General features: G+C 72.0%; 207 protein-coding genes, 7 tRNA genes, 4 pseudogenes and 1 riboswitch (2 of these 219 running past the window's edge). Of the genes and pseudogenes, 155 read left to right on the top strand and 63 right to left on the bottom strand.

Annotated features, from left to right (window positions below; genetic code table 11):
* Together OCT49_RS05565 and OCT49_RS05560 are read left to right on the top strand one after the other, a co-directional pair.
* Positions 1-4 carry the 3' portion of a tRNA (adenine-N1)-methyltransferase gene (locus OCT49_RS05565; RefSeq protein WP_283850773.1) on the top strand. Its footprint begins 905 nt before the window's first position, so only the last 4 of its 909 coding nucleotides appear in the window; the start codon falls outside the window, past its left edge; the stop codon is at positions 2-4.
* A 274-nt stretch (positions 5-278) separates the two neighbouring features.
* Positions 279-857 carry a hypothetical protein gene (locus tag OCT49_RS05560; protein ID WP_283850772.1) on the top strand — a complete coding sequence of 193 codons (579 nt, stop codon included), beginning with the start codon at positions 279-281 and terminating at the stop codon, positions 855-857.
* Between the two features lie 39 nt (positions 858-896).
* Here the strand turns inward: OCT49_RS05560 and OCT49_RS05555 are convergent, their stop codons facing one another.
* Entirely contained in the window at positions 897-1208 is a 312-nt protein-coding gene (locus tag OCT49_RS05555) for a ferredoxin (protein WP_283850771.1), read from the bottom strand.
* Between the two features lie 241 nt (positions 1209-1449).
* Between OCT49_RS05555 and arc the strand changes: the two genes are divergently transcribed.
* The 6 genes and pseudogenes from arc (at position 1450) to prcA (ending at position 7268) form a co-directional block, all read left to right on the top strand.
* Positions 1450-3216 carry a proteasome ATPase gene (gene arc, locus OCT49_RS05550; RefSeq protein ID WP_283850770.1) on the top strand — a complete coding sequence of 589 codons (1767 nt, stop codon included), beginning with the start codon at positions 1450-1452 and terminating at the stop codon, positions 3214-3216.
* A gap of 237 nt (positions 3217-3453) precedes the next feature.
* Entirely contained in the window at positions 3454-4965 is a 1512-nt protein-coding gene (gene dop, locus OCT49_RS05545) for a depupylase/deamidase Dop (RefSeq protein WP_349632779.1), read from the top strand.
* A gap of 121 nt (positions 4966-5086) precedes the next feature.
* Positions 5087-5305 (top strand): ubiquitin-like protein Pup, encoded by a 219-nt coding sequence (locus tag OCT49_RS05540; RefSeq protein ID WP_016325855.1) that lies wholly within the window; start codon positions 5087-5089, stop codon positions 5303-5305.
* A gap of 101 nt (positions 5306-5406) precedes the next feature.
* Positions 5407-5597, top strand: a pseudogene (locus OCT49_RS05535) (endonuclease domain-containing protein); the annotation flags it as partial.
* Positions 5549-6394: a proteasome subunit beta gene (prcB, locus tag OCT49_RS05530; RefSeq protein WP_283850769.1), complete on the top strand. Its 846-nt coding sequence runs from the start codon at positions 5549-5551 to the stop codon at positions 6392-6394. The pseudogene OCT49_RS05535 and the gene prcB, both read left to right, overlap by 49 nt.
* Positions 6395-6452: 58 nt before the next feature.
* Entirely contained in the window at positions 6453-7268 is an 816-nt protein-coding gene (prcA, locus tag OCT49_RS05525) for a proteasome subunit alpha (RefSeq protein ID WP_148833640.1), read from the top strand.
* Between the two features lie 52 nt (positions 7269-7320).
* Here prcA and OCT49_RS05520 read toward each other — a convergent pair whose 3' ends face one another.
* Entirely contained in the window at positions 7321-8346 is a 1026-nt protein-coding gene (locus OCT49_RS05520) for a LacI family DNA-binding transcriptional regulator (RefSeq protein ID WP_283850768.1), read from the bottom strand.
* A gap of 135 nt (positions 8347-8481) precedes the next feature.
* Between OCT49_RS05520 and OCT49_RS05515 the strand changes: the two genes are divergently transcribed.
* The 12 genes from OCT49_RS05515 (at position 8482) to OCT49_RS05460 (ending at position 20658) form a co-directional block, all read left to right on the top strand.
* On the top strand, positions 8482-9741 hold the full coding sequence (locus tag OCT49_RS05515) for an MFS transporter (protein ID WP_283850767.1): 1260 nt from the start codon (positions 8482-8484) through the stop codon (positions 9739-9741).
* 9 nt (positions 9742-9750) lie between these two features.
* Complete coding sequence (pafA, locus tag OCT49_RS05510) at positions 9751-11112, top strand: Pup--protein ligase (protein WP_072484408.1); 1362 nt, start codon at positions 9751-9753, stop codon at positions 11110-11112.
* A gap of 127 nt (positions 11113-11239) precedes the next feature.
* Positions 11240-12196, top strand: coding sequence for an FKBP-type peptidyl-prolyl cis-trans isomerase (locus tag OCT49_RS05505; RefSeq protein ID WP_283850766.1), 957 nt, complete (start codon positions 11240-11242; stop codon positions 12194-12196).
* A 43-nt stretch (positions 12197-12239) separates the two neighbouring features.
* Positions 12240-12614, top strand: a complete 375-nt coding sequence (locus OCT49_RS05500) for an FKBP-type peptidyl-prolyl cis-trans isomerase (RefSeq protein WP_283850765.1) — start codon at positions 12240-12242, stop codon at positions 12612-12614.
* 113 nt (positions 12615-12727) lie between these two features.
* Positions 12728-13681, top strand: a complete 954-nt coding sequence (locus OCT49_RS05495) for a helix-turn-helix transcriptional regulator (protein ID WP_283850764.1) — start codon at positions 12728-12730, stop codon at positions 13679-13681.
* Positions 13682-13698: 17 nt separating this feature from the next.
* Positions 13699-14655 (top strand): helix-turn-helix transcriptional regulator, encoded by a 957-nt coding sequence (locus tag OCT49_RS05490; protein ID WP_283850763.1) that lies wholly within the window; start codon positions 13699-13701, stop codon positions 14653-14655.
* A gap of 17 nt (positions 14656-14672) precedes the next feature.
* Complete coding sequence (locus OCT49_RS05485) at positions 14673-14948, top strand: hypothetical protein (RefSeq protein WP_391726950.1); 276 nt, start codon at positions 14673-14675, stop codon at positions 14946-14948.
* Positions 14949-15073: 125 nt separating this feature from the next.
* Complete coding sequence (locus OCT49_RS05480; RefSeq protein WP_148833624.1) at positions 15074-15271, top strand: hypothetical protein; 198 nt, start codon at positions 15074-15076, stop codon at positions 15269-15271.
* Positions 15272-15543: 272 nt separating this feature from the next.
* Entirely contained in the window at positions 15544-15837 is a 294-nt protein-coding gene (gene tatA / locus OCT49_RS05475; protein WP_283850762.1) for a Sec-independent protein translocase subunit TatA, read from the top strand.
* A 64-nt stretch (positions 15838-15901) separates the two neighbouring features.
* Positions 15902-16852 carry a twin-arginine translocase subunit TatC gene (gene tatC / locus OCT49_RS05470; protein WP_283850761.1) on the top strand — a complete coding sequence of 317 codons (951 nt, stop codon included), beginning with the start codon at positions 15902-15904 and terminating at the stop codon, positions 16850-16852.
* 17 nt (positions 16853-16869) lie between these two features.
* Positions 16870-17778, top strand: coding sequence for a diacylglycerol kinase (locus OCT49_RS05465; protein ID WP_283850760.1), 909 nt, complete (start codon positions 16870-16872; stop codon positions 17776-17778).
* 45 nt (positions 17779-17823) lie between these two features.
* The gene (locus tag OCT49_RS05460) at positions 17824-20658 is read left to right on the top strand and encodes a DEAD/DEAH box helicase (RefSeq protein ID WP_283850759.1); all 2835 of its coding nucleotides are present in this window, start codon (positions 17824-17826) and stop codon (positions 20656-20658) included.
* Between the two features lie 283 nt (positions 20659-20941).
* On the opposite strand, the gene OCT49_RS05455 is transcribed toward OCT49_RS05460, so the two are convergent.
* The 4 genes from OCT49_RS05455 to OCT49_RS05440 form a co-directional block, all read right to left on the bottom strand.
* Positions 20942-21385 carry an SPW repeat protein gene (locus OCT49_RS05455; RefSeq protein WP_283850758.1) on the bottom strand — a complete coding sequence of 148 codons (444 nt, stop codon included), beginning with the start codon at positions 21383-21385 and terminating at the stop codon, positions 20942-20944.
* 77 nt (positions 21386-21462) lie between these two features.
* Positions 21463-22464: an ADP-ribosylglycohydrolase family protein gene (locus tag OCT49_RS05450; protein WP_283850757.1), complete on the bottom strand. Its 1002-nt coding sequence runs from the start codon at positions 22462-22464 to the stop codon at positions 21463-21465.
* 13 nt (positions 22465-22477) lie between these two features.
* Positions 22478-22951 carry an ABA4-like family protein gene (locus OCT49_RS05445; protein ID WP_283850756.1) on the bottom strand — a complete coding sequence of 158 codons (474 nt, stop codon included), beginning with the start codon at positions 22949-22951 and terminating at the stop codon, positions 22478-22480.
* Positions 22948-23946 carry a hypothetical protein gene (locus OCT49_RS05440; RefSeq protein ID WP_283855675.1) on the bottom strand — a complete coding sequence of 333 codons (999 nt, stop codon included), beginning with the start codon at positions 23944-23946 and terminating at the stop codon, positions 22948-22950. The genes OCT49_RS05445 and OCT49_RS05440 overlap by 4 nt, the downstream gene beginning before the upstream one ends.
* A 186-nt stretch (positions 23947-24132) precedes the next feature.
* On the opposite strand from OCT49_RS05440, the gene OCT49_RS05435 reads away from it, so the two are divergent.
* Positions 24133-24882: a MerR family transcriptional regulator gene (locus OCT49_RS05435; RefSeq protein WP_283850755.1), complete on the top strand. Its 750-nt coding sequence runs from the start codon at positions 24133-24135 to the stop codon at positions 24880-24882.
* Positions 24883-24987: 105 nt separating this feature from the next.
* Here the strand turns inward: OCT49_RS05435 and OCT49_RS05430 are convergent, their stop codons facing one another.
* Together OCT49_RS05430 and OCT49_RS05425 are read right to left on the bottom strand one after the other, a co-directional pair.
* Positions 24988-25830: a siderophore-interacting protein gene (locus tag OCT49_RS05430; protein WP_283850754.1), complete on the bottom strand. Its 843-nt coding sequence runs from the start codon at positions 25828-25830 to the stop codon at positions 24988-24990.
* Positions 25831-25876: 46 nt separating this feature from the next.
* Positions 25877-26785 carry a 5'-3' exonuclease gene (locus tag OCT49_RS05425; RefSeq protein ID WP_283855674.1) on the bottom strand — a complete coding sequence of 303 codons (909 nt, stop codon included), beginning with the start codon at positions 26783-26785 and terminating at the stop codon, positions 25877-25879.
* 303 nt (positions 26786-27088) lie between these two features.
* Between OCT49_RS05425 and OCT49_RS05420 the strand changes: the two genes are divergently transcribed.
* The 4 genes from OCT49_RS05420 (at position 27089) to OCT49_RS05405 (ending at position 32248) form a co-directional block, all read left to right on the top strand.
* Positions 27089-28189, top strand: coding sequence for a quaternary amine ABC transporter ATP-binding protein (locus tag OCT49_RS05420; protein ID WP_502963448.1), 1101 nt, complete (start codon positions 27089-27091; stop codon positions 28187-28189).
* Entirely contained in the window at positions 28182-30815 is a 2634-nt protein-coding gene (locus tag OCT49_RS05415; protein WP_283850752.1) for an ABC transporter permease/substrate binding protein, read from the top strand. The genes OCT49_RS05420 and OCT49_RS05415 overlap by 8 nt, the downstream gene beginning before the upstream one ends.
* Positions 30816-30964: 149 nt before the next feature.
* The gene (locus tag OCT49_RS05410; RefSeq protein WP_283850751.1) at positions 30965-31510 is read left to right on the top strand and encodes a helix-turn-helix domain-containing protein; all 546 of its coding nucleotides are present in this window, start codon (positions 30965-30967) and stop codon (positions 31508-31510) included.
* A gap of 12 nt (positions 31511-31522) precedes the next feature.
* Positions 31523-32248 (top strand): helical backbone metal receptor, encoded by a 726-nt coding sequence (locus OCT49_RS05405; protein WP_283850750.1) that lies wholly within the window; start codon positions 31523-31525, stop codon positions 32246-32248.
* Here OCT49_RS05405 and OCT49_RS05400 read toward each other — a convergent pair.
* Positions 32166-33317: a TDT family transporter gene (locus OCT49_RS05400; RefSeq protein ID WP_283850749.1), complete on the bottom strand. Its 1152-nt coding sequence runs from the start codon at positions 33315-33317 to the stop codon at positions 32166-32168. The genes OCT49_RS05405 and OCT49_RS05400 overlap by 83 nt on opposite strands.
* A gap of 71 nt (positions 33318-33388) precedes the next feature.
* On the opposite strand from OCT49_RS05400, the gene OCT49_RS05395 reads away from it, so the two are divergent.
* Entirely contained in the window at positions 33389-34318 is a 930-nt protein-coding gene (locus OCT49_RS05395) for a LysR family transcriptional regulator (protein ID WP_283850748.1), read from the top strand.
* A 107-nt stretch (positions 34319-34425) separates the two neighbouring features.
* Here OCT49_RS05395 and OCT49_RS05390 read toward each other — a convergent pair whose 3' ends face one another.
* The gene (locus OCT49_RS05390; protein WP_283855673.1) at positions 34426-35145 is read right to left on the bottom strand and encodes a gamma-glutamyl-gamma-aminobutyrate hydrolase family protein; all 720 of its coding nucleotides are present in this window, start codon (positions 35143-35145) and stop codon (positions 34426-34428) included.
* A 152-nt stretch (positions 35146-35297) separates the two neighbouring features.
* Positions 35298-36026, bottom strand: coding sequence for a FadR/GntR family transcriptional regulator (locus OCT49_RS05385; RefSeq protein WP_283850747.1), 729 nt, complete (start codon positions 36024-36026; stop codon positions 35298-35300).
* A 120-nt stretch (positions 36027-36146) separates the two neighbouring features.
* Here OCT49_RS05385 and OCT49_RS05380 point away from each other — a divergent pair, with 120 nt between their 5' ends.
* The gene (locus OCT49_RS05380) at positions 36147-37115 is read left to right on the top strand and encodes a DUF2510 domain-containing protein (RefSeq protein WP_283850746.1); all 969 of its coding nucleotides are present in this window, start codon (positions 36147-36149) and stop codon (positions 37113-37115) included.
* Between the two features lie 38 nt (positions 37116-37153).
* Here the strand turns inward: OCT49_RS05380 and OCT49_RS05375 are convergent, their stop codons facing one another.
* On the bottom strand, positions 37154-38356 hold the full coding sequence (locus OCT49_RS05375; RefSeq protein ID WP_283850745.1) for an amino acid deaminase/aldolase: 1203 nt from the start codon (positions 38354-38356) through the stop codon (positions 37154-37156).
* 838 nt (positions 38357-39194) lie between these two features.
* Between OCT49_RS05375 and OCT49_RS05370 the strand changes: the two genes are divergently transcribed.
* From OCT49_RS05370 to OCT49_RS05360, 3 genes are all read left to right on the top strand, one after another.
* On the top strand, positions 39195-40088 hold the full coding sequence (locus tag OCT49_RS05370) for a hypothetical protein (protein ID WP_283855672.1): 894 nt from the start codon (positions 39195-39197) through the stop codon (positions 40086-40088).
* Positions 40085-41272, top strand: coding sequence for a type VII secretion-associated serine protease mycosin (gene mycP / locus OCT49_RS05365; RefSeq protein WP_283850744.1), 1188 nt, complete (start codon positions 40085-40087; stop codon positions 41270-41272). Before OCT49_RS05370 ends, mycP begins: the two co-directional genes overlap by 4 nt.
* Positions 41273-41396: 124 nt before the next feature.
* Positions 41397-42173, top strand: a complete 777-nt coding sequence (locus OCT49_RS05360; protein ID WP_283850743.1) for an SseB family protein — start codon at positions 41397-41399, stop codon at positions 42171-42173.
* A 132-nt stretch (positions 42174-42305) separates the two neighbouring features.
* Here OCT49_RS05360 and OCT49_RS05355 read toward each other — a convergent pair whose 3' ends face one another.
* Positions 42306-42668 carry a DUF1844 domain-containing protein gene (locus tag OCT49_RS05355; RefSeq protein WP_283850742.1) on the bottom strand — a complete coding sequence of 121 codons (363 nt, stop codon included), beginning with the start codon at positions 42666-42668 and terminating at the stop codon, positions 42306-42308.
* A gap of 343 nt (positions 42669-43011) precedes the next feature.
* Between OCT49_RS05355 and infC the strand changes: the two genes are divergently transcribed.
* The 8 genes from infC (at position 43012) to OCT49_RS05315 (ending at position 52621) form a co-directional block, all read left to right on the top strand.
* A complete protein-coding gene (infC, locus tag OCT49_RS05350; protein WP_283850741.1) occupies positions 43012-43695 on the top strand; it encodes a translation initiation factor IF-3 in 684 nt (227 codons plus the stop codon).
* A gap of 120 nt (positions 43696-43815) precedes the next feature.
* Positions 43816-44010, top strand: coding sequence for a 50S ribosomal protein L35 (rpmI, locus tag OCT49_RS05345; RefSeq protein WP_114243588.1), 195 nt, complete (start codon positions 43816-43818; stop codon positions 44008-44010).
* A 110-nt stretch (positions 44011-44120) separates the two neighbouring features.
* Positions 44121-44504, top strand: coding sequence for a 50S ribosomal protein L20 (gene rplT, locus OCT49_RS05340; protein ID WP_018103794.1), 384 nt, complete (start codon positions 44121-44123; stop codon positions 44502-44504).
* A 175-nt stretch (positions 44505-44679) separates the two neighbouring features.
* A complete protein-coding gene (locus OCT49_RS05335; protein ID WP_283850740.1) occupies positions 44680-45513 on the top strand; it encodes a TrmH family RNA methyltransferase in 834 nt (277 codons plus the stop codon).
* Between the two features lie 311 nt (positions 45514-45824).
* The gene (locus OCT49_RS05330) at positions 45825-46988 is read left to right on the top strand and encodes a sensor histidine kinase (protein ID WP_283850739.1); all 1164 of its coding nucleotides are present in this window, start codon (positions 45825-45827) and stop codon (positions 46986-46988) included.
* A 148-nt stretch (positions 46989-47136) separates the two neighbouring features.
* On the top strand, positions 47137-48264 hold the full coding sequence (gene pheS / locus OCT49_RS05325) for a phenylalanine--tRNA ligase subunit alpha (RefSeq protein WP_283850738.1): 1128 nt from the start codon (positions 47137-47139) through the stop codon (positions 48262-48264).
* A complete protein-coding gene (gene pheT, locus OCT49_RS05320) occupies positions 48264-50813 on the top strand; it encodes a phenylalanine--tRNA ligase subunit beta (protein WP_283850737.1) in 2550 nt (849 codons plus the stop codon). Before pheS ends, pheT begins: the two co-directional genes overlap by 1 nt.
* Positions 50814-51271: 458 nt before the next feature.
* The gene (locus OCT49_RS05315; RefSeq protein ID WP_283850736.1) at positions 51272-52621 is read left to right on the top strand and encodes an NsdA family TPR-like regulatory protein; all 1350 of its coding nucleotides are present in this window, start codon (positions 51272-51274) and stop codon (positions 52619-52621) included.
* Positions 52622-52731: 110 nt separating this feature from the next.
* Here OCT49_RS05315 and OCT49_RS05310 read toward each other — a convergent pair whose 3' ends face one another.
* Positions 52732-53592: a 3-hydroxybutyryl-CoA dehydrogenase gene (locus OCT49_RS05310; RefSeq protein ID WP_283850735.1), complete on the bottom strand. Its 861-nt coding sequence runs from the start codon at positions 53590-53592 to the stop codon at positions 52732-52734.
* 197 nt (positions 53593-53789) lie between these two features.
* On the opposite strand from OCT49_RS05310, the gene OCT49_RS05305 reads away from it, so the two are divergent.
* The gene (locus tag OCT49_RS05305; RefSeq protein WP_283850734.1) at positions 53790-55100 is read left to right on the top strand and encodes a glycoside hydrolase family 10-like protein; all 1311 of its coding nucleotides are present in this window, start codon (positions 53790-53792) and stop codon (positions 55098-55100) included.
* Positions 55101-55254: 154 nt separating this feature from the next.
* Here OCT49_RS05305 and OCT49_RS05300 read toward each other — a convergent pair whose 3' ends face one another.
* Positions 55255-55467: a DUF1918 domain-containing protein gene (locus tag OCT49_RS05300; RefSeq protein WP_283850733.1), complete on the bottom strand. Its 213-nt coding sequence runs from the start codon at positions 55465-55467 to the stop codon at positions 55255-55257.
* A 303-nt stretch (positions 55468-55770) separates the two neighbouring features.
* On the opposite strand from OCT49_RS05300, the gene OCT49_RS05295 reads away from it, so the two are divergent.
* Together OCT49_RS05295 and OCT49_RS05290 are read left to right on the top strand one after the other, a co-directional pair.
* Positions 55771-56346 carry a histidine phosphatase family protein gene (locus OCT49_RS05295; RefSeq protein ID WP_283850732.1) on the top strand — a complete coding sequence of 192 codons (576 nt, stop codon included), beginning with the start codon at positions 55771-55773 and terminating at the stop codon, positions 56344-56346.
* A gap of 136 nt (positions 56347-56482) precedes the next feature.
* Positions 56483-56797 (top strand): annotated as a pseudogene (locus tag OCT49_RS05290) (serine hydrolase); the annotation flags it as partial.
* A 128-nt stretch (positions 56798-56925) separates the two neighbouring features.
* On the opposite strand, the gene OCT49_RS05285 reads toward OCT49_RS05290, so the two are convergent.
* Both OCT49_RS05285 and OCT49_RS05280 read right to left on the bottom strand, forming a co-directional pair.
* Positions 56926-57666 (bottom strand): Clp protease N-terminal domain-containing protein, encoded by a 741-nt coding sequence (locus tag OCT49_RS05285; protein ID WP_283850731.1) that lies wholly within the window; start codon positions 57664-57666, stop codon positions 56926-56928.
* A gap of 149 nt (positions 57667-57815) precedes the next feature.
* Positions 57816-58313, bottom strand: coding sequence for a peptidylprolyl isomerase (locus tag OCT49_RS05280; protein WP_283850730.1), 498 nt, complete (start codon positions 58311-58313; stop codon positions 57816-57818).
* 253 nt (positions 58314-58566) lie between these two features.
* On the opposite strand from OCT49_RS05280, the gene OCT49_RS05275 reads away from it, so the two are divergent.
* A complete protein-coding gene (locus OCT49_RS05275; protein WP_283855671.1) occupies positions 58567-60438 on the top strand; it encodes a glycoside hydrolase family 15 protein in 1872 nt (623 codons plus the stop codon).
* A gap of 61 nt (positions 60439-60499) precedes the next feature.
* Positions 60500-61585, top strand: a complete 1086-nt coding sequence (locus OCT49_RS05270) for a barstar family protein (RefSeq protein ID WP_283850729.1) — start codon at positions 60500-60502, stop codon at positions 61583-61585.
* A 64-nt stretch (positions 61586-61649) separates the two neighbouring features.
* Here OCT49_RS05270 and OCT49_RS05265 read toward each other — a convergent pair whose 3' ends face one another.
* The 4 genes from OCT49_RS05265 to OCT49_RS05250 all read right to left on the bottom strand — a co-directional run bounded on the left by OCT49_RS05265 (position 61650) and on the right by OCT49_RS05250 (position 63475).
* Positions 61650-62057, bottom strand: a complete 408-nt coding sequence (locus OCT49_RS05265; protein ID WP_283850728.1) for a hypothetical protein — start codon at positions 62055-62057, stop codon at positions 61650-61652.
* 22 nt (positions 62058-62079) lie between these two features.
* On the bottom strand, positions 62080-62601 hold the full coding sequence (locus tag OCT49_RS05260; protein ID WP_283850727.1) for an AAA family ATPase: 522 nt from the start codon (positions 62599-62601) through the stop codon (positions 62080-62082).
* 95 nt (positions 62602-62696) lie between these two features.
* Positions 62697-63230 carry a hypothetical protein gene (locus OCT49_RS05255; protein WP_283850726.1) on the bottom strand — a complete coding sequence of 178 codons (534 nt, stop codon included), beginning with the start codon at positions 63228-63230 and terminating at the stop codon, positions 62697-62699.
* Positions 63227-63475: a helix-turn-helix transcriptional regulator gene (locus tag OCT49_RS05250; RefSeq protein ID WP_283850725.1), complete on the bottom strand. Its 249-nt coding sequence runs from the start codon at positions 63473-63475 to the stop codon at positions 63227-63229. The genes OCT49_RS05255 and OCT49_RS05250 overlap by 4 nt, the downstream gene beginning before the upstream one ends.
* A 188-nt stretch (positions 63476-63663) precedes the next feature.
* On the opposite strand from OCT49_RS05250, the gene argC reads away from it, so the two are divergent.
* From argC to OCT49_RS05225, 5 genes are read left to right on the top strand one after another with little or no spacing between them, the layout of a single operon-like run.
* Positions 63664-64692, top strand: a complete 1029-nt coding sequence (gene argC / locus OCT49_RS05245; protein WP_283850724.1) for an N-acetyl-gamma-glutamyl-phosphate reductase — start codon at positions 63664-63666, stop codon at positions 64690-64692.
* Positions 64689-65843, top strand: coding sequence for a bifunctional glutamate N-acetyltransferase/amino-acid acetyltransferase ArgJ (gene argJ, locus OCT49_RS05240; RefSeq protein ID WP_283850723.1), 1155 nt, complete (start codon positions 64689-64691; stop codon positions 65841-65843). Before argC ends, argJ begins: the two co-directional genes overlap by 4 nt.
* Positions 65840-66751 carry an acetylglutamate kinase gene (gene argB, locus OCT49_RS05235; RefSeq protein ID WP_283850722.1) on the top strand — a complete coding sequence of 304 codons (912 nt, stop codon included), beginning with the start codon at positions 65840-65842 and terminating at the stop codon, positions 66749-66751. Before argJ ends, argB begins: the two co-directional genes overlap by 4 nt.
* Positions 66748-67944, top strand: a complete 1197-nt coding sequence (locus OCT49_RS05230; RefSeq protein WP_283850721.1) for an acetylornithine transaminase — start codon at positions 66748-66750, stop codon at positions 67942-67944. Before argB ends, OCT49_RS05230 begins: the two co-directional genes overlap by 4 nt.
* 10 nt (positions 67945-67954) lie before the next feature.
* Entirely contained in the window at positions 67955-68491 is a 537-nt protein-coding gene (locus OCT49_RS05225) for an arginine repressor (RefSeq protein ID WP_148833497.1), read from the top strand.
* 70 nt (positions 68492-68561) lie between these two features.
* Here the strand turns inward: OCT49_RS05225 and OCT49_RS05220 are convergent, their stop codons facing one another.
* Positions 68562-69266 (bottom strand): L,D-transpeptidase family protein, encoded by a 705-nt coding sequence (locus OCT49_RS05220; RefSeq protein ID WP_283850720.1) that lies wholly within the window; start codon positions 69264-69266, stop codon positions 68562-68564.
* Positions 69267-69322: 56 nt separating this feature from the next.
* Positions 69323-69922 carry a pyridoxamine 5'-phosphate oxidase family protein gene (locus OCT49_RS05215; protein ID WP_283850719.1) on the bottom strand — a complete coding sequence of 200 codons (600 nt, stop codon included), beginning with the start codon at positions 69920-69922 and terminating at the stop codon, positions 69323-69325.
* Positions 69923-70085: 163 nt separating this feature from the next.
* Here OCT49_RS05215 and OCT49_RS05210 point away from each other — a divergent pair, with 163 nt between their 5' ends.
* The 4 genes from OCT49_RS05210 (at position 70086) to OCT49_RS05195 (ending at position 74932) form a co-directional block, all read left to right on the top strand.
* On the top strand, positions 70086-71279 hold the full coding sequence (locus tag OCT49_RS05210) for an argininosuccinate synthase (RefSeq protein ID WP_283850718.1): 1194 nt from the start codon (positions 70086-70088) through the stop codon (positions 71277-71279).
* 88 nt (positions 71280-71367) lie between these two features.
* Positions 71368-72801, top strand: a complete 1434-nt coding sequence (gene argH / locus OCT49_RS05205; protein WP_283850717.1) for an argininosuccinate lyase — start codon at positions 71368-71370, stop codon at positions 72799-72801.
* A 115-nt stretch (positions 72802-72916) separates the two neighbouring features.
* Positions 72917-73888, top strand: coding sequence for an aldo/keto reductase (locus tag OCT49_RS05200; protein WP_283850716.1), 972 nt, complete (start codon positions 72917-72919; stop codon positions 73886-73888).
* Between the two features lie 171 nt (positions 73889-74059).
* Complete coding sequence (locus OCT49_RS05195) at positions 74060-74932, top strand: sigma-70 family RNA polymerase sigma factor (protein WP_283850715.1); 873 nt, start codon at positions 74060-74062, stop codon at positions 74930-74932.
* A 66-nt stretch (positions 74933-74998) separates the two neighbouring features.
* On the opposite strand, the gene OCT49_RS05190 is transcribed toward OCT49_RS05195, so the two are convergent.
* Positions 74999-75538: an HAD domain-containing protein gene (locus tag OCT49_RS05190; RefSeq protein WP_283850714.1), complete on the bottom strand. Its 540-nt coding sequence runs from the start codon at positions 75536-75538 to the stop codon at positions 74999-75001.
* Positions 75539-75623: 85 nt separating this feature from the next.
* On the opposite strand from OCT49_RS05190, the gene OCT49_RS05185 reads away from it, so the two are divergent.
* Positions 75624-76175 (top strand): TetR/AcrR family transcriptional regulator, encoded by a 552-nt coding sequence (locus OCT49_RS05185; protein ID WP_283850713.1) that lies wholly within the window; start codon positions 75624-75626, stop codon positions 76173-76175.
* Positions 76172-77716 carry an MFS transporter gene (locus OCT49_RS05180; RefSeq protein ID WP_283850712.1) on the top strand — a complete coding sequence of 515 codons (1545 nt, stop codon included), beginning with the start codon at positions 76172-76174 and terminating at the stop codon, positions 77714-77716. The genes OCT49_RS05185 and OCT49_RS05180 overlap by 4 nt, the downstream gene beginning before the upstream one ends.
* Positions 77717-77815: 99 nt before the next feature.
* Here the strand turns inward: OCT49_RS05180 and OCT49_RS05175 are convergent, their stop codons facing one another.
* A complete protein-coding gene (locus tag OCT49_RS05175; protein ID WP_283850711.1) occupies positions 77816-78487 on the bottom strand; it encodes a lysophospholipid acyltransferase family protein in 672 nt (223 codons plus the stop codon).
* A 234-nt stretch (positions 78488-78721) separates the two neighbouring features.
* Here OCT49_RS05175 and OCT49_RS05170 point away from each other — a divergent pair, with 234 nt between their 5' ends.
* From OCT49_RS05170 to OCT49_RS05160, 3 genes are all read left to right on the top strand, one after another.
* Positions 78722-79900: a glycerophosphodiester phosphodiesterase gene (locus OCT49_RS05170; RefSeq protein ID WP_283850710.1), complete on the top strand. Its 1179-nt coding sequence runs from the start codon at positions 78722-78724 to the stop codon at positions 79898-79900.
* Positions 79901-80015: 115 nt separating this feature from the next.
* Positions 80016-80582, top strand: a complete 567-nt coding sequence (locus tag OCT49_RS05165) for a sigma-70 family RNA polymerase sigma factor (protein ID WP_283850709.1) — start codon at positions 80016-80018, stop codon at positions 80580-80582.
* A 36-nt stretch (positions 80583-80618) separates the two neighbouring features.
* Positions 80619-81122 carry a GNAT family N-acetyltransferase gene (locus tag OCT49_RS05160; protein WP_283850708.1) on the top strand — a complete coding sequence of 168 codons (504 nt, stop codon included), beginning with the start codon at positions 80619-80621 and terminating at the stop codon, positions 81120-81122.
* A gap of 258 nt (positions 81123-81380) precedes the next feature.
* Here the strand turns inward: OCT49_RS05160 and OCT49_RS05155 are convergent, their stop codons facing one another.
* Positions 81381-81818, bottom strand: coding sequence for a hypothetical protein (locus tag OCT49_RS05155; protein WP_283850707.1), 438 nt, complete (start codon positions 81816-81818; stop codon positions 81381-81383).
* Positions 81819-81820: 2 nt separating this feature from the next.
* On the bottom strand, positions 81821-82180 hold the full coding sequence (locus tag OCT49_RS05150) for a hypothetical protein (protein WP_283850706.1): 360 nt from the start codon (positions 82178-82180) through the stop codon (positions 81821-81823).
* A 630-nt stretch (positions 82181-82810) separates the two neighbouring features.
* Here OCT49_RS05150 and OCT49_RS05145 point away from each other — a divergent pair.
* The 8 genes from OCT49_RS05145 (at position 82811) to OCT49_RS05110 (ending at position 94133) form a co-directional block, all read left to right on the top strand.
* Entirely contained in the window at positions 82811-83872 is a 1062-nt protein-coding gene (locus tag OCT49_RS05145; RefSeq protein WP_283850705.1) for a methionine ABC transporter ATP-binding protein, read from the top strand.
* A complete protein-coding gene (locus OCT49_RS05140) occupies positions 83869-84540 on the top strand; it encodes a methionine ABC transporter permease (RefSeq protein WP_283850704.1) in 672 nt (223 codons plus the stop codon). The genes OCT49_RS05145 and OCT49_RS05140 overlap by 4 nt, the downstream gene beginning before the upstream one ends.
* A gap of 73 nt (positions 84541-84613) precedes the next feature.
* Positions 84614-85480, top strand: a complete 867-nt coding sequence (locus tag OCT49_RS05135) for a MetQ/NlpA family ABC transporter substrate-binding protein (RefSeq protein WP_283850703.1) — start codon at positions 84614-84616, stop codon at positions 85478-85480.
* 104 nt (positions 85481-85584) lie between these two features.
* Entirely contained in the window at positions 85585-86271 is a 687-nt protein-coding gene (locus tag OCT49_RS05130; protein WP_283850702.1) for a GNAT family N-acetyltransferase, read from the top strand.
* 105 nt (positions 86272-86376) lie between these two features.
* Complete coding sequence (cbiE, locus tag OCT49_RS05125) at positions 86377-87615, top strand: precorrin-6y C5,15-methyltransferase (decarboxylating) subunit CbiE (RefSeq protein WP_283850701.1); 1239 nt, start codon at positions 86377-86379, stop codon at positions 87613-87615.
* Between the two features lie 332 nt (positions 87616-87947).
* The gene (gene cobT, locus OCT49_RS05120; RefSeq protein WP_283850700.1) at positions 87948-91700 is read left to right on the top strand and encodes a nicotinate-nucleotide--dimethylbenzimidazole phosphoribosyltransferase; all 3753 of its coding nucleotides are present in this window, start codon (positions 87948-87950) and stop codon (positions 91698-91700) included.
* Between the two features lie 171 nt (positions 91701-91871).
* Positions 91872-93134: a uroporphyrinogen-III C-methyltransferase gene (gene cobA, locus OCT49_RS05115; protein ID WP_283850699.1), complete on the top strand. Its 1263-nt coding sequence runs from the start codon at positions 91872-91874 to the stop codon at positions 93132-93134.
* 99 nt (positions 93135-93233) lie between these two features.
* Complete coding sequence (locus tag OCT49_RS05110) at positions 93234-94133, top strand: TrmH family RNA methyltransferase (RefSeq protein WP_283850698.1); 900 nt, start codon at positions 93234-93236, stop codon at positions 94131-94133.
* 426 nt (positions 94134-94559) lie between these two features.
* On the opposite strand, the gene OCT49_RS05105 is transcribed toward OCT49_RS05110, so the two are convergent.
* The gene (locus OCT49_RS05105; protein ID WP_283850697.1) at positions 94560-95957 is read right to left on the bottom strand and encodes a serine/threonine protein kinase; all 1398 of its coding nucleotides are present in this window, start codon (positions 95955-95957) and stop codon (positions 94560-94562) included.
* Positions 95958-96756: 799 nt separating this feature from the next.
* Between OCT49_RS05105 and OCT49_RS05100 the strand changes: the two genes are divergently transcribed.
* The 3 genes from OCT49_RS05100 (at position 96757) to OCT49_RS05090 (ending at position 98634) form a co-directional block, all read left to right on the top strand.
* Positions 96757-96966 (top strand): hypothetical protein, encoded by a 210-nt coding sequence (locus OCT49_RS05100; RefSeq protein WP_283850696.1) that lies wholly within the window; start codon positions 96757-96759, stop codon positions 96964-96966.
* A gap of 339 nt (positions 96967-97305) precedes the next feature.
* A complete protein-coding gene (locus tag OCT49_RS05095) occupies positions 97306-98292 on the top strand; it encodes a phosphotransferase family protein (RefSeq protein WP_283850695.1) in 987 nt (328 codons plus the stop codon).
* Positions 98293-98361: 69 nt separating this feature from the next.
* Positions 98362-98634: a TFIIB-type zinc ribbon-containing protein gene (locus OCT49_RS05090; protein WP_283850694.1), complete on the top strand. Its 273-nt coding sequence runs from the start codon at positions 98362-98364 to the stop codon at positions 98632-98634.
* Between the two features lie 126 nt (positions 98635-98760).
* Here OCT49_RS05090 and OCT49_RS05085 read toward each other — a convergent pair.
* The 5 genes from OCT49_RS05085 to OCT49_RS05065 form a co-directional block, all read right to left on the bottom strand.
* Positions 98761-98835 (bottom strand) — tRNA-Val (locus OCT49_RS05085).
* Between the two features lie 23 nt (positions 98836-98858).
* Positions 98859-98930: transfer RNA gene (locus tag OCT49_RS05080), tRNA-Val, on the bottom strand.
* Between the two features lie 19 nt (positions 98931-98949).
* Positions 98950-99021 (bottom strand) — tRNA-Val (locus OCT49_RS05075).
* A 1-nt stretch (position 99022) separates the two neighbouring features.
* A tRNA-Cys gene (locus OCT49_RS05070) sits at positions 99023-99096 on the bottom strand.
* Positions 99097-99134: 38 nt separating this feature from the next.
* Positions 99135-99207 (bottom strand) — tRNA-Gly (locus OCT49_RS05065).
* 322 nt (positions 99208-99529) lie between these two features.
* Between OCT49_RS05065 and OCT49_RS05060 the strand changes: the two genes are divergently transcribed.
* The 3 genes from OCT49_RS05060 to OCT49_RS05050 all read left to right on the top strand — a co-directional run bounded on the left by OCT49_RS05060 (position 99530) and on the right by OCT49_RS05050 (position 102283).
* Positions 99530-100561, top strand: a complete 1032-nt coding sequence (locus OCT49_RS05060) for a chorismate-binding protein (RefSeq protein ID WP_283855670.1) — start codon at positions 99530-99532, stop codon at positions 100559-100561.
* Positions 100561-101382 carry an aminotransferase class IV gene (locus tag OCT49_RS05055; RefSeq protein WP_283855669.1) on the top strand — a complete coding sequence of 274 codons (822 nt, stop codon included), beginning with the start codon at positions 100561-100563 and terminating at the stop codon, positions 101380-101382. Before OCT49_RS05060 ends, OCT49_RS05055 begins: the two co-directional genes overlap by 1 nt.
* Before the next feature lie 64 nt (positions 101383-101446).
* On the top strand, positions 101447-102283 hold the full coding sequence (locus tag OCT49_RS05050) for a GNAT family N-acetyltransferase (protein WP_283850693.1): 837 nt from the start codon (positions 101447-101449) through the stop codon (positions 102281-102283).
* Between the two features lie 54 nt (positions 102284-102337).
* Here OCT49_RS05050 and OCT49_RS05045 read toward each other — a convergent pair whose 3' ends face one another.
* Positions 102338-102853, bottom strand: coding sequence for a DsbA family protein (locus tag OCT49_RS05045; protein ID WP_283850692.1), 516 nt, complete (start codon positions 102851-102853; stop codon positions 102338-102340).
* A gap of 198 nt (positions 102854-103051) precedes the next feature.
* Here OCT49_RS05045 and OCT49_RS05040 point away from each other — a divergent pair, with 198 nt between their 5' ends.
* From OCT49_RS05040 to OCT49_RS05030, 3 genes and pseudogenes are all read left to right on the top strand, one after another.
* Positions 103052-103498, top strand: a complete 447-nt coding sequence (locus tag OCT49_RS05040; RefSeq protein WP_283850691.1) for a hypothetical protein — start codon at positions 103052-103054, stop codon at positions 103496-103498.
* Positions 103499-103598: 100 nt separating this feature from the next.
* Positions 103599-104615 (top strand): annotated as a pseudogene (locus OCT49_RS05035) (LacI family DNA-binding transcriptional regulator); the annotation flags it as partial.
* 205 nt (positions 104616-104820) lie between these two features.
* Entirely contained in the window at positions 104821-104976 is a 156-nt protein-coding gene (locus OCT49_RS05030) for a hypothetical protein (RefSeq protein ID WP_283850690.1), read from the top strand.
* 4 nt (positions 104977-104980) lie between these two features.
* Here the strand turns inward: OCT49_RS05030 and OCT49_RS05025 are convergent, their stop codons facing one another.
* Together OCT49_RS05025 and OCT49_RS05020 are read right to left on the bottom strand one after the other, a co-directional pair.
* Positions 104981-105571, bottom strand: a complete 591-nt coding sequence (locus OCT49_RS05025; RefSeq protein WP_283850689.1) for a CGNR zinc finger domain-containing protein — start codon at positions 105569-105571, stop codon at positions 104981-104983.
* A gap of 344 nt (positions 105572-105915) precedes the next feature.
* The gene (locus OCT49_RS05020; RefSeq protein ID WP_003959770.1) at positions 105916-106329 is read right to left on the bottom strand and encodes an SsgA family sporulation/cell division regulator; all 414 of its coding nucleotides are present in this window, start codon (positions 106327-106329) and stop codon (positions 105916-105918) included.
* 190 nt (positions 106330-106519) lie between these two features.
* Between OCT49_RS05020 and OCT49_RS05015 the strand changes: the two genes are divergently transcribed.
* Entirely contained in the window at positions 106520-107011 is a 492-nt protein-coding gene (locus OCT49_RS05015; protein ID WP_283850688.1) for a TIGR02611 family protein, read from the top strand.
* 77 nt (positions 107012-107088) lie between these two features.
* A tRNA-Val gene (locus OCT49_RS05010) sits at positions 107089-107160 on the top strand.
* A gap of 450 nt (positions 107161-107610) precedes the next feature.
* Here the strand turns inward: OCT49_RS05010 and OCT49_RS05005 are convergent.
* Positions 107611-110139, bottom strand: a complete 2529-nt coding sequence (locus tag OCT49_RS05005; protein WP_283850687.1) for an SCO7613 C-terminal domain-containing membrane protein — start codon at positions 110137-110139, stop codon at positions 107611-107613.
* Positions 110140-110222: 83 nt separating this feature from the next.
* Here OCT49_RS05005 and OCT49_RS05000 point away from each other — a divergent pair, with 83 nt between their 5' ends.
* Together OCT49_RS05000 and OCT49_RS04995 are read left to right on the top strand one after the other, a co-directional pair.
* Positions 110223-110669, top strand: coding sequence for an SRPBCC family protein (locus tag OCT49_RS05000; RefSeq protein WP_283850686.1), 447 nt, complete (start codon positions 110223-110225; stop codon positions 110667-110669).
* Positions 110670-110708: 39 nt separating this feature from the next.
* Positions 110709-110780 (top strand) — tRNA-Val (locus OCT49_RS04995).
* A gap of 104 nt (positions 110781-110884) precedes the next feature.
* Here the strand turns inward: OCT49_RS04995 and OCT49_RS04990 are convergent.
* Entirely contained in the window at positions 110885-111610 is a 726-nt protein-coding gene (locus tag OCT49_RS04990; protein WP_283850685.1) for a 3'-5' exonuclease, read from the bottom strand.
* A 193-nt stretch (positions 111611-111803) separates the two neighbouring features.
* Between OCT49_RS04990 and OCT49_RS04985 the strand changes: the two genes are divergently transcribed.
* The 3 genes from OCT49_RS04985 to thrS all read left to right on the top strand — a co-directional run bounded on the left by OCT49_RS04985 (position 111804) and on the right by thrS (position 115760).
* Positions 111804-112370 (top strand): DUF4365 domain-containing protein, encoded by a 567-nt coding sequence (locus tag OCT49_RS04985; RefSeq protein ID WP_283850684.1) that lies wholly within the window; start codon positions 111804-111806, stop codon positions 112368-112370.
* Positions 112370-113644, top strand: a complete 1275-nt coding sequence (locus OCT49_RS04980; protein WP_283850683.1) for a hypothetical protein — start codon at positions 112370-112372, stop codon at positions 113642-113644. Before OCT49_RS04985 ends, OCT49_RS04980 begins: the two co-directional genes overlap by 1 nt.
* A 139-nt stretch (positions 113645-113783) precedes the next feature.
* Positions 113784-115760, top strand: coding sequence for a threonine--tRNA ligase (thrS, locus tag OCT49_RS04975; RefSeq protein ID WP_283850682.1), 1977 nt, complete (start codon positions 113784-113786; stop codon positions 115758-115760).
* 29 nt (positions 115761-115789) lie between these two features.
* Here thrS and OCT49_RS04970 read toward each other — a convergent pair whose 3' ends face one another.
* Complete coding sequence (locus tag OCT49_RS04970) at positions 115790-116467, bottom strand: potassium channel family protein (protein WP_283850681.1); 678 nt, start codon at positions 116465-116467, stop codon at positions 115790-115792.
* 67 nt (positions 116468-116534) lie between these two features.
* Between OCT49_RS04970 and OCT49_RS04965 the strand changes: the two genes are divergently transcribed.
* Positions 116535-117095: an HIT family protein gene (locus OCT49_RS04965; protein ID WP_283850680.1), complete on the top strand. Its 561-nt coding sequence runs from the start codon at positions 116535-116537 to the stop codon at positions 117093-117095.
* A gap of 122 nt (positions 117096-117217) precedes the next feature.
* Here the strand turns inward: OCT49_RS04965 and OCT49_RS04960 are convergent, their stop codons facing one another.
* Together OCT49_RS04960 and OCT49_RS04955 are read right to left on the bottom strand one after the other, a co-directional pair.
* Entirely contained in the window at positions 117218-118888 is a 1671-nt protein-coding gene (locus OCT49_RS04960; RefSeq protein ID WP_283850679.1) for an AbeC-like domain-containing protein, read from the bottom strand.
* 146 nt (positions 118889-119034) lie between these two features.
* A complete protein-coding gene (locus OCT49_RS04955) occupies positions 119035-121260 on the bottom strand; it encodes an elongation factor G-like protein EF-G2 (RefSeq protein WP_283850678.1) in 2226 nt (741 codons plus the stop codon).
* Positions 121261-121521: 261 nt separating this feature from the next.
* On the opposite strand from OCT49_RS04955, the gene pgsA reads away from it, so the two are divergent.
* The 15 genes and pseudogenes from pgsA to OCT49_RS04880 all read left to right on the top strand — a co-directional run bounded on the left by pgsA (position 121522) and on the right by OCT49_RS04880 (position 136981).
* On the top strand, positions 121522-122193 hold the full coding sequence (gene pgsA, locus OCT49_RS04950) for a phosphatidylinositol phosphate synthase (RefSeq protein ID WP_283850677.1): 672 nt from the start codon (positions 121522-121524) through the stop codon (positions 122191-122193).
* On the top strand, positions 122190-123125 hold the full coding sequence (locus tag OCT49_RS04945) for a phosphatidylinositol mannoside acyltransferase (RefSeq protein WP_283850676.1): 936 nt from the start codon (positions 122190-122192) through the stop codon (positions 123123-123125). Before pgsA ends, OCT49_RS04945 begins: the two co-directional genes overlap by 4 nt.
* A complete protein-coding gene (locus OCT49_RS04940; protein ID WP_283850675.1) occupies positions 123122-124282 on the top strand; it encodes a glycosyltransferase family 4 protein in 1161 nt (386 codons plus the stop codon). Before OCT49_RS04945 ends, OCT49_RS04940 begins: the two co-directional genes overlap by 4 nt.
* Before the next feature lie 297 nt (positions 124283-124579).
* A complete protein-coding gene (locus tag OCT49_RS04935; protein WP_283855668.1) occupies positions 124580-125077 on the top strand; it encodes a hypothetical protein in 498 nt (165 codons plus the stop codon).
* A gap of 170 nt (positions 125078-125247) precedes the next feature.
* Entirely contained in the window at positions 125248-126168 is a 921-nt protein-coding gene (pdxS, locus tag OCT49_RS04930) for a pyridoxal 5'-phosphate synthase lyase subunit PdxS (protein ID WP_283850674.1), read from the top strand.
* Positions 126169-126174: 6 nt separating this feature from the next.
* On the top strand, positions 126175-126768 hold the full coding sequence (gene pdxT, locus OCT49_RS04925) for a pyridoxal 5'-phosphate synthase glutaminase subunit PdxT (RefSeq protein WP_283850673.1): 594 nt from the start codon (positions 126175-126177) through the stop codon (positions 126766-126768).
* Positions 126769-126828: 60 nt separating this feature from the next.
* The gene (locus tag OCT49_RS04920) at positions 126829-127581 is read left to right on the top strand and encodes a YebC/PmpR family DNA-binding transcriptional regulator (RefSeq protein WP_283850672.1); all 753 of its coding nucleotides are present in this window, start codon (positions 126829-126831) and stop codon (positions 127579-127581) included.
* A 131-nt stretch (positions 127582-127712) separates the two neighbouring features.
* Complete coding sequence (ruvC, locus tag OCT49_RS04915; RefSeq protein ID WP_283850671.1) at positions 127713-128273, top strand: crossover junction endodeoxyribonuclease RuvC; 561 nt, start codon at positions 127713-127715, stop codon at positions 128271-128273.
* Positions 128270-128896 (top strand): Holliday junction branch migration protein RuvA, encoded by a 627-nt coding sequence (gene ruvA / locus OCT49_RS04910; protein ID WP_283850670.1) that lies wholly within the window; start codon positions 128270-128272, stop codon positions 128894-128896. Before ruvC ends, ruvA begins: the two co-directional genes overlap by 4 nt.
* Positions 128897-128979: 83 nt before the next feature.
* Positions 128980-130053 (top strand): Holliday junction branch migration DNA helicase RuvB, encoded by a 1074-nt coding sequence (ruvB, locus tag OCT49_RS04905; RefSeq protein WP_283850669.1) that lies wholly within the window; start codon positions 128980-128982, stop codon positions 130051-130053.
* 166 nt (positions 130054-130219) lie between these two features.
* Positions 130220-130678 (top strand): preprotein translocase subunit YajC, encoded by a 459-nt coding sequence (gene yajC, locus OCT49_RS04900; protein ID WP_283850668.1) that lies wholly within the window; start codon positions 130220-130222, stop codon positions 130676-130678.
* Positions 130679-130823: 145 nt separating this feature from the next.
* Complete coding sequence (secD, locus tag OCT49_RS04895; RefSeq protein WP_283850667.1) at positions 130824-132590, top strand: protein translocase subunit SecD; 1767 nt, start codon at positions 130824-130826, stop codon at positions 132588-132590.
* Position 132591: 1 nt separating this feature from the next.
* Positions 132592-133690, top strand: a pseudogene (gene secF, locus OCT49_RS04890) (protein translocase subunit SecF).
* A 1-nt stretch (position 133691) separates the two neighbouring features.
* Positions 133692-134243 carry an adenine phosphoribosyltransferase gene (locus OCT49_RS04885; protein ID WP_283850666.1) on the top strand — a complete coding sequence of 184 codons (552 nt, stop codon included), beginning with the start codon at positions 133692-133694 and terminating at the stop codon, positions 134241-134243.
* A 170-nt stretch (positions 134244-134413) separates the two neighbouring features.
* Positions 134414-136981 (top strand): RelA/SpoT family protein, encoded by a 2568-nt coding sequence (locus tag OCT49_RS04880; RefSeq protein WP_283850665.1) that lies wholly within the window; start codon positions 134414-134416, stop codon positions 136979-136981.
* A gap of 16 nt (positions 136982-136997) precedes the next feature.
* Here OCT49_RS04880 and OCT49_RS04875 read toward each other — a convergent pair whose 3' ends face one another.
* The 3 genes from OCT49_RS04875 to OCT49_RS04865 all read right to left on the bottom strand — a co-directional run bounded on the left by OCT49_RS04875 (position 136998) and on the right by OCT49_RS04865 (position 140034).
* Entirely contained in the window at positions 136998-137603 is a 606-nt protein-coding gene (locus OCT49_RS04875; protein WP_283850664.1) for an ALF repeat-containing protein, read from the bottom strand.
* 213 nt (positions 137604-137816) lie between these two features.
* The gene (locus OCT49_RS04870) at positions 137817-139046 is read right to left on the bottom strand and encodes a DUF349 domain-containing protein (protein WP_283850663.1); all 1230 of its coding nucleotides are present in this window, start codon (positions 139044-139046) and stop codon (positions 137817-137819) included.
* A gap of 199 nt (positions 139047-139245) precedes the next feature.
* Positions 139246-140034, bottom strand: a complete 789-nt coding sequence (locus OCT49_RS04865) for a peptidylprolyl isomerase (protein WP_283850662.1) — start codon at positions 140032-140034, stop codon at positions 139246-139248.
* Positions 140035-140184: 150 nt separating this feature from the next.
* Here OCT49_RS04865 and OCT49_RS04860 point away from each other — a divergent pair, with 150 nt between their 5' ends.
* The 4 genes from OCT49_RS04860 to OCT49_RS04845 all read left to right on the top strand — a co-directional run bounded on the left by OCT49_RS04860 (position 140185) and on the right by OCT49_RS04845 (position 144682).
* Entirely contained in the window at positions 140185-140871 is a 687-nt protein-coding gene (locus OCT49_RS04860) for an MBL fold metallo-hydrolase (RefSeq protein WP_283850661.1), read from the top strand.
* A 13-nt stretch (positions 140872-140884) separates the two neighbouring features.
* Entirely contained in the window at positions 140885-142150 is a 1266-nt protein-coding gene (hisS, locus tag OCT49_RS04855; RefSeq protein ID WP_283850660.1) for a histidine--tRNA ligase, read from the top strand.
* 444 nt (positions 142151-142594) lie between these two features.
* Positions 142595-143230, top strand: coding sequence for a vitamin K epoxide reductase family protein (locus OCT49_RS04850; protein ID WP_283850659.1), 636 nt, complete (start codon positions 142595-142597; stop codon positions 143228-143230).
* 69 nt (positions 143231-143299) lie between these two features.
* On the top strand, positions 143300-144682 hold the full coding sequence (locus tag OCT49_RS04845; RefSeq protein ID WP_283850658.1) for a replication-associated recombination protein A: 1383 nt from the start codon (positions 143300-143302) through the stop codon (positions 144680-144682).
* A 28-nt stretch (positions 144683-144710) separates the two neighbouring features.
* On the opposite strand, the gene OCT49_RS04840 is transcribed toward OCT49_RS04845, so the two are convergent.
* A complete protein-coding gene (locus OCT49_RS04840) occupies positions 144711-145412 on the bottom strand; it encodes a DUF2470 domain-containing protein (protein ID WP_283850657.1) in 702 nt (233 codons plus the stop codon).
* Positions 145413-145600: 188 nt separating this feature from the next.
* Here OCT49_RS04840 and rpsD point away from each other — a divergent pair, with 188 nt between their 5' ends.
* Positions 145601-146215 carry a 30S ribosomal protein S4 gene (gene rpsD / locus OCT49_RS04835; RefSeq protein ID WP_283850656.1) on the top strand — a complete coding sequence of 205 codons (615 nt, stop codon included), beginning with the start codon at positions 145601-145603 and terminating at the stop codon, positions 146213-146215.
* A 15-nt stretch (positions 146216-146230) separates the two neighbouring features.
* Here rpsD and OCT49_RS04830 read toward each other — a convergent pair whose 3' ends face one another.
* Positions 146231-148420 (bottom strand): ATP-binding protein, encoded by a 2190-nt coding sequence (locus tag OCT49_RS04830; protein ID WP_283850655.1) that lies wholly within the window; start codon positions 148418-148420, stop codon positions 146231-146233.
* Positions 148421-148642: 222 nt separating this feature from the next.
* On the opposite strand from OCT49_RS04830, the gene OCT49_RS04825 reads away from it, so the two are divergent.
* The 13 genes from OCT49_RS04825 to nusB all read left to right on the top strand — a co-directional run bounded on the left by OCT49_RS04825 (position 148643) and on the right by nusB (position 161903).
* Positions 148643-149080 carry a DUF948 domain-containing protein gene (locus OCT49_RS04825; RefSeq protein WP_283855667.1) on the top strand — a complete coding sequence of 146 codons (438 nt, stop codon included), beginning with the start codon at positions 148643-148645 and terminating at the stop codon, positions 149078-149080.
* A 7-nt stretch (positions 149081-149087) separates the two neighbouring features.
* The gene (locus tag OCT49_RS04820) at positions 149088-149450 is read left to right on the top strand and encodes a DUF6167 family protein (RefSeq protein WP_283850654.1); all 363 of its coding nucleotides are present in this window, start codon (positions 149088-149090) and stop codon (positions 149448-149450) included.
* Positions 149450-152119: an alanine--tRNA ligase gene (gene alaS, locus OCT49_RS04815; RefSeq protein ID WP_283850653.1), complete on the top strand. Its 2670-nt coding sequence runs from the start codon at positions 149450-149452 to the stop codon at positions 152117-152119. The genes OCT49_RS04820 and alaS overlap by 1 nt, the downstream gene beginning before the upstream one ends.
* A gap of 17 nt (positions 152120-152136) precedes the next feature.
* Positions 152137-152601 carry a Holliday junction resolvase RuvX gene (gene ruvX / locus OCT49_RS04810; RefSeq protein WP_187438458.1) on the top strand — a complete coding sequence of 155 codons (465 nt, stop codon included), beginning with the start codon at positions 152137-152139 and terminating at the stop codon, positions 152599-152601.
* A 95-nt stretch (positions 152602-152696) separates the two neighbouring features.
* The gene (gene mltG / locus OCT49_RS04805; protein WP_283850652.1) at positions 152697-154475 is read left to right on the top strand and encodes an endolytic transglycosylase MltG; all 1779 of its coding nucleotides are present in this window, start codon (positions 152697-152699) and stop codon (positions 154473-154475) included.
* Entirely contained in the window at positions 154462-155298 is an 837-nt protein-coding gene (locus OCT49_RS04800) for a shikimate dehydrogenase (RefSeq protein WP_283850651.1), read from the top strand. The genes mltG and OCT49_RS04800 overlap by 14 nt, the downstream gene beginning before the upstream one ends.
* A gap of 146 nt (positions 155299-155444) precedes the next feature.
* Positions 155445-156629 (top strand): chorismate synthase, encoded by a 1185-nt coding sequence (gene aroC, locus OCT49_RS04795; protein ID WP_283850650.1) that lies wholly within the window; start codon positions 155445-155447, stop codon positions 156627-156629.
* Positions 156626-158272, top strand: coding sequence for a 3-dehydroquinate synthase (aroB, locus tag OCT49_RS04790; protein ID WP_283850649.1), 1647 nt, complete (start codon positions 156626-156628; stop codon positions 158270-158272). Before aroC ends, aroB begins: the two co-directional genes overlap by 4 nt.
* Positions 158269-158709 carry a type II 3-dehydroquinate dehydratase gene (gene aroQ / locus OCT49_RS04785; RefSeq protein WP_283850648.1) on the top strand — a complete coding sequence of 147 codons (441 nt, stop codon included), beginning with the start codon at positions 158269-158271 and terminating at the stop codon, positions 158707-158709. Before aroB ends, aroQ begins: the two co-directional genes overlap by 4 nt.
* A 137-nt stretch (positions 158710-158846) precedes the next feature.
* On the top strand, positions 158847-159671 hold the full coding sequence (locus OCT49_RS04780) for a Pro-rich N-terminal domain-containing protein (protein ID WP_283850647.1): 825 nt from the start codon (positions 158847-158849) through the stop codon (positions 159669-159671).
* 74 nt (positions 159672-159745) lie between these two features.
* Complete coding sequence (locus OCT49_RS04775) at positions 159746-160852, top strand: M24 family metallopeptidase (protein WP_283850646.1); 1107 nt, start codon at positions 159746-159748, stop codon at positions 160850-160852.
* A 50-nt stretch (positions 160853-160902) separates the two neighbouring features.
* The gene (gene efp / locus OCT49_RS04770; protein ID WP_283850645.1) at positions 160903-161469 is read left to right on the top strand and encodes an elongation factor P; all 567 of its coding nucleotides are present in this window, start codon (positions 160903-160905) and stop codon (positions 161467-161469) included.
* Between the two features lie 2 nt (positions 161470-161471).
* Positions 161472-161903: a transcription antitermination factor NusB gene (gene nusB / locus OCT49_RS04765; protein WP_148833333.1), complete on the top strand. Its 432-nt coding sequence runs from the start codon at positions 161472-161474 to the stop codon at positions 161901-161903.
* A gap of 184 nt (positions 161904-162087) precedes the next feature.
* Here nusB and bldD read toward each other — a convergent pair whose 3' ends face one another.
* Positions 162088-162588 carry a transcriptional regulator BldD gene (gene bldD / locus OCT49_RS04760; protein WP_014044812.1) on the bottom strand — a complete coding sequence of 167 codons (501 nt, stop codon included), beginning with the start codon at positions 162586-162588 and terminating at the stop codon, positions 162088-162090.
* Positions 162589-162810: 222 nt separating this feature from the next.
* Between bldD and pyrR the strand changes: the two genes are divergently transcribed.
* The 14 genes from pyrR (at position 162811) to OCT49_RS04690 (ending at position 179606) form a co-directional block, all read left to right on the top strand.
* The gene (gene pyrR / locus OCT49_RS04755) at positions 162811-163395 is read left to right on the top strand and encodes a bifunctional pyr operon transcriptional regulator/uracil phosphoribosyltransferase PyrR (protein ID WP_283850644.1); all 585 of its coding nucleotides are present in this window, start codon (positions 162811-162813) and stop codon (positions 163393-163395) included.
* Positions 163396-163487: 92 nt separating this feature from the next.
* Positions 163488-164474 carry an aspartate carbamoyltransferase catalytic subunit gene (locus OCT49_RS04750; RefSeq protein WP_283850643.1) on the top strand — a complete coding sequence of 329 codons (987 nt, stop codon included), beginning with the start codon at positions 163488-163490 and terminating at the stop codon, positions 164472-164474.
* A gap of 2 nt (positions 164475-164476) precedes the next feature.
* The gene (locus OCT49_RS04745) at positions 164477-165763 is read left to right on the top strand and encodes a dihydroorotase (protein ID WP_283850642.1); all 1287 of its coding nucleotides are present in this window, start codon (positions 164477-164479) and stop codon (positions 165761-165763) included.
* On the top strand, positions 165760-166341 hold the full coding sequence (locus OCT49_RS04740; RefSeq protein ID WP_283850641.1) for a PH-like domain-containing protein: 582 nt from the start codon (positions 165760-165762) through the stop codon (positions 166339-166341). The genes OCT49_RS04745 and OCT49_RS04740 overlap by 4 nt, the downstream gene beginning before the upstream one ends.
* A complete protein-coding gene (gene carA, locus OCT49_RS04735; RefSeq protein WP_283850640.1) occupies positions 166338-167480 on the top strand; it encodes a glutamine-hydrolyzing carbamoyl-phosphate synthase small subunit in 1143 nt (380 codons plus the stop codon). The genes OCT49_RS04740 and carA overlap by 4 nt, the downstream gene beginning before the upstream one ends.
* Positions 167473-170781: a carbamoyl-phosphate synthase large subunit gene (gene carB, locus OCT49_RS04730; RefSeq protein WP_283850639.1), complete on the top strand. Its 3309-nt coding sequence runs from the start codon at positions 167473-167475 to the stop codon at positions 170779-170781. Before carA ends, carB begins: the two co-directional genes overlap by 8 nt.
* A gap of 148 nt (positions 170782-170929) precedes the next feature.
* On the top strand, positions 170930-172039 hold the full coding sequence (locus OCT49_RS04725; RefSeq protein WP_283850638.1) for a quinone-dependent dihydroorotate dehydrogenase: 1110 nt from the start codon (positions 170930-170932) through the stop codon (positions 172037-172039).
* A complete protein-coding gene (gene pyrF / locus OCT49_RS04720; protein ID WP_283850637.1) occupies positions 172036-172875 on the top strand; it encodes an orotidine-5'-phosphate decarboxylase in 840 nt (279 codons plus the stop codon). Before OCT49_RS04725 ends, pyrF begins: the two co-directional genes overlap by 4 nt.
* 244 nt (positions 172876-173119) lie before the next feature.
* Positions 173120-173443 carry an integration host factor gene (locus OCT49_RS04715; RefSeq protein WP_014157387.1) on the top strand — a complete coding sequence of 108 codons (324 nt, stop codon included), beginning with the start codon at positions 173120-173122 and terminating at the stop codon, positions 173441-173443.
* A 38-nt stretch (positions 173444-173481) separates the two neighbouring features.
* On the top strand, positions 173482-174099 hold the full coding sequence (gmk, locus tag OCT49_RS04710) for a guanylate kinase (RefSeq protein ID WP_283850636.1): 618 nt from the start codon (positions 173482-173484) through the stop codon (positions 174097-174099).
* A gap of 194 nt (positions 174100-174293) precedes the next feature.
* On the top strand, positions 174294-174566 hold the full coding sequence (rpoZ, locus tag OCT49_RS04705; protein ID WP_003970369.1) for a DNA-directed RNA polymerase subunit omega: 273 nt from the start codon (positions 174294-174296) through the stop codon (positions 174564-174566).
* A 132-nt stretch (positions 174567-174698) separates the two neighbouring features.
* On the top strand, positions 174699-175901 hold the full coding sequence (coaBC, locus tag OCT49_RS04700; protein WP_283850635.1) for a bifunctional phosphopantothenoylcysteine decarboxylase/phosphopantothenate--cysteine ligase CoaBC: 1203 nt from the start codon (positions 174699-174701) through the stop codon (positions 175899-175901).
* Positions 175902-176142: 241 nt separating this feature from the next.
* Positions 176143-177351 carry a methionine adenosyltransferase gene (gene metK / locus OCT49_RS04695; RefSeq protein ID WP_283850634.1) on the top strand — a complete coding sequence of 403 codons (1209 nt, stop codon included), beginning with the start codon at positions 176143-176145 and terminating at the stop codon, positions 177349-177351.
* Between the two features lie 110 nt (positions 177352-177461).
* Positions 177462-179606 carry a primosomal protein N' gene (locus OCT49_RS04690; RefSeq protein WP_283850633.1) on the top strand — a complete coding sequence of 715 codons (2145 nt, stop codon included), beginning with the start codon at positions 177462-177464 and terminating at the stop codon, positions 179604-179606.
* Positions 179607-179748: 142 nt separating this feature from the next.
* Here OCT49_RS04690 and OCT49_RS04685 read toward each other — a convergent pair whose 3' ends face one another.
* The gene (locus OCT49_RS04685) at positions 179749-180285 is read right to left on the bottom strand and encodes a hypothetical protein (RefSeq protein ID WP_283850632.1); all 537 of its coding nucleotides are present in this window, start codon (positions 180283-180285) and stop codon (positions 179749-179751) included.
* Between the two features lie 281 nt (positions 180286-180566).
* Between OCT49_RS04685 and fmt the strand changes: the two genes are divergently transcribed.
* The 4 genes from fmt (at position 180567) to OCT49_RS04665 (ending at position 185087) form a co-directional block, all read left to right on the top strand.
* The gene (fmt, locus tag OCT49_RS04680; protein ID WP_283850631.1) at positions 180567-181499 is read left to right on the top strand and encodes a methionyl-tRNA formyltransferase; all 933 of its coding nucleotides are present in this window, start codon (positions 180567-180569) and stop codon (positions 181497-181499) included.
* A 118-nt stretch (positions 181500-181617) separates the two neighbouring features.
* A complete protein-coding gene (locus tag OCT49_RS04675; protein ID WP_283850630.1) occupies positions 181618-183051 on the top strand; it encodes an RsmB/NOP family class I SAM-dependent RNA methyltransferase in 1434 nt (477 codons plus the stop codon).
* Positions 183052-183235: 184 nt separating this feature from the next.
* A complete protein-coding gene (gene rpe / locus OCT49_RS04670) occupies positions 183236-183919 on the top strand; it encodes a ribulose-phosphate 3-epimerase (RefSeq protein WP_283850629.1) in 684 nt (227 codons plus the stop codon).
* Positions 183920-184070: 151 nt separating this feature from the next.
* The gene (locus OCT49_RS04665) at positions 184071-185087 is read left to right on the top strand and encodes a sugar-binding transcriptional regulator (protein ID WP_283855666.1); all 1017 of its coding nucleotides are present in this window, start codon (positions 184071-184073) and stop codon (positions 185085-185087) included.
* Between the two features lie 79 nt (positions 185088-185166).
* On the opposite strand, the gene OCT49_RS04660 is transcribed toward OCT49_RS04665, so the two are convergent.
* The gene (locus OCT49_RS04660) at positions 185167-186189 is read right to left on the bottom strand and encodes a terpene synthase family protein (protein ID WP_283850628.1); all 1023 of its coding nucleotides are present in this window, start codon (positions 186187-186189) and stop codon (positions 185167-185169) included.
* 304 nt (positions 186190-186493) lie between these two features.
* Here OCT49_RS04660 and OCT49_RS04655 point away from each other — a divergent pair, with 304 nt between their 5' ends.
* The 5 genes from OCT49_RS04655 to OCT49_RS04635 all read left to right on the top strand — a co-directional run bounded on the left by OCT49_RS04655 (position 186494) and on the right by OCT49_RS04635 (position 193060).
* Positions 186494-187960: a GuaB1 family IMP dehydrogenase-related protein gene (locus tag OCT49_RS04655; protein WP_283850627.1), complete on the top strand. Its 1467-nt coding sequence runs from the start codon at positions 186494-186496 to the stop codon at positions 187958-187960.
* Between the two features lie 208 nt (positions 187961-188168).
* The gene (locus OCT49_RS04650; RefSeq protein ID WP_283850626.1) at positions 188169-189626 is read left to right on the top strand and encodes an aldehyde dehydrogenase family protein; all 1458 of its coding nucleotides are present in this window, start codon (positions 188169-188171) and stop codon (positions 189624-189626) included.
* Between the two features lie 177 nt (positions 189627-189803).
* On the top strand, positions 189804-190259 hold the full coding sequence (locus OCT49_RS04645; protein WP_283850625.1) for an Lrp/AsnC family transcriptional regulator: 456 nt from the start codon (positions 189804-189806) through the stop codon (positions 190257-190259).
* 232 nt (positions 190260-190491) lie between these two features.
* Positions 190492-191307: a carbon-nitrogen hydrolase family protein gene (locus OCT49_RS04640; RefSeq protein WP_283850624.1), complete on the top strand. Its 816-nt coding sequence runs from the start codon at positions 190492-190494 to the stop codon at positions 191305-191307.
* Positions 191308-191365: 58 nt separating this feature from the next.
* Positions 191366-193060 (top strand): flavin monoamine oxidase family protein, encoded by a 1695-nt coding sequence (locus tag OCT49_RS04635; protein ID WP_283850623.1) that lies wholly within the window; start codon positions 191366-191368, stop codon positions 193058-193060.
* Between the two features lie 122 nt (positions 193061-193182).
* On the opposite strand, the gene OCT49_RS04630 is transcribed toward OCT49_RS04635, so the two are convergent.
* The 10 genes from OCT49_RS04630 to OCT49_RS04585 form a co-directional block, all read right to left on the bottom strand.
* Positions 193183-194031 carry a fumarylacetoacetate hydrolase family protein gene (locus OCT49_RS04630; RefSeq protein ID WP_283850622.1) on the bottom strand — a complete coding sequence of 283 codons (849 nt, stop codon included), beginning with the start codon at positions 194029-194031 and terminating at the stop codon, positions 193183-193185.
* Between the two features lie 39 nt (positions 194032-194070).
* Complete coding sequence (locus tag OCT49_RS04625; RefSeq protein ID WP_283850621.1) at positions 194071-195099, bottom strand: hydroxyacid dehydrogenase; 1029 nt, start codon at positions 195097-195099, stop codon at positions 194071-194073.
* Positions 195083-196150 carry a dihydrodipicolinate synthase family protein gene (locus OCT49_RS04620; RefSeq protein ID WP_283855629.1) on the bottom strand — a complete coding sequence of 356 codons (1068 nt, stop codon included), beginning with the start codon at positions 196148-196150 and terminating at the stop codon, positions 195083-195085. The genes OCT49_RS04625 and OCT49_RS04620 overlap by 17 nt, the downstream gene beginning before the upstream one ends.
* Before the next feature lie 23 nt (positions 196151-196173).
* Positions 196174-197202 (bottom strand): NAD-dependent epimerase/dehydratase family protein, encoded by a 1029-nt coding sequence (locus tag OCT49_RS04615; RefSeq protein ID WP_283849942.1) that lies wholly within the window; start codon positions 197200-197202, stop codon positions 196174-196176.
* Positions 197203-197208: 6 nt separating this feature from the next.
* Positions 197209-198189 (bottom strand): carbohydrate ABC transporter permease, encoded by a 981-nt coding sequence (locus tag OCT49_RS04610; RefSeq protein ID WP_283849943.1) that lies wholly within the window; start codon positions 198187-198189, stop codon positions 197209-197211.
* Between the two features lie 2 nt (positions 198190-198191).
* Positions 198192-199097: a carbohydrate ABC transporter permease gene (locus tag OCT49_RS04605; protein ID WP_283850620.1), complete on the bottom strand. Its 906-nt coding sequence runs from the start codon at positions 199095-199097 to the stop codon at positions 198192-198194.
* A 152-nt stretch (positions 199098-199249) separates the two neighbouring features.
* Positions 199250-200506, bottom strand: coding sequence for an extracellular solute-binding protein (locus tag OCT49_RS04600; RefSeq protein ID WP_283850619.1), 1257 nt, complete (start codon positions 200504-200506; stop codon positions 199250-199252).
* A 47-nt stretch (positions 200507-200553) separates the two neighbouring features.
* Complete coding sequence (locus OCT49_RS04595; RefSeq protein ID WP_283850618.1) at positions 200554-201810, bottom strand: Gfo/Idh/MocA family protein; 1257 nt, start codon at positions 201808-201810, stop codon at positions 200554-200556.
* Positions 201811-201837: 27 nt separating this feature from the next.
* The gene (locus OCT49_RS04590; protein ID WP_283850617.1) at positions 201838-203985 is read right to left on the bottom strand and encodes a putative phage tail protein; all 2148 of its coding nucleotides are present in this window, start codon (positions 203983-203985) and stop codon (positions 201838-201840) included.
* A 207-nt stretch (positions 203986-204192) separates the two neighbouring features.
* Positions 204193-205050, bottom strand: coding sequence for an IclR family transcriptional regulator (locus OCT49_RS04585; protein WP_283850616.1), 858 nt, complete (start codon positions 205048-205050; stop codon positions 204193-204195).
* 291 nt (positions 205051-205341) lie between these two features.
* On the opposite strand from OCT49_RS04585, the gene OCT49_RS04580 reads away from it, so the two are divergent.
* The 6 genes from OCT49_RS04580 (at position 205342) to OCT49_RS04555 (ending at position 213002) form a co-directional block, all read left to right on the top strand.
* On the top strand, positions 205342-206712 hold the full coding sequence (locus OCT49_RS04580) for an aspartate aminotransferase family protein (protein WP_283850615.1): 1371 nt from the start codon (positions 205342-205344) through the stop codon (positions 206710-206712).
* Complete coding sequence (locus OCT49_RS04575; protein ID WP_283850614.1) at positions 206712-207899, top strand: mandelate racemase/muconate lactonizing enzyme family protein; 1188 nt, start codon at positions 206712-206714, stop codon at positions 207897-207899. Before OCT49_RS04580 ends, OCT49_RS04575 begins: the two co-directional genes overlap by 1 nt.
* Complete coding sequence (locus OCT49_RS04570; protein WP_148837571.1) at positions 207896-208741, top strand: amidohydrolase family protein; 846 nt, start codon at positions 207896-207898, stop codon at positions 208739-208741. Before OCT49_RS04575 ends, OCT49_RS04570 begins: the two co-directional genes overlap by 4 nt.
* A 206-nt stretch (positions 208742-208947) precedes the next feature.
* Entirely contained in the window at positions 208948-209787 is an 840-nt protein-coding gene (locus OCT49_RS04565; RefSeq protein WP_283850613.1) for an SDR family NAD(P)-dependent oxidoreductase, read from the top strand.
* A gap of 162 nt (positions 209788-209949) precedes the next feature.
* Positions 209950-212055, top strand: coding sequence for a putative phage tail protein (locus tag OCT49_RS04560; RefSeq protein ID WP_283850612.1), 2106 nt, complete (start codon positions 209950-209952; stop codon positions 212053-212055).
* On the top strand, positions 212052-213002 hold the full coding sequence (locus tag OCT49_RS04555) for a GNAT family N-acetyltransferase (protein WP_283850611.1): 951 nt from the start codon (positions 212052-212054) through the stop codon (positions 213000-213002). The genes OCT49_RS04560 and OCT49_RS04555 overlap by 4 nt, the downstream gene beginning before the upstream one ends.
* A gap of 115 nt (positions 213003-213117) precedes the next feature.
* Here OCT49_RS04555 and OCT49_RS04550 read toward each other — a convergent pair whose 3' ends face one another.
* Both OCT49_RS04550 and OCT49_RS04545 read right to left on the bottom strand, forming a co-directional pair.
* A complete protein-coding gene (locus OCT49_RS04550) occupies positions 213118-214509 on the bottom strand; it encodes a uracil-xanthine permease family protein (RefSeq protein ID WP_283850610.1) in 1392 nt (463 codons plus the stop codon).
* Between the two features lie 243 nt (positions 214510-214752).
* Positions 214753-215985 carry an MFS transporter gene (locus tag OCT49_RS04545; RefSeq protein ID WP_283850609.1) on the bottom strand — a complete coding sequence of 411 codons (1233 nt, stop codon included), beginning with the start codon at positions 215983-215985 and terminating at the stop codon, positions 214753-214755.
* A gap of 146 nt (positions 215986-216131) precedes the next feature.
* Between OCT49_RS04545 and OCT49_RS04540 the strand changes: the two genes are divergently transcribed.
* Entirely contained in the window at positions 216132-217322 is a 1191-nt protein-coding gene (locus tag OCT49_RS04540) for an ROK family transcriptional regulator (RefSeq protein ID WP_283850608.1), read from the top strand.
* A 301-nt stretch (positions 217323-217623) separates the two neighbouring features.
* Here OCT49_RS04540 and OCT49_RS04535 read toward each other — a convergent pair whose 3' ends face one another.
* Positions 217624-219945 carry a chitinase C-terminal domain-containing protein gene (locus OCT49_RS04535; RefSeq protein ID WP_283850607.1) on the bottom strand — a complete coding sequence of 774 codons (2322 nt, stop codon included), beginning with the start codon at positions 219943-219945 and terminating at the stop codon, positions 217624-217626.
* Positions 219946-220212: 267 nt separating this feature from the next.
* Positions 220213-220343: riboswitch (FMN riboswitch) on the top strand.
* A gap of 153 nt (positions 220344-220496) precedes the next feature.
* Here OCT49_RS04535 and ribD point away from each other — a divergent pair.
* The 10 genes from ribD (at position 220497) to OCT49_RS04485 (ending at position 229066) form a co-directional block, all read left to right on the top strand.
* Positions 220497-221597, top strand: coding sequence for a bifunctional diaminohydroxyphosphoribosylaminopyrimidine deaminase/5-amino-6-(5-phosphoribosylamino)uracil reductase RibD (ribD, locus tag OCT49_RS04530; RefSeq protein ID WP_283850606.1), 1101 nt, complete (start codon positions 220497-220499; stop codon positions 221595-221597).
* Between the two features lies 1 nt (position 221598).
* Positions 221599-222216, top strand: coding sequence for a riboflavin synthase (locus OCT49_RS04525; RefSeq protein WP_283850605.1), 618 nt, complete (start codon positions 221599-221601; stop codon positions 222214-222216).
* On the top strand, positions 222213-222857 hold the full coding sequence (locus OCT49_RS04520) for a nicotinamide mononucleotide transporter family protein (RefSeq protein ID WP_283850604.1): 645 nt from the start codon (positions 222213-222215) through the stop codon (positions 222855-222857). Before OCT49_RS04525 ends, OCT49_RS04520 begins: the two co-directional genes overlap by 4 nt.
* Positions 222854-224152, top strand: coding sequence for a bifunctional 3,4-dihydroxy-2-butanone-4-phosphate synthase/GTP cyclohydrolase II (locus tag OCT49_RS04515; RefSeq protein ID WP_283850603.1), 1299 nt, complete (start codon positions 222854-222856; stop codon positions 224150-224152). Before OCT49_RS04520 ends, OCT49_RS04515 begins: the two co-directional genes overlap by 4 nt.
* Positions 224153-224180: 28 nt before the next feature.
* Positions 224181-224666, top strand: coding sequence for a 6,7-dimethyl-8-ribityllumazine synthase (gene ribH / locus OCT49_RS04510; protein ID WP_283850602.1), 486 nt, complete (start codon positions 224181-224183; stop codon positions 224664-224666).
* A gap of 35 nt (positions 224667-224701) precedes the next feature.
* On the top strand, positions 224702-224974 hold the full coding sequence (locus OCT49_RS04505) for a phosphoribosyl-ATP diphosphatase (RefSeq protein WP_148833253.1): 273 nt from the start codon (positions 224702-224704) through the stop codon (positions 224972-224974).
* A gap of 65 nt (positions 224975-225039) precedes the next feature.
* Complete coding sequence (gene hisG, locus OCT49_RS04500; protein ID WP_283850601.1) at positions 225040-225888, top strand: ATP phosphoribosyltransferase; 849 nt, start codon at positions 225040-225042, stop codon at positions 225886-225888.
* A gap of 55 nt (positions 225889-225943) precedes the next feature.
* Complete coding sequence (locus tag OCT49_RS04495; protein WP_283850600.1) at positions 225944-226408, top strand: PH domain-containing protein; 465 nt, start codon at positions 225944-225946, stop codon at positions 226406-226408.
* A 187-nt stretch (positions 226409-226595) separates the two neighbouring features.
* On the top strand, positions 226596-227972 hold the full coding sequence (locus tag OCT49_RS04490) for a hemolysin family protein (protein WP_283850599.1): 1377 nt from the start codon (positions 226596-226598) through the stop codon (positions 227970-227972).
* Positions 227969-229066 (top strand): hemolysin family protein, encoded by a 1098-nt coding sequence (locus OCT49_RS04485; RefSeq protein WP_283850598.1) that lies wholly within the window; start codon positions 227969-227971, stop codon positions 229064-229066. The genes OCT49_RS04490 and OCT49_RS04485 overlap by 4 nt, the downstream gene beginning before the upstream one ends.
* 36 nt (positions 229067-229102) lie before the next feature.
* Here the strand turns inward: OCT49_RS04485 and OCT49_RS04480 are convergent, their stop codons facing one another.
* A protein-coding gene (locus tag OCT49_RS04480; RefSeq protein ID WP_283850597.1) for an AAA family ATPase crosses the window boundary here: on the bottom strand, positions 229103-230068 show its 3' portion. It continues 960 nt past the right edge of the window; the window shows 966 of its 1926 coding nt (coding positions 961-1926); its start codon lies beyond the right edge, outside the window; the stop codon is at positions 229103-229105.

Genomic DNA, 230068 nt, shown 5'->3' with positions numbered 1-230068 from the left:
CTGACCCCTACGCGGCCGACCCGCTGCAACGCACCGGCGCCGCCGCCGAGTTCCCGGAGCGACCCGGGAACCGGACGGCGGCGCCTCTTCGTTGTCCGTGGGGGAAACCACCCGTGGGGGAAACCGCCCCGCAGGCCCGGATCCGTGCCGACCCCACCGTTCCTCCGCCCTGTGAGGTGTGGCACGATGCTGGCCCACCCACGCCACCGCAGAAGACCCACCGGCGCACCGCCCGTCCAGGCATCCTCGAGCCACAGGAACCACAGGAGACATCCCGCGTGCAGACCTCCGAGCTCCCGGACCTCGCGCACACCGACACCAAGCCGCTGCACTGGCTCGTCACCGCGACGGCCATGGCCGCCGTCATCGCGGCCGCCGGCGCGCTCCAGCCGGACCCCGTGGCCTCGGCATCGGCCTCGACGCCCCACCGCACCGCGACCCAGCACGGCGCACCGGCCGCCCCCGACCCGGCACGGGCGACCTTCCCCCTGGACTGCGCGGGACTGGACAGCACCGTGGCCAAGCAGGCCACCGGCGATCTCGACGGCGACGCACGCCCCGAGACCGTCGCCGTGGTCCATTGCGCGGCCGGGTCCGGCACCCCGCCCAGCGGCGTCTATGTCCTCACCAACGGGACCGGGAGCACACCCCGGCTCGTGGCGACCCTGGTGGACCCCGCCCAGAAGATGAGCATCGGTGATTTCGGGGTGCGTGACGGAATCATTTCCGCCACCCTGCTCGGCTATTCCTCGACGGAGGTGCCGCGCTGCTGCCCCGACCAGCGGGAAGAGGTCACGTGGCAGTGGCGGGGCGGTGCGTTCGTCCGCGCCACCGTCCCGGCCCCGGCCGGTGTCTGAGCAGTCACCGTCCGTGGCCCCCGGGCCCCGGCCGCCGGATCAGGCGGCCTCGGGGCCGTACACCTCGACCCTGTCCGAAACGCGACGCACGTGGATGCAGTCGCCCGGACACTCCTTGGCCGAGTCGACGACGTCCTGGAGGAGCGGCAGCGGTACCGGCGTCGTCGCGCCCCTGTACTGCAGCAGCTCGTCATCGGCGCTCTTCACGTACGCCAGGCCGTCGATGTCCAGCTCGAACACCTCGGGGGCGTACTGGACGCAGATGCCGTCTCCCGTGCAGAGGTCCTGGTCGATCCAGACCTCCAGATCCTGCGCGTCGCCACCGTTGGAAGCGTCCTGCTGCACGGTCATTTCTCCTGCCGTTCCCTGCGTATCCGAACCAAAAGAAGCCAGCCCCGACGGGTGTTGGACGGTTCGACGATACAACTGGCCGCTTTCCGATGTTGAAGGGTGGGTATTCCCCTGAAACGAGGGGGAACGCAAGGGTGAAGATCGGACACGCCCCGCAGTCTTTGTGATCTAGGGGTTTCAATCATCACCCACGCAGGTAGGGTCAGGAAGCGTCCAGCTCCCCTTGGAGGAGGTGAGGACCGTGGCAGCCCACGACGACGACATCAACCGCGGCATCCGGCCCGGACGGGGGTCCGAAGACCCAGCCGGCCAGGTCGCCTATCTCGAGCAGGAAATCGCCGTCCTGCGACGTAAGCTCGCCGACTCTCCGCGCCATACGAGGATTCTCGAAGAGCGGATCGTCGAGTTGCAGACCAACCTGGCGGGCGTGTCCGCTCAGAACGAGCGGCTCGCCAACACACTCCGTGAGGCCCGCGACCAGATCGTGGCCCTCAAGGAAGAAGTCGACCGGCTCGCGCAGCCGCCGGCCGGTTTCGGTGTGTTTCTGCAGGGCAATGAGGACGGCACCTGCGACATCTTCACCGGAGGCCGGAAACTCCGGGTGAACGTCAGCCCCAGTGTTGAGCTCGAGGACCTCCGGCGCGGCCAGGAAGTCATGCTCAACGAAGCGCTCAACGTGGTCGACGCCATGGAATTCGAGCGGGCCGGGGACATCGTCACCCTCAAGGAAGTCCTCGAGGACGGCGAGCGGGCCCTGGTCATCGGGCACACCGACGAGGAGCGGGTGGTGCGGCTCGCCGAGCCGCTGCTGGACATCACCATCCGCCCCGGCGACGCCCTGCTGCTCGAACCCAGGTCCGGCTACGTCTACGAAGTGGTCCCCAAGAGCGAGGTCGAGGAACTCGTCCTCGAAGAAGTGCCGGACATCGACTACGACAAGATCGGTGGCCTGGGCGACCAGATCGAGCTGATCCGGGACGCGGTCGAACTCCCCTATCTCCACCCCGACCTCTTCAAGGAACACGAACTGCGGCCGCCGAAGGGCATTCTGCTCTATGGTCCGCCCGGTTGCGGCAAGACGCTCATCGCCAAGGCCGTCGCCAATTCCCTTGCCAAGAAGGTCGCCGAAGTCACCGGCCAGCCGGCCGGCAAGAGCTACTTCCTCAACATCAAGGGTCCCGAGCTCCTCAACAAGTACGTCGGCGAGACCGAGCGGCACATCCGGCTGGTCTTCCAGCGCGCTCGTGAGAAGGCGAGCGAGGGCACTCCCGTCATCGTCTTCTTCGACGAGATGGAATCCCTCTTCCGCACCCGCGGATCCGGGGTCAGCTCGGACGTGGAGAACACCATCGTTCCCCAGCTGCTCGCCGAGATCGACGGTGTCGAGGGCCTGGAGAACGTCATCGTCATCGGCGCCTCCAACCGCGAGGACATGATCGACCCCGCGATCCTGCGCCCCGGCCGCCTCGACGTGAAGATCAAGATTGAGCGTCCGGACGCGGAGGCCGCGAAGGACATCTTCGCGAAGTACCTCACGCCTTCGCTGCCCCTGCACGCGGACGACCTCGCGGAGCACACCGGCTCCAGGGAGGCCGCAGCCCAGGCCATGATCCAGTCCGTCGTCGAGCGGATGTACACCGAGTCCGAGGAGAACCGCTTCCTCGAGGTCACGTACGCCAACGGTGACAAGGAAGTCCTGTACTTCAAGGATTTCAACTCCGGCGCGATGATCCAGAACATCGTCGACCGGGCCAAGAAGATGGCCATCAAGGCCTTCCTCGAACAGGGCCAGAAGGGCCTTCGCGTCTCCCACCTCCTCCAGGCGTGCGTGGACGAGTTCAAGGAGAACGAGGACCTGCCGAACACCACCAACCCGGACGACTGGGCCCGCATCTCCGGCAAGAAGGGCGAGCGGATCGTCTTCATCCGTACGCTCGTCACCGGAAAGCAGGGCGCGGACACCGGCCGTTCCATCGACACGGTGGCGAATACCGGCCAGTACCTGTAGAGCGCGGTCCGGCTGCGAATGCCCGGCCCGGGCATTCGCAGCCGGTTGCTTTTCCGGACAGCTCGCGCGACACCGCGGCAATGACGTGATTGATCTCCCCGTCGGCACAGAGGCGCTCTAGGCTCTTGCGTACCGCCCGGTCGCGCAGTGCGTGGGCGGGCCGTGCACGCGCACCGACAAGCAGCGGTATTTGAGCGCCGCCCCCCGAGGGGAGCGCCGCCGGGCAAGGAGGGCCGCATGACCGTACGTCGAGTAATGGGCATCGAGACGGAGTACGGGATCTCCGTCCCCGGCCACCCCAACGCCAATGCCATGCTCACCTCGTCCCAGATCGTCAACGCCTACGCGGCGGCGATGCACCGGGCGCGCCGCGCCCGGTGGGACTTCGAGGAGGAGAACCCGCTGCGGGACGCGCGGGGTTTCGACCTCGCGCGGGAGTCCGCCGACTCCAGCCAGCTCACCGACGAGGACATCGGCCTCGCCAACGTCATCCTCACCAACGGCGCCCGCCTCTACGTGGACCACGCGCACCCGGAGTACAGCTCCCCGGAGGTCACCAATCCGCGGGACGCCGTCCTCTGGGACAAGGCCGGCGAACGGATCATGGCCGAGGCGGCCGAACGGGCGGCCCAGCTGCCCGGCGCCCAGCCGATCCACCTCTACAAGAACAACACCGACAACAAGGGCGCCTCCTACGGCACGCACGAGAACTACCTGATGAAGCGGGAGACGCCGTTCTCCGACATCGTGCGCCACCTGACCCCGTTCTTCGTCTCCCGCCAGGTGGTCACGGGGGCGGGGCGCGTGGGAATCGGCCAGGACGGCCACGAGCACGGCTTCCAGATCAGCCAGCGCGCCGACTACTTCGAGGTCGAGGTCGGCCTGGAGACCACCCTCAAGCGCCCCATCATCAACACCCGTGACGAGCCCCACTCCGACGCGGAGAAGTACCGCCGGCTCCATGTGATCATCGGCGACGCGAACCTCTCGGAGATCTCCACCTATCTCAAGCTCGGCACCACCGCCCTGGTCCTGTCCATGATCGAGGACGGCTTCATCAACGTGGACCTCGCGGTGGACCAGCCGGTGCGCACCCTGCACCAGGTCTCCCACGACCCGACCCTGAACCACCTCGTCACGCTGCGCAGCGGCCGCACCCTCACGGCGGTCCAGTTGCAGGTGGAGTACTTCGAGCTGGGCCGCAAGTACGTCGAGGAGCGGTACGGGGCGGACGCCGACGAGCAGACCAAGGACGTCCTGGCCCGCTGGGAGGACACCCTCAACCGGCTGGAGAACGACCCGATGAGCCTGTCCGGCGAGCTCGACTGGGTTGCCAAGCGGGAGCTCATGGAGGGCTACCGCCGCCGTGACGACCTGGACTGGGACGCGGCACGCCTGCACCTGGTGGACCTCCAGTACGCCGACGTGAGGGCCGAGAAGGGGCTCTACAACCGTCTGGCGGCCCGCGGGAAGATGCAGCGCCTGCTGGACGAGGGAGAGGTCGAGAAGGCCCGTACGAAGCCTCCGGAGGACACCAGGGCCTATTTCCGGGGCCGCTGCCTGGAGCAGTACGCCGACGACGTGGCCGCGGCCTCCTGGGACTCGGTCATCTTCGATCTGCAGGGTCACGACTCGTTGCAGCGGGTGCCCACCCTGGAGCCGCTGCGCGGGACTCGTGAACACGTCAAGGAGCTCCTGGACCGCTGCCGCACGGCGGAGGAGCTGGTCCAGGTGCTGTCCGGCGGCTGAAAGGGCCGGGATCGGGGAATCATCGGGATGACCCCCGGACGTTGAGGGAAAGTACCGGGCCGATGTCGGAGCCCGTGGGTAGGGTCTGATCAAGTGCTTCGAACCGAGCGGGGTGAGCTATATGGCGACCAAGGACACCGGCGGCGGACAGCAGAAGGCGACGCGTTCCACCGAGGAGGTCGAGGAGCAGGCGCAGGACGCGCAGGCCTCCGAGGACCTCAAGGAGCGCCAGGAGAAGCTGAGCGACGACGTCGACTCGGTCCTGGACGAGATCGATGACGTGCTCGAGGAGAACGCCGAGGACTTCGTGCGTTCGTTCGTCCAAAAGGGCGGACAGTAATTCACAAATGTGAACGCGGGGGAGTGGAAGGCGGTACGCGCGGTACGGGCCCGGTCGGCCCGTACCGCGCGGCCACAAGCGGCACCGCGAGCCGGACAGCTGCCCCCACGGTTCATGTGGATCACCGCCACGGGACGGGTAGGGTCCGTGGCGTAACCGCATCAACTGCAATTCGGCCGTCGGCGAGTTGGGAGACGATCCCGACATCCGGTTCGGGGCCGTCGCTTACCTGGAGGGAAACGCGTGGAAGCCAACACTCGTAGCACCGGGCGTCTACCAGCTGCCTTCCTGACGCCGGGATCCTCTTCGTTCATGGATTTCCTGTCCGACCAGTCCCCGGAGCTGCTCCCGGGCAACCGCAGCCTGCCGCCCCTCCAGGGGGCCGTCGAGGCGCCGCACGGGACGACCATCGTCGCGGTGACGTTCCCCGGCGGGGTGGTCCTGGCCGGTGACCGGCGGGCGACCATGGGCAATGTGATCGCACAGCGCGACATCGAGAAGGTCTTCCCGGCCGACGAGTACTCCTCGGTGGGCATCGCCGGCACGGCCGGACTGGCCGTGGAGATGGTCAAGCTGTTCCAGCTGGAGCTGGAGCACTTCGAGAAGGTCGAGGGCGCCCAGCTCTCCCTGGAGGGCAAGGCGAACCGGCTCTCCACGATGATCCGCAGCAATCTGGGGATGGCCATGCAGGGCCTCGCCGTCGTGCCGCTCTTCGCGGGCTTCGACCTCGACCGCGAGAAGGGCCGGATCTTCTCGTACGACGTGACCGGCGGCCGTTCGGAGGAGCACGGGTACGCGGCCACCGGCTCGGGATCGGTCTTCGCCCGCAGCTCCATGAAGAAGCTCTACCGCGACGACCTGACGGAGCAGGAGGCACTCACCCTGGTCGTGCAGGCGCTGTACGACGCGGCCGACGACGACTCGGCGACCGGCGGCCCGGACGTGGGCCGGCGGATCTATCCGATCGTCACCGTCATCACCGACGAGGGCTACCGGAGGCTGGACGACGCGGAATCCTCCGACATCGCCCGCTCGGTCCTCGAACGCCGGATGGAGCAGCCCGACGGCCCGCGCGCCGCGCTGCTCTGACCGCCGTTCCGCTGCTTCTTCGATGCTCTCGTCACTGACAGAAAGGGACGGATAACCGGTGTCGACGCCGTTCTATGTCTCACCCCAGCAGGCCATGGCCGACCGGGCGGAATACGCCCGGAAGGGCATCGCCCGTGGTCGCAGCCTGGTTGTGCTGCAGTATGCCGACGGCATTGTGTTCGTCGGCGAGAACCCGTCCCGCGCGCTGCACAAGTTCAGCGAGATCTACGACCGGATCGGCTTCGCCGCCGCCGGCAAGTACAACGAGTACGAGAACCTCCGCATCGGCGGTGTGCGCTACGCCGATCTGCGCGGATACACCTACGACCGCGACGACGTGACGGCCCGTGGGCTGGCCAACGTCTACGCGCAGACGCTGGGCACCATCTTCTCCAGCGCGGCCGAGAAGCCGTACGAGGTGGAGCTGGTGGTCGCCGAGGTGGGCACCGAGCCCGAGGGCGACCAGATCTACCGGCTGCCGCACGACGGTTCGATCGTCGACGAGCACGGCTCGGTCGCGGTCGGCGGCAACGCCGAGCAGATCAGCACCTTCCTGGACCAGCGCCACCGGGACGGGATGACGCTCGCCGAGGCGCTCAAGCTGGCGGTGCAGGCGCTGTCGCGCGACCCCAACGGCAGCGAGCGGGAGATCCCCGCCGAGCGGCTGGAGGTCGCGGTCCTGGACCGTACGCGGCCGCAGCAGCGGAAGTTCAAGCGGATCGTCGGGCGGCAGCTGGCCCGGCTGCTGGAGGCGGACGGCGGCTCCGCGCCGACGGACGCCCCCTCCGACACCGAGGACGGGGCCGCCGCGGCCCCGACGGACACCACCGGGTCCGCCGACTCCGGCGGGGACGTGGAGTCCTCCGAGAAGTAGCCCATCGCGGTGATGCCCGCCCCGGTCCGCCTCCCGGCGGGCCGGGGCGCGGTCATGGGCGGACGGGCGCCGAGGAACCGCGGGCGACCAGGCGCACCGGCAGGCTGCCGGGCTCGACCGGCCGGTCGTCCAGGACCGCCAGCAGGGCCGCCATGCCGCGCTCGCCGACCCGCTCGGCGGGCAGCCGCACGGTGGTGAGCTCCGGCTCGACGGCCGTGGCCAGGGTCAGGTCGTCGAAGCCGGTGACCGACAGGTCGCCGGGCACCCGCAGGCCCAGCCTGCGGGCGGCCTTGCAGGCACCCGCGGCGAGGATGTCGTCGTCGCAGACGAGGGCGGTGGGCCGGGGGCCGGGGGCGGCGAGGACCTGCTCGGCCGCCGTACGGCCCGCGTGCACGTCGAGCGCCGCGGTGACGGTCCGCACGGAGGTGCCGGGAGCCGCCCGCAGGGTCTCGTGCAGCGCCCGGCCGCGCACCACGAAGGTCCAGGAGTCGACCGCCGAGGCGAGGTGGACGAAACGGCGGTGGCCGAGGGCGAGCAGGTGCTCCGCCACCTGCCGCATGCCGTCGGCGACGTCGAGATTGACCCGGGCCGCGACCCCGCCGTCCGCCGGGTCGCTGTCGAGCATGACCAGCGGCAGGGCCGCACCGCGCAGCGCGTCCAGGGCACCGGCGGCCATGGAGGAGGCGATCACGCCGTCCAGGGAGGCGCTCGCCGAGGCGAAGGGGTCCCGGGCCGGGCCGGTGCCCTCGGGGGACGGGTAGAGGACGACCCCGAAATCGTGTTCGGCGGCTACCGCGGCGGCCCCCGTGTAGACGCGCGCGAAGAATTCGTTGGTGAGCGCGGGGACGACCAGCAGCGCGGTCCTGGTACGGCCGAGGCGGAGATTGCGGGCGGCGAGATTGGGCCGGTAGCCGAGCCCATGGGCGGTGTGCCGAACGCGCTCCGCGGTGGCCGCGGAGACCCGGCCCCGCCACTTGTCGCCGAGCACGAGGGAGACGGTGGCCTGCGAGACGCCCGCGGCCCGGGCGACGTCGCGGCTGGTGGGCCGGGTCGGTACGGGCTGGGGTGCGCTGGTCACTCGGGCCTCCGGGCCGATCGGGGCAGGCGCTGTGCGGTGGACCTGCGGACTGGGCACATGGTACGTATGAGCCTCGAAGTTATACGTAAAACCTCTGGGTGGCCGAAGAGCGCCCGAGGGAGAGGGGCGACGGACATGGCCGCGGGATATCTGGACATCCTCCGGGCGAAACACGCCGCGCGGCTGCTGGCGGGAACCCTGCTGGGGCGACTGCCGAGCGGGACCGGCCACATCGCGATCGTGCTCTTCACCCGGGCCGAGGGCGGCAGCTACACCCTCGCCGGCGCGCTCGCGGCCGTGTACGGACTGTCCACCGCCGTCGGCCAGCCGCTGCTGGGCCGCGCCGTGGACCTGTACGGCCAGCCGCGCGTCCAGCTCCCGGCCTCGGTGGTCTCGGCGCTGGGCATGGTCCTGCTGGCCGTGGTGGGCCTCGGTTCGCTGCCCCTGGCCTACGGGGCGGTCGTGGTGGCCGGGCTCTTCACACCTCCGCTGGAGGGCGGCCTGCGGGCCCTGTGGCCGAGCGTCCTGGGCGGTGAGGACAGGGTGCACCGGGCGTACGCCATGGACGCCGTCGCCCAGGAGGTCATGTTCACCCTGGGCCCGCTCCTGGTCACGGTGCTGGTCTCGCTCTGGTCGCCCGCCGCCGCCCTGCTCGTCATCAACGTGCTGGGGGTGCTGGGGGCGCTCTCCGTCGTCCTCTCCGAACCGTCCCGCACCTGGCGCTCCGCGCCCCGCGAGGCGCACTGGCTGGGCGCGCTGCGCTCGCCGGGGCTGCTGGTGCTGCTCGGCTCGTTCTTCTTCGTCGGACTGGCGCTGGGCTCGATCACGGTGGCCGGTGTGGCCTACGCCGACGACCACGGCCGCGAGTCGGTGTACGGCTGGCTGATGGCCGCGCTCGGGCTGGGTGCGCTGATCGGCGGCGCGGTGTACGGGGCGCGGCAGTGGGCCGGGGCCCCGGAGCGCCGGCTGCGGGTCATCGTCGCCCTGCTGGCGCTGGGCTACCTGCCGCTGATGCTGACACCGGGCGTGGTCGCCATGACCGCGCTGGCGGCCCTGGCCGGGGTCTTCCTGGCCCCCGCGATCGCCTGCTCGTTCATCGTGGTCGACCGGCACGCCCCGCGGGGCACCGTGACCGAGGCGTTCTCCTGGCTGGTGACGACGTTCGGGGTGGGTGCCGCGGTGGGAACGGCCGTGGCGGGCCCGGCCGTCGAGCTGGGCGGCACGGCGTGGAGTTTCGCCGTCGCTGCGGCCGGTGGAGTGGCGGCACTCCTCGTTCTGCTGACCACCGGACGGGTACTGGCAGTTCCCGGCCGCACCGCAGTTGCGGTACGGGGATCGGAAAATGATCGAAACGGTGCTGTCGAACCCGGTTTCAGCTCAGGCCATCAGGCGTAATGTTCAGTCATGGACCGCCGCATTTTCGGGCTGGAGAACGAGTACGGCGTCACGTGCACGTTCAGGGGACAGCGCCGACTGTCCCCTGACGAAGTGGCGCGCTACCTCTTCCGCCGTGTTGTGTCATGGGGCCGCAGCAGCAATGTCTTTCTGCGGAACGGCGCCCGCCTCTACCTCGACGTGGGATCGCATCCGGAATATGCAACCCCCGAATGCGACAACCTGACCGAACTGGTCACCCACGACAAGGCCGGTGAGCGCATTCTCGAAGGTCTGCTCGTCGACGCCGAACGCCGCCTGCACGAGGAGGGAATCGCGGGCGACGTCTATCTCTTCAAGAACAACACCGACTCCGCGGGGAATTCCTACGGCTGCCACGAGAACTACCTGGTGGCACGACACGGTGAATTCTCCCGGCTCGCGGACATCCTCATTCCCTTCCTCGTCACGAGGCAACTGATCTGCGGCGCGGGCAAGGTGCTGCAGACCCCCCGGGGCGCCGTCTACTGCGTCAGCCAGCGTGCCGAGCACATCTGGGAGGGCGTCAGTTCCGCGACGACGCGTTCCCGTCCGATCATCAACACACGTGACGAACCGCACGCGGACGCGGAGCGGTACCGCCGCCTCCACGTCATCGTCGGTGACTCCAACATGTCCGAGACGACCATGCTGCTCAAGGTCGGCGCGACCGACCTGGTGCTCCGCATGATCGAAGCGGGCACGGTGATGCGGGACCTGACGCTGGAGAACCCGATCCGGGCGATCCGCGAGGTCAGCCACGACACCACCGGGCAGCGCAAGGTGCGCCTGGCCAGCGGCCGCGAGGCGTCGGCCATCGAGGTGCAGCGCGAGTACTACGAGAAGGCCGTCGACTTCGTCGACCGCCGCGGCATCCGCACCGGGACGGTCGCCCGGGTGCTGGAGCTCTGGGGCCGTACGCTCGACGCGGTCGAGGCCGAGGACCTCGACCGGATCGAGACCGAGATCGACTGGGTGATGAAGTACAAGCTCATCGAGCGGTACCGGGCCAAGCACAACATGACCATGTCGCACCCACGGGTCGCCCAGATAGACCTCGCGTACCATGACATCCACCGTCGTCGCGGCCTGTACTACCTGCTGGAACGCAAGGGGCAGGCCGCCCGCGTCTGCAACGACCTGAAGATCTTCGAGGGCAAGTCCGTGCCCCCGCAGACGACCAGGGCGCGGCTGCGCGGCGACTTCATCCGCAGGGCGCAGGAACAGCGGCGGGACTTCACCGTCGACTGGGTGCACCTCAAGCTCAACGACCAGGCGCAGCGCACCGTGTTGTGCAAGGACCCGTTCCGTTCGGTGGACGACCGTGTCGAGAAGCTGATCGCGGGTATGTGACCCGGCGCGGGAGAAGCCCGGCCGACGACGCGACGCAGGGCCCCGTGCGTTCCTCGTACGGGGCCCCGCGTACGCCCTAGAGTGGCGGGGACCCAACCCATCGTGCCGTCTGAGATCTGAGGAACCAGTGCGCCGACTTGCCGGCCTTCTCGTCGTACCCCTGTTGCTGCTGGCAGCGGGCTGCGGCGACGAGAAGGGCTCCGCTTCCGATTCCGTTTCCGCCTCCGCCCCGTCGAAGGACGGCTTCCCCGCGATCACCGCAGGTGCGAAGTTCGGGGAGAAGCCCACCCTGGCCAAGGGCACGGGCAACCCGCCCAAGGAGCTGAAGACCAGAGTCGTCAGCGAGGGCGACGGCGCCACGCTCAAGAACGGCGACGCGATCCAGGTCAATTACCTCGGCCAGTCCTGGGACTCCGACAAGCCGTTCGACAACAGTTTCGACCGCAAGCAGCCGTTCGACCTGACCCTCGGCGCCGGCATGGTCATCCAGGGCTGGGACAAGGGCCTCGTCGGCCAGAAGGTCGGCAGCCGGGTCCAGCTGGTCATCCCGCCGGACCTCGGTTACGGCGCCCAGGGGCAGGGCAGCGACATCAAGCCCAACGCCACGCTCGTCTTCGTCGTCGACGTCCTGAAGGCGACGCAGATCCCGGCCTCCGCCAAGGGCACCGAGGTCGCCCAGGACGACATCGACCTCCCGAAGGTCGGCACCAACACGGACGGCAAGGCGCCCAAGGTCACCATCCCGACCAAGAGCGACCCGCCGAAGAAGCTGGTCTCCACCTATGTCCTGGAGTCCGAGGGCGAGGTCGTGAAGGACACCGACAGCGTCGTCGTGAACTACGTCGGACTGACGTGGAAGGACGGCAAGACCTTCGACAGCACCTACGCGGCGGGCAAGACGCAGACCTTCCCGCTCGCCCAGGTCACCCTGAAGGGCCTGAAGGACGGGCTGGTCGGCAAGAAGATCGGCAGCCGGGTGCTGCTCGTCATCCCGCCGGACCAGGGCTTCGGCGACAAGGCCCAGCAGACCATCCCCGCCAAGTCCACGCTGGTCTTCGCGGTGGACCTGCTGGCGAAGATGTAAGACTGTCCCGGTTGCCCAGTTCATCATCAAGAGGAGCAAGTCAGTGAGCATCGAGAAGCCCGAGATCGACTTCCCGGGTGGCGAGCCGCCGGCCGAGCTGGAGATCAAGGACATCTGGGAGGGCGACGGCGCGGTCGCCAAGGCGGGCGACTCCGTCTCCGTGCACTACGTCGGTGTGGCCTTCTCCACCGGTGAGGAGTTCGACGCCTCCTGGAACCGCGGCGCCCCGCTGCAGTTCCAGCTCGGTGCCGGTCAGGTCATCGCCGGCTGGGACCAGGGCGTGCAGGGCATGAAGGTCGGCGGCCGTCGCCAGCTGACCATCCCCGCGCACCTCGCGTACGGCGACCGCGGCGCCGGCGGCGGCCGCATCGCGCCCGGCGAGACGCTGATCTTCGTCTGCGACCTGGTCGCCGTCTGATCCGCATCCGTGCGATGCGAGGGCCCGTGCCATCAGGCACGGGCCCTCGCTTTTGCCCGGACAGCGCGGAGCGGTACGGTCGACCGTCGTAGAGCGAAACAGAAAGGGCGCCGATGGCGATTGCCAAGGCCGAGCGGCTGATGAACCTGGCGCTGTGCCTGCTGGGGACCCGCCGCCCGCTCAGCAAGCGCGAGCTGCGCGGGTCCATCGAGGCCTACCTGGAAGCGGGCTCCGACGACGCCTTCAACCGGATGTTCGAGCGCGACAAGGACGATCTGCGCGAGCTCGGTCTGGTCATCGAGACCGTGGAGAACCTGGACGGCGACATCGGCTACCTCGCCCGCCGCGACAGCAACCGGCTGCCCCCGATCACGTTGGACGCCGAGGAGGCCGCCGCGCTCGGACTGGCCGCCAAGGTCTGGCAGCAGGCCCGGCTGGCCGGCGCCGCCAGCGGTGCGCTGCAGAAGCTGCGGGCCGCCGGCATGCCGGAGACCGAGGAGACGTACGAGGTGCACAGCGCCCTCGAACCGCGCATCCCCGTCCACGAGGCCGCCTTCGAACCGCTGATGCTGGCCTGCCGGGACCGCCGCCCGGTGGTCTTCGACTACCGCAAGGGCAACGCGGCCCGCTCCGAACAGCGCCACGTCGAACCGTGGACGCTGGAGTGCTGGCGCGGCCACTGGTACCTGGCCGGCTGGGACCGCGACCGCGGGGCCGAGCGGGTGTTCCGGCTTTCCCGGATCACCGGCCGGGTCCGCTCCCGGGCCGGGGCGTTCACCAGGGAGGTGCCCGACGTGGTGACCGTCCGCGAGACCGTCGAGAGCTGGGCGGGGGAGACGGCCACCAGGACCGCGCTGATCAGGCTGCGCACCGGAGCCGGCTACCCGCTGCGCTCGCGCGCCGTGTCGGTCCGGGAACTCGGGAACGGGTGGGACGAGTTGGAGATTCCGTACGGACACGGCCTGGACGCCTGGCTCGTCGAGTTCGGCCCGGACGTGGTCGTGGAGGAACCCGCCGATCTGCGGGCCGACGTGGTGGAGCGGCTGCGCGCCGTGGCCGAGGACTGAGAGGGAGGAGCGTACTCATGGCGACGAACGCGATCGACCAGACCCGCCGGATGCTCTCCCTGGTGACGTACCTGCGCGAGCGTCCCGGCGCCCACGTCCAGGACGTGGCCCGCGCCTTCGGGATCACCGAGGACGAGCTGATCTCGGACCTCGACGTGCTGCCCATGTGCGGGACGAGCTTCCGCGGCGGGGACCTGCTGGACATCGACACCGACGGCGAGCGCATCTGGTGGCACAACCCGGACGACGTCGCCGCGCCGCTGCGGCTCGCCGCCGACGAGGCGACGGCGCTCCTGGTGGCCGCCCGCGCCGTGGCCACCCTGCCCGGACTGCGCGAGAGCGACCGGCAGGCGCTGCTGCGGGCCACCGCGAAGCTGGAGACCGCGGCCGGTGAGACGGGCGCGGCGAGCTCCCGGCTCTCGGTCACCTTCGAGTCGGAGGGCGGTGTCTTCGCCGACGTCGACCGGGCGATCTCCGAGCGCCGCCGGCTCTGGCTGCGCTACTACTCGCCCGCCCGCGACGAACTCACCGAGCGCGAGGTGGACCCGATCCGGCTGTTCGCCGTGGGCCACACGTACATGGAGGCCTGGTGCCGGTCCTCCGAGGACCGGCGCACCTTCCGGCTCGACCGGGTGGCCGAGATCCGACTCCTCGACGAACCGGCCGCGCCGCCCGAGCTCGAACTGCGGGACCTGTCCGAAGGGCTCGTCCACCCGGCGGCCGAGGACCCCGAGGTCGTGGTCGAGGTGGGCCCCGGCGGACGGTGGGTCGCCGAGTACTACCCGCACGACAGCGCGCAGGAACTGCCCGACGGCGGGCTGTGCATCACCCTGCGCACCCCCGATCCGGCCTCGCTGCGCAGGCTCGCGCTGCGGCTGGGCGGGGAGGGCCGCATCGTCTCCCCGCCGGAGCTGGCGCGGAGCGCGCGGGAGGCGGCCCGGGCGGCGCTCGCCGCGTACGACGGCCCGGTCTGAGCGGATACCGAGGAAACATGAGTCAAATGTCCGTGGTGTCGGACGTGCCGACCGTGGTGGTGCCCGAGTCCGTCCGGTTCAGGGCCGCCTGCCCGGACTGCCGCGAACGGTTCGAGCTGGCGGCGGGCGCCCTGCGCCTGGCCGTCGGCGCCAGCCGCCGCACGACGTTCTACTCCTTCACCTGCCCCCGGTGCGGCACGGCCGTGCGCAAGCCCGCGGGGGAGCGGATAGTCGAACTCCTCACCGGCGGCGGGGTCCGGACGCTGCGCCTCCACACCGGCCTCCGGCCCTAGGACGTGTTTCGAACGACCCCGGCGCGCTCTCCCGCATCCGTCACCGGAACCGCATCCGTCACCGGAACGCCTCCCGCCGCACCGGCCCCGAGGCTCCACCCCCTAGACACATCGAGGCTCCGCGCATGTTCTGGCCCATGCTCGCCATCGCCCTGGGATTTCTCGGCATCGCCGTCCTCGGCGTGCTGGCCGTCAAGGTCTTCGTCGAGGCCCAGCGCCTCGGCCGCCAGGTGACGCTGACCACCCAGCGCATCAACCGGGCCGCGGAGGACCTCGAAAGGGCGGCGACCGACCTGGCTGCCACCGGCGAGGCACTGCGCTGACGGACCCCCCGCCCAGTGCGCCTCGGGGCCCCGATCGGCTCGTGAGCAGGGGGAATGGATCGGGGCAGGCGTGGCCTCCAGTTTCCCGGGCCGGAGGGGTACGCTGCTGAAGCGGCCCGGAGAGCGAGGCATGGGCCGTAACCGCAAGGATGCGCGGGTATTGCCCTGCGTTTACTCCTGCGGGATACGATCGCTGACAGTACGAAGGTCGGACGTCCGGTCCGAGGTTCGATCCGCCCGCCCCTGCTGCCTCGGTGAGAAGGTACACGCATATGTTCGGAAAGCTTGGCGCTCCCGAGTTCATCCTGATTCTCGTCGTCATCATTCTGCTGTTCGGCGCGAAGAAGCTTCCTGACATGGCTCGCTCGCTCGGCAAGTCGGCCCGCATCCTCAAGAGCGAGGCCAAGGCGATGAAGTCCGAGGGCGCACCGTCGGCGACCCCGGCCGAGCCGGCCGCCAACGACGCGGCCCAGGACCAGGCCGCCCAGCGCACGATCAAGGCCGCCCCCGGTGACGTGACCAGCTCGCGTCCGGTCGGGGAGCCGACCGACTCGACCAAGCGCTGACAAGAAACGGGCCGACGCAGGCGCCCTGATCGTGAGGGCCTGCTGCACGAGATGAGGACGTGGGTTGCTCAAGTCTGCCCGCAAGCAGGAGACGGACCCAGAGGGCCGCATGCCCCTGGTGGAGCACCTGCGTGAGCTGCGTAACCGGCTGGCCAAGGGGCTGCTCGGGATCGTCGTCGTCACGATCGTTGCCGCGTTCTTCTACAAGGAGATCGTCGAGGTCTTCACCGACCCCGTGCTGAAGGCGGTCGGTTGTGAATCCAGCTTCGCCGAACTCTCGCAGAAGGAGGACGGTACCTGTGCGCGTATCGTCCTGAACGGTCTGATCACCCCCTTCACCCTCGCCCTCAAGGTCTCCTTGATGGCGGGTCTCGCCCTGTCCTCGCCGCTCTGGCTCTACCAGCTGTGGGCGTTCGTCGCGCCGGGGCTGCACAAGCACGAGAAGAAGTACTCCCTCGCCTTCGTCGGCGCGGGCTTCCCGCTCTTTCTCGCGGGTGGTTTCTTCGCGTACACCACCCTGCCCACGATGTCCCGGGTGCTGCTGGAGTTCTCTCCGGCCGACCTCGACAACCAGCTGCCGCTGGACGAACTGCTGGACCTGATCACACGCATGGTCGTGGTCTTCGGTCTCTCCTTCGAACTTCCCCTGCTGCTCGTCATGCTGAACCTGGGCGGGGTCATCACCGGCAAGCGGATGCTGGGTTGGTGGCGGGGCATGATCATGGGCATCACGCTCTTCTCCGCGCTGGCCACCCCCAGCACGGACCCGGTGAGCATGCTGATGCTCGCCGTACCGATCTGGGCGCTCTACTTCGTGGCCACGGCGATCGCCCTCCTCAACGACCGCCGCAAGGCGCGGATCGCGGCGGCGGGCCCGGCTGACGACGAGGCCTCGGCCCTGGACCTCACTCCCGAGGACATCGGCGAGATCGAACCGGTCTCGTCCCCCCGGTCGCTGCCCTCGCAGGCGAACTCGGACCGGGACCGGCTGAACGGTTACGACGACATCACCTGACCTTGTAAGGTCCCCGGGTGACCAGCGAGATCACCCTTTTCGTCAATCCCACCGCGGGAAGCGGCCGGGGCGCGCATGCCGCGCAGCCGGCCGCTTCCGCGTTGCGGGACGCCGGATTCTCCGTGCGCACGGTTCTCGGCGAGGACGCCGACGACGCCCTGCGAAGGGCCCGCGGGGCCGTCGCGGCCGGGACCGGCGCACTGGTCGCGGTGGGCGGGGACGGCATGATGTCCCTCGCCCTGCAGGCCGTCGCCGGAACGCGGACCCCGCTCGGGATCGTCGCCGTCGGCACCGGGAACGACTTCGCGCGCGCGCTCGGGACGCCGATACGCGACCCGTCCGCCGCCGGGCGGCTGGCGGCCGACCTGCTCAAGGGCGGTGCCGCGCGCGAGATCGACCTCGGCCGGGTCGGCGGGCGGTGGTTCGGTTCCGTACTCGCCTCCGGCTTCGACTCCCGGGTCAACGACCGCGGCAACCGGATGCGCTGGGTCGGCGGCCGGTTCAAGTACGACCTCGCGATCCTCGCCGAACTCGCCGCATTCAGGCCCATCCCGTACGAGATCGCGCTGGACGGCGGCCCCGTGCGGGAGATCGAGGCCACCCTCGTCGCCGTGGGCAACGGCTCGACGTACGGCGGGGGCATGCGGATCTGCGCGGACGCCGTCCTGGACGACGGGCTGTTCGACGTGACCGTCGTCGGGAACTGCAGCCGCACCACCCTGCTCAAGGTCTTCCCCCGCGTCTACAAGGGAACGCACCTCGACCACCCCGCGGTCACCGTGCACCGGGTCTCCTCCATCGAGCTGGCCGCGGCGGGTGTCACTGCGTACGCGGACGGTGAACAGCTCGGGGCGCTGCCGCTCACCGCGCACTGCGTGCCGGGCGCGGTACGGGTGCTCGCGCCGGGTCCCTCCGGAGGGATTTAAAGATCGCGCCTGCTGTCAGAGGTGGCGGGTAGGCTCGAAAGCACGATGACAGAGGACCTCTCACCAGCTGAGCTATACCAGGCTTCTCGGATCCGTGCCGCCGAGCAGGCCACCGCACTCGCGCCCTTCCGTGAGCTGTACGAATTCGATCTGGACCCCTACCAGATCGAGGCCTGTGAGGCCCTGGAGGCCGGCAAGGGCGTACTCGTCGCCGCCCCGACGGGGTCGGGCAAGACGATCGTCGGTGAATTCGCCGTGCACCTCGCCCTCGCGCAGGGCCGGAAGTGCTTCTACACCACGCCCATCAAGGCCCTGTCCAACCAGAAGTTCACCGATCTGGTCAAGCGGTACGGACCGGACAAGGTCGGTCTGCTGACGGGGGACAACAGCGTCAACGCCGATGCCCCGGTGGTCGTCATGACCACCGAGGTGCTGCGGAACATGCTGTACGCGGGCTCGCAGGCGCTGCGCGGCCTGGGCCACGTGGTGATGGACGAGGTGCACTACCTCTCCGACCGCTTCCGGGGCGCCGTCTGGGAGGAAGTGATCATTCACCTCCCGGACTCCGTGACCCTGGTGTCGCTGTCGGCGACGGTGTCCAACGCCGAGGAGTTCGGCGACTGGCTGGACACCGTCCGTGGTGACACCCAGGTGATCGTCTCCGAGCACCGGCCCGTGCCGCTCTGGCAGCACGTGCTGGCGGGCCGCCGGATGTACGACCTCTTCGAGGAGGAGACCGACCACGGCGGCCGGGGCACCGGACGCCGCGAGGTCAATCCCGATCTCGTCCGGCTGGCCCGGATGGAGAACCAGCGGGGGTACAACCCGCGCGAGCGCCGCCGCGGCAAGATGGTGCGCGAGGCGGACCGGGAGCGCGAGCGGCGCCAGCGCAGCCGGATCTGGACCCCGGCCAGGCCCGAGGTCATCGACCGGCTGGACGCCGAAGGGCTGCTCCCCGCCATCACGTTCATCTTCAGCCGGGCCGGCTGCGAGGCCGCCGTGCAGCAGTGCCTGCACGCCGGACTGCGGCTCAACGACGAGGAGAAGCGGCGGCTGGTCCGCGAGATCGTCGAGGAGCGGACGGCGTCCATCCCCGGCGAGGACCTCCATGTCCTGGGCTACTACGAGTGGCTCGAAGGGCTGGAACGGGGCATCGCCGCCCACCACGCGGGCATGCTGCCGACGTTCAAGGAAGTCGTCGAGGAACTCTTCGTGCGCGGGCTGGTCAAGGCCGTCTTCGCCACGGAGACCCTCGCCCTCGGCATCAACATGCCCGCGCGTTCGGTGGTGCTGGAGAAGCTCGTCAAGTGGAACGGTGAGCAGCACGCCGACATCACCCCCGGCGAGTACACCCAGCTGACCGGGCGGGCCGGGCGCCGCGGCATCGACGTCGAGGGGCACGCCGTGGTGCTCTGGCAGCGCGGCATGGACCCGGGGGCGCTGGCCGGACTGGCGGGCACCCGCACGTACCCGTTGCGCTCCAGCTTCCGGCCCTCGTACAACATGGCCGTCAACCTGGTGCAGCAGTTCGGGCGGCACCGCTCGCGCGAGCTGCTGGAGACCTCCTTCGCGCAGTTCCAGGCGGACCGGTCGGTGGTCGGCATCTCCCGCCAGGTCCAGAAGAACGAGGAGGGGCTGGCGGGCTACCGGGAGGGCATGACCTGCCACCTCGGTGACTTCGAGGAGTACGCGCGGCTGCGCCGCGACCTCAAGGACCGGGAGACGGAACTGGCCAAGCAGGGCGCGGTGCAGCGGCGGGCGGCCGCGGCGGCGTCGCTGGAGAAGCTCAAGCCCGGTGACATCATCCACGTGCCCACCGGCAAGTTCGCCGGGCTGGCCCTGGTCCTCGACCCGGGACTGCCCGCCGGGCGCACCAACGGGCACGGCCATCGCGGGCTCGAATACCACGACGGGCCGAGGCCGTTGGTGCTGACGGCCGAGCGGCAGGTCAAGCGGCTCGCCTCGATCGACTTCCCGGTGCCGGTGGAGGCGCTGGAGCGGATGCGGGTGCCGAAGTCGTTCAACCCGCGTTCGCCGCAGTCGCGTCGGGACCTGGCCTCCGCGCTGCGGGCCAAGGCCGGACACATCGTGCCGGAGCGGCACCGCAAGGGGCGGTCCGTGGCGGCCGACGACCGGGAGATCGCCCGCTACCGGGCGGAGCTGCGGGCGCACCCCTGCCACGGCTGCGCCGAGCGCGAGGACCACGCGCGGTGGGCCGAGCGCTACCACCGACTGCAGCGCGACACGAGGCAGTTGGAGCGGCGGATCGAGGGGCGGACGAACACCATCGCCCGCACCTTCGACCGGATCGTCGCGCTGCTCACCGAGCTCGACTACCTCCGGGGCAACGAGGTCACCGAGCACGGGCGCCGCCTCGCGCGGCTCTACGGCGAGCTGGACCTGCTGGCGAGCGAATGCCTGCGGGCCGGGGTGTGGGAGGGCCTGAACCCCGCCGAACTCGCGGCGTGCGTGTCGGCGTTGGTGTTCGAGGCACGGCAGGCCGACGACGCGGTGGCACCCAAGCTGCCGTCGGGACCGGCGAAGACCGCGCTGGGCGAGATGGTCCGGATCTGGGGCCGGCTCGACGCCCTGGAGGAGGAATTCAAGATCAACCAGGCGGAGGGGGTCGGACAGCGCGAGCCCGACCTGGGGTTCGCCTGGGCGGTCTACATGTGGGCCTCGGGGCGGACGCTGGACGAAGTGCTCGGCGAGGCGGACATGCCGGCGGGGGACTTCGTGCGGTGGTGCAAGCAGGTGATCGACGTGCTGGGGCAGATCGCGGCTGCGGCGCCGAGGGAGGGGAGTTCCGTGGCGCGCAGCGCGCACAAGGCGGTGGACGCGGTGCTGCGGGGGGTCGTGGCGTACAGCTCCGTGGGGTGAGGTCTCCCCGCGGGGCGGGGCCCGTTTCCGGGGGTTCGTTTCCGCGGGGTTCGTTTTGCGGGGTTTGCTTCGTGGGGTTCGTTTCATGGGGCTCGCTTCGTGAGGCCCGTTCCGCGGGTGCCGGGTGGGGAGTGCCGGACGGGCCGGGGTGTTCTGTGGGCCCCGGGGCCGCACGGCCGTCGACCGGTCCGCTTCGCGCGGGCCGGTCGACGGTCCCTGCTCCGGCCGGTTGCCGCTCCGGCCGGTTCCCATTTCGGCTTTCGGCTTTTGGGCGGATCCCGTTTCAGGCGGTGCGTTTGCCTGTCTTCATGGACACGCCCGCACAGGCCAGTCCCAGCAGCACGGTCAGGCCGCCGATGATGACGTTGTTGAGGATGATGCCGAGGTCGGGACTGCTGCCGACGATCCACGTCGAGATGATCATCCAGGCCCCCATGGCGCAGATGGCCCAGCTCAGGCCGTACATGCGCTCGGGCATGACGGTGAACCCGAGCCCCAGGGCGGCGATCGCGAGACCCATGATCAGGTTGTGCGTCGCGAGCGTGGACTGACTTGCCGTGAAGTGGAGCACCGACGGCGATATGGCGCAGTAGAGGCCGACGAGGAACACCGGCGCGTCCACCAGGGCCACGTCGCGGCCACCGAGCACGCGGGCATAGCGATCGCGCATTTCGGAGACATCGGGGTGACTGGCCATGTCACGGCCGGTGTGCGAGATGTTTGACATGGGGTTCGTCTCCTTCCCTCGTGCAGCACCGCCCCCACATGCCGTGTGGATGAGCGGCCTACTCTGTCATTCTGCCCTTATATGTCCCTTATGTGTAGGTTCGGGGCCGGTGAATGTCTGCGGGAACCGCGCGGGGCGGCCCCATCCAGTCGTCGGGCCAGGGCCACCAGGTCGGCGGTCCCCAGCACCCGGCCCCCGTACCCCGGCAGCGGTACGTGCAGGGGCTCCGTCCAGCGGGACGGGATCGCCCCGAAGCCGTGCACGGCGCCCGCCAGACCGCCGGTCACCGCCGCGACCGTGTCGGTGTCGCCGCCCGCATCGACGGCGACGGCCAGGGCCTCCTCGTACGTGCGGGTGGTGCGCAGCGCCCAGAGCGCGGTGCCCAGGCAGGGCCACACCGCGCCGTTGAACTCCGTCGCCGCGTCCGGGTGCCAGTCCGGCGCCAGGACGACGGCCCAGCGCTCGCGGTGGTCCTCGTGCACCAGGTCCAGGGCGGCGGGGACGGCCCCGAGCGGATCGCCCCCGTCGAGCGCCACCCGGATCAGCTCGTGGAGCACGGCGGTGCCCTCCCAGGCGGCCCGGTCGCCATGGGTCAGCGCGGCGATCCGGCGTGCCGCGTCCATGGTCGCCGCTCGTCCCCGGGCCGCGAAGTACACGGCGGAGCCGGCTGCCCGCATCAGTGAACCGTTGCCCGCCGCTCGCCCGTTGACCTGGAAGTGCAGTGCGGCGGCGAGGTCCCAGGGGGCACCGTCCGTCAGGACCTGCTCGGTCTGCAGTCCGATGTCCTTGGGCCCGGCCGCCGCCCACCGGCGGAACCGGTCGAACATGTCGGGGAGGTCGAGCCCGCCGCGCTCCAGCAGGGACTCCGCGACCAGAACAGCCATCTGGGTGTCGTCCGTGGCCTCGCCCGGCTCCCAGCCGCCGCCCCCGCACATCGTGCCCACGCCGTCCGGGAAGCGGGCCGTGTACACACCGGCGGGGCCGAACTCGAACGGTGCTCCGAGCGCGTCGCCCACCGCCGATCCGACGACGGTGCCCGCCACCCGGTCGTGCCGGTCCGTCCTGCTCACAGGATTCATCCGGCCAGGGTATTCATCCGGCCGGGGTGCGGACGGCGGCCCGGTCAGGGGCTCCGTTCCCGGTACGGGCGCTCGGCCCCCGTACCGCCCGCAGGACCAGGAAGATCAGCAGGCCGAACGGCGACAGCAGGATCGTCAGCACCAGCAGCGGGCCCATCACCCACGGGGAGATCCCCAGCCGGCGCCCTTCCAGGAACATCCACTGGCCCAGCAGCAGATCCCAGGCGATCACCTGGGCCCAGATCGCCCCGGCCCCGTTCGCCAGGGCCGTCAGGTCGCGGAAGGTGTCGATGTCGGGGCTGCGCACCGCGTCCCAGAGTTCGGGGAGGACGGGCACCGCCATGATCAGGTAGACCGCCAGCACCGGCAGCACGGTGAGCGGGGAGGCGGCGACGCGGGCCGTGAGGCGCAGGCCGGGCGCCAGGATCATGAGCAGCCAGAAGGGGGCCGCCAGGAGGAACGAGATCTCGAAGAGCGCACCGGTCATGCCACGAGCTCCTTCGTTTCCGCGGGATCGGACTTCGGGTGGGGGTCGGACTTCGGGTCGGGATCGGGGTTCGAGCCGGGGCCGTGCTCCGGGGCGTGGCCGGACCGCGGCCCCGGCCGTCGGTCCGCGCGGGGCGTCCGCAGGGCGAGCAGGCCGCCGGTGGCGGTTGCCGCCACGAGCAGGGCGGCGGCGCCGAGCGTCGCGCCGTCCGGGTGGATCAGCGGCCGGCCGCGCAGCGCCTGCCAGGTGACGAGCGCGACGAGTGCCGCGTACGACCCCGAGGCGACCAGCACCAGCCGCAGCCGGACCCGCGGATCGCGCAGCCGCGCGAAACGCGGGGCGAGGGACATCAGGACGAGCAGGAGGAGCGGCAGCAGCTGGAGCGCGTGCATCCCGACGAAGTGCGGTATGCGCAGGTCGCCGCCGGTGGTGGACCAGCCGGTGAGCGGCATCGACGGGCCGCCGTCCGGTACGCCGACGGCGTGGGCGCCGATCACGTCGGCGGTGTCCAGGTTTCCGGCCGCCCGCTGCTCGGGGGTGGGCTGTGTCATCAGGAAACCGAACGCGGCGCCCACCAGGGCGAGGAGCACGCCCGAACGTATCGCCCAGGCGGCGGCGCGGTCGGCCATGCGGGTGCGCAGCAGCAGGACCGCGATGACCAGCGTGCCGGTCCACAGGACGACGACCGTGACGGCCATCGCGTTGAACAACGCCTCGTCGAACGGGGTGGCGTGGTTGAAGTGGCTGCGCTTCCCGCGGATCACCTGGCCGGTGATGATCGCCATCTCGGCCAGACAGGCCGCCGCGACCACCGTGCCCGCCCACCAGCCGACCCGTCGGCCGCGGGTGACCAGCGTCAGCATCCAGGCGAGCGCGAGCGCGTACACGACGAACGAGGTCGCGAACTTGAACGGCTTGGACCATATCGCCGTGCCCGCGAGGACCCGGTCGTCGGCCACCAGCCCCACGGCCGAGACGACCGTCATGACGGTCATCGCCGCGGCGAAGAGCATCAACGGCCGGTGCCAGGAACGCCAGGAGGGCAGGAGCGGGGCGGATGAGAACCGGGAAGGCATGGGACCCCCAAAGGATTATGGATAGTGGCACTCGCCGCTATCCGGTAGTGGAACTATCTATGATGGCTCCGGGGGTTGGCAAGCGCGGAAGGGTGTGAACACGCGGTGCGCATCGGAGAGTTGAGCCACAGGTCCGGGGTCCCGGTACCGACGATCAAGTTCTACGTACGGGAAGGGCTGCTGCCGGCCGGGCGGTTGACCAGCCCGAACCAGGCCAGTTACGACGAGGGGCACGAGCGCAGGCTGCGGCTGATCCGTGCCCTGCTGGACGTCGGCGGGCTCTCGCTGGCGGCCATCGGCGAGGTGCTGCGGGTGGTCGACGACCCCGAGCGGCCGGTGCACAAGGTGCTGGGCTGCACGGTGAAGCGCCTCGGCCAGCCGGCGGGCGACGATCCCGGGCCCGAGCTGGACGAGGCCCGCGACGAGGTGGCGGAACTGGTGGAACGGCGCGGTTGGCGGGCGGACGCGGAGGGGCCGGCCGGTGAGTCCCTGGCCGAGGTGATCGTCGCGCTGCGACGGGCCGGGCACGGCGGATTCGTCGAACTGCTCGACGTCTATGCGGCGGCGGCCGAACCGGTCGCGCGGGCCGACCTCGACTACGTGGGGCGCCGGGCGGCGCGCGAGGACCTGGTGGAGAGCGTGGTCGTGGGCACGGTGCTGGGGGAGGCGATGTTCGGCGCGCTGCGGCGGCTCGCGCACGTGGACGCCTCGGCGCGCGCGTACGAGAACGGGGGTGGCGCGGACGGTGAAGGCGTCGGTGCAGGCGATGCGGAGGGGGCGAGTGACGCGGGTGATGCAGGCGGTGCGAGGGACGGTGCAGGTGGCGCGGGAACGGGAGCGGCTGCCGAGGGCTGACTGCTTGTCCCGGCGGCGGCCCCATGCACGTGCGCCCCGGCCGGGGCCGGGGCGCACGAGGGTGACGGGGCCGGGACCTGCCCGGTCCCGGCCCGGGGGAGGGGCCTAAGCGGCGCCCTCCTGCTCGCGCTCCACCTGCTCGTTCCACTCGCGCTTGACCGAGCGCCAGGCGTCGTCGTTCTGGCCGAGCCGCCAGTAGCCCGATATCGACAGCCGGGAGAGCGGGATCTTGCGGTCCAGGCGCAGGTGGCGCCGGATCTCCTTCACGAAACCGGCCTCGCCGTGGACGAACGCCTGGACGTCGCCCGCCGGGAACTCCAGCTCCTGCACGGCCGCGACCAGCGCCTCGCCGACCGGCCGCTCCCCGCGGTGCAGCCAGGTCACCCCGACGCCCTCGGGCGTCACGATCTTCTGCTCCTCCGTGGCGTCCGCCACCTCGACGAAGGCGTGCACCACCGCACCCGCGGGCATCTGCTCCAGCGCCGCCGCGACGGCCGGCAGGGCGCTCTCGTCGCCCACCAGGAGGTGCCAGTCGGCCGAGGCGTCCGGGGCGTAGCCCCCGCCCGGGCCCAGGAAGGTCACCTGCTCGCCCGGAGTGGCCCGCACCGCCCAGGGGCCGGCGAGCCCCTCGTCGCCGTGGACCACGAAGTCGATCGCCAGCTCGCGGGCGGCCGGGTCCCAGGACCGCACCGTGTACGTGCGGGTCGTGGGCCACAGCTCCCGCGGCTGCTCCTCGCGGATGCGGGCCATGTCGAAGGGGTGCGGGTAGTCGGCGCCCTCGGGGGCGAAGCAGATCTTGACGTAATGGTCGGTGCATCCGGCGAGCTCGAAGTCGGCGAGACCCTCGCCGCCGAACACCACGCGCACCATGTGCGGTGTGATCTGCTCGGTGCGCAGCACCTGGGCCCCCTGCGCCTTGGGTGCCTGCCGCGCCGGTCGCTCTGCCACGAGGTTCTCCCTGCTCCGATTACTTAGGTTTACCTAACCTAACACCTCATCCGTGCAGAGTGGAGAGCAGGCGCTGCAGCGAACCCCCCAGCCCCCACCGCTTCGCGAGGTCCTCCAGCGCGGCGGGGTCGCGCGGCGCGGCGGGCAGTGCGGGGTCGAACTCCGGCAGGGGCACGTCGCCCGCGACCCGGACCACCTTCGGCGCGACGGCCACGTACTCCCGCGCCTCGTCGAGCCGCCTGCGTTGCGACGGGGTCAGCGCCGAGCCCGGGTCGTCGACGGCGGCCATGACCCCGGCCAGATCGCCGAAGGCGTCCAGCAGCTTCGCCGCGGTCTTCTCGCCGATACCCGGGACGCCCGGCAGCCCGTCGCTCGGGTCGCCGCGCAGCAGGGCCAGGTCCGCGTACCCGGAGCCGTCCACCCCGTACTTCTCCCGCAGCCACGCCCCGTCCGTCGGCTGGAGCGAGCCGACCCCCTTCAGCGGGTAGAGCACCCGCACCCCGCGGGCGTCGTCGACCAGCTGGTAGAGGTCGCGGTCGCCGGTGACGATGTCCACGGGCCCGGTGGCCCGGCCGGTGAGCGTGCCGATCACGTCGTCCGCCTCGTAGCCCGCGACGCCGACCCGGGCGATGCCCAGGGCGTCGAGCACGTCCTCGATCACCGGCACCTGCGGGGCCAGGGTGTCGGGGGTCTCCTCCTCGTCGGGCAGGCCCCCGGCGGTCTCCGTCGCGACCCGGTGCGCCTTGTACGAGGGGATCAGCTCGACCCGCCAGTGCGGCCGCCAGTCGGCGTCCATGCAGGCGACCAGGTCGTCCGGCCGGTGGTCCTGCACCAGGCGGGCGATGAAGTCGAGCAGACCGCGCACGGCGTTGACCGGCGTGCCGTCCGGGGCGCGCACCGAGTCGGGGACCCCGAAGTAGGCGCGGTAGTAGAGGGAGGCGGTGTCGAGGAGCATCAGGCGTCGCGTCACACCCCGATGATGCCGCACCCCACCGACACCGCCCGCCGCGGACGCCGGGGGAGGACGGGCCGGGGCACCGGACACGGAAACGTGACCTGGATCACTCTTGCGTTTGGGTCGGGTGAGCGGGGGCAGGCGCGCAGCCGGAGCGGATCACGTAGCGATTTCAACCAATGCGCGTGCCGTGCGGACCGGATCCGCGTCGCTCCACGGTCTGCCGGAGGGGGTGGCAGACCGTTTTTCGGTTCAACCCGCGAGGTGTATGTGTCAAGGCTGCAGGCCGAGCACTTGTACAAGGTGTTCGGCAGACGACCCGATCAAGCAGTGCGAAGGCTCGAGGACGGCGCCGACCGTGACGAGCTGCGCTCCGACGGAACGACCGCAGCGGTGATCGACGCCTCGTTCGCCGTCGAGCCGGGGCAGATCTTCGTCGTGATGGGTCTGTCCGGGTCCGGCAAGTCCACGTTGCTGCGCATGCTCAACGGACTTCTGGAGCCCACGGCCGGGCGCGTGCTGTTCGACGGGCAGGACCTGACCGCCCTGAGCCCCGCCGAGCTGCGGCACGTCCGCTCCTCGAAGATCAGCATGGTGTTCCAGCACTTCGCGCTCTTCCCCCACCGCAGTGTGCTGGAGAACGCCGCGTACGGCCTCGAAGTGCAGGGCGTGCCGCGTGCCGAGCGCGAGAAGCGCGCCGCCGAGGCGCTGGAGCTGACCGGCCTCGCCGGCTGGGAGAAGTCCTGGCCCGACGAGCTCTCCGGCGGCATGCAGCAGCGCGTCGGCCTGGCCCGCGCCCTGGCCACCGACGCCGACCTGCTGCTGATGGACGAGTCCTTCAGCGCGCTCGACCCGCTGATCCGCCGCGACATGCAGGACCAGCTGCTCGAACTGCAGAAGCGGCTGAAGAAGACCATCGTCTTCATCACCCACGACCTCAACGAGGCCATGCGCCTGGGCGACCGCATCGCCGTGATGCGCGACGGGCGGATCGTCCAGCTCGGCACCGCCGAGGACATCCTCGTCACCCCGGCCAACGACTACGTCGCCTCCTTCACCCAGGACGTCGACCGGACCCGGGTGCTGACCGCCGGCGCCATCATGGCCGAGCCGCACACCGTCATGGGCACCAGCACGGACGACGGCAAGGAACTGCGCAACGCCGCCGACGTGATCGCGGCCGCCCCGGCCACCGTCACCGAGTCCACCCCGATCGCCGAGCTCTTCACGCCCTGCTCGCAGAGCGGGGTCGCGGTCGCCGTGACCGACGCCAAGGGCAAGCTCGTCGGCGTCGTCCCGCGCGCCCGGCTGCTCGCCGTCCTCGGCGAACCGATGATCCCCGCCGAGGCCCCGAAGGACATCCCGGCAGGCGCGACCGGCACGAAGAAGGTGGCCAGTGTTTAGGCTCCCTCTCGGTGACTGGGTCGACTCGGCCGTCGACTGGCTGCAGACCCACCTGGCCTGGCTGTTCGACGCGATCAGCTCCGTCGTCAGCGGCATGTTCGACGGCATAGCCGCCGTGCTCTCCGCCCCCGCCCCGCTGCTCTTCGCGGGCATCGTCGCCGTCATCGCCTGGTGGCTGCGCGGTCTGCTCGCGGGCGTACTCGCCTTCGTCGGATTCGCCCTCATCGACTCCGTCGAGCTGTGGGACGAGGCGATGGACACCGTCACCCTGGTGCTCGTCGCGACCATCATCGCCCTGGTGCTGTCCGTACCGCTGGGCATCTGGGCGTCCCGCTCCAAGGCCGTCAGCGCGGTCACCCGCCCGGTCCTGGACTTCATGCAGACCATGCCCGCCATGGTCTACCTGATCCCCGGCGTCATCTTCTTCGGCGTCGGCGTGGTCCCCGGCATCATCGCCACCATCATCTTCTCGCTGCCCCCGGGCGTCCGGATGACCGAACTCGGCATCCGCCAGGTCGACGGCGAGCTCGTCGAGGCGGCCGAGGCGTTCGGCACCACCCGGCGCAACACCCTGCTGCGGGTCCAGCTCCCGCTCGCCCTGCCCACGATCATGGCGGGCATCAACCAGGTCATCATGCTGGGCCTGTCCATGGTGGTCATCGCCGGCATGGTCGGCGGCGGCGGCCTCGGCGGCGCCGTCTACCGCGCCATCGGCAACGTGGACGTCGGCCTCGGCTTCGAGGCGGGCATCTCCATCGTCATCGTGGCGATGTACCTGGACCGGATGACCGGCGCGCTCGGCCGTGAGGTCTCCCCGCTCGCCCGTCGCGCGCTCGCCAAGGCGCAGTCGATGGCCGGCGGCCCCAAGCCCTGGAACCACCGCCCGCAGCCCGTGGTCGCGGTCGTCGGCATCGTCGTCCTCGCGCTCGTTGCGGGCGGCATGGGGATCTTCGGCTCGTCCGGTTCGGACAAGGACACCGCCGCCGACGGTTCGGACGTCGGCGCCGGCAAGAAGATCAGCATGGGGTACATCCCGTGGGACGAGGGCATCGCCTCCACCTTCCTCTGGAAGGAGATGCTGGAGCAGCGCGGCTTCCAGGTCGACGTCAAGCAATACGAGGCCGGCGCGCTCTACACCGGCATGGCCAACGGCCAGATCGACTTCGAGACCGACTCCTGGCTCCCGGTCACGCACGCCAGCTACTGGAAGAAGTACCAGGACAAGCTGGAGGACATGGGCTCCTGGTACGGCCCCACCTCGCTGGAACTGGCCGTCCCGGCGTACCTGGAGGACGTCAAGTCCCTGGAGGACCTCAAGGGCAAGGGCTCGCAGTTCAAGAACCGGATCGTCGGCATCGAGCCGAGCGCCGGTGAGACGGGCCTGCTCAAGGACAAGATCCTGCCGGGCTACGGCCTGGACGAGGAGTACAAGGTCATCGACGGCTCCACGCCCTCGATGCTGGCCGAGCTGAAGCGCGCCTACGCCAAGAAGGAACCCATCGTCGTCCCGCTCTGGTCGCCGCACTGGGCGTACAACCAGTTCGAGCTCACCAAGCTCAAGGACCCCAAGAACCTCTGGGGCAAGGGCGACGGCATCCACACCCTGGCCCGCAAGGGCTTCTCCGCCGACCACCCCGAGGTCGGCCGCTGGCTCAAGAACTTCAAGATGAGCGAGGACCAGCTCACCAGCCTGGAGGCGGAGATCCAGAAGGCCGGCTCCGGCAAGGAGCAGGAGGCCGTCCGCACCTGGCTGAAGGCCAACCCGGGCGTCGCCGACGAGTGGACCCCGGTCACCGGGGCGAAGGCCGCAGGGAAGAAGAACGGCAAGGACGAGCGCGACCGCCCCGTCGAGATGGCCTGGTTCCCCTGGGAGGAGGACATCGCCGCCACGTACCTGTGGAAGGCGGTCCTGGAGGAGCGCGGCTACAAGATCAACCTCAAGCAGTTCGAGGTCGGCCCGATGTACACCGCGATGTCCCGCGGCCAGATCGACGTGCAGTTCGACGGCTGGCTGCCGTACACCCAGAAGAACTACTGGGACAAGTACGGTTCCCGGCTCACCGACCTCGGCTCGTGGTACGGCCCGACGTCGATCGAAGTCGCGGTGCCCTCGTACGTGAAGGACGTCGAGTCCCTCGCCGACCTCAAGGGCAAGGGCTCGCGGTTCAAGAACCGGATCGTCGGCATCGAGCCGGGCACCGCCACGATGGAGAACCTCAAGAAGAACGTGCTGCCGGCGTACGGCCTCGACGAGGAGTACGAGGTCCTCGACTCCTCGACGCCCGGCATGCTCGCCGAGCTGAAGCGCGCGTACGCCAAGAAGGAGCCCGTCGCGGTGCTGCTCTGGACGCCGCACTGGGCGTACAGCGAGTACGACATGACCAAGCTGAAGGACCCCGAGAAGGCCTTCGGTGACGGCGACCGGCTGCACACCATCGCGTCCAAGGACTTCCCGGAGCAGTACCCGCGGCTGACGAAGTGGTTCAAGGCATTCGAGCTGAGCGAGGACCAGCTCGCCGGCCTGGAGAACCAGATCCAGAAGCTCGGCACGGGCCACGAGGAGGAGGCCGTGAAGGCCTGGATGGCGAAGAACCCGGGCATCGCGGACAAGATGGCCCCGCAGTAGGGCCCGGAAGCACCCGGAGGGGTGGATACCGCCGATGGCGGTATCCACCCCTTCCCGCTGCCTCGGTGTTCATCGACGGGCCGACTTGTGCAACGGTGTGCGTAACGCGTCGGCAACCGGAAGGATGGCGAGTCGGGAGGGAGCCGGACATGGACGAGAAGGAAGCACTCCGCGTGGGTGCCGCGGTCCGCCGCAGACGCAGGTCCCTGGGGCTCACGCTGGCCGTGGTCGCCGGGCGCAGCGGCCTGTCCGTGCCGTTCCTCAGCCAGATCGAGAACGAGCGGGCCCGGCCCAGCGCCCGGTCCCTGGACCTGGTCGCCGAAGCCCTGGAGACCACCACGGCACGGCTGCGCGCCGCCGCGGACTCGGCGCGCGCCGTCGACGTGGTGCGCGCGGGCGGGGACGACGGGGTGCGCCGGGTGGTGCGCGGACGCCACCAGCTCAGCGCCCTGGAGTTCACCGGGGAGATCGACCTCGGACGCGAGTTCCAGCACCGCAACGACGAGGTGATGTACGTGACCCGGGGCGGCGTCGAGGTGGAGGCCGAGGGCCAGGCGTACCGGCTGGAAGAGGGCGACACGCTGTTCCTGTCCGGCGGGGTGCGGCACCGCTGGCGGGCCACGGAGCCCGGCACCCGGCTGCTGGTCGTCTCGGTCGCCGAGCACATCGACGCCACCTTCGACCCGCGGCGCTGACCGGAGGCCCCTGTGCGCGTCGTCTCCCTGGTGCCCTCGCTCACCGAGGCCGTCGCCACCACCGACCCCGGCCGGGTGGTCGGCGTCACCGACTGGTGCACCCACCCGGCAGGCCTGACCGCCGCCCGGATCGGCGGGACCAAGAACCCCGACGTGGCGACGGTCCTCGCCCTCCGCCCCGACCTCGTCCTCGCCAACGAGGAGGAGAACCGGGCCGCCGACATCGCCGCGCTCCGGGCCGCCGGGACCGAGGTGCTCGTCACGGAGATCCGCACCCTCGACGGGGCCTTCACGGAACTCGCCCGCGTCCTGGCCGCCTGCGGCCGGTCCCGGCCGCGCTGGCTGGACGAGGCGGAGGCGGCCTGGGCCGCGCTCCCGACCCCCTCGGCACCCCGCCGCGCGGTGGTTCCCATCTGGCGCAGGCCGTGGATGGTGCTGGGCCGCGACACCTTCGCCGGGGACCTGCTGGCCCGGCTCGGCGTGGCGAACGTCCACGCGGACCACGCCGAGCGCTACCCCCGCATCCCCCTCGACCGGCTCAACGCGGCGGGCGCCGACCTGGTGGTGCTGCCCGACGAGCCGTACCGCTTCACCGCGACCGACGGACCCGAGGCCTTCCCCGCGCTGCCCGCCGCGCTCGTCGACGGGCGGTACCTCACGTGGTACGGGCCGTCACTGGTGCGGGCCCCTGCGGTGCTGCGAGCAGCACTCCGCCGAACAGTCCGCGCAGCGTCCTGACCCCGGCCACCGCCCACGCGGTCACCAGCAGCAGGTACAGGGCGACGGCCAGCCAGGTGAACGCCGTGAGGCCGGTGTGCCGGGCCAGGCCCGCGGCGCCCGTGACACAGGTGCCGACGGGGAAGGTGAAGCCCCACCACGTCATGGCGAAGGTCATGCCGTTGCGCAGGGCCCGCACCACCAGCGCCGCGGACAGGGCCAGCCACAGCAGTGCGAACCCCATCACCGGCACCCCGTACAGCACGGCGAACATCTCGAACCCGGCGACGTACGGCTCCGGGACCGCCCCCGGCGCCGCGTCGGCGATCTGACCGACCGCGGTCGTCGACTGCCCCAGCGGACCGAGGACCAGGAACAGCGTGGGCGTCAGCGCGAGCGGCAGCGGCCCCCGGTGGACGAGCCGGGCGAAGACCAGCGGCAGCATCACCAGCGTGGCCAGCAGGCTCAGGCCGAACATCGCGTAACAGGCCAGCAGCATCGCCTCCCGCCACTGCCCGGCGGGCAGATGGGGCACCAGCTGCGGACCCAGCGCCGCGGAGACCATCGGCGCCACCACCGGGAGCAGCCACACCGGAGAGGCGTTCCCCGGCTCGATCCGGTGGCGCACGACCATCAGGTACGGGATCGCGGCCGCTGCGACGAGACCGATCACCGTGCCCGCCGTGTACAGCACCACGTCCAGCGCCAGGGCCGCCGACTCCCCGACGAGATCCCGGCCCACCGCGAGCGAGGAGCCGCCGACCGCCAGCAGCGCCATCGAGAGGCAGCCGTAGAACGGGGCCACGGCGGGGTCGAGCAGGTGGCTGCGGGCCTGGTCGCGATGGGCGATCCAGTGCCCGGCGCGGGCCGTGAGCAGTACGGCGAGGGCGATCGCCGAGAGCACCCACACGAACGTGCAGAAGGTCCGCAGCCCCGGTACGTGCACGGGCAGCGCGACCCCCGCGCTCGCGACGATCGAGGTGCCCATGACGGCGGCGTACCAGTTGGGGCCGAGATACCGCAGGGAGGGCAGGCGGGGAGTGGTCGGGTACGGGGCGGGGGACTGCTGCGTCCGCGGAATGGTGGCCATGCCAACGATTTTTTCCGCAGGGGCACGACCCCACCAGGGACTCCGTTTCTATGAGGTCATAAGCTGGCTTTATGTCCGGTGAAGCGCGTGTTCCGCCCCCGCTGTCCCACCGGGTCCCCGACCTCGGGGCGCTGGAGCTCCTGCTCGCCGTCGCCCGGCACGGCAGCCTGGGGCGCGCGGCGCGGGACGTCGGCGTCACCCAGCCCGCCGCCAGCAGCCGCATCCGGGCCATGGAGCGGCAGCTCGGCGTGGCCCTGCTGGACCGCTCCCCGCGCGGCTCCCGGCTCACCGACGCGGGCGCCCTGGTCACCGACTGGGCGCGCAGGATCGTCGAGGCGGCCGAGGCGTTCGACGCGGGCGCCCAGGCGCTGCGCGACCGGCGGGACTCGCGGCTGCGGGTCGCCGCCTCCATGACCATCGCCGAGTACCTGCTGCCGGGCTGGCTGATAGCGCTGCGCGCCGAACGGCCGGACACCGCCGTCTCGCTGCTCGCCGGGAACTCGGCGGCCGTCGCGGGGCGGCTGCTCGTCGGCGAGGCGGACCTCGGATTCGTGGAGGGCCTGTCCGTGCCGGAGGGGCTCGACGGCACGGTCGTCGCCCACGACCGCCTCGTCGTCGTGGTCGCCCCCTCCCACCCCTGGGCCCGCCGCCGCGCCCCCCTGGCGCCGGGGGAACTCGCCGCGACCCCGCTGATCCTGCGCGAACACGGCTCCGGCACCCGCCAGGTGCTGGGCGCGGCCCTCGCCGTGCACGGCGGCCTCGCCCCGCCGCTGCTCGAACTCTCCTCCACCACGGCGGTGAAGGGCGCGGCGGAGAGCGGTGCCGGGCCGTGCGTCCTGAGCGAACTCGCCCTGGGCGAGGAGCTGTCCTCGCGGCGCCTGGTCAAGATCCCGGTCGCCGGCGTGCGTCTGCGGCGCCAGCTGCGCGCGGTGTGGCCCTCGGGCCACCGCCCGACGGGCCCCGCCCGCGACCTGCTGTCCCTGACGGCACGGGACGACTGAGGGGGCGGGACGGGGACGGCTGACGAGGCGATCGGCGGGGCGGGGCGGCCGGTGGGCCGCCGCCGGTCACGGCACCGGATTCCCGGCACCGCCCGGGCCGCCGCCGGTCACGGCACCCGCTCCCCGACCGCCGTCCGGGCCGTCGCGGCGGCCACCAGTGCCTCCAGCAGCCGTGGGTCGTCGCCCATCTCGGGATGCCACTGAACCCCCAACACCCAAGGAGATCCCGGGAGTTCGACCGCCTCGACCGTGCCGTCCGCCGCATGGGCGCCGATCACCAGGCCCGGCGCCGGCCGCTCCACGCACTGGTGATGGTAGGTGGGTACGTCGCACGGCTCGGGCGCCACCGACGCGTAGCGCGTCCCCGGCACCGGCGTCACCCGGTGCGTGCCGAGGACACCGGTCGTGCCCGGTGGGCCGGCGTGGCCGTCGAGGTGCTGGACCAGGGTGCCGCCGAGCGCCACGTTGAGCAGCTGCATGCCGCGGCAGATGCCGAGCAGCGGGGTGCCGGACTCCAGGGCCGCCCGGATCAGGGCCAGCTCCCAGTCGTCCCGCTCCCGCACGGGCGGACCGGACCTGGGGTCGCGCTCCGCGCCGTACCTGGCGGGGTCCACGTCGGCCCCGCCCGCGATCACGAGCCCGTCCAGCCTGGCCACCGTCGTCCCGGCCCGGCCGGGGTCGTCCGGCGGGAGCATCACGGCCAGGCCGCCGGCCCGCTGGACGATGCGCGGGTACCCGGCCGGCAGGAGAGCGGCGGGCAGCTCCCAGACGCCCCAACGGGCGACGGGCTCCAGATAGGTGGTGATGCCGATGAGGGGTTCGGGCACGGGATGGGCGAGAGGATCGGGCACGGCGGTCCCTCCGGTCGGCCGCCCGCGGGGGCGGAGGCGGTCCCAAGGATTCAAAGGTCGACGTGGATACCTTTACTTCCCCCGGGGCTCCGCACAAGGGCCCGGGGCGAACCGGCCGCCGGTCCGGTTCAGGTCAGGAACCCGCGCAGGAGTGCGGCCGTGCCCGCGCAGTGTTCGCGCATCACCGCGCGCGCGGCCTCCGCGTCCCCGTCCAGGATCGCCTCGACGAGGCTCGTGTGCTGGTGCTGCGAATGCTCCAGGTTCCGCACCAGCAGCGGTATGCAGTCCAACAGGTCGTTCAGGGCGGCCCGGACGGCCGCGTACTGCGTGGTCAGCGACGCGGAACCGGAGAGCTCGGCCAGGGTCAGGTGCAGCAGGGTGTCGCGCCTGCGGTAGTCGGCCAGGGGTGCCTCGTGAGTCGCCGTCAGGGCCGCGCGCAGCCGGTCCGCGCCCTCTCCGTCGAGCCCCCGCGCGGCGCACAGTTCGGCCGCCCCGGCCTCCAGCACCTCGCGGAAGCGCAGTACGTCCTCGATGTCGACGGCGGCCCCCCTCCGGCGCAGTTCGTCCTCGCCGGCGCTGCCGGTGCGCGCCAGCACGAACGTGCCGCCGTACCGGCCGCGCCTGCTCTCCACCAGGCCCTGGTCCTGGAGGACCTTCAGCACCTCGCGCAGGGTGACCCGGCTGATCCCCAGCAGCTCGGCGAGGTCGCGCTCGGGCGGCAGCCGCCCGCCGCCGGGCACCAGCTCCAGCCTGACCACCTGGAGGATCTGCTCCAGTGCCTCCTCGAAGCCGTTCCCGGCGCGGACGGGTCGCAGCACCGGCAACAGACGGTCGATGAACTCGCTCTCCCCGGCCACGCCTCGTCTTCCTTTCGATCAATGGTCTGCCACCACACCTTAAGTCCCGTGGTTGCACGGAGAAATGGCGGACCGGCGATCGGCGGACTTCCGCCGATGGCCGAACCCTAGAGTGGGGGGATGAGCAACGCGACACCGCCCGGTTGGTATCCGGAGGCCGCGATACCGGGCACCGAACGCTGGTGGGACGGCGCGGCATGGACCGCGCAGACCCGCCCGGCCGCTTCCGCTCCGCAACAATTCGGGCCGCCCGCCCAGCAGTTCGGGCCACCGGTGCCGCCCGGTGGTGAGACGCTCGTGCGAACCGGTGGGGCCTCCGGAGGCGGCTCCGGCACCACCCGGATCGTCGCCCTCGCCGTCGCCGGACTGGTGGTCGTCGGTGCGACCGTCACCGGGGCGCTCCTGTTGCGCGGGGGAGACGACACCCCGAAGGCCGGCCCGAGCAGCTCCGCGCCGCAGCCCACCGCGACCGCGACCGCGACGGACACCCCGTCCCCCGACCACCCACCGGCCGAGGACGACCCGAAGGTCCTCGTCGACCAGCTCAACGGCATCACCCTGCCCATCCCCGACGGCTGGGAGAGGCCCGAGCGGACCGTCGACAAGGTCCTCACGATGCGCACCGTCGACTCCTACCGGTGCCCCGGCGACTCCAGCCGCTTCTGCTACCACGGCACGGTGACCAGCCGCACCGCGAGCGCCACGGACATCACCTCCGCCGAGGAACTCGCCAAGCAGGACATCACCGCCGCGGCCGACAGCGCCTACGAGAAGGACTTCATCGGCAACCGGATCCACGGTGGCATCACCTCCCACGAGGAGCTCGTCTCCGAGTCCGTGAGCGTCGCCGGACGCACCGGCTACCGGGTGCGCTGGCGGGTCGAAACGGGCAAGGGGCCCGGCGGTTACGTGCAGTCGCTCGTCTTCCCGTCCACGGTCGGCAGCGAGACGCTGGTCATCGTGCGCTGCGCCTTCGACGCGGGTGCCGACGGGCCGGCGCTCCCGCTCATGGACACCATCACCAAGGGCATCCGGCCGATCGGCGACAGCGCGACGAGCGGCGGCGTGGGCAGCTCGGTCGGCCCCTGACCCGCCACCGGACCGCTCGGCCGACCGAGCCGGGGGAATCAGAGGAACGTCCGGCCCTCGCCCCGGTACGTCGGCACGGTCGCGGTCACCCGGTCGCCCTCGATCAGCTGCAACTCGTCGAAGCGCTCGCACAGTTCACCGGCCTTCGCGTGCCGGAACCACACCTTGTCGCCGATCAGCAGATCGTCGGCCGGGGCGCCGAGCAGCGGGGTCTGCACCTCGCCCGCCCCCTCCTGCGGGTCGTAGCGCAGCCCCTCCGGCAGATACGGGACGGGCAGCCGGTCCGGCCCCGCGGGGCCGGACGCCGGATAACCGCCGCCGAGGACCGTCACCACCCCCACCCCGGGCCTGCGCACCACGGGTTGGGCGAACAGCGCGGCCGGACGGGCCGTGAACGACGTGTAGTTGTCGAACAGCCGGGGCACGTAGAGCCCCGACCCGGCCGCGACCTCGGTCACCGCGCGCTCGGCCGCCGTGTGCTGCACACTGCCGGTGCCGCCGCCGTTCACGAACTCCAGGTCCGGGGCCACCGCCCGTACCGCACGCACCACCTCGGCCCGCCGCGCGGCGAGTTCCCTGCGAGCCGCGGCCTGCATCAGCCGGATCGCCCGGGACCGCAGCGGCCGGCCCGCGAGCGAGTCCCCGACCCCGGCGATGTGCCCCTCGTACGCCATCAGGCCGACCAGCCGGAAACCCGGCCTGCGTGCCACGGAGCGCGCCAGGTCGGCCAGTTGGGCGGGGGAGCGGAGCGGGGAACGCAGGGCGCCGGCCCTGAACCGGCCGCCGAGCAGCCGGAGCGAGGTGTCCAGTTCCAGACAGACCCGGATCTCCTCGCGCCCGCCCGCCCGCGCCGCGTCGATCAGCTCCAGCTGCGCGACGTCGTCCACCATCACCGTCACCGCGGCGGCCGGCTTCGGGTCGCCGGCCAGTTCCGCGAGGGCGGCCCGGTCGGCCGTCGGATAGGCCAGCAGCACGTCGTCGAAACCGGCCCGCGCCAGCCACAGCGACTCGGCGAGCGTGAACGACATGATCCCGGCGAAACCGGGCCGCGCGAGCACCCGTTCCAGTAGCGCCCGGCAGCGCACCGACTTGCTGGCCACCCGGATCGGCTTTCCGGCGGCCCGCCGGACGAGGTCATCGGCATTGGCGTCGAACGCCTCGAGATCGACGACGGCGATCGGGGCGTCCAGGTGGGCGGTGGCCCGGTTGTACCGGGTCCGGTCAGCGGCACGGGCAGTCATGGCCGCAGCTTGCCAGACGGCCGTACCCATGGGTAAGGGCTGTTCCGCATCCCGGTCGGACCGGTGCCACCGGACGGCCCGGCCCGCGCGCGGCTCGGTCCCCGGGGACGATCTGCGCAGATCATCCGGGGTCGGGCGGCCTGCTCCCGCCAGGGGTGCCCCACCCCGTAGAGTGACGGACACGCGGCAATTCAGCGGCAATCGAACGGGCCTGCCTGTGATGCCGATCCGCGCACGGTACGGAACGGGATCAGGGGGGCGGATGAGTACCGAGGCGCAGCGGGCCCCTGTCCCTCCCCGCCCCACGCCCCCGGCCCAGGACACGAACCCGGTGCCTCCGACCCCCGCCGCCCGCGAACCGGAGGCGGCACCCCCGGCAGGGGCGGCGGACCCGGCATCCCCGGCCCGGGAGTCGGGCCCCGCCACTCCGGTACGGGAGACAGGTCCCGCGGCGCCCGCGCCCGCTCCCGCCTCCGCGCCCGCTCCCGGGGCGGGGACGGCAGCCCCGGTGCAGGACACGAACCCCGTGCACCCGGCCCCCGCGCCCGTTCCGCCGCGCCCGGCGACCCCGCCGCCGCCCGCCCCGGCCGGCCCACCTGCCACGGCCGTCCCGCCCGCCCCGGCCGTCCCATCCGCGACGGCCGTTCCGCCAGTGGAGACCACGGCCCGGCTCCGGCCCGTGCCCCCGGCCCCCGCTCCGAGCCCGCCCCTGGTCCCCGGCCAGGGCGTACCCATGCCTCCCGCGCCCGCTCCGGGCGCCCCCGTGCCCCCGGCGGCCGTCGCCCCGCCCCACCCCGGGCAGCCGCCCGCCGCGACCCGGCGTCGGCCCGTCGGTGCCGTGGACCTCACCCCGCGCCCGGGGTCGGGTCCGCCGCCCGTGCCGCCCCCGTACCCGTACCGCCAGCCCCAGCCGTACTACGGCCCGCGCCCCGAGACGCCCGCCGAGACCACCACCCGGCTGCGCCCGATCCGCACCCGCCACCCCGCCCGGACCGCGGCCGCGGCGGTCTGCGTCGTGCTCGGCCTCGGGCTGATCGGCGGTGCGGCCACCGGCACCTGGCTCACCAGCGACTCCTCGGCCGACCCTGCCGCCCGCAGCACCTACGCCGTGGGCCGTTCCGCCTGGCACAACGTTCCCGTGGACACCCTCTTCCCGCGCACCCTGGCCGGCGACGGGGCGGGCCCCGGCGGCGCCGACCGGGTCTGGACCCGGCTCGCCGTCGCCCCGGACGGCGGCTGCACGAAGGCGCTGGACCCGTTGCTGGCCAGGACGCTCGGCCCGGTCGGCTGCGAGCGGATGCTCCGGGCCACCTACACCGACGCCACGAGCAGCAGCGTCACCACCGTCGGGGTGATCTTCACCGAGGGCGACGCGGCGGCCATGCGGGCGCTCGGCACCCGCTTCACCGACCAGCGCCTCGACCGGCGCACCGACCTGATGCCCCGCACGTACCCCGTCCGGGGCACCGTCGCCGCCGGGTTCGGCGACCGGCAGCGCGCCAGCTGGACCGTCCACGTACTGACCGAGGTGCCCGTCGTCGTGTTCGCCGTCTCGGGCTTCGCCGACGGACGCGCCGTCACCGATCCGCAGCCCGCGGCGAAGGCCATGGACCCGAAGGCGACCACCGCGGCGGCGCAGGCCGGACTCGGCCACGAGGCCAAGGGCATCGCCGACCGGATCGAGCGGGGCCTGCGCCGGGCCGTCACCGACCTCACGGAGAAGCCGGAATGAGCCGCCGCACCCGTCGACACCGTGCTCTGGGCGCGATCTGCGCCGCCACCGCGCTGGCGCTCCTGCCCGCCGCACCGGCCCGGGCCGACGCCATCCGGGACCAGCAGTGGGGGCTGCAGGCGCTCCACACCGAACAGGCGTGGCGGACCACCAAGGGCAAGGGGATCACCGTCGCCGTGGTCGACACCGGGGTCGACGGCAGCCTCCCCGACCTGGCCGGACAGGTGCTGCCCGGCAAGGACATGATCGGTTTCGGCGCCGGCCGCGGCGACCGTTCCTGGGCCCGGCACGGCACGGCGATGGCGGGCATCATCGCGGGGCGCGGCCACGGGGCGGGCGGCGACGAGGGGGTGCTCGGCATCGCGCCGGAGGCGAAGATCCTCCCGGTCCGGGTGATCCTCGAAGCCTCCGACCCGGCCCGCTCCAAGGCCCGCAAGTCGCGCGGCACGGCCCTCGCCGACGGCATCCGCTGGGCCGCCGACCAGGGCGCCGACGTCATCAACCTCTCGCTCGGCGACGACAGCAAGTCCGCGCACCCCGAGCCGGGCGAGGACGCGGCCATCCAGTACGCGCTGAAGAAGGGGGCCGTCGTCGTCGCCTCCGCGGGCAACGGCGGCGAGAAGGGCGACCACATCTCGTACCCCGCCGCCTACCCCGGGGTGATAGCGGTCACCGCCGTCGACCGGTACGGCACCCACGCCGCGTTCTCCACCCGTCGCTGGTACGCCACGGTCAGCGCCCCCGGCGTCGACATCGTCGTCGCCGCGCCCGACCGCCAGTACTACGTGGAGTGGGGCACCTCCGCCGCCGCCGCGTTCGTCTCGGGCGCGGTCGCGCTGGTCCGCGCCGCGCACCCGGACCTGACGCCCGCCCAGGTCAAGAAGCTGCTCACGGACACCGCCCGCAGCTCCCCGGCGTCCGGCCGCGACGACGCCCGGGGGTACGGCATCGTCGACCCCGTCGCGGCGATCGAGGCCGGCGCGAAGCTCCGCCCCGCCGACCTGCGGGCCGGGGCCGGGTACCGCAAGCAGTACTTCGGCCCCGGCCCCAGCCCGGCGCGGCACGAGAACATCCCCGCGGGCTGGCTCGCCGCCGGTGCGGGCGCCCTCGGCGCGCTCCTGCTGGCCCTGGCCGTGGTGCTCTGGCGCGGCAGGGGCCGCGGCCCGGCCACCGCCCGGTACTGACCACCCGCCGACCGCCCCACCGGATTCCCTCTCGCCCGCTCCCGGAGGGCTCGGCAGCGGCTGCCCGGAACGGCCGGTCCGACCCGTCGCCGGGACGGGAAGGGCCAGGGACTACGCTCGCCCTGTGGCGCTGAAGAACATTCCGGACCCCGGTTACTCCGACGACGACGGCACGGCCGACCCGGCCCTGACCGCGGCACTCGCCGCGTGGGCCGCGGACCGAAAGGCGGTCGGCCCGGTGCTCGAAGCACTCAGGGGCACCCGGCTGCTGGTCCCGGTCGTCGCCGTGCTCGGCGAGGTGGAGGAGGACGATGAGGCGAGCCGCGGAGCGTCCGGCAAGGGCGGTGGTGGGAGACGGGGGGGCGGGCTGCGCCGCGAGAAGACGAGCGACATGGCCGTCCCCACCCTCCAGGCGGGCGGCCGCCGGGCCCTGCCCGCCTTCACCTCGACCGAGTCCCTGGCCCGCTGGGACCCGCAGGCCCGCCCCGTCGCCGTCCCCCTCCACCAGGCGCTCCAGGCCGCCGCGCACGAGAAGGCGGACACGGTCGTCCTCGACCTCGCGGGCCCGGTCGCGTTCGAACTGACCGGCTCCGCGCTGCTCGCCCTCGCCGAGGGCCGCACCAGCGCCGACCCGCTGGACGACCCCGCCGTCACCTCGGCGGTGCGGGCCGCGGTCGCCGCCGAGCCCGCGGTGCTCCGCGCCCACCTCGGCCCCGGCTCCGCCGACGGCACCCTCGCCCTCGTCCTCGCGCCCGGTACGGACCCCGCCGACGTCGCCCGCCGGGTCGCGGGGACGCTGGCCGCCGACGAGGTGCTGCGCGCCCGGCTGGTGCACGGCCTGGACCTGGCGCTGCTTCCGGCCGACGCGGCCGCACCGAACGAGCCCCTGTTCACCCGCTGACCACGGACGGGAGGCGGAACCGGACAACCCCGCCCCGTGCCGCCCCCGGCCCCGCCCGGTCCTGCCGCACGAAACATGTGAGCCCCGCCCTCGGGCGGGGCTCACATGTGTGAAAGGAGCAGGGGCGCGGGCTCAGCCGAAGACGGGGCCGGTGTACTTCTCGCCGGGGCCCTGGCCGGGCTCGTCCGGGACGAGGGACGCCTCGCGGAACGCGAGCTGCAGCGACTTCAGCCCGTCGCGCAGCGGGGCCGCGTGGAAGGAGCTGATCTCGGTGGCGCTCGCGTCCAGCAGACCGGCCAGCGCGTGCACCAGCTTGCGGGCCTCGTCGAGGTCCTTGTGGTCGGCGCCGTCCTCGGTCAGTCCGAGCTTCACGGCGGCGGCGCTCATCAGATTGACCGCGACCGTCACGATCACCTCGACCGCGGGCACCTCCGCGATGTCGCGGGCCATGTCGTCGAAGCCGGGGGAATCACTGGTGGGGGTCGCGTCACTCATGCGCCATACGATAGGCCCCCACCGGACCCGTCCCGTCCGCGGGAGCGGGGCGACGGCCGGTTGGTGCGCGCACCGGGGAGCTGCTAGCCTGGTGTGACGACCGGCTGGACAGCTATGTGTCCGGCCCGCAAGTGGAGGCTCCGATCTCCCACCTGGCCGTCCTCGCGGACGGCGGGTCATCCGGTCAGGCGGTGACCATCGTTCCGTACGGACGATGGGACCGCCCAATGCGCCCCGCGGTTGACCGCGGCGGTGTTCCGGTTGTTCCAGGAGCCCCGCCTGTGTCCCGTCCGGGGCATTTTTCTTGCCCGTGTGCGGTTGGTCCCAATGAAACAGACGTTACGTGGCTGTCCGCCAGGCCGCCGCGTGGTGCTACCGAGGAGGATCCATCAGCGCCGAGCCCCGCATCAACGACCGGATTCGCGTTCCCGAGGTGCGACTTGTCGGTCCCAGCGGCGAGCAGGTCGGGATTGTTCCGCTTGCCAAGGCCCTGGAACTCGCGCAGGAGTACGACCTCGACCTGGTCGAGGTGGCGGCGACCGCCCGTCCGCCCGTGTGCAAGCTCATGGACTACGGGAAGTTCAAGTACGAGTCGGCCATGAAGGCCCGTGAGGCGCGCAAGAACCAGGCGCACACGGTCATCAAGGAGATGAAGCTCCGGCCGAAGATCGACCCGCACGACTACGACACCAAGAAGGGTCACGTCGTCCGGTTCCTCAAGCAGGGCGACAAGGTCAAGATCACGATCATGTTCCGTGGTCGTGAGCAGTCCCGCCCCGAGCTGGGCTTCCGTCTGCTCCAGCGTCTGGCTTCGGACGTGGAGGAACTCGGTTTCATCGAGTCCAACCCGAAGCAGGACGGCCGGAACATGATCATGGTTCTGGGCCCGCACAAGAAGAAGACCGAGGCGATGGCCGAGGCCCGTGAGGCCCAGGCCGCCCGCAAGGCGGGGCGTCAGGGTTCCACCCCCGACGCCGCAGCGGACCAGGCTGCCGACACGCAGCCCGAGACACCTTCCGAGGCGTGACCCCGGGGGTCGCCATCCAGGCGGCCCCGGGTCCCCCCGGGATTCCCATCAAGATCTGACGCCCCTGCTGTCCGGTGCCCGCACCGAGAGGGGCGCCACTGACGAGGAGAGAACGGCGCGATGCCGAAGAACAAGACGCACAGCGGTGCCAGCAAGCGCTTCAAGATCACCGGCTCCGGCAAGGTGCTCCGTGAGCGCGCCGGCAAGCGCCACCTTCTTGAGCACAAGTCGTCCAAGAAGACCCGCTCGCTGACCGGCACGGTCGAGCTGGCCCCGGCCGACGCCAAGAAGGTCAAGAAGCTTCTCGGCAAGTGAGTCCGCGGTCCCCGGCGCGCCCGGGGGCGGCGACCTCGACTTCAGACCGGGACCAATTCGTTTCCGGGCCGTGTGAGTCCAACCACGGCCCCGCTACAAGGAGTTAACAAGTGGCACGCGTCAAGCGGGCAGTAAACGCTCACAAGAAGCGTCGGGCGATCCTCGAGCAGGCCAGCGGCTACCGGGGCCAGCGCTCCCGTCTGTACCGCAAGGCGAAGGAGCAGGTCACCCACTCCCTCGTCTACAACTACAACGACCGCAAGAAGCGCAAGGGCGACTTCCGTCAGCTGTGGATCCAGCGCATCAACGCCGCTGCCCGCCAGAACGGCATGACGTACAACCGCCTCATCCAGGGTCTGAAGGCCGCCAACATCGAGGTGGACCGCAAGATCCTGGCCGAGCTCGCGGTCAACGACGCCAACGCGTTCGCCGCCCTCGTCGAGGTCGCCCAGAAGGCCCTCCCGAGCGACGTCAACGCCCCGAAGGCCGCCTGACCCAGGTAGCACTTCCTGCTTTTCCGAGCCGGACCCGCAGGCGCCCGTCGTCTGCGGGTCCGGTGCGTTGCACGGCACGTCCCGCACGTCCGTCCATCGCTCCCGCACCTCCCGCACGTCCGTCCGCCGTTCCCGTACCCGCCAGCCCCGTACGCAGAGAGGCCCGCCGCCGACCATGGGCACCCCCGAACTGATCTCCCCGCGATCGCCGCGCGTCGCCGCCGCCCGACGGCTGGCCAAGCGCAACTTCCGCGGCAAGGAGCGCAGGTTCATCGCCGAGGGGCCGCAGGCCGTGCGGGAGGCCGCCGAGCACCGCGGCAGCGACGGCGGGCCGACCCTGATCGAACTGTTCGCCACCGTCGAGGCGGCCGAGCGGTACGCCGACATCGTCGCCGCCGCCCGCGCGGCCGGCGCCCGGGTGCACCTCGCCGACGGGAACGTGCTCGCCGACGTGTCCCAGACCGTCACCCCGCAGGGCCTGATCGGGGTCTGCCACTTCCTCGACTCGCCGTTCGACGAGATCCTCGCCGCGAAGCCCAGGCTGGTCGCCGTCCTGGCCCACGTGCGCGACCCGGGCAACGCGGGCACGGTGCTGCGCTGCGCCGACGCCGCGGGCGCCGACGCCGTCGTGCTCACCGACGCCTCGGTGGACCTCTACAACCCCAAGTCGGTCCGGGCCTCGGTCGGCTCGCTCTTCCACCTGCCGGTCGCCGTCGGCGTCCCGGTCGAGCAGGCCGTGCGGGGGCTGCGGGAGGCGGGCGTGCGGATCCTCGCCGCCGACGGCGCGGGCGCCGACGACCTCGACGACGAGCTCGACGCGGGGACCATGGGCGGCCCGACCGCCTGGATCTTCGGCAACGAGGCGTGGGGCCTGCCGGAGGAGACCAGGGCGCTGGCCGACGCCGTCGTACGGGTGCCCATCCACGGCAAGGCGGAGAGCCTCAACCTGGCGACCGCCGCGGCCGTCTGCCTGTACGCCTCCGCAAGGGCCCAGCGCCCGCGCCGCTGACGGACCACCGCACGGCCCTCCGGGGCCCGCCGGGCCCCACCAGGGCCGGGCGGGCCCCGTTGCCGCTTCCTGCACCGCCCCGCAAAGGCAAAGCGGGAGAGGCGCTTCCGGAACGCCCGAGGGGGCGTGCGCGGGCGGGCGCCCGGGATCACGGGCGCACCGGGGGCGCTGTCCGGCGGCGCTCGTGCCGCACCCGCCGGACTGCGGACCGCAGCAGTGCGCCCCCGCAGGGTGTCGCTCCGTCACCGACGACTAGTAGGGTGGCGAACTCGGGGGCCCACTGCACCGGTTCGAGAGGTGGGGTACGGGATATGGCTGTCGGCATGAGCAGGCCGCGCGAGACGCACACCGCAGTCGTGCGCGGATGCGAACGCCCCGGTGGGGCGGACGAGCCGGCCGGGGAGTCGGACCTCGTCACCACCGGCATCGGCGTGGACCCCGACGACCTGCCCGACGGCCTCGTCGTCGCCGACGAGAACGGCCGGGTCGTCTGCTTCAACTCCGCCGCGGTCCGGATCACGGCCGTGCCCCGCGACGCCGCCCTCGGCCGCCCCCTGGAACAGGCCCTGCCGCTGGAGGACCTCAAGGGCCGCCGCTGGTGGGCGCTGACCGATCCGTACGGCGGCCTCGCCACCCGGGTCGGCCAGCCCGAGCGCAATCTGCTGCTGCCCGGCGGCCGGGAGGTCCTGGTCTCCGCCCGGTACGTGCGCGAGCACCCCACCGGCCCCGTGCGCCGGCTGGTCGTCTCGCTGCGCGGCACCGAGGCCCGCCGCCGCACCGAACGCAGCCACGCCGAGCTGATCGCGACCGTCGCCCACGAGCTGCGCTCCCCGCTGACCTCGGTCAAGGGCTTCACCGCGACCCTCCTCGCCAAGTGGGAGCGGTTCACCGACGACCAGAAGCGCCTGATGCTGGAGACCGTCGACGCCGACGCCAACCGCGTCACCCGGCTCATCACCGAGCTGCTCGACATCTCCCGGATCGACTCGGGACGGCTGGAGCTGCGACGGCAGCCCGTGGACCTCTCCGCCGCCGTCGAACGCCACGTCCAGGCCCTCACCGCGAACGGCCAGACCCCCGACCGCTTCCTCGTGCGCACCTGCCAGCCGCTGCCCGTGGTCTGGGCCGACCCGGACAAGGTCGACCAGGTGCTCGGCAACCTGCTGGAAAACGCGGTGCGCCACGGCGAGGGAACCGTCACCATCGAAGTCGCACCCGCACCCGCGAAGAGCGACGAGAAGGGAACGTCCGTCACCGTGAGCGACGAAGGCCCCGGCATCCCCGAGGAGTCGATGGGCCGTGTCTTCACCCGCTTCTGGCGGGGGAGCAAGCGCGGCGGCACCGGACTGGGCCTCTACATCGTCAAGGGCATCGTCGAGGCGCACGGCGGCACGATCACGGTCGGCCGCGGCCCCGACGGCGGGGCGGAGTTCCGATTTATCCTGCCCGTGAGCACGCCGGCCTACCTGGTCTGAGCAGCCCACGGGCCTCTCACACGTTCCACGGCCCTTAGACTCGACTTTTGGCACCTTTGTGTCCGCCTGCCGTCGAGCAGCGGGGCCGCGGGGTCCGGGGCGTACCCGGTTCAGAGCATCAGCCAGCCAATCGGAAGCACGGGAAGAGATGTCGGCACCGAACAAGTCGTACGACCCAGTCGAGGTCGAGGCACTGAAACCGGAAGAGATCGAGCGCATGCGGGACGAGGCGTTCGCCGCCTTCGCCGCCGCCGGTGACCTCGACGCGCTCGCCCAGGCGAAGACCGCGCACACCGGTGGCACCTCGCCCCTCGCGCTCGCCAACCGCGAGATCGGCGCACTGCCGCCGCAGGCCAAGGCCGAGGCGGGCAAGCGCGTGGGCCAGGCCCGCGGGGCCGTGAACAAGGCCCTCGCCGCCCGCCAGGCGGAGCTGGAGGCCGAGCGGGACGCCCGCGTGCTGGTCGAGGAGGCGGTGGACGTCACGCTGCCCTACGACCGCACCCCGGCCGGTGCCCGCCACCCGCTGACGACCTTCATGGAGCGCGTCGCGGACGTCTTCGTGGCCATGGGCTACGAGGTCGCCGAGGGCCCCGAGGCCGAGGCGGAGTGGTTCAACTTCGACGCCCTGAACTTCGTGCCCGACCACCCGGCCCGGCAGATGCAGGACACCTTCTTCGTCCAGGGCGCCGACGGTGCGAAGACCGACGAGTCCGGTGTGGTGCTGCGCACGCACACCTCGCCCGTCCAGGCCCGCTCCCTGCTCGACCGGGAACCCCCCGTCTACGTCGTCTGCCCCGGTCGCGTCTACCGCACCGACGAGCTGGACGCGACGCACACCCCGGTCTTCCACCAGATCGAGCTGCTGGCCGTCGACGAGGGCCTCACCATGGCCGACCTCAAGGGCACCCTCGACCACATGGTCCAGGCGCTCTTCGGCCCGGACATGAAGACCAGGCTGCGGCCGAACTTCTTCCCGTTCACCGAGCCGTCCGCCGAGATGGACATGGTCTGCTACGTCTGCCGCGGCGCGTCCGTCGGCAACCCCGACCGCCCCTGCCGCACCTGCGGCAGCGAGGGCTGGATCGAGCTCGGCGGCTGCGGCATGGTCAACCCCAAGGTGCTCGTCGCCTGCGGTGTCGACCCCCAGAAGTACAGCGGATTCGCCTTCGGGTTCGGCATCGAACGGATGCTGATGTTCCGCCACAACGTAGAAGACATGCGAGACATGGTCGAGGGTGACGTCCGGTTCACCCGGCCGTTCGGGATGGAGATCTGATGCGGGTCCCGCTTTCCTGGCTGCGGGAGTACGTCGACCTGCCGGCGACGGAGACCGGCCGGGACGTACAGGCCAAACTCATCGGCGTGGGGCTGGAGGTCGAGACCGTCGAGCAGATCGGCGCCGGCCTCAAGGGCCCGCTGGTCGTCGGGCAGGTGCTGACCATCGAGGAGCTGGAGGGCTTCAAGAAGCCCATCCGCTTCTGCACGGTCGACGTCGGCAACGCCAACGGCACCGGCGAGCCGCAGGAGATCGTCTGCGGCGCCCGCAACTTCGCCGTCGGCGACAAGGTCGTCGTGGTCCTGCCCGGCGCCGTCCTGCCCGGGGACTTCGCGATCTCCGCGCGCAAGACCTACGGCCGCACCTCGCACGGCATGATCTGCTCCACCGGCGAGCTCGGCATGGGCGACGACGGCACGCACGGCATCATCGTGCTGCCGCCGGAGCACGAGGCCGGCACCGACGCGATCGAGCTGCTCCAGCTCGTCGACGAGGTCCTCGACATCGCCGTCACGCCCGACCGCGGCTACTGCCTCTCCATGCGCGGAGTCGCCCGCGAGACCGCCATCGCGTACGGGCTGCCGCTGCGCGACCCGGCGCTCCTCGACGTGCCCGCGCCGAACGCCTTCGGCTACCCGGTCAAGGTCGCCGACCCGCTGGGCTGCGACAAGTTCACCGCGCGCACCGTCGTCGGCCTGCAGCCCGAGGCCCGTTCCCCGATCTGGCTGCAGCGCAGGCTGCAGAAGGCCGGGATGCGCCCGATCTCGCTCGCCGTCGACATCACCAACTACGTGATGCTGGAGCTCGGCCAGCCGCTGCACGCCTACGACCGCACCCGCATCGAGGGACCGATCGGGGTGCGCCGCGCCCAGCAGGGCGAGAAGCTCACCACCCTCGACGGCACGGTCCGCGTCCTGGACGCCGAGGACCTGGTCATCACCGACGACCGCGGCCCGATCGGCCTCGCGGGCGTCATGGGCGGCGCCAACACCGAGATCACCGACCTCCAGGAGGGCGCCGGGACCACCGAGGTCGTCATCGAGGCCGCGCACTTCGACGCGATCTCGATCGCCCGCACCGCGCGCCGCCACAAGCTGTCCTCCGAGGCGTCCAAGCGCTTCGAGCGCGGCGCCGACCCGCAGGCCGCTGCCGCCGCCGCGCAGCGCACCGTCGACCTGCTGGTGCTGCTGGCCGGCGGCACCGCCGAGAACGGCGTCACCGAGGTCAGCGCGCCCTCCGCGCCCCGCACCATCGCGATGCCGGCGAACCACCCCGACCGGGTCGCCGGTGTCGAGTACGGCCGCGAGACCGTCGTACGCCGCCTCCAGGAGGTCGGCTGCGACGTCTACGGGCAGGACGAGCTGATCGTCACCGTGCCGTCCTGGCGCCCCGACCTCGGCGAGCCGAACGACCTCGCCGAGGAGGTCATCCGGCTGGAGGGCTACGAGAACCTCCCGTCCACCCTCCCGACCCCGCCCTCCGGCCGCGGGCTCACCGACCGCCAGCGGCTGCACCGCAGGATCGGCCGGGCGCTCGCCGGGGCCGGTTACGTCGAGGCGCTGAACTACCCGTTCATCGGCGACGCCGTCCTCGACCGGCTCGGGTTCGAGGCCGACGACGACCGCCGCCGCACCGTCAAGATCGTCAACCCGCTCTCCGACGAGGAACCGGCGCTGCGCACCACGCTGCTGCCGGGCCTGCTCGGCGCGCTGCGGCGCAACGACGGCCGCGGCAGCCACGACCTCGCGCTCTTCGAGACCGGCCTGGTCTTCCTTCCCCAAGCTCTCAGCTCCGTTCGAGCAGGGGAGACCCCATCCACCGGCACCGAGACGAAGGCCGTGCGTCTGCCCGTCGACCGCCGTCCCACCGACGAGGAGATCGCCGGGCTCGACGCCTCGCTGCCGCGTCAGCCGCGCCGCGCCGCGGTCGTCCTCGCGGGCGCTCGCGAGCAGGCCGGCTGGTGGGGCAAGGGCCGCCCGGCCGACTGGGCGGACGCCATCGAGGCCGCCCGCACGATCGCCCGCGAGGCCGGTGTCGAGGTGACCGTCCGCAGTGACCGGCACACGCCGTGGCACCCCGGCCGGTGCGCCGCGCTGTACGTCACGGTCGACGGCGAGGAGACCCTCTTCGGGCATGCCGGCGAGCTGCACCCGCGGGTCGTCAAGGAGCTCCACCTGCCCGAGCGCACCTGCGCCATGGAGGTCGAGCTGGACGTCCTGGAGCAGGCCGTCGACGGCGTGCTCCGGGCCCCCCGGATCTCCACCTTCCCGGTGGCCACCCAGGACGTCGCGCTGGTCGTCGCGGAGGACGTCCCGGCCGCCGACGTGGAGCGGGCGCTGCGCGACGGCGCGGGCGAACTCCTCGAATCGGTACGGCTGTTCGACGTCTTCACCGGCGAGCAGATCGGTGCGGGGAACAAGTCCCTGGCGTACGCGCTGCGGTTCCGTGCCGCGGACCGCACGCTGACCGTCGACGAGGCCACGGCCGCGCGCGACGCCGCGGTGGCGCTGGCCGCCGAGCGCACCGGCGCGGTGCTGCGGGGCGCGTGACGGGAAACGGCCCTGCGGTCCCCGCCGCCGGGTGATCCGGCGGCGGGGACCGCACCGTGCGAGGAGGGGTGCGTCCGGCCGGACGCACCCTCCTGCGTGCTCGCGGGCGGCGGGATCGCACCCGGGCCCCGGCGCGGCCCGGGGAGGACCCGGCCCCGTGCCGACCCCGTAGCCACCCTCCGATCCGTGGGCAGTGGGTCGTGCGATCCGGCGCCGTCCGTACGGCCACGGAATGCCGGGCAGGTCGGCAGTACGGACGGCGCGGTTGCGGGTCGTCGTGCTGTACGAGGGGGAGCAGACGACCCGTCCGCCTCTTGCGAGGCGACCGATTCAACCGACCCGCGCCCCGGCGCGACAGGGCGCGCGGCGGGACGGTTCGGGCATTTTGTTCACACCCCGTGTGAATCGTGCTCCACTGGTGCGACACGTCTCGGCGTGCCGAACCACCGGAGGGGCACATGGCGGCGACGGAGCCCAACATTCTGCTGGCGGCCCTGATCGAGGAAGCGGGCGTCTCCCGGGCGGGTCTCGCCGCACACGTCAACCGGGCCGGCGACTCCCGCGGGCTCCCGCTGCGGTACGAACACACCGCGGTGGCCCGCTGGTTGAAGGGGCAGCGGCCGCGCGGCCGGGTGCCGGACCTGATCTGCGAGGTGCTCGGGAGCCGGCTGGGCCGGCCCCTCTCGCTGGACGACATCGGCATGGCGGAGCCGGGCACCGGCTCGCCCGCGCCCGGCTGCACGTTCACCGGATTCGTCGAACGGACCACCGCGCTGTGGCGCTCGGACGAACAGGGGCGCCCGCACCCGCCCGCCCCGTCCGCCGTCGCGGGAACGGCGGCGGTGATGCCCGTCTGGGAGTGGGAGAACCCGCCCGAGGACGCCGACGTCTCCCGCGTCGGCCCGGTCCGCGTCGGCCCGGCCGACCTGGTGACCCTGCGCGCGGCCCGCACCCACTACGAACTGATGTACCGCAGGACCGGCGGGATAGTGGCCAGGCCCCGGGTCGCCGGCTTCCTGAGCTCCGTGGCCGCCCCCCTGCTGCGCGGCGGGTACGACGACGCCACCGGCCGTCGGCTGCACCGGGCGGTGGGCGGGCTGGCCGCGGTGGCGGGGATCTGCGCGTACGACTGCGACCTGCACGGTCCGGCCCAGCGCCACTTCCACCAGGCGCTGCGACTGGCCAAGGCGAGCGGGGACCGGGGGTTCGGCGGCTATGTGATCGCCCTGCTGGTCAACCAGTCGCTGTTCCTCGCCGAGTACCGGCAGTCCGTCGCCTTCGCGCAGACGGCGCTGCGGGCCGCCGGGGAACGGCTCGGCCCCGCGCTCACCGCCGACCTCTACGCGATGCAGGCCAAGGCGTACGCCCGCCTCGGCGACGCGGGCGGCGCCGGGGAGTGCATCCGGCGCGCGGAGGCGCAGGCCGCGCGCATACGGCCGGGGCGGGAGCCGGACGAGGCGGGATACGTCCAGCCGGGCCTGGTCGACGTGCAGGTCGCCGAGGCGCTGCTCGTCCTCGGCGACCTGGCGGGAGCCGGGAAGCACGCGGCGGCGGCCGTACGGCACCCGGCGCACGACCGGGGCCGGGTGCACCGGCTGGCGGTGCTGGCCCAGGTCGAGCTGCGCCGGGGCGAGGCGGACCGGGCGGCGGCCACCGCGGTGGAGATGGCCGGGCTGGTCGGGGGCATGGAGTCGCGGCGGCTGCGCGACCGGCTGCGCACCGTGCGCGAGGGCCTGGCCGCGAGCGGCAGCGCCGAGGCGGGCCGGGCGGCCGAATTGATCGACGGGGCCCTGTGCGTACCGCTGTGAGCCCTGCCGCAGCCCCTGCCCGCCCGACGGCCGCGGGACGGGACCGGGGAAGCGGACGGGGCTGGCCGGGGGATCGCCCCGGCCGGCCCCGTCGGGCACAGCGGTGAGGATCAGGAGTACGGGTAGAAGCCCGAACCCGTCTTGCGGCCGAGCCGGCCCGCGTCGACCATCCGCTGGAGCAGCGGCGGAGCGGCGTACAGCGGCTCCTTGAACTCCGCGTACATCGAGTCGGCGACCGAGGCCACCGTGTCGAGACCGATCAGGTCGGAGAGCTTGAGCGGGCCCATCGGGTGGGCGCAGCCGAGCTCCATGCCGTTGTCGATGTCCTCACGGCTGGCGATCCCCGACTCGAACATCCGGATCGCGGAGAGCAGGTACGGGATCAGCAGCGCGTTGACCACGAAGCCGGAGCGGTCCTGGGCGCGGATCGGGTGCTTGCCGAGGACCTCCTGCACCAGCGCCTCGGAGCGCTTGACCGTCTCGTCGGACGTGGTCAGCGCGGGGATCAGCTCGATGAGCCTCTGCACCGGCGCCGGGTTGAAGAAGTGGATGCCGATGACCTGGTCCGGGCGGGAGGTCGCCACGGCCAGCTTCACCAGCGGGATGGAGGAGGTGTTCGAGGCGAGGATCGCGTCCTGCCGGGTCACCACCTGGTCGAGTACCTGGAAGATCTCGGTCTTGACCTGCTCGTTCTCCACGACGGCCTCGATGACGAGATCGCGGTCGGCGAACTCCCCGAGGTCGGTGGTGAAGCTCAGACGGGCGAGTGTCCCGTCGCGCTCCTCCGGAGTGATCTTGCCGCGTTCGGCGGCCTTCGAGAGGGAGTTGTGCAACCGGGTGCGGCCGATCTCCAGCGCCTCACCGGTGGTCTCGGCCACCAGGACCTCGAGCCCGCTGCGGGCGCACACTTCCGCGATGCCCGCGCCCATCTGGCCACAGCCCACCACTCCGACGCGTGCAATGTCGGCCATAGAGTCCGTCACCTCGTGCCTTTCGCTGTTCTCCGTGTCGCAGGTTCCCGTCTGATTCCGGTGCCCGCCCCGACCCCCCGACGTTACTCCGCGTCCTGGGGGTCATCGCGGGCCGGGGCGGGCATGCTCTGCGTTACGCCCGAATACGGGGGCGACGGACGATGACGACGATGCCAAAGAGACGGCAGGTGCAACAAATGCGGCAGATGGCCAGAAGAGGCTTCGTGGCGGGTGCGGCCGGGGTGGTCGCGGGTGCGGTGAGCGGGGTCGCCGCGGCGGGCGACGCCTTCGCGGGCCCGTCCCGGGGGGCCGGTGACTCCCTCGTCGCCCCGGCCGGCGGCCCCGGCGTCACGGAGCACACCGGACGGGGCCGGGTCGCCCGGCGCGAGCTGCGCGGCATGTGGGTCGCCACCGTCGCCAATCTCGACTGGCCCTCGGCACCGGGCCTGACGGCGGCCGCGCAGCGGGCCGAGCTGATCGCCTACCTCGACGAGGCCGTCGACCGGCGGCTGAACACCGTGATCCTCCAGGTGCGGCCGACCGCCGACGCGCTGTGGCCCTCGCCCTACGAGCCGTGGGCCCAGTACCTCACCGGCGTCCAGGGCAAGGACCCCGGCTGGGACCCGCTGGGCACCGCCGTCCGCGAGGCGCACCGCCGCGGCCTGGAGCTGCACGCCTGGTTCAACCCGTACCGGGTCGCCAACCACACCGACCCGTCCCGGCTGGTGCCCGGACACCCGGCCAGGGTGCACCCCGACTGGGTGCTGCCGTACGGCGGGAAGCTCTACTACAACCCCGGCATCCCCGAGGTCCGCCGCTTCGTCCAGGACGCGATGCTCGACGCGGTCCGCCGCTACGACATCGACGCGGTGCACTGGGACGACTACTTCTACCCGTACCCGGTGGCCGGGCAGGTCTTCGACGACGACGCCACGTACGAGAAGTACGGTGCGGGCTTCCCGGACAAGGCCGCCTGGCGGCGGGACAACACCGACCGGCTGGTGCGGGAGACCGCCGAGCGGATCAAGCGGATCAAGAAGCACGTCCAGTTCGGGGTCAGCCCGTTCGGTGTGTGGCGCAACGCCGCCACCGACCCGCTCGGCTCCGACACGACGGCCGGGGTGCAGACCTACGACGACCTGTACGCCGACACCCGCGGCTGGGTCAGGAAGGGCTGGATCGACTACATCTGCCCGCAGATCTACTGGAACATCGGCTTCGCCGCCGCCGACTACGCCAAGCTGCTGCCCTGGTGGGCCGAGACGGTCCGGGGCACCGGGGTCGACCTGTTCGTGGGGGAGGCGCTCTACAAGGCGGGCGACCCCGCCCAGCCCGCCGCCTGGCAGGACCCGGCCGAACTCTCCCGCCACCTCACCTTCGCCGCCGGCTGCGACCAGGCGCGCGGCCACGTCTACTTCTCGGGGAAGAGCGTGGTGAACGACCCGATCGGGGCCATGGACCGGGTGGTGGCCGACCACTACCGCAACCGGGTGCGCCCGCCCCGCTGAGCCCCGCCGCCCCGGCCCGGACGGAAGCGCCCGCCCCGCCCTGGTGCCGGCGGGGTGGGCGTGACGGGTGCCGTGGCCGGGCCGGCCGGTTTCCCGGCCGCCCGGCCACGGCACCCCGGGGTGAAGAAGAACAGCGCCGGGCCGCCGGAGGCCGCTACGGAGCCCTACGGGCCTGCTTCCGGGGGTCGGCGTGCTGTACGACGCTGTCGGGGCCGGGTGAAATCAGGTGCTCGTGTCCGTCCTCGAAGCGGACGCGGTACGGGGGAGTGCCCCCGGCCCCGAGCACTTCGATGATCTCTGCGACCCTGTCGTGCTGCCCCACGGTCCTGCCGTGTGTCAGCAGCCGGTCGCCCGCATGTGCCTCCATCGTGACTGACCTCCTCACGGGTGGCGGTCCATGTCGACAAGTCTATGTCCGAAGGGGCACTTCGCCCGGTGGAGGCGGTGGCCCCGGTACCGGCCGGACGCGGGGCGGGCGGGGAACCACCGGGGGAAGGAACCGGTTGTTCCGGAGTCCCGGCCCGCCCCGTTGGGCCCAACTCGCCTGTGGATCAGTCGACTTCAAGCCATCGGGAAGGGTGTGGGGGCCGGGGTGGAGCGGCGGCCGGGCGCAGGTTGACCCGCGTAGACCCTCTTGACCGAAAGGACGTTCGGCCCCACGATCACGGCCATGACTTCTCGAGTCTCGCTCGTGGTGGCGGCGCGTGGCTCCGCGCTGCTCGCCGAACGTTTCGACGACGACCGGCCGCTCGACCAGGCCGGCTGGCACGAGGTCCAACTCGCCGCGCACGCCCTGATGCCCCTGGGCGCCGCCGAGTTGCGCTACTGCTCGCCCACCCCGCGCAGCCGGGCCACCGGGGAGGCGCTCGGCTTCGCCCCGCTCGTCCAGCCGGCCCTGCGCGACTGCGACATGGGCCGCTGGCGCGGGTACACCCTCGCCGACATCACGGCGTGCGAACCGGCGGCGGTCGACGCCTGGCTCGCCGACCCGCGCTCCGCCCCGCATGGCGGGGAACCGCTGCTCGCGTTCATCTCGCGGATAGGGGGCTGGCTGGACACCCGGCCCGCGTGCGACGGCGCCATCGTCGCCGTCGCCGAACCCGCGGTGGTCCGGGCCGCGCTCGTCTACGCGCTCAAGGCCCCGCCCGCGACGTACTGGAGCGTGGACGTCGGACCGCTCTCCACGGTCACGCTCACCGGTGTGCCGGGCCGCTGGAGCCTACGGCTCGAAGCGGGAACCCGCTGACCGTCCGGCCCCGCCGGGCAAGGGTTCTCCGCCGTTCCGGCCGGGCGGTACGTTGCGTGGTCGGCGCCTCCGAAGGGTGGCGTCCGGCGTGTGTTCGACGCATCCGAGGGGTGCCGTCCGGGCGGGAGGGGCCGCCGTGCCACGGATTTACGGCCGGTGCGACGACCGTTTTTCCGCGGTGCGCGCCGCGTTCGAGGAAAATTTCCGGGAGCGCGGGGAGCTGGGCGCGGCCCTCACCGTACTGATCGCCGGGGAGCCCGTGGCCGACCTCCGGGGCGGCCGGCCCGACGGTGCCCGTACCCGCCCCCGGGAACGGGAGACGCTGGTCAACGTCCGGTCCACGACCAAGGGCCCGGCCGCGCCGTGCGCCCCCGTCCTCGCCGACCGGGGCCTGCTGGATCTCGACGCGTCGGTCGCCGCGTACTGGCCGGAAATCGCCGTGACGGGCAAGGGGCGCGCGAGCCCGGCATGATCGGGGCGAGAGGCCCCGGACGCGCCGGGTCACCGGCACGCCCGGGGCGCGGGATCGCACGCGGCCACCGACCGGGGCCTGCGGGCCCGCTCCTCACTTGCGCGGACTCACTCCTCCTTGGGGGAGACGGAGACGACGGCGAGGGCCTCGGTGATGGCCGTCTCGGCGGTCGCCTTGTCGATACCGAGACCGGTCAGGACGCCCTCGCCGGCCTCCTGCTCCAGCAGGGCCAGCAGGATGTGCTCGGTCCCGATGAAGTTGTGGCCCATCCGCAGGGCCTCCCGGAACGTCAGCTCCAGCGCCTTGCGGGCCCCGGCGTCGTACGGGATGAGGTCGGGGACCTCCTCGGCCGGGCCGGGCAGCGCCTCGGTCGCGGCCCGGCGGATGTCCTCGGCCGTGACGCCCTGGGCCTTGATGAACACGCCGGCCAGCCCCTCCAGCTCGCTGAGCAGCCCCAGGACGAGGTGCTCGGTGCGGATCTCGTCGTGGCGTGCTGCGCGGGCCTCGTTCTGCGCGGCCATCACCACGTTGCGGGCCCGCGGGGTGAAGCGGCTGAAGCCCTGGCTGGGGTCGAGGGCCGAGACCTCGCCCGGGTCCTTGGCGACGAACCGCTTCTGGGCCGCCTGCCTGGTCACCCCCATGCTCTTGCCGATCTCGGTCCAGGAGGCGCCGGAGCGCCGGGCCTGGTCCACGAAGTGCCCGATCAGGTGGTCGGCCACGTCGCCGAGGTGGTCCGCGGCGATGACGGCGTCGGCGAGCTGGTCGAGGGCGTCGGTGTGCACCTTCTTGATGGCCTCGATCAGGTCGTCGAGGCGTACGGGGTTGCTCATGCGTACGGGATTCTCCATGCGTCAACCGTAGGTTGACAGTGCTTGGGTGTCAACCTTCAGTTGACAGTCCCTCGATGGATTCCTTCGCCGGGCTCTCCCGGGAAAACAGCAAGCCCCCGACGGAGACCGTCGGGGGCGCGCTGCGTTTCAGCGGTTCGGTGTGCGGATCAGAGGACGCCGCTGTCCGCGATGGTGATCTTCGCCTTGGGGCGGCCGCTCTGCGAACCGAGGGCCTCGATCTTCTTGACCAGGTCCATGCTCTCCTGGTTGTCGACCTCGCCGAACACCACGTGCTTGCCGTCCAGCCACGACGTCACGATCGTCGTGATGAAGAACTGCGAACCGTTGGAGTCCGGGCCGGCGTTGGCCATGGACAGCAGACCCGGCTTGGAGTGCGTGAGCTTGAAGTTCTCGTCGGCGAACTTGGCGCCGTAGATGCTCTTGCCGCCCGTGCCGTCGCCGCGGGTGAAGTCGCCGCCCTGCAGCATGAAGTCCGGGATGATGCGGTGGAAGGACGATCCCTTGTAGCCGAAGCCCTCCTCGCCGGTGGCCAGCTTCCGGAAGTTCTCCGCCGTCTTCGGGACGACGTCGTCGAACAGCTTGAAGGTGATCCGCCCGGCGGGCTTCTCGTCGATGGTGATGTCGAAGTAAACCTTGCTCGTCATGGGGACCATCCTGACATCGACGGGCCCGGTGTCGACAATCGGGAGCCCCTTGCGGTGCAGGGCCCGGCCGCCCGTACCGTACCGCCGCCGCACCGCCTCCTCCCGTTCCCCCTCCCGCCCTCCCTTTCCGTCTCGCCGGGCGTCCGGCCGGAACGCCGCCCGGGGTTCTCCGTCCGGCTCGATCCGGGTGGAGGATCTAGCCTGGTAGAGGGGCTGCCCGAGGAGGCCCGACGTGACGGTGGAGCCCGCTGCGGTGGCCGGGGAACGGCAGGTCCCCGGCGGTTTTCCGGGTGGCGAGGACATCCGCTACCCGCCCGTGGCCGAGCACGGTCTGATCGGCGACCTGCGCAGCGCGGCGCTGGTGGACAGCCGGGGCACCATCGACTGGTACTGCTGTCCGCGCTTCGACGCGCCCAGCGTCTTCGCCTCGATCCTGGACGCCGACCGGGGCGGGTCCTTCGAACTGGCCGCCGACGTCCCCGCCCGCACCAAGCAGTTCTACTTCCCCGACACCAACGTGCTGATCACCCGCTTCTTCGCCGAGGAGGGTGTCGGCGAGATCCAGGACTTCATGCCCGTCGTCGACGAGTCGCGCGAGGCCCGCCGGCACCGGCTGATCCGCCGCGTGGTGTGCGTACGCGGATCGCTGCCGTTCCGTGCCCGGGTGGCACCCCGCTTCGAGTACGGGGCCCGGCCGCACACCGTACGGGCCGGGCACGGCCAGGCGGTCTTCGAGACGCCCGCGCTCACCCTCGCCCTGACGGCCACCGCGCCCCTGGAGGTCGCCGGACCGGACGTGTGGTCGTTGTTCAAGCTGCACGAGGGCGAGTCCGCGGTCTTCGCCCTGGACCGGGTCGGCGGCGACGTGGCTCCTCGCTTCTGCCCGCTGTCCGAGGCGGAACAGCAGTTCAACGCCACCGTCGGGTACTGGAGACGGTGGCTGTCCCGGTCGCGCTACCGCGGCCGCTGGCGGGAGATGGTGCACCGCTCCGCCCTCACCCTGAAGCTCCTCACCTACGCCCCGACCGGCGCCATCATCGCCGCGCCGACCACCAGCCTGCCCGAACGCATCGGCGGCGAACGCAACTGGGACTACCGCTACGTGTGGATCCGCGACGCCGCGTTCTGCGTGTACGCGCTGCTCAGGCTCGGCTTCACCGAGGAGGCCGAGGCGTTCATGGGTTTCCTCTCCGAGCACGTCCAACTGGAGGTGCCGACGGACGAAGGGCCGGCGGGTGCGAGCTGCGGCGTCGGCCCGCTGCAGATCATGTACGGCATCGACGGGCGCCGTGAGCTGCCCGAACGCGAGCTGACCCATCTGGAGGGCTACCGGGGCTCGGCCCCCGTGCGCGTCGGCAACGGGGCCGTCGGCCAGCTGCAGCTGGACATCTACGGAGCACTGATCGACGCCCTCTACCTCTACGACAAGTGGGGGCGGCCCATCTCCAGCGCGCACTGGGAGAGCATCTGCGAGGTGGTCGACTGGGTGTGCGACCACTGGGACCAGCCCGACCAGGGGATCTGGGAGAGCCGGGGCGCGGGCGAGAACCACCTCTACTCGCGGCTGATGTGCTGGGTGGCCGTCGAACGCGCCATGCGGCTGGCCCAGCACCGCGGCCTGCCCGTCGACATCGTGCGGTGGGGGCGGGCCCGGGACGCGATCTACCGCCGGATCATGGACCGCGGCTGGTCCACCGAACGGAACGCCTTCGTCCAGTACGAGGGGGGTCATGTCCTCGACGCCTCCCTGCTGATGATGCCGCTGGCGAAGTTCATCTCTCCCACCGACCCGAAGTGGCTCGCCACGCTGGACGCGCTGGGGGAGGACCTGGTGTCCGACTCGCTGGTCTACCGCTACGACCCGCAGGTCAGCCCGGACGGCCTGAGCGGCGACGAGGGCACGTTCTCGATCTGCTCGTTCTGGTACGTGGAGGCGCTGACCCGGGCCGGCCGGCTCGACGAGGCCCGGCTCGCGTTCGAGAAGATGCTCACGTACGCCAACCACCTCGGCCTGTACGCGGAGGAGATCGGCCGCACCGGGGAACAGACGGGGAACTTCCCGCAGGCGTTCACCCATCTCGCACTGATCAGCGCGGCCTTCAACCTCGACCGGGCCCTGGGCTGAGCACCGGCACCCGCGGGAAAGGAGTGCGCCGCGCGAGCGTGCTTCGGGCAGGATGGCCGCCGTGCAGGAGAACGAGGGCCGCCGCGGACACGGGCGGTACACGCTGACGGAGACGGAGCACGGCCGGGCCTGGGGCGTGTGCGACGCGGTGGACGGGTTCTTCGGGGAGCCGAGGCGGGGCACGTACGAGCTGTTCGGCTGGGCCCCGGAAGGTGCCGGGGTGCGGGGCTGGGTCGGCAACCGGACATGGCTGGTGCCGGACGACGGGACGACCGGGCCCTGGCTGCTGGAGGACGCGGAGAGCCCGGGGCCGCTCCCCGGGGCGGACGGTCTCCTGCTCACCGGCGCGGACGACTACGAGGGCCCGCCCGAAGGGCACCGGGGCCGCGTCCGGGTGCACGACGGGCATCGCTGGCTGGGCTCCTGCCGGGAGTTCACCCGCGTCCTGCCGCGCCAACGGTCCGCACCCCCGTTCGTCCTGCGGGGGCTCGCCCCGGACGACCGGCTGCGGGCGGTACTGGCGAAGGGCACCCGGCGGGCGCTGGACCTGGAGCAGGCCGCCTTGGAGATACGGGATGACGGGGGCCGGCCGCTCACCGAACGACTGCTCTGGGCCAGGATCACGGACTGGCGCCCGTCCTCCCGCGGAGGCGATCTGATCGACCTGGAACTCGACGGGTACTTCTTCGAGCCCGCCCCCGAAGCCGTCCGGCCGGTCTGGGAGCGGTGGCTCGCCGGACCGCCGGAGGCCCCGGGCGCCTGGGCGGGTCTGGACACCCGGCGCCGCTGGGCCTGGCACGACCTCGTCCGGGAACGGGCCGCCCACCGCCCCGCCGGTGACCGGCCGACCGGTCACGCCTACGAACTCGACGGCCGGCACATCACCGACGAACCGGGCTTCTACCTGGCGCTCGGCGAGGCGGTGAACGGGCCGGGCGGCTACTTCGGCGGCTGCCTGCCCGCCCTCGACGACTGCCTGGGCGGCACCTTCGGCTACACCGCCCCCGCGACCCTGCTCTGGCGGGACGCCGCGACCGCACGCGCGCACCTGTCCCGGACCCTGACGCCGGAGGGCCGGCCCTGCGACCTGTTCGCCGTCCTCCTCGACATCCTCGCCCAGGGCGGCATGCGCGTCACCCTGGCATGAACCGGGGACCGCCGTCCCCGAAGAGGAGCCCGCCGCGCGTACGCGGGTGGTGCCTGCCCCCCCGTCAACCCGTCCCCGGGCCGTGGGGCCCGTCATCGAAGGTGAGGACCGACACCGCGGTGTCGTACTCCTCGCGCAGGTACCCGCCGTATCCGGCGTTTTCGACGTGGGGCGCCAACAGGTCCATGACCGTGGTGATTTCGCCGAGGTCGTCGTCCATCCAGAGGTTCCGGGTGAACAGGCCCCAGGCGTCCTGGCCCCCGAGGGACTGGTACCGCAGGGACGCGAACTCCCCGCCCGGCAGCCGGCTGTCCGGATCCGGTTCGAGCAGTTGGTACGGGTGCTCGTCCGCGTCGAGGTGCGGCGGGCGGTCCTCGCTCGCGCCCATGTGCCACCGCAGTGCGTCCAGGACGGGTTCGGGCGTCCCGTCCCGGAGGAAGCAGGTGAAGACCACTTCGTAGTGAAGGCTCACGTCCGTGTTCTCCCGTCCCGGCTCAGCTCTTGACCGCTTCGGCGATCCGCAGCGCGGCCTGTTCGGGCGTGAGGTGCGTGGTGTCGACGACCTCGGCCGCCTCGTGCAGCCAGGTGCGGGCCGCCTCGGCGTAGGGATCGAGGTGTTCGAGCCGGAAGGCGGAGGGGCCCATGACGGTGTCCCCCTCGATGCGCCCGCGGAGGGTCTCCTGGTCGGCATGGAGGACGAAGTGCCGCACCGGGACGGAGTGCCGGGCGAGGCCCGCGCTGATCTCGCGCCAGTACTCCTCGACCAGGACGGTCATGGGGATCACCAGGGTGCCGCCGGTGTAGTCGAGCACGTGGCGGGCGGTCTCGACGACGAGCGGCCGCCACGGCGGCCAGTGCTGGAAGTTGCCCGTCCAGGGAAGTCCCGGCGTGATGTCCATGAGCGTCTCGCCGACCTTCTCGGCGTCGAACACCCGTGAGTCCGGGATCAGTTGCTGCACGAGTGCACTGGTCGTCGTCTTGCCCGCGCCGTGGGTGCCGTTGAGCCATACGATCATGGGCCCCACGGTAGTTCCTCCCCGGCCGGACCGCCCGACGCTTCCGAGCCATCAGGCATCGGAGGCTCGGTCGTCGGCCGGTTGCGGCGGACCCGTCAGAGGGCCACGGGGTCGTCGTCCTCGGCCGGTTCGTCCTGGGCCATCAGGCCGGCCACCCACAACGGCATCAGCCAGTGCACCACGAGGACCGCGATGAGCACCGGCGCCGCGTACGCCGTGGGGGCGTGGCCCTCGATCGCGCCCGCGGTCAACAGGCCGGCCGCGGCCGCGAGCAGGAGAAGGGTCATCGCCCGGTGGGCGCGGGCCTGCACCCGGACGCGTTCGGCGGACTGGCGCTCGTCCAGCGCCCGTTCGCGCAGTTCGAGCAGACCGCGGGTGGCCGCGTTGATCGCCCCTGTCGCCACCATCCACGGCAGCAGCAGCACCGCCATGACGACGACGGCCCGGATCGGCTCCCCCTCCGCGAGGTAGAGGTGGGTCATGAGCCCGCCGATGGCCGCGGTCAGCACCACGTGCGCGGTGACGACCAGGCGCCGGCGGGCGGCCGTGGCGTACAGCGGCTGGGCCCGGCGGTCGTTCATGAGCCGCAGCATCCTGCGGTCGTGGCGGGTCAGCGGTGCGGTTGTCATGACGTCTTCCTCCCGTAGATCTCATCCGTGAGCGGCCGGAACGGTTCGAGTGAGAACAGCGCCTCCACCGGCAGCCCGAAGAACTTCGCGATCTTCAGTGCCAGGTCGAGGCTCGGGTTGTACTGCCCCCGCTCGATGTAGCCGATGGTCTGGTAGTGCGCTCCCACGGCTTCGGCCAGGTGTTGACGTGACACCTTCCGCTCGGCACGAACCATGGCAAGTCTGTTGTGCACCTGCTCGCTCATGTATAAGAAGTACTACATTTGGAGTGAGGGCTGCAACATTGTGCGGCGCTTCCGTGAAAGCGGGGGACTGGTCGACTCCCCTGGCCGGGTGTCCGGCCGGGCGCAGGGCGGGCGTGCACAGGATGCGCGACTCTTTGCATAAAAGTGCGGCGATGCGTATAGTCATGCCATCAACGAGGAGGCTTTCGATGGTGGTACGTGCAGCGGTGGCAGGGGCGAGTGGATACGCCGGCGGGGAGCTGCTCCGCCTCCTGCTGGTCCACCCCGGGGTCGAGATCGGTGAGCTCACCGCCAACTCCAACGCGGGCCAGAAGCTCGGCGCGCTCCAGCCGCACCTGAGGCCGCTCGCCGACCGGGTGCTCCGGCCGACCACCCCCGAGGTGCTCGCCGGGCACGACGTGGTCTTCCTCGCCCTGCCGCACGGGCAGTCCGCCGCCGTCGCCGAGCAGCTCGGGGACGAGGTGCTCGTCGTGGACATGGGCGCCGACTTCCGGCTGGAGGACGCCGCGGACTGGGAGAAGTTCTACGGTTCGCCGCACGCCGGCACCTGGCCCTACGGGCTGCCCGAGCTGCCGGGCCGGCGCGCGGCGCTGGCCGGTTCCAAGCGGATCGCGGTGCCCGGCTGCTACCCGACCGCGGTGTCGCTCGCGCTCTTCCCGGCGTACGCGGCCCGGCTGGCCGAGCCCGAGGCCGTGATCGTCGCGGCGTCCGGCACCTCCGGGGCCGGCAAGGCCGCCAAGCCGCACCTGCTCGGCTCCGAGGTGATGGGCAACATGTCCCCGTACGGCGTCGGCGGCGGCCACCGGCACACCCCCGAGATGATCCAGAACCTCAGCGCGGCGGCCGGCGAACGGGTCACGGTCTCCTTCACCCCGACCCTGGCGCCGATGCCCCGCGGCATCCTTGCCACCTGCAGCGCGAAGGCGAGGCCCGGGGTGAGCGCCCAGTCCCTCCGCGACGTGTACGAGAAGGCGTTCGCCGACGAGCCGTTCGTCGATCTGCTCCCCGAGGGGCAGTGGCCCGCGACGGCGTCCGTCCAGGGGTCCAACGCCGTGCAGATCCAGGTCGCCCACGACGAGGCGGCGGACCGGATCATCGTCATCAGCGCCATCGACAACCTGGCCAAGGGCACCGCGGGCGGCGCCCTGCAGAGCATGAACATCGCCCTCGGACTTCCCGAGGACACAGGTCTTTCCACGATCGGAGTCGCACCGTGAGCGTCACGGCAGCACAGGGGTTCTCCGCGGCGGGCATCGCCGCGGGAATCAAGGAGAACGGCAAGCCGGACCTGGCCCTCGTCGTCAACCGCGGCCCGCGCCGCGCCGCCGCGGGCGTCTTCACCTCCAACCGCGTCAGGGCCGCCCCCGTCCTGTGGTCGGAGCAGGTGCTGAAGGGCGGCGAGGTCACCGCGGTCGTCCTCAACTCCGGCGGCGCCAACGCCTGTACCGGGCCGAAGGGCTTCCAGGACACCCACGCCACCGCCGAGAAGGCCGCCGAGGTCCTCACCGGCCACAACGCCGGCGAGATCGCGGTCGCCTCGACCGGTCTGATCGGCACCCTGCTCCCGATGGACAAGCTGCTGCCCGGCATCGAGCAGGCCGCGGCCGCCCTCAGCGAGGACGGCGGCGAGCAGGCCGCCATCGCGATCAAGACCACCGACACCGTCCACAAGACCGCCGTCGCGGGCGGCGAGGGCTGGACCGTCGGCGGAATGGCCAAGGGCGCGGGCATGCTCGCCCCCGGCCTCGCGACCATGCTGGTCGTCCTCACCACCGACGCCGATGTCGACGCCGCCGGACTCGACTCCGCGCTGCGCGCCGCCACCCGCACCACCTTCGACCGGGTCGACTCCGACGGCTGCATGTCGACCAACGACACCGTGCTGCTGCTGGCCTCCGGGGCGAGCGGGATCACCCCGGAACAGGACGAGTTCGCCGAGGCCGTGCGGACCGTCTGCGCGGACCTCGCCCGGCAGCTGATCGGGGACGCCGAGGGCGCCTCCAAGGACATCCGGATCGAGGTCGTCGGCGCCGCGAGCGAGGACGACGCCGTCGAGGTGGGCCGCTCCATCGCCCGCAACAACCTCCTCAAGTGCGCCATCCACGGCGAGGACCCCAACTGGGGCCGGGTGCTCTCCGCGATCGGCACGACGAAGGCCGCCTTCGAGCCCGACCGGCTGAACGTCGCGATCAACGGCGTCTGGGTCTGCAAGAACGGCAGCGTCGGCGAGGACCGCGACCTGGTCGACATGCGCTACCGGGAGGTCGCCATCACCGCCGACCTGGCCGCCGGCACCGAATCCGCCGTCATCTGGGCCAACGACCTCACCGCGGACTACGTCCACGAGAACAGCGCGTACAGCTCATGAGCACGGCGCGGAAGCACACCGCACTCCCGAAGGCCCAGACCCTCATCGAGGCGCTGCCCTGGCTGACCCGGCACAACGGCAAGACCGTCGTCATCAAGTTCGGCGGCAACGCCATGGTCGACGAGGAGCTGAAGGCGGCCTTCGCCCAGGACGTCGTCTTCCTGCGCCAGGCCGGCCTCAAGCCCGTCGTCGTGCACGGCGGCGGACCGCAGATCAGCGCCCAGCTCGACAAGCAGGGCCTGGTCAGCGAGTTCAAGGCGGGGCTGCGCGTCACCACGCCCGAGGCGATGGACGTCGTACGGATGGTGCTGGCCGGACAGGTCCAGCGCGAACTCGTCGGCCTGCTCAACCAGCACGGCCCGCTCGCCGTCGGCATGACCGGCGAGGACGCCCGCACGATCACCGCCGTCCAGCACCGGCCGACCATCGACGGCGAACTCGTCGACATCGGCCGGGTCGGCGAGATCACCGCCATCGACACCGGGGCGATCCAGGCGCTGCTGGACGACGGCCGGATCCCGGTGGTCTCCTCCATCGCGCGCTCCGCCGACGACGACCACGTCTACAACGTCAACGCCGACACCGCGGCAGCCGCGCTCGCCGCCGCGCTGAACGCCGAGACGCTGATGGTCCTCACCGACGTCGAGGGCCTCTACGAGGACTGGCCCAACAGCGACGACGTGATCAGCCGCCTCACCGCCACCGAGCTGGAGAAGCTGCTGCCCGAGCTGTCCAGCGGCATGGTGCCCAAGATGCAGGGCTGCCTGCACGCCGTGCGCAACGGCGTCGAGACCGCCCGCGTCATCGACGGCCGGGTCCAGCACTCGATCCTGCTGGAGATCTTCACCGACGAAGGAATCGGCACGATGGTCGTGCCCGACGCGCAGCCCGAGCAGGGGGAGTCATGAGCAACCAGGAGCTCGTCCGGCGCTGGAACGACGCGCTGATGGACAACTACGGCACCCCCAAGCTGTCCCTGATGCGCGGCGAGGGGGCCAGGGTGTGGGACGCCGACGGCACCGAGTACCTCGACTTCGTCGGCGGCATCGCGGTGAACGCGCTGGGCCACGCCCACCCCGCCGTCGTCGAGGCGGTCTCCGCCCAGATCGCCTCGCTGGGCCACGTCTCCAACCTCTTCATCGCCGAGCCGCCCGTCGCGCTCGCCGAACGGCTGCTCCAGCTCTTCGGCCGCCCCGGCCGGGTCTACTTCGCCAACTCGGGCGCCGAGGCCAACGAGGCCGCCTTCAAGATCGGCCGGCTGACCGGGCGCACCCACATGGTCGCCACCGACGGCGGCTTCCACGGCCGGACCATGGGCGCCCTCGCGCTGACCGGCCAGCCCGCCAAGCGCGACCCCTTCCTCCCGCTGCCCGGCGACGTGACGCACGTCCCGTACGGCGACGCCGAGGCGCTCCGGGCGGCCGTGACCACCGACACCGCACTGGTGATCATCGAGCCGATCCAGGGCGAGAACGGGGTGGTCGTGCCGCCCGCCGGATACCTGGAGGCCGCCCGCGAGATCACCCGGGCCACCGGCACCCTGCTCGTGCTCGACGAGGTGCAGACCGGCATCGGCCGCTGCGGCCACTGGTTCGAGCACCAGGCCCACCAGGGCGTCGAGCCCGACGTGGTCACCCTCGCCAAGGGCCTCGGCGGCGGACTGCCGATCGGCGCGACCGTCGCGTTCGGCCCGGCGGCCGAACTGCTGAGGCCGGGGCAGCACGGCACGACGTTCGGCGGCAACCCGGTCGCCTGCGCCGCCGGACTCGCGGTCCTGGACACCCTGGCGGCCGACGGCGCCCTGGACCGGGTGAAGCGGCTCGGCGAGAGGATCCGCGAGGCCGTGGAGGGCCTGGGCCACCCGCTGGTCTCCCATGTCCGCGGCTCCGGGCTGCTGCTGGGTATCGTGCTCACCGAGCCCCTTGCGCCCCAGGCGCAACAGGCGGCTCAGGGAGCCGGAATCCTGGTGAACGCACCCGCCCCCGATGTCCTGCGGCTGATGCCGCCGCTGATCATCGACGACGCGGAGGTGGACGCGTTCCTCCGGGCACTGCCCGGTGTTCTCGACGCGGCAAGAGGGGACGGACGATCCGGAGAATGAGGCGACGACGATGACCGAGGCGCAGGAGACCGAGCACGGGGGGCCGGCCGTGCCGCAGACCCGCACCGCGCGCCACCGCCGGATCGTGGACATCCTGAACCGGCAGCCGGTGCGCTCGCAGAGCCAGCTGGCCAAGCTCCTCGCCGACGACGGGCTGAGCGTCACCCAGGCGACGCTCTCCCGGGACCTGGACGAGCTGGGCGCGGTGAAGATCCGCAACACCGGCGGCGAGCTGATCTACGCGGTTCCCAGCGAGGGCGGATTCCGCACCCCGCAGGCCCCGCTGGGCGGCTCCGCCAAGGAGGAGCGGATGCGGCGCCTCTCCGCCGAACTGCTCATCTCGGCGGAGGCCTCGGCCAACCTCGTGGTGCTGCGCACCCCGCCGGGCGCGGCCCAGTTCCTCGCCTCGGCCATCGACCAGGCCGAACTGCACGACATCCTCGGCACCATCGCCGGCGACGACACCCTGATGCTGATCAGCCGCGACCCGGCGGGCGGCCAGGCACTCGCCGACCACCTGCTCCGGCTGGCCCAGAACGAACGCTGAGAGCCGGCCGGGGCCGTCGGCCGGCCGGGGCTCCGGGACGGTCGGCGGCGCGTGACCGGCTCCCGGACCGTCAGTAACGCGTGATCGCGGTCGGGCCCGACCGGGTCCCGATCGCGATGTGCGGACGGCGGGCCGGGTTCACCCAGTCGAGGATCCGGTCCATCGCGGACGCCGGTACGGAGACGCAGCCGGCGGTCGCGCCGCGCCCGTCGACGTGCAGGAAGATCCCGGCGCCCCGCCCGCGCACCGGCCGCTCGTAGTTGAACCCGATGACGAGCGCGCGGGCGTACTGCGTCGGGTACGCGATCAGGTGCTCCGCCTCGCCGGCCCGGCAGTCCGCCGGGCGCGGCTCGACCCAGCGGTTGTAGTCCCGCGCCGCGTTGTCCTGGCACCACCACGACCGGTCGTTGATCCGCCGGTAGGGATGGGTGGTGCCGGCCGGTGCGGGCGTGGTCCCGAAGGCGTACGGCAGGTCGTACAGGCCGGTGGGGGTGGTGTTCGTGCCCTGCTTGCGCGAGGCGCCCTCGGCCAGGCCCTTCGCGCCGAAGCGGGCCGGTGCCGAGCCGGCCTTCACCCAGACGCCCCGGCGCAGGTTCCACCAGGTGACGGTGCCCGTGGTGGAGCGCGCGTCCGGCGCCTCGGCCGTGATCAGCTGGGTGCCCCCGCCGGTGTCGGCCAGCCGCCCCGGCGGCGTCGACGCCGGGGCGGACCGGGCCGCGACCGACGAGCCCGCCAGCGCGAGCAGTACCGACACGGTCACCAGGGATCTGCGCATGCCCCGGACGCTAGCTGCTTTGCCCGGCCCTCACCCCCGGATCTGCTCCGTACGGCTCAATCCCCCTCACCGTCCGGCAGGACCGGCAGCGGGAGCGGCAGTCCGGGCAGCCCGTCGATGCTGGTCGCCACGTGCTCCTTCTTCTCGAAGTAGGCGCTGAGCGAGGCGTCGTCCTCCCGGGCGAAGCGCCCGGCGTGCAGTGACCGGTCCTCGTCGTACGACATGAAGGGCACCCCGTAGCCGCAGGTGTCCCGGATCAGTTCGGCCCGCACCACGATGACGGCGCGCAGTCCGTGGAGGCGGGGGTCCACGTCCGGGAAGTGGGCGAGCAGCGGGCCGAACCGGGGGTCGTCCCGGAAGACCGGCTCGCCGCGGCCGTGCACCCGCACGATGTTCGGGGGGCCCTGGAAGGCGCACCACATCAGCGTGATGCGGCCGTTCTCGCGGAGGTGGGCGACGGTCTCGGCGTTGCTGCCGGCGAAGTCCAGATAGGCCACGGTCAGCTCGTCGATGACGGCGAACGAGCCGCTGATCCCCTTGGGGGAGAGGTTGACCGTGCCCTCGCCGTCCAGGGGCGCGGTCGCGGTGAAGAAGATGTGCTGTTCCTCGATGAAGGTCCTGAGCCGTCCGTCGATGCGTTCGTACGTTTTTCCCATACCGGCCATTGTCGTCGGCAACTCCGTTGTGAACAGGGCCGTTTCGGCTGCCGGGACGCCGAGGGAGGAGTCCCGTCGGCACGCCCCCGCCCGCACCTTTGACAAAACATACGGAGGACTGCATAGTTATACCCATCAGTGATTGCACCGTAAGGAGAAACCCGTGACCGAGCGCGTCGTACTCGCCTACTCGGGCGGCCTGGACACCTCCGTCGCCATCGGCTGGATCGCCGAGGAGACGGGCGCCGAGGTCATCGCCGTTGCCGTGGACGTCGGCCAGGGCGGCGAGGACCTGGACGTCATCCGCAAGCGCGCGCTCGCCTGTGGTGCCGTCGAGGCCGAGGTCGCGGACGCCAAGGACGAGTTCGCCGAGGAGTACTGCCTCCCCGCGATCAAGGCCAACGCCCTCTACATGGACCGCTACCCGCTGGTCTCGGCCCTCTCCCGGCCGACCATCGTCAAGCACCTCGTCGCCGCCGCCAACAAGCACAACGCCGGCATCGTCGCCCACGGCTGCACCGGCAAGGGCAATGACCAGGTCCGCTTCGAGGCCGGCATCTCCGCGCTCGGCCCCGACCTGAAGTGCATCGCCCCGGTCCGTGACTACGCGATGACCCGGGACAAGGCGATCGCCTTCTGCGAGGAGAAGAACCTCCCGATCGCGACCACCAAGAAGTCCCCGTACTCCATCGACCAGAACGTCTTCGGACGCGCCGTCGAGACGGGCTTCCTGGAGGACATCTGGAACGCGCCGATCGAGGACATCTACGAGTACACCGAGAACCCCGCCACCCCGCGCGAGGCCGACGAGGTCGTCATCTCCTTCAAGGAGGGCGTGCCGGTGGCCATCGACGGCAAGCCCGTCACCGTCCTCCAGGCCATCCAGCAGCTCAACCAGCGGGCCGGCGCCCAGGGCATCGGCCGGATCGACATGGTCGAGGACCGGCTCGTCGGCATCAAGTCCCGCGAGGTGTACGAGGCCCCGGGCGCGATCGCGCTGATCACCGCCCACCAGGAGCTGGAGAACGTCACCGTCGAGCGCGAGCTGGCCCGCTACAAGCGGCAGGTCGAGCAGCGCTGGGGCGAGCTGGTCTACGACGGCCTGTGGTTCTCGCCGCTCAAGCGCGCCCTGGACGGCTTCATCAACGAGGCCAACCAGCACGTCACCGGCGACATCCGGATGACCATGCACGCGGGCCGCGCCGTCGTCACCGGCCGTAAGTCCGAGCAGTCGCTCTACGACTTCAACCTCGCCACCTACGACTCGGGCGACACGTTCGACCAGTCCAAGGCGCAGGGCTTCATCGAGATCTTCGGCCTCTCGTCGAAGATCGCCGCCAAGCGTGACCTGGCCTGACCCCCAGCAGTTACGTCACCGCCTCCCCGGACCCTCCGTGCGGGGAGGCGGTCGCACATCCACCCCTTGTTCTTCCGAGGAGCACGCAGTGAGCAACGGCAACGGCACCAGCGACGTACGCCTCTGGGGCGCCCGCTTCGCCGACGGCCCGGCCGAGGCGCTGGCCAGGCTGTCCGCCTCCGTCCACTTCGACTGGCGGCTCGCGCCGTACGACATCGCCGGCTCCCGCGCCCACGCGCGCGTCCTGAACAAGGCGGGCCTGCTCACCGAGGACGAGCTGACCCGCATGCTCGCCGGCCTCGACCGGCTGGAGGCGGACGTCGCCGACGGCTCGTTCACCGGCACCATCGCCGACGAGGACGTGCACACCGCGCTCGAACGCGGACTGCTGGAGCGCCTCGGCCCGGACCTCGGCGGCAAGCTGCGGGCGGGCCGCTCCCGCAACGACCAGATCGCCACGCTCTTCCGGATGTACCTGCGCGACCACGCCAGGATCATCGGCGGCCTGCTCGCCGAGCTCCAGGGCGCCCTGGTCGGCCTCGCCGAGGCGCACCCCGACGTTGCGATGCCCGGCCGCACGCACCTCCAGCACGCCCAGCCGGTGCTCTTCGCCCACCACGTCCTGGCCCACGCGCAGGCCCTGTCCCGGGACGCGGAGCGGCTGCGCCAGTGGGACGAGCGGACCGCGGTCTCCCCGTACGGCTCCGGCGCCCTGGCCGGATCGTCGCTCGGCCTGGACCCGGAGGCGGTCGCCGCCGACCTCGGCTTCGAGCGCGGCTCCGTGGGCAACTCCATCGACGGAACGGCCTCCCGCGACTTCGTCGCCGAGTTCGCCTTCATCACCGCGATGATCGGGGTGAACCTCTCCCGGATCGCGGAGGAGGTCATCATCTGGAACACGAAGGAGTTCTCCTTCGTCACCCTGCACGACGCCTTCTCCACCGGCTCCTCGATCATGCCGCAGAAGAAGAACCCGGACATCGCGGAGCTGGCCCGGGGCAAGTCCGGCCGGCTGATCGGCAACCTGACCGGCCTGATGGCCACGCTGAAGGCCCTCCCGCTCGCGTACAACCGCGACCTCCAGGAGGACAAGGAGCCGGTCTTCGACTCCTGCGACCAGCTGGAGGTCCTGCTGCCCGCCTTCACCGGAATGATGGCCACCCTCACCGTCAACCGCGAGCGGATGGAGGAGCTGGCCCCGGCCGGCTTCTCGCTCGCCACCGACGTCGCCGAATGGCTGGTCAAGCAGGGCGTGCCGTTCCGGGTCGCGCACGAGGTGGCCGGCGAGTGCGTCAAGGAGTGCGAGCAGCACGGCATCGAGCTCGACCAGCTGACCGACGAGCAGTTCGCCAAGATCTCCGAACACCTCACGCCCGAGGTCCGCACGGTCCTCGACGTGGCCGGCGCGCTGGCCTCCCGCGACGGACGCGGCGGCACCGCCCCGTCGGCCGTGGCCGTCCAGCTCGCCGAGGTGAAGGCCGACCTCGCTGCCCAGCAGGCCTGGGCCACCGCGAGGAACTGACCGCCGCGGGGGCGGACACCGGGGGCGGGGAGCGTTCGCGCGCTCCCCGCCCTCCGGTTCCCGTGAGCTGGGTTACGTTGACGGGGGAGAGCACCCGACCGACGAGGAGCCCACGATGCCTTTCGCCAGGCTGGCCGCAGCGACGACCCCGACCGCCCACATCGGGCTCGGGCTGGCGGCGGTCGGCAGGCCCGGCTACATCAACCTCCACCGCGACCGCGACCTGCCCGCGGACCGCGGCGTCGGGGCACTGCGCGCCCGCACCCACGAACTGCTCGACGCCGCCTACGCCCAGGGCGTCCGCTACTTCGACGCGGCCCGCTCCTACGGCCGTTCGGAGGAGTTCCTGGCCGACTGGCTGACGGCGCACCCGGAGGCGGACGACGTCGTCATCGGCAGCAAATGGGGCTACACCTACACCGCCGACTGGCGCGTCGAGGCCGAGGAGCACGAGACCAAGGACCACGGCCTCGACACGTTCCTGCGCCAGCGGGCCGAGACCGGCGCGCTGCTCGGCGACCGCCTCGACCTCTACCAGATCCACTCGGTGACCGCCGACAGCCCGGCCCTGACCGACCGGGAACTGCACGCCCGCCTCGCCGAACTCGCCGGGGAGGGCGTCAGCGTCGGCCTGAGCACCAGCGGACCCGCCCAGGCCGACGCGATCCGGGCCGCCCTCACCGTCACCGTGGACGGCGAACCGCTCTTCCGTACGGTGCAGGCCACCTACAACGCGCTGGAGACCTCGGCCGGGGCCGCGCTCGCCGAGGCCCACGCCGCCGGGCTCACCGTGATCGTCAAGGAGGCCGTGGCCAACGGGCGGCTCGCCGGTACGGAGGCCCCCGCGGTGCTCCAGGAGATCGCCGCCGGGGCCGGCGTGGGCAGCGACGCGGTGGCCCTGGCGTTCGTGCTGCACCAGCCCTGGGCCGGGGTGGTGCTCTCCGGCGCGGTGACCGTCGGCCAGCTCGCCGGGAACCTGCACGCGCCCGTCGTCGACCTCGACGAGGAGCTGCGCGCCCGGCTCGACGCGCTGGTGGAGGAGCCCGAGGCGTACTGGCGGCACCGCGCCGGGCTGCCGTGGAGCTGACCGGCCGGGGCGCGGACCCCGGGGCGTGCCCCGGAAGTCCCGCCCGGCCGGGCACGCCCGTCACATCCGTGCGGTCCGGTCCGTCAGTACGGTGACGGACCAGGGTCCGCCGACGCGCCGGGGAACACGACCGCCGGCGCGGTGACGGAACACGACGGAGGAAACGCGACTGTGGACGGACACGAGTTCCTGGCGGAGCGCTTCGAGGCGAACCGGCCCCGGCTGAGGGCCGTGGCCCAGCGGATGCTCGGCTCGACGGGCGAGGCGGAGGACGCCGTCCAGGAGGCGTGGATCAGGCTCGGCCGTTCCGACAGCCGGGCGATCGAGAACCTGGACGGCTGGCTGACCACGGTCGTCGGGCGGGTGTGCCTGGACACGCTCCGCTCCCGCCGTTCCCGCCGGGAGGAGCCCCTGGACACCGGCGCGCCCGAGGAACGCGCCCCCGGCGAGCGGCCGGACGCCGACCCCGAACAGCAGGCGCTGCTGGCCGACTCGGTCGGCCTGGCGATGCTCGTCGTGCTCGAGACGCTCGACCCCGCCGAGCGGCTCGCCTTCGTGCTGCACGACATGTTCGCCGTGCCCTTCGACGAGATCGCCCCGGTCGTGGACCGCACCCCGGCCGCGGCCCGGCAGCTCGCCAGCCGGGCGCGCCGCCGGGTGCGGGGTGCGGAGCCGGTCGTGGACCCCGGTCTCTCCCGCAGGCGGGAGGTGGTCGACGCCTTCCTGGCCGCCGCCCGTGACGGGGACTTCGACGCCCTCGTGGCGGTGCTCGACCCGGACGTGGTGGTGCGGTCCGCCACCGGCACGCCGTCCCTGGTGCGGGGCGCCGAGGCGGTGGCCCGCCGGGCGATGATGTTCGCGCCGTTCGCCCGGTCGTCGCAGCCGGCCCTGGTCGACGGCCGCCCGGCGGTCCTCTCGGCCCTCGACGGCGGGAAGTTCTCGGTCCTGGTCTTCACCATCGAGCGGGACAGGGTCGTCGAGATGCTCGCGATCGACGACCCGGCCGGCCTGCCCGGTCTGGACCTGGTGATGCTCGACGCCTGAGCCGCGGCACGCCGGTCACCGGGCCCCGGTGACCGGCCCCGCCCGTCCCCCGGCCGCCGAGGGGCTTCAGGGCCCGTCGCCGGCCCGGCCGTCCGCCCACGCGGCGAGCGCCGCGAAATCGTCCGGCAGCAGCCCCAGCCCCGGATCGACCCACCGCAGCAGGGCCTCGGTGACCCCGTGCCCGAGGATCCACTCCCGGTCCCGCAGGGTGATCTCGTCGTCGATCCAGGCGAACGGCCGCCCGGCCGCGTACTCCACGACGTACTGCGTCTTCCAGTACGTACCGGCGGGGGCGTCGCCGTGCATCGCCGGCCAGTCGATGTACGGCAGCGGGGGCAGTCCGAGGCGCGGTCCGACCCACTGGTTGGCCTCGCCCTTCCATGTCGTCGCCCAGACCAGTTCGTAACGGCCGGCCAGGGCCCGCAGGGCCCGCCCGTGGTCCGGGTTGAGCAGCACCGGCAGCGGCGGTCCCTGGTCCCACCCGGTCGGCCGCATCGGGTGTCTCGTGTATCCGGCCGGCGCCCCGGGGTGCGCGAGCGCCAGATAGGGGTTGAGCGGGCCGTCGATGTCGATCAGCAGGAGCGGCTTCCCGGCGACATGCGTCATGGACGTCATGGTCCTCCCGTGCCGGGCCCCGGGGCGAGACCTTTCCAGTGAGACATTGATGTCTCAAATGGCCTATGGTTGTCTCATGACTCTCGACCGTGAGCAGGTGCTGCGCAGCGCCGCCGCTCTGCTGACCCGTAAATCGACCGCCACCATGGACGAGGTCGCCAGAGCCGCGGGCATCGGCCGCGCCACCCTGCACCGGCACTTCGCCGGACGGGACGCGCTGGTCAGAGCGCTGGAGGAGCTGGGCATCCAGGAGGTCGAAGCGGCGCTGGACGCCGCCGGGCTCGACGAGGGGAGCTCGGAGGAGGCGCTGCGCCGACTGATCGCGGCCGTCGAACCGAGCGCCGGACTGCTCTCCTTCCTCGTCACCGAGAACCAGCTCTTCGAGGGCGAACAGGTCAACGAGGGCTGGAACCGGCTCGACGCCCGCGTCGCCGCCTTCTTCCGGCGCGGCCAAGAGCGCGGCGAGTTCCGGCTCGACCTCACCCCCGCCTGGCTGACCGAGGCCCTCTACGGGCTGGTCTCCAGCGGGGCCTGGGCCGTCCAGGCGGGCCGGGTCGCGAGCAAGGACTTCCAGTACATGATCGTCGAGTTGCTGCTCGGCGGCGCACGCCGGAGCGTGGAGCAATGAGCCGTATCGAACAACCGGTGAAGGCCTCGGACGAGCTGTACCGTCCCGGGCGGTGGATCGCCCTGGCCGTACTCGTCCTCGCCGTGTTGCTCGTGGCGATCGACGCCACCGTCCTCGGCCTGGCGACCCCGTTCCTCACCGAGGACCTCGAACCGACCGGCACCCAGCTGCTGTGGATCGGCGACGTCTACTCCTTCGTCATCGCCGGACTCCTCGTCTCCATGGGCAGCCTCGGCGACCGCATCGGGCGCAAGAAGCTGCTGCTGTGCGGTGCGACCGCGTTCGGTGCGGTCTCCGTGCTCAACGCCTACGCGCACACCCCCGAGATGATGATCCTGGCGCGGGCGCTGCTCGGTGTCGCGGGCGCCACCCTCATGCCGTCCACGCTCGCCCTGATCCGGAACCTCTTCCACGACCCGCGCGAGCGCAGCCTGGCCATCGGGATCTGGGGAGCGATGGCCTCGGCGGGCGCGGCCGTCGGACCCGTGGTCGGCGGGTTCCTGCTGGAGCACTTCTGGTGGGGCTCGGTCTTCCTGATCAACCTGCCCGTCATGGTGATCCTCGTGATCGTCGGCGCGAAGATGATCCCCGAGTCGAAGAACCCGGCCCCGGGCCCCTGGGACCTGGGCAGCGTCGCGCTCTCCTTCGTCGGCATGATCGGCATCGTCTACGCCGTCAAGGAACTGGCGGCGCACGGCCCGAGCTGGGAGATCGCCGTCGCGGGCATCGGCGGCCTGGCCGCGCTCTGCTGGTTCGTGCGCAGGCAGCTCACCCTCCAGTCGCCGCTGCTGGACATGCGGCTCTTCCACCACCGGGGCTTCTCGGGCGCGGTCCTGGCCGACCTGCTGACCATCCTCGGCCTGTCCGGACTGGTCTTCTTCCTCTCCCAGTTCCTCCAGCTGGTGCAGGGCCGCAGGCCGCTGGAGGCCGGTCTCGCCGAACTCCCGGCGGCCATCGGCGCGGTCGTCGCGGGCCTGCTCGCCGGAAAGGCGGCCCGGCGCTTCTCGGTGCGCTCGGTGGTGACCGGCGGCCTCGGGGCGGTCGGCCTGGCGCTCGCCGCGGTCACCCTGATCCACCAGCAGACCGCGTACCCGATGATCGGCGCGGTGCTCCTGGTCGTCGGCCTCGGCGCGGGCTTCGCCTTCACCGTCACCTCCGACGTGATCCTCTCCAGCGTCCCGAAGGAACAGGCGGGTTCCGCCGGAGCGGTCTCGGAGACGGCGTACGAACTCGGCGCGGCCCTCGGCATCGCCCTGCTCGGCTCCATCGTCACCGGCGTCTACCAGAACTTCGAATCACCCGCGGGCGTCCCGGCCGACCACGCCGCGGCCGCCCACGAGTCGCTGGGCGGCGCGGTCGAGGCGACCCACGGGCTGCCCGGCCCCCAGGGACAGGAACTGCTCGCCGCGGCACAGGAGGCGTTCGTGGACGGGCTGCGGGTCGCCGCGGGCGTCGGCGCCGCGGTCCTGCTGGCGACGGCGGTCGCCGCCTGGTTCCTGCTGCGGGGCCAGAAGCTGGAGGAGGGCATCGTCCACCAGTGACCGCCCCCCGCCGGCCCGGCGCGCGGGAACACGGGAAGGGTCCGCACCCCCGGGGGTACGGACCCTTCCCACGTCATGGTCGGCGCGGCGCGCCCCGGCTCACGCGGCCTTGGCCTTCGTGGCGTACATGTCGACGTACTCCTGGCCGGACAGCCGCATCACCTCGGCCATCACGGAGTCGGTCACCGCCCGCAGCACGTAGCGGTCGCGGTCCATGCCCTCGTAGCGGGAGAACTCCATCGGCTCGCCGAACCGGACCGTCACCTTGCCGGGGCGGGGCAGACCGGCCCCGCCGGGCTGCAGCTTGTCCGTGCCGATCATCGCGAACGGCACCACCGGCGCGCCCGTCATCAGCGTCAGCCGGGCGATGCCCGTACGGCCCCGGTACAGCCGGCCGTCCGGGGAGCGGGTGCCCTCCGGGTAGATGGCGAACGCCTTGCCCTCCTCCAGCACCCGACGACCCGTCATCAGCGCCGCGACACCGCCGCGTCCGCCGTCCCGGTCCACCGGGATCATGCCGCAGCCGGTGAAGAACCAGGCCATCGCCCGGCCCTTGAGGCCCTTGCCCGTCACGTACTCGTCCTTGCCGATGTAGAACACCGGCCGGTCGCAGCAGATCGGCATGATCATCGAGTCGATGAAGGTCAGATGGTTGCCCGCGAGGATCACCGGACCGTCCCCGGGAATGTTCTCCGCCCCCTCCACCCGGGGGCGGAACATCAGGCGCAAGATCGGTCCGAGCACTGCCTTGATGAGTGCGAGTCGGGACAACGGTTCCTCCGGGGTAGCGGCCGGGCCGGCCGAGGTGCGGGATCGTGACGGTCCATGCAGGTGAGGACGATACTCGCGGCTTCTCGCTGATCGCACGTCGGGTTCGACCGGCGGACAGGGGGTGTTGACACGAGTTTCCGCCATGTTCGTCCAGGAGCTGCCTCCACGACCGTACTGCTGCTTACGCTCGGGCCGCGCCCGACAGGTGCCAGACATCACACGCGAGGAGCATTCATGACAGAGCGCGCGCAGACCGGTCCCGCCCGCAGAACGATGCTGGGAGCGGGCGCCGCCGTACTGGGCACGGCCGCCCTCGGGCTGGCCGGCGGCCCGGCCGGCGCCGCAGGCAACCCCGCGGCGAGCACCTCCGGTCGGCCCGGCGGGCACGGCTTCCGCCTCGACCTGCCGGTCCCCACCGTCATCGGGCACCGCGGCGCCAGCGGCTACCGGCCCGAGCACACGCTCGGCTCCTACCAGCTGGCCCTCGACATGGGCGCGCACGTCATCGAGCAGGACCTGGTGCCGACCAAGGACGGCCACCTGGTCTGCCGCCACGAGAACGACATCACCGCCACCACCGACGTCTCCGAGCACCCCGAGTTCGCGAGCCGCAGAACGACGAAGAAGGTCGACGGCGTCCAACTCACCGGCTGGTTCACCGAGGACTTCACCCTCGCCGAGCTGAAGACGCTGCGGGCCAAGGAGCGCATCCCCGGCACCCGCCAGGAGAACACCCTCTACGACGGCCGCTGGGAGGTCCCCACCTTCGAGGAGGTGCTGCGCTGGGCCGACCGCGAGGGCCGCAGGCGCGGCAAGCCCGTCTGGCTGTACGTCGAGACCAAGCACCCCACCTACTTCCGCGGTCTCGGCCTCGGCCTCGAGGAGCCGCTCGCCAAACTGTTGCGTCGCCACCACCGCCACCGCGCCCACTCGCCGCTCATCCTCCAGTCCTTCGAGCCCGGCAGCATCCAGCGGCTGGCCCGGCTCGTCTCGACCCCGCGCGTCGTGCTGCTCTCGGGCCCCGGCGAGCGCCCCTGGGACTTCGTGACCTCCGGGGACCCGCGCACCGTCGCGGACCTGGTGAAGCCCGAGGGCCTGAAGTGGATGGCCTCCTTCGCGCAGGGCATCGGCCCCACCCTGGACCTGATCATCCCCAAGGACGCCTCGGGCCGGCTCACCGAGCCGACCTCGCTGGTGAAGGACGCGCACGCGCAGGGCCTGGTCCTGCACCCCTACACCCTGCGCAACGAGAACACCTTCCTGCCCGCCGACTTCCGGCGCGGCACCGACCCGGCCGCCTACGGTGACGCGTTCGGCGCGCTGCGGACGTACTTCGACACGGGCATCGACGGAATCTTCTCGGACAACCCGGACACTGCCCTGCTCGCCGCGGCGGACTTCACCGGACGCTGAGCCCCGTAGGACGCCCCACGACACCGGCGTCAGCACCCGGCCGGGCCGTGCCCCGGTCGGGTGGTGAGCGCCCGTCACGGCAACCGGCCGTCGCCGTACGGGCGTCGGCCGGGGCATGACGCTTCCCGATCATGTTCCCGCGGCAGCCGCCCCCGGCGCCCCGGCGGTCGTCCGGGCCCTGCACCCGCTGGTGAGCGCCGAGGCACTGGCCGAGGCGGCCGCCTCGGCGACGGGCCCGGCGATCGAATCCGCCGACCTCGAACAGTCCGTCTGGCTGCGGCTGCTGGAACGGCTCGCGGGGGAGGGGCCACCGGCGGACACGGCCCGCTGGGTGCGCGACTGCGTACGGGCCGAGGCCCGCCGGGCCCGCCGCACCGCCCGGCTCGAACGCCCCTACCGCGACGAGACCGCCGCGGATCCGGCCGGCTGCCCCGAACGGATCGCCGTCGGCGCCGACGAACGCCGGGCACTGCGCGCGGCGGTGGACCGGCTGCCCGCCCGGTGCGCCCGGCTGCTGTCGGCGATGCTGGCGCCGAGCGACCCCACCTACCGGGAAATCGCAGGAAAGTTGGGTATGTCACAGGGGAGTTTGGGCCCCGTCCGTTCCCGATGCCTTGGATGTCTGCGCAGAATGCTCGCGGCGGAGGTTGCAGCTCCTGAACCGTGGGGAAAGGAGCGATAGACAACCGGTGGATCAGGTGGGCGGAGGCATGCGCAGATGGGCATGAGCGTGATCATCTCGGCGGCGACGGAACAGGACGCCGAACAGATCTTGAAACTCCAGTACCTCTGCTTCCAGAGCGAGGCGGAGCTGTACGGGAACTACCGGATCGACCCGCTCGTCCAGACCCTCGACTCGATGCGGGCCGAGATCGCCACGAACCTGGTGTTCGTGGCACGTCTCGGCGACGAGATCGTCGGCTCGGTCCGGGGCACCCTCGAAGGGGACGGGGTCGGGGAGATCGGCCGGCTCTGCGTCCACCCGCGGCTCCAGGGGCACGGCCTCGGCGCCCGGCTGCTCGGGGCGGCCGAGTCGGCGCTGGCCGCGGAGCGGTCGGCGACCCGTTTCCGGCTGCACACCGGGCACCGCAGCGAGGGCAACCTGCGGCTCTACCGGCGGGCGGGATACACCCCCGTGGGCAACGAGACCGGTGGGGACGGCGTGCTGATGATCCTGCTGGAGAAGGACGCCGCCGCGCCCGCGTACGTCGCCAGCGCGTAGGACCTGGCGACAGGACGAGCGGAACGCGCGACCGGCCACAAACGGAACGCGCGACCGGCGACAAGGCAAACGGAACGTGCGACCGGCCGCGAGCGGAACCGGCCGGTCGCACGTTCCCGGTGCTTTCCGGTGCTTCCCGGCACGGGGCGCGGGGCGACCGGCTGCCCGCTCCCGCGTACGGCGCCCGGTCGCGCGGGGCCCTGCGGAGTCCGGTGAACCGCGCCGCCCGGCTTCCGCGTACGGCGCCTGGGCGACCCGTCAGGCGGTCCTGGCCCGGCGCAGCCACATCATCCCGGTGACCGGCAGGATCACCGGGATGAACAGGTAGCCCATGCCGAAGTCCGACCAGACGGTGTCGTCCGCGAACGCCGAGGGCTCCACCATCGTCCAGGCTCCGACGACCAGCACCCCCAGCAGTTCGGCGACGCAGCAGACCAGCGCCGTCCTGCGGGCCCGTTCGCCCCCGCGCACCAGCGAGTACGTGATGAACCCGTACACGAGCGCGGAGGCGGCCGACAGCACGTAGGAGAGCGGCGCCCGGTCGAAGTCCAGGATCATCTGGACGATCGCCCGGGAGGCCGCCGCGACGGTGAACACCCCGTAGAACCAGACCAGGACCCGGCCGGGGCCCGTGCCGAGGTCGAAGGGCTGCTTCTCGCCGGGGGCCGCCGAGGGGGAGCGGTCGGTGTCGGTCACGGTCAGTTTCCCCAGATGTCGTGGAGCCGTACTTCGAGGACGGCCAGCACGACCGCACCCGCCGTCACCGTCACCGAACCCCACCGGGTCCGCTCGGCCAGCGACAGGAAACCCGCGGCGGGCACCGCGAAGAACGCCCCGATCAGATACGCGATGAAGATCGTCATGCCCTGCTCGGGCCGCTCGCCCCCGGCCAGCTGCACGATGCCCACCACCAGCTGGGCCAGCGCCAGCAGCGAGACCACGGCCATCCCGATGAAGTGCCAGTCCTTGGTCGGCTGGTCCCGGTAGGCGGCGAAACCGCACCAGGCGGCGAGGGCGAGCGCGGCCACGGAGACCGCGACCGTCAGGGCGACAAGCATGAGGCCGAGGGTATTACGGGCCGGATCGCCCCCTGCGTGCGCCCCCGCCCGGCCCCGCCCCGGACCGAGGGCCGGACGGCCGGGGGCGGTCCGGGCCCGGAACCGGGGCCGGCCGTGGCCTTGGCCACAGCCGGGGGCCGTCCCGGTCCGGTCACGGAAGCGGCCCTCGCCCCCGTCCGAGGTGAGTTTCCGCAGGTCACGGCCTTGGTGGTGGGGATCCGGGGCGGCGGCCCGACCGGCCCGGCCCGGTGTCCACGGATGTCCGCCATCCGGACAGCCGGGTCGCAAGGCCCGTTACGTCTGTTTTACTTGGGGCATGACCACGACGAGCAGCCGCATCCTTGCGACCGAGGCGATCACGACGCCCGGTGCTCGTTGTATGTGTCGAATGCGCACCTTCTGAGGGCCCCCGCCCGATCCTCGCGCCCCGAAGCGAGACCGAGCCCGCGCCGTCCGCACCCGGCGGAACGATCCTGCCCCGACGCCACCGCCCGGCCCCTGCCGCGCCGGCCCGCGCCGGGAACTCCCGCTCGGAACGTCCGGTCGAAGCGTCCCGACAGTCCCATTCAGACGAATGCCCCGTGCCCGGCGGACACCGCGCCGCGCACTCGACAGTGACGGAAACCCCCTGTGATCACCACTACGGGCCTCACGAAGGTCTACCAGTCGCGCGGCCGGGAGGTCACCGCCCTCGACGGCGTCGACCTGCACGTCCGCGAGGGCGAGGTGTACGGCGTCATCGGACAGAGCGGCGCCGGCAAGTCCTCCCTGATCCGCTGCGTCAACCTCCTGGAACGCCCCACCTCCGGCACCGTGACCGTGGCGGGCCAGGACCTCACCGCCCTCGCCGGGCGCGGCCGGCGGGCCGGCCGGGAACTGCGCGAGGCACGCAGCCGCATCGGCATGGTCTTCCAGCACTTCAACCTGCTGGCCTCCCGCACCGTCCAGGGCAACGTCGAACTCCCGCTGGAGATCCTCGGCGTCCCCGGCCGGGACCGCTCCCGCAAGGCCCTCGAACTCCTCGACCTGGTCGGCCTCGCCGACAAGGCCAGGGCCTACCCGGGCCAGCTCTCCGGCGGCCAGAAGCAGCGCGTCGGCATTGCCCGCGCACTCGCCGGGGACCCCAAGGTGCTGCTCTCCGACGAGGCGACCTCCGCCCTCGACCCCGAGACCACCCGCTCCATCCTCCAGCTGCTGCGCGACCTCAACCAGCAGCTGGGCCTGACCGTCCTGCTCATCACCCACGAGATGGACGTCGTCAAGACGATCTGCGACTCCGCCGCACTGATGCGGAAGGGACGCGTCGTCGAATCCGGAACCGTCGGCGACCTGCTCGCCACCCCCGGCTCCGAACTGGCCCACGAGCTGTTCCCGGTCGGCGGAACGGCCTCCGGCCCCGACCGCACGGTCGTCGACGTCACCTTCCGCGGCGAGGCCGCCACCCAGCCGGTGATCTCCCAGCTCTCCCGCACGTACAACATCGACATCTCGATCCTGGGCGCCGCGATGGACACCGTCGGCGGCAACCAGATCGGCCGGATGCGCATCGAGCTGCCCGGCCGCTTCGAGGAGAACGTCGTCCCGATCGGCTTCCTGCGGGAACAGGGCCTCCAGGCCGAGGTCGTGGAGGACACGGCCCCCGCCATTCCCGTACAGACCCCCGCCCCGCTCACCAAGGAGGTGGCGAAGTGACCTGGTCCGAAATGCAGCCGCTGCTCACCCAGGGGACCGTCGACACCCTCTACATGGTGCTCTGGTCCGCGGTCGTCACCATCCTGGCCGGGCTGCCGCTCGGCGTCCTGCTGGTCCTCACCGACAAGGGCGGACTGCTCCAGAACATCCCCGTGAACAAGGTCGTCGGGGCGATCGTGAACATCGGCCGCTCGCTGCCGTTCATCATCCTGCTGATCGCCCTGATCCCCTTCACCACCTGGATCGTCGGCACCTTCATCGGCCCGACCGCGATGATCGTCCCGCTCGCCGTCGGCGCCATCCCGTTCTTCGCCCGACTCGTCGAGACGTCCGTCCGCGAGGTCGACCACGGACTCGTCGAGGCCGTCCAGTCGATGGGCGGATCCATTCCCACGATCGTCCGCAAGGTCCTGCTGCCGCAGGCACTGCCCTCGCTCGTCTCCGGCGTCACCACCACCGTCATCGTGCTCATCGGCTACTCCGCGATGGCCGGGGCCGTCGGCGGCGAAGGGCTCGGATCCAAGGCCGTCACCTACGGATTCCAGCGCTTCGACAACCAGTTCATGCTCATCACCGTCGCGCTGCTCGTCGTCATCGTGACCGTGGTCCAGCTGATCGGCGACGTGGCCGTACGCCTGCTGGCCCGCCGGGGCCGCGCCACCACCTGAGACCTCCCTCCCCCACAAGCCCGCACTCCTTGTCCGGGCACACCACCCTCACCACCGGAAAGAGGCACTTTTCGTGCGCAAGAACATCAAGATCACCGCAGCTGCCGCCGCCACCGCCGCCCTCGCCCTCGGCCTCAGCGCCTGCGGCACGGACTCCGACCCGTCCGCCAAGGGCGACACCGGCGCCGGGGCCGACACCTCCAAGGCGCTCGTCGTCGCCGCGTCCCCCACGCCGCACGCCGACATCCTGGAGTTCGTCGAGAAGAACCTGGCGGCGAAGGAGGGCCTCAAGCTGGAGGTCAAGGAGTTCACGGACTACGTCCTGCCGAACACCGCCACCGAGACCGGCCAGGTGGACGCCAACTTCTTCCAGCACCAGCCGTACCTCGACGACTTCAACGAGAAGAAGAACACCCACATCGTCTCCGTCGGCGCCGTCCACCTGGAGCCCCTCGGCCTCTACTCCAAGAAGGCCAAGGACATCAAGGACATCAAGGCCGGCCAGACCATCGCAGTCCCCAACGACACCACCAACGAGGGCCGCGCCCTCCAGCTGCTCGCCGAGAACGGCCTCATCACCCTCAAGGACGGCGTCGGCACCAGCGCCAAGCTGAGCGACATCACCGACAAGAAGGGCCTGGAGTTCAAGGAGCTGGAGGCCGCCACCGTCCCCCGCGCCCTGAACGACGTCGACGCGGCCGTCATCAACGGCAACTACGCGATCGAGGCCGACCTCCAGCCCGGCAAGGACTCCCTGGTCCTGGAGAAGGCCGACGGCAACCCCTACGCCAACATCATCGCCGTGAAGGAGGGCAACGAGAAGGACGCCCGCGTCCAGAAGCTCGTGAAGCTCCTGCACTCCGACGAGGTCAAGAAGTTCATCGAGGACACCTACAAGGGCTCGATCGTCCCGGCCTTCGGTACCGCGACCAAGTCCTGACCCCCGCACGGCATTTGTCCGGCGAGCCCCGCGCACCCCGTCGGAGGGGGCGCGGGGCTCCGCCGTGCCGGACCCGACCATGCGCACCGGCGACCCGATGCTGCATGCTGTGCATTCACACGGCCTTCGGCATGGAGCTGCGCATGACTTCCACCTTTCCGGACATCTCCATCAGCACGGACAGGTTGGTGATGCGTCCCTTCGACATGGCGGACATCCCCGCGTACATCGAGATGATGAACGACGAGCTGGTCACCGCCTGGACCGACGCCCCCCACCCCTACACCCGGATCGACGCCGAACGCTGGGTCCGCAGGATCGCCCCCGCCCGGCGCACCAGCGGTGACGGCATCGCCCTCGCCGTCACCGAGTTCCTCACCCAGCGGCTCGTCGGCTCCGTCCGGCTGTGCCACACCGACTGGCGCACCCGCGCCACCGAGGTCGCGTACATCACCGCCCCCTGGGCACGCGGCGAGGGCTACGCCACCGAGGCCGTGCTGGCCCTGGCCCAGTGGCTCTTCGACGACCAGGGCTTCGAACGCATGGAACTGCGCACCGCGGCCGACAACACCGCCGCCCAGCAGGTCGCCCAGAAGCTCGGCTGCATCAGCGAGGGCGTCCTGCGCAACGCCCGGATAGCGCGCACCCGGACCGAGAACGGCACGGACGGCGGCTGGACCGACATCCGGACCGACCTGATCGTCTGGGGCCTGCTCCCCGAGGACCTCGAAGGCGTCGCCGAGCAGCTCGCCGACGCGGGCGGCTACGGTGCCTACAACGACTGGAACTGACCTCCCCCGAGGGGTCCTGACGCTCCGTGGGCCGGACCGGGTAACCTCGCCCTGCCCCCTTCACGAACATCCCCACCTGCGACGACTCCAGGAGACTGACGACACATGGCCGATCGGGTCACCGTGATCGGCTGGGACGGCTCACCACTGACCGGAGCGGCCACGGCCGCCCTCTCGGCCGCCACGCTCGTCGCCGGCGCCGCCCACCACCTGGCCCTGCCCGAAGTACCGGCGCAGGCCGAACGCATCCGCCTGGGCTCCATCGACCTGGCCGCCCGCCGGATCGCCGGACACCGCGGCAGCGCCGTGGTCCTCGCCGACGGGGACCCCGGCTTCTTCGGAGTCGTACGCAACCTCCGCGCACCCGAGCACGGCCTGGAGGTGGAGGTGGTCCCCGCGGTCTCGTCCGTCGCCGCCGCGTTCGCCCGCGCCGGAATGCCGTGGGAGGACGCCCGGATCGTCGTCGCCCACCCCCGCACCCTGCGCCGCGCCGTCAACGTCTGCCGCGCCCACCACAAGGTCGCCGTCCTCACCTCGCCCGGGGCGGGCCCCGCCGAACTGGCCCTGCTCCTCGAAGGCGTCCACCGCACCTTCGTCATCTGCGAGGAACTCGGCACCGACCGCGAACAGGTCACCGTCGTCACCTCCGACAAGGCCGCCGACCACGTCTGGCGCGACCCCAACGTCGTCATCGTCATCGGCGGCGGCCCCGAACCGCAGGCCACCGGCGGATGGATCGCGGGCGGCCACCCCGCCTGCCCCCGCGGGGTGCGCGGCTGGGCGCTGTCCCCGGAGGCGTACCCGGACGACGCCGCGGGCGAGGGGGCGGCGAGCGGCGAAGGCGGCTCCCCGGGGCTGCGCGCCGCCCAACTGGCCCGCCTCGGCCCGCGTACCGGCGACCTCCTGTGGGACATCGGCTCCGGCGGCGGGGCCCTGGCCGTGGAGGCGGCCCGCTTCGGCGCCGCGGTCCTGGCGGTCGACAGCGACCCGGCCGCCTGCGCCCGCACCGCGGCGGCTGCCCGGGCCTTCGGGGTCCAGATCCAGGTCGTCGAGGGCCGAGCCCCGCACGTGCTGGAACGGCTGCCGGAACCCGACGTCGTCCGGATCGGGGGCGGTGGGGTCCCCGTCGTCACCGCCGTCACCGAACGCCGGCCGGAACGCATCGTGACCCACGCGTCCACGCGCGACGAGGCCGAGGCGCTCGGCGCCGCGCTCACCGGGAACGGATACGCCGTCCGGTGCTCCCTCCTCCAGTCCGTCGAACTCGACACGGCCGCATGGTCGGAGCGTGAACGCTCGGTCGTGTTCCTGCTCTCCGCGACGCGTTCCGACCTCGCCCCCTGACCCGGCCGCGTGCGGCGGGAGGTAGGCTGGCCGATTGTTGTACCGCGGTCGGACGTTCGTCGTTTCGCTCGTCAATGTCCGGAAAAGGGGACCGTTTTGGTGCCCGCTGTGGTACGGCGGAACCGGGGGATGCGCAACGTGGCGCAGTCCACAGCGGGCCGCGGCGAAATGGGCTGCCGCGGCGGCGAACGGACGTGAGAATGCAGTATGTCCACGACCGTTTCGTGCCGCGCGGCGAGCCCGCTCGTTCTTGTTGACGAGCACCGGGGCGCCGTGTTCGGACGTCCCGGACGAAGGGCCGAAGGAGCACTGACGATGGGCGAGGGGTACGCATGAGTGACACCGGCCAGATCCCGGTCGAGGGACTGCCGGAGAACGCGGGCACGGTGGAGCAGCCGGGCGTCGCCGCCCCGGACGCCTACGCCTACCCCGCCCCCTCCGAGCACGTGCCCGAGGACGACGACCTCCTGCTGATGCCGAGCCCGCAGGGCGCCTGGAGCGACCCGCAGGCCGTGCCGGCCCCCGGTCAGTACCCCGAGGCCGCCGCCGTCCGGGCGCCGGTGCCCGGACAGGGCGTCCCCCCGGCGCAGCCCTACGCCCAGCCGGCCGCCGGGACCCCCGCCCAGCCGCAGGGGCCCGTGCAGGTGCAGGAGCCCGCGCAGGCACCGGCCGCGGACGTGTACGCCGCCGCTCAGCAGGCGGTGGCGGAGCCCCCGGCCGTGACCGGTCAGGGAACGCATGAATCCGGTGGCCGCGACTCCGGTTCGGTCGACCTGAGCGGCGTGCGCGTCCCCCCGCCCGCGCAGGTTCCCGCCCAGGCGGCACAGCCCCGGACCCCGACGCGCCGGCCGCTGCACCGCGGACCGGCCGTGGCCGACGGAGGCCCGTCGTACGGCGGGCCGTCGACCGGCGGCGTGGTCCGTTCGCTCGCCGACCGGGGGCCCGCGGGCGCGCCCCAGGCCCCGGTCCAGCCCCAGACCCCCGTGCAGGCCCAGGCCCCCGCGCCGCAGGCCGCCGGCCCCGAGTACTTCGCGCCGGGCGACGACGCGGCCGTGCTGCCCGGTCCGCAGCTCGGCGAGATCCTCCCGCAGGGCGGCAGCCCGTGGTCGGCGCAGCCCGCAGCGGTTCCGGTGGCGGCGGAGGAGACAGCAGAATCGGTCGTTCCGGAGCAGGGCCCCGAGCCGGCCGCGGAGCCGATCGCCGAGCCGGTGGCGGTGGCACAGCCGGTGCAGGCCGCTCCGGCCGTGGTGCCGGAGGCCGTGGCGGCTCCGGTGGCCGAGCCGGTGCCGGTGGCGGCCGAGGCGCCCGCCGGGATTCCGGCCGAGGGCTTCACCGAGGCCGCGGTGCCCGAGGGAGAGACCGCAGCGTCCGCCGAAACCGCAGCGCCCGTGGAAACCGTGGTACCCGGCGAGACCGCGGTGCCTGTCGAAGGCGCCGTGCCCCAGGAGGTCCAGGAGACCTCGGAGGCTCAGGAGTTTCAGGGAGCCCCGGAGACCCAGGGCGTCCAGGGGGTCCAGGAAGCCGTTGCCATGGGGCAGTTCGTGCCCGTGGAGGGTTCGGTGCCGACGACCCCGCACCTGGCCCCGACCCCCGTCACGGAGCAGGTCCCGGCGCAGCAGGCCGCGGAGCAGGCCCCGGTACAGGTCGCCGAGCAGACCGCCGCGCCGGAGGGCGCGGAGGCCGACGCCGTGGCCGGGCCCGAGCACGGGGCGGTCGCGATGGAGCCCGCCCAGGACCCCGAGGCGGTACCGGCCGGTGACGCCGGGGAGCCCGTCGCACCCGCCGAGGCCGTCGCGCCCGTGGAGAGCGCCGAAGCGGCCGAGGCCGCCGAGGGCGTGCCCGGGGCCGAGGCCGCCGCGGCGCCCGAGCAGGTCCCCGGCCCCGTCGCGGACGCCGTGGCACCGAACCCGAATGTGCCCGAACCGGAGGCCGAGGCGGGCCCGGAGGTCATCGAGACCCCCGACCCGACCACCCCCGTGGACGTGGCGGAGGCCGCCCCCCTCGCGGAGCCGGTGGCAGCCGCGCCCGTGCAGGACACGGTGACCGAGCACGACGAGATCGTCTTCGCGCAGTCCGCGGCCCAGCCGCAGGAACTGCCCGAGGCGACCCCGGCACCCGGTACCGAGCCCCTCGCGGCGGAAGCCCCCGAGACGGCCGGGGCCCCGGAGACGGCTCAGGCCCCCGAGGCGCAGGCCGCCGAAGCACCGGCCCCCGAAGCCCCGGTCGTGGCGGAGCCCCCGGCCCCCGAAGCGTCCCCGACCTCCGAGGCGGAGACTCCCGCGTCCCCGGCCCCCGAGGCAGAGACCCCCGCGGCGGAGGCGCCCGGGCCCGACGAGGCAGCGGTCCCCGCCGGCCCGCCGGCCCCCGGCTACGACGACGCCGAGCGCGAGGCGGTGCTCCGCGTCATGCGCGAGCGGCGCGACATCCGCAACGGCTTCCGCAACGACCCCATTCCGCACGAGGTCCTGCTCCGCGTCCTCGAAGCCGCGCACACGGCACCCAGCGTCGGCCACTCGCAGCCCTGGGACTTCGTCGTCATCCGCTCCGCGGAGACCCGCCGCGCCATGCACGAACTGGCGCAGCGTCAGCGCGACGCCTACGCCAAGTCGCTGCCCAAGGGCCGGGCCAAGCAGTTCAAGGAACTGAAGATCGAGGCCATCCTCGACACCCCGGTGAACATCGTCGTCACCGCCGACCCCACCCGGGGCGGCCGGCACACCCTCGGCCGGCACACCCAGCCGCAGATGGCCCCGTACTCCTCCGCGCTCGCCGTCGAGAACCTCTGGCTCGCCGCCCGCGCCGAGGGGCTCGGCGTCGGCTGGGTCAGCTTCTTCGACGAGCGCGAGATGGTCCGTGCCCTGGGCCTGCCCGAGCACCTCGAAGTCGTCGCCTACCTGTGCGTCGGCTACGTCGACGAGTTCCCCGAGGAGCCCGAGCTGATGCAGGCGGGCTGGTCCAAGCGCCGCCCGCTGTCCTGGGTCGTCCACGAGGAGACGTACGGACGGCGCGCCCTGCCCGGCGAGGAGCCGCACGACCTGCTCCAGGAGACCATCACCAACATCCGCCCACTGGACGCCAAGGCGCTCGGCGAGGCGTGGGAGCGCCAGAAGCGGATGACCAAGCCCGCCGGGGCCCTCGGCATGCTGGAGATCATCTCCGCGCAGCTGGCCGGGCTCTCCCGGGTGTGCCCGCCGCCGATCCCGGAGCCCGCGGCCGTCGCGATCTTCGCGGGCGACCACGGGGTGCACGCCCAGGGCGTCACCGCCTGGCCGCAGGAGGTCACCGGCCAGATGGTCGCCAACTTCCTCGGCGGCGGCGCGGTCTGCAACGCGTTCGCGTCCCAGGTCGGCGCCGAGGTGTGCGTGATCGACGTCGGCGTGGCCGCGGAACTGCCCGCGACGCCCGGCCTCCTGCCCCGCAAGGTCCGGGCCGGGACGGCCGACTTCACCACCGGCCCCGCGCTGACCCGCGAAGAGGTGCTCGCGGCGATCGAGGTCGGCATCGAGACCGCCCGCGACCTGGTCGCAGCCGGCAACAAGGGCCTGCTCACCGGTGAGATGGGCATCGCCAACACCACCGCGTCGGCCGCGCTGATCTGCGTGTACACGGGCCTGGACCCGGCCGAGGTGACCGGTCGCGGCACCGGCATCAACGACGAGATGCACGCCCGCAAGGTCGACGTGGTCCGCCGGGCCCTCGAATTCCACCAGCCGGACCCGGCCGACCCGATCGGTGTCCTGGCGGCGGTCGGCGGCCTCGAACACGCGGCGATGGCCGGCTTCCTGCTGGGCGGCGCCTCGCTGCGCACCCCCGTCATCCTCGACGGCGTCAGCGCGGGTGCCGCGGCCCTGGTCGCCCGTGCGATCGCCCCCGAGGCACTGGCCGCCTGCATCGCGGGCCACCGCAGCGCCGAGCCCGGCCACGTCGCCGCCCTCAACAAGCTGGGGCTGCGCCCGCTGGTCGACCTCGACCTCCGCCTCGGCGAGGGCACGGGCGCGCTGCTGGCACTGCCGATCGTGCAGAGCGCGGCGCGGGCCATGCACGAGGTGGCGACGTTCGACGCGGCGGGCGTCACGGAGAAGTAACCCGGGGACGGGGAGCGGGCGGGCGAGAAGTGCGCCCCGCCCGCTCCCCGACGCGCCTCGGCCGCCCCACCGCGTATCGTTGACCCGCCCCCGCGAACCCGCACGTCACAGCCGCTCCACCGCCGCAGCGGCCTCCGCATTCAGTCCCCTGCACGAGGAGCCCGCACCGCCATGGCCGAGCACGCAGAGCGCACCGATCACCCCGCGTACCCCGTCGGACTGCGGCTCGGCGGCCGTCGCGTCGTCGTGATCGGCGGCGGCCAGGTCGCCCAGCGCCGCCTCCCCGCGCTCATCGCGGCGGGCGCCGACATCGTCCTCGTGTCCCCGGCCGCGACCCCGTCCGTCGAGGCGATGGCCGACGCCGGCGAGATCCGCTGGGAGCGCCGCCGGTACGCCGACGGGGACCTGGCCGGTGCCTGGTACGTCCTCGTCGCGTCCGACGACCTCGCCGCGAACGATGCCGCGTCGGCCGAGGCCGAACGCAACCGGATCTGGTGCGTCCGCAGCGACGACGCCGACGCCGCCACCGCCTGGACCCCGGCCACCGGCCGCGGCGAGAACATCACTGTCGCCGTCCTCACCGCCGGCACCCACGACCGCGACCCGCGCCACTGCGCCGCCGTCCGCGACGCCATCGTCGAGGGCCTGCGCGACGGCACCCTCGCCGCACCCCACCACCGCACCCGGGCCCCCGGCGTGGCCCTGGTCGGCGGCGGGCCCGGTGACCCCGACCTGATCACGGTCCGCGGCCGCCGCCTCCTCGCCGGGGCCGACGTCGTCATCGCCGACCGGCTCGGCCCGCGCGACCTGCTCGACGAACTGCCGCCGCACGTCGAGGTGATCGACGCCGCGAAGATCCCGTACGGCCGCTACATGGCCCAGGAGGCCATCAACCAGGCGCTCATCGACCACGCCAAGGCGGGCAAGGCCGTCGTCCGGCTCAAGGGCGGCGACCCGTTCGTCTTCGGCCGCGGCATGGAGGAGGCCCAGGCGCTCGCCGCCGAGGGCATCGCCTGCACCGTCGTCCCGGGCATCTCCAGCTCGATCTCCGTGCCCGGCGCGGCCGGAATCCCCGTCACCCACCGGGGGGTGGCCCACGAGTTCACCGTCGTGAGCGGTCACGTCGCCCCCGACGACGAACGCTCGCTGGTGGACTGGGAGGCCATCGCCAGACTGCGCGGCACCCTGGTGCTCCTGATGGCCGTCGACAAGATCGGCGCCATCGCCCGTGCCCTCATCGCCCACGGCAAGGCCCCCGACACCCCGGTCGCCCTGGTCCAGGAAGGCACCACCGCCGCCCAGCGCCGGGTGGACGCCACCCTGGAGACCGTCGCCGAACGGGCCGCGGCCGAGGAGGTGCGCCCCCCGGCGGTCATCGTCATCGGCGAGGTCGTCGCGGTCGGCGCGGACATCACCCCGCTCCCCGCCGAATGACCGGCATGGACACCTCGCGGACCCCATCGAGTAACCGGCGGTAACGGAACTTCTTCCCATCCGTTGGCACCACACACCGGACAAGGCAGTATCGAACCCGTGGCCGACCTCATCACCATCGACGACCCCGACGACCCCCGTCTGCACGACTACACCGGGCTGACCGACGTCGAGCTCCGGCGCAGACGGGAGCCCGCCGAGGGGCTGTTCATCGCCGAGGGCGAGAAGGTGATCAGACGCGCCAGGCACGCCGGGTACGAGATGCGGTCCATGCTGCTCTCGGCGAAGTGGATCGACCTGATGCGGGACGTCATCGACGAGGTCCCGGCCCCGGTGTACGCGGTCAGCCCCGAACTGGCCGAGCGCGTCACCGGCTACCACGTCCACCGCGGTGCACTCGCCTCGATGCAGCGCAGGCCGCTGCCGACGGCGGACGAGCTGCTGACCACGGCCTTCGGCCCGGCGGTCGCAGAGACGGCGGCCGAGGACCGCACCGGCCCCGCGGCGGTGCCGCCCCCGGGCCCGGGGGACCGCACGGTCCGGCGCGTCGCCGTCTTCGAGGACATCGTCGACCACGCCAACCTGGGCGCCGCCTTCAGGAACGCCGCCGCCCTCGGCATCGACGCGGTCCTGCTCACCCCGCGCTGCGCCGACCCCTTCTACCGGAGGTCCGTGAAGGTCTCGATGGGAGGCGTCTTCCAGGTGCCGTGGACCCGGCTGGAGTCCTGGCCGAAGGACATCGGGATCCTGCGTTCCGCGGGGTTCACGCTCGCCGCCCTCTGCCTGAGCGAACGGGCGATCACCCTCGACGAACTCGCCGCGCGCGACGACGAGAAGCTCGCGCTGGTCTTCGGCACGGAGGGCGCCGGACTCACCCCCGGGACCCTCGCCGCGGTCGACGAGCACGTCCGCATCCCGATGGACGCCGGGGTCGACTCCCTCAACGTGGCGGCCGCCTCGGCGGTGGCCTTCTACGCCACCAGGACGCGAACGGCCTGACCCCGGGCGCGCCGTATCCGCCCGTACGCCCCGCCCCTCGCGGAACGTACGGGCGGAAGTCGTCGGGGCGGGCCCGCACGCCCGCACCCCCTTCCGGACCGATGGACCCGGGAGGGCCGGGGTCAACCGATCGGATGACCCCCGGGTCAGCTTTCCCGCTCGTCACCTGCAGCCGGTACACCGACGGGACGAGCGACCGTCCGGCCCCACTCTTGATCCGAGCGGGACGGCAGGAGCCGGCGGGCAAGAACCTGGCCGGGGTCACGCACCTGACGATCGAGGCCGCGACGAAGGCCGCCCGGGCGACGCTGGACGCCGCCGAGAAGGAGAACCAGCGCGTCTCGGTCGCCGTCGTCGACCGCAACGGCAACACCCTCGTCGACGACCGGCCCCGGGACCGCAGGTCGTCCCGGCCGACCCCCGGACCTACCGGTTCTGACCCTGCGTCTGCTCGTGGCCCCGGTCGGCCCCCAGCCCGCGGGCCGGTCCCTGGCAGCCCTGAGCCGCCGCGATGCCCAACGCCACCAGCAGCGTCACCACGACGAAGACGACGAGCCGCTGGCGCAGCAGCCGCGGATTGGCGGGCCGCAGACCCGACGAGGTCTTCCGGTTCCCGGGCCGCGTTCCCGGCCTGCCGTTCGTCGGGCGGCCGTTCGTCCCGTGCGTGCCCTGCGGACGCCGGTCGGACCGGGTGGTGCTGCGCGGCTGCTGCGGACGCGAACCACCGGTACGTGAATTACCGGTGCGCGAACCGCCGGTACGTGAACCGCCGGTACGTGAACCGCCGGTACGTGAACCGCCGGTACGGGAACCATCGGTGCGCGACCCCCCGGCCCTGGACGACGAGGCCTGCCTGCCGTCCTGCGGAAGCTTCTGCTGACGGGGGCCGGGAGGCGCCGCGCGCCGGGTCTGCTGCTCGGTGTACGGGCCGTCGAGACGGCCGGTCGGCCGGTCCGGATCCTGCGTCGAACGCTGCGCGGGCGGCCGGCCCGCGCGCAGCCCCTGCGCCTCCCGCGCCGCGATCTCCTTGAGCCGCATGGAGAGTTGGAGCGTGCTCGGCCGCTCCTCGGGGTCCTTCGCCAGACAGGCACTCACCAGCGGCGCAAGCGCGTCGTGCACCTCGCGCAGCTGCGGCTCCTCGTGCACCACGCGGTACAGCATCACCTCGGAACTGCCGTGCCCGAAGGGCGAGTCGGCCATCGCCGCGTACGCCAGCGTGGCACCGAGCGAGAACACGTCGGTCGCGGGCGTCACCGCCGCGCCGCGCACCTGCTCGGGGGCGAGGAAGCCCGGCGAACCCACCGCCGTGCCGACGTGGGTGAGCGTGGAGGCCCCGGTCGCCCAGGCGATCCCGAAGTCGATGATCCGGGGACCCTTGGGGGAGAGGAGGATGTTCGACGGCTTCAGGTCACGGTGCACCACACCGGCCTCGTGCACCGCCACCAGACCCTCGGAGAGCGCGGCCCCGATCGAGGCCACCTCGACCGCCGACAACGGTCCTTCCTCGGCCACCTTGTCGTGCAGCGAGGGCCCCGGGACGTACTGGGTGGCGAACCACGGGCGGTCCGCCTCCAGATCGGCGGCCACCAGCCGCGCCGTGCAACCACCGCGGATCCGCCGGGCCGCGGACACCTCGCGCGCGAACCGCGAGCGGAACTCCTGGTCCTCCGCCAGATCGGGGCGGATCACCTTCAGCGCCACCCGCTGACCGCGCCGGTCCGAACCCAGGTAGACGACACCCATGCCGCCCGCCCCGAGCCGCCGGTGCAGCCTGAACGAGCCGACGACACGCGGGTCCTCGCGCCGGAGCCGCATCATCGCCATGTCTGCCCATCCCCGCTGCCTGGTCCGCCTGACGAGGCACAGCTTACGTACCCGGCGCCCGGGGCGCTCAGAGGCCGCGCCCTCGCCGGACGACCGATTGTCGGTACGCGGCGCGGGCCGTGGCGGGCCGTGGACCGGGAGGTGTCCCGCGCCGCGGCGGCCCCCTTCCCCAATGCGGTTGCCCCGACGGGCCGTTGGAGTCGCATGGCCGAAAACCATGGGGTGCGGTTCCGGCCGGAGCGGGCAAGCGCGGACTGCCGGGGGCCCGGCCGGTCGCGTCGTCCGGCCGACGGAGAAGAGGGAGGGTGAGTGAAGTCACGGTCACGGACGGTTCCGCCGGACCCCCGGTGGGCGGTCCGCCTGCCCCCGGACGACGTCCCGTCCCCCGGATCCCGGCCATGTCCGACGGAGGTACGGCAACGGCACCAGAGAACGGGTGAATGCCCGCCGCGCAATCCGCCGCCCGCCCGGACGGTTTCGCGATCCCCGAAGCTTTTTCCCTGGTCAAGGCCTTGTTTTCCGGCCGTCCCGCCCCCGTGGGGCGCCTTGATACATCGGAGGCCGGGAGGCGGAACACCCGGCAACCCCTCAGGGATGTCCCCAAGGACGTGCGCCCGTTCTCCACCCAGGGGAGTACATCGGCTACCGGCGGCTCATCCTCCGGGAGGCCCGGCATTAGGTACGCGGGCATGACGTCGTCCGTCCCCCGCGTCCTTACTGTTGAGGTCAAGCGGCGGGCGCCACACTCGTCCCCCGAGGTCACACGCCCGCCGCTCCCTATCGAGTCAGGAGAGGAACCATGGCGGACACGGCAACGCGGACCATGATCCGTACGCGGGGACGCAGGTTCCATGCCGCGTTCGGCACCCGCCCGTCGTCCGGTACGCGTCACCCCCTGGTGGCGACGGCGATGGTTCTTCCCCTGGCGGCCCTGCTCGTGGTCGTCTTCGGCGGCTGGGACGCGGTGGTCACACAGGCGTCGTCCGTGGGCGTGATGCTGGGGCGCTGAGCGGCGCCCGGGGTCCGGAAGAGCGGTCCGGACCGGGACATCCGGCCAACAGCCCCGTGGGGACGGGGGTGCGGCGGACGGCAGCGTTTGTCCGGTCAGCTGGGGAGCTGACCGGACATCGCGTTTTCCGGAACCGTTCACGGCGAAGTGCCCGCCCCACGGCGCCCCGGCCTCGTACCGCTCCACGGTCCCGCGGCGCCCCCGGCCCGTACCGCCCCACGCACCCGGAGTGCCCCCGCCCGGCGCCCCGCCCGGCGCCCCGTCCGGCGCGCGTACGCTCGTCGACGGGCCCGGCACGGACCGGGCCGCCCGTGCATCCGCTCGCCACCGGGGGAGACCGTGACCACCGCAGTAGTACGCGCGCTGGGCGACCTCGCCCACCGGGCCGCGCACCCGTGCCCCGAGACCCCCTGCGCCTGCCCGCCCCCGATGGTGCTCGCGGACCGCGCGGACGGCACCGTGGTCCGCAGCGGGGCCGTCGTCGCCAAGGCCCACGCCCCCGGCACGGACGCCTCCGGCCTGCTCACCCGCCTCGCCCTCGCGGACGACCCCCGGCTCGCCGGCGTCCTGCTCGCACCGCTGCACCCCCGCCCCGCCCGGAACCCCGAACCGTCCGGCCCGGACCCTCTCCCCGACCGCCCCGTCACCCTGTGGCCCCACGGCGCGCCCGTCGACCCCGGCGACCCGGACGCCGCCCCTTGGGAGGAGGCCGCCGGCCTGCTGGCCGCACTGCACCGCACCCCCGCCCCGCCCTCCCTCGCGCTCCCGCCCATGCGGGGCCCCGCGAAGGCCGCGCTCGCCGTCGCCCGGATGCGCGCCGCCCGCCCGGACGACCCGGACACCGCCCCCGTGCTCGCGGCCTGGCACCGGCTGCCCGCCTGGGCCCGCGACGAGGCCGCCCCGCCCCCGCCCCGTTCGTCCTTCCTCTGCCACGGCGACCTGCACCTGGGCCAGCTCGTCCGCCACCCGGCGCCGCACGGGCCCTGGCTGCTCATCGACGTCGACGACCTCGGCCTCGGCGACCCCGCCTGGGACCTCGCCCGCCCCGCCGCCTGGTACGCGGCCGGCCTCCTGCCCCCCGAGGTCTGGTCCCGCTTCCTGGGCGCCTACCGGGCCGCGGGCGGCCCCGCGGTACGCGCCGAGGGCGACCCCTGGCCCGAACTGGACGTCCCGGCCCGCGCCCTGACCGTCCAGTCCGCCGCGCTGGCGATCGCCAAGTCCACGGCGGAGGGCCGGGCCCCGGACGAGGTGGAGCGGACGATGCTCGACGCCTGTGCCCGAATCGCTTCCCTCCCACCACAGTTGGCCGCCGGGCAGTCGTCGTAGGCTGAACCGACCGTCGGCGGACATCCCTTCCGGCGACGGCGGTCCCAGAACGAGGAGTGAGCCGAAACCATGCAGTGTCCCAAGTGCCACGCCCAGATGCACACGTACAACCGCAACGGCGTCCAGATCGAGCAGTGCAGCGGCTGCCGGGGAATCTTCCTCGACTACGGCGAGCTGGAATCCCTCACCCGCATCGAGGCGCAGTGGGCGCAGCAGGCCCCGCCCGCGCCGCCAGCCCCGCAGGCGTACCCCGCCGCCCCGGCGCCCGCCTGGGGCGCGCCGCAGCACCACGGCGGCCACTACCGGCACAAGAGCTTCGGCCGCATGCTCTTCTCGTCCTGAACCGGGCGACCGCCCCGAGCGCCTGACCGCGTGGGTCCGGACGTCTCCCGTCCGGACCCACGGGCGTCCCCCGCGCCCGGTGGGAACGAAGAAGCCCCGGTCGTCGATGACGACCGGGGCTTTCGCTGGTGCGCGATACTGGGATTGAACCAGTGACCTCTTCCGTGTCAGGGAAGCGCTCTCCCGCTGAGCTAATCGCGCAGGGTGAACCTGCGTGTACTGCGTGCGCGATACTGGGATTGAACCAGTGACCTCTTCCGTGTCAGGGAAGCGCTCTCCCGCTGAGCTAATCGCGCGGGGATCCTTGCGGACCAGTGGACGATACTGGGATTGAACCAGTGACCTCTTCCGTGTCAGGGAAGCGCTCTCCCGCTGAGCTAATCGTCCTTGGAGGTGGAGACGGGATTTGAACCCGTGTAGACGGCTTTGCAGGCCGTTGCCTCGCCTCTCGGCCACTCCACCCGGAGTGAGGGTTCGGGAAGATCCCCCACCTTTCTGCGAGCGGACGACCAGGTTCGAACTGGCGACCTCAACCTTGGCAAGGTTGCGCTCTACCAACTGAGCTACGTCCGCTTGTCTTTCCCGGTCCGCTTGCGCGTCCCGGCGACGTGTTGAACTCTAGCGGATTCCCGGGCCAGTACAAAAACGCGTTTGCGCAGCGTGCTGAGGTGCACCCGCCCCGGCGCGGGTCGTCGCACGCCGCTCGGGGGTCCCTCCCGGCGCACCCCGCCCCACGGCACCCCCCGGTGCGCGTCCCCCGGGCGCCGGCCAAAAGCCCTGGTGGCCCCGGTGGGAAGCGCCGGCCGGGGTGCGGCCCCGGGCCCGCCGACGCTCCGTCGGGCGGGCGCCACCGGCCGCGACATCTAGACTCGACCGCGTGCACGACCTTGCTCCAATGGCCCGCTTCGACGGCCTCCTCGCGACCGACCTGCGGGATGTGACCAGTGATCCCGCGGCCCTCGAATCAACCGGGTTCTGGGCCGTGTCCGCCGATTTCGAGGGCCGCCTCGTCTGCGCGCGCTTCGGCTCCGTGCGCAGACGGCCGGTGCCCGCCCCGGTGCCCGGGGCCTGGCGCGGTCCCGCGGTCGGCGACTGGACCTCGTCCCTGGACCGGGCCATGTACACCACGGGCGTACGACGGATTCGTGAACACATCGCGACGGGCGAGGTCTACCAGGCCAACCTCTGCCGGGTGCTGACCGCGCCCCTGCCCGACCCGGCCGCGGACGTGGACGCGCTGACCGCGCTGCTGGCCCGGGGCAACCCCGCCCCGTACGCAGGAACGATTCGGCTGCCCGCGGACGGCGTCGAGATCGCCACCGCGTCCCCCGAGCTCTTCCTCCGGCGGGACGGCCGGACCGTCGAGTCGGGGCCGATCAAGGGCACCGGCCGGACCGAGAACGATCTGCTGGAGAAGGACCACGCCGAGAACGTGATGATCGTCGACCTGGTCCGCAACGACCTCGGCCGGGTCTGCGCCACCGGCTCGGTCACCGTCCCCGACCTCTGCGTGGTCGAGAAGCACCCCGGCCTGGTCCATCTCGTCTCCACCGTGCGCGGCGAACTCGCCGAGGGCGCCGGCTGGCCCGAACTCCTCGACGCGGCGTTCCCGCCCGGATCGGTCACCGGGGCACCCAAGTCCAGTGCCCTGCGGATCATCGGGGAACTGGAGACCGCCCCGCGCGGGCCCTACTGCGGAGGCATCGGCTGGGTCGACGCCGACCGCCGCACCGCCTCGCTCGCCGTCGGCATACGCACCTTCTGGATCGACCGGACCGGAACGGTTCCGGTGCTCCGCTTCGGCACCGGGGCCGGCATCACCTGGGGCTCGGATCCCGAACGCGAATGGGCCGAGACCGAACTCAAGGCGTCCCGGCTGCTCGCGGTGGCGTCGGGCGAACACGGAACAACAGGAAGGACCGCATGATGAGGATGTGGGTGAACGGCGGCCTGCGGGACGCCGACGACGCCAGGGTGTCCGTGCTCGACCACGGGCTCACCGTGGGGGACGGCGTCTTCGAGACGATCAGGACCACCGACGGCAGGCCCTTCGCCCTCACCCGCCACCTCGACCGGCTGGCCCGATCGGCCCGCGGCCTCGGCCTCCCGGAGCCCGACCTGGACGAGATCCGCCGGGGCTGCGCCGCCGTCATCGACGCCAACCCGATGCCGCTCGGCCGGCTGCGCATCACCTACACCGGCGGACTCTCCCCGCTCGGTTCCGACCGCGGCGACGCGGGCCCCGGGCTCGTCATCGCCCTCGGCGGGGTCGCCCGCCGCCCCGACACCACCGCCGTGATCACCGTCCCCTGGACGCGCAACGAACGCGGCGCGCTCGTCGGCCTCAAGACCACGTCGTACGCCGAGAACGTCGTCGCCCTCGCCCGCGCCCACGAGCACGGCGCGTCGGAGGCGCTCTTCGCCAACACGGTCGGACAGCTCTGCGAAGGCACCGGCTCCAACGTCTTCGTCGTGCTCGACGGCCAGCTCCACACCCCGCCCGTCGCCTCCGGCTGCCTCGCCGGGATCACCCGCGCGCTGGCCGTGGAATGGACGGGCGCGCAGGAGACCGAGCTGCCGTTCGACGTCCTGGAACGGGCCGAGGAGATCTTCCTGACCTCCACGCTGCGCGATGTGCAGGCCGTCCACCGGGTGGACGACCGGGAGCTGCCCGGCGGCCCGGGACCGGTGACCGCGAAGGCCATGCGGATCTTCGAGGAGCGGGCCGGGAACGACCTCGACCCGTAGGACCGGCACCCCGAATCCGTAAAACCGGGTGACGCGGCGGGGCCCGGTGGATAGAACAACACCGATGACCACCACCCTCCGGCCGACCGGGCCGATCCAGCAAGGCGCCGACGGCGCGAAGACCCGCGCGTACGACGTGTGCGACAACGGACGACCCGTCGGTTCCGTCGAGATCGGCACCGACGCGGCGTTCGGCACGGGGGCCGGTGTGCTGCGCTCCCTGCGCGTCGACGAACCGGACCGGCGGCGCGGGCGCGGCACCATCGCCGCGCTCGCCGCCGAGGAGGTGCTGCGCGGCTGGGGCTGTACCCAGGTCCGCCTGGAGGCGCCCGCGGACAACGAGGGCATCCGGGGCCTGGCGGCCGCGCTCGGCTACACCGAACGCAGCCGCAACATGCTCAAGGAACTCGGCTCCGAGCCCCCCGCGCTCCCGGCCGGGGCCGTCGCCCGGCCGATGTCCGCCGAGGAGTTCGACGCCTGGCGCAGCACCAGCGTCGAGGAGTACGCGCAGTCCTGGATCGACCGGGGCGTGCCGGCCGATCAGGCCCTGCGCAAGTCCAGGTCCGACCACGACCGCAACCTGCCGGACGGCCGGGACACCGAGGGCATGCTCCTCCACGTGCTCGTGGCCCGGGGCGAGGCCGTCGGCCACCTGTGGGTGTCGGTGCGCGAGGAGATCGAGGGCGTGAGCGCCGGATACGTCTTCGACGTCGAGGTGGCCGAGGAGCACCGGGGCCGCGGCCATGGGCGCACCCTGATGCTGCACGCGGAACGCCTCGTCCTGGCCGCGGGCCTCCACCGGCTCGGGCTGCACGTGTTCGCCTCCAACACGCCCGCCCTGCGGCTGTACGAGTCGCTCGGCTACCGGACGGCCCGGTACAACCTGGCCAAGACGCTCTGACCCGCCCGCTCGGCCCGTCCGCCGTCCGCTCGGCCCTGCTCGGGCCCCGTCCGCTCAGCCCCGTTCGGCGAGCAGCCGGTCGGCGATCTCCACGATGCGCTCGCGCAGCCCGTCCTGGCTCCTGCCGCCGTCCAGCCGCTCGTCGCCGATCACGTACGTCGGGGTGCCGGTGACCCCGATCGCCTTGCCCTCGGCCTGGTCGGCGTCGACGATCAGCATGTGCCGCCCGTCGATCAGGGCGGTGTCCATCTCCTCGGTGTCCAGGCCGAGTTCCCCCGCCACCTCGATCAGCAGCGGCTCGCCGACGCGGCCGAGGTCGCCGGTGCGGGCGAGGAGGGCCTCGACGTACGCCCAGTCCTTGCCCTGGGCCACGGCCTCCTCGGCGGCCTGCGCGGCGGCGTGGGCGTGCTTGTGCTTCTCCAGCGGGAAGTGCCGCAGCCGCACCTCCAGCCGGTCGCCGTACTGGGCCCGCAGGGCCCGCACATCGTCGAGGGCCCGGTGGCAGTCGGGGCACTGGAGGTCGCACCAGAGGTCGAGGACGACGGGTGCGGCAGGGGTGGAATCGCTCATGGGGCCAGTCTCCCAGGGGCCGCCCGCACCTCCCAACCCGCACCCCGCCCGCTCCGGGGGAGGGCCCGGCGGGCCGGGTCGGCACCTGGGGAGGATCCCGGCCCTGAAAAGTCCCTGATGTGGTTCCCGATCGTGGCCCCGAGCCCGGTCGCCGGTGCAGGATGGAAGGGACGTTTCCCCGTGCGCCTGGAGGCACCGATGCTTGCCGAGACCATCTGCGCCGCGGTGTCCGCCGCGGGCCTGGGCATCGCCGCCGTCACCGCGTACCGCAAGCGTTTCCTCGCCGCCACCCGGATCGCCGCCTACTCACTGGTCCCGATCGGGCTGGCACTGACCGGGATCGTGGACTGGGTGGCCGGGATCGCCTTCGAGCCGAGCATCTGGGCCGGCTTCGGACTGCTCGCCCTGGCCTGGGTGCTGTTCACGACCACGCGCGCGGTCGAACGCCGCAGCGGCGGCACCCGCAAGGAACGCAGGGCCGCGGCCCGGGCGGCGCGGGCCGACGCCGTCGCCCCCGGGGCCTCGGCGCCCTCCCTGGGGGCCGGGACACCGGCGGCCCCGAAGGCGAAGCCCCGGCGGCAGCCCGCCTCGTCCGGCGACGACTTCAGCGACATCGAGGCCATTTTGAAGAAGCACGGCATCTGATCCGCGCCGCACCGGCCGACGGACCGTCCCGGGGCGCCCTCCGTACGATGGGGCGACGCCGCGGACGGGCGCGGCCGAGGGCATCGGTGGGGCAGGACGAGTGGCGCGCGTGGCAGGGATCAAGGACGTGGCCCGACGGGCCGAAGTCTCCGTGGGCACGGTCTCCAATGTGATCAACAGGCCCGAGGCGGTGCTGCCGGAGACCCGGGCCCGGGTACTGGCCGCCATCGAGGAACTCGGGTACGTGCGCAGCGAGTCGGCGCGCCAGCTCAGGGCGGGCCGGAGCCGGATCATGGCGCTGCTCGTCCTCGACATGGGCAACCCGTTCTTCGTGGACGTGGCCCGCGGCGCCGAGCGCGCCGCCCGGAAGGCCGGTCTCGGCGTCATGGTCTGCAACAGCGACCAGGACCCGGCGGAGGAGGCCGAGTACCTGGGGCTCTTCGCCGAGCAGCGGGTGTGCGGCGTCCTGGTCACGCCCGCCGACGCGACCGGCCGGCACCTGGCGGCGTTCCGCCGCCACCGCATCCCCTTCGTCCTGGTGGACCGGGTGGCGTCCGGCGGGGGGACCTGCTCGGTCTCCGTCGACGACGTCCGCGGCGGCGCCCTGGCCGTCGGCCACCTGGTCTCGGCCGGGCACCGCTCGGTGACGTACGTCAGCGGCCCCGACGACCTCCAGCAGATCAGGGACCGGCGCGAGGGCGCCCTGGCGGCGCTGGCCGAGGGCGGACTGCCGCCCGGGGCCCTCGTCGAGATCCCCTCCGAACGCCTGGACGTGGCGGCCGGCCGCGACGCCGGGGCCCGGCTGCTCGGTCTCGTGCCCCGGCCGACCGCGGTGTTCTGCGCCAACGACCTGCTCGCCCTCGGCGTGCTGCAGGCCCTGTACGCGGCGGGCGTCCGGGTGCCGCACGACCTGGCCATCGTCGGGTACGACGACATCGAGTTCGCCGCCGCCGCGGCCGTGCCGCTCACCTCGGTCCGCCGGCCCGCGGCCGTGATGGGGCGGATGGCGGCGGAACTGCTGCTGGAGGAGTCGGACCACGAGGACGGCAGCCACCGGCACCGCGACGTGGTGCTCCGGCCGGAACTCGTGGCGCGGGCCTCCAGCACGACGGTGCGGGCCTCCAGCACGCCGCCGGGCCGAGGGCGCACGGGCGGAGCGGCGGCGGGCCCGGCGGACCCCGGGGCCCCGGGAGCACTGCCGAACACGTGACGGCGGATCGGCCGCCGGAGCGAATCACGGACCACCCGGTACGAGTGAACTCCCGTCGCAATGAGGCCTATTGGCGTTCGGTGGGTCCGGAGTAGGTCATGATCGTCCCGAGATGGTGGACACCTCCCGGGGCGATGCCCCCGCACCCCCTGCCGAAGAGCCGCGCGGCTGCCTCTTCGCGCTTTCCCAGCCCCCTTTGATGATCTTCCTGGGGGTGATCGGTGGCCTGCTGCTGATGGCCGCGCTGCACGATCTGTTCCTGCTGTGAACGGTCAGCCGGCCGCTTCCTTGCGGCGTGCCCGGTACGCGGCCACGTGCAGACGGTTGCCGCACGTGCGGCTGGAGCAGTAGCGGCGGGAGCGGTTGCGGGACAGGTCGACGAAGGCGTGCCGGCAGTCCGGCGCCTCGCACCTGCGCAGCCGCTCGAGCTCGCCCGCCACCACGATGAAGGCCAGCGCCATGCCGCAGTCGGCCGCGAGGTGGTCGGCGATCGAGGCGTCCGGCGCGAAGTAGTGCACGTGCCAGTCGTAGCCGTCGTGATTGCTGAGCTGCGGCGTCGTGCCGGCGGCCGCGACGAGCGTGTTGACGAGCGAGGCGGCGAGCTGGAGGTCGTCCGTCGCGAAGACCTCCGCGAAACGGGCCCGTACGTCCCGCACCGCCCGCAGGTCCTTCTCGTCGAGCGTGCCGACGCCGCTGATGCGATGGCGCCGCGCGAAGTCGTACAGCGCCTCGACGCCGGCGAGGCCGTCGCCCTGTCCGTCTCCCGGCCGCGCCCCGCCCGACGGCGGTTCGCTCTCCGGTGCGGTGTTGAGCAGATCGACCACCGTGTCGAGGGCGATCCGGGTGTCGTGTGGGATCAGCACGCTTTCGCTCCCTGCCTCCGGCGGGCGGGTGCCCGCCGATGCCGGCTGACTCTACTGGCTCGGCGGCGGGGCGCAGAGGGCCGAGAGGGCCCGTGCGGGGCGCGGTGAGCGCATACCGGCCACGGGCCGGTCCCGTGGGGCCGGCGGGCGGCCACCGGCCCTGTACGGGCGCGTTCCGGCCCGGCGCGGGCGCCGGCCCGCCGGAGGGGACCGTGCGGCGGACACGCACCGGCGCCGTGACCACGGTGGATCGTGTGGTCACGGCGCCGGTGCCGACCGTATGAGGTTGTCCGCGCGGCGCCGTCTCCCCGAGTCGGACGGCGCCGCGCGGCTCTCCGCCTGGCTCAGCTCTCGGCCAGGATGTGAGAGAGCTCCGTGTCGAGGTCGAAGTGGCGGTGTTCGGTGCCCGGTGGGACCGCGGCGTCGGTCCGCTTCAGGAACGACTCCAGGGCCCGCGCCGGGGCTTCGAGCAGGGCTTCGCCCTCCGGGGAGCTCAGCGCGATGCAGACGACGCCCTGGCCGTGACTACGGGATGGCCAGACGCGGACGTCTCCGGTGCCGGTGGGGCGGTGCAGCCCCTCGGCGAGGAGGTCGCGGGCGAATACCCATTCGACCGTCTCCTCCGCTCCGGTATGGAAGGTGGCGTGCACGGCATACGGATCGGCCGTGTCATACCGCAAGCCCGCGGGGACAGGCAGTGAGGACTCGCTCGACACAACGAGGCGCAGGTGCAGCTCGCAGCTGACCGTGGTGTTCATAAGCGCCAGGGCCTTTCGCTCAGTGTGCGCTCGGGGATTCGCACGTCGGCGAAATCGACATGCCACCTACGGTGGCGTTGTAAACCCCTCTGACCTTTTTGTGTTCCTTCGGATAGCTCGTACGGCGGTGTGTAACTTTCGGTTATGCGGCCATTCCGGTGATGAAGACCGTTCCGGTAGGTTGTCCTCCATGAAAGCGGAGCGTGACGAGCGGGGCGGGAGCGCCGGACGGGCGGCCCCCGGGCCCGCCGCGGGGGATGGGGCGGACGGCGTGACGGGGGAGGTCGCCCAAGAGGTGACGAAGGAGGACCGGCAGCTCGGGTCCAGGGCGCCCGGGTTCATCAAGGCGTCCAAGCCGCTGCACCTGAGCTGGCAGGTCGGCGTCTTCGTGGTCGGTCTCGCCGTGGTCGTGGCGGGGATCATCATGCTGCCGCTGCCCGGCCCCGGCTGGCTGGTGATCTTCGGCGGCATGGCGATCTGGGCGACCGAGTTCGTCTGGGCCCAGCTGGTGCTCCGCTGGACGAGGCGGAAGGTCACCGAGGCCGCCCAGCGGGCGCTCGACCCCAAGGTCCGGCGGCGCAACATCATCCTCACCGTGACCGGGCTGGTGATCGTCGCGGTGCTGGTGGGGGTCTACGTCTGGAAGTTCGGCATCGTCATGCCGTGGAAGATCAACGAGTGATCCCGGGGCGGGTGCGGGGCTGAGCCGGGGGTGGTCACGGGGCACCGCTGACATGGGGTAATGTTTGGTCCGCACCCGGGCGATTAGCTCAGTGGGAGAGCGCTTCGTTCACACCGAAGAGGTCACTGGTTCGAACCCAGTATCGCCCACCCCGGACGGAGGGCCCGTGAGACGCAGAGTCTCACGGGCCCTCCGTGTTTCCCGCTCCATGTCCCTCCGGTACGGTGCGTGGCCTTCCGGTACGGGGACGTGAGCGCTTTCGCGAATGATTCACCCCGGGTGACGGTGTCCGGGGCGTGATCCGCTCATCGATAATCCGTATCCGGATATCGCGGACGGGCAGGCCGCCGGGGCGGCGGGAATTCCCGGAAAGAGTTCGCCGTGCCGCTCCGCGGGCAATCTCCCGGGCCATTCGGGAACTGCATCACAATTGCATTGCGTCGGCGGGGAACACGAACTGGGGACACGAACTGCTCCATTTCCCGGGCGAGTTCGCGGCACTCGCTTCCCCGCCCGGCGGGCGACCGGTGCCGGAGGAACGGCCGACGGCCGGCCCGGAGCCCCGCGGGGGCACCCCGGACCGGCCGTGCGACGCCCCGTCAGCGCATCCTGCCCAGGGTCTCCTTCAGCCGCCGCGCGTCGCGCAGCCGCTGTTCGTACGTCGCCCCGACGACCACCAGCAGCAGCCCGGCCAGCGCGGGCGGCAGCCAGCGCGGCAGCGCGCCGACGACCTGGACCACGTACGGCGCCAGTTCGTGCAGGGCGTCCAGCGCGAGCACCGCACCACCGAGCAGCAACAGCGCCTGCAGCCGCAGCCGTGCACCCGCCAGCGTGATCACGAGCGCCGCCACACCGAGCAACAGGGGCCGCAGCCAGTGCGGATCGATCCAGGCCGCGAAGAGGCTCGGCACCAGCGTCGCCGCGAGCCCCGGCCCGTAGGCCGTCCACGACGACGTCTCCGCGTCCCGGCGCCGGCGCAGCGCACCGATCACCAGGGCGGGCACCGTCACCGGCAGCGTGTACGCCTCCGGGTCCGACACCTCCGAGGCCGACAGCCGCACCCAGGTGGCCAGGACGAACAGCGCCACCGCCAGATACCCGGCGACCGGCCGCCGTTCGGCCCGTACGGCCGTACCCGCCGCCAGTACGCCGCACAGCGCCAGCACCAGGGCCAGGAACGGCAGGTCCGGCAGGGCCATGCAGATCGCCACCGCCGCCGCCGAGGCCCCGGCCAGCTCCACCGGGAGCGCGCTCGGACGGCTTCCCAGCCGGGCCCCGAGCAGCACCGTCGCCACGGGGACGACCAGCAGGACCGGCGCCGCCTGATGGACGGGCAGCCCCCACGAGGCCCCGAGCGCACGGGCGAGCACCGTCGCGCAGAGCACGGCCCCGCACCCGGCCACAGTCTGCGCGATCCACGGCAACCGGACGGAGGGCGCCACCGGGGCGCCGGGGGACTGCGCCACCGGTCCCGCGACACCCTCGAGCAGCACGGCGGCCGCCGCACACACCACCAGCAGGACCGCGAACACCGCGTACGTCGCCCCCTGCGCGGCGAGCGAGAGCAGTCCCACGCTCACTGCACCGGCCAGGGCGCACACCAGCGCGGTCGCCCCCGGGGCGCTCGCGCCCCGGCGCAACCCCGCCACCGCCACCGCGAACGCCCCGGCGACCAGCATCGACTGCGCCGCCACCGCCGCCGCGTACGGGAACCCCAGCACCGCGGGCAACACGACGAGCCCCGCCCAGCCGAGCCCCAGCGCCACGGCCCCCGCCACGCCCCGCCAGGAAGCGCCCGGCGACACCACCGGCCCCACCGCCCGGACCAGCCGGTCCCACGAGCGGTGCGCCCACGCCGCCAGACCGGCCACCACCAACAGCACCACCGGAGCCGCGCTCATGTGGGACCACGCCGGACCACCGGCCCCCAGCGCACCCCGCACACCACCGTCGGGCACCCCGGACCACACCTCGTCCAGCCGCGGCACCGGACCCAGCAACGACACCCCGACCGCGGGCAGCGCCTCCAGCACGGCGGCCACGACCACCGCGGACGAGGCCCACAGCACCCCCTGCCCGACCGGCCGCGGCAACGGGGCGCGCACGGCCACCAGCAGCACCACCCCGCACAGCAGGTACACCGGAACCGACCAGTTCCAGTCCGCCCCGGCCCGCAGCACACCGCCCACCGCGGCCACCCCGCACAGCCCCGCCAGCAGACCACCGGCCACCGCGAACCCCGCCGGCGCGCGCCACGCCCCGGCCAGTGCGATCGCCGCACCCGTGAGCAGCAGCGCGGCCGGAGCCAGCGCGGCCGGGGCGGACCCGGCCGAGACGGACTGCCCCAGGGCCACCAGCAGCCCCAGCAGCCCCGTCGTCCAGCAACCGACACAGGCGGTCACCCGCACCGGGAGCCGCGTGACCCGCACGGCGATCGCGCAGTCCAGAGCGGCCGTCAGCAACAGCGCCCAGCCGAACGCCGAGGCACCGGCCCCCGCCGACCACGCCCACAGCAGCAACGGCAACTGCGCGCTCACCACCGCCAGGGGCAGCGGCAGCCGCAGCCGGTCCAGCAGCAGCCCGTACGCGCACCACAGCACCGCGAGCACCGCCGAGGCGACCGCGGCGAAACCGGCACCGCCGGCCTCCGGAACCGCCACCCGGTGCAGGGCGTACGCGTCCAGGACCATCAGCACCGAGGCCAGGGCGGCGAGCGACTCGGCCGTCGAGGACAGTCCGCGGCGCAGCAGCAGGGCGGGGGTGGCGAGCGCGGCGAGCGTCACCACGGCGAGCACCGCCGAACGGCCGGCGATCCCCATGTGGCCCCAACTGACCAGGGTGAAGGCGATCGCGGCGATCGCCAGCAGCAGACCGCCCAGGGTGAGCAGCACGTTCTGCGCACTGCGCTGCTCGGCCCGCGGGGCCGGTGACCCGAACGGGACCGGGCCGGGCGGGGGAGGCCCGGACGAACCGGCGAACTGCGGCGGGGGCTGCGCCGCTGCGGGCGGCGTCAGCACACTCACCAGCCAGGCACGGCGAACCAGCAACTGGGACCGGCGGGCGTCCAGTCGGGCCAGTTCGTGATCGAGGAGCGCCAATTCCTCGGCGGGCGGCGGCACATGTTCCATGCCACGGAGTGTGGTGCGAGCCACAGGTTCAAACATGCGCTCGGATACTCAGTTCCCCGGCTGAGTACGCGCAGACTGGGACCATGGACTGGAGTCACTACCGCTTCCTGAGCATCTGGGACCTTCCCGGTCCGCCCGACACCGTCTACGAGATCCTCCTGCGCGCCGACGACTACCCGCGCTGGTGGCCGCAGTTCCGCGAGGTCGTCTCGCTCGACGCCACCACCGGCACCGCCCGGATCCGCTCCGCCCTCCCGTACGACCTCGTCATGACCGTCCGCGAGAGCCGCCGCGATCCGGGTGCCCGGGTCGTCGAGGCGACCCTCGACGGCGATCTGGAGGGCTGGGCCCGGTGGACGGTCACCCCGCACGGCGACGGCAGCCGGGCCGTCTACGAGCAGGAGGTCGAGGTGCGCAAGCGGCTGATGCGGCTCCTCGCGGTGCCCGGACGCCCGGTCTTCCGCGCCAACCACGCCCTGATGATGCGCGCCGGACGGCGGGGACTGACGGCCCGGCTGGAAGGAGTTTGAACCCGACCCGCCGAGCCCTGTATGGTTCAACCCGTTCCCGGGCGATTAGCTCAGTGGGAGAGCGCTTCGTTCACACCGAAGAGGTCACTGGTTCGAACCCAGTATCGCCCACCCGGAAGAGGCCGGTCCGTCAGTGACAACGACGGACCGGTCTTCTGTTTCCCACCGCAGTTTCCCTCCGCGGGCGGCGCACCCGGACCGGGCGGCCGGTCACCTCACGCCACGACGGGAAGCGCCGGGCGCAGCGGCCACGCCGGATCCACCGCCTCCTCGGTGCCGTTCTTCGCGAACCACGCCTGCAGGCCGCGCGCCTGCGCCGCGTGCCACACGGCCTGCAGGGTGTGCAGCTCCGCCGGGGTCAGCCGCTCCAGACGCGACGAGAACCGCCGCGCCACCGCCCGCACCAGCTCCAGCGCCGCCGCCGCGTCGGCCGCGGCGTCGTGCGCGCCGTCGAGCACCACGCCGTACAGCTCGCAGAGATCGGTGAGGGTGCGTCGTCCCTTGCGGTAGCGGTCCAGGTGCTTGTCGAGCACGCGCGGATCCAGCACGCACAGCGGCGTTTGCTGGAGGTAGTGGGCGAGCGACGAGGCCCGGTGCCGCTTCAGCTCCCGGTCCAGCAGCGTCAGGTCGAACGGTGCGTTCATCACGACCAGCGGGCGCCCGGCCGCGCACTGCTCGGCCAGCGCCCGGCCTATCTCCTCCACCACCGGAGCCGGCCAACGGCCGTTGCGCCGCAGGTGGTCGTCGGTCAGACCGTGGATCTCGATCGCCCCCGGGGGCACCGGAATGCCCGGATTCACCAGCCAGCGGGTGACGCGCATCCGCCCGCCCGCCACGTCCTGGACGACCAGGGCGGCCGAAACGATCCGGTCCCCCTCGACGTCGACTCCTGTTGTCTCGGTGTCAAAAGCGGCCAGCGGCCCCTCGTACCAATGAGTCATCCCCGAACTCCTCGTGTCCGGACGGCAGGCGGTGTGATTCCCCTGCCCGGTTCGGTGATACCCGCGCGCTTTGCCTGGTACGCCGTTTGCGGGCCGCTCCCTGCGGTGACAACACAGTTGACGGGTAAGGAAGTTGTCCGCCACCCCGCACCGAAGAACCCCGATCGGCACAGCCCGGGAGGCACTCGCAGCCATGGCGCTCGCGCAGCCCGAACCGAGCGGACTGCTGCCCCAGCGGATCGCCCCGCTGCGCGGCACACTCGCCACCACCGCCTGCATGGAGACCCTCCAGGTGGGCTATCTGCACGCGGTCGCGGCCGCGGCGGGATGCTCCCTGTCGCAGCCCTTCCCCGACAACGGCATCGACTGGCACGTCAGCCACGGCGCCCCCGGCCACGCCGTGGACGACGAGGTGACCATCAAGGTGCAGCTCAAATGCACCTACCAGCTGCCGCCCCGGCCGCCGGGACCGGCGTTCTCCTTCACGCTGGACAACGCCCACCTCGTGAAGCTCGCCCGGACCCCGGTGTCGGTGCACAAGATCCTCGTCGTGATGATCGTGCCGCGCAGCCGGGACGCCTGGCTGCGCGCCGGGCACGACCGGCTCGACCTGCGGCACTGCTGCTACTGGACCAACCTGGCCGGACACCCGGTGACGGGCCGGCACAGGACCACCGTGCGGATCCCCACCTCGCGCATCTTCGACGACCGGGCGCTCTGCGAGATCATGGCCCGCGTAGGGGCCGGAGGGAGACCCTGATGCCCCGGCCGATGGACGAGCCCGCCGACGGGGCGATCCCGTCGGCCACCCGCCCGGGCCCCGGCGAACCCGCCCGGCCCTGGTCCCGCCCCTCCGCACCGCCGGGGGACATCCCGGACCCGGCCCGCGTCGATCCCGCGGTCCTCGCCGCCCTCCTCGCCCGGCACGGCTGGCGGCGCCGGGGCGGCGCGGCCGGGCGCTACGGCCGCTGGACCCCGCCGGGCCCGCCCGCCCCGCCCGGCGGCGTCACCAGCCTGCTCGTCCCCGACAGCACCGCCTTCCCCGACAGCGAGGACCTCCTCGGCGAGGCGCTCACCGCACTCGCCCGCAGCGCCGCGCCCTTCGCCCGCGACGTACTGGTCTCCCTCGCCGTGCCCAGCGACGCGATCCGCTGGTGGCGCGAGGTCCCCGAACCGGCCGCGGGCACGGCGGGGGCGACCGGCTGGGTCCGGGCCGAGCGGCTGCACACCGCCGCCCGGCAGATCCTGCTGGCCGGAGCCCTCGCCGTGCGGAACCGCACCGGCCACCACGGCGCACGGCACCGCCGGAGGGCCGGGGCGGCGCTGGACGACGTCCTCGTCGGACCCGAGCCCGGCGGCCGGGAGCTGACCGCCTACCTCCCGGTCGAGGCGGGCCGTGCCGTCGTCGTACGGCTCCACCACGCCCTGCACGCCGCCCGCGAGGCGGTGGACTACCAGCGGGCCACCGGCGGCTTCGAAGCCTTCGACACGGCGGTCGGGGCGGGCGTCAGCCGCGAGCTCACCGAGGCCCTCGTCGCCCTGGTCCGGGGCTCGGAAGGGGCCGGGATCGCCCTGGAGTGGGCGCCCGCCGCCGGGACCCCCGAGGGCTGCCCGCCCCGGCCCGAACCGGTGGAGTTCTCCCCGGGCGACCTGCCCGCCCTGCGCCGGGCGGGCGCCCGCTACCTCAGTAACGAACCCGCCGTGACGGTCCGGATCACCGGCGCCGTGGTCAGGATGCGCCGCTCGGCACCGCGCGGACCGGGCATCGTGCGGCTGCGGGTGCTGGCGGGCGCCGAGGTGCCGCACGTACGGCTGGAGCTGGACGAGGAGGCGTACCGGATCGCCGGGCAGGCCCATCTGGTGGGGCTGCCGGTCAGGGTGGAGGGCCGGCTGGAGAGCCGCGGCGGCTTCCGGCTGCTGACCCGCACCACGCAGGTGGTGCCCGTGCAGGTGGACGAGGCGGAGCGGGACCGGCTGATGAAGTCGCTCCAGGAGAACGTCGATCATTTCGAGGAGGCGTGCACCGGCGAATAGGGCCGCGGGGAAGGGACCGCGGGGGTGGCGGTGGGGCCCGGCGCCAGAACCGTTTCGCAGAGGGGGGCCGCGGCTCGGTACGATTCGTATCGCACGCGCACAGCGAACGCGTGCGTTCCCCCTGAGTCAGGAGAGACCGGTGTCAGACGTCCGTGTGACCATCCAACGCGATTCCGAGCGGGAAGAGCGCGTGGTGACGACGGGCACTACGGCGGCCGAGCTCTTCCCCGGCGAGCGCACCGTCGTCGCGGCCCGGGTCGCCGGCGAGCTGAAGGACCTCGCGCACGTCGTCGCCGACGGCGAGGTCGTCGAGCCGGTCGAGATCTCCTCCGAGGACGGCCTGAACATCCTGCGGCACTCCACCGCGCACGTCATGGCCCAGGCCGTGCAGCAGCTCTTCCCCGAGGCCAAGCTGGGCATCGGCCCGCCGGTCAAGGACGGCTTCTACTACGACTTCGACGTCGAGAAGCCGTTCACCCCCGAGGACCTCAAGGCCATCGAGAAGAAGATGCAGGAGATCCAGAAGCGGGGCCAGCGGTTCTCCCGCCGGGTCGTGACGGACGAGGACGCCCGCGAGGAGCTGTCCGACGAGCCGTACAAGCTGGAGCTCATCGGCATCAAGGGCTCCGCGTCCTCCGACGACGGCGCGGACGTCGAGGTGGGCGGCGGCGAGCTGACCATCTACGACAACCTCGACCCGAAGACCGGCGAGCTGTGCTGGAAGGACCTCTGCCGGGGCCCCCACCTGCCGACCACCCGGTTCATCCCGGCGTTCAAGCTGATGCGCAACGCCGCGGCGTACTGGCGCGGCAGCGAGAAGAACCCGATGCTCCAGCGCATCTACGGCACCGCCTGGCCCACCAAGGACGAGCTCAAGGCGCACCTGGAGTTCCTGGAGGAGGCCGCCAAGCGCGACCACCGCAAGCTCGGCAACGAGCTGGACCTCTTCTCCTTCCCGGACGAGATCGGCCCCGGGCTCGCGGTCTTCCACCCCAAGGGCGGCATCATCCGCCGCGCCATGGAGGACTACTCGCGCCGCCGGCACGAGGAGGAGGGCTACGAGTTCGTCTACTCCCCGCACGCCACCAAGGGCAAGCTCTTCGAGAAGTCCGGCCACCTGGACTGGTACGCCGAGGGCATGTACCCGCCCATGCAGCTCGACGACGGGGTGGACTACTACCTCAAGCCGATGAACTGCCCGATGCACAACCTGATCTTCGACGCGCGCGGCCGTTCGTACCGTGAACTCCCGCTGCGCCTCTTCGAGTTCGGCACGGTGTACCGGTACGAGAAGTCCGGCGTGGTGCACGGTCTGACCCGCTCGCGCGGCTTCACGCAGGACGACGCGCACATCTACTGCACCAAGGAGCAGATGGCCGAGGAGCTCGACCGGACGCTCACCTTTGTTTTGAACCTGCTCCGCGACTACGGCCTGACCGACTTCTACCTGGAGCTCTCCACCAAGGACCCGGAGAAGTTCGTCGGCTCGGACGAGATCTGGGAAGAGGCCACCGAGACGCTGCGCCAGGTCGCCGAGAAGCAGGGCCTGCCGCTGGTCCCGGACCCGGGCGGCGCCGCGTTCTACGGCCCGAAGATCTCGGTCCAGTGCAAGGACGCCATCGGCCGCACCTGGCAGATGTCGACCGTGCAGCTCGACTTCAACCTGCCGGAGCGCTTCGACCTGGAGTACACCGGCCCGGACGGCACCAAGCAGCGCCCGGTCATGATCCACCGCGCCCTGTTCGGTTCCATCGAGCGCTTCTTCGCGGTGCTGCTGGAGCACTACGCGGGCGCGTTCCCGGTGTGGCTGGCCCCGGTCCAGGCGGTCGGCATCCCGATCGGTGACGCGCACATCCCCTACCTCCAGGAGTTCGCCGCCAAGGCGCGGAAGAAGGGGCTGCGGGTCGACGTGGACGCCTCGTCCGACCGGATGCAGAAGAAGATCCGCAACCAGCAGAAGGCCAAGGTGCCCTTCATGATCATCGCGGGCGACGAGGACATGGCCAACGGGGCCGTCTCCTTCCGCTACCGCGACGGATCGCAGGAGAACGGCATCCCCGTCGAGGACGCCATCGCCAAGATCCAGAAGGCCGTCGAGGACCGCGTCCAGGTCTGACGCACACGGCGCGAGAGGCCCCCGGAGAGCTACCCGCCCTCCGGGGGCCTCTTCTCGTCCTCCCGCCGGAACACCTGCAGCATCCACGACGAGAACGAGCCCGTCACCGCCCCCAGGAGCGCCAGCCCGCAGGCCATCAGGCCCGACGCGACGACCCGGCCGCTCGGCGTGACGGGGACCGCGTCCCCGTACCCCACCGTCGTGAGCGTCGCGCACGCCCACCACACCGAGTCCCCGAAGGTGCGGATCGAGGCCCCCGCCGCCGTGTGCTCCTGGTGGTAGACGGCCAGCGCGGCGGAGAAGCCCAGCAGCAGCGCGCTCACCCCGGCGTAGGCCATCACCCGCGCGTACAGGCTCAGCCGCGGTTGCCGCCGGTGCCGCTGCACCGCGGTGTAGAGGCGGATCAGCCGCAGCGGCCGCAGCAGGGGGAGCAGCAGGACCACCGTGTCCAGCCAGTGCACCCGGACGAAACGGATGCCCAGGCCGCTGAGCCGGAGCCGTACGACGTAGTCCCCGACGAAGACCAGCCAGGCGGCACAGACCAGAACGAGGGCGAGGTCGCGCCAGAACCCCGCGCCGGCGGGGGCCAGGACGCGCACCGCGTAACCGAGCAGGAAGACCAGCGAGACCACGAGGAGCGGCACTTCCGTGCGCTGCTCCCAGCGCCGGAAGGAGGGAGGTGCCGGGTCGGAAGGCTGGTCGCTCATCGCCTCAGCATCGCCGTCCGCGCACGGGGGGCGCCCCCGACGACACGCTCCGCGGGGGTGAAGCAATATGCTGATCGCCATGACGAGTGAGCCGGAGCAGCAGATCGGAGTGGGAACGCCCGACGCGTTCCAGCGCCTGTGGACGCCCCACCGGATGGCGTACATCCAGGGCGAGAACAAGCCGACCGGTCCGGAGGCCGGCGACGGCTGCCCGTTCTGCGGCATCCCGTCGAAATCCGACGAGGACGGGCTCGTCATCGCGCGCGGCCGGAACGTCTACGCCGTGCTGAACCTGTACCCGTACAACGGCGGCCATCTGATGGTGGTGCCGTACCGGCACGTCGCGGACTACACGGAGCTGGACGGCCCGGAGACCATGGAGCTGGCCGACTTCACCAAGCGGGCGATGGTGGCCCTGCGGTCGGCCTCGGGCGCGCACGGCTTCAACATCGGCATGAACCAGGGCGCGGTGGCCGGCGCGGGCATCGCGGCCCACCTGCACCAGCACCTGGTGCCGCGCTGGGGCGGGGACACCAACTTCATGCCGGTCGTCGGGCACACGAAGGTGCTGCCGCAGCTGCTCGCCGACACGCGCAAGATGCTGGCCGACGCCTGGCCGGTCGACTGACCGGGACCGTCGCCCCGTGCGAAGGCCGCCCCCGCCTCCCGGCCGGGGCGGCCTTCGCACATCCTGAGGGGACGGCCCCCTGGGCCTCTCGTTCGGATCCGGCCCGATCCGAACGAGAAGCCCTACGCGTCGTACACGTCCGCCTTGCGCGGGGACGGGTCCTGCACCTGACCGCTCAGCGCCATCGAGCGGCTGTCGAAGCGCTCCGTGTCGACGCCGTTCTCCTCCAGGACGCGCAGGGCGGCGCTGTGCACGGCGCGCAGCACGGGGGTCGCGGCGCGCATCGCGTCGTCCGCCATGAAGCGGTGCCGCCACGGCTTCTCGGCCCAGGCGTGCCGCAGACCGAACGGCTCGGGCAGGGCGATCTTGCCGCCCAGGTAGTCCAGGATCGGCGGGTACCAGGTGAAGGGCGCGCGCAGGGCGAGGCGGACGACCTCCTCGGGCTCGACCAGGGGGAGGGTGATGTCGCGGGTCTCCCAGAACCGCACGGTCTTGTTGACCGTCTTGGTCTTGGCCGAGGGCTTGGTGGTGAACAGGGAGTGGACCGGGCCGAGCGCGTGTCCGGTGACCTCGATGCGCAGGGTCTCGTAGAGGACCGTGACCGTGATCATCATGGTGATGACCAACTGGCCGTCCCAGAGGGTGAACTGGACCCCCAGGTAGTGCCGGTCGCCGCCGCCGAACTGCTGGTGGTTGCAGATCCGCTGTATCTCGTGCGGCTTGACCTGGAAGGTGGCGACGTCCTCGCCCTCGGGACGGGAGACCGATCCGGCGTTCTCCCCGACGGGGGAGACGATCCAGTGGGTGACCGACGGGGTGGGGAACCCCCCGGTGTTCAACGGGCCGCGCTCCAGCATCTTGAGCTGGTCGTGGATGGCCCGGATCACGTCCCAGCTGCGGAACTGGTGGAACTCCTTGTTGGGCTCCTTGGGGACGAGCTCCTCGGCGAGCTGCCAGCTGCCCCAGCGGGTGCCCATGCCGAGGATCCCCTTGGGGCCCGCGTAGAAGACCGAGTTGGACTGCTGCTCGGCGGAGAGCTTCTCCAGCCCCTGGCGCAGCGCCTCGCGGGAGGTCTCGTTGGGGTTCTTGGGCACGGCCTCGGGGATCTTGGCGGTGACGCCGCCCCCGGACAGGAGCCCCTCCCAACGGGCCCGCATGTCCTTGGCGGAGGACTCGGCGATCCGCTTGGCGATGAACCAGCCGACGACGGGGGCGACGATCATCGCCCGTACGTAGAGCGCCATGAACCCCGTGAGCGGCAGCTTGACCAGGAAGAACAGGGCCACGATGCCGATGATCGGGAGCAGGGCGTTGCCCAGGGCGGAGAGGGCCTTGTCCTTGGTGCCGCTCAGCCAGTCGCGCAGCCGGAACGCGATGATCCACATGAGCATGCCGGGCAGGAAGAGGAAGCCGGACAGGACGGTGACGGCGGTCAGTTTGGCATCCCGGGTCCTGCGCAGACGGGACGCGGACAGGCAGTGCTCGACGACGGTCTGCGGATCGGTCCCGAAGGACTGGATGAGGGCCTTGCGGGCGCCGCCCAGCATCCGCTCCTGGACGGCGCGGGAGAACGCCTCACCGAGATTCGGCTTGAAGTAGTCGGCCTTGATGAACTTGGAACGGCCCGCTTTCACCTCGGACTTGTGCCACTCGCTGTTGGCTTCAAGGATCGTCTCCACCGGGCTGTCGCGGTACGCGGCGGAGGCGAGGGCATTCGTCGCCACCGCCTGACCGCCCGAGCCCTGGAGCGGGATTTGCGCTCCGGGAGAGAAATCGAATCCGTCGTTGGCCACTGTCGCCCCCACTCGCCGCCAAGAACCGCTCCTGCGGCTGTTTCCCAACTGCCGTGTCCGGCACACCTTCTGAGCTGGGACCAAAGCGTATCGTCCGGATCGGTACGCCGCTGGTGCCTGTGGACAAAGACGGCCGACAGTCCTGTTCAGGTGTCCTCCGGACGCCTCTCCCGCCGCTCCCCGAGACGTTCCGCGAGCTGCGGGGGCATCGCTTCGTGCCGGGCGTACGCCCGGTCGAAGCGACCGGCGCCATGGGAGAGGGACCGCAGGTCGACGGCGTACCGGTCGATCTCCAGCTCCGGCACCTCGGCCCGTACCAGGGTGCGTCCGGAGCCGGACTGCTCGGTGCCGATCACCCTGCCGCGGCGGCCGGACAGATCGCTCATCACCGGCCCGACGTAGTCGTCGGGGACCAGCACCCGGACCTCGTCGACCGGTTCCAGGAACCGGATGCGGGTGTCCGCGGCGGCCTCGCGCAGGGCCAGCGCGCCCGCGGTCTGGAACGCGGCGTCGGAGGAGTCCACCGAATGGGACTTGCCGTCCCGCAGCGTGACGCGCACGTCGACGAGCGGATGCCCGGCCACGACCCCGCGGGCCGCCTGGGCGCGCACGCCCTTCTCCACGGAGGAGATGAACTGCCGGGGCACCGATCCGCCGACCACCTTGTCGACGAACTCGACGCCCGACCCGGCGGGCAGCGGTTCCACGTCGATCTCGCAGATGGCGTACTGACCGTGGCCGCCGGACTGCTTCACGTGCCGGCCGCGCCCGCTCGACGGGGCGGCGAAGGTCTCGCGGAGCGCCACCTCGTGCGGCACGGCGTCCACCTGGACGCCGTAGCGGTTGCGCAGTCGGTCCAGCGCCACGTCCTGGTGGGCCTCGCCCAGGCACCACAGCACCACCTGGTGGGTGTCCTGGTTCTGTTCGAGGCGCAGGGTCGGGTCCTCGGCCACCAGGCGGGCGAGCCCCTGGGAGAGCTTGTCCTCGTCCGCCTTGCTGTGCGCCTCGATGGCGAGCGGCAGCAGCGGGTCGGGAGTGGTCCAGGGGTCCAGCAGCAGGGGCAGGTCCGGGCCGGAGAGGGTGTCCCCGGTCTCGGCGGTGCCCAGCTTGGCGACGCAGGCCAGGTCCCCCGCGGCGCACGCGGTCAGCGGACGCTGCTGTTTGCCGAAGGGGGTGGAGAGCGCGCCGACGCGCACCTCGGCCTCGTGGAAGGGACGCGCCTCGCGGGCGGGATCGGTGAGGCCGTGGCCGAACACGTGGACGGTCTCGTCGGGGCGCAGGGTGCCGGAGAAGACGCGTACGAGCGAGACCCGGCCGACGTACGGGTCGGAGGACGTCTTGACCACCTCGGCGATCAGCGGCCCGTCCGGATCGCAGGCCAGGACCGGGCACGACGCCCCGTGCAGGGGGGTGACGCCGGGCATCGGACGCTCCGCCGGGGCCGGGAAACCACCGGTGACCAGGTCCAGGAGCTCGACGGTGCCGACGCCCCGGCGGGCGCCCTCGGCCGCGGGGGCGGCGGCGAGGACGGGATGGAAGGTGCCCCGGGCGACGGCGCGCTCCAGGTCCTTCACGAGGCTCGCCACGTCGATCTCGGCCCCGCCCAGGTAGCGGTCCATCAGGGTCTCGTCCTCGCTCTCGGCGATGATCCCCTCGATGAGCCGGTCGCGGGCCGCCCGGAGCGGTTCCCGCTGGGTGTCGTCGGGCGGCTTCTCCCGCCGCTCGCCCGATGAGTAGTCGAAGACCTGCCGGGTGAGCAGCCCGGCCAGCCCGGTGAGCGGCGCGTGCCCGTCGGGGCCCTCGGGGCCGTGGAGGGGCAGGTGGAGCGGGAGCACGGCGTCGGGGTCGTCACCGCCGAAGATCTCGCCGCAGATCCGGACCATCTCGTCGAACGGGGTGCGCGCCGTGTCGAGGTGCGTGACGACGATCGCGCGCGGCATGCCGACGGCCGCGCACTCCTCCCACACGGCCCGGGTGGCACCGGCCACCGCGTCCGCCTCCTGGGCCGCGGAGACGACGAACAGGGCCGCGTCCGCCGCCCGCAGACCGGCCCTGAGCTCCCCGACGAAATCGGCGTAGCCGGGGGTGTCCAGCAGGTTGATCCGGCACCCGGCCCACTCCACGGGGACCAGGGAGAGCTGTACGGAACGCTGCTGCCGGTGCTCGATCTCGTCGTAGTCGGAGAGGGCGGTGCCGTCCTCGACCCGGCCGGCCCGGTTGATCGCCCCCGCGGTCTGCGCCAGGGCCTCGACGAGCGTGGTCTTCCCGGAACCGCTGTGGCCGACGAGCACCACGTTCCGTACGGACGAGGGCCGGTCGGCCGTCGGCGCCCCGCCGGCGGCCCCGGTGTGCGCGCGTGTCCTGTCACCCATGATGTGCCTCCCGGATGGTGGCGCCGGACGGAGGAGCCGGCGCGGGGGTGGGGAGAGAAGTCACGGGCACGGGGAGCCGCCGCGGCGGCCACGACGACACCCGCGGTAATTCGAGCTTTCCACTCGGGCCGGGATGCGTCCATACAACGCCCCGCCCCGGGGCCGCCCGGGTGCCCGGACGGTGGAGCCGGGCGGGCGTGACTACGATGGGCCAGCCGGTGGCCGATGGGGCCGCTCGGCCCACCGACCCTCGGGAAGGCCATGCTGAACAAGTACGCGCGTGCATTTTTTACGCGTGTCCTCACACCGTTCGCCGCACTGCTCCTCCGTCTCGGCGTGAGCCCTGACGCGGTCACGCTGATCGGTACGGCCGGAGTGGTGGCGGGTGCCCTGGTCTTCTTCCCGATGGGGGAGTTCTTCTGGGGCACGATCGTCATCACGGTCTTCGTCTTCTCCGACCTCGTCGACGGGAACATGGCCCGCCAGGCCGGCATCTCCAGCCGCTGGGGCGCGTTCCTGGACTCGACGCTGGACCGGGTCGCCGACGGGGCGATCTTCGGCGGTTTCGCGCTCTGGTACGCGGGCCGGGGCGACGACAACGTGCTCTGCGCGGTCGCGATCTTCTGCCTGGCCAGCGGCCAGGTGGTGTCGTACACGAAGGCGCGCGGCGAGTCGATCGGGCTGCCGGTCGCCGTCAACGGGCTCGTGGAGCGCGCCGAGCGGCTGGTGGTCTCGCTGGTCGCGGCCGGATTCGCCGGCCTGCACAAGTTCGGGGTCCCCGGCATTCAGGTGCTGCTGCCGATCGCGCTGTGGATCGTCGCCGTGGGCAGCCTGGTGACGCTCGTGCAGCGGGTCGTCACCGTGCGCCGCGAGTCCGCCGAGGCCGACGCCGCCGAGGCGGCCGCCTCGCAGGGCAGCGGGGGCGCCCAGTGAGCGACGCACCGGGGAGCGGCCGGACCGGTCCGCGCGACCGGCTGACGGACGGGCTGTACGGGCTCGGCTGGGCCGCCGTCAAGAAGCTTCCCGAGCCGGTCGCCCGGTCCCTCTTCCGGACCATCGCCGACCAGGTGTGGAAGCGGCGCGGCAAGAGCGTGCTGCGACTGGAGTCAAACCTGGCCCGGGTCGTGCCCGACGCGTCACCGGCCCGGCTGGCCGAGCTCTCCCGGGCCGGCCTGCGTTCGTACATGCGTTACTGGATGGAGTCGTTCCGGCTGCCCACCTGGAGCCCGGAGCGGATCAAGGCGTCCATAGAGGTGACCGACGCGCACCGGCTGACCGAGGGGCTGGACGCCGGCCGCGGCGTCATCCTCGCCCTGCCGCACCTGGCGAACTGGGACCTGGCGGGCGCCTGGGTCACCACCGATCTCAAGGTGCCCTTCACCACGGTCGCCGAGCGGCTGAAGCCGGAGACCCTGTACGACCGGTTCGTCGCCTACCGCGAGGGACTCGGCATGGAGGTCCTGCCGCACAGCGGCGGGGCCGCCTTCGGCACCCTGGCCCGGCGGCTGCGCTCGGGCGGACTGGTCTGCCTGGTGGCCGACCGCGACCTGTCGGCCTCCGGGGTCGAGGTGTCCTTCTTCGGCGACACCGCGCGCATGCCCGCGGGCCCGGCGCTGCTCGCCCAGCAGACCGGCGCGCTGCTGCTGCCGGTGACGCTCGGCTACGACGACACACCCGTGATGAAGGCGCGCCTCCACCCCCCGGTCGAGGTGCCCGCCACGGGCGACCGCACGGAGCGGACGTCCGCGATGACCCAGGCGCTGGCCGACGCCTTCGCCGTCGGGATCGCCGAGCACCCGGAGGACTGGCACATGCTGCAACGGCTCTGGCTCGCCGACCTGGAGCCCCGGGAGGACCGGCCGTGAAGATCGGCATCGTCTGCCCGTACTCCTGGGACGTGCCCGGAGGCGTGCAGTTCCACATCCGCGACCTGGCCGAGCACCTGATCCGGCTGGGACACCAGGTGTCGGTGCTGGCACCCGCGGACGACGAGACCCCGCTGCCGCCGTACGTGGTGTCGGCCGGCCGGGCCGTGCCCGTCCCGTACAACGGCTCCGTGGCCCGGCTGAACTTCGGTTTCCTCTCCGCCGCCCGGGTCCGCCGCTGGCTGCACGACGGCACCTTCGACGTGATCCACATCCACGAACCGACCTCGCCGTCGCTCGGGCTGCTCGCCTGCTGGGCCGCGCAGGGGCCGATCGTCGCCACGTTCCACACCTCCAATCCGCGCTCCCGGGCCATGATCGCGGCGTACCCGATCCTGCAGCCGGCCCTGGAGAAGATCAGCGCGCGGATCGCGGTGAGCGAGTACGCGCGCCGCACCCTGGTCGAGCACCTGGGCGGCGACGCGGTCGTCATCCCGAACGGCGTCGACGTCGACTTCTTCGCCGCCGCCGAGCCCAAGGCCGAGTGGCAGGGGGGAACGATCGGCTTCATCGGACGCATCGACGAGCCCCGCAAGGGCCTGCCCGTCCTGATGCGGGCGCTGCCCGCGATCCTGGAGGCGCGCCCGGACGCCAGGCTCCTGGTGGCGGGGCGGGGCGACGAGGAGGAGGCCGTCGCCTCGCTGCCCGGGAAGATGCGCGAGCGCGTCGAGTTCCTCGGCATGGTGAGCGACGAGGACAAGGCCCGGCTGCTGCGCAGCATCGACGTGTACGTCGCCCCCAACACGGGCGGCGAGAGCTTCGGGATCATCCTGGTCGAGGCCATGTCGGCCGGCGCCCCGGTCCTCGCCAGCGACCTGGACGCGTTCGCACAGGTCCTGGACCAGGGCGCGGCGGGCGAGCTCTTCGCCAACGAGGACGCGGACGCGCTGGCGGAGGCCGCGATCCGGCTGCTCGGCGACCCGGCCCGCCGCACGGAACTGCGCGAGCGGGGAACCGCCCACGTGCGGCGGTTCGACTGGTCGACGGTCGGGGCGGACATCCTCGCGGTGTACGAGACGGTGACGGACGGCGCGGCCTCGGTGGCGGCCGACGAACGCCCGGGGCTGCGCGCCCGGCTCGGCCTGGCCCGGGACTAGGGGCTTTTCGGGACCAGGGGCTTTGGGACCGGCCCGCCCGGCGTGCCGTCGCGCTGCCCCGGGGCGGGGACCAGGAACCTTCCTCCTGTCCGGATCGTGCGGGGGCCGCGCGGTGCACCGCCGGGGTTCCGCGTCGGCCGGGCGGGGGCTCCGGGATCTGCCCGGGCGGCGGTTTCCCGGGGGCCGGGGCCGCCCGTGCCGGCCGGTGGGCGTCACGCCGTGTGCGCACCGGCGGTAGCCTTGCCGCCCGTGATCGAAACCCTCATCTGGATCGCCGTCGCGGTCGTCGCGATCGGCATGTACCTCAGCTGGACCGCCGGACGGCTGGACCGGCTGCACACCCGTATCGACGCCGCCCGCGCCGCCCTCGACGCCCAGCTCCTGCGCCGGGCATCGGTCACCCAGGAACTGGCCACGTCCGGTGTCCTCGACCCGGCCGCGTCCATCGTGCTGTACGAGGCCGCGCACGCCGCCCGGCAGGCGGAGGAGGAGAACCGCGAGGTCGCCGAGAGCGAGCTGAGCACCGCACTGCGCGCGGTCTTCGGCGAGGCGGCGCAGGTGGAGGCGGTGAAGGAGATCCCCGCCGGCGAGGAGGCCGCGCTCGAACTGGCCGCCGCCGTGCGCCGCGTACCGATGGCCCGGCGGTTCCACAACGACGCGGTGCGCGCGGCGCGCGCGCTGCGCCGCCACCGCAAGGTGCGGTGGTTCCGGCTGGCCGGCCACGCCCCGTTCCCGCTCGCCTTCGAGATGGACGACGAACCGCCGGTGGCCCTCGCGGACCGCCCCGTCGGCTGAGCCGAAACCGGTCCTTTCCCGCGTGACCGGGGCCACATCCCGGCCCGTACACGCGCAAAACGATCCACCGGCCTCTCATTGGCCCTTGTCGTGGACTGTTCCCGGAGAGTTTGCTCAGCTCTGCGCCAACCAGCGCTTTCGGCAACTTTTTCTCCGAGTGAGGTCGATCCATGTCCACGCTTCCCTCCACCCCGCAGTCCGCCGACTTCCCGGCCACCGGAACCGCCCGCGTCAAGCGCGGCATGGCCGAGCAGCTCAAGGGCGGGGTGATCATGGACGTCGTCAACGCCGAACAGGCCAAGATCGCCGAGGACGCGGGCGCCGTGGCCGTCATGGCCCTGGAGCGGGTTCCGGCCGACATCCGCAAGGACGGCGGCGTGGCCCGGATGTCCGACCCGAACATGATCGAGGAGATCATCGAGGCCGTCTCCATCCCGGTGATGGCGAAGTCGCGCATCGGCCACTTCGTCGAGGCCCAGGTCCTGCAGTCCCTGGGGGTCGACTACATCGACGAGTCCGAGGTCCTCACCCCGGCCGACGAGGTCAACCACAGCGACAAGTTCGCCTTCACCACCCCGTTCGTCTGCGGCGCCACCAACCTGGGCGAGGCCCTGCGCCGCATCGCCGAGGGCGCGGCCATGATCCGCTCGAAGGGTGAGGCCGGCACCGGGAACGTCGTCGAGGCGGTCCGCCACCTGCGCCAGATCAAGAACGAGATCGCCCGGCTGCGCGGCTACGACAACAATGAGCTGTACGCCGCCGCCAAGGAGCTCCGCGCCCCGTACGAGCTGGTCAAGGAGGTCGCCGAGCTCGGCAAGCTGCCCGTGGTGCTGTTCTCCGCCGGTGGTGTCGCCACCCCGGCCGACGCCGCGCTCATGCGCCAGCTCGGCGCCGAGGGCGTCTTCGTCGGCTCCGGCATCTTCAAGTCCGGCGACCCTGCCAAGCGCGCCGCCGCGATCGTGAAGGCCACCACCTTCTACGACGACCCGAAGATCATCGCGGACGCCTCCCGGAACCTGGGCGAGGCCATGGTCGGCATCAACTGCGACACCCTGCCCGAGACCGAGCGCTACGCCAACCGCGGCTGGTAAGCACCGATGAGCGACACCCCTGTGATCGGAGTCCTGGCCCTCCAGGGCGACGTACGGGAACACCTGATCGCCCTGGCCTCGGCGGACGCCCTGGCCAGGCCGGTCCGGCGGCCCGAGGAACTCGCCGAGGTCGACGGCCTGGTCCTGCCCGGCGGCGAGTCCACCACGATGTCCAAGCTGGCCACCCTGTTCGGCATGCTGGACCCCCTGCGCGCACGGGTGCGAGGCGGCCTGCCCGTCTACGGCACCTGCGCCGGAATGATCCTGCTCGCCGACAAGATCCTCGACCCGCGCGCGGACCAGGAGACGATCGGCGGGATCGACATGATCGTGCGCCGCAACGCCTTCGGGCGGCAGAACGAGTCCTTCGAGGCCGCCGTCGAGGTCGCCGGCGTCGCGGGCGGCCCGGTGGAGGGCGTCTTCATCCGCGCCCCCTGGGTGGAGTCGGTCGGCGCGCGCGCCGAGGTGGTGGCGGAGCACGACGGCCACATCGTCGCCGTACGTCAGGGAAACGCCCTGGCCACGTCATTCCATCCGGAATTGACCGGGGACCACCGTGTTCACGCGTTGTTCGTGGACATGGTGCGCGCAGTCGGCTGACTCGATCCCGGTAGGATCTCTCGGGTTCGAATCGTTTTTGGTGACGCGAAGGAGAAGGCAGTGTCCGGCCACTCTAAATGGGCTACGACGAAGCACAAGAAGGCCGTGATTGACGCCAAGCGCGGCAAGCTCTTCGCGAAGCTGATCAAGAACATCGAGGTCGCCGCCCGCACCGGGGGTGCCGACCCCGATGGGAACCCGACCCTTGTGGACGCGATCCAGAAGGCCAAGAAGAGCTCCGTACCGAACAAGAACATCGACTCCGCGGTCAAGCGCGGTGCCGGTCTCGAAGCGGGCGGCGTCGACTACCAGACGATCATGTACGAGGGTTACGGTCCGAACGGCGTCGCGGTGCTCATCGAGTGCCTCACCGACAATCGCAACCGCGCCGCGTCCGACGTGCGTGTCGCGATGACCCGCAACGGCGGCTCGATGGCCGACCCGGGCTCGGTGTCGTACCTCTTCAACCGCAAGGGCGTCGTGATCGTCCCCAAGGGCGAGCTGACCGAGGACGACGTCCTGGGCGCCGTGCTCGACGCGGGCGCCGAGGAGGTCAACGACCTCGGCGAGAACTACGAGGTCGTCAGCGAGGCCACCGACCTGGTCGCGGTCCGCACCGCGCTCCAGGAGGCCGGGATCGACTACGACTCCGCCGACGCCAACTTCCTGCCCACCATGCAGGTCGAGCTGGACGAGGAGGGCGCGCGCAAGATCTTCAAGCTGATCGACGCGCTGGAGGACAGCGACGACGTGCAGAACGTCTTCGCCAACTTCGACGTCTCGGACGAGGTCATGGAGAAGGTCGAGGCCTGAGCCCGGCTCAGCGGCACGGCCTCCACGGACGGGCCGACGGGGGACACACACCCCGTCGGCCCGTCGCATTGTCAGTGCGAGCGGATAGCCTGCGGGAACAGTTGAACGATCGGCACGGAAGGGGGCATCCCATGCGGGTACTCGGCGTCGACCCGGGGCTGACCCGGTGCGGTGTCGGCGTCGTCGAGGGCGTCGCCGGCCGCCCCCTGACGATGCTCGGCGTCGGAGTGGTGCGCACCCCCGCCGACGCGGAACTCGGCCACCGGCTGGTCGCCATCGAGCGCGGCATCGAGGAATGGCTCGACGAACACCGGCCGGAGTTCGTCGCCGTGGAGCGGGTCTTCAGCCAGCACAACGTGCGTACGGTGATGGGGACCGCCCAGGCCAGCGCCGTCGCCATGCTCTGCGCGTCCCGGCGCGGCATACCGGTCGCCCTGCACACCCCCAGCGAGGTCAAGGCGGCCGTGACCGGCAGCGGCCGCGCCGACAAGGGACAGGTCGGCGCGATGGTCACCCGGCTGCTGCGGCTCGACGCCCCGCCGAAACCGGCCGACGCGGCCGACGCCCTCGCGCTCGCCATCTGCCACATCTGGCGCGCCCCCGCCGTCAACCGCCTCCAGCAGGCCCACGCCGCCGCCGCCCGGCGCGCCCCCCGTACACCCGCGGTTCCCGTCCGGAAGGTCCCCCGATGATCGCCTTCGTCAGCGGCCCCGTGGCCGCACTCGCCCCGACCACGGCCGTGATCGAGGTCGGTGGCATCGGCATGGCCGTCCAGTGCACGCCGAACACCCTCGCCGGCCTCCGGGTCGGCACGGACGCCAGACTCGCCACCTCTCTCGTCGTACGGGAGGACTCCCTCACCCTCTACGGCTTCGCCGACGACGACGAGCGGCAGGTCTTCGAGCTGCTCCAGACCGCCAGCGGGGTCGGCCCCCGGCTCGCCCAGGCCATGCTCGCCACCCACAGCCCCGACGCCCTGCGCACCGCGGTCGCCACCGGCGACGAGAAGGCGCTCACCGCCGTCTCGGGCATCGGCAAGAAGGGGGCGCAGAAGCTCCTCCTCGAACTGAAGGACAGGCTCGGAGAACCCGTCGGGTCCCACGGCGTCCGGCAGGGCATCGGCACCGCCGTCACCTCCTCCTGGAGCGACCAGCTCCAGGCCGCCCTGATCGGTCTCGGCTACGCCACCCGCGAGGCCGACGAGGCGGTCGCCGCCGTCACCCCGCAGGCCGAGGCGGCCCTCGCCGAGGGCGGCCGGCCCCCCGTGCCGCAGCTGCTGCGCGCCGCCCTGCAGACCCTCAACCGCGCGCGCTGACCGGGGCGCGACACCCCGGGGACACCCCCGACGCCGGGCCGGGCACCGCACGGCACCGAACCATCCGAGGCGGGACAGACCACATGAACTGGGACGAGACCGGACCCGACAGCGACGAGCGGCTCGACGAGCGCCTCGTCCGGGCCGACGCGGACGGCGAGGACACCGCGGTCGAAGCGGCCCTGCGGCCGAAGGACCTCGACGAATTCGTCGGCCAGGAGAAGGTGCGCGAACAGCTCGACCTGGTCCTCAAGGCGGCCAGGGCCCGCGGCGCCACCGCCGACCACGTCCTGCTCTCCGGCGCCCCCGGCCTCGGCAAGACCACCCTCTCCATGATCATCGCGGCCGAGATGGGCGCACCGATCCGGATCACCTCCGGCCCCGCCATCCAGCACGCCGGCGACCTCGCCGCGATCCTCTCCTCCCTCCAGGAGGGCGAGGTCCTCTTCCTCGACGAGATCCACCGGATGTCGCGCCCCGCCGAGGAGATGCTCTACATGGCGATGGAGGACTTCCGGGTCGACGTCATCGTCGGCAAGGGCCCCGGCGCCACCGCCATCCCGCTGGAACTGCCGCCCTTCACCCTGGTCGGCGCGACCACCCGGGCCGGACTGCTGCCGCCGCCGCTGCGCGACCGCTTCGGCTTCACCGGCCACATGGAGTTCTACACCCCCGCCGAACTGGAACGCGTCATCCACCGCTCCGCCCGCCTGCTCGACGTGGAGACGGACGCGGAGGGCGCCGCCGAGATCGCCGGCCGTTCCCGCGGCACCCCCCGCATCGCCAACCGGCTGCTGCGCCGCGTCCGCGACTACGCCCAGGTCAAGGCCGACGGACGGATCGACCGCCCGGTCGCCGCCGCGGCCCTCGGGGTGTACGAGGTCGACGCCCGGGGCCTCGACCGGCTGGACCGGGCGGTGCTCGAAGCCCTGCTCAAGCTCTTCGGCGGCGGCCCCGTCGGGCTGTCCACCCTCGCGGTCGCGGTGGGGGAGGAGCGCGAGACGGTCGAGGAGGTCGCGGAGCCCTTCCTGGTCCGGGAGGGACTGCTGGCCAGGACCCCGCGCGGCCGGATCGCGACGCCCGCGGCCTGGGCCCACCTCGGCCTCGTACCCCCGCAGCACGGCGGAAAGGGACAACAGGGCCTGTTCGGGGCGTGAAGTGTCACAGGTTGGCCGAAGCAGGAACCACGGCACGGCTTCGGGCGTTGTTCCATCGATGCGGACTCGCTTAGACTCCGCCGATGCCGCCCTTAGCAGGTCGGTGTGCCCACCCCCGTAGATACAGGCCGCCCTCCAGCGCGGTCGTGCGAAGGAAACTCGTCCCGTGAATCCCGTGACTCTCCTCCCCTTCATCGTGCTCATCGGGGCCATGTTCCTGATGACGCGGTCCGCCAAGAAGAAGCAGGCGGCCGCAGTCCAGATGCGCAACGAGATGCAGCCCGGCACCGGCGTCCGGACGATCGGGGGCATGTACGCCACCGTCAAGGAGGTTCACGACGACACCGTCCTCCTCGAGGTCGCGCCCGGCGTGCACGCCGTCTACGCCAAGAACGCCGTCGGCGCCGTCCTCGACGACGAGGAGTACAACCGCATCGTCCACGGCGACGACGCCCTCGACGGCGCGATCGTTCCGGACGACGCCTCCTCGCTGACCGAGGACGCCTCGGACGACGCCGCGATCGACCTGGAGAAGAAGGCCGGGGCCGACGACGCCGAGCCGACGGACATCAAGTCCGACAAGAAGTCCGAGGGCAAGACCGACGGCGAGGCCGACGCGAAGTAGTCCACGCCCCGGGGAGTGGCGGACCCATCGGCGTCCGACACTCCCCGGACCGTGCGATCTTCTGCGGGGGCGGGTCCCCACTACACTTCGTGGCCGCTCGGGCGCGTACCCGGCGCGGGGCGGTTGGACAGGGAGAAACGAGAAGGTGGCAGCACCGAAGAAGAGCCGGGGAGCGTCCGGCGGTCAGGGCAAGCCGGGGCGTTCCCTGGCTCTGATCCTGATCGCCATGGTCGCGCTCATCGGCGGGATGTTCCTGGCTGATCAGCCGACACCGCGGCTCGGCATCGACCTGGCGGGTGGCACGTCCATCACGCTGGAGGCGAAGAGCGAGCCGGGCCAGGAATCGGCGGTCAACAAGACCAACATGGAGACGGCGGTCCAGATCATGGAGCGCCGTGTCAATGGTCTCGGGGTCTCCGAGGCCGAGGTCCAGACCCAGGGCGATCGCAACATCATCGTCAACATCCCCAAGGGCACGAACTCCGCCCAGGCCCGTGAGCAGGTCGGTACCACCGCCAAGCTCTACTTCCGGCCGGTGCTGACCGTCGCCCAGGGCATGCCCACCCCGGACCCCGGCGCCTCGTCGTCCGGCAAGCCCTCCCCGTCCACCAGCCCGAGCGCCTCGGCGTCGGAGGGCGCCACCGCGACGGACAAGGACGACAAGGACAAGTCCTCGGCGACGCCGAGCGCGACCGCCACCACCCAGGGCCGCGCGGTCACCGGAGCCCTCAAGGCCGACTCCACGCCGAGCCCGGACGCGAGCACCAAGCCGAAGACCGACGCCTCGCCGTCGCCCTCCGCCGGGGGGGACGCCGCCGAGACCAAGCTGCAGAAGCAGTTCGCGGAGCTCGACTGCTCCAGCAAGGAACTCCGCTCCAAGGCCGCGCGGGGAATCAAGCCCGCCGACAGCACGGTCGCGTGCAGCTCCGACGGTGCGGAGAAGTACATCCTCGGCCCGTCCGAGGTGTCCGGCACCGAGGTCGACAGCGCCAAGGCCAACTTCGACCAGCAGCGCGGCATGTGGATCGTCCAGATGGAGTTCACCGGCAAGGGCTCCAAGCAGTTCCAGAAGATCACCAGCAAGCTCTCCCAGCTGCAGCAGCCGCAGAACCAGTTCGCCATCGCGCTCGACGGCGAAGTCGTCTCGGCGCCCTCCGTCCGCACGACGCTCAGCGGCAGCGCGGAGATCTCCGGCAGCTTCACCCAGCAGTCCGCCGAGGACCTGGCCAACGTGCTCTCCTACGGTGCGCTCCCGCTCTCGTTCAGCGAGCAGAGCGTCACCACCGTCACCGCCGCGCTCGGCGGCGAGCAGCTGCGGGCCGGTCTGATCGCCGGCGCCATCGGGCTCGCCCTGGTGGTCATCTACCTGCTCGTCTACTACCGCGGTCTCGCGTTCATCGCCCTGCTGAGCCTGCTGACCTCCGGCATCCTGACCTACACGCTCATGTCGCTGCTCGGCCCGGCCATCGGCTTCGCGCTGAACCTCCCGGCGGTCTGCGGCGCCATCGTCGCCATCGGCATCACGGCCGACTCCTTCATCGTGTACTTCGAACGGGTCCGGGACGAGATCCGCGAGGGCCGTACGCTCCGCCCGGCCGTCGAACGGGCCTGGCCGCGCGCCCGCCGCACCATCCTGGTCTCCGACTTCGTCTCGTTCCTCGCCGCGGCGGTGCTCTTCGTCGTCACCGTCGGCAAGGTCCAGGGCTTCGCCTTCACGCTGGGGCTCACCACCCTGCTCGACGTGGTCGTGGTGTTCTTCTTCACCAAGCCCCTCATGACGCTGATGGCCCGCACGAAGTTCTTCTCCAGCGGCCACCCGTGGTCCGGCCTGGACCCGAAGCGGCTCGGCGCCAAGCCGCCGCTGCGCCGCTCGCGCCGTGTCACCGCCCCCACTCACCCGAAGGAGGCGTGAGATGTCGCGACTCGGCACCATCGGCGCCCGTCTCTACCGCGGCGAGGTCGGCTACGACTTCATCGGCAAGCGCAAGATCTGGTACGGCGTCTCGATCCTGATCACCATCACGGCCATCGTCGGCCTGGTGGTCAGCGGCCTCAACATGGGCATCGAGTTCAAGGGCGGCGCGGTCTTCACCACCCCGAAGACCAGCGCCACCGTCGCCGAGGCGGAGGACCTGGCGACGGAGGCCTCCGGCCACCAGGCGATCGTCCAGAAGCTCGGCAACGGCGGCCTGCGCATCCAGATCACCGAGGTCGACACCGCCAAGTCGGACCAGATCAAGGAACAACTCTCCAAGGACCTCGAGGTCCCCGCGGAGAAGATCGCCGCCGACCTGGTCGGCCCCAGCTGGGGCGAGCAGATCGCCAACAAGGCCTGGACCGGCCTCGGCATCTTCATGGTCCTCGTGGTGATCTACCTGGCCATCGCCTTCGAGTGGCGCATGGCCGTCGCGGCCCTGGTCGCACTGATCCACGACATCACCATCACGGTCGGCATCTACGCCCTGGTCGGCTTCGAGGTCACCCCGGGCACCGTGATCGGTCTGCTGACGATCCTCGGTTACTCCCTGTACGACACCGTCGTGGTCTTCGACAGCCTCAAGGAGAGCACGGTCGACATCACCAAGCAGACCCGCTGGACCTACAGCGAGATCGCCAACCGGTCCATCAACGGCACGCTGGTGCGTTCCATCAACACCACCGTCGTGGCACTGCTGCCGGTCGCCGGCCTGCTCTTCATCGGCGGCGGCGTGCTCGGCGCCGGCATGTTGAACGACATCTCGCTGTCGCTCTTCGTCGGTCTCGCCGCCGGTGCGTACTCCTCGATCTTCATCGCCACGCCGCTCGTCGCCGACCTCAAGGAACGCGACCCGCAGATGAAGGCCCTGAAGAAGCGGATCCTCGCCAAGCGCGCGGCGGCCGCCGCCAAGGGCGAGTCCGCCGAGGGCGACCCCTCGGACGACTCCGCCCAGGACGCCGCCCCCGCCGCCGCGGTCGTCGGCCAGCGCCAGCAGCCCCCCCAGGGGCCACGGCCGGACCCCGGGGAAGCGTTGAGATGACCAGCACCACCGAAAGCACCCGTGAGCTCCTGCTCAGCCGGATCCGCGACGTGCCGGACTACCCGAAGCCGGGCGTGATCTTCAAGGACATCACCCCGCTGCTCGCGGACCCGTCGGCGTTCACGGCCCTCACCGACACCCTCGCGGAGCTGTGCGTACGGCACGGCGCCACGAAGGTGGTCGGCCTGGAGGCCCGCGGCTTCATCCTGGCCGCCCCGGTCGCGGTCCGGGCCGGCCTCGGCTTCGTCCCCGTCCGCAAGGCGGGCAAGCTGCCCGGAGCCACGCTCAGCCAGGCGTACGAGCTGGAGTACGGCACCGCCGAGATCGAGATCCACGCGGAGGACCTGTCCGTCGGCGACCGCATCATGGTCATCGACGACATCCTCGCGACCGGCGGCACCGCCGAGGCCTCGCTGGAGCTGATCCGCCGGGCCGGCGCCGAGGTCGCGGGCGTCGCGGTCCTCATGGAGCTCGGCTTCCTGGCCGGACGCACCCGGCTGCGGCAGGGCCTGCGCGACGCTCCGCTGGAAGTGCTGATCACGGTCTGAGCCGCCTCGGACCGCATGCGGCGCCACCTCGCACGACACGGTACGGACCCCCGGGAACAACCGGGGGTCCGTACCGTGTTGTGGTGGGTCTCACGGTCCCCGGGGGAGGACCGGCCACCGGGTCGATACGATGGCCTTTCCGGGTATCCGGATCCGCACGAGGAGCGCTCTTGCCAGACGAGGCCCAGCCAGTTGCCGCCCCGCAGCCCGACAAGCCCGCGGCGGCCTCCGTCACGCCCGGGAAGAAGCAGCCCGCGGACAAGCCGAAGCCCCCGGCCCCCGAGCCCGGAACGGGCCCGGACCGGGCGGGCACGTCGGCGTCCGGGGCCGCGTCCCCCGGGCAGCCGGCCGCGCCGGCACCCCCGGCCGCGTCCGCCCCGAAGCCCCCGGCGAAGCCCGCGGCCAAACCCCTCGCCCCGAGCGCGCCCACGAGCCGCTCCGGCGGCTCGTCCAACCGGGTACGGGCCAGGCTCGCCCGCCTCGGAGTGCAGCGCTCCAGCCCGTACAACCCGGTGCTCGAACCGCTGCTGCGCATCGTCCGCGGCAACGACCCCAAGATCGAGACCGCCACGCTGCGCCAGATCGAGCGCGCCTACCAGGTCGCCGAACGCTGGCACCGCGGTCAGAAGCGCAAGAGCGGCGACCCGTACATCACGCACCCGCTCGCCGTCACCACCATCCTCGCCGAGCTGGGCATGGACCCGGCGACGCTGATGGCGGGGCTGCTGCACGACACGGTCGAGGACACCGAGTACGGCCTGGACACCCTGCGCCGCGACTTCGGCGACCAGGTCGCCCTGCTGGTCGACGGCGTCACCAAGCTGGACAAGGTCAAGTTCGGCGAGGCCGCCCAGGCCGAGACCGTGCGCAAGATGGTCGTCGCGATGGCCAAGGACCCCCGGGTCCTGGTCATCAAGCTCGCCGACCGCCTGCACAACATGCGCACCATGCGCTACCTCAAGCGGGAGAAGCAGGAGAAGAAGGCCCGCGAGACCCTGGAGATCTACGCCCCGCTGGCACACCGGCTGGGCATGAACACCATCAAGTGGGAGCTGGAGGACCTCGCCTTCGCGATCCTCTACCCCAAGATGTACGACGAGATCGTCCGGCTCGTCGCCGAACGGGCCCCCAAGCGCGACGAGTACCTCGCCATAGTGACCGACGAGGTCCAGGCCGACCTGCGGGCCGCCCGGATCAAGGCCACCGTCACGGGACGGCCGAAGCACTACTACAGCGTCTACCAGAAGATGATCGTGCGGGGCCGGGACTTCGCCGAGATCTACGACCTGGTGGGCATCCGCGTCCTCGTCGACACCGTCCGCGACTGCTACGCGGCGCTCGGCACCGTCCACGCGCGATGGAATCCGGTGCCCGGCCGGTTCAAGGACTACATCGCGATGCCCAAGTTCAACATGTACCAGTCGCTGCACACCACGGTGATCGGTCCCAGCGGCAAGCCCGTCGAGCTCCAGATCCGCACCTTCGACATGCACCGCCGCGCCGAGTACGGCATCGCCGCGCACTGGAAGTACAAGCAAGAGGCCGTCGCCGGTGCTTCCAAGGTGCGCACCGACGTCCCCAGGAACACCGGCCGCAGCCAGGACACCGTCAACGACATGGCATGGCTGCGCCAGCTCCTGGACTGGCAGAAGGAGACCGAGGACCCCAGCGAGTTCCTGGAGTCGCTGCGCTTCGACCTCTCCCGCAACGAGGTCTTCGTCTTCACGCCCAAGGGAGACGTCATAGCGCTCCCTGCGGGCGCGACGCCGGTCGACTTCGCGTACGCCGTGCACACGGAGGTCGGCCACCGGACCATAGGGGCCCGGGTCAACGGACGGCTCGTACCGCTCGAATCGACCCTGGACAACGGCGACCTGGTGGAGGTCTTCACCTCCAAGGCATCCGGCGCCGGGCCCTCCCGGGACTGGCTGGGCTTCGTCAAGTCGCCCCGCGCCCGCAACAAGATCCGGGCCTGGTTCTCCAAGGAACGCCGCGACGAGGCGATCGAGCAGGGCAAGGACGCCATCGCGCGGGCCATGCGCAAGCAGAACCTGCCGATCCAGCGCATCCTGACGGGCGACTCCCTGGTCACCCTCGCCCACGAGATGCGCTACCCCGACATCTCGTCCCTGTACGCGGCGATCGGCGAGGGCCACGTCGCGGCCGCCGGGGTCGTGCAGAAGCTGGTCCAGGCGCTCGGCGGCGAGGACGCCGCCAACGAGGACATCGCCGAGAGCGCGCCGCCCTCGCGCGGCCGCGGCAAGCGCCGTTCCAACGCCGACCCGGGCGTGGTCGTCAAGGGCGTCGAGGACGTCTGGGTGAAGCTGGCCCGCTGCTGCACCCCCGTCCCCGGCGACCCGATCATCGGCTTCGTCACCCGGGGCAGCGGGGTCTCCGTGCACCGCGCCGACTGCGTCAACGTCGACTCGCTGTCCCAGCAGCCGGAGCGGATCCTGGACGTCGAGTGGGCGCCGACCCAGTCCTCGGTCTTCCTGGTCGCCATCCAGGTCGAGGCGCTGGACCGGTCGCGGCTGCTGTCCGACGTCACCCGCGTCCTGTCCGACCAGCACGTCAACATCCTGTCGGCGGCCGTGCAGACCTCCCGGGACCGGGTGGCCACCTCGCGCTTCACCTTCGAGATGGGCGACCCGAAGCACCTCGGCCACGTACTGAAGGCGGTACGCGGCGTGGAGGGCGTCTACGACGTCTACCGGGTGACCTCGGCCCGCCGGCCGTAGCGGCGGGCCGGGTGGTCTACGCGTCGACCTCGTACTGGCCGTACTCCAGGAAGTACCGCATCTCCTCGGGCGTGCCGTCGATGACCTCGATGACCGCCGCGCGCATCGCGTCGCCGAGGTCCGGGCGGGCGAGGATGCGGAAGAGGGCCACCTGGTCGTCCTCGGCCTGGGCGAGGCGGTAGCCGGTCTCCAGCCACTGGCGGATCTCCGGCGCGGTACCGGTTTCGAGGAGCGCGGTGACCTCCTTGGTGACCCGCTTCCCGGAGTCCGGATCGGCGAGGATGCGGAAGAGGGCGACCTGGTCGTCCTCGGCCTGGGCCAGCGGGTAACCGGTCTTCAGGAAGGCCCGCATGGCTTCCGTCGTGCCGTTGTCCAGGGCCTCGTTGGCCTCCCGCACGACCCGCTTGCCACTGTCCTCGTCCGCCAGGATGCGCAGGATCGCGATCCTCAGGTCGTCGTCGGACATCTCGTCCACCGGGATGTCCGATCCGCCGTCCGCCTGCACCGCGGTGACGGTGGCGGACGGGGACGCCGGTCCGGCGGCGAAGGCCGGAGCGGACAGGAGAAGGGCCGGGGCGAGGACGGCGGCTGCGGCACTCAGGGCGACACGGGTGGGTCTCATCGGTGAACCTGCCTCACATGCGTGGGTGAACGCGTGGAATCCGGCGCGGGAAGCGTGCCGGTGCGAAGACCATTCCTTCTCGGCCCGCCCCGGTTCACTGCAGGGTTCCGGCAGTTGTCCTGGCCCCCTTGTTGCCGTCCGCGCCGCCCCGGACACGGAAAGGGGCCTTCCCGCGCGAACGCGGAAAGGCCCCTCGGGCGGAGTCGGGAGGCGTCAGCCGCCGAACTCCTCCAGGCCCTTCAGCGCCTGGTCGAGCAGTGCCTGCCGGCCCTCCAGCTCCTTGGCCAGCTTGTCGGCACGGGCGTTGTTGCCCGAGGCGCGGGCCGTGTCGATCTGCGCACGCAGCTTGTCCACGGCGGCCTGCAGCTGACCGGTCAGACCCGCGGCACGCGCACGCGCCTCCGGGTTCGTCCGGCGCCACTCCGACTCCTCGGCCTCCTGGAGCGCCCGCTCCACCGCATGCATCCGCCCCTCGACCTTCGGGCGGGCGTCGCGCGGCACGTGGCCGATGGCCTCCCAGCGCTCGTTGATGGCCCGGAACGCGGCCCTGGCCGCCTTCAGGTCCTGCACCGGCACCAGCCGCTCGGCCTCGACCGCGAGCTCCTCCTTGAGCTTGAGGTTCTCGCCCTGCTCCGCGTCCCGCTCGGCGAAGACCTCGCTGCGGGCGGCGAAGAAGACGTCCTGGGCACCGCGGAAACGGTTCCACAGCTCGTCCTCGGCCTCGCGCTGGGCGCGGCCCGCCGCCTTCCACTGCGTCATCAGATCGCGGTAACGGGCGGCCGTGGCTCCCCAGTCCGTGGAGCCGGAGAGCGACTCGGCCTCGGCGACCAGCTTCTCCTTGGCCTTGCGGGCCTCCTCGCGCTGGGCGTCCAGCGACGCGAAGTGGGCCTTGCGGCGCTTGGAGAACGCCGAGCGGGCATGCGAGAAGCGGTGCCACAGCTCGTCGTCGGACTTGCGGTCGAGCCTCGGCAGGCCCTTCCAGGTGTCGACGAGCGCCCGGAGCCGCTCGCCCGCGGAGCGCCACTGCTCGCTCTGCGCCAGCTCCTCGGCCTCGGCGACCAGCGCCTCCTTGGCCCGCTTCGCCTCGTCGGTCTGCTTGGCCTTCTGGACCTTGCGCTCCTCGCGCCGCGAGTCGACCGCCGCGACGAGCGCGTCGAGCCGCTTGCGCAGCGCGTCGAGGTCGCCGACGGCGTGGTGCTCGTCCACCTGCGTGCGCAGGTGCTCGATGGCGGTCGTGGCGTCCTTGGCCGACAGGTCGGTGGTCTTCACCCGCCGTTCGAGGAGGCCGATCTCGACCACAATGCCCTCGTACTTGCGCTCGAAGTAGGCCAGAGCCTCCTCGGGGGAACCCGCCTGCCACGATCCGACGACCTGCTCGCCGTCGGCTGTCCGCACGTACACGGTGCCGGTCTCATCGACACGGCCCCACGGGTCGCTGCTCACAGCGCCTCCTCCACCTGATGCCCGCGAGGGGGTTCGCCCCCCTGGCATCGTCCACAGTTTCCTGGGGCGGGCAGCGCCCGCCCTGCACAACGCCAATCTAGGCGACCGGCCGCCCGGCTGTCCGCACTCAGCGCGGCCGAAAAAAATCCGTACCGCGCTCGTCGTCACCGGCCGGGCCGGTCCGGCCGCCCCGACCGGATCACGACTTGTCGACGGCGGCCTTCGAGATGTCCACGGCCTTCTTCGGCGGACCGTCGGCGGCACCGCCCGCCACGCCCGCCGCACCGATGTCCTTGACGGCCTTCAGCGAGACGTCGTCCATCGTGCCGAACGGGGTGTAGGTGGGCGGCAGCTTGCTGTCCTTGTACACCAGGAAGAACTGGCTGCCACCGCTGTGCGGCTGGCCGGTGTTCGCCATCGCCACCGTGCCGGCCGGGTAGGTCACCGTGCCGTCCGCACCCGCCTTGCCCAGCGCGGTCAGGTTCTCGTCCGGGATCGTGTAGCCGGGGCCGCCGGTGCCGTCGCCCTTGGGGTCACCGCACTGCAGAACGAAGATGCCCTGCGTGGTCAGCCGGTGGCACTTCGTGCCGTCGAAGAAGCCCTTGTCGGCCAGCGCCTTGAAGGAGTTCGTGGTGTGCGGGGTCTTCGCCGCCTTCATGGCGAACGAGAGGTCGCCCTGGCTCGTCTTGAGCGACATCGTGTACTCGGCCTTCTTGTCGATCTTCATCGCCGGCTCGGGCTCACTGCTCTCGCTCGGCGACGGGGAGGCCGACGGGCTCGCGCTCGCGGACGCGTCGGACTTGTCCTTCTTGTCGTCGTCGCCCATGGCGAGGTAGGTACCCCCCGCGATGACCGCCACCACGGCCACCGAGGAGGCGATGATGACCGACAGCCGCCGGCTCCTGCGGCGGGCCTCCTCCCGGCGCTGCTGCTGCCGCTCGAACTTCTCCCTGGCGAGCTGCCGCCGCCGCTGATCGCTGCTGACCACCGGGTGTTCTCCTTGTAGGTCGTCCGTATGGGGCCTGGGCTGCCCGTACCGTATATGGGTTGGCTGTGTAATGAGGAGCGCCGGTAGGCTCTGGTACTGCCGCGACCTTCTCAGTCGCCATCCGTTGTCGGACGACCATTAAGGACGATCGTGCTCATTGCCGGGTTCCCCGCAGGGGCCTGGGGGACCAACTGTTACCTGGTCGCCCCGGCCGCCGGTGAGGAATGCGTGATCATCGACCCGGGCCACCAGGCCGCGGCCGGAGTCGAGGAAGCGCTGAGGAAGCATCGGCTGAAGCCCGTCGCCGTCGTACTGACCCACGGCCACATCGACCACGTCGCATCGGTCGTCCCGGTGTGCGGCGCGCACGACGTCCCCGCCTGGATCCACCCGGCGGACCGCTACATGATGAGCGACCCGGAGAAGGCCATAGGCCGTTCCATCGGGATGCCGCTCATGGGCGAGCTGACGGTGGGGGAGCCGGACGAGGTCCAGGAGCTGAGCGACGGCGCACTCCTGAAGCTGGCCGGTCTGGAATTCGGTGTCTCGCATGCGCCCGGCCATACCAAGGGGTCGGTGACGTTCAGGATGCCCGAGGCCGCGGATGTTCCGCAGATCCTCTTCTCGGGCGACCTGCTCTTCGCCGGCTCCGTCGGACGCACCGACCTGCCCGGCGGCGACCACGCCGAGCTGCTCGAGTCGCTGGCCCGTGTGTGCCTGCCGCTCGACGACTCGACCGTGGTGCTGTCCGGCCATGGCCCCCAGACGACCATCGGCCGCGAGCGCGTCTCCAACCCGTTCCTGAACGGGATGGACGCGCCCCGACGAGGAATGTGACGAGAGAAAAAACGTGAGCACCTTCAAGGCCCCCAAGGGCACGTACGACCTGACTCCGCCCGATTCCGCCAAGTACCTCGCGGTGCGCGAGGCGCTCGCCGCGCCCCTGAAGAACTCCGGCTACGGCTACATCGAGACGCCCGGCTTCGAGGACGTCGCCCTCTTCTCCCGCGGCGTCGGCGAGTCCACCGACATCGTGACCAAGGAGATGTACACCCTCACCACCAAGGGCGGCTCCCAGCTCGCGCTGCGCCCCGAGGGCACCGCCTCCGTGCTGCGCGCCGCGCTGGAGGCCAACCTCCACAAGCTCGGCAACCTGCCGGTGAAGCTCTGGTACTCCGGCTCGTACTACCGCTACGAGCGCCCGCAGAAGGGCCGCTACCGGCACTTCTCGCAGGTCGGTGCCGAGGCGATCGGTGCCGAGGACCCGGCGCTGGACGCCGAGCTGATCATCCTGGCCGACCAGGCGTACCGCACGCTCGGCCTGCGGAACTTCCGCATCCTGCTCAACTCGCTGGGCGACAAGGAGTGCCGCCCCGTCTACCGGGACGCGCTCCAGGGCTTCCTGCGCGAGCTCGACCTGGACGAGGAGACCCGCCGCCGCATCGAGATCAACCCGCTCCGGGTCCTCGACGACAAGCGGTCCGAGGTGCAGAAGCAGCTGGTCGGCGCCCCGGTGCTGCGCGACTACCTCTGCGACGCCTGCAAGGCGTACCACGAGGAGGTGCGCGACCTGCTCTCCGCGGCGGGCGTGGCCTACGAGGACGACGAGAAGCTGGTCCGCGGCCTCGACTACTACACCCGCACCACCTTCGAGTTCGTGCACGACGGACTAGGATCGCAGTCCGCGGTGGGCGGCGGCGGCCGTTACGACGGGCTGTCCGAGATGATCGGCGGCCCGGCGCTCCCGTCGGTCGGCTGGGCGCTCGGCGTGGACCGCACGGTGCTCGCGCTGGAGGCGGAGGGCGTCGAGCTCGAACTGCCCGCGACCACCAGCGTGTTCGCCGTACCGCTCGGCGAGGAGGCCCGCCGGGTGCTCTTCGGCGTCGTCACGCAGCTGCGCCGGGACGGTGTGGCGGCGGACTTCGCGTACGGGAACCGCGGCCTCAAGGGCGCGATGAAGAGCGCGAACCGGTCGGGTGCGCGGTTCACGGTCGTCGCGGGCGAGCGCGATCTGGCCGAGGGCGTCGTCCAGCTCAAGGACATGGAGTCCGGCGAGCAGACGGCGGTGCCCCTGCCGGAGATCGCCGGGACGATCCGCGAGTGCCTGGCCCGGTAGTACCCGGTGTGAACACCATGGCCGGCCGATCGGGGCACCTGCCCCGGTCGGCCGGTTCTTCGTCGGCGCGATGGCGGCGTACGGCCCGGGGCAGGACGGCTCTCCCGCCTGCCACATCGTCAACTGGACGTGCGTGGATTCATTCTGACGAATGACTCCTGATCGGAAACCTCAACGGCGGCCGGTACGGGCCGGGCCGGTGCCGGACCCGGCGGTTTCCCGGGTCCGGGGCGTCGGCCGGAGGTGCCGGGTGCGAGATGCCCGCAGGTCCGGCACTCCGACCGCGCGCACGGGCGCGTACCGGGAGTGCGCGAAGGCCCCCGCGCGCCGCCTCGGCCGGAAACGAGCCATGGGCGCATCTTTATGTCCATCGAACGGAGATGCGGTACCCCGGTGCGGCACAATGACCGTGCCCAGCAGGCCACTCACTGACGGAACGGCGATATGACGACTGCAGCGGTTGACCATCCCTCCTCCGACCAGGACGAGGACGGCGGGACGAGGACCATCGGCGGCAGTCGGGCGCTCGCACTGCTGCTGGTGATCACGGGCGCTGCCGGACTCCTCGCCGCCTGGGTCATCTCCATCGACAAGCTCAAGCTGATGGAGGACCCCAACTTCACGCCGGGCTGCAGCCTCAACCCGGTCGTCGCCTGCGGCAACATCATGACGAGCGAGCAGGCGACCGCCTTCGGCTTCCCGAACCCGATGCTCGGCATGGCCACCTACCCGGTGATCATCGGCATCGGGCTGGCACTGCTCGCGGGCGCCCGCTTCCGAAGCTGGTACTGGCTCGGGATGAACGCCGGCACGCTCTTCGGCGTCGGCTTCTGCACCTGGCTCCAGTACCAGTCGCTCTACAACATCAACTCGCTCTGCCTGTGGTGCTGCCTGGCCTGGGTCGCCACGATCTTCATGTTCTGCTACGTCACCACGCACAACATCAAGCACCGGATCATTCCCGCCCCGAACTGGCTGCGCACCGGACTGACGGAGTTCCACTGGGTACCGCCGGTCCTGTGGATCGGCATCATCGGCATGCTGATCCTGACCCGCTGGTGGGACTTCTGGACCAGCTGACCGGCCTGCGACCCCCGCCGGACGACCGGCCCGGCGGGGATGTCGGTGCCGTGGCATAGGCTTCGGAACGTGGAGCCCGACCTCTTTACCGCAGCAGCCGAGGACCGTCAGGAGAAGGACCCGGCCGGCAGCCCCCTGGCTGTCCGGATGCGCCCCCGCACCCTCGACGAGGTGGTCGGCCAGCAGCACCTGCTCAAGCCGGGCTCCCCACTGCGCCGCCTCGTCGGCGAGGGCAGCGGCGGCCCGGCGGGCCCCTCGTCGGTGATCCTCTGGGGCCCGCCCGGCATCGGGAAGACGACCCTGGCGTACGTGGTCAGCAAGGCCACCAACAAGCGCTTCGTCGAGCTCTCCGCGATCACCGCGGGCGTCAAGGAAGTGCGCGCCGTCATCGAGGGCGCCCGGCGCGCGACCGGCGGCTACGGCAAGGAGACCGTCCTCTTCCTCGACGAGATCCACCGCTTCTCCAAGGCGCAGCAGGACTCGTTGCTCCCGGCCGTGGAGAACCGCTGGGTGACGCTGATCGCGGCGACCACGGAGAATCCGTACTTCTCGATCATCTCGCCGCTGCTGTCCCGCTCGCTGCTGCTCACCCTGGAACCGCTCACCGACGACGACCTGCGCGGCCTGCTGCGGCGTGCGCTGGCCGACGAGCGCGGGCTCGGCGGCGCGGTGACGCTGCCCCAGGACGCCGAGACGCACCTGCTGCGCATCGCGGGCGGGGACGCCCGCCGGGCGCTGACCGCGCTGGAGGCTGCGGCCGGTGCGGCGCTGGCCAAGCAGGAGAAGGAGATCAGCCTCCGGACCCTGGAGGAGACCGTCGACCGCGCGGCCGTCAAGTACGACCGTGACGGCGACCAGCACTACGACGTCGCGAGCGCCCTCATCAAATCGATCCGGGGCTCCGACGTGGACGCCGCGCTGCACTACCTGGCCCGGATGATCGAGGCGGGGGAGGACCCCCGGTTCATCGCCCGCCGGCTGATGATCTCGGCCAGCGAGGACATCGGCCTGGCCGATCCCACGGCACTGCCCACGGCCGTGGCCGCCGCCCAGGCGGTCGCCATGATCGGCTTCCCGGAGGCTGCGCTCACCCTGAGCCACGCCACGATCGCCCTGGCCCTCGCCCCCAAGTCCAACGCGGCGACGCTGGCGATCTTCGCCGCCCAGGAGGACGTGCGCAAGGGGCTCGCCGGACCCGTCCCCGCCCATCTGCGCGACGGCCACTACAAGGGCGCCGCCAAGCTGGGGCACGCCCAGGGCTATGTGTATCCGCACGACGTCCCCGGCGGCATCGCCGCCCAGCAGTACGCGCCGGAAGCGGTCCGCGACAAGGTCTACTACCAGCCCACGCGCTACGGTGCGGAGGCCCGCTACGCGGACGTGGTGGAGCGGGTGCGCGAGCGGCTCGGCCGCACGGCCCCCGGCAGGGAGCCCGGCCCGTCCGAGGGCTGAGGCGATCCGGCCGTGCCCCCCGTCCGGCTCAGCGCGCCGCCGCTCCGAAGAGGGTGTGCATGGCGTCGCGCAGCTCGATGAGGTCCCGCACCGGCGAGGAGAACTCGAAGCGCGCGTCGTAGCACTGCCCCGCCCCCTCGCGCAGTCGCACCCGCAGCCCGTACCGGTCCAGTGCCAGCGGGACGACCGAGGGCAGATGCGCCGCGCAGCGGCGGGCCGTCCGCCCGCCCAGGAGTCCGCACAGGGTCCGCAGCTGTTCGCCGTGCGCCGTGTGCAGGTGCTGGAGCAGCTCCGCCTCGTGCCCGCGGAGCGGGTCGGGGGCCGCGTCCCGCAGCTCGTCGGGCCCGACCTCCTGCGCGCCCCACAGGTCGTCGACGTACGCCTCGCCCGTCTCCAGCCGGAGCGTCGTGCGGCCGGGGCCCGAGATGCCGGGCACAGAGGTCAGCCGGCCGGAGACCCACGCACGGCCGCGGATGCGGTGCGGCACGGAGACCGGGGCGACGTCCGTGATCTCCAGCACGGCGGACAGCTCGTCGTCCTCGGCGTGCGTGGCGGCCCGTACGGCGGGGGAGCCGGCGGGCAGTTCGAGGAACAGGTCCCCGTCCGGGCCCACGTTCCTGGCCAGGGGCATCAGGTGGTCCGAGGTCACATGGCGCAGCCCGGGAACGAGCAGTACGGCGGAGCAGGTACTCTGTACGAGAGTTCGTGTGCGCTCGGCTGCTGACGGCATCCGAGTGGTTTCAAGCCCGCTGGGACGCGGCTGACCACGATCTGATCGGTCCTCCGTCGTATCGGCACCCCGAGGGGTGTCGACGCTGTCAGTGCTGTCCGTGATGTGACTGGTGTTCCCCGGGCGAGACATGCGATCTCCTCAACTAAGGTGAGCCTAACCTAACCTACAACGGAGGTCTGGAGAACGTGCCTAACCAGTCGCGTCCCAAGGTCAAGAAGAGCCGCGCGCTCGGCATCGCACTGACGCCGAAGGCCGTCAAGTACTTCGAGGCCCGCCCCTACCCGCCGGGCGAGCACGGCCGTGGCCGCAAGCAGAACTCGGACTACAAGGTCCGTCTGCTGGAGAAGCAGCGTCTGCGCGCGCAGTACGACATCAGCGAGAAGCAGATGGCCCGCGCCTACGACCGCGCCAAGAAGGCCGAGGGCAAGACGGGCGAGGCGCTCGTCGTCGAGCTGGAGCGTCGTCTCGACGCCCTGGTCCTGCGCTCGGGCATCGCCAAGACCATCTACCAGGCCCGCCAGATGGTCGTGCACGGCCACATCGAGGTCAACGGTGGCAAGGTCGACAAGCCGTCGTTCCGCGTGCGCCCCGACGACATCGTCATGGTCCGCGAGCGCAGCCGCGACAAGCACCCCTTCCAGGTTGCTCGTGAGGGTGGCTACGCCCCCGACGGCGAGACCCCGCGCTACCTGCAGGTGAACCTGAAGGCCCTGGCCTTCCGCCTTGACCGGGATCCGAACCGCAAGGAAATCCCCGTGATCTGCGACGAGCAGCTCGTCGTCGAGTACTACGCCCGCTGATCCGGCGCAGTCGTTTCACGAGCGTTCCGGCCCACCCCTCCCGGATGTACGGGAGGCGGTGGGCCGCCGCCTTTTCCCGGCACCGGACCGCGGCACGGAACGCCGCGCCCGGTCCGCGGGGCCGTCCGCCAGTGCCCTGGCCACCACCGCGTCCAGATCCAGCAGCCCGCCCGCGCGCAGGGCCGCCTCGTAGGGGCCGTCGCCCAGCTCCCGGCGGGCCAGCTGCTCGCAACGGAACCTGGGCTGCCCGTAGTGCGCCGAACCGAACAGCGGCAGCCCCACCGACGGCCAGATCCGGTCGGCGGCCCCCTGGAGGACCGCGGCCTCCGCGGTATCGCCCTGGACCGCCGTCACCAGCGCCAGCAGCTCCAGGGCGAGCACCGAACCGAGCAGGTCGTGGAAGGCGCGGCCGATCGTCAGGCACTTCCCGAGCAGCTCCCGGGCCCGGTCCGGCCGGCCCCGTTGCAGCGCCGCGAAGGCCAGCGCGTACAGCGCGTACGACAGGGCCCACTGCTCCCCGTGGTCCTCGCAGACCTCCCGGACCTCCTGGCAGATCCCGGCCGCGGTTTCCGGGTCCCCCTGGAAACCGATCACCGTCGCCAGCTCGATCCGGGCCATCAGCACATTGCTGTTCAGCTCGCCGAGCTCCCGGTAGCGGCCCAGCGCGTCGTCCAGCAGCCGCCGTGCCCCGGCCAGGTCGTCGGTGACCAGCGCCAGACCTCCCAGCCGGTGCACCGCGTACGCGAGTGCCCTGGGGTCACCGGCCCGCTCCGCCTCGTCCCGGCACTCCTGGAGCGCGGAGATCGCGCCGACCGGGTCGCCCTGGAGCACGGCCACCTGCCCGAGCACCCACAGCGCCTTCAGCCGCGAGGAGTCGTGCGCGGTGTCCTCCTCCAGCACGTGGTCCAGCCAGTGCCGGCCCTCCGCGAGCCGGCCGCAGCCCACCCAGAGGAACCAGAGGGTGCCGGCCAGGTACTGCGCGAGATGGGCCTCGCCCGGGCTCTCCAGCGAGTACTCCATCGCCTGCCGCAGATTCGGCAGCTCGCTCTCGGCGCGGGCGGCCACCTCGGCCTGTCGCGGGCCGAACCAGTCCAGTTCGCACCAGGTCGCGAGCCCCACGAACCAGTCCCGGTGGCGACGGCGCAGCCGGTCCGCGTCGCCGGTGGCCGCCAGCCACTCGGCGCCGTACTCCCGCATCGTGTCCAGCATCCGGTAGCGGGTGCCCTGTTCGGTGTCCTCGCGCAGCACGACGGACTGCGCCAGCAGCGCGGACAGCACGTCGAGCACCGACTCGGCCGGCAGATCCGCACCGCCGCAGATGTATTCGACGGACTCCAGATCGAACTGACCTGCGAATACCGAGAGCCGGGCCCAGAGCAGCCGCTGTTCCGGGGCGCAGAGCTCGTGGCTCCAGCCGATGGCCGTGCGGAGGGTCTGGTGGCGCGCCGGCGCGCTGCGGCTGGAGCCGGTCAGCAGCCGGAAGCGGTCGTCCAGGCGCTGGAGCACCTGCTCGGGGGACAGGGCGCGCAGCCGTCCGGCGGCCAGCTCCAGCGCGAGCGGGATCCCGTCCAGGCGGCGGCACAGCTCCCGGGTGACCGCGCGATTGCGGTCGGTCAGCCGGAATCCCGGCCGCACCGCGGCGGCCCGCTCGGCGAAGAGCCGTATCGCGTCCTCGTCCGTCATCGGCGGGAGCGGGAAGACGAGCTCCCCGTCCAGCTCCAGCGGCAGCCGCCCGGCGGCCAGCACCCGCAGCCAGGGGGCCCGGCGCAGCAGCTCCCGCACCAGCCCGGCGCAGTCGTCCACCAGGTGCTCGAAGCCGTCGATCACCAGAAGCAGCCGGCGCGGGGCCAGATGGTCGAGGAGGGCGGTGCGGGGCGGTCTGCCGGTGTGGTCGGTGAGCCCCAGGGCGTCCGCCAGGGCGTGTTCCAGCAGCTCGGGGTCGTGGACGGTGGAGAGCTCCGCCACCCGGACCCCGTCGCAGTACCGTTTCTCCAGAAGCGCGGCGATCCTGCTGACGCAGCGGGACTTGCCCACGCCGCCCACCCCGACCACGGTGACGAGCCGCGACTCGTCGAGCAGGCGGACGAGGTCGGTGAGTTCGTTCTCCCGCCCCACGAAACTGCTCAGCTCCGCCGGGAGGTTTCTCGGCGCGGCAAAAGCACTCGGATCACCGGGGGACGAAAGGGGGCGCTGGGGGCGTCGCATGGAACACGCAGAGTACCGGCAAGGGAGCTCTCCGTAAAATCTCCTCAAAGCGGCTCCCCTCCGCCGGGCCGGTAATGCGGTACGGGGTGCGACCACCGGCGCGATAGGCTCAAGGAACGACGACCGGCTGCCGTGCCAGCGGTCGCCGGACCGATCAGAGTCAGGCAGAGCAGTACAAAACAGCGACAAGCTAGAGAGCGGTGCACTGTGTCCGGTGGAGAGGTGGCCGGGATCCTGGTGGCCGTCTTCTGGGCGATCCTGGTTTCGTTCCTCGCCGTCGTACTGGTGAGGCTGGCCCAGACGCTCAGGGCGACCACCAAACTCGTGGCGGACGTGACGGAGCAGGCGGTTCCGCTGCTGGCCGACGCCTCCGCCACCGTGCGTTCCGCGCAGACCCAGCTCGACAAGGTCGACGCGATCGCGACGGACGTCCAGGAAGTCACCTCGAACGCCTCCGCGCTCTCCAGTACCGTCGCCTCGACCTTTGGCGGCCCGCTCGTCAAGGTCGCCGCGTTCGGCTACGGGGTCCGGCAGGCCATCGGCCGCAAATCCGCCCCCGAGCCGGAGACCGCCCGCCGGACGGTGATCGTCGGCCGCACCGTGCCGTCCGCGCGCGGCAGGAAGCGCGGCGGCAGAGACCCCCGCGGATCGAAGGGCTGACGCAGCGATGTTCCGCCGTACGTTCTGGTTCACCGCCGGCGCCGCCGCCGGTGTCTGGGCCACCACCAAGGTCAACCGGAAGCTCAAGCAGCTGACCCCCGAGAGCCTCGCGGCGCAGGCCGCGGACAAGGCGATCGAGACCGGGCACAAGCTCAAGGACTTCGCTCTGGACGTCCGTGAGTCCATGGCCCGGCGCGAGGCCGAACTGGGCGAGGCGCTGGGCCTGGAGGCGCCGGTCGATCCGGACCTCCCGGTCCGGCGGCACTTCGCCGTCGAGGCCCCCGAACCCCCCGGCCCGGACCGGGCCCTCGGGACAACCGAATACCGCAAGCTCCCCTACAACTCGTACAACCGGAATGAGGACCACTGATGGAGTCGGCTGAAATTCGTCGCCGCTGGCTGAGCTTCTTCGAGGAGCGCGGTCACACCGTCGTCCCTTCGGCGTCGCTCATCGCGGACGACCCGACTCTGCTGCTGGTTCCCGCGGGCATGGTGCCCTTCAAGCCGTACTTCCTCGGTGAGGTCAAGCCGCCCGCCCCGCGCGTCACCAGCGTGCAGAAGTGCGTCCGCACGCCGGACATCGAAGAGGTCGGCAAGACCACCCGGCACGGCACGTTCTTCCAGATGTGCGGCAACTTCTCCTTCGGCGACTACTTCAAGGAGGGCGCCATCACGCTCTCCTGGGAGCTGCTCACCAGCTCCGTGGCGGACGGCGGCTTCGGACTCGACCCCGAACGGCTGTGGATCACGGTCTACCTCGACGACGACGAGGCCGAGCAGATCTGGCGCGAGAAGGTCGGCGTACCGGCCGAACGCATCCAGCGCCTGGGCAAGAAGGACAACTTCTGGTCCATGGGCGTCCCCGGACCCTGCGGCCCCTGCTCCGAGATCAACTACGACCGCGGCCCCGAGTTCGGCGTCGAGGGCGGCCCGGCGGTCAACGACGAGCGGTACGTGGAGATCTGGAACCTGGTCTTCATGCAGTACGAGCGCGGCGCCGGGGACGGCAAGGAGGACTTCCCGATCCTCGGCGACCTGCCGTCGAAGAACATCGACACGGGCCTCGGCCTGGAACGCCTCGCCATGATCCTGCAGGGCGTGCAGAACATGTACGAGACGGACACGCTCAAGGTCGTCATCGACAAGGCCACCGAGCTCACCGGCGTCGCCTACGGCGCGGCCCACACCAGTGACGTCTCCCTGCGCGTGGTCGCCGACCACATCCGCACCTCCGTGATGCTCATCGGCGACGGCGTCACCCCGGGCAACGAGGGCCGCGGCTACGTGCTGCGCCGCATCATGCGCCGGGCCATCCGCAACATGCGGCTGCTGGGCGCCACCGGACCGGTCGTCAAGGACCTGGTCGACGTCGTGATCGACACGATGGGGCAGCAGTACCCGGAGCTGATCACCGACCGCAAGCGCATCGAGAGCGTCGCCCTCGCCGAGGAGGCCGCCTTCCTCAAGGCCCTCAAGGGCGGCACCAACATCCTCGACACCGCCGTCACGGAGACCAAGGCCGCCGGCGGCAAGGTCCTCGCCGGCGACAAGGCGTTCCTGCTCCACGACACCTGGGGCTTCCCGATCGACCTCACCCTGGAGATGGCCGCCGAACAGGGCCTCTCGGTGGACGAGGAGGGCTTCCGCCGCCTGATGAAGGAGCAGCGGGAGCGCGCCAAGGCCGACGCCAAGGCCAAGAAGACCGGCCACGCCGACCTGTCCGCCTACCGCGAGGTCGCCGACAACTCCGGCGTCACCGAGTTCACCGGCTACACCGCCACCGAGGGCGAGTCGACCGTCGTCGGCCTGCTCGTCGACGGCGTGCCCTCGCCCGCCGCCTCCGAGGGCGACGAGGTCGAGGTCGTCCTGGACCGCACCCCGTTCTACGCCGAGGGCGGCGGCCAGCTCGCCGACCAGGGCCGGATCCGGCTCGACAGCGGCGCCGTCATCCAGGTGCGCGACGTCCAGCAGCCCGTTCCCGGCGTCTCCGTCCACAAGGGCTCGGTGCAGGTCGGCGAGGTGACCGTCGGATCGTCCGCCTACGCCGCCATCGACACCACCCGCCGCCGCGCCATCGCCCGTGCCCACAGCGCCACGCACCTCACGCACCAGGCGCTGCGCGACGCGCTGGGCCCGACGGCCGCCCAGGCCGGTTCGGAGAACTCCCCCGGCCGCTTCCGCTTCGACTTCGGCTCGCCCGCCGCCGTACCCGGCACGGTCCTCACCGACGTCGAGCAGAAGATCAACGAGGTCCTCGCCCGCGAGCTCGACGTCCAGGCCGAGGTCATGCCGATCGCCGAGGCCAAGAAGCAGGGCGCCATCGCCGAGTTCGGCGAGAAGTACGGCGAGCAGGTCCGCGTCGTCACCATCGGCGACTTCTCCAAGGAGCTCTGCGGCGGCACGCACGTCCACAACACCGCCCAGCTGGGTCTGGTGAAGCTGCTCGGCGAGTCGTCCATCGGTTCCGGCGTGCGCCGCATCGAGGCCCTCGTGGGCGTCGACGCGTACAACTTCCTCGCCCGGGAGCACACGGTCGTCGCCCAGCTCCAGGAGCTGGTCAAGGGCCGTCCCGAGGAGCTGCCGGAGAAGATCGCGGGCGTGCTCGGCAAGCTGAAGGACGCCGAGAAGGAGATCGAGAAGTTCCGCGCGGAGAAGGTCCTCCAGGCCGCCGCCGGACTCGTCGACTCCGCCCAGGACATCCGCGGTGTCGCCCTGGTCACCGGACAGGTCGCCGACGGCACCTCGGCCGACGACCTGCGCAAGCTCGTCCTCGACGTCCGCGGCCGCATCCAGGGCGGCCGGCCGGCCGTCGTGGCCCTGTTCACCACCGCCAACGGCCGCCCGCTGACCGTGATCGCCACCAACGAGGCCGCCCGCGAGCGCGGACTCAAGGCCGGTGACCTGGTCCGCACCGCCGCCAAGACCCTCGGCGGCGGTGGCGGCGGCAAGCCGGACGTCGCCCAGGGCGGCGGCCAGAACCCCGAGGCCATCGGCGCGGCCGTGGCCGCCGTCGAGCGCCTCGTCACCGAGACGGCGTGACGACGGGAGTGACGGACATGCGTCGCGGTCGCCGGCTCGCGATCGACGTCGGGGACGCCCGGATCGGGGTCGCCTCGTGCGACCCCGACGGGATCCTCGCCACGCCGGTGGAGACCGTTCCGGGACGTGACGTCCCGGCGGCCCACCGGCGGCTGGGGCAGATCGTCGAGGAGTACGAGCCGATCGAGATCATCATCGGCCTGCCGCGGTCCCTCGGCGGCGGTGAGGGACCGGCCGCCGCCAAGATCCGGGTCTTCGCACAGGAGGTGGCCCGCTCGGTCGCACCCGTGCCGGTGCGCCTGGTGGACGAGAGGATGACCACAGTAACGGCCAGTCAGGGGCTGCGCGCTTCGGGCGTGAAGTCCAGGAAAGGCCGTTCCGTCATCGACCAAGCTGCCGCTGTGGTGATCCTTCAGAACGCTCTGGAGTCCGAACGGGCGTCGGGCAGGCCGCCGGGCGAAGGCGTCGAAGTGGTTGTCTGATCGCGATACGGTAACGTTCCGCGCGATGCGGCGGCGCCTTCCACAGGGCCGCACAGCAAAGAGACGGAACGTCGTCTCGCGGCTCTAGGGGATCGATGACTGAGTATGGCCGGGGCTCCGGCTCCGAACCGTGGCATCCCGAGGACCCCTTGTACGGGGACCAGGGGTGGGGAGGACAGCAGTCCGCCCACGGCCAGGGCCAGTACGGCGGCGGACAGCAGTCCTACCCCCAGGACCCGTACGCGCAGCACCAGCAGCAGATTCCGTACGCGGAGCAGCCGCAGCAGCAGGACCCCTACGCGCAACAGCCACAGCAGGACCCGTACGCGCAGCAGCAGCACTACCCGCAGCAGTCCGCGTACGGGGCCCAGCAGGACCCCTATGCGCAGCAGGCCCAGCAACAGGTCCAGCAGCCCCAGCAGCCCCAGTACGGCAACACCGGCTGGGACACCGGGCAGCAGGCCGCGATGCCCTACGACGCGCAGCAGGCCGACCCGTACGGCGGCGGGCAGGGCGGTTACGGCGAGACCTCCGACTACTACGGCACGGCGGAGGCGTACCCGCCGCCGCAGCCCCCGGGCCGTCGCGAGACCGCTCCCCAGCAGGCCCCCGCGCAGAACCCCGACTGGGACCCGGAGGCCCAGCCGGAGGAGACCCACCCCTTCTTCACGGGCTCCGACGACCCCGACGGCAGGAACAAGGACGTCGAGGACGACGAGGAGCACGAGGACGACTCACGGCCCTCCCGCCGCGGCGGCCGGGGCGGGAGCGAACGCCGGGGCGGCAAGGGCAAGAAGAAGAGCCGCAACGGCGTCGCCTGCCTGGTGGTCTCGCTGGTCCTGGTCGGCGGCCTCGGCGGGGCGACCTACTTCGGTTACTCGTACTGGCAGGACAAGTTCGGCGCGGCGCCCGACTACGAGGGCAGCGGCTCGGGGTCGGTCGAGGTGGAGATCCCCAAGGGTGCGTTCGGGTACGACATCGGCAACATCCTGAAGAAGCAGGGTGTGGTCAAGAGCGTCGACGCGTTCGTCGCCGCACAGAGCGAGAACCCCAAGGGGAAGTCGATCCAGGCGGGCGTCTATCTGCTCCGCAAGGAGATGTCCGCGGCCGAGGCCGTGAAGATGATGGTCGACCCGAACAGCCAGAACCTCCTGGTGATCCCCGAAGGCACCCGCAACGTCGCCGTCTACGAGATGGTCGACAAGAAGCTGGGCCTCAAGAAGGGGACGACCAAGGGAATCGCCAAGGCCGAGGCGTCCGGTCTCGGCCTGCCCGACTGGGTGAGCGACAACAAGAACATCAAGGACCCGCTGGAAGGCTTCCTCTTCCCGGCCGCCTACCCGGTCACCAAGGAGACCAAGCCGGAGGCCATCCTGAAGAAGATGGTCTCCCGTGCCAACGAGGAGTACGACAAGCTCGACTTCGAGGCGACGGCCAAGAAGTACAAGCTGGACGGCCCGTGGCAGGTCCTCACCGTCGCCAGCCTGGTCCAGGCGGAGGGGCTCACGCACGACGACTTCCGCAAGATGGCCGAGGTCGTGTACAACCGCCTGAAGCCGGACAACGCGGTCTCGAACCGCAAGCTCGAATTCGACTCCGCGTTCAATTACCTGAACAACCAGAGCAAGATCAAGATCGGCTCGGACGAGATCCGGACCAACCCGGACCCGTACAACACCTATTACCACGAGGGCCTTCCGCCGGGGCCGATCGGCAACCCGGGTGACGACGCCCTGCGGGCGACGCTCAATCCGACCGATGACGGCTGGATGTTCTTCATCTCGCTCGACGGCAAGAAGACCCAGTTCACCAAGACCGTCGCCGAGCACGAGAAGCTCAACAACAAGTTCAAGGAAAAGCATGGCCTCCGCTGACCGGCGCCACCGCGCTGCCGTCCTCGGCTCGCCCATCGCGCACTCGCTCTCCCCAGTGCTGCACCGGGCCGCGTACGCCGAGCTCGGCCTCACCGACTGGTCGTACGAACGGTTCGAGATCGACGAGGCCGCGCTTCCCGGGTTCGTCGAGTCCCTCGACGCCACCTGGGCCGGGCTCTCGCTGACCATGCCGTTGAAGCGGGCGGTCATCCCGCTGCTGGACTCCGTCAGCGAGACCGCCGCCTCGGTGGAGGCGGTCAACACCGTCGTCCTCACCGAGGACGGCCGGCTGACCGGCGACAACACCGACATCCCCGGCATGGTCGCCGCCCTGCGCGAACGCGGGGTGGAGAAGACCGACTCCGCCGCCGTCCTCGGCGCGGGCGCGACCGCCTCGTCGGCGCTCGCCGCGCTGGCCGGGATGTGCACGGGACCGGTCACGGCGTACGTCCGCAGCCAGGAGCGGGGCCGGGAGATGCGCGGCTGGGGCGAACGCCTCGGCGTCGATGTCCGGATCGCCGACTGGGCGGACGCCGAACTGGCGCTGCGGGCCCCCCTGGTCATCGCCACCACCCCGGCCGGTGCCACCGACGCCCTGGCCGCCGCCGTGCCGGACCGGCCGGGAACCCTCTTCGACGTGCTGTACGAGCCCTGGCCCACCGGGCTCGCCGCAGCCTGGGCGGACCGATCGGGCGCAGTCGTCGGAGGTCTCGACCTCCTGGTGCACCAGGCCGTCCTCCAGGTCGAGCAGATGACGGGCCGCGCGCCCGCCCCGCTCGCGGCCATGCGCCGGGCCGGCGAAGCGGCGCTCGCCGCCCGCTGAGCCCCCGCCCCCGCCGGTGCGATCCGTCCGTCTGCTGGACCGGCGACCGGTTCGGGCCCCCGGCCGTGGGAGGATCGAGGTGGCGGGCCAGGGCCGCGCACCCGGTCGCGCCGTCGCAGTTCCAGGCGCGAGCATGAGGAGCACCGTTGAGCAGGTTGCGCTGGCTGACCGCGGGGGAGTCGCACGGCCCCGCACTCGTGGCGACGCTGGAGGGTCTTCCCGCCGGCGTCCCGGTCACCACGGAGATGGTGGCGGACGCACTCGCCCGGCGGCGGCTCGGTTACGGCCGCGGTGCGCGGATGAAGTTCGAGAAGGACGAGGTCACCTTCCTCGGCGGGGTGCGCCACGGCCTCACCATGGGCTCCCCGGTCGCCGTGATGGTGGGCAACACCGAATGGCCCAAGTGGGAGCAGGTGATGGCGGCCGACCCGGTCGACCCCGCCGAACTGGCCGAACTGGCCCGCAACGCCCCGCTGACCCGCCCGCGGCCCGGCCACGCCGACCTCGCGGGCATGCAGAAGTACGGCTTCGACGAGGCCCGGCCGATCCTGGAGCGCGCCAGCGCCCGGGAGACGGCGGCCCGCGTCGCGCTCGGCGCCGTCGCGCAGTCGTACCTCAAGGAGACCGCCGGCATCGAGATCGTCAGCCATGTCGTCGAGCTGGCCGCGGCGAAGGCGCCGTACGGGGTCTACCCCACGCCCGCCGACGTCGAGCGGCTCGACGCCGACCCGGTGCGCTGCCTGGACGCCGACGCGAGCAAGGCGATGGTCGCCGAGATCGACCAGGCCCACAAGGACGGCGACACCCTCGGCGGCGTGGTCGAGGTGCTGGCGTACGGCGTGCCCGTGGGCCTCGGCTCGCACGTCCACTGGGACCGCCGGCTGGACGCCCGGCTCGCGGCGGCCCTGATGGGCATCCAGGCGATCAAGGGCGTCGAGGTCGGCGACGGCTTCGACCTGGCCCGGGTGCCCGGCTCGAAGGCGCACGACGAGATCCTGGTCACCGAGGACGGCATCAGGCGCGCCTCCGGCCGCTCCGGCGGCACCGAGGGCGGCCTCACCACCGGCGAGCTGCTGCGGGTCCGTGCCGCGATGAAGCCCATCGCCACCGTGCCGCGCGCGCTCGCCACCGTCGACGTCGTCACCGGCGAGCCCGCCAAGGCGCACCACCAGCGCTCCGATGTCTGTGCCGTGCCGGCTGCGGGGATCGTCGCCGAGGCGATGGTCGCGCTGGTCCTGGCCGACGCCGTCGCGGAGAAGTTCGGCGGCGACAGCGTCCCCGAGACCCGGCGCAACGTGCAGTCGTACCTCGACCACCTCCAGATCCGATGAGCGGCCCGCTGGTCGTCCTCGTCGGCCCGATGGGAGTCGGCAAGTCCACGGTCGGGGAACTGCTCGCCGCCCGGCTCGGCACCGGCTACCGGGACACCGACGCGGACGTCGTGGCCACGGCCGGCAAGCCGATCCCGGAGATCTTCTACGACGAGGGCGAGGAGCACTTCCGCGAGCTGGAGCGCCGGGCGGTGCACACCGCCCTCGCCGAGCACACCGGCGTCCTCTCGCTCGGCGGCGGCGCCGTGCTCGACGCGACGACCCGCGCCCTGCTCGCCGGCCACCCCGTCGTCTACCTCTCGATGGAGGTGGAGGCGGCCGTCAGGCGGGTCGGCCTGAGCACCGCCCGCCCGCTGCTCGCCGTCAACCCGCGCCGGCAGTGGCGCGAGCTGATGGACGCCCGTCGTCACCTGTACACCGAGGTGGCGCGGGCGACCGTCGCCACCGACGAGCGCACCCCCGAAGAGGTCGCCCAGGCGGTCCTCGACGCACTGGAACTGCCGGAGCGCACGGACGACCCCGTGGCCCCCGGCCGGGAGAGCACACCCATGACCGAGCAGGGCCCCATCCGCATCCCGATCGCCGGCAGCGCGGGCACCGACCCGTACGAGGTACTGATCGGCAGGCAGCTCCTCGGCGAGCTGCCCGGACTCGTCGGCGACCGCGTCAAGCGGGTCGCGGTGCTGCACCCCGAGGCGCTCGCCGAGACCGGTGAGGCGGTCCGTCAGGACCTCGCCGAGCAGGGCTACGAGGCCATCGCGATCCAGCTGCCCAACGCCGAGGAGGCCAAGACCGCCGAGGTCGCGGCGTACTGCTGGAAGGCGCTCGGACAGACCGGCTTCACCCGCACCGACGTGATCGTCGGCGTCGGCGGCGGAGCCACCACCGACCTGGCCGGATTCGTCGCGGCCACCTGGCTGCGCGGAGTGCGCTGGATCGCCGTCCCCACGACCGTGCTCGCCATGGTCGACGCGGCCGTCGGCGGCAAGACCGGCATCAACACCGCCGAGGGCAAGAACCTCGTCGGCGCCTTCCACCCGCCGGCCGGGGTCCTCTGCGACCTCGCGGCGCTGGACTCGCTGCCGGTGCACGACTACGTCAGCGGCATGGCCGAGGTCATCAAGGCCGGCTTCATCTCCGACCCGGTGATCCTCGACCTCGTCGAGGCGGACCCGGAGGGTGCCCGCACGCCCACCGGACCGCACACCGCCGAGCTGATCGAGCGCGCCATCAAGGTCAAGGCCGAGGTCGTCTCCAGCGACCTCAAGGAGTCCGGGCTGCGCGAGATCCTCAACTACGGCCACACCCTGGCCCACGCCATCGAGAAGAACGAGCGCTACAAGTGGCGCCACGGCGCCGCCGTCTCGGTCGGCATGGTCTTCGCCGCCGAACTGGGCCGGCTCGCCGGACGCCTCGACGACGCCACCGCCGACCGGCACCGCACCGTGCTGGAGTCCGTCGGCCTGCCGTTGACCTACCGCGGCGACCAGTGGCCCAGGCTGCTGGAGACCATGAAGGTCGACAAGAAGTCCCGCGGCGACCTGCTGCGCTTCATCGTCCTGGACGGCCTCGGCAAGCCCACCGTGCTGGAGGGCCCGGACCCGGCCGTGCTGCTCGCCGCCTACGGGGAGGTGTCGGCGTGACCCGTCGGGTCCTCGTCCTCAACGGGCCGAACCTCGGCCGCCTCGGCTCCCGCGAGCCCGACGTGTACGGTGCCACGTCCTACGCCGGGCTCGTCGAGACCTGCCGGGAGCTCGGCAAGGAGCTCGGCTTCGACGTCGACGTCCGCGAGACCAATGACGAGGGCGAGCTGATCCGCTGGCTCCACGAGGCCGCGGACGGTTCAATTCCGGTCATTGTCAATCCCGGAGCGTTCACCCACTACTCGTACGGGATGCGGGACGCGGCGGCCCAGCGCACCGCCCCGCTGATCGAGGTGCACATCTCGAACCCGTACGCACGGGAGGAATTCCGCCACCATTCCGTGATCGCGCCGGTGGCGACCGGGACCGTGGCCGGATTCGGCATCGGCTCCTACCGCCTGGCCCTGCGCGCCCTCGCGGACGAACTGACCGGCTGACGGACCGGCGGATCGGGCGGAATACCGGCCGCCCGGGCACTGCGGACCGCCCCCGGCCGTTGTCCTTGTGGCGGCCGGGGACGGTACGGTTGCCGTCCATCAGCGCCAGTTGCCTGTACGAGACGGAGTGGCACCGGATGCAGCACGCAGTGGGGACTCCGCTGCCGCCGCCACAGGGCCCCGGCAGTGGGCCCGTCGGCTGGACGCACCAGTCCCAGCACCCCGGCCACCCCGGTCCGCCGGGGCCGCCGCCGCCCACCGCCCCTCCGGCGCCCCAGGGCTGGAGCGGGCCGGCCCCGAACCACGCCCCGGCGCCGCCCGCCAGGGAGACCACCGGGCACGTCCAGCTGCCGCCCGCCGGCCCCGTCCCGCTGCCCGCGCCGCCAGCCGAGCCCGGCACCGGCGGGGCGACGCTCGCCGTCCTGCTGATCGGCCCCGCGGGCGCCGGCAAGACCACCGTGGCCAGGCTCTGGGCCAGCCGCCGCCGGGTCCCCACCGCCCACGTCAGCCTCGACGACGTCCGCGAATGGGTCTGCTCCGGCTTCGCCGACCCGCAGTCCGGGTGGAACGACAACTCCGAGGCGCAGTACCGCCTTGCCCGTCGCACCTGCGGCTTCGCCGCCCGCAACTTCCTCGCCAACGGCATCTCCTGCATCCTCGACGACGCGGTCTTCCCGGACCGGCCGGTCGTCGGCCTCGGCGGCTGGAAGCGCCACGTCGGCCCCGGACTGCTGCCCGTCGTCCTGCTCCCGGGCCTGGAGATCGTCCTGGAGCGCAACGCCGCCCGCAGCGGGAACCGCCGCCTCTCGGACGAGGAGGTCGCCCGGATCCACGGCAGGATGGCCGGGTGGTACGGCTCCGGGCTGCCGATCATCGACAACTCCACGTACGACGTGGAGACCACCGCCCGCGTCCTCGACGACGTACTCGCCCGGTCCATAGCCAGCCCCCCGGCCTGGTAGCCCGCCGCCACCGGACGGCCCCGGTCGGGTGCGCTGACCGAGCAGGCCGGTGCCACCGCTCGTAGGCTCGTGACATGTCAGAGGTGTACGCCGTCCGCCGAGGGATGCTCCGCGACCGGTGCGCCGCCGCCGGGTCCGCGGCCGCCCTGGTCTCCCGTCCCGCCAACGTCCGCTATCTCGCGGGCGGGGCGCCACCGGGGGCCGTGCTGCTGCTCGGGCCCGCCGGGGACGTCCTGTTCCGCCCCGAGGGCCCGCCCGGCGGTCCCGCCGAGGGCCGCATCGACGACCGGCTGCGCGTCCTCGCGCTGCCGGCCCTCGACGGCGATCCGGCGGTGGAGGCCGCGGGCCTCGCCGCCTCCTCGGGGGCGGACACCCTGGCCGTGGAGGAGCACCACCTGACGGTCTCCCGCCACCGGGCCATGGGCTCGGCCGCGCCCCGGATGCGGCTGACCGACCTGGGCGCCACCGTCGAGCACCTGCGGGTGGTGAAGGACGAGGAGGAGATCGCCTGCCTGCGGATCGCCGCCGAGATCACCGACCAGGCCCTGGGCGAGCTCCTCGAATCCATCCTGGTCGGCCGCACCGAACGCCACCTCGCCCTGGAGCTGGAGCGCCGGCTGGTGGACCACGGCGCCGACGGTCCCGCCTTCCCCACCTCCGTGGCCACCGGCCCGAATTCCGGCCAGGGGCGTCACCGGCCCTCGGACCGGCGGGTGGAGGAAGGGGATTTCCTCTCCGTCTGCCTCGGCGCGAACTACCGCGGCTACCGCTGCGAGATCGGCCGCACCTTCGTCATCGGCACGACGCCGGCCGACTGGCAGATCGAGCTCTACGACCTCGTCTTCGCCGCTCAGCGGGCCGGACGCGAGGCCCTCGTGCCGGGCGCGGCCTACCGCGACGTGGACCGCGCGGCCCGGCACCTGCTGGACTCCGCGGACCACGGAGGGGACCTCGTGCCGTGGACCGGGCACGGAGTGGGACTCGAAATCGACGAGGACCCGCAGCTGGCACCTGCGGCCATGGGTAAACTGGACGCTTGTGTGCCGGTCACCGTCGAACCGGGGGTCCACCTCCCGGGCCGGGGCGGAGTCCGGATCGATGACACGCTCGTCGTGCGCCCCGAGGCGGACGGCGGACCCGAGCTACTCACCATTACGACCAAGGAGCTGCTCGCGCTCTAGCGCGCATCCTCGGCCGTTCCACCAGCTTAAGTCCAGGAGATTCCGCAACCGTGGCTTCCACGAACGACCTCAAGAACGGCATGGTGCTCAAGCTCGACGGAGGCCAGCTCTGGTCCGTCGTCGAGTTCCAGCACGTCAAGCCCGGCAAGGGCCCGGCCTTCGTGCGCACCAAGCTCAAGAACGTGCTCTCCGGCAAGGTCGTCGACAAGACGTTCAACGCCGGCGTGAAGGTCGAAACGGCCACCATCGACCGTCGCGACATGCAGTTCTCCTACATGGACGGCGACTACTTCGTCTTCATGGACATGGAGACCTACGACCAGCTCCACGTCGACCGCAAGGCCGTCGGCAGCGCCGCCAACTTCCTGATCGAGGGCTTCACCGCCTCCGTGGCGCAGCACGAGGGCGAGGTGCTCTACGTCGAGCTCCCGGCCGCCGTCGAGCTCGTCATCCAGGAGACCGAGCCGGGCGTCCAGGGCGACCGCTCCACCGGTGGCACCAAGCCCGCCACCCTGGAGACCGGCCACCAGATCCAGGTCCCGCTCTTCATCACCACCGGTGAGAAGATCAAGGTCGACACCCGCACCAGCGACTACCTCGGCCGGGTGAACAGCTAACCGTGGCTGCCCGTAACACGGCCCGCAAGCGTGCCTTCCAGATCCTCTTCGAGGCCGACCAGCGCGGTGCGTCCGTGCAGACGGTCCTCGCGGACTGGGTGCGGCACTCGCGGACCGACAGCCGTCAGCCCCCGGTCACCGAGTACACGATGGAGCTCGTCGAGGGGTACGCGCAGTACGCGGACCGGATCGACGACCTCATCGCGACCTACGCGGTGGACTGGGAGATCGACCGCATGCCGGTCGTCGACCGGAACATCCTGCGGCTCGGTGCGTACGAGCTGATCTGGGTGGACGGAACCCCGGACGCGGTGGTGCTCGACGAGGCGGTCCAGCTCGCCAAGGAATTCTCCACCGACGAGTCGCCGTCCTTCGTGAACGGGCTGCTCGCCCGGTTCAAGGACCTCAAGCCGAAGCTCCGCCGGGAGCAGTGACCCGCGGCGGCGCCCAGCCGGCGAAGGCTCACGGTCACCCGACCGTGGGCCTTCGCCGTACGGCGCCCGGGCGGTGGCCGTTCCGTACGCGGACATGAGATCGCGCACGAAAAAACCGTGCCGGTACGGGCACCCCGAAGGGGGAACTCGCACCGGCACGGCGGTACGTTTCTTCGGTGGGGCGTCAGCCCTCTTCGTGGGCGACGGCGCGGCGCGCGTCCGCGTCCAGCACGCCCCAGCTGATCAGCTGCTCCGTCAGCACGGACGGCGACTGGTCGTAGATCACGGCCAGCGTGCGCAGGTCGTCCTGGCGGATCGAGAGCACCTTGCCGTTGTAGTCGCCGCGCTGGCTCTGGATCGTCGCCGCGTAGCGCTGCAGCGGACCGGCCTTCTCCGGCGGGACGTGGGCGAGGCGCTCCAGGTCCAGCACGAGCTTCGGCGGCGGCTCGGCGGCACCGCCGGGCGTCGTGCCCGGCAGGAGCTCCTGCACCGGGACCCCGTAGAAGTCCGCGAGCTCGGCGAGGCGCTGCACCGTCACGGCGCGGTCACCGCGCTCGTACGAGCCGACTACGACGGCCTTCCAGCGGCCCTGGGACTTCTCCTCCACGCCATGGAGGGAAAGGCCCTGCTGGGTGCGGATGGCACGGAGTTTGGCCCCGAGCTGTTTTGCGTATTCGCTGGACATAAAGCTCCCCGGACGCTGGAACATTCTGCGGCTCCGCCGCAGTGGCTGGTGACTCACTGTGAGGTTACGCAGCGTTACTTGGCTGCGTCAAGCCGAAAGGTCCGTACCGGCACCTCCCGGGGGCGCCACCGGGGCTCCGCGCAAGCCCTGGTAACGTGGATGACGCAATTTCGACGTCCTTTAAGGTCCGTCCCGTGAGGCGGAGAAGGAGGTCCGTTTCTTATGGACGCACAGCATGAAGCCCCCGGCAATGCGGCACGCCCCGTTCTGGAGGCCCCCGACATCGCCCGGGTACTGACCCGGATCGCCCACGAGATCGTCGAACGCGCCAAGGGCGCCGACGACGTGGTGCTCCTCGGCATCCCGACGCGCGGCGTCTTCCTCGCCCGCCGGCTGGCCGAGAAGCTGGAGGAGATCACCGGCGGAAAGATGCCGGTCGGCTCCCTCGACATCACCATGTACCGCGACGACCTGCGGCTGCGCCCGGCGCGCGCCCTGGCCCGCACCGAGATCCCCGGCGAGGGCATCGAGGGCCGGCTGGTCGTGCTCGTCGACGACGTCCTCTTCTCGGGACGCACGATCCGCGCCGCGCTCGACGCGCTGGGCGACATCGGCCGCCCCCGCGCCGTGCAGCTCGCCGTCCTCGTCGACCGCGGCCACCGCGAACTCCCGATCCGCGCCGACTACGTCGGCAAGAACCTCCCCACGTCGCTGCGGGAGACGGTCAAGGTCCAGCTCGCCGAGGAGGACGGCCGCGACGCCGTGCTGCTCGGTGTCCAGCAGGCCTCCCCGGCGGGCGAGCAGTAACCGCACCCCACCCGTACGACGCCCTTCGAGTCCGTACGGCGGCTTTCGCACGCCCGCACGCCCTCACCCTCCACCTTCCGGAGAACACCCAGATGAAGCGCCACCTCATCTCGGCCGCCGACCTCACCCGCGACGACGCCGTCCTGATCCTCGACACCGCCGAGGAGATGGCCCGGGTCGCGGACCGGCCGATCAAGAAGCTCCCGACCCTGCGCGGCCGTACCGTCGTCAACCTCTTCTTCGAGGACTCGACGCGCACCCGCATCTCCTTCGAGGCCGCCGCCAAGCGCCTCTCCGCCGACGTCATCAACTTCTCCGCGAAGGGCTCGTCCGTCTCCAAGGGCGAGTCGCTCAAGGACACCGCGCTGACCCTGGAGGCGATGGGCGCCGACGCCGTCGTCATCCGGCACGGCGCCTCCGGCGCCCCGTACCGCCTCGCCACCTCCGGCTGGATCGACGGCGCGGTCGTCAACGCCGGCGACGGCACCCACGAGCACCCCACCCAGGCCCTCCTGGACGCCTTCACGATGCGCCGCCGCCTGGTCGGGACCGACAGCGGGCTCGGCCGGGACCTGGACGGCCGCCGGATCACCATCGTCGGCGACATCCTGCACAGCCGGGTCGCCCGCTCCAACGTGCACCTGCTGACCACGCTGGGCGCCCACGTCACCCTGGTGGCCCCGCCGACCCTCGTCCCCGTCGGCGTCGAGCAGTGGCCCTGCGAGGTCAGCTACGGCCTCGACGAGGTGCTGCCGAAGTCCGACGCGGTCATGATGCTGCGTGTGCAGCGCGAACGGATGAACGCCGCGTACTTCCCGACCGAGCGCGAGTACTCCCGCCGCTACGGCCTGGACGGCGACCGCATGGCGAAGATGCCCGAGCACGCCGTCGTCATGCACCCCGGCCCGATGGTCCGGGGCATGGAGATCACCGCCGAGGTCGCCGACTCCGGCCGCTGCACGGCCGTCGAGCAGGTCGCCAACGGCGTCTCGATCCGGATGGCCGTCCTGTACCTGCTGCTCGGCGGATCCGAGCCCGCCGCCCCCGCCGCCCCGTCCCGTACCGAGGAGAACAAGTAACCATGAGCAAGATCCTTATCCGCGGCGCGAAGATCCTCGGCGGCGAACCCCAGGACGTGCTGATCGACGGCGAGACCATCGCCCGCGTCGGCACCGGCCTCGACGCCGCCGGCGCGACCGTCGTCGAGGCCGGGGGGCAGATCCTGCTGCCCGGCCTGGTCGACCTCCACACCCACCTGCGCGAGCCGGGCCGCGAGGACTCCGAGACCGTCCTCACCGGGACGAAGGCGGCGGCCGTCGGCGGCTTCACCGCCGTGCACGCCATGGCCAACACCTTCCCCGTCGCCGACACCGCCGGCGTCGTCGAGCAGGTGTGGCGGCTGGGCAAGGAGTCCGGCTACTGCGACGTGCAGCCGGTCGGCGCCGTCACCGTCGGCCTGGAGGGCAAGCAGCTCGCCGAGCTCGGCGCCATGCACGACTCGGCCGCCGGGGTGAAGGTCTTCTCCGACGACGGCAAGTGCGTCGACGACGCGGTGATCATGCGCCGCGCGCTGGAGTACGTGAAGGCCTTCGACGGCGTCGTCGCCCAGCACGCCCAGGAGCCCCGCCTCACCGAGGGCGCCCAGATGAACGAGGGCGTCGTCTCGGCCGAACTCGGCCTCGGCGGCTGGCCCGCCGTCGCCGAGGAGTCGATCATCGCCCGCGACGTCCTGCTCGCCGCCCACGTCGGTTCCCGGGTGCACATCTGCCACCTGTCGACCGCCGGCTCCGTCGAGATCGTCCGCTGGGCCAAGTCCAAGGGCTGGGACGTCACCGCCGAGGTCACCCCGCACCACCTGCTCCTCACCGACGAACTCGTACGGTCCTACAACCCGGTCTACAAAGTGAACCCGCCGCTGCGCACCGAGGCCGACGTCCAGGCCCTGCGCGAGGCGCTCGCCGACGGCACCATCGACTGCGTCGCCACCGACCACGCCCCGCACCCGCACGAGGACAAGGACTGCGAGTGGGCCGCCGCCGCCATGGGCATGGTGGGCCTGGAGACCGCGCTCTCCGTCGTCCAGCAGACGATGGTCGACACCGGCCTGCTCGACTGGGCGGGCGTCGCCGACCGGATGTCGTTCCGCCCGGCGGCCATCGGCCGCCTCGAAGGACACGGCCGGCCCGTCTCGGCCGGTGAGCCCGCCAACCTCACCCTGGTCGATCCGGCTTACCGTGGTGTCGTGGACCCCGCGGGCTTCGCCTCCCGCAGCCGCAACACTCCGTACGAGGGGCGCGAGCTGCCGGGTCGAGTCACCCACACCTTCCTGCGGGGCCGTGCCACGGTCGTCGACGGGAAGCTCGCGTGACAACACCCACCCACCTGTACCTCCGACTCGCCGCGGAGCAGAAGTCGGCCGAAGTGACCGACTGGTCCGCCCGCATCAGCTGGGTCGTCGGACTGCTGGTCTTCATCGCCTTCGTCTACTGGCTGATGCGCCAGGGATGGAAGTGGCGGGGAAGCCTCCAGTCCGAACTGCCGGAGCTCGCCACCACCCCGGAGGGCTTCGGGGACGGCGCACAACCGCTCACCCTGACCGGCCGCTACCACGCCTCGACCACCGCCGGGCAGTGGCTCGACCGGATCGTCGCCCACGGCCTGGGCACCCGCAGCCGCGTCGAGCTCGCCCTGACCGACCAGGGCCTCGACGTCCGGCGCCCCGGCGCGGCCGACTTCTTCGTCCCGGCCGCCGCGCTGCGCGGGGCCCGGCTCGACAAGGGCATCGCCGGCAAGGTCCTGCCCGAGGGCGGCCTGCTGATCATCACCTGGGCGCACGGCGACAAGCTGATCGACTCCGGCTTCCGCTCCGACCGCTCCGCCGAGCACCCGGCCTGGGTCGAGGCCATCGACCAACTCACCAGCACTACGGAAGGCACCGCACGATGACGATCTCCACCCGGGGAGCCGCGAAAGCTCCCGCCGTACTCGTCCTGGAGGACGGCCGCACCTTCCGCGGCCGTGCCTACGGGGCCGTGGGGGAGACCTTCGGCGAGGCGGTGTTCTCCACCGGCATGACCGGCTACCAGGAGACGCTGACCGACCCCTCCTACCACCGCCAGGTCGTCGTGATGACCGCCCCGCACGTCGGGAACACCGGCGTCAACGACGAGGACCCCGAGTCCGGCCGCATCTGGGTCTCCGGCTACGTCGTCCGCGACCCCGCCCGGGTCCCCTCCAACTGGCGCTCGCGGCGCTCGCTGGACGAGGAGCTGGAGCGCCAGGGCGTCGTCGGCATCAGCGGCATCGACACCCGCGCGCTCACCCGCCACCTGCGCGAGCGCGGCGCCATGCGCGTCGGCATCTTCTCCGGCGACACGATCGCCGACGAGGCCACGCTGCTGGCCCGCGTCCAGGAGGCCCCCGAGATGGTGGGCGCCGACCTCTCCGCCGAAGTCGCCACCAAGGAGGCGTACGTCGTCCCCGCGATCGGCACGAAGAAGTTCACCGTCGCCGCGATCGACCTCGGCATCAAGGGCATGACCCCGCACCGGATGGCCGAACGCGGCATCGAGGTACACGTGCTGCCCGCCACCGCCACCCTGGAGGAGGTGTACGCGGTCGAGCCCGACGGCGTGTTCTTCTCCAACGGCCCCGGCGACCCGGCCACCGCCGACCACCCGGTCGCCGTCATGCAGGGCGTCCTGGAGCGGAGGACCCCGCTCTTCGGAATCTGCTTCGGCAACCAGATTCTGGGGCGCGCCCTCGGCTTCGGCACCTACAAGCTGAAGTACGGCCACCGCGGCATCAACCAGCCCGTGCAGGACCGCACGACCGGCAAGGTCGAGGTCACCGCGCACAACCACGGCTTCGCCGTCGACGCCCCGCTCGACAAGGTGTCCGACACGAAGTACGGCCGCGCCGAGGTCTCCCACGTCTGCCTGAACGACCAGGTCGTCGAGGGGCTCCAGCTCCTCGACCAGCCGGCCTTCAGCGTCCAGTACCACCCCGAAGCAGCCGCGGGCCCGCACGACGCCGCGTACCTCTTCGACCGTTTCGTCACCCTGATGGAGGGCCAGCGTGCCTAAGCGCTCCGATATCCAGTCCGTCCTGGTCATCGGCTCCGGCCCGATCGTCATCGGCCAGGCCGCCGAGTTCGACTACTCCGGCACCCAGGCCTGCCGCGTCCTCAAGGCCGAGGGCCTGCGCGTCGTCCTGGTGAACTCCAACCCGGCGACGATCATGACCGACCCGGAGATCGCCGACGCCACGTACGTCGAGCCGATCACCCCCGATTTCGTCGAGAAGATCATCGCCAAGGAGCGCCCCGACGCGCTGCTGCCCACCCTGGGTGGCCAGACCGCGCTCAACACCGCGATCTCCATGCACGAGAACGGCGTCCTGGAGAAGTACGGCGTCGAGCTCATCGGCGCCAACGTCGAGGCCATCAACAAGGGCGAGGACCGCGACCTGTTCAAGGAGGTCGTGGAGGAGGTCCGCAGGAAGACCGGCCACGGCGAGTCCGCCCGCTCGGTCATCTGCCACTCCATGGACGACGTCCTGGCGGGCGTCGACACGCTCGGCGGCTACCCCGTGGTCGTCCGCCCGTCCTTCACCATGGGCGGCGCCGGCTCCGGCTTCGCCCACGACGAGGACGAACTGCGCCGCATCGCCGGCCAGGGCCTGACGCTCTCCCCGACCACCGAGGTGCTCCTGGAGGAGTCCATCCTCGGCTGGAAGGAGTACGAGCTGGAGCTGATGCGCGACAAGAACGACAACGTCGTGGTCGTCTGCTCCATCGAGAACTTCGACCCGATGGGCGTCCACACCGGCGACTCGATCACCGTCGCCCCCGCGATGACCCTCACCGACCGCGAGTACCAGCGGCTGCGTGACATCGGCATCGCGATCATCCGCGAGGTCGGCGTCGACACCGGCGGCTGCAACATCCAGTTCGCGGTGAACCCCGACGACGGCCGCGTCATCGTCATCGAGATGAACCCGCGCGTCTCCCGCTCCTCGGCGCTCGCGTCGAAGGCCACCGGCTTCCCGATCGCCAAGATCGCCGCCAAGCTGGCCGTCGGCTACACGCTCGACGAGATCCCCAACGACATCACCGAGAAGACCCCGGCCTCCTTCGAGCCGACCCTCGACTACGTCGTCGTCAAGGCCCCGCGCTTCGCCTTCGAGAAGTTCCCCTCCGCCGACTCCACCCTCACCACCACCATGAAGTCGGTGGGCGAGGCCATGGCGATCGGCCGGAACTTCACCGAGGCCCTCCAGAAGGCGCTGCGCTCGCTGGAGAAGAAGGGCTCGCAGTTCTCCTTCACCGGCGAGCCCGGCGACAAGGCCGCGCTGCTCGCCGAGGCGGTCCGCCCGACCGACGGCCGGATCAACACCGTCATGCAGGCGATCCGGGCCGGCGCCACCCAGGAGGAGGTCTTCGAAGCCACGAAGATCGACCCCTGGTTCGTCGACCAGCTCTTCCTGATCAAGGAGATCGCCGACGAGCTGGCGGGCGCGGACGAGCTGGACCCCGCGCTGCTCGCCGAGGCCAAGCGGCACGGCTTCTCCGACGCCCAGATCGCCGACATCCGCAGCCTGCGCGAGGACGTCGTGCGCGAGGTGCGGCACGCGCTGGGCATCCGCCCGGTCTACAAGACGGTCGACACCTGCGCCGCCGAGTTCGCCGCGAGGACGCCGTACTTCTACTCCTCCTACGACGAGGAGAGCGAGGTCGCGCCGCGCACCAGGCCCGCGGTGATCATCCTCGGCTCCGGCCCGAACCGCATCGGCCAGGGCATCGAGTTCGACTACTCCTGCGTCCACGCCTCCTTCGCGCTCAGCGACGCGGGCTACGAGACCGTGATGGTCAACTGCAACCCGGAGACCGTCTCCACCGACTACGACACCTCCGACCGCCTGTACTTCGAGCCGCTGACGCTCGAGGACGTGCTGGAGATCGTCCACGCGGAGACCCTCGCGGGCCCCGTCGCCGGCGTCGTCGTGCAGCTCGGTGGCCAGACCCCGCTGGGCCTCTCGCAGGCGCTCAAGGACAACGGCGTACCGGTCGTCGGCACTTCCCCGGAGGCCATCCACGCCGCCGAGGACCGCGGCGCCTTCGGCCGGGTCCTGGCCGAGGCCGGGCTGCCCGCCCCGAAGCACGGCACCGCCACCACCTTCGGCGAGGCCAAGGCCATCGCCGACGAGATCGGCTACCCCGTCCTCGTGCGCCCCAGCTACGTGCTCGGCGGGCGCGGCATGGAGATCGTGTACGACGAGGCGCGGCTCTCCTCGTACATCGCCGAGTCCACCGAGATCAGCCCCACCCGGCCGGTCCTGGTCGACCGCTTCCTCGACGACGCGATCGAGATCGACGTCGACGCGCTCTACGACGGCACCGAGCTCTACCTCGGCGGCGTCATGGAGCACATCGAGGAGGCCGGCATCCACTCCGGCGACTCCGCCTGCGCGCTGCCCCCGATCACGCTCGGCGGCTTCGACATCAAGCGGCTGCGCGCCTCCACCGAGGGCATCGCCAAGGGCGTCGGCGTCCGCGGACTGATCAACATCCAGTTCGCGCTCTCCGGCGACATCCTGTACGTCCTGGAGGCCAACCCGCGCGCCTCCCGCACCGTCCCCTTCACCTCGAAGGCGACCGCGGTCCCGCTCGCCAAGGCCGCCGCCCGCCTCTCGCTGGGTGCGACCATCGCCGAGCTGCGCGCGGAGGGACTGCTCCCGGCGAACGGCGACGGCGGCACCCTGCCGCTCGACGCGCCGATCTCCGTCAAGGAGGCCGTCATGCCGTGGTCGCGCTTCCGCGACATCCACGGCCGCGGCGTCGACACCGTCCTCGGCCCGGAGATGCGCTCCACCGGCGAGGTCATGGGCATCGACTCGGTCTTCGGCACGGCGTACGCCAAGTCGCAGGCCGGCGCGTACGGCCCGCTGCCCACCAAGGGCCGCGCCTTCATCTCGGTCGCCAACCGCGACAAGCGCTCGATGATCTTCCCGGCGCGCGAACTCGTCGCCCACGGCTTCGAGCTGCTCGCCACCTCCGGCACCGCCGAGGTCCTCAAGCGCAACGGCATCAACGCCACGATCGTGCGCAAGCAGTCCGAGGGCACCGGCCCGCAGGGCGAGAGGACCATCGTCCAGCTGATCCACGACGGCGAGGTCGACCTCATCGTCAACACCCCGTACGGGACGGGCGGCCGGCTCGACGGCTACGAGATCCGCACCGCCGCCGTGGCCCGCTCCGTGCCCTGCCTGACGACGGTGCAGGCGCTCGCCGCCGCCGTCCAGGGCATCGACGCCCTCACCCACGGGGGCGTAGGCGTCCGTTCCCTCCAGGAACACGCGGAACATCTGACAGCGGCCCGCGACTAGGGTCCTTCGTCCGGATCGGTCCGGACCGGCGAGCGTGCACGCAGGGGCACGCGAGCCCGGCACGATCCGGACCAGAGGCCCTGGCCACTCCACAGGGGGACACCGGAAACGGTGTCCCCCTCTCCGTGAGGACACCGAGGACACCCCGATGTACAAGTTCTTCTTCCAGCTGGTCTTCAAGCGGATGGACCCGGAACAGGCCCACCACCTGGCCTTCCGGTGGATCCGTCTCGCCGCCCGCATCCCCGTGCTGCGCACCTTCGTCGCCGCCGCGCTCGCGCCCCGGTACGAGGAGCTGCGCACCGAGGCCCTCGGCCTGCGCATGCACGGCCCCTTCGGCCTCGCCGCCGGCTTCGACAAGAACGCCGTCGCGATCGACGGCATGGCGATGCTCGGCTTCGACCACGTCGAGATCGGCACCGTCACCGGTGAGCCGCAGCCCGGAAACCCCAGGAAGCGCCTCTTCCGCCTCGTCGCGGACCGCGCGCTGATCAACCGCATGGGCTTCAACAACGAGGGCTCGGCCGCCGTGGCCGCCCGGCTGGCCGCCCGCAGGCCGGTCTTCAGGACCACGGTCGGCGTGAACATCGGCAAGACGAAGGTCGTGCCGGAGGCCGAGGCGGTCGGCGACTACGTGAAGTCCGCCGAGCGTCTCGCCGGCCACGCCGACTACCTCGTCGTGAACGTCTCCTCGCCCAACACCCCGGGCCTGCGCAACCTCCAGGCCACCGAGGCGCTGCGGCCGCTGCTCGGCGCCGTGCGCGAGGCGGCCGACCGGGTCGTCACCGGCCGCCGGGTCCCGCTGCTCGTCAAGATCGCCCCGGACCTCGCGGACGAGGACATCGACGCGGTCGCCGACCTCGCGGTCGAACTGGGCCTGGACGGCATCATCGCCACCAACACCACCATCGCCCGCGACGGCCTGGGCCTGAAGTCCTCGCCCGACCTGACCGGGGAGACCGGCGGACTGTCCGGAGCACCCCTCAAGGCGCGCTCCCTGGAGGTCATCGGCCGCCTGTACGCGCGCGTGGGCGACCGGATCACCCTCATCGGCGTCGGGGGCATCGAGAACGCCGAGGACGCCTGGCAGCGCATCCTCGCGGGCGCCACCCTCGTCCAGGGCTACAGCGCCTTCATCTACGAGGGCCCGTTCTACGCCAGGGCGATCCACAAGGGCCTGGCAGCGCGCCTGGCCGCCTCCCCGTACGCCACGCTCGCCGAGGCCGTCGGCGCGGAAACCAGGAAGGCCACCGCATGAGCCCCGAACCCTTCGGCGCACGCCTGCGCCGCGCCATGGACACCCGCGGACCGCTCTGCGTGGGCATCGACCCGCACGGTTCGCTCCTCACCTCCTGGGGCCTGGACGACGACGTCGCGGGCCTGGAGCGCTTCACCCGCACCGTCGTCGAGGCACTGGCCGACCGCGTCGCCGTGCTGAAGCCGCAGTCGGCGTTCTTCGAGCGCTTCGGCTCGCGCGGCATCGCCGTGCTGGAGAAGGCCGTCGAGGAGGCGCGGGCGGCCGGCGCGCTGGTGCTGATGGACGCCAAGCGCGGCGACATCGGCTCCACCATGGGCGCCTACGCGGCGACCTACCTGGACCCGGCCTCGCCGCTGTTCTCGGACGCGGTCACCGTCTCGCCGTACCTCGGCTTCGGCTCGCTGCGCCCGGCGCTCGACGCGGCTGCGGCCTCCGGCGCGGGCGTCTTCGTGCTCGCCCTCACCTCCAACCCGGAGGGCGCCGAGGTGCAGCGCGCCACCGCCGCCGACGGCCGCTCGCTGGCCCAGGTGATGCTGGACCACATGGCCGCCGAGAACGCGGGGGCGAGCCCGCTGGGCTCGGTGGGCGCGGTGGTCGGCGCGACGCTCGGGGACGCGGGAGCGGACCTGGCGATCAACGGGCCGCTGCTCGCCCCCGGGATCGGGGCGCAGGGGGCGACGCCCGCGGATCTGCCCGGCGTCTTCGGCGACGCGGTGGGCAATGTGGTGCCCAGCGTGAGCCGCGGCGTGCTGAGCCGGGGACCGGACGCGGCGGGGCTGCGGGCGGCCGCGGAGCGGTTCGCGGACGAGATCCGGGCCGCCGTCTCGGATGGGTGAACGGGCCACGCAACAGCCCGTTGATTGTTTCCTGACCAAAAAACTCGGTCTTTATGCCTGAAATGTCCTGGTCGGCCAAGGCTGACCAGGACTTTTCGTTGGTTCTCGCTGACTCGAGCGGTCTTGGCCGCTAGTCTCCGACGAGAGCCGACGCGCACGAAGTGTTCGTCGCTCACCTGGTGCGGGGCGATCTGCGTCCTCACCGGTCCGTATCCGACAGATCGACATCCGAGGTGACGTAGGCGTGGCTCTTCCGCCCCTTACCCCTGAACAGCGCGCAGCCGCGCTCGAAAAGGCCGCCGCGGCTCGCCGGGAGCGGGCCGAGGTCAAGAATCGACTCAAGCACTCCGGCGCCTCCCTCCACGAGGTCATCAAGCAGGGCCAGGAGAACGACGTCATCGGCAAGATGAAGGTCTCCGCCCTCCTGGAGTCCCTGCCGGGCGTGGGCAAGGTCCGCGCCAAGCAGATCATGGAGCGGCTCGGCATCTCCGAGAGCCGTCGGGTCCGAGGCCTCGGCTCCAACCAGATCGCATCCCTGGAGCGTGAGTTCGGCGGCAGCGCCGCCTGACGTTCTCGGGCACCCCCGAGAACCTGGATAATCGCTCCATGGCTGCAACATCCCGGGGGACGTCCCCCGTACCCCCGGACGTACGTCCGCGGCTGACCGTGCTCTCCGGCCCCTCCGGGGTCGGCAAGAGCACGGTCGTCGCCCATATGCGCAAGGTCCATCCCGAAGTCTGGCTCTCGGTGTCGGCGACGACCCGCAAGCCTCGCCCCGGCGAGCGCGACGGCGTCCACTACTTCTTCGTGGACGACGGGGAGTTCGACAAGCTGATCGCCAACGGCGAGCTGCTGGAGTGGGCCGAGTTCGCGGGCAACCGCTACGGCACGCCCCGCCGCGCCGTGCTCGACCGCCTGGAGGCGGGCGAGCCGGTGCTGCTGGAGATCGATCTCCAGGGCGCCCGGCTGGTCCGCCAGTCGATGCCGGAGGCCCAGCTGGTCTTCCTGGCCCCGCCGAGCTGGGACGAGCTGGTCCGCCGGCTCACCGGCCGGGGGACCGAGGCGCCCGAGGTGATCGAGCGCAGGCTCGCCGCCGCCCGGGTCGAACTGGCCGCCGAGGCCGAGTTCGACACGACGCTGGTCAACACCTCCGTCGAGGACGTGGCCCGTGAGCTGCTAGCCTTGATGCTGGAGGTTTCCGGCCACCGAGCCGACAGCGACTGACGCACGACCGAATGCCACCACCCATGCATGGCTCATACATGACTCGTGCACGAGTGAGGCATTACTGATCACGTACGGCTGACGCCGCACGACCGATCACCGTACGACCCAGCCGCGACCGGCCCGGGCAAGCACGGCGGAACCCCGCACCGTCAAAGTTTTCTTTGATCTTTACCCCCTTCGGAAGGCAGAGAGTGTCCTCTTCCATCACCACGCCCGAGGGCATCATCAACCCGCCGATTGATGAGCTCCTCGAGGCCACCGACTCGAAGTACAGCCTCGTGATCTACGCCGCCAAGCGCGCGCGCCAGATCAACGCGTACTACTCGCAGCTCGGCGAGGGTCTCCTGGAGTACGTCGGCCCGCTCGTGGACACCCACGTCCACGAGAAGCCGCTGTCGATCGCGCTCCGCGAGATCAACGCGGGCCTGCTCACCTCCGAGGCCATCGAGGGCCCCGCGCAGTAAGCAGGAATCGCACCTTCACCTCGGGCCCGGCCGCCACGGCAGCCGGGCCCGAGGTGTGTCCGGGGCCACGGCGTCAAGGCGGGCGCGGTGAGGCAGCATGGGGGTGTTCGTATCCGAGTGCGGGGAGACGCAGTGGACAAGCCGAAGGTCGTTCTTGGGGTCAGCGGGGGCATCGCCGCGTACAAGGCGTGCGAGCTGCTGCGCCGGCTGACCGAGTCCGGACACGACGTGCGCGTCGTCCCGACCGGGTCGGCGCTGAACTTCGTGGGGGAGGCCACCTGGTCGGCGCTCTCCGGCCACCCGGTGGCCACGGAGGTCTGGGACGACGTCCACGAGGTCCCGCACGTCCGGATCGGACAGGGCGCCGACCTCGTGGTCGTCGCCCCCGCCACCGCCGACACCCTCGCCAGGGCCGCCCACGGCCTCGCCGACGACCTGCTCACCAACACCCTCCTCACCGCCCGCTGTCCGGTCGTCTTCGCGCCCGCCATGCACACCGAGATGTGGGAGCACCCCGCCACCCGGGAGAACGTCGCCACGCTGCGCCGCCGCGGCGCCGTCGTCATCGAGCCCGCCGTCGGCCGGCTCACCGGCGTCGACACCGGCAAGGGCCGGCTGCCCGACCCCGGCGAGATCTTCGAGGTCTGCCGCCGGGTGCTGGCCCGCGGATCCGTCGAGCCCGACCTGGCCGGGCGCCACGTCGTGATCAGCGCGGGCGGCACCCGCGAGCCGCTCGACCCGGTGCGCTACCTCGGCAACCGTTCCTCGGGCAAGCAGGGCTACGCGCTGGCCCGCACCGCGGTCGCCCGCGGCGCCCGGGTCACCCTCGTGGAGGCCAACACCGGTCTGCCCGACCCGGCCGGGGCCGACGTCCTGCACGCCGGGACCGCCGTCCAGCTGCGCGAGGCCGTCCTGAAGGCCGCCGCGGACGCCGACGTGGTCGTGATGGCGGCGGCGGTCGCCGACTTCCGCCCCGCCGAGTACGCCACGGGGAAGATCAAGAAGAAGGACGGCCAGGAGCCCGCGCCCCTCACGCTCGTCCGCAACCCCGACATCCTCGCCGAGGTGGCCGGCGAGCGCGCCCGGCCGGGCCAGATCGTCGTGGGATTCGCCGCCGAGACCGACGACGTCCTCGCCAACGGCCGGGAGAAGCTCCGCCGCAAGGGCTGCGACCTCCTCGTCGTCAACGAGGTGGGGGAGCGCAGGACCTTCGGGTCGGAGGAGAACGAGGCGGTGGTGCTCGCGGCGGACGGCGGCGAGACCCAGGTGCCGTACGGACCCAAGGAAGCACTCGCCGACACGGTCTGGGACCTCGTGTCGGTACGCCTGGGGTGAAATTCTTGTTTCATGCCGCCAACCGGGCCGGAACCCCTGAAACACGGGGAAAAACCGGCTTCCGGAGGCCGGTCGGCGGCTCCCCGGGGAACGTGGAGCGGGTCACAGAACTCCCAAGGGGCGAGACACACTGTCCGCCGGGCGAAAGCGACCGATAAACTGATCCAGGACCGTGCCGGGCGCAGCTCCCGGCGGTCCGCCAAATGATCAGCCAGCAGCCGCTGCAACCCCAGGGAGCGATGTGTCCCGCCGTCTCTTCACCTCGGAGTCCGTCACCGAGGGCCACCCCGACAAGATCGCCGACCAGATCAGCGACACCATCCTCGACGCACTGCTCCGTGAGGACCCCCGGTCCCGCGTCGCCGTCGAGACGCTGATCACCACCGGTCTGGTGCACGTCGCGGGTGAGGTCACGACCAAGGCCTACGCCGACATCCCGACCCTTGTGCGCAACAAGGTCCTCGAGATCGGTTACGACTCCTCCAAGAAGGGCTTCGACGGCGCCTCCTGCGGCGTCTCGGTGTCCATCGGCGCGCAGTCGCCCGACATCGCGCAGGGTGTCGACACCGCCTACGAGAAGCGCGTCGAGGGCGACGAGGACGAGCTCGACAAGCAGGGCGCCGGCGACCAGGGCCTGATGTTCGGCTACGCCTGCGACGAGACGCCCGAGCTCATGCCGCTCCCGATCCACCTCGCGCACCGGCTCTCGCGCCGGCTCTCCGAGGTCCGCAAGAACGGGACCATCCCGTACCTGCGCCCCGACGGCAAGACCCAGGTCACCATCGAGTACGACGGCGACAAGGCCGTCCGTCTCGACACCGTCGTCGTCTCCTCGCAGCACGCCAGCGACATCGACCTCGACTCGCTGCTCGCGCCCGACATCCGCGAGTTCGTCGTGGAGCACGTGCTCGCGCAGCTGCTCGAGGACGGCATCAAGCTGGACACCGAGGGCTACCGGCTGCTGGTGAACCCGACCGGGCGTTTCGAGATCGGCGGCCCGATGGGCGACGCCGGTCTGACCGGCCGGAAGATCATCATCGACACCTACGGCGGCATGGCCCGGCACGGCGGCGGCGCCTTCTCCGGCAAGGACCCGTCGAAGGTGGACCGCTCGGCCGCGTACGCGATGCGCTGGGTCGCCAAGAACGTCGTCGCGGCCGGCCTCGCCGCCCGCTGCGAGGTCCAGGTCGCGTACGCGATCGGCAAGGCCGAGCCGGTCGGCCTGTTCGTCGAGACCTTCGGCACCGCCGCGATCGACACCGAGAAGATCGAGCACGCCATCGGCGAGGTCTTCGACCTGCGCCCGGCCGCGATCATCCGCGACCTCGACCTGCTGCGCCCGATCTACTCCCGGACCGCGGCGTACGGTCACTTCGGCCGCGAGCTGCCCGACTTCACCTGGGAGCGCACCGACCGCGTGGACGCGCTGCGCGCGGCGGCCGGGCTGTAGGCCCGCCGCAGTCGTTCGTACGCCGGGGCCCGGACACCACGCGCGGTGTCCGGGCCCCGGCGCGTGCGGGGCCGGGGCCGCTGTCGGTGGCGTCTGGTAGGAATTTGGCTGTGAGCAGCGAAGACGAGCGGACCGAGGACCCCAGCGGCGGGGCCCCGGAGCAGCTTGCGCTGATCCGGGAGACGGTGCGCAGGGCCAAGGTGCCGCGGGCCAAGCCGCGCACCTGGCGCGATGCCGCCCTCGCCCCGGAACTGCCCGTCGCCCGCGTCCTGGTCAACAAGGGCGCGCTCCACCTCGACCAGTACTTCGACTACGCGGTGCCCGAGGAGCTCGACGCCGAGGCCCGGCCCGGGGTGCGGGTGCGGGTGCGCTTCGGGGCCGGCGGGCGCAACGTCCGCGGCGGACGGCGCGAGGGCGGCGGGCTGATCGACGGCTTCCTCGTCGAGCGGCTCGCCGAGTCGGACTACCCCGGGGCCCTGGCCGCGCTCGCCTACGTCGTGTCGCCCGAACCGGTGCTGGGGCCGGAACTGCTCGCGCTCTCGCGGGCCGTCGCCGACCGCTACGCCGGCAGCCTCGCCGATGTGCTCCAGCTGGCCGTGCCGCCCCGCAACGGCAGGGCCGAATCGGCGCCCTCGCCCGAGCCCCTGCCCCCGCCGCCCGCCCCGCCGGCGGGCAGCTGGGAGCGGTATCCGCAGGGTCCGGCCTTCCTGCGGGCACTGGCCGGGGGCGGGGCGCCCCGGGCCGTGTGGACGGCGCTGCCCGGCCCCCACTGGCCCGAGGAGGTCGCCAGGGCCATGGCCGCGACCCTCGCGTCGGGGCGCGGCGCGCTCGTCGTCATGCCGGACGGACGGAGCGCGGGCCGGGTGGACGCGGCGCTCACCGCGCTGCTCGGTCCGGGCCGGCACGCGCTGCTGACCGCCGAGTCCGGCCCGGAGAAGCGCTACCGCCAATGGCTCGCGATCCGGCGCGGCTCGGTGCGCGCGGTCGTCGGGACCAGGGCCGCGATGTTCGCGCCCGTCGCCGACCTCGGCCTGGTCGCCGTCTGGGACGACGGGGACTCCAGCCACAGCGACGACAACGCCCCCTTCCCGCACGTCCGCGAGGTGCTCGAACTGCGGGCGACGCAGAGCCGGTGCGCGTTCCTGCTCGGCGGCACGAGCTGCACCGTGGAGGCCGCCCAGCTGGTGGAGAGCGGCTGGGCGCTGCCGCTGGCCGCGGACCGGGAGCAGCTGCGGGCCGCGGCGCCCCTGGTGCGCACGGTGGGCGACGGGGAGCTGGCCCGGGACGGCGCCGCCAGGGCCGCGCGGCTGCCCAGCCTGGCCTGGCAGACGGTGCGGGACGGGCTGCGCAGCGGCCCCGTCCTGATCCAGGTGCCGCGCCGCGGCTACGTTCCCCGGCTGTCCTGCGAACGCTGCCGCGAACCCGCCCGGTGCCGGCACTGCTCCGGGCCGCTCCAGGCGGTGGACCAGCGGGACCTCGACTGCACCTGGTGCGGACGGGCCGAGACCGCCTGGCGCTGTGTCGCCTGCGGCGGGGCCCGGCTGCGGGCCAGTGTCGTCGGAGCCCGTCGCACCGCCGAGGAGCTGGGCCGGGCGTTCCCGGACGTGCCGGTGCGGACCTCGGGCCGCGACCACGTCCTCGACTCCGTACCGGCGGCCCCGGCCCTGGTCGTCAGCACCCCCGGCGCCGAACCCGTGGCCGAGGGCGGTTACGCGGCCGCCCTGCTGCTGGACGGCTGGGCGATGGTCGGCCGGCCCGACCTGCGGGCGGGCGAGGAGGCGCTGCGCCGCTGGACGGCCGCGGCCGCGCTGGTGCGCGGGCAGCGGGAGCGGGGCACGGTGGTGATCGTCGCCGAGCCGACGCTGCGGCCGGTGCAGGCCCTGGTGCGCTGGGACCCGGTCGGACACGCCCGTCGCGAACTGGCCGAACGGGCCGAGCTGGGCTTCCCGCCGGTCTCCCGGATGGCGGCGGTGACGGGGCTGCCGGAGGCGCTCGCCGCGTTCCTGGCGGAGGCCGAGCTGCCACCGGAGGCCGAGGTGCTCGGTCCGGTCCCGGTGCCGTCCGCCGTACCGGGCAGGCCCCGCAGGCCCGGGGAGGCGCCGCAGGGGGAGTCCTGGGAGCGGGCGCTCCTCAGGGTGCCGCCGGGCCGCGGGGCGGCACTGGCCGCCGCGCTGAAGGCCGCGCAGGCGGCGCGCACCTCCCGGGGGAGCGGCGGGCAGGTCCGGATCAGGGTGGACCCGCCGGACATCGGGTGACGGGGCGGCAGCGGGCCGAAGAACCCGTACGGCGGCCGGCCGCGGATGCGGTCGGCCGCCGGGGGAATCGGTGGTGGGGGCGTGCGTGGAGGTACGGCTGCCCCGCCGGGCGTCGGAACACGGCGGGGCAGGGGCGGAGCGGTCAGCCGTTGCGCGGACCGGGGAAGACACCGGGGCGCAGGTCGTCCCGGAGCACCGGACGGTCCCCCGGCTGCGGCGGCATGGAGCGCGCGGCGGGCACGACGGGCAGCGCGGACGGGTTCGCCGAACCCGGCAGGGCGCGCGGCCCCGCCGTCTCCGCGGCGGTCTCGGCCGCCCCCGTCTGCCGGGCGTTGCGACGGGCGCCGTAGCGCCGGTGCACCGCCTGCTTGGTGACCCCGAGCGCGGAGCCCACCGCGTCCCAGGAGAAGCCCAGCGAACGGTCGAAGTCCACCGCCGCGGTGACCAGGGTCTCGACGCTGTCGCGCAGTTCCTGGGCCAGCCTGACGGTGGGGGCCGGGGCCCGGCCGTAGACGACGAAGCCCGTGGACGGGCCGGAGCGGCGGGGACGGTAGACGTTGCCCAGTTGGGCGGTGAGCGTGCGCAGCGCGTCCACCTGCCGCCGGACCCGCTCGATGTCCCGCACCAACAGATGCAGGCTGGCCCTCGCTTGGGCGTCGTGGGTTGCGTGGTCGGCCATGAAGAAGCCTCTCGAACCGGCGTTGAAAGGGATCGGGCCGCATCGTGGCGGCTCGCTTCGGTCAATCTCTCTTGACCAACGCCCGAGCTGTGGATCTGGTCACGCATCAGGGGCGCGTGCGCCCGTCAAAGGGGCGCGCGGCCATGCGTACGCCCCCCGGCCGCCCGGCCCATAGACTGAGGGGCCGACCGGCGAACAGGGGGCGGCGTCACGGGGCTGCCGGTCGGTCCCACGCGTCGCTCGTCACCGTACGTTCCGGCCCGAGAGGCAGTCAGCCACCCATGAAGCTCGTCTTCGCAGGCACCCCCGAGGTAGCCGTACCCGCCCTGGACGCCCTGATCGCCTCCGACCGGCACGAGGTGGCCGCCGTCGTCACCCGGCCCGACGCCCCCGCCGGGCGGGGCCGACGGCTGGTCGCCAGCCCCGTCGCCGAGCGCGCCGAGGAGGCCGGCATCGAGGTGCTCAAGCCCGCCCGGCCGCGCGACGCGGACTTCCTGGCCCGGCTGCGGGAGATCGCCCCGGACTGCTGCCCGGTCGTCGCCTACGGGGCGCTGCTCCCCGAGGAGGCGCTCGCCGTGCCCGCCCGCGGCTGGGTCAACCTCCACTTCTCGCTGCTGCCCGCCTGGCGCGGCGCCGCCCCCGTGCAGCACGCGGTCATGGCGGGCGACGAGGTGACCGGCGCGTCGACCTTCCTGATCGAGGAGGGCCTGGACTCCGGCCCGGTGTACGGCGTCCTCACCGAGGAGGTGCGCCCCACCGACACCAGCGGCGACCTGCTCACCCGGCTCGCGTTCGCCGGTGCGGGGCTGCTCGCAGCGACGATGGACGGCATCGAGGACGGCACCCTGCACGCCGTTCCGCAGCCCGCCGAGGGGATCACCCTCGCACCGAAGATCACCGTCGAGGACGCCCAGGTGCAGTGGTCCGCCCCCGCCCTGCGGGTCGACCGCGTGGTGCGCGGCTGCACGCCCGCCCCCGGCGCCTGGACCCTGTTCCGCGGGGAACGCCTGAAGCTGGTCCAGGTGGCGCCCGTGCAGGACCGTGCCGACCTGGCCCCCGGCGAGCTGTCGGCGGCGAAGAACAACGTGTACGTGGGCACCGGGTCGCACGCCGTCGAACTGCTCTGGGTCCAGCCGCAGGGCAAGAAGCCGATGCGGGCCGCCGACTGGGCCCGCGGGGTGCGCATCGCCCACGGCGAGCTGCTGGGCGTCTGAGACCCGCCGCCCGCCCGCCGGCCGGAGACCGCCCGGCGGGCGCCGGGGCCCTTCGCGGCCCGGGCGGCGATACGCTGGGAGGATTCGTCCTCTCGACCGTCAGCGGAGCACCTTTCACGTGAACGACCAGCAGCGTCGCCGTCCCGCCAAGCCGCATCGCCGCCCCAAGAAGGATCCGGTCCGGTTCCTCGCCTTCGAGGCGCTCAGGGCCGTCGACGAACGCGACGCGTACGCCAACCTCGTCCTGCCCCCGCTGCTGAAGAAGGCCCGCGCCAAGGGCGACTTCGACCACCGGGACGCGGCGCTGGCGACCGAGCTGGTCTACGGGACGCTGCGCCGCCAGGGGACGTACGACGCGATCGTCGCGGCCTGCATCGACCGGCCGCTGCGCGAGGTCGACCAGCCGGTCCTGGACGTGATCGAGATGGGCGTGCACCAGCTGCTCGGCACCCGCATCCCCACCCACGCCGCGGTCTCCGCCAGCGTGGAACTGGCCCGGGTGGTGCTCGGCGAGGGCCGGGCCAAGTTCGTCAACGCCGTCCTGCGGAAGGTCTCCGCCGACGACCTCGACGGCTGGATCGCACGGGTGGCCCCCTCGTACGAGGAGGACCCCGAGGACCACCTCGCGATCGTGCACTCGCATCCGCGCTGGATCGTCTCCGCCCTGTGGGACGCGCTGGGCGGCGGCCGGGCCGGGATCGAGGACCTCCTGGAGGCGGACAACGAACGGCCCGAGGTCACCCTGGTCGCCCGCCCCGGCCGCGCCACCACCGACGAACTGCTCACCGCCCTCGGCGACGGGAACGGCCTGCCCGGCCGCTGGTCGCCGCATGCCGTGCGGATGGCGGAGGGCGGCGAGCCCGGCGCCCTGGAGGCGGTCCGGGAGGGCCGGGCCGGGGTCCAGGACGAGGGCAGCCAGCTGGTCGCCCTGGCCCTGGCCGACGCCCCCGTGGAGGGGAGCGACAGCCGCTGGCTCGACGGCTGCGCGGGACCGGGCGGAAAGGCCGCCCTGCTCGGTGCGCTGGCCGCCGGACGGGGCGCCGCCCTGATCGCCGCCGAGAAGCAGCCGCACCGGGCCCGGCTCGTCGAGCGAGCCCTGTCCGGCAACCCCGGCCCGTACCAGGTGGTCACCGCCGACGGCACCCGCCCGCCGTGGCGGCCGGGAAGTTTCGACCGGGTGCTGATGGACGTGCCGTGCTCCGGTCTCGGCGCGCTGCGCCGCCGCCCGGAGGCGCGCTGGCGCCGCCGCAGGGAGGACCTGGAGAACTTCGCCCCGCTGCAACGGTCGCTGCTGCGCGAGGCGTTGGCGGCGGTGCGGGTCGGCGGCGTCGTCGGCTACGCGACCTGCTCGCCGCACCTCGCGGAGACCCGGGTCGTCGTCGAGGACGTGCTCAAGGGGCGCGGCGGCCGGTCCGTGGAAGCGGAGTGGGTGGACGCCCGCCCGCTGCTGCCGGGGGTGCCCGCGCTGGGCGACGGCCCGGACGTCCAGCTGTGGCCGCACCTGCACGGCACGGACGCGATGTACCTGGCGCTGCTGCGGCGCACCGCCTGAGGAACCGGCCGGCCCGGGGCCGCTGCGTCTTCCTGCAACGGTGGCCCCCGGGGCGCCCGCCCCGGGCCGAAACGTCCGGATCATGCGGCCGGGAGCGCCCGGATCGCGCGAACTGTAATGATCCCGTGAGGCTTTGGCGGGCACCGGGGCGGGGAAGCGGCGCGGAACGTGGCAGGCTTGGCTCATGGCCCAGATCAACCCCAGCATCCTGTCCGCCGACTTCGCCCGCCTCGCCGAGGAGGCGAAGGCAGTCGAAGGTGCCGACTGGCTCCATGTCGATGTGATGGACAACCACTTCGTGCCCAACCTGACCCTCGGCGTGCCGATCGTGGAATCGCTCAGCCGGGCCACGGACACCCCGCTGGACTGCCATCTGATGATCGAGGACGCGGACCGCTGGGCGCCGCAGTACGTCGAGGCCGGCGCGGGCTCCGTCACCTTCCACGTGGAGGCCGCGGCGGCGCCCGTGCGGCTGGCGCGGGAGATCCGGGCCAAGGGGGCCCGCGCCTCCATGGCGCTCAAGCCCGCGACGCCGATCGAGCCGTACGAGGACCTGCTGCCCGAGCTCGACATGCTGCTGATCATGACGGTGGAGCCGGGCTTCGGCGGCCAGGCGTTCCTGGACATCATGCTGCCGAAGATCCGCCGCACCCGTGAGCTGATCTCCAAGCACGGCCTCGAACTGTGGCTCCAGGTCGACGGCGGGGTCTCCGAGTCCACCATCGAGCGGTGCGCCGAGGCCGGGGCGGACGTGTTTGTCGCGGGTTCCGCGGTGTACGGGGCGAAGGACCCGGCCGAAGCGGTGCGGGCGCTGCGCACCAGGGCCGAGGGGGCCACCGCCTCGGCGACCCGGGCCTGCGGTCACTGAGATCCGGACCGCCCGGGTTTCCGTTCGTGGGTCGGCCCGGCCAAGGGCAGATGAACTCGGTCCGACGGGGCCGATCAGGGGGCGCCGGATCTGACAGGATGAACGGCGTATCGAGAGTGTGAACAGCAGTGAGGAGATCGCGGTGTCTGCAATGTCGGCGGGTCGGTCCGCCCTGCGGATGGGGCCCGCGGAGCTGGTGCAGGCGGCGGCCATGGCCCGCCGCTTCTACCTCGAGGGAAAGTCGAAGATCCAGATCGCCGAGGAGTTCGGCGTCAGCCGTTTCAAGGTGGCCCGGGTCCTGGAGACGGCTCTTGAGCGCGACCTCGTACGGATCGAGATCCGCGTTCCCGCCGAGCTGGACGCCGAGCGCTCCGACGCGCTCCGGGCCCGCTACGGGCTGCGCCACGCGGTCGTCGTCGAATCCCCCGCGGAGGAGCAGGACGACGCACCCGACCCGGAGAACCTGGGCGAGGTCGCGGCCGATCTCCTCGGCGAACTGGTGAACGAGGGCGATGTGCTCGGCCTGGCCTGGGGCCGGTCGACCATCCACATGGCGGCGGCGCTCGACCGGCTGCCGCCGTGCACGGTCGTGCAGCTCACCGGGGTGTACGACGCGGGGACGGCCGAGCGCGGTTCGGTCGAGGCGGTCCGGCGGGCGGCGCAGGTGTCGGGCGGTGAGGCCCACCCCATCTACGCCCCGATGCTGCTGCCCGACCCGGCCACGGCCGCCGCGCTGCGGCACCAGACCGGTATCGCCCGTGCCTTCGAGTACTTCGACAAGGTGACCGTCGCCGCGGTCTCCATCGGTTCCTGGGAGCCGGGCATCTCGACCGTCCACGACATGCTCTCGGACGAGGAGCGGGCGCACTACGCCTCGCTCGGCGTCGCAGCGGAGATGTCCGCGCACCTCTTCGACGCCGAGGGGCGGCGGGTCGGCCGGGACCTGGGGGAGCGGTGCATCACGGTCCAGGCGGACCGGCTGCGCCGGATTCCCGAGGTGGTGGCGATCGCGGGCGGCCAGCGCAAGGCCGCGGCGATCGGCGCGGTGCTGAGGTCCGGGCTGGTCACCAGCCTGGTGACGGACACGGCGGCGGCCGACCACCTGCTGACGGAGTCGCCCGCGCCGCAGCGTCCGGCACTGGAGCGGGCCGACCCGGACGGCGACTGACCGGGGACGAGGACACGGAGGAGGCCCCCGCCGGACCCGACGTGCCGGGCGGGGGCCTCCTGCGAGCTCCGCGGCGGTCTCAGTCCGGGGCCACGCCCAGGACCGTCGCCTCCAGGTACTCCTCGGGCTCCTCGTACTGCCCCACGTCGGCCGGGTTGTAGCGGGGGGTCTGCCGCGACCAGTCCAGATTGCCGCGCATCCAGCTCCGCATCCCGTCCAGGTACGGCGAGAGCATCCACGACAGCTGGGGGTAGGCCTCCAGCAGCTCGGCCTCCGCGGCGAGGAATCGCCGGGTCTCCGTCTCGATCTCCGCGCAGACGTGTTCGATCGCCTGCCGCTTGCCGTGGCCGCGGTGGTGCCGGACCAGGTGGACCAGGTTGTGGATCTCCCCGAGCACCTGCTCCTTCTCATAGGAGTACACGTCGTTGGCCCAGCACACGACGTTGCACGAGGCTTCCAGGGCCGTGATGAACCGGGAGTCGTTGTGTATCGACTCGGGGGCCTCGATGCCGGCCACGATCTCTATCAGGTCCATGCAGACGTGTATCGCCCCGGTGTGGCGCCGCTTGGCGATGTACGTCTCCTCGGACGGCACCACGCCCGCGGCCCGGTTGCCGGCCTCCCAGGTGGTGGCCGTCGTGAGGTAGGTGGTCACGTGCCAGGCGAACCGGGTGCGCCAGTGCGCGGCCGTGCCGGGCGTCGTGCGTTCCCACAGGTCGGCCAGGGCGATCACGGCCGCGGGCAGTTCCTCGTCCGGCAGGACGACCGGACCGGGGCTCTCGACCACGGAACGCATCACGTCGACCACGTCCCGCACCCGCTCCGGGCTGCGGCCGAGATGGCCGTCGTCGAGCTGGTCGTCGACGAGGAACAGCCACACGAACCAGTCGGCGACGAGGTCCAGATTCTTGCTGTCGGCGGTCGGGTAGACCATGCCGACGAACGCCCCGAAGTCCGCCTGCTCGAAGCGCTCTCTGGCTGAATCCCGGTGCACCAGACCGGTGTTGCGGATCCATTCGGCGAGGTGGATCCGGGTGTGTCCGACGTGCGGGTTGGTCCGCTGGGGGAACGGGCAGTAGATGTCCGGCAGTTCGCTCTCCACGGGGGGTCGTGATCCTCTCCGGTCGTACGGGTGGCGGAAGTTGTGACCCTTCCGACTGTTCCTCCGGGGCGTAGTCGTGACCCACGGGACCTGCGGATTTGAAGCTACCCGAGCCCTTGTCACCAGGTCCAGGGAAGATGATCGCGAATGCTTCGAAAGCGCTTCGGGCGGAGTCGCCCGGCAAGACGGGTTCCGCTTGTCCGGGTTCCGCCGATTCCTTTCGGAGGAACGCACGAACGCGGGGGTCATTTGTTGTGTCTTGCTGGGGGCGACCTGTTCGATTTCGTATGAAAAAATGAGTCTTATGCGTTTTCTTGAGCCCGGCACCGGTCGCTACACGGATTCTCCCTCGGTCCCCTACGACCTCACGTACGACGATGTCTTCATGGTTCCGGGCCGTTCCGCGGTCGGTTCCCGCCAGGGTGTCGACCTCTCCTCGCCCGACGGCACCGGCACCACCATTCCGCTCGTCGTCGCGAACATGACGGCCATCGCGGGCCGCCGGATGGCCGAAACCGTCGCCCGCCGGGGTGGCCTCGTCGTCATCCCGCAGGACATCCCGATCGAGGTCGTCACCGACGTCATCTCCTGGGTGAAAACGCGCCACCTGGTGCTCGACACACCGATCGTACTGACCCCGGGCCAGACGGTCGCCGACGCCCTGTCCCTGCTCCACAAGCGCGCGCACGGCGCGGGCGTCGTCGTCGACGGGGAGCACCGGCCCGTCGGCGTCGTCACGGAGCACGACCTGAACGGCGTCGACCGCTTCACCCAGCTCTCCGAGGTCATGTCCAAGGACCTGGTGCTGCTCGAGGCGGACATCGATCCGCGCGACGCGTTCAACCGGCTCGACGGCGCCAACCGCAAGCTCGCCCCCGCGGTCGACGCGGACGGCCGGCTCGCCGGCATCCTCACCCGCAAGGCCGCCCTGCGCGCCACCCTGTACACCCCCGCCATCGACGCCGGGGGCCGGCTGCGGATCGCCGCCGCCGTCGGCATCAACGGCGACGTCGAGGGCAAGGCCGGGCAGCTCCTCGCCGCCGGGGTCGACACGCTCGTCGTGGACACCGCCCACGGCCACCAGGAGTCCATGATCGGCGCGGTCCGTGCGGTGCGCGCGCTCGGCCCGAAGGTGCCGGTCGTCGCGGGCAACGTCGTCGCCGCCGAGGGCGTGCGCGACCTCGTCGAGGCCGGCGCGGACATCGTCAAGGTCGGTGTCGGCCCCGGCGCCATGTGCACCACCCGGATGATGACCGGAGTGGGCCGCCCGCAGTTCTCCGCCGTGCTGGAGTGCGCCGCCGAGGCCCGCAGGCACGGCAAGCACGTCTGGGCGGACGGCGGGGTGCGCCACCCGCGCGATGTCGCGATGGCGCTCGCCGCCGGTGCCTCCAACGTGATGATCGGCTCCTGGTTCGCCGGTACGTACGAGTCGCCCGGCGACCTCCAGCAGTCCGCCGACGGCCGCCTCTACAAGGAGTCCTTCGGGATGGCGTCCGCGCGCGCCGTGAAGAACCGCACCTCGGAGGAGTCCGCGTACGACCGGGCCCGCAAGGCGCTCTTCGAGGAGGGCATCTCCACCTCGCGGATGTTCCTAGACCCGGCCAGGCCCGGCGTCGAGGACCTGATCGACTCGATCATCGCGGGCGTCCGCTCCTCCTGCACCTACGCCGGAGCGGCCTCCCTGGCGGAGTTCGCCGAGAAGGCGGTGGTCGGAGTGCAGAGCGCCGCCGGATACGCCGAGGGCAAGCCGCTGCACGCCAGCTGGAACTGATCCCGCGGGTCCCGCGGGATCCCCGGAACCGGTGCCCCTCCGGGCCGTTCGAGCCCGGAGGGGCACCGGTGCGTCCGGGGGAGTCCGGCAGGGGCCGAGGATGTCCGGTTCCTGACAATCCATGGCACGACTGTGCGCATCAACCCCGTTGGAATGTAAGTAACATGAACCGTGATCAGCTTCCTGTTCCTCTGTGGTAAGGGATCTCATGTCCTTCTTCACCGACCTGGCCCAGCAGTACATCGACGGAGAATGGAGGCCGGGCAAGGGATCCTGGGACATCATCGACTTCAACCCGTACAACGGGGAGAAGCTCGCCGAGATCACGGTCGCCACGGCCGGCGAGGTGGACCAGGCGTACCGCGCGGCGGAGGCCGCCCAGCAGGCCTGGGGCGACACCAACCCGTACAGTCGCCGCATGGTCCTGGAGCGGGCCCTGCGCATCGTCGAGGAGCGCGAGGCCGAGATCGGCGACGCGATCGTCGCGGAGCTGGGCGGCACCCGGGTGAAGGCGGCCTTCGAGCTGCACCTGGCCAAGGAGTTCCTGCGGGAGTCGATCCAGCTCGCGCTGCGGCCCTCGGGCCAGATCCTGCCCTCGCCGACCGAGGGCAAGGAGAACCGGGTCTACCGGATGCCCGTCGGGGTCGTCGGGGTCATCAGCCCCTTCAACTTCCCGTTCCTGCTGTCGCTGAAGTCCGTCGCCCCCGCCCTGGCGCTCGGCAACGCCGTGGTGCTCAAGCCGCACCAGAACACCCCGGTCTGCGGCGGCACGCTGGTGGCGAAGGTGTTCGAGGAGGCGGGGCTGCCCGCCGGTCTGCTGAACGTCGTGGTCACCGACATCGCCGAGATCGGTGACGCGCTGCTGGAGCACCCCGTGCCCCAGGTCATCTCCTTCACCGGCTCGGACAAGGTGGGGCGGCACGTCGCCACGGTGTGCGCGGCGAACCTCAAGCGCGCCGTGCTCGAACTCGGCGGCAACAGCGCGCTGATCGTCCTCGACGACGCCGACCTGGACTACGCCGTGGACGCGGCCGTCTTCAGCCGGTACGTGCACCAGGGGCAGGTCTGCATGGCCGCCAACCGCATCCTGGTCGACCGGGCGGTGGAGAAGGAGTTCACCGAGAAGTTCGTCGCGAAGGTCGCCTCCCTCAAGGTCGGCGACCCGGCCGACCCCGAGACCGTCATCGGCCCGCTGATCAACTCCTCGCAGGCCGAGGCCGTCTCCTCGCTCGTGGACCAGACCGTGGAGGCCGGTGCCACGGCACTGCTGCACGGCCGGGCCGAGGGCAACCTGGTGAGCCCGTCCGTGCTGACCGGGCTGGCCGCCGATTCCCCCGTCCTGTCCCAGGAGATCTTCGGCCCGGTCGCGCTCCTCGTGCCGTTCGACGGCGAGGACGAGGCGGTCCGGATCGCCAACGACACCCCGTACGGGCTGAGCGGTGCGGTGCACACCGGCAACATCGAACGCGGCGTACGGGTCGGGCAGCGCATCCGCACCGGCATGATCCACATCAACGACGGCACGGTCCACGACGAGCCCATCGTCCCGTTCGGCGGCGAGAAGAGCTCGGGCCTCGGCCGGCTCAACGGCGACTCGATGGTCGAGGCCTTCACCACCCAGAAGTGGATCTCGGTGCAGCACGGCCGCTCGCGGTTCCCGTTCTGAGCCTTCCACCGCTCCGACTTCTCCGCGGCCGTGCCGCCCGGTCCCGGCCTTCCGGGACCGGGCGGCACGGCCGCCGCCATGGTGGGCGCGCCGGACCGTGCGGGGCCGTGGTCTACTTCGGTGGCGGCCCGTGCCGCCCACCGAAACCGGCCATCGCAGAGAAGTGAACCGCCCGCCGTGCGCCTGAACGACCTCGACGAACGCATCGTCCACGCCCTCGCCGAAGACGCCCGGCGCTCCTACGCGGACATCGGAGCCATGATCGGCCTGTCCGCGCCCGCCGTGAAACGCCGGGTGGACCGGCTGCGCGCCGAGGGCGCCATCACCGGCTTCACGGTCCGGGTGGACCCGGCGGCGCTGGGCTGGGAGACCGAGGGGTTCATCGAGATCTACTGCAGCCGCAACACCTCGCCGGAGGCGATCAAGCAGGGCCTCGCCCGGTACCCGGAGATCGCGTCGGCCTCCACGGTGACCGGCGACGCCGACGCGATCGTGCAGGTCTTCGCCGCGGACATGCGCCACTTCGAGCAGGTGCTGGAGCGGATCGCGGGCGAGCCCTACGTGGAGCGGACCAAGTCCGTCCTGGTGCTGTCGCCGCTGCTGCGACGGTACTCGTCGGGCGTGCCCGAGTAGCGGCCCCGCAGCCTCGCCCCCGACCGGCGCGGGGCTACGGACAAGGGGTCCGGGTGAGACCTGGATCACGCGTGTGACCTGCGAAGACGTCCCGCGCAATGAATCGCCGGAACAGGCGGTGCCCACGCAATGGATCGACGGTGCACGCGCAACGGTCACGTCTTGTCCGGCCCGAGCGGCGGACCGTACCGTCGATACGTCCCCGCCCCGCCCGCACCGCCCGAGGTCAGCCATGCCGTCGTTGCGCACCGCCCTGCTCCAGAGCTCCGGACGCCCCGGGCGCGTGGACGAGAACCTCGAGGTGCTCGACGACGCCGCGCGGCGGGCGGCCGAGGCCGGTGCCCGGCTGCTGGTCTGCCCCGAACTCTTCCTGACCGGCTACGCGATCGGGGCCGACGTCGCCCGGCTGGCCGAGCCGGCCGACGGGCCGTCCCTCCGGGCCGTCGGCGAGATCGCCGCCCGGCACGGACTCGCCGTCCTCCACGGCTACCCGGAACGCGCGGGCGAGCGGATCTTCAACGCCGCGCAGCTCGTCGGCCCGGACGGGGCGGTACTGGCCGGCTACCGCAAGACGCACCTGTTCGGCGACTTCGAGCAGAAGTGGTTCACCCCGGGCGAGCAGACCGTGGTCCAGGCCGACCTGGACGGCGTACGCATCGGCATCGTGATCTGCTACGACGTCGAGTTCCCGGAGAACGTCCGCGCGCACGCCCTCGCGGGCACCGACCTGCTCCTGGTGCCCACCGCGCTGATGCACCCCTTCTCGTTCGTCGCCGAGTCCCTCGTGCCGGTCCGCGCCTTCGAGAACCAGATGTACGTGGCGTACGCCAACCGGACGGGGCAGGAGGGCGAGTTCGAGTTCGTCGGACTGAGCTGCCTGGCCGGCCCCGACGGCACCGCCCGCACCCGCGCCGGACGCGGCGAGGAACTGGTCATCGGCGAGGTGGACCCCCGCTTCCTGAGCGCCTCGCGCGCCGCCAACCCGTATCTGCGCGACCGCCGCCCCGGTCTGTACGGCTCCCTCGCCCCGGCCCGTACGGCTCCCTGACCCGAGCCCGCACCCCCGTTCCACCTTCTTTCACCACCGCGCAAGGAGTCCGTACCCCATGACGTCCACGGTGCCCAACGCCGTCCAGCACACCGACGCCACCGCCGAGCCGATCACGATGTTCGGGCCGGACTTCCCCTACGCGTACGACGACTTCCTGGCACACCCGGCCGGGATCGGGCAGATCCCGGCGACCGAGCACGGCACCGAGGTGGCCGTCATCGGCGGCGGACTGTCCGGCATCGTCGCCGCGTACGAGCTGATGAAGATGGGGCTCAAGCCCGTCGTCTACGAGGCGGACCGGATCGGCGGCCGGCTGCGCACCGTCGGGTTCGACGGCTGCGACCCGGACCTCACCGCCGAGATGGGCGCGATGCGCTTCCCGCCGTCCTCCACCGCCCTCCAGCACTACATCGACCTGGTCGGCCTGGAGACGAAGCCGTTCCCCAACCCGCTCTCCCCGGCCACCCCGTCGACCGTCGTCGACCTCAAGGGCGAGTCCCACTACGCGCGGACCATCGACGACCTTCCGCAGGTCTACCGCGACGTGATGGACGCCTGGAACCGCTGCCTGGAGGAGGGCGCCGACTTCTCCGACATGAACCGCGCGATGCGCGAGCGCGACGTGCCGCGCATCCGGGAGATCTGGGCGAGGCTCGTCGAGAAGCTCGACAACCAGACCTTCTACGGCTTCCTCTGCGACTCCGACGCCTTCAAGTCCTTCCGGCACCGGGAGATCTTCGGCCAGGTCGGCTTCGGCACCGGCGGCTGGGACACCGACTTCCCCAACTCCATCCTGGAGATCCTGCGCGTCGTCTACACCGAGGCGGACGACCACCACCGGGGCATCGTCGGCGGCAGCCAGCAGCTCCCGCTGCGGCTGTGGGACCGCGAGCCGCAGAAGATCGTCCACTGGCCGCTCGGCACCTCGCTGTCCTCGCTGCACGGCGGCGAGCCGCGCCCGGCCGTGACCCGGATGAACCGCACCGCCGGCAACCGGATCACCGTCACCGACGCCACCGGCGACATCCGCACCTACCCGGCCGCGATCTTCACCGGGCAGTCCTGGCTGCTGCTCTCGAAGGTCGACTGCGACGACACGCTCTTCCCGATCGACCACTGGACGGCGATGGAGCGCACCCACTACATGGAGTCGTCCAAGCTGTTCGTCCCGGTCGACCGGCCGTTCTGGCTGGACAAGGACGAGTCGACCGGCCGGGACGCCATGTCGATGACGCTCACCGACCGGATGACCCGGGGGACGTACCTCCTGGACGACGGCCCCGACCGGCCCGCCGTCATCTGCCTCTCGTACACCTGGTGCGACGACAGCCTGAAGTGGCTGCCGCTCTCCCCGGCCGAGCGCATGGACGTCATGCTCAAGTCGCTCGGCGAGATCTACCCGCACGTGGACATCAGGAAGCACATCATCGGCAACCCGGTGACGGTCTCCTGGGAGAACGAGCCCTACTTCATGGGGGCGTTCAAGGCCAACCTGCCCGGCCACTACCGCTACCAGCGGCGGCTGTTCACCCACTTCATGCAGGACCGGCTGCCCGCCGACCGGCGCGGGCTGTTCCTCGCGGGCGACGACATCTCCTGGACGGCCGGATGGGCCGAGGGCGCCGTGCAGACCGCGCTCAACGCCGTGTGGGGCGTGATGCACCAGTTCGGCGGCGAGACGGACCCGACGAACCCCGGCCCCGGCGACGTCTTCGACGACATCGCCCCGGTCGAACTCCCGGAGAACTGAGTCTCCGGGAGAACAGAACGCCCGGCGGCCTCCGAGAGCCCACCGGGCGCCCCTGGGACCGGCGGGCGCACGGGAGGGCCCCACCCCTCCGTGCGCCCGTCCTTCACCCGGTCCCTCCGGTGCTACGCGGGCCGGCAGACGCTGCGCTGCCGCCCGAGGCCCGAGATCTCGACCTCCATCACGTCGCCCGGACCCAGGTAGGGGAAGCGGCCGGACAGCGCCACGCCCTGCGGGGTACCGGTGTTGATGACGTCACCGGGCTCCAGCACCAGGTACTGCGACAGGTGGTGCACCAGATGCGCCACGCTGAAGATCATGTCCGCGGTGCTGGAGTCCTGCCGCGGCTCGCCGTTGACGTGGCTGCGCAGCCGCAGGTCCTGCGGGTCGCCGACCTCGTCGGCCGTCACCAGCACCGGGCCCAGCGGGTTGAACGTGGCACAGCTCTTGCCCTTGGACCACTGACCGCCCGACTCCTCCAGCTGGAAGGCGCGTTCGGAGACGTCGTTGCTGACGGCGTAGCCCGCGATGTGCGCGGCGGCGTCGGCGGGGGAGTCCAGGTAGGAGGCGCGGCGGCCGATGACGACGGCCAGCTCCACCTCCCAGTCCGTCTTCTTCGAGCCGCGCGGGATGAGCACGTCGTCGTACGGGCCGACGACCGTGTTCGGCGACTTGTAGAAGAGGATCGGCTGCTCGGGCGGTTCGGCACCCGACTCCGCGGCGTGGGCCGCGTAGTTCTGGCCGATGCACAGCAGCGCGGAGGGCCGGGCCACCGGGGCGCCGACCCGCAGGCCCGTGATGTCGATCTCGGGGAGCACGGGCTCGGCGGGGATCAGGCCCGGGTCGTCCGCGAGCGCGGCGAGGAACGCGCCGTCGATGTCGTCGGTGACGCCGGACAGGTCGTGGTGACGGCCTTCGGGACGGACGAGGACCGGGCGCTCGTGGCCCGGCTCGCCGATGCGCATCAGTCGCATGGGAGGAACTTTCTCAAGGGGGTGGAGTGTCAGGGAGGTTCAGTGCAGACGGGCGAGGGCGTCGACCGTGACGGCGTGCAGCGGCGGTCGCCCGGAGAACAGGCGCAGCACCTCGTCGACGGCGCTCGCGCCGAGCTGCTGCCGGCATTCGGTGGTGCCCGCCGCCTGGTGCGGGGTGAGCAGCACGTTCGGCAGGGAGCGGAACGGGTGGTCCGTTGGCAGTGGTTCGGTGTCGAAGACGTCGATCGCCGCGTCCAGCCGGCCCGTGGCCAGCTCGGCGAGCAGTGCGTCCTCGTCGACCAGCCACGACCTCGCGGTGTTCACCAGACCGGCCCCGTCCGGCATCAGCGTCAGCTGCGCGGCACCGATCATCCGGTGGGTCTCCTCGGTGACCGGGGCGTGCACGGCGACGATCCGGCTGCGTGACAGCAGCATGTCGAGCGGTACGCGCTCCACGCCGAGCTCCCGCGCGTCCGCCTCGGAGAGGTACGGGTCGCTCACGCCCACCCGTGCCCCCAGTGCCCTCGCCAGGGCGATGTACGCGCGCCCGGTGCGGGAGGCGCCGATGACCCCGATGGGGCTGCCGTGGATCTCGTGGCGTGGCGGGGCCTGGCCGGCTTCGTTCCAGTCGGCTCCGTTGTGCAGGGCGTGGTCGAAGCGGTGGATGCGGTGGAGCAGGGTGAGGGTGAAGGCGAGGGCGACTTCGGCGACCGGGCGGGCCATCGCGTCGCCGGCCTGGGTGACGAGGATGCCGCGCCGGAAGACTTCCTCGGTGACGTACGGGGCGACCGCCGAGCCGGTGTGGGCGACCAGTTCCAGCCGGTCGGCGGCGTCGAGGAGTTCCTCGCTGAGGCGGGGTGTTCCCCAGGAGGTGATCAGGGCTCGGGCGCCGGGCAGCGCCGCCGTCACCGCCGCCCGGTCGGTGTGGTGGTCGAGGACGGTCAGCTCCGCGGCCCGTTCCAGCTCCTGCCACACCTGGGGGGTGAAGAACTGCTCGCGCAGGTGCGGGGGGACGGCGACGACGGCCCGCGGCAGGCGGGCCGTCCCCGGGTCAGGAGAGCCAGGCATCGAGGTGCTCCGTGACGAAGGCGTCGTCGGTGAGCCAGGGGTAGGCCGTGGCGACCCGGGTGATCTCCTCGGCCTGTCCGGGAGACAGGACCTCCTTCGGATCGAGGCAGCGGGTGTTCGCCAGCAGGCCCTGGCGGCGCAGTACTTCGTGGACGCCGGCGATGCAGCCGCGGAATGCGCCGCGTACGTCGAAGACGGCGCTGTTGGCGTCGGTGAGTTCGGGGCGGCGGGCCAGGCAGCGCACCATGGCGTCGTGGTTTCCGGTGCGTGCGTGGCGGATGTCGTCGAGGAGGGTGACGGCGGAGCTGGTCCATACGGCCCACTGGCCGAGGAGGCCGCCGGCGAACCAGCGGGGTCCGTCGGGTGTGGTGCCGTAGGGGGTGAGGAGGTCGCCGATGATGTCGTCGTCGTTGCCGGTGTACAGGGCCACCTGGTCGGCGCGGTCGGCGGCGGTCACGGCGCGGATGACGTCGGCGGTGCGGTAGCGGTCGAAGGGGGCGATCTTGACGGCGGCGGTGTTGGGGAGGTCGGTGAACGAGGACCAGAAGTGCGGCGAGAGGTAGCGGCCGCCGACGGCTTCCTGGAGGTAGAAGCCGATCACCGGCAGCACTTCGCCGACGGCGCGGGCCCGGTCCAGCAGGCCCTTCTCGTCCGCGCCGGGCACGGCGGGGCTCAGCAGCACGGCGTCGTAGCCGAGTTCGGCTGCGGTCTCGGCCTCGGCGACGGCCTGGGCGGTGTAGCCGCAGGCCCCGGCGATCTTGATGAAGGGGCGGCCGGCCTCGGTGTCGATGGTCTCGGCCGCCAGTTCCAGGACCGGCCGGAAGAGGCCGACTTCCGGTTCGCGGATCTCGAACTGGGTGGTGTGCACGGCGACGGCGACGCCGCCCGCGCCCGAGGCGAGGTAGTAGCGGGTCAGTGCGCGCTGGCGGCGCTCGTCGAAGGAGCCGTCGTCGTGCAGGGCGAGCGGGTGCGCGGGGATCACCGCACCGCGGGCGAGCACGTCCAGGGCACCGGAAGAGACGGAAGGGGCGCCGGAGGGGGTTCCGGACAGGAGGGAGGGAGTGGACACGGGGATCAGAACCTTCCGTCGCGGACCTGGAACTTGGTGGGCTTGCCGGACAGCGGCAGCCCGCGGCGCAGCCAGTCGGCCTGCCATTCGACGAGGGTGCGCAGGGAGACGTCCGGGTAGCCGAACAGGGCGTGGCAGCGGCTGGCGTCGGAGAGCAGCGCGGTGGGCGCTTCCTCGCCGGCGACGACCGGCTCCTTGCCGAATTCCTCGCCGAACCAGTGGGCGAGGCGGCGCACCGGGGCGGTTTCGGGGCCGGTGAGGTTGAGGGTGAAGGCCTCGCCGTCGGTGGCGTGCAGCAGGGTGCGCAGGGCGACTTCGTTGGCGTATCCCTGCCAGACCACGTTGGCGTGACCGGTCGTCACGTCGACGCTCTGGCCGGTGTGGACGCGGTGGGCGATGTCGGCGAGGACGCCGTAGCGCAGGTCGACGGCGTAGTTGAGGCGGATGTTGGCGACCCTGGTGCCGCGGGTGAGGGCCGCGTGGTCGAAGATGCGTTCGCGGCCCAGGCAGGACATGGCGTACTCGCCGACCGGGCCGACGGGGTCGCTCTCGGTGCAGCCGCCGGAGGAGACCGGCACCAGCGGGTACACGTTGCCGGTGGAGAACGCGGCGATCCGCGCCGTGGGCCAGCGGCGCGCCACCCGGTCGGGCAGGGCGGCGTTCACCGCCCAGGCGTGTGAAGGGGCCCCGGCGGAGCCGAATTTGGCGCCGACCATGAAGACGACGTTCCCGGCGTCCGGCAGCTCGGCCAGGTCGGCGGCCGGGTCCATGAGGTCGAAGGCGACGGTGGAGATGCCGGCGGCCTCCAGTTCGTCGGCGGCGGACTTGTCGGACCAGCGGGAGACCGCGTACACGGTCACATCGGGGCGGCCGGCGGCGTCCAGCGCCCGGCGGGCCAGCCGGCACAGGCTGGGGCCCATCTTGCCGCCGGCGCCGAGGATGAGCAGGTCGCCCTCCAGGCGGCCGAGGTCGGCGGTCAGGGCGGGGGTGGGGGTGGCGAGCCGCTCTTCGAGCGCGGCCTCATCGGTGAACATGTGTGTTTATCCCTTGATTCCGGACGCGGTGACGCCCTCGGTGAAGTAGCGCTGGCCCACCAGGTAGGCGGCGAAGATGGGCACGAACGCGATGACGGAGCCGGAGAGCACCACGTTGAGGGGCACGTTCTGCTGCTGGAGCGAGGCGATGCCGACGGTGAGGGTGCGCATGTCGGTGGACTGGCCGATGACCAGCGGCCACAGGAAGTCGTTCCAGTGCCACAGGAAGACGAAGACGCCCAGGGTGGCCAGGATCGGCTTCAGCAGGGGCAGCACGATGCGGTGGAAGACCTGCCATTCGCTGCAGCCGTCGAGGCGGGCCGCCTCGAACAGTTCGTCGGGCAGGCCCTGGATGAACTGCCGCATCAGGAAGACCGCCTGGGCGTTGGCCAGGGTCGGCACGATCAGGCCCCAGTAGGTGTCCACGCCGCCCAGCTTCGCGATCATCGCGAACGTCGGGATCATCGTGACGTGGTACGGGACCATCACCATCGACAGGAACGACCAGAACATCGCCTCCCGGCCCGGGAAGCGCTTCTTGGCGAAGGCGTACCCGGCCAGCGAGGCCAGCAGCAGCACCCCGACCACCGAGACGACCGAGTAGACCAGCGTGTTGACCAGCCAGCGCGGCACGTCCTGGGCGTTCATGACGGTGTCGTAGGCCTCGCCGGCCAGCGGCCACGGCAGCAGACTGCCGGGGAACTCGACCGCCGCGGACGGCTTCAGCGACAGCACGACCATCGCGTAGAACGGGAAAACCGTCACGAGCGCCGCCACACCCAGCAGCACGGCGCGCCCGATCCGGCCGGCCCGGGTGGGACGCATCCCGTACGGGACGGTGTCCCGCTCGGAGAGCTTGCGCAGCCTGCGTTCGGCCCGCCGCTCGGCCCGGTCAAAAGCGGGGGTCTTCGCCGCGGGCGGGGTTGTGGTGCCGGGCGGGGGCGGGGTCTCGGCCCGGCCGGAAACGGGGGTGGGGGTGGGGGTCATGGTCACTGGTCCTTCCCGATCACGAGCCGCTGGATCACCGCGACCACCACGGTCAGCGCGAAGAGCGCGACGCCGATGGCGGAGGCGTAACCCAGGTCGAAGTACTTGAAGCCCGCGTCGTAGAGCTGGAAGACGAGCGTGTAGCTGGCGTTGGCGGGGCCGCCGCCGGTCATCGTGTAGACGGCGTCGAAGACCTGGAAGGAGGCCGTCGTCTCGATCACGGCGAGGAAGAACAGGGCGGGCTTGAGCTGCGGCAGCACGATGTGCCGGAACCGCTGCCAGGCACCGGCGCCGTCGGTCAGCGCCGCCTCCTCCAGCTCCCGCGGGATGTCCTGCATCCGGGCCAGCAGGATCAGCATCCCGTACCCGAAGCGCGACCAGACCCCGACCAGCGCGAGCGCGGGCAGCACCAGCACGTCGTCGGACAGCCAGGAACCCTCCGGCAGCCCGAACCAGCCCATCACGGTCGACCACGGCCCACCGGTGGAGAAGATCCAGACGAACACGGTGGCGGCCAGCACCAGCGAGGTGACCACCGGCAGGAAGAACACCGACCGGAAGAACCTGGCCCCCCGGAACGCGCGGCGGGTGATCAGCGCCAGCGACACCGAGGCGATCAGCGTGCCCGGCACCGCGAGCACGGTGTAGAGCACCGTGACCCTCAGCGCCTGCCAGAACAGCGGGTCGTCCCACAGACGGGTGAAGTTGTCCAGCCCGACGAAACTCCCCCCGCCCGTGAGCGTGTAGTCGGTGAAGCTCATCAGCACCCCGGCGATACCCGGACCGAACCGGAACGCCAGGAACAGCAGAAAACACGGCAGGACGAAGAGCAGGCCGATCCGGGCCTCGCGGCGCGCCTGCGGCCCGCTGCGACGGCCCCGGCGGGTGGGTTCCGCGACCACTGCCACGGCGATCTCCTTGCGGTACGGGGGAATTGCGGGGGATCGGGGACCAGGGTCTTTCGTTTGAACCGGCGTGATCCAAACGAGAGGCCCTGGGGCCCCCGGGGAGGGAACGGTGCCCGGGTCGGGGTGCGGCCGGACCCGGGCACCGCGCCCGGTCAGCGGCCGAGCATTGCCTGCGCGGCCTTCTGCGCGGCGTCCAGCGCCTCCTGCGGGCTCTTCTTGCCCAGCAGTGCCGCCTGGATCTCCGGCGCGAGCACGCCCTGGACCTCACGGGCCTTGTCCTGGAGCGGGCCCACGGTCATGCTCGGCAGCGTGGCGCCGACCGCGGTCTGCAGCGCGTCGCCGGGGTAGAGGTCGCCGCCGGACTTGCGGGCCGGGAAGTAGCCCGCGCCCTTCTGGAGGCCGGCCGCGTTCTTCGACTCGGCGACGAAGTTCAGCCAGTCGCCGGTGTTCTTCTTGTCGGCGCCCTTGAGCATGGACAGCGCGCCGACGGTGCCGTAGCCGACCGACTTGACGTCCTTCAGCGGCGGCTGGACGACGATGTTCTCCTTGCCCCAGAACGGCTCGACGTCCGCCGGGGTGTTCTGCCAGGTGCAGGCCACCTTCCCCTTGGCGGTCGGGGTCTGCTCCAGCTTCGGCGTGGTGGTGACCAGGTCCTTGTCGGTGTAGCCGCCGTCGACGAGCTTCTTCAGGTACGTCAGCGCCTTCACACCGGCCGCGTCGTTGAAGGTGACCTGCTTGCCGTCCTCGGAGAAGACGTCCCCGCCGGCCTGCCACAGCAGCGGGTAGAAGGTCATGTTCAGCGTCTGCTGGGTGTCACCGCTGTAACTGGTGGCGTAGTAGCCCTTCTTCTTCAGCTTCGGCGCCAGCGCCTCCAGCTCCGCCCAGCTCGTCGGGTAGCCCTTCTCCCCGATCGCCTCGAACACCCGCTTGTCACAGATCAGCGGGTTGGCGCTGGTCAGGACGGGAGTGCCGAGCGCCTTGCCGTCGTACATCACGGACTTCAGGGCGAAGTCGGTGTAGTCCGACTTGGCCTCGGACGGCATGTAATCGTCGGCCGGAACGATGCTCCTGGCGTACTTCGGCAGCTGGTCGGGGATCAGGTAGACCGCGTCCGGGCCCTTGCCGGAGGCGATCGCGGTGGCCAGCGCGGTGTCGCGGTTGGCCCACGGGAAGGTCTCCACCTTCACCTTGACGCCCGCGTGCTCCTTCTCGAACGCCTTCACCAGGCCGTCCCAGTACGCCTTGTTCTTGGCCTCGTCGAAGATGACCGGGTAGGTCCACATGGTGACGGTGTTGTCGTCGCTGCCGCTGCCGGAACAGCCGGCCAGCACACCGACGGCGAGCGCGGTGGCCAGCGCGGGGGCGGCGACGGCGCGGACTCTGGAACGGCGGGTGAGGAGACGGGACATGAGCTGGTCCTCCGAGGACGTGAGGGTGGGGCGGGGAAGAGGGGGAGTCACCGGGCCGGAACCGTCTGGACGGTGCCGGTGTGCCGGGCACGTTCGGCGGCGAACGCCGCCAGATGGCTGCCGAGCGAGGTGGCGGGACCGGAGCGGACCGCCCCGGCGTCACCGGTGGCGACGGCGGTGACGAACGCGTCGACGAGCCCGGCGTCCCCGCCGCCGTGCCCGTCGGCCGCGTTCGAACCGGACGCGCCGAGTTCGTGGACGGTGGACTCACCGGTCCGGAAGTCCTGCACCGTGACCCGTTCGCCGTCGCCGATCAGCCAGCCGTGCGAGCCGAAGATCCGGGTCTGCCGGTGGGTCTGCTCGGTGAACGCCACCATCTGGAAGGTCGCGGTCACCCCGCCCGTCAGCTGCATGGCGAGGACCTGGTGGTCGACCACGTCGTTGTCGCTCCGGTACGCGCAGACGCCGTACGGGCCCTCGCGCAGCGCCTGCACGAGACCGGCCTCGTCGGTCGCCTCGGTGACGTGGGTGACCGGCCAGACCGCGCCCTTCTCGCGCAGTGTCGGCATGTACAGCTTCAGCGCGCTGTACGGGCAGCCGTCCTCGACCGCGCAGTCGAGGCAGCGCCCGGCGGACCCGGCCGGTGCGTTCTCCGGCCGGAAGTGCTTCAGTCCGCCGAAGCTGGAGACCTGCTCGATCCGGCCGCCCATGACGTACGTGATCCAGTCCAGGTCGTGGCAGGACTTGGCGAGCAGCATCGGGGAGGAGTCCTTCTCGCTGCGCCACGGCCCGCGCACGTAGCTGTGCGCGTAGTGCCACCAGCCGACCGGCTCCAGATGGTCGAGGGAGACCAGCTGGCCGAGCACGCCGGAGTCCACGACCTCCTTCACCAGGTCGGTGTACGGGGTGTACCGCATGACGTGGCACACCGCGAACAGGACTCCGGAGCGCTCCACGCCCTCGACGATCCGCCGGGTCTCCTCCTCGGTCGGGGCGAGGGGCTTCTCGGCGAGGATCGCGTAGCCGGCCTCGGCCAGGGCCAGCACCGGCTCCACGTGGAAGCGGTCCTGGGTGGCGACGACGACGGCGTCGGCGATGCGGTTCTCGACCAGCGGGCGCCAGTCGTCGAACTCGACGGGAGCGCCGGCGGCGGCCCGCGCCGCGGGGCGCGGGTCGGCGACGGCGACGAGCTCGGCGCGCTCGGGGTGCGCCTTGATCCACTCGGCGTACGTCAGACCGCGGTTGCCGGCGCCGACGAGTGCGACCCGTACGGGCCGGCCGGTGATCGGGGTATGCGTGGACACGGGAATCCCTGGTGCTCGATGGGGTGGTCAGATGCGCAGCGTGGCCGCGCTGTGGGAGACGCGCTCGCCCTCGTCCGGCAGCGCGGTGCGCTCGGTGCCGTCCTCGACGCAGCCGGTGTGCAGCAGGTGGCTGCTGCCGGTGAACGCCGCGGGCCGCAGTTCGAGCCGGCCGCCGGTGAAGGTGGAGCCGGTGGCCCGGTAGCGGTTGGGGCCCTCGGTGACCAGTACGTGGGCGGTGCCCTTGGGTGCGGTCGAGTCGAGGCCGGAGAGCTGCCAGTCGACGGTCCGTCCGGCACCGGTGCGCGACAGCAGGGCGCCGTCCTTGTTGGTGCCGTTCAGCCGCGTTCCGTCGACGCGCAGCCGCTGGTCCTTGTCGGAGGCCAGCTTGAGCCCGGTGTCGCGGAGTTCGCCGCCCAGCACGGTGATGTCGGTGTGCTTGAGCGAGACGGGGGCGGTGTCCTTCGAGCCGGTGAGCGTGCACTGGTCCAGGACGAGCGGCCCGGTGCCGTTGAACACCGCTCCGTCGACGCCCTTCAGGACGTTGCGCCGGAGGGCGAGCGGGGCGGTCACGTTGGCCTGGGTGATCTCCGCGCCGGCCGCGAACGCGAACGAGGAGTCGGCGATCACATTGGGGCGGGCGGACAGGTCCGAGGCCCGGGAGACGATCAGCGGTCCCGTGGCCGTGCAGCCGCGCATCTGCACGCCGTCGGCGTTGACCCAGAGCATGCCGGAGCCGGACAGGGACTTCTTGCCGATGACGAGGACGTCCTCCAGGGTCAGATCGGTGATCTTGACCCGGGCCACGAACCAGGAGCAGGCGTGCCGGCGGACGGTGATCCGCTTGGCCCGGCCGCCCCAGGCGGCGCCGGAGTTGGCGAAGGTCATCAGCCCGGAGTTGCCGGTGTAGACGAGGTCGTGCTCGAACTGGCCGTGCGTCACGAACGGGCCCTCGTCGTCGCCGTCGCCGTGGCAGTTGGTGACGTAGCAGTAGGCCGAGGCCGTGAAGTCGTTGAGGTGGCGGGCGTTGGAGGTGTGACAGTCCTCCACGTGCCCGTACAGGCAGTAGATCTGCTGGGTGAGGTAGCCCGCGCCGCCGTACGTGACCGACTTCGGGTTGGTCAGTGAGCACTGCTCGGTGCGGTAGTACGTGCACCAGCGGCGCATCACGACCGGCCAGAAGGTGCCGACGGCCTCGATCCCGGAGACGTCGCAGCGCACCGCGTACTCGTACGCGACCGGGTGCGAGCCGGACATCTCGTCCTCGCCCCAGCCCTCGAAGACCATGTTGCGGACGTGGGCGCGGTCGACGGGCTCGACGCGGGTCCAGGTGAGGGTGCGTCCGGCGGCCAGGTCCCAGCCGATCTTGTAGTTCACCCGGATGTGCGTTGCGTCGACGACATCGGTGACCTGGACGAGCCGCTGGATCTCCTTCTCGTACTTGCCCGCCAGGGCGTTGACCTCCACGGCCCACCACTGGCCCACGGAGAACTTCGACGAGTCACCGACCTCGAACAGGTCCGACAGGTCCGGCATCGCCGCACCCAGGGTGTGCTTGACGGTGGTGTCGGTGAGGGTGCCGCGGAAGGAGAGGACGGCGCCGAAGGGGTTGTCGTGGGTGTTCTTCTCGATGCCTTCGGTGCGTATGCGGTTGCCGCCGAAGTCGAGTTCGATGTGGGAGCGGTCGAAGAGGTGGCGTTTGGTGAACAGGAGGTCGGTGTGGGCTTCGATGCGGTGGACGCTCTTGTCGGCGATCATGGCGTCGAGTGCGGCGTCGGCGGGGGTCTTGGCGTCGAAGTGGCCGAAGGTGCGGAAGTCGAGGGTGCCGGTGTGGAGCTGGTGCCAGCGTCCGGTCTTCGCGTTCCTGGGTGCGATGACGGTGCCGTTGTTGTGGGCGGCGGTGGACGTGGGGTCCCAGCGCAGGGCCATGCCGCCGCCGTCGCCGGGGCGGGTGTGGCCGGCCAGGAGGATCTGGGTGCCGGCGGCGAGCGGTCCGGTTTTCAGCTCGCGCAGTTCGGCGACGGTGTCCAGGCGCAGCACGTCGCCTGCCCGGGCGGGCGCGGCCTGCGCGGTGCCGGAGGCCGCGGCCGTACCGGCGATGACCAGACCGGCCAGACCCGAAGCCCGCAACACGGCACGACGGGACGAAACGGAGGAGGAGGGGGGCGGAACGCTCATGCGGACTTCGCCTTCCGAGAAGTGCGACGAGTGAGGGAGCGTTCCTGCGGGGACTGCCCTGAGGCGGATGGCTGAAAAGGGTCCGGTCATGGAGTGTTCGCGGCGCGGTGGGCAGGCGTCGGAAGCGGACCGGATGGGGTAAATCGCCGGTGACGTGGGAGTGTCACCGGGGTTGGCAGGGAACCTACGACTGGTTGCGTCGTTTGGTCAAGAGCTGAATTCGTCGGAATGCGGTGTGGCGCTGTCGGATATGGCCTGTCCCGGCTCCTCGACCCAGCCGAGCGAGAGGCTGATCCGGCGGGCCGCGTCCCGCACCTGGCCGCCCAGTTCCTGGTAGCGCCAGGCCGGCAGGCCGAGCTTGAGGCCGGTGATCGAGACGGCCCCGGCGCACACCGCACGGTCGTCGAAGACCGGGGCGCCGATGCAGATGATCCCCTCGGCGTCCTCCTCGTCGTCCAGGGCGTAGCCGACCCGGGCGATGTCGCGCAGGTGCGAGAGGAAGGTCGCCGGGTCGGTGATCGTGCGGGAGGTGCGCCGGGGCAGCCCGAACCGCTCGACGACCGAGGCCGCCTCGCTCTGCGGCACGGCCGACAGCAGCGCCTTGCCCAGGCCGGTGCAGTGCGGCAGCTCGCGCTGGCCCATCCGCAGGTCCAGCCGGACCCGCTGGTCGAGTTCGACCTGGTCGACCACGACCGCGTGGCCGTCCTCGGGCACGGCGAGCCGGGAGGCCATGCCGGTGGTGCGGGTCAGCTCGGTCAGGACGGGGTGGGCCACCCCGCGCAGCGAGACCTGGGCGCGGGCCCGGTCGCCGAGCCTGGCCAGGTTCATGCCGAGCCGGTAGCGGCGGTTCATGCCCTCGCCGTCGTCCGAGACGAGGCCGTAGGCGCGCAGGGTCTGGAGCATGCCGAAGGCGGCGCTCTTGGAGATGGAGCAGGCCTGGCCGACCTCCGTGACGCTCAGACCGTTCCCCTGGGAGGGGGCGGCGAGCGCCTCGAGGATGTCCGCTGCCCTGGCCACGCTCTTGACCCAGTACTTCGGTTCTTCTGGGGCAGCACTGTTCGTCATAGCAGAACAGCCTAGTGCCTCCCGAGGGGGTGTGCGGCGGTTTCCCTGTGAAGAAAGCGCGGAAAAGGCCCTTCCGATGCCCCCGGAGGGGTTGACCACCCCAGGCGCCGCACGTAATATCCAGGCACTGTTCTGCTCTACAGAACAGCGTTCGAAGCAATAAAACGCATCACCCCGAACATCACGGATCACCCTCTTCCTGCGGCGACTGCCGGGCGGATGGCGCCAGGGACTCACGGGCCGGGCAGGGCCTGCGAAAACCGACGACTCTCGACGCAAGGAGCAAGCGATATGAGTTCAGGCCCGGTGGAGAACGGATCCGGAGCCCGACTCGCCGAACGCGCCCGCCTGGTCGTGCCCGGCGGAGTGAACAGCGGGCAGCGCAGCGTTCCCGGACTGACCGACCTGGTCGTCACCGGGACCGACGGGGCGCGGTTCCGCACCGCCGACGGACGCGAGTACACCGACTTCCATTCGGCCTTCGGCCCGCCGCTGCTCGGACACAACGACCCCGACGTGGCCCGCGCCACCGCCGAGGCCGGCGCCACCCTCGGTCACATGGGCGTCGGCGTCACCGAGGGCGAGATCCTCCTCGCCGAACAGCTCGCCGAGCTGATCCCGTCGATCGAGAAGGTGCTGCTCACCAGCACCGGCAGCGAGGCCACGTTCCACGCGCTGCGCGTCTCGCGCGCCGCCACCGGCCGCCGCCTGGTCGTCAAGTTCCAGGGCTGCTACCACGGCTGGCACGACGCGGTCAGCCTCAATGTCATCTCCGCGCCCGAGAAGGTCGGCGGCCACGACCCGATCTCGACCGGCATCCTGCCCGAGGTCCTCGAAGCCACCCTCGTCCTGCCGTTCAACGACAGCGAGGCCGTCCGCCGCGCCTTCGCCGAGCACGGCTCCGACATCGCCGCCGTCATCGTCGAACCCGTCCCGCACAACGTCGGAGCGCTCCTGCCGTACCAGGAGTTCCTCACCACGCTGCGCGAGGAGACCACGAAGGCCGGCAGCGTCCTGATCTTCGACGAGGTCATCACCGGCTTCCGGCACGACATCGGCGGCTGGCAGAAGATCTCCGGCGTCACCCCCGACCTCACCACCCTCGGCAAGGCCATCGCCAACGGCGCCCCCGTCGGCGCGATCGGCGGCCGTGCCGACCTGATGGACCTCTTCTCCACCCGCCCCGGCGCCCCCGCCTTCTTCGCCGGCACGTACAACGGCCACCCGTCCGTCGTCGCCGCGGCCCTCGCCACCCTGCGCAAGCTGCGCGAGGAACCCGTCCACGAGCACGTCTTCCGGCTCGGCGAGCGGGCCCGCACCGAGCTGACCGCCCTGTACGAGCGCCTCGGCGTCCCCGCCGTCGTCACCGGCTACGGCTCCGTCTTCGTCAGCTACTTCATGCCGGGCGAGGCCCCCCGCACCTACGCGGACCTGCTGAACAACGACGCCTCGCTGTTCGTCGGCTACCGCCGCAAGCTCCTGGAGCACGGCCTGTTCGAGCTGCCGCTCAACCTCAAGCGCAGCCACATCAGCTACGCCCACACCGACGCCGACGTGGACCGCCTCGTCGAGGGCACCGAGGCCGCGGTCAAGGCCGTGCTCGCCGACGGCGGCGCCCGCGACCTGGAGAACACCTCCACCATGGGCGGAGCGACCCGCTGATGCTCACAGTCAACCGCACCCGCCCCGCAGGCCCCGCGGGCCGGATCTCCCGGGTCGAGACCCTGATGCTCGGCACCTCCTGGCGCGACTTCGGCTACGTCCGGGTCCACACCGACGAGGGCCTGTCCGGCATCGGCGAGATCACCCACCCCTACCGCGTCGGCGAGGTCTGCGACCTGACCGAGGCGATCGCGCGACGCCACCTCATCGGCGCCGACCCCTTCGACGTCGAGGAGCTCTGGCTCCGCGTCTACCAGGGCGACTTCCTGCGCGGCGGCGACATGGGCGGCATCGCCCTGTCCGGCCTCGACCAGGCGATGTACGACCTGATGGGCAAGGCGCTCGGCGTCCCCGCCTACCGGCTGACCGGCGGCGCCTGCCGGGACGACGTACGTGTGTACGCCAACGGCTGGTACACCGGCGAACGCGAGCCCGAGACCTTCGCGGCCAAGGCCCGCGAGACCGTCGCCAAGGGCTTCACCGCTCTCAAGTTCGACCCTTTCGGCCCCGGACTGCACGAGCTGGAGCGCGCCGAACTGCGCCGCTCCGTCGACCTCGTGGCCGCCGTCCGCGAGGCCATCGGGCCGGACGTGGACCTCTTCATCGAGGGGCACGCCCGGTTCGCGATGCCGACCGCGGCCCGGCTGGTGCGCGAGCTGGAGCCGTTCGACATCGGCTGGTTCGAGGAGCCGATGCCCTGGACCCACATCGAGCGCTACGCGGAACTGCGCCAGCGCGCCGCGTTCCCGATCTCCGGCGGCGAGCACTTCCACAACCGCTACGAGTACAAGCAGCTCTTCGCCACCAACGCGGTCGACATCATCCAGCCCGACCTCTCCATGGCCGGCGGCTTCACCGAGGTCAGGAAGCTCGCCGCGATTGCCGACACCCACGGCATGCTCGTGGCCCCGCACAACTCCAACTCGCCGCTCTGCACCACCGTCTCGGTGCACGCGACGCTCGGCATCCCCAACTTCAAGATCCTGGAGACCTTCGACGGCCTCCTGGAGGACTACGTCTTCGACGCCCTCAAGGGCACCCTGCCGGTCGTCGACGGCCGCATCGGCCTGCCGACCGCACCCGGCCTCGGTGTCGAACTCGTCGACGAGGTCTTCGAGGAACACCCGCCCAGCCACCGCTTCTGGAACATGTTCGCGGACGGCTGGGAGAAGCGGAACCGGACATGATCGTCGACGTCCACTCCCACCTCTTCCGGCACAGCCACGACTTCACCGAACCGTTCGAGTCGGACTCCGCCCGCGCCCACGCGGGCGAGGTCGACCTCACGGTGAAGTGGGAGGAGTACGCCGCCACCGCCCCCGAGGGCACCCGCACGATCGTCGTCGGGGGCAAGGCACGGCGCAGCGGCCTCTGGGTCGACGACACCGCCGTCGCCTCGTACGTCGCGGCGCACCCCGACCGGCTCATCGGCTACCTCTCGCTCGACCCCACCCAGCCCGGCTGGCAGGACGAACTCCGGTACGGCCACCAGGAACTGGGCCTGCGCGGCATCAAACTGATGCCGATGTACGCGGGCTTCGACCCGGCCGCGGAGGAGTACGACGAGCTGTACGCGTACGCCGAACGGCACGGCCTCCCGCTCCTGGTGCACACCGGCACGACCTTCGTGTCGAGCGCGCCGCTGGAGTGGGCGATGCCCCGCCACCTGGACGCGGTCGCCATCCGCCACCCCGAACTGCGGATGGTCCTCGCCCACCTCGGCCACCCCTTCGAGGGCGAGTGCATCGCGGTCATCCGCAAGCACCCGCACGTGTACGCGGACATCAGCGCCCTGCACTACCGGCCCTTCCAGCTCTGGCACAGCCTGCGGCTGGTCCAGGACTACGGGGTCTTCGACAAGCTGATGTTCGGCAGCGACTACCCGTTCACGACGGTCGACGACTCGGTGAAGGGGCTGCGGGAGATCGCCCGCGTCCCCGGCATACCCGGGCTGCCGCCGCTCGACGTGGACAAGGTGGAGGAGATCATCCACCGGCCGTCGCTGGAACTGCTGGGCCTGGACGGCTGATCCCCCGTCCCCCGAACCTGTCGGCACGGCGCCGGGTCAATCCCCCTGCTCCCGGGCGCGGCCGACAGCCGGGCCGCCGCGCGACCCCAAGTGTCCCGGCGCGGCGGCCCGGACCTCCCCGGCGACCGGAACTCCTTTTCCCGGGCCCGTCCGGAGACCGGACCGGAACCCTCCCCCCGTACCTCTCCGCCTGGAGGAACCCCGCCATGACCGCAGCCCTCCCGCCGCGCGGAACCGAGCGCTTCGACCTGACCGGCCGCACCGCGGTCGTGACCGGTGCCGCCCGGGGCCTCGGCCGGGCCTTCGCCACCGGCCTCGCGGAGGCCGGCGCCGACCTGGTGCTCGTCGACCTGCCCGGTGCCGAGGGCATCGACGCGACCGCGGCGGCCGTGGAGGCGCTCGGCCGGCGCTGCCGCACCTACGGACAGGACCTCGCGGACATCGACGCGCTGCCGGACTTCGTCGACACCGTGCGCGCCGAGGCCGGACCGCTGCACATCCTGGTCAACAACGCGGGCACGGCCGCGCTGGAACGCTTCAACGAGATCACCCCCGCCAGCTGGTCGCACATCATGCGGGTCAACGTCGACGCCGTCTTCTTCCTCAGCCAGCGCGTCGCCGAGCACATGACGGCGGACTCCGTGCCGGGCCGCATCATCACCATCACCTCGAAGAACGCCCTGGTGGCCGAGGCCGGGCTGGCCCACTACAACGCCTCCAAGGCGGCCGCCCAGCTCCTCACCGAGACCCTGGCGGTCGAACTCGCCCCGCACGGCATCACCGCCAACACCCTCGCCCCCGGCATGGTCGAGACCCCCATCGACGGCGAGTTCCCCTTCGACCGGGAGGCCTTCGAGTCCGCGTACCGCGAGCGCATCCCGCTCGGCAGGTACGCCCGGCCCGACGAATGCGTGGGCGCCCTGCTGCTGCTCGCCTCGGACGCCGGGGCGTACCTCACCGGGGCCCGCATCGTCGTCGACGGGGGAGTGCTGGCCGACCAGATGCCGCGCATGCGCTTCATGCCGCCCTACCGCAACACGATCTGACCGCGGCCGACCGGCGGCCGGCCCCACCGAGCACGCATCGAGCCCGTACCGAGCATGCATCGAGCACGTATCGACACACGCATCGACAACGCGAGGAGCGCCTCCGCCATGTCCGTCCATGCCTCGTCCTCAGATTCCTCCTCCGTTTCGTCCCGTCGTGCCGTGCTGCGGGCTTCGGGTCTGGCCGGTCTGGTCATCGCCGGTACGGCCGCGGCCTCCGGCACCGCGCAGGCCGCGCCCGCCCGGGCAGGCGACGTACTGCGCCTGGACACCGTCGCCGAACTGCGCGAGCTGAACACCAAACCGCTCGCCGCCGGCACCCAGATCCTCCTGGCCGGCCACACCCGCCCCGGCGACGGCGGCGGCATGGCCCTGCGCTGGGACCCCACGTCCACCGCCGCCCACAACAACGGCACCGTCATCGCACCCAGGAACGCGAAGACCGGACGCTGGCACCAGCTCCACACCGGCACCCTCGACTTCCGCACCTTCGGCCACTTCGACGCCAAGACCCCCGCCGACGCCGCACTCGACGCCATGATCGCCGACAAGAGCGTCCACCGCATCGAAGCCCACACCGACCTCCTGTTCACCAAACGCCACCTCTTCGACCGCTCCCACATCGAACTCGACTTCGGCGGCAACCGCATACGCACCGAAGGCATCGAGAAGAACACCCACGACAACCCCTTCGGCGCCGTCCTCTCCTTCCGCGGCACCCTCACCGACACCACCGTCGAGCACGCGCTCCCCGCCAAGGTCATCGAGCTGACCGACACCTTCCCGGTCCCCGACGCCAAGGCGTTCGAGGTCGGCCAGTGGTGGGCCGTCCAGGTCGCCCCGGTCGAGGGCGGCGGGCGCGACGAGCGCGAACTGCAGAAGCTCGTCGAGATCACCGAGATCGTCGACGCCACGCACATCCGGATCGGCTACCTCAACGGCTGGGAACTCGCCGCCGGACGCACCCTCACCTGGACCCGCGTCGAACCGGTCCGCGACGCCCACGTCCGCAACATGGTCTTCGAGGGCGCCGGCCGCGACGAGTACACCGGCTCCCACCCGGTCTCCTATGAGTACGCGGTGGGCTGCGACGTCTCCGGCATCCACGCCACCGGCTCCTTCTGGCCGGTCATCATGCGCCGCTGGTGCACCCGCTTCCGCACCGAGGACTGCTCCCTGAAGAACCCGCCCACCGTCGAGTACGGCGGCGCGGGCTACCTCACCCAGCAGATCTACTGCCTGTACGGGCGGGTCGCGGACTGCACGACCAGCAACGTGCGCCACCTCAACGACCTCACCGCCTCCGCCTACTGCACCGTCGTCAACTGCCACGGCGACGGCGACGACGCGGGCGGCAACCCCTTCACCACCCACGGCCAGTACGAGCACGACCTGCTCTTCGACGGCAACTCCGGGCTGATGGACATCGCCAACTCCGGTGCGCAGTGGGGCATCTCCGCCAAGCGGATCACCGTACGACGGCACGTCTGCTCCTGGTTCACCGCCAACACCAAGATCACCGACCTGACCCTGGAGGACGTCACGGTGATCGCCCGCCCCACCTTCGACCAGGCGGGCACCCTCACCGTCAACGCCGACGGGGCCCAGGTGCGCGGCTGCACCGCGAAGACCTTCGCCGTCGCCCAGCGCTCCGCCCGCTCCGGCCGCCCCACCACCATCAGCGACTGCTCCTTCGAGCCGCCCGCCGGCGCCGTCCTCGTGCAGACCCCGGTCACCGCCCCCGTCCACTTCGTGCGCTGCACGTTCAAGGGCGTCGACGGCGCGATCCTGCGCGGCGCGGGGCCCGTCCACCTCACCGACTGCACCGTCATCGGCGCCGAGAACGCCGCGCCGCTCTCGGTCGGCTCGGCCGACCTGCGGATCGACGGCGGGCACTACGACAACACCGGCATCGAACTCAGCGCCGTGCGCGACCAGCGGATCACCCTCACCGGCGGGGTCCGTCTCACCGGCGGCAACAAGGCCAAGGCACTGCTCGGCCGGGCCGCCGGCTCCGGGAAGGTCACCTGGGACATCAACGGGATCGCCGGCGTCGCCTCCGGAGCGGACACCGCCCACATCCGCATAGCCGACGGCACCAACCACTACGCGGCGAGCGGCAGCCGTTTCACCGGCGGCACGCTCCACCTCGCCCCGGGCGCCCTGGCCTCGGCCCTGCACACCGGGTGCGTGGAGGACGGCACGAAGCGCACCGCGATGCCCGCGAACGGCCCGTCGGTGCGCACGGACGGGAACCTGATCCTGTGACCGCCGTCATCCGGACCGCCACCCCGGCCGACGACCCGGAGCTGGCCGGGCTGTGGCGGCTGTGCTTCGACGCCCCGCAGGTCACCGCCCTGCACGCCCTCGACCCGGACCGCCACCGGCACACCTTCGTCGCGCAGAACACCGCGGGCGACGGGATCGACGCGGTCGTCGTCTACGTGCCGAGGACGATCCGCGACGCGGACGGCGCCCCGCGGCGGGTCGGCGGCATCGGCAGCGTCGCCACCCGCCCCGAGGCCCGCGGGCGGGGGCTGGTGCGGCGGCTGCTGGTGGAGGCGGAGCGCACCATGCGGGCCGAGGGGTGCGCCTGGTCGCTGCTGTTCACCGGCACCCCCGGCGTCTACCGGGGCTCGGGCTGGCAGGAGTTCGACAGCGCGTACACCGAGGGGACGCTCACCGGCGGGACGCTCGCACCGCCGTCCGCCGCGGGGACAACCTTCCGCATTCGGCCGGCCACCGAGCGGGACACCGCGGGGGTGGCCGCGCTGCACCGTGCGTACAACGCGGACCGGCCGCTCAGTTCGCTGCGGAGCGCCGAGGACTGGGCGGTGCGCGTGCCCGCCTGGTACGGCCCGGCCGAGCGGTGGCTCGTGGCCGAGGACCCCGCGTCGGGGGCGCTCGCCGGCTGGATCGTGGCCCAGCACGTGGGGGAGTACGTCGAGGTGCGGGAGTTCGCGGGGACACCCGGGTCCCTGGGGGAACTGCTCGCAGCGGTCGGCGAACGGGGTCGGGCGGCGGGGCTGGAGCGGGCCCGGGTCCGGCTCCCCGACGAACCCGGGGTCCGGGCCGCGCTGCCGGCCCTGCTGAGGGACGCCCGGCGGGTGACGGAGCGGGTGGGCATGGCACGCCCGCTGCACGCCACCGCGGAATCCGTCCGGGCCGCGGTCACGGCGCCCGGCGCGGTGCACTGGTACGGCGACTGCTTCTGAGCGACGGCCGAGGGAAAGAGGCCCGGCGACGGGACGCGGGAACGCGGCGACGGCCGCGGCGGACACATCGTCCCGCCGCGGCCGTCGCCGCGTCATCGCCGGTCCGGCCCGGCCGTCACCGCTTGTCCGTCGGGTCCTCTTCGTCGTACGCCGAGGTTCCCGCGTCCAGCAGGGGCTCCTGGGTCTTGAGGTGCGCCGGGGCGAAGGCCCGCAGCACGTGGTAGCCGGTGATCACCACGATGGTGCCCAGGGCGATCCCGCTCAGCTCGAAGTTGTCGGTGATCTTCAGGCCGACGCCGCCGACGCCGATGATGATGCCCGCGGCGGCCGGGACCAGATTCAGCGGATTGCGCAGGTCCACCTTGGCGTGCAGCCAGATCTGGGCGCCGAGGAGGCCGATCATGCCGTAGAGGATGACGGTGATGCCGCCGAGCACCCCGCCGGGGACCGCGGCGACGACCGCGCCGAACTTGGGGCAGAGGCCGAAGAGCAGGGCGAAGCAGGCGGCGGCCCAGTACGCGGCGGTGGAGTAGACCCGGGTCGCGGCCATGACGCCGATGTTCTCCGAGTAGGTGGTGTTCGGCGGGCCGCCCACCGCGGTCGACAGCATCGACGCGGCGCCGTCGGCGGCGATCGCGGTGCCCAGCTTGTCGTCCAGCGAGGAGCCGGTCATCTCGCCCACGGCCTTCACGTGCCCGGCGTTCTCGGCGATCAGCGCGATGACCACCGGCAGCGCGACCAGGATCGCCGACCACTCGAAGCTCGGCGCGTGGAAGGACGGCAGCCCGATCCAGTCGGCCTTCGCGACGCCCGACAGGTCGAGCCGCCAGTGGTCCACGGCCTCGGCACCGCCCGCCGGGGAGTGGATCTTGCCGAAGACCTGGTCGAGGACCCAGGAGAGCACGTACCCGAAGACCAGGCCCAGGAAGATCGCGATGCGCGAGAAGAATCCGCGCAGGCACACTACGGCCAAACCGGTGAACAGCATCACCAGCAGCGCCGTCCACTGGTCCTGCGGCCAGTACGTCGAGGCGGTCACCGGCGCCAGGTTGAAGCCGATCAGCATGACGACCGCGCCGGTGACCACCGGCGGCATGGCCGCGTGGATGATCCGGGCACCGAACCGCTGCACCGCGAGACCGGCGAGGAGGAGCACCACACCGACGACGAACACCGCGCCGGTGACCACGGCGCTGCTGCCGCCGCTCGCCCGGATCGTCGCCGCGACCCCGACGAAGGAGAGCGAGCAGCCGAGGTAGCTGGGCACCCGGCCGCGGGTGGCCAGCAGGAAGACGGCCGTCGCGACACCCGACATCATGATCGCCAGGTTGGGGTCCAGACCCATCAGCACCGGCGCGACGAACGACGCGCCGAACATCGCGACCACGTGCTGGGCGCCGAGGCCGAACGTACGGGGCCAGGAGAGCCGTTCGTCCGGACGGACCACGGCCCCCGGCGCGGGGGTCTTCCCGTCGCCGTGCAGGGTCCAGCGCACGCCGAGGTCCATGGTCGCTCCCTGGGGGTAGATACGGAGCCCACCGCCCCGATGGGCGTGGCGCTTCCGCCGAAATGATCAGCGCCATGGTAATGCCGGATCGTGGGGTCCTCTCGGCCGGGCCGCAGGTAGGGAGCCTGCCGGCCCCTGCCCGGCCGATACGGCCCCTCGCCCGGGGCGCGGCCCGGCCCCGGCTCAGGGGCTCGCCCTCCGGCTCAGCGGCCCGGTCTCCGGCTCAGAGCTCCGGCCTCCGACTCACGGGCGCGGCTCGGTCGGTGCCGCCTTCGTCGCGCCCGCGTCCGGGGACGGCGTGGGCCGGCGGTCGCCCGCCCGCAGCACCCCGGCCCCCAGCACCAGGCCGAACGCCAGCACCGTCACCAGGCCGAAGGAGACGACCAGCGAGGTCGCCTCGGCCAGCGAGCCGATCGCGGAGGGGGCGATGAGCCCGGAGGTGTACGTGATCGTGGCGACGCCCGCGATCGCCTGGCTCGGGTTCGGGCCGCTGCGCCCCGCCGCCGCGAAGGCGAGCGGGACGACCACGGCGACCCCGAGGCCGAGGAGCCCGAAGCCGCACAGGGCGAGCACCGTGCTCGGCGCGGTGACCACGAGCACGCCGCCCGCCGTCGCGAGGACCCCGCCGACCCGCACGGTGCGCACCGCGCCGAAGCGGTCGACGACCTTGTCGCCGGCGATCCGGGCGACCGCCATGGTCAGCGCGAACGCCGTGGTGGAGGCCGCGGCGAGTCCGGCGGAGGTGTCCATCACGTCCCGGAGGTAGACCGCCGACCAGTCCAGGCTGGCCCCCTCGGCGAACACCGCGCAGAAGCCCACCGCGCCGATGATCAGCGCCGACTTCGGCGGCAGGCTGAAGCGCGGCGGCGGCTCCTCGTCCGGCTCGCCGCGCAGGTCGAGCACGCCCCGGCAGGCCAGCAGGCCGAGCGCGGTGAGCACCAGGGCGGCCAGGGCGTGGTGCAGCCGGGCGTCGGTGCCCAGGTGCGCGGCCAGGGTGCCCGCCGCCGAGCCGATCAGGGCGCCCACGCTCCACATCCCGTGCAGCCCCGACATGATCGACTTGTCGAGGCGGGTCTCCACCTCGACGCCGAGGGCGTTCATCGCCACGTCCGACATGCCGGCCGTCGCCCCGTAGACGAAGAGGGCCGCGCACAGCGTCAGCAGACCGGGCGCCAGCGCGGGCAGGACCAGCGCCAGCGTCCAGAGGGCGAGCAGCCCGCGCAGCGCGGTCCGGGCGCCGAAGCGGTGGCTCACCGCGCCGGCCAGCGGCATCGCGAGCGAGGCGCCGATCGCCGGGAAGGCCAGGGCCAGGCCGAGCTGTCCGGCGCTGACCCCGGCGTGGTCCTGGATCCAGGGAACCCGGGTGGCGAAGCTGCCGGTCACCGCGCCGTGGACGGTGAAGACCGCGGCGATGGCGAACCTGGCCCGCCTCACCTGCTCCGTACCGAAGACCGTCTCGGTGGAATCCGTTGTCATGCCGCCGTGCCCTCCCCTGGGATTCTTCCGCCGTCGGTGGTCCGGCGCGCGTTGTCGACAGTGCGGGTCGTAAACTATCAGGAACCCTGCCTGATAAATAGCCCGCCCGTGCGTCCGGTCCGGCGGAGATCTGGAAGGATCCCGGCATGCCCGCATCACCGAGCACCGCCCGAGCCATCAACGACCGGCTCGCCCTGCGACTGCTCCAGCAGGAGGGCCCGCTGACGGCCACCCAGCTGAAGAACCTGACCGGCCTGTCCCGGCCGACCGTCGCCGACCTCGTCGAACGGCTCAGGGAGGCCGGACTGGTCGAGGTGGTCGGAGAGTCCGGCGCCGAGCGGCGCGGCCCCAACGCCCGGTTGTACGGGATCGTCGCCGACCGCGCCCACCTCGCCGCCCTCGACGTGCGCACCGGCGGCGTCGCCATGGTCGTCGCCGACCTGCTGGGCAACACGCTCGCCGAGGCCACCCTGCCGGTGGAGGGCGGCATGGACACCGACACCGCCGCGGAACAGGCCGCCGCCCTGCTGGAGCGCATCGCGCGCGAGGCCGGCCCCGCCCCCCTGCACAGCGTCGGCATCGGTGCACCCGGACTGATCGACCCGGTCACCGGCGACCTGCGCGACACCACCGGCCTGCCGGCCTGGCACCGGCGACTGGTGCGGGTGCTCCAGGAGCGGCTGCCCGCGACCGTGCTGGTCGAGAACGAGACCAATCTCGCCGCCGTGGCCGAGCACCGCAGCGGCGCGGCCCGCGACCGTGACACCTTCGTGCTCTTCTGGCTCGGCCACGGCATCGGCGCCGCCGTCATGCTGGACGGCGCGCTCCGCCGCGGGGCCTCCGGCGGCGCGGGCGAGATCGGCTTCCTGCCGCTGCCCGGCGTGGTGGGCGTCCCCTCGGCGCTCAACTGCGACGGCGGCTTCCACTCGCTGGTCGGCTCCGCCCCGGTCTGCGAACTGGCCGCCGCCCACGGCATCGTCGTGCCCCCGGGCCCGGCCGGGGGCGAGAAGGAACCGGGCGCGGCCTCGGCCGTGCGGGCCGCCCTGGCGGGGGAGGGCAGGCACGAGGCGTTCCTGGACGTCCTGGCCGAACGCCTCGCGCTGGGTGCCGCCGCCGTCGCCGCGGTCCTCGACCCCGGCTGTGTGCTGCTCGCGGGCGAGGTCGGCCACGCGGGCGGCGACGCGCTCGCGGCCCGGGTCGAGGAGCGGCTGGCCACGATGTCCCCGCTGCGCACCGAGGTCAGGGCCGGCCGGCTGGGCGGCGGCGCGGTCCTGAGGGGCGCGCTGCTCGCCGCCCGGGAGGCGGCGCAGGACGAACTGTTCACCCCGACCGGCTGAACCGGCGGCTGAACCGCCCGGTTGAACGAGTCGGCTGAACCGGCCGACTGAACCACCCGGTTGAACCGACCGACTGAACCACCTGGTTGAACCGGCGGACTGAACGAGTCGGCTGAACCGCCCGGTTGAACCACCCGGCGGGGAATCCCGGCCCCTTTTCCCGCCCGCCCCTACCAAATCCGGCGCACCGGCGACCCCTGCCGGGAACGGGCCACCCGCGAAGCAAACCGCCCTGCAACGCGGGCGGGCCCGACGGCGACCGGGGGCGATCCGGTCACCGTCGGGCGGTTCGGGGAGGGCGTCAGCAGGCCCCGAGGTCCTGCCAGACGCCCCATTCGCCGGTGGAGCCGGGCGTCTCGCCCTTCGTCCACCACCGGGCCTTCCACTGGTGCGAGTCGTGGCTGACCGTCGTGCCGGCGCCGTACTCGGAACCCGCGCTCCAGTCGGGGGCGGTGCATTCGCCGCCGGGGGTCGACGGGTCGGGCGACGGCGTCGTGCCGGTGCCGGGCTCGACCTGGGTGGTGCCGCGCGCCAGGTCGGCGACGAGGGCGTACGACTTCCCGCCGAAGGTCACCGTCCAGTTCGACGGGGTGGAGGTGGGCAGGTAGTACACGAAGTCCACCTGCACCGAGGCGCCGGGCGCCAGGCTCTGCCAGCCGGGCAGCTTCAGCGAGACGCGGTGGTAGTCGCCCTTCAGCCCGCCGATGTTGTTGGCCGCGGTGTGGTCGCTGCGCACGATCGTGGTGCCGAAGCCGGACTGGTCCTTGGCGTTGGCGGGGGCCGAGGTCGCGTAGTCGAACTGGAACTCGGTGCCGCCGGGCAGCGTCGCCTTCGTGTTGTTGGTGATCTTCAGCTTGGGGCTGATCGGGTAGTTGGAGTCACCGAGCGGGAACTGCTCGAAGGACACGTCGATGTCGATCGCCTCGGCGGGCAGGTCGATGGTGGAGCGCTTCGCGCCGTACGGGGCGGCCGACTTGAACTTCTCGTACATCGTCGAGGTGAGCGTGGAGCCCGGCTCGTACTGGCCCTTGGCGGCGTTCCAGCCGTAGTCGCCCGCGAGTTCCCAGATCATGGTGCCGCCGATGCCCTTGTCGACGACGTAGTCCGCCTTCGCGGCGACCGACTGCTCGTCCTCGGTGGACAGGAAGACCTTCTTCTCGGCGTTCCACAGCCAGGGCGCGACCAGCGTCGAGTCGTACTTGCGGGCGTAGGTGCCGGTCAGCTCGGTGTCGGCGGGGAAGCCGTAGTCGGTGACGTAGTCGCCGACGACCCCCTTCTCCAGGTTCTTCGCGTGCCACATGGGGTTGGAACCGGCGGGCGACTCCTTGCCCGCGTCGTCCAGGTCGTGCCAGAGGTTGTCGATGCCGACGGCGCCGTCACCGCACTTGGTCAGCCCCGCGCCGGCCGGGCAGTCGGTGGTGGCGGCCCTGCCCCACAGTCCGTCCGTGCCGCCCTGCACGTTCTTGAACCCGCGGGTGTAGTACGGCAGGCCGATGTTGATCCGGCCGGACGGCATCGAACCGCGGAAGTAGTGGTACGCCCAGTCGGTGTTGAGGTAGCCGGTGCCGCCGTACTGGGAGGTCGAGTAGACGCTCGCCTGGGCGAGTTCGGCGTCCTTGCCGTCGTCGTACAGCGCGGCGTTCGGACCGACGTACTCGTTCCACGCGCCGTGCAGGTCGTACGACATGATGTTGACGTAGTCCAGGTACTTCTGGACCTGGAAGGTCTCCATGCCGCGCAGCAGATAGCCCGACGAGGGGGCGGCCACGCTCAGCAGGTAGTGGGTGCCGTCGATGGCGGACGCGCGGTCGAGCTTCTCGCGCAGGGTCTTCATCAGCGCGGCGTAGCCCTTGACCAGGCCGGCCCGGCGGGCGTTGGACAGGGTCCAGTCCAGCGGGTTGCCCGCGTCCTTCATGGTCGTCGGGTACTCGTAGTCGATGTCGACGCCGCTGAAGCCGTACTTCCTGACGAAGTCGACGGCCGAGTCCGCGAAGGTGTCGATGCCGGCCTGGTTGACCGAGCCGTCGGCGTTGGTCGCCATCGAGTAGAAGCCGCCGGAGTCCACCCGCTCGCCGTCGGCGCCGAAGTAGCCGCCGGTCTCGGCCCAGCCGCCCACCGACACCATGGTCTTCACGTTCGGGTGCTTCTTCTTGAACTTGGTGAGCAGGTTGAAATGGCCCTTGTAGGGGAGTTCGGGGTCCATCTCGGCACCGGCGACACCCGGCCAGGTCATGCCCGTCGAGGCGTTGTCCGGGCCGTCGGCGCCCACGGAGAGCTTGTTGTCGCCGTCGACGTGGGCGAAGGCGTAGTTCAGGTGGGTGACCTTGTCCCAGGGGATGTCGGGGACGAGGTAGGCGGGCTTGCCGTCCTTCCCGGTACGCCAGTTGGTGAAGTACCCGATGACCCGCCGCTGATGGTCGGCGCCCATCTTCTCGCGGCCCTCGGTGTCGTAGACGGAGCAGTAGGGGACCTGTACGCCGGGGGTCTGGTAGAGCCCGTCCGGACGACAGGACTCCTGGTCGGCGGCGGCCGACGGGGTGGCGGCGAGCGAACCCAGCAGCAGCGCGGCGGCGGTGGCGCCGGCCGCGAGCAGGGTGGCTCTCGCACGGGTGGGGGACAGCACGTTCGGTTCCTCTCGGGGAGGTTCGGCGGAAACACAACTGACGAGGGGGGTGGCTCGTGTCGGTGTCCCGGGTGTGCGCACACCGCGGGACGGCTCCTCGGAGGTGACGCAGAGATTAAGAGGACTAGACCAATGAGTCAATAGGTCTGGACCTTTAGGGGGTTGCTGTCCGTTTGCGCCCCGCCGTGCGCCCCCTGTGAGACAGTCCACAGCCACTCACCCGCATGGCTCAGCGGCGGGCGTGGCACACTGATCCTGTACCAGTAGCAGCGCACTCCGGGGTCGGTGAAATTCCGAGCCGGCGGTTAAAGTCCGCGACCCGTCCGCATCCAGCGGCCGGTTGACCAGGTGAAATTCCTGGACCGACGGTTAAAGTCCGGATGGGAGGCAGTGCGCGGCGGGCCGTTTCACGGGTACGCCGCCGTCGGCGGATGGTTTCGGGCGACCGATCCGTCCGTTCTTCCGGCATTCGGCGTTCCCCTGTCGCGTTCCCGCTCTTCTGTCGTCATCGACAGCCCCGGAGTCCGTGCCCGAAGAGGCAGGAGGACCCGGTGGACACCGCAGCCGACATCACCGCCATGCGCCGAGCGATCGAGCTCGCCGCCCGCGGCCTCGGCTCCACCAGCCCCAACCCCGTCGTCGGCTGTGTCGTCCTCGACGCCGCGGGCCACCTGGCGGGCGAGGGCTTCCACCAGCGGGCCGGCGGCCCGCACGCCGAGATCCACGCCCTGCGCGCCGCGGGCGACCGGGCCCGCGGCGGCACCGCCTACGTCACCCTCGAACCCTGCAACCACACCGGCCGCACCGGCCCCTGCGCCCAGGCGCTGGCCGAGGCCGGCGTCGCCCGGGTCGTCTACGCGGTCGGCGACCCGAACCCGCAGGCCACCGGCGGTGCGGACACCCTGCGCGCGGCCGGGGTCGAGGTCGAAGGGGGGCTCCTCGCCGCCGAGGCCGAAGCGGGCAACGCCGCCTGGCTGACCTCGGTGCGGCTCGGCCGCCCGTACGTCCTGTGGAAGTACGCGGCGAGCCTCGACGGCCGGATCGCGGCCGCCGACGCCACCAGCCGCTGGATCACCTCCGCCGATTCCCGCGCCGACGTCCACCGGCTGCGCGCCGAGGCCGACGCCGTCGTGGTCGGCTCCGGCACCGCCCGCACCGACGACCCGCAGCTCGGAGTCCGGGGCGTCGACGGCGCCGTGCAGCCCCTGCGGGTGGTCGTGGACACCACCGCCACCGCCGTACGCCCCGGCGCCCGCGTCCTCGACGACGGCGCGCCCACCCTGATCGCCGTCGCCGACGACGCCGACGCCCGCCACCTCCCCGAAGGGGCCGTCCTGCGGCTGCCGCGCGCCGCCACCGGCCCCGGCCTCGACATCCCCGCCCTGCTCGACGCCCTGCACGGGCGCGGCATCCGCTCCGTACTCCTCGAAGGCGGCCCGACCCTGGCCGGGGCCTTCGTCGCCGCGGGAACGGTCGACAAGGTCGTCGGCTACCTCGCCCCCGTGCTCCTCGGCGCCGGGCCCACGGCCCTCGCCGACGCCGGAATCTCCACCCTCGCAGAGGCGTTGCGCCTCGATGTGACCGAGACCGTCCGCATCGGCCCCGATCTGCGCATCACCGCCGTCCCCGGCACCGACCGGAAGGAAAACTGAGTTGTTCACCGGAATTGTCGAAGAACTGGGTGAGGTCACCGCCGTCGAGAAGCTCGACGACGCCTCCCGCTTCCGCCTGCGCGGCCCCGTGGTCACCGAGGGCGCCAAGCACGGCGACTCCATCGCCGTCAACGGCGTCTGCCTCACCGTCGTCGACCTCGGCGACGGCGAGTTCACCGCCGACGTGATGGCCGAGACCCTGAACCGGTCCAGCCTCGGCGCCCTGGACACGGGCTCCCGGGTCAACCTGGAGCGCCCCATGGCGGTCGGCGGCCGGCTCGGCGGACACATCGTCCAGGGCCACGTCGACGGCACCGGCCGCATCGTCGAGCGCCGGATCTCCGAGAACTGGGAGATCGTGAAGGTCTCCCTCCCCGCGCACCTGAGCCGCTACGTGGTCGAGAAGGGATCGATCACCGTCGACGGCGTCAGCCTCACCGTGGTGGACGCCGGACCCGACTACTTCACCATCAGCCTCATCCCCACCACCCTCGCCCTGACCACGCTCGGCATCAAGGAGCCCGGCGACCCGGTCAACCTGGAGGTGGACGTCATCGCGAAGTACGTCGAGCGGCTGCTCGGCCACACCGCGCAGGAGCCCGAGGAGCCGGTGCGGTGACCGCCCTGAACTGGCTGAACTCGGAGGCGTTCACCGTCCTCGGGCAGCACATCATCTGGTCCGACATGATCGGCAACACCATCGGTCTGCTCGCCCTGACCCTGGGCTGGCTCCGCTCGGTCTGGACCTGGCCCGCCCAGCTCCTGTCCGGCGTCGTCCTCGTCGCGGCCAACGCCTCCGTGCAGCAGGCGGGCAGCGTCGGCAAGCAGGTCGTCGTCATCGCCGTGGCCGTCTGGGGCTGGCAGCAGTGGACCCGGGGCAGGCAGCAGGCCCAGGACGGCTCCATCGCCGTACGGTTCGCCACCTGGCGCGAGCGCGGCTACCTGCTGGGCGGCGCCGTGCTCGGCACCCTCGCGGTCGGCGGCCTGTTCACCGCGTTCCCCTCGCTGTCCTGGAGCCCGTGGGCGGACGCGTACATCTTCGCGGGCACCCTCGTCGCGATGCTCGCCCAGGCCCGCGGCATGGTCGAGTTCTGGTTCGCCTGGCTGCTGGTCGACCTGGTCGGCGTACCGCTGAACTTCCACAGCGGCCTCGCCTTCTCCGGCCTCATCTACGTCGTGTACGGCGCCCTCGTCCTGTGGGGCATGCGCGACTGGTGGCTGCGTTCGCGTACACCCGCTCTGGAAGGAGCCACGGCATGACTGCCCAGCCCACCTGGCTGCACCCGGACCGCGGGAGGGAGCTGGAGGACCTCTCGCTCGACCCCGTCGAACAGGCGATCCGTGACATCGCCGCCGGCCGGCCCGTCGTGGTCGTCGACGACGAGGACCGGGAGAACGAGGGCGACCTCGTCATCGCCGCCGAGAAGGCCACCCCCGAGATCGTCGCGTTCATGATGAGCGAGTGCCGCGGCCTGATCTGTGCCCCCATGGAGAACGACGAGCTGGAACGGCTCGAGCTCCCGCAGATGGTCGGCCACAACACCGAGTCGATGCGGACCGCGTTCACCGTCTCCGTCGACGCCTCGGCGGCACACGGCGTGACCACCGGCATCTCCGCCGCCGACCGGGCCACCACCCTCCGGCTGCTGGCGGGCGGCGAGGCCGGACCCGCCGACTTCGTACGGCCCGGCCACGTCTTCCCGCTCCGCGCCCGCTCCGGCGGCGTACTGGTGCGCAACGGCCACACCGAGGCCGCCGTCGACCTCGCCCGGCTCGCCGGACTGCGGCCCGCCGGCGCCATCGTCGAGATCGCCGGCGAGGACGGCGTGATGCTGCGACTGCCGCAGCTGATCCCGTTCGCCCGCAAGCACGGCCTCACGATCATCTCCATCGAGGACCTGATCGCCTACCGCCGCAGTTCGGAACCGACCGTGCGCCGCGAGGCCGAGGTGCGGCTGCCGACCGGCTTCGGCCCGTTCACCGCCTACGGCTACCGCTCCGCGACCGACGGCGTCGAGCACGTCGCACTCGTCCACGGCGACCTCGGCGACGGCGACGACATCCTGGTCCGGGTCCACTCCGAGTGCCTGACCGGCGACATCTTCCAGTCCCAGCGCTGCGACTGCGGCCCCCAGCTGCACGCCTCCATGCGCCGGATCACCGAGGAGGGCCGCGGCGTCGTCGTCTACCTGCGCGGCCACGAGGGCCGGGGCATCGGCCTGCTGTCCAAACTGCGCGCCTACGAACTCCAGGAACGCGGCAGCGACACCCTCGACGCCAACCTGGAACTCGGCCTGCCCGCCGACGCCCGCGACTACGCGGCCGGCGCCCAGATCCTCAAGGACCTCGGCGTCCGCAGCCTCCGGCTGATGACCAACAACCCCGACAAGACGGCCGCGATCCTGCGACACGGACTGGCCGTCACCGGCCGCGAGCCGATGCCCGTCCAGGCGGGCGAGCACAATCTGCGCTACCTGCGCACCAAGCGCGACCGCATGGGGCACGACCTGCCCTGGCTCGACACCGCCACGGTGTCGACCTGCGGCAACCAGTGACGATCACGGAAACGAACGAAGGAGAGACATGAGCGGCAAGGGCGCACCCGAACTGTCCGTACGCAACTGCGGTGACCTGCGCGTGGCGGTCGTCGCCGCGCAGTGGCACGAGAAGGTCATGGACGGACTCGTCGACGGCGCGCTGCGCGCCCTGCACGAGCTCGGCATCGACGAGCCGACCCTGCTCCGGGTCCCCGGCAGTTTCGAGCTCCCGGTCGTCGCCAAGGTCCTCGCGGGCCGCGGCTACGACGCGGTCGTCGCCCTCGGCGTCATCATCCGCGGCGGCACCCCCCACTTCGAGTACGTATCCCAGGGCGTCACCAACGGCCTCACCCAGGTCGCCGTCGACACCGGGGTGCCCGTCGGCTTCGGGGTGCTCACCTGCGACACCGAGGAGCAGGCGCTCGACCGGGCCGGCCTCGAGGGCTCCCACGAGGACAAGGGCCACGAAGCGGTCACCGCGGCCGTCGCCACCGCCGCCACGCTGCGCACCGTCAGCGAGCCCTGGCGCTGAGCGGGGCGCGCCGACCCCGTAGGCTAAGAACCATCATGGCGAACAAAACCTTCGAAGAGCTCTTCGCCGAGCTGCAGCTCAAGGCCGCCAACGGCGACCCCTCCACCTCCCGCACCGCCGAACTGGTGGGCAAGGGCGTCCATGCCATCGGCAAGAAGGTCGTCGAGGAGGCCGCCGAAGTCTGGATGGCCGCCGAGCACGAGAGCAAGGACGCCGCCGCCGAGGAAATCTCCCAGCTTCTGTACCACGTCCAGGTGATGATGGTCGCCCGCGGGATCTCGCTCGACGACGTCTACGCCCACCTCTGAGCAGAACCCCGCACCACCCGCCCCTTCCGCATCCCGCACCCCTCCCCGCAAAGGAAGCCGACCTCATGCTGCGCATCGCCGTCCCCAACAAGGGTTCACTCTCCGGGCCTGCGATGGCGATGCTCCATGAGGCCGGGTACCAGCAGCGCAAGGAGTCCAAGGAACTCGTCCTCGTCGACCCCGAGAACGAGGTCGAGTTCTTCTACCTGCGCCCCCGCGACATCGCGATCTACGTCAGCTCCGGCCGCCTCGACATCGGCATCACCGGCCGCGACCTGCTGCTCGACTCCGGGGCCGACGCCGAGGAGATCCTCCAGCTCGGCTTCGCCCGCTCCACCTTCCGCTACGCCACCAGGCCCGGCACGGCCCAGGGCCCGCAGGACTTCGACGGCAAGACGATCGCCACCTCCTACGAGGGCATCGTCGCCAAGCACCTCGCCGACGCCGGCATCAACGCCTCCGTCGTCCACCTCGACGGCGCGGTCGAGACCGCCATCGAACTCGGTGTCGCCCAGGTCATCGCCGATGTCGTGGAGACCGGCACCAGCCTGCGCAACGCCGGCCTCGAAGTCGTCGGCGAGCCGATCATGAGGTCGGAGGCCGTCGTCATCCGCCGGGCCGGCGCCCCGGAGGACGACCCCAAGGTCCAGCAGTTCCTCCGCCGCCTCCAGGGCGTCCTGGTCGCCCGCTCCTACGTGATGATGGACTACGACTGCCGCGTCGAGCACCTCGAGCGCGCGGTCGCCCTCACCCCGGGCCTGGAGTCGCCGACCATCTCCCCGCTGCACCACGAGGGCTGGGTCGCCGTCCGTTCCATGGTCGCCGCCCGGGAGGCACAGCGGATCATGGACGACCTGTACGACCTCGGCGCCCGCGCCATCCTCACCACCGCCATCCACGCCTGCCGCCTCTGACGGCCCGGCGTCCCCGGAAGACAGCCGAACAGCCCCCGGAAGACGGAAGAACATCATGTCCGCCCCTGCGCCCCGGCCCGAACTCCCCACCCTCCCGGTCACGTTCCGGCCGACCCTGACCCGGGTGGTCCTGCTGACCGTGGGGGCGGTGATGTTCCTCGTGATCACCGCCGTCGCCCTGACACTGGAACGGCTGAGCGGGGGCGAACGGATCAGCTTCGTCTTCACCGCGCTGCTGTTCCTCGGCGTGCTCGCCCTGCTCAGCCGCCCGAAGGTGGTCGCGGACGAGGACGGGGTGACGGTGGTCAACCTCACCCGGACGCGCCGGCTGTCCTGGGCGGAGATCCTCCGCGTCAACCTGCGCGCCGGCGACCCCTGGGTCTTCCTCGACCTCAGCGACGGGACGAGCATGCCCGCCCTCGGCATCCAGCCGGGCATCGCCAAACAGCAGGCCATCCGGGACGCCCGCGCGCTGCGGGCCCTCGCCGAGAGCCGCGGCACCGGCAAGGACATCGGCTGAGCCCCCTGCCCCGCGCGGGCTCTTCTTGATTACTCTGGAGGACGGCGGCGCCCCTGTGCGCCCCCGCCCCGCACCGGAAGGTCCTCAGGACCGGCGGGGCTTTCCTTCGACCCGAGGAGTGACTCCTTCCAGCAATGGACGGATCGTCCGGTAGTACCTGCGCCGCCCCCTCCCCGGAGGCGGCGGCATGACCACCCCCTTGCTGCTGCTGAGCGCGGCATTCCTTCTCATCCTCGCCAACGGATTCTTCGTGGCGGCCGAGTTCGGCCTCGTCACCGTGGAGCGGCCGGACGCCGAGCGCGCCGCCGCCGAGGGCGACCGGCGGGCCCGTACCGTCGTCGAAGCCCTGCGCGAACTCTCCTTCCAGCTCTCCGGCACCCAGCTGGGCATCACCATCACCTCACTGGTCGTCGGCATGCTCGCCGAACCGGCACTCGCCCAGTTGCTGGACGGCCCCCTCACCGCGACCGGACTGCCCGACGGTGCCGTCCCCGGCATCAGCGTGGTCATCGGGATGCTGGTGGCCTCCGCCGTCCAGATGGTGATCGGCGAACTCGTGCCCAAGAACTGGGCGGTCTCCCGGCCGCTCCAGGTCGCCCGGTTCGTCGCCGGCCCCCAGCACCGTTTCTCCGCCGTGTTCCGGCCGGTGATCAGCCTGCTGAACACCGTGGCCAACCGGCTGGTGCGGCTGCTGGGCGTGGAACCCACCGAGGAACTGGCCTCCGCCCGCACCCCCGGTGAGCTGGTCTCCCTGGCCCGGCACTCGGCCGAGGCCGGCACTCTCGAACAGGACACCGCGGACCTCTTCGTACGGACCCTGTCGCTCGCCGGGCTCACCGCCCAGCACGTCATGACCCCCCGGGTGAAGGTCAGCGCCCTGCAGTCCTCGGCGACCGCGGCGGACGTCCTCAACCTCACCCGCGCCACCGGCCTCTCCCGCTTCCCGGTCTACCGGGAGCGCATCGACGAGGTCGTCGGCATGGTCCACCTCAAGGACGCGCTCGCCGTGCCCGCCGCCGACCGGCTGCGCACCCCGGCGGGCCGGATCGCCGTGCTGCCGCTGCTGGTCCCCGAGACCCTCCCCGTCGAGCAGCTGCTCCAGCGGCTGCGCAACGAGCAGCCGATCGCCGTCGTGGTCGACGAGTACGGCGGCACCGCCGGCGTCGTCACCCTGGAGGACATCATCGAGGAACTCGTCGGAGAGGTCCGCGACGAGCACGACGCCGAGGGCGCCGACCGGCCCGAACTGGTCCCCGCCGCCCCCGAGGAAGGCCGCCCGGCCTGGGACGTCGAGGGCAGCTGCCGCGTCCTGAGCCTGCGCCGGATAGGGCTCGACGTCCCCGACGGCCCGTACGAGACCGTGGCCGGGCTCGTCGCCGATCTGCTGGGCCGCATCCCGGCCCCCGGCGACCGGGCCGAACTGCCCGGCTGGCGGCTCTCCGTCCGCCAGGTCGGCCACTACCGCGCCGAGCGGGTCCGCTTCGTGCGCACCACGGCCGCCCCGGTCACCGTCCCCGTCACCGGGGCACCGGTGACCCACGAGGTCCTGGAGGCCGTGCGATGAGCGTGGTCCAGTTGCTCCTCGCGGGGTTCCTCGTGCTGGCGAACGGCTTCTTCGTCGGTGCGGAGTTCGCCCTCGTGTCCGTACGGCGCAGCCAGGTCGAACCCCTCGCGGCGGCCGGGTCGGGCCGTGCCCACAAGGTGCTGTACGGCCTGGAGAACCTGCCGCAGATGATGGCCGCCGCCCAGTTCGGCATCACCGTCTGCTCGCTGACCCTCGGCGCCGTCGCCGAACCGACCGTCGCCCGTCTGCTGGAGCCGGTCTTCCACGCGGTCCACCTGCCCGAGGGGCTCATCCACCCGCTCGGCTACGTCCTGGCGCTCGCCCTCGTGATCTTCCTCCACCTCGTCATCGGCGAGATGGTCCCGAAGAACCTCGCGATGGCGGCGCCGGAGCGGACCGCGCTCTGGCTCAGCCCCGGCCTGGTGGGCTTCGCCCGCCTGTGCCGGCCGGTCACCTCCGCGCTGGGCGCCTGCGCCCGGCTGGTGCTCCGGCTGTTCGGCGTGGAGCCCAAGGACGAGGTGGAGGCCGTCTTCACCAGCGAGCAGCTCAACCGCCTCGTCGAGGACTCCGGCCAGGCCGGGCTGCTGGAGCCGGAGGCCCAGGAGCGGCTGGAGGACGCGCTGGAACTGGGCAGCAGACCCGTCACCGACGTGCTGCTCAAGCGGGCCTCCCTGGTGACGGTGGACCCGTCCGTCACCCCGCGCCGGATCGAGGAGCTGACCGTGCGCACCGGCTACTCGCGCTTCCCGGTGTGCGCGGAGGGCGGCGGCCCCTTCATGGGCTATCTGCACGTCAAGGACGTCCTGGACCTGGAGGACGGCGAACGGGCCGTCCCCCAGCAGGTGTGGCGCCCGATGGCGACGGTGCGGGCCGAACTGCCCCTGGACGACGCCCTGACCGTGATGCGCAGGGCGGCCACCCACCTGGCCCAGGTCGCCGACGGGTCGGGCCGGATCCTCGGCCTGGTCGCCATGGAGGACGTCCTGGAGATGCTCGTCGGCGAGGTGCGCGACCCGGCCCACCGGGTCTCGGTGCCCCGCCGGACGGCGGGGACGACGTCCGGCACCGGCGAACTCGCCACGTCGGCCCGCTAGGAGTTCCCGGAGCAGGGACAGCAGGAGCCGCCGCCCTCACGGGGCCGGCGGCTCCTGTTGTCCCCGGTCCACCGGCCCCCGGCCGGACAGCACCTCGCCGTACGCCTGCATCAGGTCCGGCAGCCGCAGCGTGGCCAGGTCGTCCCGGCTCGGCACGGCGGTGTACCCGGAGAGCCGCAGGTCCCGGTAGGCGCAGCTCTTCTCGTACAGGGTGCGCAGGAACCGTCCGTTGCCCAGCTCGTCGATCCAGCCCTGCTCGACGACGTGGCCGCTGATGGAACGCAGCTCGTCGAGCGACTCCTCGTCCCACACGTCGCCGTTCTCCGCCGCCAGCACCTCGCCGATCGAGGTGAGCTCCGGCGGCCGGTAGCTCGGGAAGTCCACCCGGGTGGTGAAGCGCGAGGAGAGCCCGGGGTTGGTGGCCAGCAGCCGGTCCATGCCCTCCGGATAGCCGGCGAGGATGACGACCAGGTGGTCCCGGTTGTCCTCCGCCCGCTTGAGGAGGACCTGGAGGGCCTCGTCGCCGTACGCGTCGCCCTTGCTGTAGCCGCTGTTGGAGAGGCTGTACGCCTCGTCCACGAAGAGCACCCCACCGAGCGCCGAGTCGATCAGCTCATTGGCCTTGACCGCGGTCTGGCCGAGGAACTCGCCCACCATATCGGCCCGTTGGGCCTCGACCAGATGGTCGCCGCCGAGCAGCCCCAGCGCGTAGAAGACCCGGCCCAGGATGCGCGCCACCGTGGTCTTGCCGGTGCCGGAAGGACCCGAGAAGACGAAGTGGCGCTTCGGCGGCTGGACGGGAAGCCCCTGCCCGGCCCGCAGCCGCGCCATGTTCAGCTGCGCGGACAACGCCTTGACCTGGCGCTTGACCGGCTCCAGGCCCACCATCCGCTCCAGCTCGGCCAGCGCCTCGGCGAGCAGCACCGGATCGCTGGGCCCCGCCGGGAAGGGCGACGGCGACCGGCCGGGCACCGCGCTCTTGCGCCGCGCCCCGTCGGGCGG

It is taken from the genome of Streptomyces sp. ML-6 (assembly GCF_030116705.1).
GTDB lineage: Bacteria > Actinomycetota > Actinomycetes > Streptomycetales > Streptomycetaceae > Streptomyces.
This window is presented reverse-complemented; position numbering and strand designations above follow the sequence as displayed.

Bases quoted from the DNA above. Each gene is read 5' to 3' on its own strand.
- OCT49_RS05495 (WP_283850764.1), top strand. From the start codon at position 12,728: ATGGCGATTGCCAAGGCCGAGCGGCTGATGAACCTGGCGCTGTGCCTG.
- OCT49_RS05200 (WP_283850716.1), top strand. From the start codon at position 72,917: ATGCCTTTCGCCAGGCTGGCCGCAGCGACGACCCCGACCGCCCACATC.
- OCT49_RS05090 (WP_283850694.1), top strand. From the start codon at position 98,362: ATGCAGTGTCCCAAGTGCCACGCCCAGATGCACACGTACAACCGCAAC.
- OCT49_RS05050 (WP_283850693.1), top strand. From the start codon at position 101,447: ATGACCACCACCCTCCGGCCGACCGGGCCGATCCAGCAAGGCGCCGAC.
- OCT49_RS04580 (WP_283850615.1), top strand. From the start codon at position 205,342: ATGAGTTCAGGCCCGGTGGAGAACGGATCCGGAGCCCGACTCGCCGAA.
- OCT49_RS05045 (WP_283850692.1), bottom strand. From the start codon at position 102,853: ATGAGCGATTCCACCCCTGCCGCACCCGTCGTCCTCGACCTCTGGTGC.
- OCT49_RS05225 (WP_148833497.1), top strand. From the start codon at position 67,955: ATGACCGAGGCGCAGGAGACCGAGCACGGGGGGCCGGCCGTGCCGCAG.
- OCT49_RS04955 (WP_283850678.1), bottom strand. From the start codon at position 121,260: ATGGGTGACAGGACACGCGCGCACACCGGGGCCGCCGGCGGGGCGCCG.
- OCT49_RS04575 (WP_283850614.1), top strand. From the start codon at position 206,712: ATGCTCACAGTCAACCGCACCCGCCCCGCAGGCCCCGCGGGCCGGATC.
- alaS (WP_283850653.1), top strand. From the start codon at position 149,450: ATGGAGTCGGCTGAAATTCGTCGCCGCTGGCTGAGCTTCTTCGAGGAG.
- OCT49_RS05260 (WP_283850727.1), bottom strand. From the start codon at position 62,601: ATGATCGTATGGCTCAACGGCACCCACGGCGCGGGCAAGACGACGACC.
- OCT49_RS04610 (WP_283849943.1), bottom strand. From the start codon at position 198,189: ATGACCCCCACCCCCACCCCCGTTTCCGGCCGGGCCGAGACCCCGCCC.
- OCT49_RS04515 (WP_283850603.1), top strand. From the start codon at position 222,854: ATGACTGCCCAGCCCACCTGGCTGCACCCGGACCGCGGGAGGGAGCTG.
- ruvA (WP_283850670.1), top strand. From the start codon at position 128,270: ATGATCGCCTTCGTCAGCGGCCCCGTGGCCGCACTCGCCCCGACCACG.
- OCT49_RS05150 (WP_283850706.1), bottom strand. From the start codon at position 82,180: ATGCTTGTCGCCCTGACGGTCGCGGTCTCCGTGGCCGCGCTCGCCCTC.
- OCT49_RS04775 (WP_283850646.1), top strand. From the start codon at position 159,746: ATGTCAGAGGTGTACGCCGTCCGCCGAGGGATGCTCCGCGACCGGTGC.
- OCT49_RS04585 (WP_283850616.1), bottom strand. From the start codon at position 205,050: ATGACGAACAGTGCTGCCCCAGAAGAACCGAAGTACTGGGTCAAGAGC.
- OCT49_RS05305 (WP_283850734.1), top strand. From the start codon at position 53,790: ATGCGGCAGATGGCCAGAAGAGGCTTCGTGGCGGGTGCGGCCGGGGTG.
- pheT (WP_283850737.1), top strand. From the start codon at position 48,264: ATGCGGGTCCCGCTTTCCTGGCTGCGGGAGTACGTCGACCTGCCGGCG.
- OCT49_RS04750 (WP_283850643.1), top strand. From the start codon at position 163,488: ATGAAGCGCCACCTCATCTCGGCCGCCGACCTCACCCGCGACGACGCC.
- OCT49_RS05455 (WP_283850758.1), bottom strand. From the start codon at position 21,385: ATGTCAAACATCTCGCACACCGGCCGTGACATGGCCAGTCACCCCGAT.
- argB (WP_283850722.1), top strand. From the start codon at position 65,840: ATGAGCACGGCGCGGAAGCACACCGCACTCCCGAAGGCCCAGACCCTC.
- OCT49_RS04590 (WP_283850617.1), bottom strand. From the start codon at position 203,985: ATGAGCGTTCCGCCCCCCTCCTCCTCCGTTTCGTCCCGTCGTGCCGTG.
- OCT49_RS04505 (WP_148833253.1), top strand. From the start codon at position 224,702: ATGGCGAACAAAACCTTCGAAGAGCTCTTCGCCGAGCTGCAGCTCAAG.
- tatA (WP_283850762.1), top strand. From the start codon at position 15,544: ATGTTCGGAAAGCTTGGCGCTCCCGAGTTCATCCTGATTCTCGTCGTC.
- OCT49_RS04885 (WP_283850666.1), top strand. From the start codon at position 133,692: ATGACCAGCACCACCGAAAGCACCCGTGAGCTCCTGCTCAGCCGGATC.
- OCT49_RS04485 (WP_283850598.1), top strand. From the start codon at position 227,969: ATGAGCGTGGTCCAGTTGCTCCTCGCGGGGTTCCTCGTGCTGGCGAAC.
- OCT49_RS05220 (WP_283850720.1), bottom strand. From the start codon at position 69,266: ATGCGCAGATCCCTGGTGACCGTGTCGGTACTGCTCGCGCTGGCGGGC.
- OCT49_RS04840 (WP_283850657.1), bottom strand. From the start codon at position 145,412: ATGCCGTCAGCAGCCGAGCGCACACGAACTCTCGTACAGAGTACCTGC.
- bldD (WP_014044812.1), bottom strand. From the start codon at position 162,588: ATGTCCAGCGAATACGCAAAACAGCTCGGGGCCAAACTCCGTGCCATC.
- ribH (WP_283850602.1), top strand. From the start codon at position 224,181: ATGAGCGGCAAGGGCGCACCCGAACTGTCCGTACGCAACTGCGGTGAC.
- OCT49_RS05255 (WP_283850726.1), bottom strand. From the start codon at position 63,230: ATGACAACCGCACCGCTGACCCGCCACGACCGCAGGATGCTGCGGCTC.
- OCT49_RS05055 (WP_283855669.1), top strand. From the start codon at position 100,561: ATGAGGATGTGGGTGAACGGCGGCCTGCGGGACGCCGACGACGCCAGG.
- OCT49_RS05485 (WP_391726950.1), top strand. From the start codon at position 14,673: ATGAGTCAAATGTCCGTGGTGTCGGACGTGCCGACCGTGGTGGTGCCC.
- OCT49_RS04655 (WP_283850627.1), top strand. From the start codon at position 186,494: ATGCGTTTTCTTGAGCCCGGCACCGGTCGCTACACGGATTCTCCCTCG.
- OCT49_RS05400 (WP_283850749.1), bottom strand. From the start codon at position 33,317: ATGGCCACCATTCCGCGGACGCAGCAGTCCCCCGCCCCGTACCCGACC.
- OCT49_RS05440 (WP_283855675.1), bottom strand. From the start codon at position 23,946: ATGACCGTCATGACGGTCGTCTCGGCCGTGGGGCTGGTGGCCGACGAC.
- mltG (WP_283850652.1), top strand. From the start codon at position 152,697: ATGACTGAGTATGGCCGGGGCTCCGGCTCCGAACCGTGGCATCCCGAG.
- pyrR (WP_283850644.1), top strand. From the start codon at position 162,811: ATGGACGCACAGCATGAAGCCCCCGGCAATGCGGCACGCCCCGTTCTG.
- aroB (WP_283850649.1), top strand. From the start codon at position 156,626: ATGAGCGGCCCGCTGGTCGTCCTCGTCGGCCCGATGGGAGTCGGCAAG.
- carA (WP_283850640.1), top strand. From the start codon at position 166,338: ATGACGATCTCCACCCGGGGAGCCGCGAAAGCTCCCGCCGTACTCGTC.
- OCT49_RS05380 (WP_283850746.1), top strand. From the start codon at position 36,147: ATGAGCAACGCGACACCGCCCGGTTGGTATCCGGAGGCCGCGATACCG.
- OCT49_RS04990 (WP_283850685.1), bottom strand. From the start codon at position 111,610: ATGACTCATTGGTACGAGGGGCCGCTGGCCGCTTTTGACACCGAGACA.
- OCT49_RS04875 (WP_283850664.1), bottom strand. From the start codon at position 137,603: ATGAGACCCACCCGTGTCGCCCTGAGTGCCGCAGCCGCCGTCCTCGCC.
- OCT49_RS04615 (WP_283849942.1), bottom strand. From the start codon at position 197,202: ATGTTCACCGATGAGGCCGCGCTCGAAGAGCGGCTCGCCACCCCCACC.
- OCT49_RS04625 (WP_283850621.1), bottom strand. From the start codon at position 195,099: ATGCCTGGCTCTCCTGACCCGGGGACGGCCCGCCTGCCGCGGGCCGTC.
- OCT49_RS05300 (WP_283850733.1), bottom strand. From the start codon at position 55,467: ATGGAGGCACATGCGGGCGACCGGCTGCTGACACACGGCAGGACCGTG.
- OCT49_RS05540 (WP_016325855.1), top strand. From the start codon at position 5,087: ATGGCGACCAAGGACACCGGCGGCGGACAGCAGAAGGCGACGCGTTCC.
- OCT49_RS05310 (WP_283850735.1), bottom strand. From the start codon at position 53,592: ATGGCCGACATTGCACGCGTCGGAGTGGTGGGCTGTGGCCAGATGGGC.
- OCT49_RS05130 (WP_283850702.1), top strand. From the start codon at position 85,585: ATGCTGTGCATTCACACGGCCTTCGGCATGGAGCTGCGCATGACTTCC.
- OCT49_RS05005 (WP_283850687.1), bottom strand. From the start codon at position 110,139: ATGGAACATGTGCCGCCGCCCGCCGAGGAATTGGCGCTCCTCGATCAC.
- ruvB (WP_283850669.1), top strand. From the start codon at position 128,980: ATGAACTGGGACGAGACCGGACCCGACAGCGACGAGCGGCTCGACGAG.
- OCT49_RS05030 (WP_283850690.1), top strand. From the start codon at position 104,821: ATGGTGGACACCTCCCGGGGCGATGCCCCCGCACCCCCTGCCGAAGAG.
- OCT49_RS05060 (WP_283855670.1), top strand. From the start codon at position 99,530: ATGGCCCGCTTCGACGGCCTCCTCGCGACCGACCTGCGGGATGTGACC.
- OCT49_RS04820 (WP_283850654.1), top strand. From the start codon at position 149,088: ATGTTCCGCCGTACGTTCTGGTTCACCGCCGGCGCCGCCGCCGGTGTC.
- OCT49_RS04570 (WP_148837571.1), top strand. From the start codon at position 207,896: ATGATCGTCGACGTCCACTCCCACCTCTTCCGGCACAGCCACGACTTC.
- OCT49_RS05215 (WP_283850719.1), bottom strand. From the start codon at position 69,922: ATGGGAAAAACGTACGAACGCATCGACGGACGGCTCAGGACCTTCATC.
- OCT49_RS05165 (WP_283850709.1), top strand. From the start codon at position 80,016: ATGACGCTTCCCGATCATGTTCCCGCGGCAGCCGCCCCCGGCGCCCCG.
- OCT49_RS05490 (WP_283850763.1), top strand. From the start codon at position 13,699: ATGGCGACGAACGCGATCGACCAGACCCGCCGGATGCTCTCCCTGGTG.
- OCT49_RS05460 (WP_283850759.1), top strand. From the start codon at position 17,824: ATGACAGAGGACCTCTCACCAGCTGAGCTATACCAGGCTTCTCGGATC.
- OCT49_RS05355 (WP_283850742.1), bottom strand. From the start codon at position 42,668: ATGAGTGACGCGACCCCCACCAGTGATTCCCCCGGCTTCGACGACATG.
- ruvC (WP_283850671.1), top strand. From the start codon at position 127,713: ATGCGGGTACTCGGCGTCGACCCGGGGCTGACCCGGTGCGGTGTCGGC.
- OCT49_RS05040 (WP_283850691.1), top strand. From the start codon at position 103,052: ATGCTTGCCGAGACCATCTGCGCCGCGGTGTCCGCCGCGGGCCTGGGC.
- OCT49_RS04745 (WP_283850642.1), top strand. From the start codon at position 164,477: ATGAGCAAGATCCTTATCCGCGGCGCGAAGATCCTCGGCGGCGAACCC.
- OCT49_RS05185 (WP_283850713.1), top strand. From the start codon at position 75,624: ATGACTCTCGACCGTGAGCAGGTGCTGCGCAGCGCCGCCGCTCTGCTG.
- argC (WP_283850724.1), top strand. From the start codon at position 63,664: ATGGTGGTACGTGCAGCGGTGGCAGGGGCGAGTGGATACGCCGGCGGG.
- ruvX (WP_187438458.1), top strand. From the start codon at position 152,137: ATGCGTCGCGGTCGCCGGCTCGCGATCGACGTCGGGGACGCCCGGATC.
- OCT49_RS05250 (WP_283850725.1), bottom strand. From the start codon at position 63,475: ATGAGCGAGCAGGTGCACAACAGACTTGCCATGGTTCGTGCCGAGCGG.
- OCT49_RS04490 (WP_283850599.1), top strand. From the start codon at position 226,596: ATGACCACCCCCTTGCTGCTGCTGAGCGCGGCATTCCTTCTCATCCTC.
- OCT49_RS04600 (WP_283850619.1), bottom strand. From the start codon at position 200,506: ATGTCCCGTCTCCTCACCCGCCGTTCCAGAGTCCGCGCCGTCGCCGCC.
- rpe (WP_283850629.1), top strand. From the start codon at position 183,236: ATGGCCCAGATCAACCCCAGCATCCTGTCCGCCGACTTCGCCCGCCTC.
- OCT49_RS04650 (WP_283850626.1), top strand. From the start codon at position 188,169: ATGTCCTTCTTCACCGACCTGGCCCAGCAGTACATCGACGGAGAATGG.
- OCT49_RS05295 (WP_283850732.1), top strand. From the start codon at position 55,771: ATGACTTCTCGAGTCTCGCTCGTGGTGGCGGCGCGTGGCTCCGCGCTG.
- fmt (WP_283850631.1), top strand. From the start codon at position 180,567: ATGAAGCTCGTCTTCGCAGGCACCCCCGAGGTAGCCGTACCCGCCCTG.
- OCT49_RS05015 (WP_283850688.1), top strand. From the start codon at position 106,520: ATGAAAGCGGAGCGTGACGAGCGGGGCGGGAGCGCCGGACGGGCGGCC.
- cbiE (WP_283850701.1), top strand. From the start codon at position 86,377: ATGGCCGATCGGGTCACCGTGATCGGCTGGGACGGCTCACCACTGACC.
- OCT49_RS04565 (WP_283850613.1), top strand. From the start codon at position 208,948: ATGACCGCAGCCCTCCCGCCGCGCGGAACCGAGCGCTTCGACCTGACC.
- OCT49_RS05450 (WP_283850757.1), bottom strand. From the start codon at position 22,464: ATGAATCCTGTGAGCAGGACGGACCGGCACGACCGGGTGGCGGGCACC.
- mycP (WP_283850744.1), top strand. From the start codon at position 40,085: ATGAGCCGCCGCACCCGTCGACACCGTGCTCTGGGCGCGATCTGCGCC.
- OCT49_RS04640 (WP_283850624.1), top strand. From the start codon at position 190,492: ATGCCGTCGTTGCGCACCGCCCTGCTCCAGAGCTCCGGACGCCCCGGG.
- OCT49_RS04725 (WP_283850638.1), top strand. From the start codon at position 170,930: ATGTACAAGTTCTTCTTCCAGCTGGTCTTCAAGCGGATGGACCCGGAA.
- OCT49_RS04935 (WP_283855668.1), top strand. From the start codon at position 124,580: ATGTACCTCAGCTGGACCGCCGGACGGCTGGACCGGCTGCACACCCGT.
- OCT49_RS05190 (WP_283850714.1), bottom strand. From the start codon at position 75,538: ATGACGCATGTCGCCGGGAAGCCGCTCCTGCTGATCGACATCGACGGC.
- OCT49_RS05170 (WP_283850710.1), top strand. From the start codon at position 78,722: ATGACAGAGCGCGCGCAGACCGGTCCCGCCCGCAGAACGATGCTGGGA.
- OCT49_RS04635 (WP_283850623.1), top strand. From the start codon at position 191,366: ATGACGTCCACGGTGCCCAACGCCGTCCAGCACACCGACGCCACCGCC.
- pgsA (WP_283850677.1), top strand. From the start codon at position 121,522: ATGCTGAACAAGTACGCGCGTGCATTTTTTACGCGTGTCCTCACACCG.
- OCT49_RS05480 (WP_148833624.1), top strand. From the start codon at position 15,074: ATGTTCTGGCCCATGCTCGCCATCGCCCTGGGATTTCTCGGCATCGCC.
- OCT49_RS04800 (WP_283850651.1), top strand. From the start codon at position 154,462: ATGGCCTCCGCTGACCGGCGCCACCGCGCTGCCGTCCTCGGCTCGCCC.
- OCT49_RS04550 (WP_283850610.1), bottom strand. From the start codon at position 214,509: ATGGACCTCGGCGTGCGCTGGACCCTGCACGGCGACGGGAAGACCCCC.
- OCT49_RS05445 (WP_283850756.1), bottom strand. From the start codon at position 22,951: ATGACCGGTGCGCTCTTCGAGATCTCGTTCCTCCTGGCGGCCCCCTTC.
- OCT49_RS05425 (WP_283855674.1), bottom strand. From the start codon at position 26,785: ATGCTCCTCGACACCGCCTCCCTCTACTACCGCGCCTACTTCGGGGTC.
- OCT49_RS04985 (WP_283850684.1), top strand. From the start codon at position 111,804: ATGGCGCTCGCGCAGCCCGAACCGAGCGGACTGCTGCCCCAGCGGATC.
- OCT49_RS04540 (WP_283850608.1), top strand. From the start codon at position 216,132: ATGCCCGCATCACCGAGCACCGCCCGAGCCATCAACGACCGGCTCGCC.
- OCT49_RS04980 (WP_283850683.1), top strand. From the start codon at position 112,370: ATGCCCCGGCCGATGGACGAGCCCGCCGACGGGGCGATCCCGTCGGCC.
- OCT49_RS05230 (WP_283850721.1), top strand. From the start codon at position 66,748: ATGAGCAACCAGGAGCTCGTCCGGCGCTGGAACGACGCGCTGATGGAC.
- OCT49_RS05180 (WP_283850712.1), top strand. From the start codon at position 76,172: ATGAGCCGTATCGAACAACCGGTGAAGGCCTCGGACGAGCTGTACCGT.
- OCT49_RS04630 (WP_283850622.1), bottom strand. From the start codon at position 194,031: ATGCGACTGATGCGCATCGGCGAGCCGGGCCACGAGCGCCCGGTCCTC.
- cobT (WP_283850700.1), top strand. From the start codon at position 87,948: ATGAGTGACACCGGCCAGATCCCGGTCGAGGGACTGCCGGAGAACGCG.
- OCT49_RS05315 (WP_283850736.1), top strand. From the start codon at position 51,272: ATGGCGGCGACGGAGCCCAACATTCTGCTGGCGGCCCTGATCGAGGAA.
- OCT49_RS04665 (WP_283855666.1), top strand. From the start codon at position 184,071: ATGTCGGCGGGTCGGTCCGCCCTGCGGATGGGGCCCGCGGAGCTGGTG.
- OCT49_RS04545 (WP_283850609.1), bottom strand. From the start codon at position 215,985: ATGACAACGGATTCCACCGAGACGGTCTTCGGTACGGAGCAGGTGAGG.
- pheS (WP_283850738.1), top strand. From the start codon at position 47,137: ATGTCGGCACCGAACAAGTCGTACGACCCAGTCGAGGTCGAGGCACTG.
- dop (WP_349632779.1), top strand. From the start codon at position 3,454: ATGACCGTACGTCGAGTAATGGGCATCGAGACGGAGTACGGGATCTCC.
- OCT49_RS04965 (WP_283850680.1), top strand. From the start codon at position 116,535: ATGCTGATCGCCATGACGAGTGAGCCGGAGCAGCAGATCGGAGTGGGA.
- rpmI (WP_114243588.1), top strand. From the start codon at position 43,816: ATGCCGAAGAACAAGACGCACAGCGGTGCCAGCAAGCGCTTCAAGATC.
- OCT49_RS05335 (WP_283850740.1), top strand. From the start codon at position 44,680: ATGGGCACCCCCGAACTGATCTCCCCGCGATCGCCGCGCGTCGCCGCC.
- OCT49_RS05000 (WP_283850686.1), top strand. From the start codon at position 110,223: ATGGACTGGAGTCACTACCGCTTCCTGAGCATCTGGGACCTTCCCGGT.
- OCT49_RS05160 (WP_283850708.1), top strand. From the start codon at position 80,619: ATGGGCATGAGCGTGATCATCTCGGCGGCGACGGAACAGGACGCCGAA.
- pyrF (WP_283850637.1), top strand. From the start codon at position 172,036: ATGAGCCCCGAACCCTTCGGCGCACGCCTGCGCCGCGCCATGGACACC.
- pdxS (WP_283850674.1), top strand. From the start codon at position 125,248: ATGTCCACGCTTCCCTCCACCCCGCAGTCCGCCGACTTCCCGGCCACC.
- gmk (WP_283850636.1), top strand. From the start codon at position 173,482: ATGGCTGCAACATCCCGGGGGACGTCCCCCGTACCCCCGGACGTACGT.
- OCT49_RS04830 (WP_283850655.1), bottom strand. From the start codon at position 148,420: ATGCGACGCCCCCAGCGCCCCCTTTCGTCCCCCGGTGATCCGAGTGCT.
- pdxT (WP_283850673.1), top strand. From the start codon at position 126,175: ATGAGCGACACCCCTGTGATCGGAGTCCTGGCCCTCCAGGGCGACGTA.
- OCT49_RS05410 (WP_283850751.1), top strand. From the start codon at position 30,965: ATGGACGAGAAGGAAGCACTCCGCGTGGGTGCCGCGGTCCGCCGCAGA.
- OCT49_RS04970 (WP_283850681.1), bottom strand. From the start codon at position 116,467: ATGAGCGACCAGCCTTCCGACCCGGCACCTCCCTCCTTCCGGCGCTGG.
- OCT49_RS05280 (WP_283850730.1), bottom strand. From the start codon at position 58,313: ATGACGAGCAAGGTTTACTTCGACATCACCATCGACGAGAAGCCCGCC.
- cobA (WP_283850699.1), top strand. From the start codon at position 91,872: ATGGCCGAGCACGCAGAGCGCACCGATCACCCCGCGTACCCCGTCGGA.
- hisG (WP_283850601.1), top strand. From the start codon at position 225,040: ATGCTGCGCATCGCCGTCCCCAACAAGGGTTCACTCTCCGGGCCTGCG.
- OCT49_RS05555 (WP_283850771.1), bottom strand. From the start codon at position 1,208: ATGACCGTGCAGCAGGACGCTTCCAACGGTGGCGACGCGCAGGATCTG.
- OCT49_RS05285 (WP_283850731.1), bottom strand. From the start codon at position 57,666: ATGGAGAATCCCGTACGCATGAGCAACCCCGTACGCCTCGACGACCTG.
- OCT49_RS05330 (WP_283850739.1), top strand. From the start codon at position 45,825: ATGGCTGTCGGCATGAGCAGGCCGCGCGAGACGCACACCGCAGTCGTG.
- OCT49_RS05375 (WP_283850745.1), bottom strand. From the start codon at position 38,356: ATGACTGCCCGTGCCGCTGACCGGACCCGGTACAACCGGGCCACCGCC.
- OCT49_RS05515 (WP_283850767.1), top strand. From the start codon at position 8,482: ATGGCCGCGGGATATCTGGACATCCTCCGGGCGAAACACGCCGCGCGG.
- OCT49_RS05100 (WP_283850696.1), top strand. From the start codon at position 96,757: ATGGCGGACACGGCAACGCGGACCATGATCCGTACGCGGGGACGCAGG.
- OCT49_RS04850 (WP_283850659.1), top strand. From the start codon at position 142,595: ATGACGACTGCAGCGGTTGACCATCCCTCCTCCGACCAGGACGAGGAC.
- OCT49_RS04685 (WP_283850632.1), bottom strand. From the start codon at position 180,285: ATGGCCGACCACGCAACCCACGACGCCCAAGCGAGGGCCAGCCTGCAT.
- OCT49_RS04495 (WP_283850600.1), top strand. From the start codon at position 225,944: ATGTCCGCCCCTGCGCCCCGGCCCGAACTCCCCACCCTCCCGGTCACG.
- OCT49_RS04780 (WP_283850647.1), top strand. From the start codon at position 158,847: ATGCAGCACGCAGTGGGGACTCCGCTGCCGCCGCCACAGGGCCCCGGC.
- OCT49_RS05020 (WP_003959770.1), bottom strand. From the start codon at position 106,329: ATGAACACCACGGTCAGCTGCGAGCTGCACCTGCGCCTCGTTGTGTCG.
- pafA (WP_072484408.1), top strand. From the start codon at position 9,751: ATGGACCGCCGCATTTTCGGGCTGGAGAACGAGTACGGCGTCACGTGC.
- OCT49_RS05105 (WP_283850697.1), bottom strand. From the start codon at position 95,957: ATGGCGATGATGCGGCTCCGGCGCGAGGACCCGCGTGTCGTCGGCTCG.
- OCT49_RS05395 (WP_283850748.1), top strand. From the start codon at position 33,389: ATGTCCGGTGAAGCGCGTGTTCCGCCCCCGCTGTCCCACCGGGTCCCC.